At 71.7% G+C, this 182,700-nt stretch carries 172 protein-coding genes and 1 rRNA gene (1 of these 173 only partly in view); 96 read left to right on the top strand and 77 right to left on the bottom strand.

What is annotated here, in order from left to right:
* Positions 1-142 precede the first annotated feature (142 nt).
* The 9 genes from rrf (at position 143) to ACFY1T_RS04645 (ending at position 7,036) form a co-directional block, all read left to right on the top strand.
* A 5S ribosomal RNA gene (gene rrf, locus ACFY1T_RS04685) occupies positions 143-259 on the top strand.
* 80 nt (positions 260-339) lie between these two features.
* Positions 340-993, top strand: a complete 654-nt coding sequence (locus ACFY1T_RS04680; RefSeq protein ID WP_390786924.1) for an HAD family hydrolase — start codon at positions 340-342, stop codon at positions 991-993.
* Between the two features lie 43 nt (positions 994-1,036).
* Positions 1,037-2,266 carry an MFS transporter gene (locus ACFY1T_RS04675; RefSeq protein ID WP_390786923.1) on the top strand — a complete coding sequence of 410 codons (1,230 nt, stop codon included), beginning with the start codon at positions 1,037-1,039 and terminating at the stop codon, positions 2,264-2,266.
* Positions 2,238-3,386 (top strand): acetoin utilization protein AcuC, encoded by a 1,149-nt coding sequence (locus ACFY1T_RS04670; protein ID WP_390786968.1) that lies wholly within the window; start codon positions 2,238-2,240, stop codon positions 3,384-3,386. Before ACFY1T_RS04675 ends, ACFY1T_RS04670 begins: the two co-directional genes overlap by 29 nt.
* A gap of 91 nt (positions 3,387-3,477) precedes the next feature.
* Positions 3,478-4,308, top strand: coding sequence for a phosphatase (locus tag ACFY1T_RS04665; RefSeq protein ID WP_390786922.1), 831 nt, complete (start codon positions 3,478-3,480; stop codon positions 4,306-4,308).
* Positions 4,309-4,421: 113 nt separating this feature from the next.
* A complete protein-coding gene (locus ACFY1T_RS04660; protein ID WP_158708561.1) occupies positions 4,422-4,631 on the top strand; it encodes a helix-turn-helix domain-containing protein in 210 nt (69 codons plus the stop codon).
* 140 nt (positions 4,632-4,771) lie between these two features.
* On the top strand, positions 4,772-4,870 hold the full coding sequence (locus ACFY1T_RS04655; RefSeq protein WP_003948845.1) for a 30S ribosomal protein bS22: 99 nt from the start codon (positions 4,772-4,774) through the stop codon (positions 4,868-4,870).
* 94 nt (positions 4,871-4,964) lie between these two features.
* Positions 4,965-6,044, top strand: a complete 1,080-nt coding sequence (locus ACFY1T_RS04650; protein ID WP_390786921.1) for an NAD-dependent epimerase/dehydratase family protein — start codon at positions 4,965-4,967, stop codon at positions 6,042-6,044.
* A complete protein-coding gene (locus tag ACFY1T_RS04645) occupies positions 6,044-7,036 on the top strand; it encodes a lysophospholipid acyltransferase family protein (protein WP_390786920.1) in 993 nt (330 codons plus the stop codon). Before ACFY1T_RS04650 ends, ACFY1T_RS04645 begins: the two co-directional genes overlap by 1 nt.
* A 62-nt stretch (positions 7,037-7,098) precedes the next feature.
* On the opposite strand, the gene ACFY1T_RS04640 is transcribed toward ACFY1T_RS04645, so the two are convergent.
* The 3 genes from ACFY1T_RS04640 to ACFY1T_RS04630 form a co-directional block, all read right to left on the bottom strand.
* Positions 7,099-8,298, bottom strand: a complete 1,200-nt coding sequence (locus ACFY1T_RS04640) for a DUF5667 domain-containing protein (protein ID WP_390786919.1) — start codon at positions 8,296-8,298, stop codon at positions 7,099-7,101.
* Between the two features lie 289 nt (positions 8,299-8,587).
* Positions 8,588-9,403: an ECF subfamily RNA polymerase sigma factor, BldN family gene (locus ACFY1T_RS04635; RefSeq protein WP_030869699.1), complete on the bottom strand. Its 816-nt coding sequence runs from the start codon at positions 9,401-9,403 to the stop codon at positions 8,588-8,590.
* Positions 9,404-9,811: 408 nt separating this feature from the next.
* Positions 9,812-10,825 carry an HAD family hydrolase gene (locus tag ACFY1T_RS04630; RefSeq protein WP_390786918.1) on the bottom strand — a complete coding sequence of 338 codons (1,014 nt, stop codon included), beginning with the start codon at positions 10,823-10,825 and terminating at the stop codon, positions 9,812-9,814.
* A 107-nt stretch (positions 10,826-10,932) separates the two neighbouring features.
* Here ACFY1T_RS04630 and ACFY1T_RS04625 point away from each other — a divergent pair, with 107 nt between their 5' ends.
* From ACFY1T_RS04625 to ACFY1T_RS04600, 6 genes are all read left to right on the top strand, one after another.
* Entirely contained in the window at positions 10,933-11,211 is a 279-nt protein-coding gene (locus tag ACFY1T_RS04625; RefSeq protein ID WP_390786917.1) for a glutaredoxin family protein, read from the top strand.
* Between the two features lie 273 nt (positions 11,212-11,484).
* Positions 11,485-12,339, top strand: coding sequence for a redox-sensing transcriptional repressor Rex (locus ACFY1T_RS04620; protein ID WP_390786916.1), 855 nt, complete (start codon positions 11,485-11,487; stop codon positions 12,337-12,339).
* Positions 12,336-14,033, top strand: a complete 1,698-nt coding sequence (locus ACFY1T_RS04615; protein WP_390786915.1) for a glutamyl-tRNA reductase — start codon at positions 12,336-12,338, stop codon at positions 14,031-14,033. Before ACFY1T_RS04620 ends, ACFY1T_RS04615 begins: the two co-directional genes overlap by 4 nt.
* A complete protein-coding gene (gene hemC, locus ACFY1T_RS04610; RefSeq protein WP_390786914.1) occupies positions 14,030-14,998 on the top strand; it encodes a hydroxymethylbilane synthase in 969 nt (322 codons plus the stop codon). The genes ACFY1T_RS04615 and hemC overlap by 4 nt, the downstream gene beginning before the upstream one ends.
* The gene (locus ACFY1T_RS04605; protein ID WP_390786913.1) at positions 14,995-16,662 is read left to right on the top strand and encodes a uroporphyrinogen-III synthase; all 1,668 of its coding nucleotides are present in this window, start codon (positions 14,995-14,997) and stop codon (positions 16,660-16,662) included. Before hemC ends, ACFY1T_RS04605 begins: the two co-directional genes overlap by 4 nt.
* A gap of 115 nt (positions 16,663-16,777) precedes the next feature.
* Positions 16,778-18,067 carry a HEAT repeat domain-containing protein gene (locus tag ACFY1T_RS04600; protein ID WP_390786912.1) on the top strand — a complete coding sequence of 430 codons (1,290 nt, stop codon included), beginning with the start codon at positions 16,778-16,780 and terminating at the stop codon, positions 18,065-18,067.
* Here ACFY1T_RS04600 and ACFY1T_RS04595 read toward each other — a convergent pair.
* Entirely contained in the window at positions 18,064-18,309 is a 246-nt protein-coding gene (locus tag ACFY1T_RS04595) for a DUF397 domain-containing protein (protein ID WP_390786911.1), read from the bottom strand. The two genes, ACFY1T_RS04600 and ACFY1T_RS04595, sit on opposite strands and share 4 nt — an antisense overlap.
* Entirely contained in the window at positions 18,306-19,130 is an 825-nt protein-coding gene (locus ACFY1T_RS04590; RefSeq protein WP_390786910.1) for a helix-turn-helix domain-containing protein, read from the bottom strand. The genes ACFY1T_RS04595 and ACFY1T_RS04590 overlap by 4 nt, the downstream gene beginning before the upstream one ends.
* Positions 19,131-19,242: 112 nt before the next feature.
* Between ACFY1T_RS04590 and ACFY1T_RS04585 the strand changes: the two genes are divergently transcribed.
* Both ACFY1T_RS04585 and hemB read left to right on the top strand, forming a co-directional pair.
* Complete coding sequence (locus ACFY1T_RS04585; protein ID WP_390786909.1) at positions 19,243-19,665, top strand: ATP-binding protein; 423 nt, start codon at positions 19,243-19,245, stop codon at positions 19,663-19,665.
* Positions 19,666-19,707: 42 nt separating this feature from the next.
* Entirely contained in the window at positions 19,708-20,709 is a 1,002-nt protein-coding gene (gene hemB, locus ACFY1T_RS04580; RefSeq protein ID WP_229337310.1) for a porphobilinogen synthase, read from the top strand.
* A gap of 198 nt (positions 20,710-20,907) precedes the next feature.
* Here the strand turns inward: hemB and ACFY1T_RS04575 are convergent, their stop codons facing one another.
* Genes ACFY1T_RS04575 through ACFY1T_RS04540 form a run of 8 tightly spaced genes read right to left on the bottom strand, consistent with a single transcriptional unit; the run spans position 20,908 to position 28,204 of the window.
* Positions 20,908-21,234 (bottom strand): hypothetical protein, encoded by a 327-nt coding sequence (locus ACFY1T_RS04575; protein ID WP_390786908.1) that lies wholly within the window; start codon positions 21,232-21,234, stop codon positions 20,908-20,910.
* Positions 21,231-21,815: a serine O-acetyltransferase gene (locus ACFY1T_RS04570; protein ID WP_327133072.1), complete on the bottom strand. Its 585-nt coding sequence runs from the start codon at positions 21,813-21,815 to the stop codon at positions 21,231-21,233. The genes ACFY1T_RS04575 and ACFY1T_RS04570 overlap by 4 nt, the downstream gene beginning before the upstream one ends.
* Positions 21,812-22,768 (bottom strand): isopenicillin N synthase family dioxygenase, encoded by a 957-nt coding sequence (locus ACFY1T_RS04565; protein ID WP_390786907.1) that lies wholly within the window; start codon positions 22,766-22,768, stop codon positions 21,812-21,814. Before ACFY1T_RS04565 ends, ACFY1T_RS04570 begins: the two co-directional genes overlap by 4 nt.
* 38 nt (positions 22,769-22,806) lie before the next feature.
* Positions 22,807-23,529, bottom strand: a complete 723-nt coding sequence (locus ACFY1T_RS04560) for a class I SAM-dependent methyltransferase (protein WP_229337302.1) — start codon at positions 23,527-23,529, stop codon at positions 22,807-22,809.
* Positions 23,513-24,664, bottom strand: a complete 1,152-nt coding sequence (locus tag ACFY1T_RS04555) for a pyridoxal-phosphate dependent enzyme (protein WP_390786906.1) — start codon at positions 24,662-24,664, stop codon at positions 23,513-23,515. The genes ACFY1T_RS04560 and ACFY1T_RS04555 overlap by 17 nt, the downstream gene beginning before the upstream one ends.
* A complete protein-coding gene (locus ACFY1T_RS04550) occupies positions 24,661-25,638 on the bottom strand; it encodes a formylglycine-generating enzyme family protein (RefSeq protein WP_390786905.1) in 978 nt (325 codons plus the stop codon). The genes ACFY1T_RS04555 and ACFY1T_RS04550 overlap by 4 nt, the downstream gene beginning before the upstream one ends.
* Positions 25,635-26,342 (bottom strand): GTP cyclohydrolase II, encoded by a 708-nt coding sequence (gene ribA, locus ACFY1T_RS04545; RefSeq protein WP_390786904.1) that lies wholly within the window; start codon positions 26,340-26,342, stop codon positions 25,635-25,637. The genes ACFY1T_RS04550 and ribA overlap by 4 nt, the downstream gene beginning before the upstream one ends.
* A complete protein-coding gene (locus ACFY1T_RS04540) occupies positions 26,339-28,204 on the bottom strand; it encodes a WD40 repeat domain-containing protein (RefSeq protein WP_390786903.1) in 1,866 nt (621 codons plus the stop codon). Before ACFY1T_RS04540 ends, ribA begins: the two co-directional genes overlap by 4 nt.
* Before the next feature lie 338 nt (positions 28,205-28,542).
* Here ACFY1T_RS04540 and ACFY1T_RS04535 point away from each other — a divergent pair, with 338 nt between their 5' ends.
* The 4 genes from ACFY1T_RS04535 to ACFY1T_RS04520 all read left to right on the top strand — a co-directional run bounded on the left by ACFY1T_RS04535 (position 28,543) and on the right by ACFY1T_RS04520 (position 35,331).
* The gene (locus tag ACFY1T_RS04535; protein ID WP_390786902.1) at positions 28,543-32,037 is read left to right on the top strand and encodes a hypothetical protein; all 3,495 of its coding nucleotides are present in this window, start codon (positions 28,543-28,545) and stop codon (positions 32,035-32,037) included.
* Entirely contained in the window at positions 32,034-32,585 is a 552-nt protein-coding gene (locus ACFY1T_RS04530) for an NADPH-dependent FMN reductase (RefSeq protein ID WP_051806054.1), read from the top strand. The genes ACFY1T_RS04535 and ACFY1T_RS04530 overlap by 4 nt, the downstream gene beginning before the upstream one ends.
* Positions 32,586-32,723: 138 nt before the next feature.
* Positions 32,724-34,061, top strand: a complete 1,338-nt coding sequence (locus tag ACFY1T_RS04525; RefSeq protein ID WP_390786901.1) for an acetyl-CoA carboxylase biotin carboxylase subunit family protein — start codon at positions 32,724-32,726, stop codon at positions 34,059-34,061.
* Positions 34,062-34,131: 70 nt separating this feature from the next.
* Complete coding sequence (locus tag ACFY1T_RS04520; protein ID WP_390786900.1) at positions 34,132-35,331, top strand: MFS transporter; 1,200 nt, start codon at positions 34,132-34,134, stop codon at positions 35,329-35,331.
* A gap of 78 nt (positions 35,332-35,409) precedes the next feature.
* Here the strand turns inward: ACFY1T_RS04520 and ACFY1T_RS04515 are convergent, their stop codons facing one another.
* Positions 35,410-36,591: an IS701 family transposase gene (locus tag ACFY1T_RS04515; RefSeq protein ID WP_390786899.1), complete on the bottom strand. Its 1,182-nt coding sequence runs from the start codon at positions 36,589-36,591 to the stop codon at positions 35,410-35,412.
* A 635-nt stretch (positions 36,592-37,226) separates the two neighbouring features.
* On the opposite strand from ACFY1T_RS04515, the gene ACFY1T_RS04510 reads away from it, so the two are divergent.
* A complete protein-coding gene (locus ACFY1T_RS04510; protein ID WP_390786898.1) occupies positions 37,227-40,043 on the top strand; it encodes a BTAD domain-containing putative transcriptional regulator in 2,817 nt (938 codons plus the stop codon).
* A gap of 100 nt (positions 40,044-40,143) precedes the next feature.
* On the opposite strand, the gene ACFY1T_RS04505 is transcribed toward ACFY1T_RS04510, so the two are convergent.
* The 8 genes from ACFY1T_RS04505 to ACFY1T_RS04470 all read right to left on the bottom strand — a co-directional run bounded on the left by ACFY1T_RS04505 (position 40,144) and on the right by ACFY1T_RS04470 (position 48,832).
* Positions 40,144-40,326 (bottom strand): hypothetical protein, encoded by a 183-nt coding sequence (locus tag ACFY1T_RS04505; protein ID WP_390786897.1) that lies wholly within the window; start codon positions 40,324-40,326, stop codon positions 40,144-40,146.
* 212 nt (positions 40,327-40,538) lie between these two features.
* On the bottom strand, positions 40,539-42,152 hold the full coding sequence (locus ACFY1T_RS04500; RefSeq protein ID WP_390786896.1) for an FAD-dependent monooxygenase: 1,614 nt from the start codon (positions 42,150-42,152) through the stop codon (positions 40,539-40,541).
* Between the two features lie 16 nt (positions 42,153-42,168).
* Entirely contained in the window at positions 42,169-42,993 is an 825-nt protein-coding gene (locus tag ACFY1T_RS04495; protein WP_390786895.1) for an arylamine N-acetyltransferase, read from the bottom strand.
* 71 nt (positions 42,994-43,064) lie between these two features.
* A complete protein-coding gene (locus ACFY1T_RS04490) occupies positions 43,065-44,087 on the bottom strand; it encodes a ketoacyl-ACP synthase III (RefSeq protein WP_363125066.1) in 1,023 nt (340 codons plus the stop codon).
* 132 nt (positions 44,088-44,219) lie between these two features.
* Positions 44,220-46,124: an anthranilate synthase family protein gene (locus tag ACFY1T_RS04485; RefSeq protein ID WP_390786894.1), complete on the bottom strand. Its 1,905-nt coding sequence runs from the start codon at positions 46,122-46,124 to the stop codon at positions 44,220-44,222.
* Positions 46,121-46,744 carry an isochorismatase family protein gene (locus tag ACFY1T_RS04480; protein WP_030869764.1) on the bottom strand — a complete coding sequence of 208 codons (624 nt, stop codon included), beginning with the start codon at positions 46,742-46,744 and terminating at the stop codon, positions 46,121-46,123. Before ACFY1T_RS04480 ends, ACFY1T_RS04485 begins: the two co-directional genes overlap by 4 nt.
* Before the next feature lie 125 nt (positions 46,745-46,869).
* Positions 46,870-47,640, bottom strand: coding sequence for a 2,3-dihydro-2,3-dihydroxybenzoate dehydrogenase (locus ACFY1T_RS04475; protein WP_030869766.1), 771 nt, complete (start codon positions 47,638-47,640; stop codon positions 46,870-46,872).
* 19 nt (positions 47,641-47,659) lie between these two features.
* Positions 47,660-48,832: a 3-deoxy-7-phosphoheptulonate synthase gene (locus ACFY1T_RS04470; protein WP_030869769.1), complete on the bottom strand. Its 1,173-nt coding sequence runs from the start codon at positions 48,830-48,832 to the stop codon at positions 47,660-47,662.
* A gap of 225 nt (positions 48,833-49,057) precedes the next feature.
* Between ACFY1T_RS04470 and ACFY1T_RS04465 the strand changes: the two genes are divergently transcribed.
* From ACFY1T_RS04465 to ACFY1T_RS04425, 9 genes are all read left to right on the top strand, one after another.
* Entirely contained in the window at positions 49,058-50,038 is a 981-nt protein-coding gene (locus tag ACFY1T_RS04465; RefSeq protein ID WP_390786893.1) for an NADPH:quinone reductase, read from the top strand.
* A 164-nt stretch (positions 50,039-50,202) separates the two neighbouring features.
* A complete protein-coding gene (locus ACFY1T_RS04460; RefSeq protein WP_030869773.1) occupies positions 50,203-50,745 on the top strand; it encodes an SRPBCC family protein in 543 nt (180 codons plus the stop codon).
* Positions 50,746-50,842: 97 nt separating this feature from the next.
* Entirely contained in the window at positions 50,843-52,471 is a 1,629-nt protein-coding gene (locus ACFY1T_RS04455) for a class I adenylate-forming enzyme family protein (protein WP_390786892.1), read from the top strand.
* A gap of 93 nt (positions 52,472-52,564) precedes the next feature.
* On the top strand, positions 52,565-54,553 hold the full coding sequence (locus tag ACFY1T_RS04450) for an FAD/NAD(P)-binding protein (RefSeq protein WP_390786891.1): 1,989 nt from the start codon (positions 52,565-52,567) through the stop codon (positions 54,551-54,553).
* A complete protein-coding gene (gene pcaB, locus ACFY1T_RS04445; protein ID WP_390786890.1) occupies positions 54,550-55,986 on the top strand; it encodes a 3-carboxy-cis,cis-muconate cycloisomerase in 1,437 nt (478 codons plus the stop codon). The genes ACFY1T_RS04450 and pcaB overlap by 4 nt, the downstream gene beginning before the upstream one ends.
* Before the next feature lie 22 nt (positions 55,987-56,008).
* On the top strand, positions 56,009-57,427 hold the full coding sequence (locus ACFY1T_RS04440; RefSeq protein WP_390786889.1) for an MFS transporter: 1,419 nt from the start codon (positions 56,009-56,011) through the stop codon (positions 57,425-57,427).
* Complete coding sequence (locus tag ACFY1T_RS04435) at positions 57,420-59,681, top strand: molybdopterin oxidoreductase family protein (protein ID WP_390786888.1); 2,262 nt, start codon at positions 57,420-57,422, stop codon at positions 59,679-59,681. The genes ACFY1T_RS04440 and ACFY1T_RS04435 overlap by 8 nt, the downstream gene beginning before the upstream one ends.
* Complete coding sequence (locus ACFY1T_RS04430; RefSeq protein WP_390786887.1) at positions 59,678-61,144, top strand: FAD-dependent oxidoreductase; 1,467 nt, start codon at positions 59,678-59,680, stop codon at positions 61,142-61,144. Before ACFY1T_RS04435 ends, ACFY1T_RS04430 begins: the two co-directional genes overlap by 4 nt.
* 39 nt (positions 61,145-61,183) lie before the next feature.
* The gene (locus ACFY1T_RS04425; RefSeq protein ID WP_390786886.1) at positions 61,184-62,395 is read left to right on the top strand and encodes an NAD(P)/FAD-dependent oxidoreductase; all 1,212 of its coding nucleotides are present in this window, start codon (positions 61,184-61,186) and stop codon (positions 62,393-62,395) included.
* A 216-nt stretch (positions 62,396-62,611) separates the two neighbouring features.
* On the opposite strand, the gene ACFY1T_RS04420 is transcribed toward ACFY1T_RS04425, so the two are convergent.
* The 10 genes from ACFY1T_RS04420 to ACFY1T_RS04375 all read right to left on the bottom strand — a co-directional run bounded on the left by ACFY1T_RS04420 (position 62,612) and on the right by ACFY1T_RS04375 (position 71,853).
* Complete coding sequence (locus ACFY1T_RS04420) at positions 62,612-64,072, bottom strand: MFS transporter (RefSeq protein ID WP_030869795.1); 1,461 nt, start codon at positions 64,070-64,072, stop codon at positions 62,612-62,614.
* A 78-nt stretch (positions 64,073-64,150) separates the two neighbouring features.
* Positions 64,151-65,731, bottom strand: a complete 1,581-nt coding sequence (locus ACFY1T_RS04415; RefSeq protein ID WP_390786885.1) for a class I adenylate-forming enzyme family protein — start codon at positions 65,729-65,731, stop codon at positions 64,151-64,153.
* Between the two features lie 198 nt (positions 65,732-65,929).
* Entirely contained in the window at positions 65,930-66,577 is a 648-nt protein-coding gene (locus tag ACFY1T_RS04410) for an NAD(P)H-dependent oxidoreductase (RefSeq protein WP_030869799.1), read from the bottom strand.
* A gap of 31 nt (positions 66,578-66,608) precedes the next feature.
* Positions 66,609-67,004 (bottom strand): DUF4440 domain-containing protein, encoded by a 396-nt coding sequence (locus ACFY1T_RS04405; protein ID WP_030869801.1) that lies wholly within the window; start codon positions 67,002-67,004, stop codon positions 66,609-66,611.
* Positions 67,005-67,154: 150 nt separating this feature from the next.
* Positions 67,155-67,958 (bottom strand): arylamine N-acetyltransferase, encoded by an 804-nt coding sequence (locus ACFY1T_RS04400; protein WP_390786884.1) that lies wholly within the window; start codon positions 67,956-67,958, stop codon positions 67,155-67,157.
* Positions 67,955-68,569, bottom strand: a complete 615-nt coding sequence (locus ACFY1T_RS04395) for an NAD(P)H-dependent oxidoreductase (RefSeq protein ID WP_390786883.1) — start codon at positions 68,567-68,569, stop codon at positions 67,955-67,957. The genes ACFY1T_RS04400 and ACFY1T_RS04395 overlap by 4 nt, the downstream gene beginning before the upstream one ends.
* Before the next feature lie 109 nt (positions 68,570-68,678).
* Complete coding sequence (locus ACFY1T_RS04390) at positions 68,679-69,851, bottom strand: MFS transporter (RefSeq protein WP_390786882.1); 1,173 nt, start codon at positions 69,849-69,851, stop codon at positions 68,679-68,681.
* A 173-nt stretch (positions 69,852-70,024) separates the two neighbouring features.
* Positions 70,025-70,606 (bottom strand): NADPH-dependent FMN reductase, encoded by a 582-nt coding sequence (locus tag ACFY1T_RS04385; RefSeq protein ID WP_390786881.1) that lies wholly within the window; start codon positions 70,604-70,606, stop codon positions 70,025-70,027.
* Positions 70,607-70,693: 87 nt separating this feature from the next.
* Entirely contained in the window at positions 70,694-71,167 is a 474-nt protein-coding gene (locus ACFY1T_RS04380) for a deaminase (RefSeq protein WP_390786880.1), read from the bottom strand.
* Positions 71,164-71,853: a RibD family protein gene (locus ACFY1T_RS04375; RefSeq protein WP_390786879.1), complete on the bottom strand. Its 690-nt coding sequence runs from the start codon at positions 71,851-71,853 to the stop codon at positions 71,164-71,166. Before ACFY1T_RS04375 ends, ACFY1T_RS04380 begins: the two co-directional genes overlap by 4 nt.
* A 234-nt stretch (positions 71,854-72,087) precedes the next feature.
* Here ACFY1T_RS04375 and ACFY1T_RS04370 point away from each other — a divergent pair, with 234 nt between their 5' ends.
* The gene (locus ACFY1T_RS04370) at positions 72,088-73,617 is read left to right on the top strand and encodes an FAD-binding oxidoreductase (RefSeq protein ID WP_390786878.1); all 1,530 of its coding nucleotides are present in this window, start codon (positions 72,088-72,090) and stop codon (positions 73,615-73,617) included.
* A 176-nt stretch (positions 73,618-73,793) separates the two neighbouring features.
* Here ACFY1T_RS04370 and ACFY1T_RS04365 read toward each other — a convergent pair whose 3' ends face one another.
* Positions 73,794-74,528, bottom strand: a complete 735-nt coding sequence (locus tag ACFY1T_RS04365) for a hypothetical protein (protein ID WP_390786877.1) — start codon at positions 74,526-74,528, stop codon at positions 73,794-73,796.
* Positions 74,529-75,767: 1,239 nt separating this feature from the next.
* On the opposite strand from ACFY1T_RS04365, the gene ACFY1T_RS04360 reads away from it, so the two are divergent.
* Positions 75,768-76,040: a DUF1876 domain-containing protein gene (locus ACFY1T_RS04360; protein ID WP_390786876.1), complete on the top strand. Its 273-nt coding sequence runs from the start codon at positions 75,768-75,770 to the stop codon at positions 76,038-76,040.
* A 97-nt stretch (positions 76,041-76,137) separates the two neighbouring features.
* Here ACFY1T_RS04360 and argS read toward each other — a convergent pair whose 3' ends face one another.
* On the bottom strand, positions 76,138-77,898 hold the full coding sequence (gene argS / locus ACFY1T_RS04355; protein ID WP_390786875.1) for an arginine--tRNA ligase: 1,761 nt from the start codon (positions 77,896-77,898) through the stop codon (positions 76,138-76,140).
* Positions 77,899-78,079: 181 nt separating this feature from the next.
* Between argS and lysS the strand changes: the two genes are divergently transcribed.
* Positions 78,080-79,819, top strand: coding sequence for a lysine--tRNA ligase (gene lysS / locus ACFY1T_RS04350; protein WP_390786874.1), 1,740 nt, complete (start codon positions 78,080-78,082; stop codon positions 79,817-79,819).
* A gap of 96 nt (positions 79,820-79,915) precedes the next feature.
* Here lysS and ACFY1T_RS04345 read toward each other — a convergent pair whose 3' ends face one another.
* The 3 genes from ACFY1T_RS04345 to ACFY1T_RS04335 all read right to left on the bottom strand — a co-directional run bounded on the left by ACFY1T_RS04345 (position 79,916) and on the right by ACFY1T_RS04335 (position 83,399).
* Positions 79,916-81,457 (bottom strand): DUF2637 domain-containing protein, encoded by a 1,542-nt coding sequence (locus ACFY1T_RS04345; protein ID WP_390786873.1) that lies wholly within the window; start codon positions 81,455-81,457, stop codon positions 79,916-79,918.
* A gap of 127 nt (positions 81,458-81,584) precedes the next feature.
* Entirely contained in the window at positions 81,585-82,364 is a 780-nt protein-coding gene (locus tag ACFY1T_RS04340) for a DUF3558 family protein (RefSeq protein ID WP_030864502.1), read from the bottom strand.
* Between the two features lie 177 nt (positions 82,365-82,541).
* A complete protein-coding gene (locus ACFY1T_RS04335; protein ID WP_390786872.1) occupies positions 82,542-83,399 on the bottom strand; it encodes a DUF3558 domain-containing protein in 858 nt (285 codons plus the stop codon).
* Positions 83,400-83,592: 193 nt separating this feature from the next.
* On the opposite strand from ACFY1T_RS04335, the gene ACFY1T_RS04330 reads away from it, so the two are divergent.
* The 3 genes from ACFY1T_RS04330 (at position 83,593) to ACFY1T_RS04320 (ending at position 86,771) form a co-directional block, all read left to right on the top strand.
* The gene (locus ACFY1T_RS04330; protein ID WP_390786871.1) at positions 83,593-84,786 is read left to right on the top strand and encodes an RtcB family protein; all 1,194 of its coding nucleotides are present in this window, start codon (positions 83,593-83,595) and stop codon (positions 84,784-84,786) included.
* A 180-nt stretch (positions 84,787-84,966) separates the two neighbouring features.
* Positions 84,967-86,058: an MBL fold metallo-hydrolase gene (locus tag ACFY1T_RS04325; protein WP_390786870.1), complete on the top strand. Its 1,092-nt coding sequence runs from the start codon at positions 84,967-84,969 to the stop codon at positions 86,056-86,058.
* Between the two features lie 32 nt (positions 86,059-86,090).
* Positions 86,091-86,771 carry a polysaccharide deacetylase family protein gene (locus tag ACFY1T_RS04320; protein ID WP_390786869.1) on the top strand — a complete coding sequence of 227 codons (681 nt, stop codon included), beginning with the start codon at positions 86,091-86,093 and terminating at the stop codon, positions 86,769-86,771.
* Positions 86,772-86,790: 19 nt separating this feature from the next.
* On the opposite strand, the gene ACFY1T_RS04315 is transcribed toward ACFY1T_RS04320, so the two are convergent.
* Positions 86,791-87,564, bottom strand: coding sequence for an SDR family NAD(P)-dependent oxidoreductase (locus ACFY1T_RS04315; RefSeq protein ID WP_390786868.1), 774 nt, complete (start codon positions 87,562-87,564; stop codon positions 86,791-86,793).
* A gap of 70 nt (positions 87,565-87,634) precedes the next feature.
* Entirely contained in the window at positions 87,635-87,970 is a 336-nt protein-coding gene (locus ACFY1T_RS04310) for a YnfA family protein (protein ID WP_352216614.1), read from the bottom strand.
* Positions 87,971-88,124: 154 nt separating this feature from the next.
* Between ACFY1T_RS04310 and ACFY1T_RS04305 the strand changes: the two genes are divergently transcribed.
* Entirely contained in the window at positions 88,125-88,625 is a 501-nt protein-coding gene (locus tag ACFY1T_RS04305; protein WP_390786867.1) for a hypothetical protein, read from the top strand.
* A gap of 20 nt (positions 88,626-88,645) precedes the next feature.
* Here ACFY1T_RS04305 and ACFY1T_RS04300 read toward each other — a convergent pair whose 3' ends face one another.
* Both ACFY1T_RS04300 and ACFY1T_RS04295 read right to left on the bottom strand, forming a co-directional pair.
* Positions 88,646-89,395 carry a Mut7-C RNAse domain-containing protein gene (locus ACFY1T_RS04300; protein WP_390786866.1) on the bottom strand — a complete coding sequence of 250 codons (750 nt, stop codon included), beginning with the start codon at positions 89,393-89,395 and terminating at the stop codon, positions 88,646-88,648.
* Between the two features lie 86 nt (positions 89,396-89,481).
* Positions 89,482-89,898, bottom strand: a complete 417-nt coding sequence (locus ACFY1T_RS04295) for a helix-turn-helix domain-containing protein (RefSeq protein WP_030864523.1) — start codon at positions 89,896-89,898, stop codon at positions 89,482-89,484.
* Positions 89,899-90,053: 155 nt separating this feature from the next.
* Between ACFY1T_RS04295 and ACFY1T_RS04290 the strand changes: the two genes are divergently transcribed.
* A complete protein-coding gene (locus tag ACFY1T_RS04290; protein WP_390786967.1) occupies positions 90,054-90,953 on the top strand; it encodes an NADP-dependent oxidoreductase in 900 nt (299 codons plus the stop codon).
* 66 nt (positions 90,954-91,019) lie between these two features.
* On the opposite strand, the gene ACFY1T_RS04285 is transcribed toward ACFY1T_RS04290, so the two are convergent.
* The 3 genes from ACFY1T_RS04285 to ACFY1T_RS04275 form a co-directional block, all read right to left on the bottom strand.
* Complete coding sequence (locus tag ACFY1T_RS04285) at positions 91,020-91,613, bottom strand: disulfide bond formation protein B (protein ID WP_390786865.1); 594 nt, start codon at positions 91,611-91,613, stop codon at positions 91,020-91,022.
* An 11-nt stretch (positions 91,614-91,624) separates the two neighbouring features.
* Positions 91,625-91,786, bottom strand: a complete 162-nt coding sequence (locus ACFY1T_RS04280; RefSeq protein ID WP_234435518.1) for a hypothetical protein — start codon at positions 91,784-91,786, stop codon at positions 91,625-91,627.
* A gap of 105 nt (positions 91,787-91,891) precedes the next feature.
* Positions 91,892-93,055: a TDT family transporter gene (locus ACFY1T_RS04275; protein ID WP_390786864.1), complete on the bottom strand. Its 1,164-nt coding sequence runs from the start codon at positions 93,053-93,055 to the stop codon at positions 91,892-91,894.
* A gap of 109 nt (positions 93,056-93,164) precedes the next feature.
* Between ACFY1T_RS04275 and ACFY1T_RS04270 the strand changes: the two genes are divergently transcribed.
* A complete protein-coding gene (locus tag ACFY1T_RS04270) occupies positions 93,165-94,622 on the top strand; it encodes an FAD-binding oxidoreductase (RefSeq protein ID WP_390786863.1) in 1,458 nt (485 codons plus the stop codon).
* Positions 94,623-94,747: 125 nt separating this feature from the next.
* Entirely contained in the window at positions 94,748-95,761 is a 1,014-nt protein-coding gene (locus ACFY1T_RS04265; protein ID WP_390786862.1) for a serine hydrolase domain-containing protein, read from the top strand.
* A gap of 33 nt (positions 95,762-95,794) precedes the next feature.
* Here the strand turns inward: ACFY1T_RS04265 and ACFY1T_RS04260 are convergent, their stop codons facing one another.
* Positions 95,795-96,232, bottom strand: coding sequence for a hypothetical protein (locus ACFY1T_RS04260; protein ID WP_030161262.1), 438 nt, complete (start codon positions 96,230-96,232; stop codon positions 95,795-95,797).
* A gap of 305 nt (positions 96,233-96,537) precedes the next feature.
* On the opposite strand from ACFY1T_RS04260, the gene hemL reads away from it, so the two are divergent.
* The 8 genes from hemL to ACFY1T_RS04220 all read left to right on the top strand — a co-directional run bounded on the left by hemL (position 96,538) and on the right by ACFY1T_RS04220 (position 104,632).
* Positions 96,538-97,872 (top strand): glutamate-1-semialdehyde 2,1-aminomutase, encoded by a 1,335-nt coding sequence (hemL, locus tag ACFY1T_RS04255; protein ID WP_390786861.1) that lies wholly within the window; start codon positions 96,538-96,540, stop codon positions 97,870-97,872.
* On the top strand, positions 97,869-98,543 hold the full coding sequence (locus ACFY1T_RS04250) for a histidine phosphatase family protein (protein ID WP_390786860.1): 675 nt from the start codon (positions 97,869-97,871) through the stop codon (positions 98,541-98,543). The genes hemL and ACFY1T_RS04250 overlap by 4 nt, the downstream gene beginning before the upstream one ends.
* Positions 98,544-98,618: 75 nt before the next feature.
* Positions 98,619-99,857 carry a hypothetical protein gene (locus tag ACFY1T_RS04245; RefSeq protein ID WP_390786859.1) on the top strand — a complete coding sequence of 413 codons (1,239 nt, stop codon included), beginning with the start codon at positions 98,619-98,621 and terminating at the stop codon, positions 99,855-99,857.
* A 66-nt stretch (positions 99,858-99,923) separates the two neighbouring features.
* Positions 99,924-100,520, top strand: coding sequence for a TlpA family protein disulfide reductase (locus ACFY1T_RS04240; RefSeq protein WP_390786858.1), 597 nt, complete (start codon positions 99,924-99,926; stop codon positions 100,518-100,520).
* Between the two features lie 4 nt (positions 100,521-100,524).
* Positions 100,525-101,304, top strand: coding sequence for a cytochrome c biogenesis CcdA family protein (locus ACFY1T_RS04235; protein WP_390786857.1), 780 nt, complete (start codon positions 100,525-100,527; stop codon positions 101,302-101,304).
* 13 nt (positions 101,305-101,317) lie between these two features.
* A complete protein-coding gene (locus tag ACFY1T_RS04230) occupies positions 101,318-103,015 on the top strand; it encodes a cytochrome c biogenesis protein ResB (protein ID WP_390786856.1) in 1,698 nt (565 codons plus the stop codon).
* A complete protein-coding gene (gene ccsB / locus ACFY1T_RS04225) occupies positions 103,012-104,097 on the top strand; it encodes a c-type cytochrome biogenesis protein CcsB (protein WP_390786855.1) in 1,086 nt (361 codons plus the stop codon). The genes ACFY1T_RS04230 and ccsB overlap by 4 nt, the downstream gene beginning before the upstream one ends.
* Positions 104,098-104,122: 25 nt before the next feature.
* A complete protein-coding gene (locus tag ACFY1T_RS04220; RefSeq protein WP_390786854.1) occupies positions 104,123-104,632 on the top strand; it encodes an SRPBCC domain-containing protein in 510 nt (169 codons plus the stop codon).
* On the opposite strand, the gene ACFY1T_RS04215 is transcribed toward ACFY1T_RS04220, so the two are convergent.
* Both ACFY1T_RS04215 and ACFY1T_RS04210 read right to left on the bottom strand, forming a co-directional pair.
* Positions 104,608-105,078 (bottom strand): hypothetical protein, encoded by a 471-nt coding sequence (locus ACFY1T_RS04215; protein WP_390786853.1) that lies wholly within the window; start codon positions 105,076-105,078, stop codon positions 104,608-104,610. The genes ACFY1T_RS04220 and ACFY1T_RS04215 overlap by 25 nt on opposite strands.
* A 31-nt stretch (positions 105,079-105,109) precedes the next feature.
* Positions 105,110-105,589, bottom strand: coding sequence for a MarR family winged helix-turn-helix transcriptional regulator (locus tag ACFY1T_RS04210; protein WP_390786852.1), 480 nt, complete (start codon positions 105,587-105,589; stop codon positions 105,110-105,112).
* A gap of 75 nt (positions 105,590-105,664) precedes the next feature.
* Here ACFY1T_RS04210 and ACFY1T_RS04205 point away from each other — a divergent pair, with 75 nt between their 5' ends.
* Positions 105,665-106,036: a cupin domain-containing protein gene (locus ACFY1T_RS04205; RefSeq protein ID WP_390786851.1), complete on the top strand. Its 372-nt coding sequence runs from the start codon at positions 105,665-105,667 to the stop codon at positions 106,034-106,036.
* 9 nt (positions 106,037-106,045) lie between these two features.
* On the opposite strand, the gene ACFY1T_RS04200 is transcribed toward ACFY1T_RS04205, so the two are convergent.
* Positions 106,046-106,342 (bottom strand): PLD nuclease N-terminal domain-containing protein, encoded by a 297-nt coding sequence (locus ACFY1T_RS04200; protein WP_390786850.1) that lies wholly within the window; start codon positions 106,340-106,342, stop codon positions 106,046-106,048.
* Positions 106,343-106,432: 90 nt separating this feature from the next.
* Here ACFY1T_RS04200 and ACFY1T_RS04195 point away from each other — a divergent pair, with 90 nt between their 5' ends.
* Genes ACFY1T_RS04195 through mqnP form a run of 3 tightly spaced genes read left to right on the top strand, consistent with a single transcriptional unit; the run spans position 106,433 to position 109,283 of the window.
* Positions 106,433-107,890, top strand: coding sequence for a menaquinone biosynthesis decarboxylase (locus ACFY1T_RS04195; protein ID WP_030864576.1), 1,458 nt, complete (start codon positions 106,433-106,435; stop codon positions 107,888-107,890).
* Entirely contained in the window at positions 107,887-108,363 is a 477-nt protein-coding gene (locus ACFY1T_RS04190; protein ID WP_390786849.1) for a hypothetical protein, read from the top strand. Before ACFY1T_RS04195 ends, ACFY1T_RS04190 begins: the two co-directional genes overlap by 4 nt.
* On the top strand, positions 108,360-109,283 hold the full coding sequence (mqnP, locus tag ACFY1T_RS04185) for a menaquinone biosynthesis prenyltransferase MqnP (protein ID WP_390786848.1): 924 nt from the start codon (positions 108,360-108,362) through the stop codon (positions 109,281-109,283). Before ACFY1T_RS04190 ends, mqnP begins: the two co-directional genes overlap by 4 nt.
* A gap of 24 nt (positions 109,284-109,307) precedes the next feature.
* On the opposite strand, the gene ACFY1T_RS04180 is transcribed toward mqnP, so the two are convergent.
* Positions 109,308-109,913 carry a rhomboid family intramembrane serine protease gene (locus ACFY1T_RS04180; RefSeq protein ID WP_390786847.1) on the bottom strand — a complete coding sequence of 202 codons (606 nt, stop codon included), beginning with the start codon at positions 109,911-109,913 and terminating at the stop codon, positions 109,308-109,310.
* 77 nt (positions 109,914-109,990) lie between these two features.
* Here ACFY1T_RS04180 and ACFY1T_RS04175 point away from each other — a divergent pair, with 77 nt between their 5' ends.
* Complete coding sequence (locus ACFY1T_RS04175) at positions 109,991-110,677, top strand: UbiX family flavin prenyltransferase (protein WP_390786846.1); 687 nt, start codon at positions 109,991-109,993, stop codon at positions 110,675-110,677.
* Here ACFY1T_RS04175 and ACFY1T_RS04170 read toward each other — a convergent pair.
* On the bottom strand, positions 110,674-110,814 hold the full coding sequence (locus ACFY1T_RS04170; RefSeq protein WP_199813687.1) for a hypothetical protein: 141 nt from the start codon (positions 110,812-110,814) through the stop codon (positions 110,674-110,676). The two genes, ACFY1T_RS04175 and ACFY1T_RS04170, sit on opposite strands and share 4 nt — an antisense overlap.
* A gap of 138 nt (positions 110,815-110,952) precedes the next feature.
* Here ACFY1T_RS04170 and ACFY1T_RS04165 point away from each other — a divergent pair, with 138 nt between their 5' ends.
* From ACFY1T_RS04165 to ACFY1T_RS04145, 5 genes are all read left to right on the top strand, one after another.
* Positions 110,953-111,408, top strand: coding sequence for an Lrp/AsnC family transcriptional regulator (locus ACFY1T_RS04165; RefSeq protein WP_030864586.1), 456 nt, complete (start codon positions 110,953-110,955; stop codon positions 111,406-111,408).
* A gap of 56 nt (positions 111,409-111,464) precedes the next feature.
* Entirely contained in the window at positions 111,465-112,628 is a 1,164-nt protein-coding gene (mqnE, locus tag ACFY1T_RS04160; protein ID WP_229337163.1) for an aminofutalosine synthase MqnE, read from the top strand.
* 96 nt (positions 112,629-112,724) lie between these two features.
* Positions 112,725-113,246 (top strand): GNAT family N-acetyltransferase, encoded by a 522-nt coding sequence (locus tag ACFY1T_RS04155; RefSeq protein ID WP_390786845.1) that lies wholly within the window; start codon positions 112,725-112,727, stop codon positions 113,244-113,246.
* Between the two features lie 144 nt (positions 113,247-113,390).
* On the top strand, positions 113,391-113,657 hold the full coding sequence (locus tag ACFY1T_RS04150) for a DUF4229 domain-containing protein (protein ID WP_051696588.1): 267 nt from the start codon (positions 113,391-113,393) through the stop codon (positions 113,655-113,657).
* A 316-nt stretch (positions 113,658-113,973) separates the two neighbouring features.
* Positions 113,974-115,281 carry a dicarboxylate/amino acid:cation symporter gene (locus tag ACFY1T_RS04145; RefSeq protein WP_390786844.1) on the top strand — a complete coding sequence of 436 codons (1,308 nt, stop codon included), beginning with the start codon at positions 113,974-113,976 and terminating at the stop codon, positions 115,279-115,281.
* A gap of 53 nt (positions 115,282-115,334) precedes the next feature.
* On the opposite strand, the gene ACFY1T_RS04140 is transcribed toward ACFY1T_RS04145, so the two are convergent.
* The 5 genes from ACFY1T_RS04140 to ACFY1T_RS04120 form a co-directional block, all read right to left on the bottom strand.
* Positions 115,335-115,655 carry a hypothetical protein gene (locus ACFY1T_RS04140; RefSeq protein ID WP_390786843.1) on the bottom strand — a complete coding sequence of 107 codons (321 nt, stop codon included), beginning with the start codon at positions 115,653-115,655 and terminating at the stop codon, positions 115,335-115,337.
* The gene (locus tag ACFY1T_RS04135; RefSeq protein WP_390786842.1) at positions 115,652-117,046 is read right to left on the bottom strand and encodes a hypothetical protein; all 1,395 of its coding nucleotides are present in this window, start codon (positions 117,044-117,046) and stop codon (positions 115,652-115,654) included. Before ACFY1T_RS04135 ends, ACFY1T_RS04140 begins: the two co-directional genes overlap by 4 nt.
* Complete coding sequence (locus ACFY1T_RS04130) at positions 117,043-117,489, bottom strand: hypothetical protein (protein WP_390786841.1); 447 nt, start codon at positions 117,487-117,489, stop codon at positions 117,043-117,045. The genes ACFY1T_RS04135 and ACFY1T_RS04130 overlap by 4 nt, the downstream gene beginning before the upstream one ends.
* Positions 117,490-117,616: 127 nt before the next feature.
* Positions 117,617-117,808 (bottom strand): DUF397 domain-containing protein, encoded by a 192-nt coding sequence (locus ACFY1T_RS04125; RefSeq protein WP_390786840.1) that lies wholly within the window; start codon positions 117,806-117,808, stop codon positions 117,617-117,619.
* Positions 117,805-118,665 carry a helix-turn-helix domain-containing protein gene (locus ACFY1T_RS04120; RefSeq protein WP_390786839.1) on the bottom strand — a complete coding sequence of 287 codons (861 nt, stop codon included), beginning with the start codon at positions 118,663-118,665 and terminating at the stop codon, positions 117,805-117,807. The genes ACFY1T_RS04125 and ACFY1T_RS04120 overlap by 4 nt, the downstream gene beginning before the upstream one ends.
* 156 nt (positions 118,666-118,821) lie before the next feature.
* Between ACFY1T_RS04120 and ACFY1T_RS04115 the strand changes: the two genes are divergently transcribed.
* The 3 genes from ACFY1T_RS04115 (at position 118,822) to ACFY1T_RS04105 (ending at position 120,814) form a co-directional block, all read left to right on the top strand.
* Complete coding sequence (locus tag ACFY1T_RS04115) at positions 118,822-119,229, top strand: ATP-binding protein (RefSeq protein WP_390786838.1); 408 nt, start codon at positions 118,822-118,824, stop codon at positions 119,227-119,229.
* A 325-nt stretch (positions 119,230-119,554) separates the two neighbouring features.
* On the top strand, positions 119,555-120,334 hold the full coding sequence (locus ACFY1T_RS04110; protein WP_390786837.1) for a helix-turn-helix domain-containing protein: 780 nt from the start codon (positions 119,555-119,557) through the stop codon (positions 120,332-120,334).
* Positions 120,335-120,379: 45 nt separating this feature from the next.
* Positions 120,380-120,814 (top strand): VOC family protein, encoded by a 435-nt coding sequence (locus ACFY1T_RS04105; RefSeq protein ID WP_390786836.1) that lies wholly within the window; start codon positions 120,380-120,382, stop codon positions 120,812-120,814.
* Between the two features lie 17 nt (positions 120,815-120,831).
* On the opposite strand, the gene ACFY1T_RS04100 is transcribed toward ACFY1T_RS04105, so the two are convergent.
* The 3 genes from ACFY1T_RS04100 to ACFY1T_RS04090 all read right to left on the bottom strand — a co-directional run bounded on the left by ACFY1T_RS04100 (position 120,832) and on the right by ACFY1T_RS04090 (position 125,058).
* Entirely contained in the window at positions 120,832-121,887 is a 1,056-nt protein-coding gene (locus ACFY1T_RS04100) for an SMP-30/gluconolactonase/LRE family protein (RefSeq protein ID WP_390786835.1), read from the bottom strand.
* Between the two features lie 221 nt (positions 121,888-122,108).
* Positions 122,109-123,326 (bottom strand): serine hydrolase domain-containing protein, encoded by a 1,218-nt coding sequence (locus tag ACFY1T_RS04095; RefSeq protein WP_390786834.1) that lies wholly within the window; start codon positions 123,324-123,326, stop codon positions 122,109-122,111.
* 112 nt (positions 123,327-123,438) lie between these two features.
* On the bottom strand, positions 123,439-125,058 hold the full coding sequence (locus ACFY1T_RS04090; RefSeq protein WP_390786833.1) for an ABC-F family ATP-binding cassette domain-containing protein: 1,620 nt from the start codon (positions 125,056-125,058) through the stop codon (positions 123,439-123,441).
* Between the two features lie 180 nt (positions 125,059-125,238).
* Between ACFY1T_RS04090 and ACFY1T_RS04085 the strand changes: the two genes are divergently transcribed.
* Entirely contained in the window at positions 125,239-127,095 is a 1,857-nt protein-coding gene (locus ACFY1T_RS04085; protein WP_390786966.1) for an AMP-dependent synthetase/ligase, read from the top strand.
* 83 nt (positions 127,096-127,178) lie between these two features.
* Here ACFY1T_RS04085 and ACFY1T_RS04080 read toward each other — a convergent pair whose 3' ends face one another.
* Both ACFY1T_RS04080 and ACFY1T_RS04075 read right to left on the bottom strand, forming a co-directional pair.
* Positions 127,179-127,775: a MerR family transcriptional regulator gene (locus tag ACFY1T_RS04080; protein ID WP_390786965.1), complete on the bottom strand. Its 597-nt coding sequence runs from the start codon at positions 127,773-127,775 to the stop codon at positions 127,179-127,181.
* A 52-nt stretch (positions 127,776-127,827) separates the two neighbouring features.
* Complete coding sequence (locus ACFY1T_RS04075) at positions 127,828-128,259, bottom strand: heme-binding protein (RefSeq protein ID WP_390786832.1); 432 nt, start codon at positions 128,257-128,259, stop codon at positions 127,828-127,830.
* A 125-nt stretch (positions 128,260-128,384) separates the two neighbouring features.
* Between ACFY1T_RS04075 and ACFY1T_RS04070 the strand changes: the two genes are divergently transcribed.
* Positions 128,385-128,816, top strand: coding sequence for a MarR family winged helix-turn-helix transcriptional regulator (locus ACFY1T_RS04070; protein WP_030864627.1), 432 nt, complete (start codon positions 128,385-128,387; stop codon positions 128,814-128,816).
* Positions 128,817-128,872: 56 nt separating this feature from the next.
* Here the strand turns inward: ACFY1T_RS04070 and ACFY1T_RS04065 are convergent, their stop codons facing one another.
* Positions 128,873-130,027 carry a lipase family protein gene (locus tag ACFY1T_RS04065; RefSeq protein ID WP_390786831.1) on the bottom strand — a complete coding sequence of 385 codons (1,155 nt, stop codon included), beginning with the start codon at positions 130,025-130,027 and terminating at the stop codon, positions 128,873-128,875.
* Between the two features lie 235 nt (positions 130,028-130,262).
* Here ACFY1T_RS04065 and ACFY1T_RS04060 point away from each other — a divergent pair, with 235 nt between their 5' ends.
* Both ACFY1T_RS04060 and ACFY1T_RS04055 read left to right on the top strand, forming a co-directional pair.
* Positions 130,263-132,731 (top strand): DUF6185 family protein, encoded by a 2,469-nt coding sequence (locus ACFY1T_RS04060; RefSeq protein ID WP_390786830.1) that lies wholly within the window; start codon positions 130,263-130,265, stop codon positions 132,729-132,731.
* Positions 132,732-132,871: 140 nt separating this feature from the next.
* Positions 132,872-133,528, top strand: a complete 657-nt coding sequence (locus ACFY1T_RS04055; protein WP_390786829.1) for a calcium-binding protein — start codon at positions 132,872-132,874, stop codon at positions 133,526-133,528.
* Here the strand turns inward: ACFY1T_RS04055 and ACFY1T_RS04050 are convergent.
* Complete coding sequence (locus ACFY1T_RS04050; protein WP_390786828.1) at positions 133,525-134,538, bottom strand: AraC family transcriptional regulator; 1,014 nt, start codon at positions 134,536-134,538, stop codon at positions 133,525-133,527. The two genes, ACFY1T_RS04055 and ACFY1T_RS04050, sit on opposite strands and share 4 nt — an antisense overlap.
* A 129-nt stretch (positions 134,539-134,667) precedes the next feature.
* On the opposite strand from ACFY1T_RS04050, the gene ACFY1T_RS04045 reads away from it, so the two are divergent.
* The gene (locus ACFY1T_RS04045) at positions 134,668-136,401 is read left to right on the top strand and encodes an AMP-dependent synthetase/ligase (RefSeq protein WP_390786827.1); all 1,734 of its coding nucleotides are present in this window, start codon (positions 134,668-134,670) and stop codon (positions 136,399-136,401) included.
* Between the two features lie 40 nt (positions 136,402-136,441).
* Entirely contained in the window at positions 136,442-137,149 is a 708-nt protein-coding gene (locus tag ACFY1T_RS04040; protein WP_390786826.1) for an alpha/beta fold hydrolase, read from the top strand.
* 3 nt (positions 137,150-137,152) lie between these two features.
* On the opposite strand, the gene ACFY1T_RS04035 is transcribed toward ACFY1T_RS04040, so the two are convergent.
* Positions 137,153-137,863 (bottom strand): hypothetical protein, encoded by a 711-nt coding sequence (locus ACFY1T_RS04035; protein WP_390786825.1) that lies wholly within the window; start codon positions 137,861-137,863, stop codon positions 137,153-137,155.
* Positions 137,864-137,982: 119 nt separating this feature from the next.
* Positions 137,983-138,456 carry a carboxymuconolactone decarboxylase family protein gene (locus tag ACFY1T_RS04030; RefSeq protein ID WP_390786824.1) on the bottom strand — a complete coding sequence of 158 codons (474 nt, stop codon included), beginning with the start codon at positions 138,454-138,456 and terminating at the stop codon, positions 137,983-137,985.
* 199 nt (positions 138,457-138,655) lie between these two features.
* On the opposite strand from ACFY1T_RS04030, the gene ACFY1T_RS04025 reads away from it, so the two are divergent.
* Positions 138,656-139,516, top strand: a complete 861-nt coding sequence (locus tag ACFY1T_RS04025) for a GyrI-like domain-containing protein (RefSeq protein WP_390786823.1) — start codon at positions 138,656-138,658, stop codon at positions 139,514-139,516.
* A gap of 10 nt (positions 139,517-139,526) precedes the next feature.
* Here the strand turns inward: ACFY1T_RS04025 and ACFY1T_RS04020 are convergent, their stop codons facing one another.
* Positions 139,527-140,003, bottom strand: coding sequence for an SRPBCC domain-containing protein (locus tag ACFY1T_RS04020; RefSeq protein ID WP_390786822.1), 477 nt, complete (start codon positions 140,001-140,003; stop codon positions 139,527-139,529).
* Positions 140,004-140,331: 328 nt separating this feature from the next.
* Between ACFY1T_RS04020 and ACFY1T_RS04015 the strand changes: the two genes are divergently transcribed.
* The gene (locus ACFY1T_RS04015; protein WP_390786821.1) at positions 140,332-142,008 is read left to right on the top strand and encodes a hypothetical protein; all 1,677 of its coding nucleotides are present in this window, start codon (positions 140,332-140,334) and stop codon (positions 142,006-142,008) included.
* 197 nt (positions 142,009-142,205) lie between these two features.
* Here the strand turns inward: ACFY1T_RS04015 and ACFY1T_RS04010 are convergent, their stop codons facing one another.
* Complete coding sequence (locus tag ACFY1T_RS04010; RefSeq protein ID WP_030162033.1) at positions 142,206-142,409, bottom strand: cold-shock protein; 204 nt, start codon at positions 142,407-142,409, stop codon at positions 142,206-142,208.
* A 237-nt stretch (positions 142,410-142,646) separates the two neighbouring features.
* Between ACFY1T_RS04010 and ACFY1T_RS04005 the strand changes: the two genes are divergently transcribed.
* The 4 genes from ACFY1T_RS04005 (at position 142,647) to ACFY1T_RS03990 (ending at position 147,486) form a co-directional block, all read left to right on the top strand.
* On the top strand, positions 142,647-143,510 hold the full coding sequence (locus tag ACFY1T_RS04005) for a menaquinone biosynthetic enzyme MqnA/MqnD family protein (RefSeq protein WP_030864652.1): 864 nt from the start codon (positions 142,647-142,649) through the stop codon (positions 143,508-143,510).
* 255 nt (positions 143,511-143,765) lie between these two features.
* Entirely contained in the window at positions 143,766-145,562 is a 1,797-nt protein-coding gene (locus ACFY1T_RS04000) for a protein kinase (protein ID WP_390786820.1), read from the top strand.
* A 72-nt stretch (positions 145,563-145,634) separates the two neighbouring features.
* Positions 145,635-146,834 (top strand): cyclic dehypoxanthinyl futalosine synthase, encoded by a 1,200-nt coding sequence (mqnC, locus tag ACFY1T_RS03995; RefSeq protein ID WP_390786819.1) that lies wholly within the window; start codon positions 145,635-145,637, stop codon positions 146,832-146,834.
* A 7-nt stretch (positions 146,835-146,841) separates the two neighbouring features.
* A complete protein-coding gene (locus ACFY1T_RS03990) occupies positions 146,842-147,486 on the top strand; it encodes a hypothetical protein (protein ID WP_390786818.1) in 645 nt (214 codons plus the stop codon).
* Here ACFY1T_RS03990 and ACFY1T_RS03985 read toward each other — a convergent pair.
* Positions 147,452-147,760 (bottom strand): response regulator transcription factor, encoded by a 309-nt coding sequence (locus ACFY1T_RS03985; RefSeq protein WP_390786817.1) that lies wholly within the window; start codon positions 147,758-147,760, stop codon positions 147,452-147,454. The genes ACFY1T_RS03990 and ACFY1T_RS03985 overlap by 35 nt on opposite strands.
* Positions 147,761-147,829: 69 nt before the next feature.
* On the bottom strand, positions 147,830-148,744 hold the full coding sequence (locus tag ACFY1T_RS03980; RefSeq protein ID WP_390786816.1) for a DUF3152 domain-containing protein: 915 nt from the start codon (positions 148,742-148,744) through the stop codon (positions 147,830-147,832).
* 198 nt (positions 148,745-148,942) lie between these two features.
* Between ACFY1T_RS03980 and ACFY1T_RS03975 the strand changes: the two genes are divergently transcribed.
* Together ACFY1T_RS03975 and ACFY1T_RS03970 are read left to right on the top strand one after the other, a co-directional pair.
* Positions 148,943-149,638, top strand: a complete 696-nt coding sequence (locus ACFY1T_RS03975; protein ID WP_390786815.1) for a demethylmenaquinone methyltransferase — start codon at positions 148,943-148,945, stop codon at positions 149,636-149,638.
* 6 nt (positions 149,639-149,644) lie between these two features.
* Entirely contained in the window at positions 149,645-150,556 is a 912-nt protein-coding gene (locus tag ACFY1T_RS03970; protein ID WP_390786814.1) for a glutaminase, read from the top strand.
* 102 nt (positions 150,557-150,658) lie between these two features.
* Here the strand turns inward: ACFY1T_RS03970 and ACFY1T_RS03965 are convergent, their stop codons facing one another.
* Positions 150,659-151,195, bottom strand: a complete 537-nt coding sequence (locus ACFY1T_RS03965) for a GNAT family N-acetyltransferase (RefSeq protein WP_390786813.1) — start codon at positions 151,193-151,195, stop codon at positions 150,659-150,661.
* Positions 151,196-151,292: 97 nt separating this feature from the next.
* Here ACFY1T_RS03965 and ACFY1T_RS03960 point away from each other — a divergent pair, with 97 nt between their 5' ends.
* Positions 151,293-152,576 carry a geranylgeranyl reductase family protein gene (locus ACFY1T_RS03960; protein WP_030162011.1) on the top strand — a complete coding sequence of 428 codons (1,284 nt, stop codon included), beginning with the start codon at positions 151,293-151,295 and terminating at the stop codon, positions 152,574-152,576.
* Between the two features lie 12 nt (positions 152,577-152,588).
* On the opposite strand, the gene ACFY1T_RS03955 is transcribed toward ACFY1T_RS03960, so the two are convergent.
* Together ACFY1T_RS03955 and ACFY1T_RS03950 are read right to left on the bottom strand one after the other, a co-directional pair.
* Complete coding sequence (locus ACFY1T_RS03955; protein WP_030864671.1) at positions 152,589-152,894, bottom strand: DUF3995 domain-containing protein; 306 nt, start codon at positions 152,892-152,894, stop codon at positions 152,589-152,591.
* A gap of 216 nt (positions 152,895-153,110) precedes the next feature.
* Positions 153,111-153,950: a C40 family peptidase gene (locus tag ACFY1T_RS03950; RefSeq protein WP_390786812.1), complete on the bottom strand. Its 840-nt coding sequence runs from the start codon at positions 153,948-153,950 to the stop codon at positions 153,111-153,113.
* A gap of 757 nt (positions 153,951-154,707) precedes the next feature.
* Here ACFY1T_RS03950 and ACFY1T_RS03945 point away from each other — a divergent pair.
* The 14 genes from ACFY1T_RS03945 to nuoN are packed head-to-tail and all read left to right on the top strand — an operon-like array spanning position 154,708 to position 170,564.
* On the top strand, positions 154,708-155,067 hold the full coding sequence (locus tag ACFY1T_RS03945; protein ID WP_030028256.1) for an NADH-quinone oxidoreductase subunit A: 360 nt from the start codon (positions 154,708-154,710) through the stop codon (positions 155,065-155,067).
* A gap of 15 nt (positions 155,068-155,082) precedes the next feature.
* Positions 155,083-155,637 carry an NADH-quinone oxidoreductase subunit B family protein gene (locus ACFY1T_RS03940; RefSeq protein WP_030028258.1) on the top strand — a complete coding sequence of 185 codons (555 nt, stop codon included), beginning with the start codon at positions 155,083-155,085 and terminating at the stop codon, positions 155,635-155,637.
* A complete protein-coding gene (locus tag ACFY1T_RS03935; protein WP_390786811.1) occupies positions 155,634-156,380 on the top strand; it encodes an NADH-quinone oxidoreductase subunit C in 747 nt (248 codons plus the stop codon). Before ACFY1T_RS03940 ends, ACFY1T_RS03935 begins: the two co-directional genes overlap by 4 nt.
* Complete coding sequence (locus ACFY1T_RS03930) at positions 156,380-157,729, top strand: NADH-quinone oxidoreductase subunit D (RefSeq protein WP_030864679.1); 1,350 nt, start codon at positions 156,380-156,382, stop codon at positions 157,727-157,729. The genes ACFY1T_RS03935 and ACFY1T_RS03930 overlap by 1 nt, the downstream gene beginning before the upstream one ends.
* Positions 157,726-158,490, top strand: coding sequence for an NADH-quinone oxidoreductase subunit NuoE (nuoE, locus tag ACFY1T_RS03925; RefSeq protein ID WP_390786810.1), 765 nt, complete (start codon positions 157,726-157,728; stop codon positions 158,488-158,490). Before ACFY1T_RS03930 ends, nuoE begins: the two co-directional genes overlap by 4 nt.
* Complete coding sequence (nuoF, locus tag ACFY1T_RS03920) at positions 158,490-159,836, top strand: NADH-quinone oxidoreductase subunit NuoF (protein ID WP_390786809.1); 1,347 nt, start codon at positions 158,490-158,492, stop codon at positions 159,834-159,836. Before nuoE ends, nuoF begins: the two co-directional genes overlap by 1 nt.
* Positions 159,833-162,340 carry an NADH-quinone oxidoreductase subunit G gene (locus ACFY1T_RS03915; RefSeq protein WP_390786808.1) on the top strand — a complete coding sequence of 836 codons (2,508 nt, stop codon included), beginning with the start codon at positions 159,833-159,835 and terminating at the stop codon, positions 162,338-162,340. The genes nuoF and ACFY1T_RS03915 overlap by 4 nt, the downstream gene beginning before the upstream one ends.
* Positions 162,337-163,707, top strand: coding sequence for an NADH-quinone oxidoreductase subunit NuoH (gene nuoH / locus ACFY1T_RS03910; protein ID WP_390786807.1), 1,371 nt, complete (start codon positions 162,337-162,339; stop codon positions 163,705-163,707). The genes ACFY1T_RS03915 and nuoH overlap by 4 nt, the downstream gene beginning before the upstream one ends.
* Positions 163,700-164,308, top strand: a complete 609-nt coding sequence (gene nuoI / locus ACFY1T_RS03905) for an NADH-quinone oxidoreductase subunit NuoI (RefSeq protein WP_229337095.1) — start codon at positions 163,700-163,702, stop codon at positions 164,306-164,308. The genes nuoH and nuoI overlap by 8 nt, the downstream gene beginning before the upstream one ends.
* The gene (locus ACFY1T_RS03900) at positions 164,305-165,114 is read left to right on the top strand and encodes an NADH-quinone oxidoreductase subunit J (protein ID WP_030864695.1); all 810 of its coding nucleotides are present in this window, start codon (positions 164,305-164,307) and stop codon (positions 165,112-165,114) included. Before nuoI ends, ACFY1T_RS03900 begins: the two co-directional genes overlap by 4 nt.
* Positions 165,111-165,410, top strand: a complete 300-nt coding sequence (nuoK, locus tag ACFY1T_RS03895; protein ID WP_030864698.1) for an NADH-quinone oxidoreductase subunit NuoK — start codon at positions 165,111-165,113, stop codon at positions 165,408-165,410. Before ACFY1T_RS03900 ends, nuoK begins: the two co-directional genes overlap by 4 nt.
* Positions 165,411-165,422: 12 nt before the next feature.
* A complete protein-coding gene (gene nuoL, locus ACFY1T_RS03890) occupies positions 165,423-167,318 on the top strand; it encodes an NADH-quinone oxidoreductase subunit L (RefSeq protein ID WP_390786806.1) in 1,896 nt (631 codons plus the stop codon).
* Between the two features lies 1 nt (position 167,319).
* Complete coding sequence (locus ACFY1T_RS03885; RefSeq protein ID WP_390786805.1) at positions 167,320-168,912, top strand: NADH-quinone oxidoreductase subunit M; 1,593 nt, start codon at positions 167,320-167,322, stop codon at positions 168,910-168,912.
* A 5-nt stretch (positions 168,913-168,917) separates the two neighbouring features.
* A complete protein-coding gene (gene nuoN / locus ACFY1T_RS03880) occupies positions 168,918-170,564 on the top strand; it encodes an NADH-quinone oxidoreductase subunit NuoN (protein WP_030864706.1) in 1,647 nt (548 codons plus the stop codon).
* Positions 170,565-170,638: 74 nt separating this feature from the next.
* On the opposite strand, the gene fahA is transcribed toward nuoN, so the two are convergent.
* Positions 170,639-171,865, bottom strand: coding sequence for a fumarylacetoacetase (fahA, locus tag ACFY1T_RS03875; RefSeq protein ID WP_390786804.1), 1,227 nt, complete (start codon positions 171,863-171,865; stop codon positions 170,639-170,641).
* Between the two features lie 140 nt (positions 171,866-172,005).
* On the opposite strand from fahA, the gene ACFY1T_RS03870 reads away from it, so the two are divergent.
* On the top strand, positions 172,006-172,827 hold the full coding sequence (locus tag ACFY1T_RS03870; protein WP_390786803.1) for an HAD family hydrolase: 822 nt from the start codon (positions 172,006-172,008) through the stop codon (positions 172,825-172,827).
* A 91-nt stretch (positions 172,828-172,918) separates the two neighbouring features.
* Here the strand turns inward: ACFY1T_RS03870 and ACFY1T_RS03865 are convergent, their stop codons facing one another.
* Entirely contained in the window at positions 172,919-174,916 is a 1,998-nt protein-coding gene (locus ACFY1T_RS03865) for a CocE/NonD family hydrolase (protein WP_390786802.1), read from the bottom strand.
* 12 nt (positions 174,917-174,928) lie between these two features.
* Entirely contained in the window at positions 174,929-176,455 is a 1,527-nt protein-coding gene (locus tag ACFY1T_RS03860) for a peptide MFS transporter (protein WP_390786801.1), read from the bottom strand.
* A 190-nt stretch (positions 176,456-176,645) separates the two neighbouring features.
* On the opposite strand from ACFY1T_RS03860, the gene ACFY1T_RS03855 reads away from it, so the two are divergent.
* The 4 genes from ACFY1T_RS03855 (at position 176,646) to ACFY1T_RS03840 (ending at position 179,773) form a co-directional block, all read left to right on the top strand.
* Positions 176,646-177,656 carry a polyprenyl synthetase family protein gene (locus ACFY1T_RS03855; protein ID WP_351781589.1) on the top strand — a complete coding sequence of 337 codons (1,011 nt, stop codon included), beginning with the start codon at positions 176,646-176,648 and terminating at the stop codon, positions 177,654-177,656.
* Positions 177,657-177,831: 175 nt separating this feature from the next.
* Positions 177,832-179,052 carry an outer membrane lipoprotein carrier protein LolA gene (locus ACFY1T_RS03850; RefSeq protein WP_390786800.1) on the top strand — a complete coding sequence of 407 codons (1,221 nt, stop codon included), beginning with the start codon at positions 177,832-177,834 and terminating at the stop codon, positions 179,050-179,052.
* Positions 179,053-179,177: 125 nt separating this feature from the next.
* The gene (locus ACFY1T_RS03845) at positions 179,178-179,381 is read left to right on the top strand and encodes a ribbon-helix-helix domain-containing protein (protein WP_229337077.1); all 204 of its coding nucleotides are present in this window, start codon (positions 179,178-179,180) and stop codon (positions 179,379-179,381) included.
* Positions 179,378-179,773 (top strand): hypothetical protein, encoded by a 396-nt coding sequence (locus ACFY1T_RS03840; protein ID WP_030870054.1) that lies wholly within the window; start codon positions 179,378-179,380, stop codon positions 179,771-179,773. Before ACFY1T_RS03845 ends, ACFY1T_RS03840 begins: the two co-directional genes overlap by 4 nt.
* 22 nt (positions 179,774-179,795) lie before the next feature.
* Here the strand turns inward: ACFY1T_RS03840 and ACFY1T_RS03835 are convergent, their stop codons facing one another.
* From ACFY1T_RS03835 to ACFY1T_RS03825, 3 genes are all read right to left on the bottom strand, one after another.
* A complete protein-coding gene (locus tag ACFY1T_RS03835) occupies positions 179,796-181,112 on the bottom strand; it encodes a M28 family metallopeptidase (RefSeq protein ID WP_390786799.1) in 1,317 nt (438 codons plus the stop codon).
* Between the two features lie 211 nt (positions 181,113-181,323).
* Positions 181,324-182,277 carry an EamA family transporter RarD gene (rarD, locus tag ACFY1T_RS03830; protein ID WP_390786964.1) on the bottom strand — a complete coding sequence of 318 codons (954 nt, stop codon included), beginning with the start codon at positions 182,275-182,277 and terminating at the stop codon, positions 181,324-181,326.
* 125 nt (positions 182,278-182,402) lie between these two features.
* On the bottom strand, positions 182,403-182,700 hold the final stretch of the coding sequence (locus tag ACFY1T_RS03825; protein ID WP_390786798.1) for an NAD(P)H-binding protein. 557 nt of this gene lie beyond the right edge of the window; 298 of the gene's 855 nt are visible here — the last part of the coding sequence; its start codon lies off the right edge, out of view — the gene reads right to left on this strand; it ends in the stop codon at positions 182,403-182,405.

The following is a 182,700-nucleotide window of genomic DNA, read 5'->3' as shown; positions in this document are numbered from 1 at the left end:
CCAGATGTGGAAGCCCGGTAACGGGTGGAGCTGACTGGTACTAATAGGCCGAGGGCTTGTCCTCAGTTGCTCGCGTCCACTGTGTTAGTTCTGAAATAACGAACAGCTGTGTCAACACCAGCATGTTCAAATTTCATAGTGTTTCGGTGGTCATAGCGTTAGGGAAACGCCCGGTTACATTCCGAACCCGGAAGCTAAGCCTTTCAGCGCCGATGGTACTGCAGGGGGGACCCTGTGGGAGAGTAGGACGCCGCCGAACAATCATTGTGGGAAAGCCCCGCACCTTATGGTGCGGGGCTTTTCTGCGTTTACGGGCATCTTTTGCGTAGGGTCGGGGGCATGGGCTACGACCTCGTCATCTTCGACAACGACGGCGTGCTGGTGGACAGTGAGCCGGTCGCCAACACGATCCTCGCCGGGTACCTCACGGAGCTGGGACATCCCACCTCCTACGAGGACTCGCTCCGCGACTACATGGGTGCCGCGGTGCACCGGGTGCACGACCTCGTGCTCGAGCGGACCGGGCAGCGGTTGCCGGCCGAGTTCGACGCGACCCTGCACGCACGGACCTTCGCCGCGTTCGAGCGGGAGCTGTCGCCGGTCGCCGGCGCCGTGGACGTACTCGGGGCGCTGACCGCCCACGGGGTGCCGTACTGCCTGGCCTCCTCCGGCAGTCACGAGCGGATCCGGGTCGGACACCGGGCGGCCGGGCTCGACGGGTGGTTCGAGGAAGAGTGGATCTTCAGTTCCCAGGACGTGGGGAAGGGCAAGCCGGCCCCCGACCTGTTCCTGCACGCGGCCCGGTCCATGGGCGTCGAGCCCGCGCGGTGCGTGGTGATCGAGGACAGTCCGCTCGGGGTGCGGGCCGCCGTCTCCGCAGGGATGGACGTGTACGGGTTCACCGCGATGACGCCCGCCGAGCGGCTGGCCGGGGCCACCGGTCTGTTCGGGGAGATGAAGGAGCTGACGGGCCTTCTGGAACTCCCTGCGTGATCTCTCTACCCACGGGTAGCCCGCGGGCCTACGCTGTGCCGCCATGACAGCTGATGTGCGGCTCCGCCGTGGGCGCGGGTCCCTGGGGTTCAGTTTCTTCGTGCAGGGCGTGACCTTCGCCCTCCTCGTGACGCGGATCCCCGCCATCCAGGACCGGTACGGGATATCCGACGGGCTGCTGCCCGCCTTCCTCGCCGCCGTGCCGATCCTCGCCGGAGCCTCGAGCGTCGCCACCGAGCACCTCGTGAAGCGGGTCGGGGCCGCCACCGTACTGCGGTGGGCGCAGCCGCTGGTCCTGCTCGCCCTGCTGGGTGTCGGTGCCGGTACGCAGATGTGGCACGCGGCGCTGGCGCTGGGGGCGTTCGGGCTGTCCGTCGGTGCGCTCGACGCCTCGATGAACATGCTCGGGGTGAGCCTGCAGCGGGCGTACGGGCGCAGCATCATGCTCGGCTTCCACGCCGCGTACAGCCTGGGCGGGATCGTCGGGGCGTCCGCGGCGTGGGCCGGGGCGCACTGGCACCTGTCGCTGTTCACCTCGTACCTGCCGGCCGTGGTCGTGCTGCTGCCGCTCGCGTTCCACGGGTCCCGGTTCTACGTCGACCGGCAGGACGCCGAGGACACGGCCGCCGCGGAGAAGGGGCTCGGGGCCGGCGGGTTCCGGCTGCTGCTGCCGCTGTGCGTGGTGATGGCCTGTGCGTACATCGGGGATTCGACCGTCTCCAACTGGAGCGCCAAGTACCTCCAGGACGTGCTGGGGAGCTCGGAGCAGCTGGCGACGGTTCCGTACAACGTGTACATGGTGACCACGCTGATCGGGCGGGCCGTCGGGGACCTGGGCGTGCGGCGCTTCGGGGCGGTGGCCGTCGTGCGGATCGGGACGGTGGTCGCGGCCGGCGGGTTCGCGGTGGTGGCGGCCGCGCCCGGCGCGTGGTCGGGGATGCTCGGGTTCACGATGCTGGGGATCGGGCTGTGCGTGATCGTGCCCCAGACCTTCGCCGCGGCGGGCCGGCTCTTCCCGGGCGCTTCCGACACCGCGATCGCGCGGCTGAACATCTTCAACTACGTGGGCTTCCTGATCGGATCGCCGCTCGTCGGCGGGATCGGGGACGCCTGGAGCTACCGGGGCGCGATGCTCGTGCCGATGGCGCTGGTCCTCGTGACACTCTTCCAAGCCCGCTCGTTCGGCGCGGAGGGCGCCCGATACGGTGTCGGGCATGAGCGGCGAGCCGGTGACCGGGCTGTTGATGTGGGACGAAGCGGTAACGGGGTATGACTTCGGACCGAGCCATCCGATGGACCCGGTGCGCCTGGCGCTGACCATGGGCCTGGTGCGCGCCTTCGGGCTGGACCGGGAGATGGAGGTACGGGCGGCCCGCCCGGCCGGTGACTCGACGCTGCGGCTGGTCCACCGGGAGGACTACGTGGCCGCGGTGCGCGAGGTGTCCGCGGATCCGGGGGCGGCCGACGGATCGTACGGGCTGGGGACGATGGACGATCCGGCCTTCCACGGGATGCACGAGGCCTCGGCGCTGATCGCCGGGCAGTCGGTGGCGGCGGCGGAGGCGGTCTGGCACGGGGAGGCCGAGCACGCGGTGAACTTCGCGGGCGGGCTGCACCACGCGATGCCGGGCGGGGCGGCCGGGTTCTGCGTCTACAACGACGCGGCGCTGGCGATCGCTCGGCTGCTGGAGCTGGGGGCCGAGCGGGTCGCGTACGTGGACGTGGACGTGCACCACGGGGACGGGGTCCAGACGGTGTTCTGGGACGACCCGCGCGTGCTGACGATCTCGCTGCACGAGCATCCGCGCACGCTGTTCCCGCAGACCGGCTGGCCGGAGGAGACGGGCGGGCCCGCCGCGGAGGGTTCCGCGGTGAACGTGGCGCTGCCCGCCGGGACCGGGGACGAGGGGTGGCTTCGGGCCTTCCACGCGACGGTGCCGGAGCTGTTGGAGGAGTTCCGGCCACAGGTGCTGGTGACCCAGCACGGGGCGGACACGCACTTCGAGGATCCGCTGGCGCATCTGGCGGTGTCGCTGGACGCGCAGCGGACGGTGCAGGAGGCCTGTCACCGGCTCGCGCACGAGTACGCGGGCGGCAGGTGGCTGGCGTTGGGCGGCGGCGGGTACGCGGTCGTGGACGTCGTACCGCGGTCGTGGACGCATCTGGTGGGCATCGCGGCGCACCGTCCGGTCGATCCGCAGGCGCAGGTGCCGCAGGCGTGGCGGGACGAGGTGTACGCGCGGACGCGGCAGCCGGCGCCGGCCCGGATGACGGACGGGCGGACGGTGGCGTGGCGGGACTGGGAGGCGGGCTACGATCCGGCCGACCGGATCGATCAGGCCGTTCTGGCGACGCGGCGCGCGGTGTTCCCGTTGCGCGGTCTGCTCACCTGAGGCCCGGGCGGGGCGAAGCATCGTTACGCCAACGGTGGGGCTGTTCCCGGGAATTGATGAGCGGCCCGGTGGTGTGCGGCAGCATCGGAGGGTGTTGAGCACCGGCGCGCTGCGTGCGCATCTGCTGGCCGCCCGGTTGGCCGGGCCCGTCGCCACGTCGCGGGAGGAGAGCCTGCGCAGCTACCGGTTGTTCGCGGCCCGGGATCCGCGGGTGCTGCTGGGGCTGGATCCGCAGTGGGGCTGGGGCGAGGGTGACCTGCTGAGGCTGATGGCGGGCAAGTGCGGGGTCTCGGCGGATCCGGCGCACGTCAGAGGGCCGGACGTGATCGATCCGGAGCTGACGCTGGCGGGTCTGGAGGCGTTCGCGGAGCGGCTGCGGGAGGCGGCCGGGGCGCGGTCGCCCGTGTTGTTCGGGACGGGTCATCCCCACCGACTCCTGGGGTTCTACGCCAGTTTGGCCCGGGCCCTGTCGGCGGCGGGATGTGTTGTGCTCACTCCGGCGCAGGGGGTCCGTGTCGACATGGCGACCCGGTTCGGCGTACGCCGGCACAGCATCGATTACGTACGGGGAGTCGCGTTGGTGCGGGAACCCGGCGCGCGGCCGCCGGGGAGTGCCACCGGCGTGCACACCCATTCACCGCTGCCGGTTCGGGTCGCGCTGGGGGCTCTGGCGGAGGCCGGCGGGCCCTTGCCGGAATTGGTGGTGGGGGACCACGGGTGGGTCTGCGGCGCAGGTCAGCTGGGTGTGGAGGCGATCGGGCTGGCGGATACGGACGACCCGGCGCTGTTCGTCGGCGAGGCGGAGGGCCGGGTGGCGGTGGCCGTTCCGCTTGATGACGCGGTGCACGCGGACTACTACAGACCGCTGATTCGCTATGTACTCGATCGGGCGAGACTGCCGGGTGCGCAGGAGTGGCCGTAGCTCCTCTTCCCCACTCGTATCACACGCCCCTACTCTGGGAGTGAGCGTGCGACGACGAGGAGTAACCGGAGGGGAAGCCGGTGCCCGTCATGCGCGGAAGGTCAAGGTGTGTCATGGCTGCTGGCGAGAGGCCTCTCAGTGAGGTCGTGTTCCTGACCGTGGCAGAGGTTGCCTCGGTGATGCGAGTGTCGAAGATGACCGTGTACCGCCTGGTGCATAACGGTCATCTGCCCGCAATCCGGGTGGGCCGGTCCTTCCGGGTCCCCGAAAACGCGGTTCACGAGTACCTCCGAGAGTCCTATGTGGGGGTGGAGTCGGCCTGAGATTGACCTGCGGTGTCCCTCGGATTACGGGCTCGGAGCTTGGGCGGGTAGGCTAGGCCGACGTAGGTCGTGTGGGCCCAGACGCCCCGCACCGATCTCCGCTAGCGCGGAGATGTTCCGAGAAGTGAGCGAGGGTAGTCGTGGGCTCTGTTATCAAGAAGCGGCGCAAGCGGATGGCTAAGAAGAAGCACCGCAAGCTGCTCAAGCGCACCCGCGTCCAGCGCCGTAACAAGAAGTAAACGGCAGCTGTACGTGTTCTCCGCAGCCCCTCCACCAGACTTTGGTGGAGGGGCTGCGGTGTAGCCGGGGGACGACGAGGAAGGCGCGGAGCTCGTGGGGAAGGTCGTGCTCGTTACCGGGGCTGCCCGGCAGCTGGGGGGCCGCTTCGTGCGGCGCATCCAGCGTGATCCCGAGGTCGCTCGGGTCATCGCGGTCGACGCGGCGGCGCCGCCGCACCGGCTCGGATCGGCTGAGTTCATCCGTACGGACATCAGGCAGTCGTCCATCGCCCGGGTGCTCGCCGAGCACGCCGTGGACACGGTGGTCCATCTCGCCGTGACCGGCGGCGGTGCGGGCGCGGGCGGCACGGGCAGTGCCGTCAAGGAAACCAACGTCATCGGCACGATGCAGCTGCTCGGGGCCTGCCAGAAGTCGCCGACGGTACGGCGGCTCGTGGTGAAGTCCAGCACCAGCGTGTACGGGGGCGCCTCGCGGGATCCGGCCGTTTTCACGGAGACCACGCAGCCCAAGTCGCTGCCGGCGGGAGGCTTCGCCAAGGACGCCGTCGAGGTCGAGTCGTACGTACGGGGCTTCGCGCGCAGGCGGCCGGACGTGGCGGTGTGCGTGCTGCGCTTCGCGAACATCCTGGGGCCGTACGCGGACTCCGCGCTCGCCGAGTACTTCTCGATGCCGGTGATGCCGACGGTGCTGGGGTACGACCCGCGGCTCCAGTTCGTGCACGAGGACGACGTCCTGGACGTGCTGCGGCTGGCGGCGGGGGAGCCCGGGCGCGGGACGCTGAACAGCGGGACCTTCAACATCGCGGGGGACGGGGTGCTGCTGCTGTCGCAGTGCGCGCGCCGGCTGGGGCGGCCGACGGTGCCGCTGCTGCTGCCCGCGGTGACGTGGGTGGGATCGGCGCTGCGGGCGGTGGGCGTCACCGATTTCTCGCCGGAACAGATCAGACTCCTGACGCACGGGCGGGTCGTGGAGACTTCGCAGATGCGGGAGGTGCTGGGATTCAAGCCCATGTACACGACCGTGGAGACGTTCGCCGATTTCGCGCGCAGCCGCGGGAAGGGGCTGCTGCCGCCGGAGCAGGCGGGGCAGGTCGTGGACCGGGTCGCCGCCGCGCTGAAGGTGGACGGCTCGAACGTCGGGGTTGCCGGAGCCGAAGAGGGAGCGCAGCGATAGTGGCGGATGCCAAGGTCATTCCGTTCGACGAGGACCGGCCGCGCCGGCGGGTCGCCGGGAGCCGGAGAGTACGGGCGGTGCCCGCTCCGGATCCGGTGGCGGAGGCCGCGCCGGCGGCCGTGGCGGAGCCCGCCGCGGTGGAGTCCGGCGGGGCGGCCTGGGACCGGCGGATCGCCGGCGGGCTGGCGTTCCTGCGGCGCCGGGTCACCGGGGACTACGAGGTCGACGAGTTCGGCTACGACAAGGAGCTGACGGACCAGGTCCTGATGTCCTTGATGCGGCCGCTGTTCGACAAGTACTTCCGGGTCGAGGTCAAGGGCATCGAGAACATCCCGGCCGAGGGCGGTGCGCTGATCGTGGCGAACCACTCGGGGACGCTGCCGCTGGACGGGCTGATGATGCAGGTGGCGGTCCACGACCACCACCCGGCGCAGCGGCACCTGCGGCTGCTGGCGGCGGACCTGGTGTTCATGCTGCCGGTGGTGAACGAGCTGGCGCGCAAGGCCGGGCACACGCTGGCGTGCTCGGAGGACGCCCAGCGGCTGCTGGAGGCCGGTGAGCTGGTCGGGGTGATGCCGGAGGGCTTCAAGGGGATAGGGAAGCCGTTCGGAGACCGGTACAAGCTCCAGCGGTTCGGGCGCGGCGGTTTCGTGTCGACGGCGCTGCGGGCGGGGACGCCGATCGTGCCCTGCTCGATCGTGGGGGCGGAGGAGATCTACCCGATGGTCGGCAACGCGAAGACCGTGGCCAGGCTGTTGGGGATCCCGTACTTCCCGATCACGCCGACGTTCCCTTGGCTGGGGCCGTTGGGGGCGGTGCCGCTGCCGACGAAGTGGACGATCCAGTTCGGCGAGCCGATCGCGACGGACGGGTACCCGCCGGAGGCGGCGGAGGACCCGATGCTGATGTTCAACCTGACGGACGAGGTCCGCGAGCAGATCCAGCACACGCTGTACAAGCTGCTGGTGCAGCGCAGGTCCGTGTTCTTCTGATTCCGGGACACGGCGCAGGCCCTCACCCCCGACCGGGGTGAGGGCCTGCGTGTCGTGCGGTGTTACTCGGTGTCCTCCGCCTGGATGCCCAGGCCCGGGAGGAGGCCCGGGAGCAGGGGCGGCAGGGTGATCTCCGGTGCCACGCGCTCCGGGGAGGACGAGGGCGCCGGGGTGTTCTGGCCCGTGGGCGGGTGGAGGAGGTCCCCCGTGCCGCCCAGGAGGCCGCCGGGGGCCGGTGAGGGCTTGCCGCCGGCGGTCGCCGGCGGGGTGGGGCTGGCCGAGGGCGCGCCCGCCGCCGGTGTGCTCTGGTGCTGCCCGGCCGGAGTGCTCGGTTTGGCCGGGGCGCCGGTGCCGCCGCGGTTCTGCTCCGGGGGCTTCGGGAGCAGGCTCTGGAGCGGCGCCACGTCATCGTCTATGGCCTGGAAGACCGACTCGACCTCCCCGCCCACGTCGTTGAGCTGTGCGGGGAGCTTCTCCCGGAGCCTGCCCCACGCGTCGCGGTGGGAGCGGGAGAAGGACGACAGGGTCTGGATCGGGCCGAGCGAGCCGTCCCGTTCGTAGGCCGCCTGGAGCAGTCGGTGGCCTTCGGCCGCGTCGTGCTTCATGCCGTCCAGGGCCCGGCGGATCGCGCCGAGCGATTCGTGGTCCAGTGCGCCCGACCGGCCGCGCTCCATCAGCCTGCGGGCTTCCGACAGGCGGTTGGAGGCCTGGTCGAGGTAGAGCTCGCCCCGGTCCGCGTCCTCGTCGGCCATCCCGAGCTTCAGGTCCTCCATGCCCCGCTTGACGGGGTAGAGGGAGTCACCGGGCAGGGCGTCCGTGCTGGCAGCGGCCACGCCGCTGAAGGCCCCCGCGGCCACACCGACGGTGAGGCCGCCCGCTGCGATGCCCTTGGACCAGCGGGAGCGGGGCCGCAATTTCCGGAGCGAGGTCGCCCGGTGGGCGCCGCGGCCGGTCCGCTGTTCGGGCACTTGAGGGTCCGAGGCGGCACCGCCCCCGGCCCTCTCTTCCATCACCATGGCCTCCATGGCGGCCACGAGCTGGGCTCGTTGCACCACTTTGACCTCGGGGTCCAGCACCGGGCGCGGCATACGTTCGCCGAGCGCGCTCGCCAGGGCCAACAACCGGTCGTGGTCGGCAGGTTCGGCAGGTGCCTCGGACTGCTCGGCCGCCGGGTCCGGTTCCGAAAGGTCGGATGGGGTCCGATCCTCCAGGGCCTGGGCGAAGGCGTTCGCCCGCCGGTGCGGAGTCACGTTCGCGATCACTGGCGGCACCTCCTCTCGTCATGACGATCGACTCCCCAAGGTGTCCGGAAGGTTGCCTGCCTTGGGCACATCCACACTTTCGAGTGAGCGGCTTCGGGCAGGGCGTGTCCACAGGGAGCCTGCATTCCGCACAACGAGCGGCGCGGCACTTGGGTTACGGACGAAGGATGATCGGACCACAGCGTCATCGAGGGGTCACCGGTTGTGTGGATTGTCAGGAGGGTCGGAAGGTGCGGGGGGTGCGGGGGGTCCTGGCGGGGCGCGGGTGTGGCGGTGCGCGGCGCGGAGGTCAGCGGGCGTCGTCCGGCAGCAGGCGGGCCAGGGTGCGGACCGCGCGGTACTGGAGGGTCTTGATGGCGCCCTCGTTCTTCCCCATCACCCGGGCGGTCTCGGCGACCGACAGGCCTTGGAGGAACCGCAGGGTCACGCACTCCTGCTGCTGGGGATTGAGCTTGCGCACGGCTTCCAGCAGGGCGGCGTTGGAGAGGGACTCCAGGACGGAGTCCTCGGGGGATCGTTCCACCTCGTTCGCGTCCAGCATCTCGCCCGTGGTCACTTCCAGGCGGAAGCGACTGGACTTGAAGTGGTCCGCGACCAGGTTGCGGGCGATCGTCACGAGCCAGGCGCCGAAGTCGCGGCCCTGCCAGGTGAAGGTGGAGATGCGGCGCAGCGCGCGCAGGAAGGTCTCACTGGTGAGGTCCTCCGCGGTCGCCTTGCCGCCGACGCGGTAGTAGATGTAGCGGTACACCGTGTCGCTGTACTGGTCGTACAGGCGGCCGAAGGCCTCGGCCTCGCCGGCCTGGGCGCGTTCGACCAGGTCCATCATGCGGGCCTGGTCGCTGTCCGCGGTGGGGCGGCGGGCGGCGGGCGTGCTCGTTCCGCTTGCGGCGGTGCCGGCACCTCCTCCCGCGCGACCGCGTCTGCCCACCGTCGCTCCGCCGTCGGTCAGGGCGTAGCAAGGACCGGCCGGGCCGAGGCCGGCAGGGACCGCGGCGGCGAAGGCGGGGACGGCGTACGCGGTGGGGACGAAGCCGCGCAGGTGGTCGAGGACCGTTGCGCGCAGCGTAGCCAGGCCCGAGGCGTCAACCCCGACAGGTGGGTACACGGGACTCCCAGAGGCAGAGCTTCCATCACGTGCAGTGCGGGACCGTTCACCCGTCGTGGCGACAGATGGCCGGTGGCATGCGTTTGAGGAGAATAACGCTTCGTACAGGCAGCGCTACACCCAGTTGCTCAAATCACCGATTCCGACACTTCTGTTGCGTGTCGAAGGCATATTCGGTCGCAATTGGTGATCGCTTCTTGATCGGTTGGGCGCGCGGAATGGACGCTTCCACGCTGGCTCGCGACCGAGTCGGGCGGGCGGGAGTGGGGCGCGGGGCGCGGGGGTAAAGGTGGGGGAATGCCTGCCGCGCAGCGGTCCCGGGGCACGTGAAAAGCCGCCCGGCGGACGGCCGGACGGCTTCGGTGCAGGCGGCGGCCGGGTGGCGGGCCTGCGGAGGTGTGCCGCGGGCTACTTGCGGCGGCGGTGCAGGGCGATGGCGGCGGCCGCGCCGCCCGCGATCGCGCCGACCCCGGCGGCCGCCGGGACGCCGACCTTCACGGCCTTGCGGCCGGTCCGATAGTCGCGCAGCCGCCAGTCGTGTGCCCGGGCATGCTTGCGCAGTTTTGTGTCGGGATTGATCGCGTACGGATGTCCGACCAGCGACAGCATCGGAATGTCGTTGTGCGAATCGGAGTATGCGGCGCAGCGTTCGAGGTCGAGCCCCTCGGCGGCGGCCAGGGCGCGGACCGCCTCGGCCTTCGCGGGCCCGTGCAGGGGTTCGCCGACGAGCCGGCCGGTGTAGACGCCGTCGACGGACTCCGCGACCGTGCCCAGGGCCCCGGTCAGGCCGAGGCGGCGGGCGATGATCGTGGCGGTCTCCACGGGCGCGGCCGTGACGAGCCAGACCTTCTGGCCGGCGTCGAGGTGGGCCTGGGCCAGGGCGCGGGTGCCCGGCCAGATCCGCTCCGCCATGTACTCGTCGTAGATCTCCTCGCCGATCGACATGAGTTCGGAGACCTTGTGGCCCTTGACGATGGAGAGGGCGCTGTCGCGGGCGTCCTGCATGTGCTCGGGGTCCTCGACCCCGGCGAGCCGGAACCAGGCCTGCTGCCACGCGAAGCGGGCGAGTTCGCGGCGGTGGAAGAACTCGCGCTTGTAGAGGCCGCGGCCGAAGTGGAAGATCGCGGCGCCCTGCATGACGGTGTTGTCGAGGTCGAAGAAGGCGGCGGCGAGGTCGTCACCGGCGACGGGGAACTCGGGCTCGGCCGGTTCCGCGGCCTCCGCCGCCGCGGCCTCGGCGGTCTCCTCGGAGCCGGCCGGTGGTCCGGCGGCCGTGTCGAGGCCGTCGAGTCCGTCGGTGCCGTCGATGCCATCGAGGGTCTGCGCGGTCTTGCGGGCGGCTTCGGCCGAGGCCTCGCCTGCCAGCACGCTCCGCGCGGTTGCGGAGCGCCTACGGGGGGTGAGCCATCCCAGAGCGGCCATGACGCGAGCATAGCCATTGTGTTCGGGAGTTCCCGAACCCGCGGGATGCCGGGGGCGTGAACTCTTCGGTGCCGTGGTGTTACGCGGCGGCGCGGGAGAATGGGGGCATGAGCCCTTTGCTGCGCCGTAAGGAAAAGAAGCGTCCCGGCGATCGGTTGGTCACGCTCGTCGGGAAGCCGGGGTGCCATCTGTGCGACGACGCCCAGGAGGTGGTCGAGAAGGTCTGCGCGGAAGTGGGAGCGCAGTGGGAGAAGAAGGACATCTCGCAGGACGAGGAGCTCCACCGGCTGTACTGGGAGCAGATCCCGGTGGTGCTGGTGGACGGCGAACAGCACACCTTCTGGAGGGTGAACCCGGACCGGCTGCGCCGCGCATTGGAGGGCTGAGCCTCCGGCCGGTTACCATCATGGGCGATTTGTGGGGTCTCGGGGGCGTATCGATGAGGAGTGTGTACCGTTTTGCCCCCCTCGGGATTTGAACGGGTTCGGCGTGTTGTGGGTTCCCACTCCGGGCACCCGGGCCGCGTGACCCCGGTCACTTTGCTCGGACAAAGCGGACACAATCTTTGTGCACGCGTTCACAAAGACATAGCCTGCATTCGACGGGGCGGTCTTGGGACAAGTGACCGCCTGCAGCCCCGCTCATCCCGCAGGAGCATCGTGGCAACTGGCCGAACTCACCGACCGGCGACCCGCAGCCGAGGTATTCCCGAGGCCACTGTCGCCCGGCTTCCGCTGTACTTGCGCGCACTCACCGCGCTCTCCGAGCGATCGGTGCCCACGGTGTCCTCCGAGGAGCTCGCGGCGGCGGCCGGAGTTAACTCCGCCAAGCTCCGCAAGGACTTCTCCTACCTGGGCTCGTACGGCACGCGCGGCGTCGGCTACGACGTCGAGTACCTCGTCTACCAGATCTCCCGCGAACTGGGCCTGACCCAGGACTGGCCGGTCGTGATCGTCGGCATCGGAAACCTGGGCGCGGCCCTGGCCAACTACGGCGGCTTCTCCGCGCGCGGGTTCCGCGTCGCGGCGCTCATCGACGCCGACCCCGCCATGGCCGGCAAGCCGGTCGCGGGCATGCCGGTGCAGCACACCGACGACCTCGAGAAGATCATCGAGGAGAACGGCGTCTCCATCGGCGTCATCGCGACCCCCGCGGGCGCGGCCCAGCAGGTGAGCGAGCGGCTGATCGCCGCCGGTGTCACCTCCATCCTGAACTTCGCGCCGACCGTGCTGTCGGTGCCGGACGGCGTGGACGTGCGCAAGGTCGACCTGTCGATCGAGCTGCAGATCCTGGCCTTCCACGAGCAGCGCAAGGCGGGCGAGGAGGCGGCGGCCAGCGCCGGTGCCTCCGCCGCAGCAGCCCCCGTGCCCGGCGACGAGGGCGCCGCCGAGGTCCCGGGCGCCGGTTCCGGTGCGGCCCCCGCCGCGGCCGTCGAGCCGCCGGCCGGGCGGGCCGCCGCCGTCGCACGCAAGAACGGCCCCGAGGGCGACGTGCCGGCGGTGATGCCGGCATGAGTCTGCTCGTCGTAGGGCTGAGCCACCGCAGCGCGCCGGTGAGCGTGCTGGAGCGTGCCTCGCTGTCCGCCGATGCCAAGGTCAAGCTGCTGCACGACACGCTCGCCGCGGAGCCGGCGACGGAGGCGGCGGTGCTCGCCACGTGCAACCGGATCGAGCTGTACGCGGACGTCGACAAGTTCCACGCGGGTGTCGCCGAGCTGTCGACGCTGCTCGCGCAGCACAGCGGGGTGGCGCTCGAGGAGCTCACTCCGTACCTGTACGTGCACTACGAGGACCGGGCGGTGCACCACCTGTTCTCGGTGGCGTGCGGGCTGGACTCGATGGTGGTCGGCGAGGGCCAGATCCTCGGACAGATCAAGGACACGCTGGCGCTGGGGCAGGAGCTGCACACCGCCGGGCGCCTGATCAACGACCTCTTCCAGCAGGCGCTGCGCGTCGGCAAGCGGGCGCACTCCGAGACCGGCATCGACCGGGCCGGGCAGTCGCTGGTGACGTTCGGGCTGGAGCAGCTGGCCGTGCACCTGTCGGTGGACGTGTGGGCCAAGGGCAAGCGGGCGCTGGTGATCGGTGCCGGGTCGATGTCCTCGCTGGCGGCGGCGACGCTGGCGCGGGTGGGCGTCTCCGAGGTCGTGGTGGCGAACCGGACCGCCGAGCGGGCGGAGCGGCTGGCCGAGATTCTGGTTGCCTCAGGCACTGGGGTGGTGGCCAGGGCCGTTCCGATGGCCTCGGTGGTCGACGAGCTGACACGTGTTGACGTGGTCGTCTCGTGCACCGGTGCCACCGGCCTCGTGCTGACCGCCGAGGACGTCGCCGCGGCCGTGGCGGCGGGCCCCGCGGGGCTCGTCCCCTCCCCGGCCCTTCCCGGTTCCCCGGGCTCCGTCCCGGCCCCCGCTCCTCACGCCCCGGCCGGGCTGGACGCGGACGTCGTGGCGCGGCTCGCCGCCGCCTCGGCGGCCGGGGTGCGGATCGCCGACGGCGGGGTCGCCCGGACCATCGTGCCCGGGGCGGGCGAGCGGGACGGGTGTCCCGTCGAGGTGCTCGCCGGGGACGGCCGGGCCGCGCTCACCGGGGTCGACGCCAACTCCCTCGAACTGCACGGCACATGGGCCGACCAGGGTGAGGCCGCCGCGCAGCGCCAGCCGCGCAGGGGCGCCCGCAGCCAGGTCGACGTGGCGCCCGTACGGCTGGCCCTGCTGGACCTGGCCATGCCGCGCGACATCGACGCCGCCGTGCACCGGATCCCGGGCGTGCGGCTCGTCGACATCGAGTCGCTCGCCGAGGCTTCGGCCGACGCGCCGATGGCGGCCGACGTGGACGCCGTACGCGGCATAGTCGCCGAAGAGGTGGCCGCATTCGGCGCCGCGCAGCGGGCCGCGCACATCACGCCGACCGTCGTCGCCCTGCGGGCGATGGCCGCCGAGGTCGTGGCCATGGAAGTGGCGCGGCTCGACGGACGGCTCCCGGACTTGGACGAACGCCAGCGGGCCGAGGTCACCCAGACCGTGCGCCGCGTCGTCGACAAGCTCCTCCACGCGCCGACGGTGCGCGTCAAGCAGCTCGCCAGCGAGCCCGGGGGCGCCGGGTACGCCGAAGCGCTGCGCGAACTCTTCGATCTCGACCCGCAGACGGTGGCCTCCGTCAGCCGGGCGGATGCGGCAGACAAGAACGACGACTCAGGACGGGCATCATGAATCCACGTCTCGACCAGCCTCTCCGGCTGGGCACGCGGCGCAGCAAGCTGGCCATGTCCCAGTCCGGCCATGTCGCCGACGCGGTGCGGGCGATCACCGGCCGGCCCGTCGAGCTCGTGGAGATCACGACGTACGGTGACGTGTCCCGTGAGCACCTCGCGCAGATCGGCGGCACCGGCGTGTTCGTCACGGCGCTGCGCGACGCGCTGCTGCGCGGCGAGGTCGACTTCGCCGTCCACTCGCTGAAGGACCTGCCGACCGCGCAGCCCGAGGAGCTCGTGATCGCGGCGATGCCGCTGCGCGAGGACCCGCGCGACGCGCTCGTCGCCCGTGACGGGCTGACCTTCGAGCAGCTGCCCGACGGCGCCCGCATCGGTACCGGTTCGCCGCGCCGCACGGCGCAGCTGAACCACTACGCGCGCGCCCTCGGCAAGCGCATCGAGACGGTCGCCATCCGCGGGAACGTGGACACCCGGATCGGGTTCGTGCGCGACGGCGAGCTGGATGCCGTCGTCCTCGCCGCCGCCGGGCTGAACCGGATCGGCCGCGGCGACGAGGCGACCGACCTGCTGTCCGTGGACAGCGTGCTGCCGGCTCCGGGCCAGGGCGCCCTGGCCGTGGAGTGCCTCGCGTCCGACGCGGAGCTCATCGCTTCGCTCGCCGAGCTCGACGACCCGCACACCCGGGCCGCCGTGACCGCCGAGCGTTCCCTGCTCGCCGCCCTGGAGGCCGGCTGCAGCGCGCCCGTGGGCGCGCTCGCCGATCTTCTGGCCGACGGCCAGGTTGTCAATGAAATGCGCCTGCGCGGCGTCGTCGGAACCCTCGACGGCTCGACGCTCGTGCAGCTGTCCACCACCGGTCCCGTGCCCCAGTCGTACGACGAGGCCATGGCGCTCGGCCGCGAACTCGCGGACGAGATGCTGGCCAAGGGCGCGGCCGGTCTGATGGGGGAGCGATCGCTTTGAACCCCTCACGTCCGACCACCTCCGCTTTTCCGGTCGCCGCCGCGCACGGGCACGTCACCTTCCTCGGTGCCGGCCCCGGTGACCCGGGTCTGCTGACGCTCCGCGCCGTCGAGGCGCTCGCGGCCGCGGATGTACTGATCGCGGAGCCCGAGGTGCTCGAGGTCGTCCGCACGCATGCGCGCGCGGGAGTGGACACGCCACAGCTGACGATTGCTGACGAAGTGTCAGCAGCCGCCGGTGTCCCGGTGATCCGAGATGCCGCCAATCTTGTCATGGAGGCCGCGCGCTCCGGCAGGCGGGTCGTCCGTGCCGTCACCGGCGACCCCGGGCTCGACGGCAACGCGGCCGAGGAGATGCTCGCCTGCGCCACCGGCGGCATCCCCTTCGAGGTGGTGCCCGGTGTCGCGACCGCGGTCGGTGTGCCCGCGTACGCGGGGGTGCCGCTGCGCGGGGGCCAGGGTGCCGACGTGCGGTTCGTGGACGCGCGCAGCGCCTCCGCGCGCTGCTGGAGCGAGGTGGGCGCCAGCGACGGCGTCCTCGTCGTCTCGGCGACGCTGGAGACCGTCTCGAGCGCGGCCGCCGAGCTGGTGTCCGCCGGGCGCAAGCCCGACACCCCGCTCACGGTGACCGTCGCCGGTACGACGACGCGCCAGCGGACCTGGAACGCCACGCTCGGGACCATCGCCCAGGTGTTCAAGCAGGGCAAGGTGCTCCCGTCGCCCGAGGGCGCCCGGCCGGTCATAGCCGTGGTCGGTGAGCACGGCGCCGCCGCGCGCCGCGAGGAGCTGGCCTGGTTCGAGTCGAAGCCGCTGTTCGGCTGGCGGGTCCTCGTGCCGCGCACGAAGGAGCAGGCCGCTTCGCTCTCCGACCAGCTGCGTTCCTACGGCGCGGTGCCGCACGAGGTGCCGACCATCGCCGTCGAGCCGCCGCGCACCCCGCAGCAGATGGAGCGGGCCGTGAAGGGGCTCGTCACCGGACGCTACGAGTGGATCGCCTTCACCAGCGTGAACGCGGTGAAGGCCGTACGGGAGAAGTTCGAGGAGTACGGGCTCGACGCCCGGGCCTTCGCGGGCATCAAGGTCGCCGCCGTGGGCGAGCAGACCGCCGCCGCGCTGGTCGAGTTCGGCGTCAAGCCGGACCTGGTGCCGAGCGGCGAGCAGTCCGCGGCCGGGCTGCTGGAGGACTGGCCGCCGTACGACCCGGTCTTCGACCCGATCGACCGCGTCTTCCTGCCGCGCGCCGACATCGCGACCGAGACGCTGGTCGCGGGCCTGATAGAGCTCGGGTGGGAGGTCGACGACGTCACCGCCTACCGGACCGTGCGCGCTTCGCCGCCGCCGGCGGACACCCGCGAGGCGATCAAGGGCGGCGGCTTCGACGCCGTTCTCTTCACGTCGTCGAGCACCGTGCGCAACCTGGTGGGCATCGCCGGGAAGCCGCACAACGTCACCGTCATCGCCTGCATCGGTCCGGCCACGGCCAAGACGGCCGAGGAGCACGGCCTGCGGGTCGACGTCCTGTCGCCGGAGCCGAGCGTCGGCAAGCTGGCGGAGGCACTGGCCGAGTACGGCGCGGCGCGCCGCGAGGCGGCCAAGGAGGCCGGCGAGTCGGTGTCCCGGCCGAGCGAGCGCCGGCCGGGCGCCCGCCGGCGCCGTACGACCTGACGCCGGGCGAGGTTCGCCCCGGGGCCCGGACGCAGCCGCGTCCGGGCCCCGCGGCGTATCCGGTTGTGCCGGCGGCGGGCTCCGGCGAGGATCTTCGCCGGGGAACGGGGGACCGATGACGGAGCAGGACGCCGGCCGGCGGCTCGAGGCGGCGGTACGGGCCGGGGACGCGGAGGCCGTCCGCACGCTGCTGGAGGCGGGGGCGGATCCGGGGAGGGCCGAGCTGCTGTGCACGGCGGTGGACGCCTTCGCGTACGAGGTCGCCGAGGCCCTGGTGGCGGGCGGCGCCGACCCGGACCGGGAACTGCCGGACGGCACGACCCCGCTCCTGCGGGCCGTCGAGGGCGGCTCCCCGGCGACCGTCAGGGCGCTCCGGGGTGAGGTGCTGCGCCTGTCGGCGGCGCAGCGAGAGCGGCTGCTCGCGGCGGCCCGGCACTGGTACGCGGCGGGCGCGGAGGCGGAGCTGCGCCGCCGCACCGGGGCGACGGGCCCGGCGCGGTGGTCGTCCGCCGAGGAGGAGTGGTGCGACGTCGGGCAGGTCTCGCTCGGCGGCTTGACGGTCCGGGCGGGCCACGGGGCGGTCCTGACGGAGCTGGAGTGGGCCTTCCGGATCCTGACTCCCGTGGAGGAGCTGGTGGCCCGGGCCGTCCGGCACCCCGACGTCTGCCATGTGGACTGGTCCGCGTCCTCCATCGTGCTCGCGCAGCGCCGCAGTACGCAGACCTGGTCGGCCGTGGCGGCCTTGCGTCACCATCCGTCGCCGGACCACCGCCGGTTCGTCGTCGACTGCCTGAGCACCCGGGACTGGTTCGCGAGCATCGGCAGCGACTCCTCGCAGCGGGAGGGAGCCGGACTCTTCAGGGCCTGGGCGCTGGAGGAGACGGACGGCGGGGTGCTCGCCGCGGTGCTCGACGCCGTCTCGGACGACGGGTACGACGAACCCCTCGGGCTGCGCCACGCCGGGCACCCGGACCCGCGGGTACGGCAGGAGGTGCCGTACCTCTTCGACGACCCGCTGACGCCGGAGGCGACCGCTGCCCTGATCGCCCTGGCGCGGGATCCGGACCCGGAGGTGCGGGGGGCTGCCGGGGGCAGGCTCGGCCGGGAGCGCGACGCCGGGCCGGAGGTCCGGGCGGTGGTGCTCGGTCTGGTCCGTGACCCGGAGCACGGCGTACGGGCCACGGCGGCGGCCGCGCTGGCCTCGGGCGACGACCGGACGCCGGAGGCCGCGGAGGCGCTGGTGGCGCTGCTCGCGGAGGAGGACCAGGAGCTGCGCCTGGAGGGCGCGTACGGCCTCGCCCTGCGCGACGACCCGCGCGCGCGGGAGGCGTACGAGCGGGTGGGCCCGCTCGGCCCGCAGCACGAGCACGACCACCGCCGCAGCGGCCGGTGGCGGTCCGCCTAGCGGCCGACCCAGCGGGTGAGCCCGGCCCAGGCGGCGGGGGCGAGGGCGAGCGTCGGGCCGTCGGCGACCTTGGAGTCACGGACGTGGACGGTGTCGGCGCAGGGGCAGGTGGCCACCTCGACGCAGGCGTCGCCTTCATCGGTGCTGTAGGAGGACTTGTGCCAGGCGTACGCCACTTCCAGGCACTGGCCGCCCTGATCGCTGCTGTAGCTGGACTCGAACCACTTCGGTGGGGTGCTCATGACTCTCCTAGCAGCCGGTCCAACAGGGCTTTCGTATCTGCGACATTGAGGGCCTGGGATCGCAGCATTGCATATTTCTGAGCGAGGATGCTGACCTCGTTGGGATCACGAACGACGATGCTGACGCGTTGGTTTTCCGAGTACCCGACGTACTGGTGATCGGGCGTTTCCAGCAGTACGAACGAACCCGTGAGGCCTGCGTGAGCGGTGAGGCCAAGGGGGAGGACCTGGAGGGAGACCGCTGGGTGGTCGGCGCAGTCTCGCAGGTGACGCAATTGGTTGTGTCTGACCTCGTCGCCGCCGAGACGGTCGCGTAGAGCTGATTCCGAGACGATGAAACCGAGGTTGGGTGGGATGGCGCGGTACAGGATCTCCTGACGTTTGATGCGGCGCGCAGTTTGGAGCTCGATCTTCTCCTCGCCCGTATAGGGGACTCGACACCGGAACACGGCGCGGGCGTATTCCTCGGTTTGGAGAAGGCCTGGTACGAGCACGGCGTCGTACCAGGACAGGGTGAGTGCCTCGGCCTCGTTGGTGAAGTACTCCTCCGCCCAGGGCGGGATCACCTCGACCTGAGCCATTTTGTTCGCCGCGACCGTAAGGAGGCCGGGCAGGCCGAGGATCTGGTCCATCGCCTCGGCGACGCTGGGCATGAGGGTCCGCCTGCCTTGCTCGATGGAGGCGACGCTCTGGACATCGATGTGCAGCGCCTTGGCGAAGGCACTCTGCGTCAAACCCTTGGAGACGCGCGCGGTGGCGACCTGGGCGCCGACCATTTTCATTGCCGTCTCGTTGGGGCGGGGGCTCTTGCGCGGTGGCATACCTGTGAACTCCCCGCATGTGCACGTGAGATACCGGTGTCAACCCGTACTCCCGGAAGAGTACGGGTTGCTCATCTTGCTCACGCTAGTCACGCACCGCGACGATCGCCCCGTGAACGTGGAAATCCATCCGGCCATGCTGCGTGAGCGGTACTTCCCCCGCAGTCGCCAATCCATCGGCTCCAGCAGGGAGTTCGCGGCGGTGACACTTGACGCGTGGGGTGTCACACGCCGCCGGGACGACCTGTTGCTCTGCGTGAGCGAGCTCGCCACCAACGCCCTGCTGCACGGCGTCCCGCCCGGCCGGTACTACCGGCTGCGGTTGCTGCTCTTCGAGGACCTCGTCAGGGTCGAGGTGGCCGACAGCGGGGGTGGGCGGCCGCGGATCGCGGACCGGGATCCGGGTGCCGAGGGCGGGCGGGGGCTGCTGCTCGTGGCCTCGCTCGCCGAGCGGTGGGGGGTCGGGCCGCGCAGGCCCGGAAAGGTGGTGTGGTGCGAGCTGGCCGTGACGGGTCACCCGCGGGACACCCCCTAGGCTGGAAGCGACTGCTGTCCAGGCTCGAAGAGGCGACTGAGTATGAGCGCGTACGGATCCTTCCCCGGCTCGCGGCCCCGCCGGCTGCGCACCACCCCGGCGATGCGGCGGATGGTCGCGGAGAACCGGCTGCACCCCTCGGACCTGATCCTGCCCGCCTTCGTCCGGGAGGGGATCTCCGAACCGCTGGCGATCTCGGCGATGCCGGGCGTGGTCCAGCACACCCGCGACACGCTGCGCAAGGCCGCGGTGGAGGCGGTCGAGGCGGGCGTCGCGGGGATCATGCTCTTCGGGGTCCCGGCCGACGAGAACAAGGACGCGCTGGGCACGGCCGGCACCGAGCCGGACGGCATCCTCCAGGTCGCCATCCGCGACGTGAAGGCGGAGGTCGGCGACGACCTCGTCATCATGTCCGACCTGTGCCTGGACGAGTACACCGACCACGGGCACTGCGGGGTCCTGGACGAGCACGGCCGCGTCGACAACGACGCCACGCTGGAGCGGTACGCGGAGATGGCGCAGGTCCAGGCCGACGCGGGCGTCCACGTGGTGGGTCCGAGCGGGATGATGGACGGCCAGGTCGGCGTGATCCGCGACGCGCTCGACGAGACGGGGCACGAGGACGTCTCGATCCTCGCGTACACGGCGAAGTACACCTCGGCCTTCTACGGGCCGTTCCGCGAGGCGGTCGCCTCCTCCCTCCAGGGCGACCGCAAGACGTACCAGCAGGACCCGGCGAACGCGCGGGAGTCGCTGCGGGAGCTGGCGCTCGACCTGGAGGAGGGCGCGGACATGGTGATGGTCAAGCCGGCCGGCCCCTACCTGGACGTCCTGTACCGGGTCGCGCAGGCGGTGGACGTGCCCGTCGCCGCGTACCAGATCAGCGGCGAGTTCGCGATGATCGAGGCGGCGGCGGAGAAGGGCTGGATCGAGCGCGACCGGGCCATCCTGGAGACGCTGCTCGGCATCAAGCGGGCGGGCGCGGACACGATCCTGACGTACTGGGCGACGGAGGTCGCGGGCTGGCTCCGCGAGACCCGCTGACCTCCCGCGCCCGGGTCACCGGGCCGGGTCTCGTCCGGCGAGCCCGCAGGGCCGTGGACAGGGAGGTTGGCTCCCGACCGCGCCGACCCGCGCAAGCGCAACAACCCCTCAGCCACGACGCCGACGGTTGAAGGCGCGGCGAGGGGCCCCGCCGGGGCTCTTCGCCCGTCGGCAGCCCCTCGCCGAACCCTCACGAGGTCACGCGCCGCCCCGGCCCCGGCGGTTGACCGATGCGAGGAGGGCCTGGGCCGAGGCGAGGCCTGCGGCGTCGCGGCCGTTTCCGGTGAGGCTGTACGTGATCTCGGCGAGCAGGAGCGAGAGCCGGCCGTCGTTCACCCGGGCCAGCGGTTCGGAGCCCTCCCACACGGCGTCCCGTACGGCGTGCTCGGTGATGCAGCCGACCGGGTGGGCGGCGGTCAGCAGCCGGTTGGCGATGCTGCGTTCGAGGTCGGTGGGGGTCCAGTCGCCCGTGTCGAGGTCCTTGGCGAGTTCGAGGGTGCGCTCTCTGAGGGTGGCCGGCGTCATGCGGTGCTCCTTGAGGGGTGGGCGGCTTCTCGGACGGGGTCGATGCGTACCGCCCTGCCGGGGGCGGGGAGATCGCGAAGGATGAGGGAGTGGGCGCGGATCCGGTTGCCGGGGGCGATGGTGACCGGGCCGAGTACGGAGGCGCCGACGCCGATGAGGACGTCGTCGCCGATGACGGGGTGGCGGCGCACGCCGGGCTCGCCCGCCCGGGACCAGCCGCGCGATCCGAGGGTCACCCCGTGGTAGAGCGTCACGTCGTCGCCGACGCGGGCCGTTTCTCCGATGACCACGCCGAAGCCGTGGTCGATGAAGGCCCGCCGGCCGATCCGCGCGCCGGGGTGCAGCTCCATGCCGGAGAGCAGCCGTCCCGCGAGGGTGAGCAGTCCGGCGGCGAAGCGGTGGTCGCGCAGGTGGAGGCGGTGCGCGATCCTGTGGAGGGCCAGCCCGTGCCAGGGCGAGTGGAGCAGCGCGTCGCGCAGGCGCGGGCGGGACGGGTCGCGCGCGACGACCGTGTCGAGGTCCTCGCGGATCTGTCGCAGGACCCCGATCCGCCGCGGGGTGCCGGCTCCGGCGCCGTTCACGGCCGGGCCGCCGGGGTCAGCGGGGCGGCCTGCCGGGAGTCCAGCCGGTTGATCCGGTACATCGTGCGCTGGAACAGGTCCTGTGCGGTCAGGGCGGGGTACCGGTCGGGCTCGCCGTCCACCGTGGTGCCGCGGAGCGCGGAGAGCACCGTCCACGGGGTGGGGTGGCAGAACTGCACGATGGAGAGCCGGCCGCCGCTCTGGCCGGGTGTGGCGACGACGCGGTGGACGGCGGCGCGGGCCAGCCCGCCGGTGAGCCGTTCCAGGACCATGCCGACATTGAGGATCGAGTAGCCCTCGGGGGCCCGGGCGGGGGTCCACTCGCCGTCGATGAGGACTTCGAGGCCGGCGGCGGTGGCCCGGGGCAGCGCGGTGATCAGGTCGAAGTCCTGGTGCTCCACCATCCAGACGTGGTCCGCGGACGGGGCCTGCTCCATCGGCGGGTACCAGGTGGCCCGGTTGACGACGGGGCCGTCCTCCAGCATCTCCTCGAAGTAGCCGGGGGCCGCGCCGAGCGCCCCGGCCAGCCGGCGGACCACGTCGAGCTGGAACCGGGACATCCTCAGGTGGAGTTCGCCCAGGGCGGCGCCGATCCCGGGGATCAGGTGATCGGGGTAGTACGGCTGAGGGTAGCGGGCGGGGTAGCGCTCGCGCAGCGGGTGCGCGGAGGGCAGTGGGGCACCCCAGTGGAACAGCTCCTTCCAGTCGGGGGCGCGGCCCTTCTCGCCCTGCTCCACCAGGGGTGGGAGGTATCCGGACTGCCCGTTGGCGCCGGGTACCCGGCAGTCGGCCTTGACCTCGGCCGGCAGCTCGAAGAACGCGCCGAGCATGGCGTACGCCTCGTCCAGCAGGGTCTCCGGCACCGTGTTGCGCACCAGGAAGAAGCCGTCGCGCAGGGCGCTTCGGACGTGCTGGTCGTCGCCCCGGTCGTCGAGTGCGATTTCCTTGAGCATCTCCGGTACCTCCTCTTTCTTCTCTCCTCCCGCGCCGCTCAGACCGCGACGAAGGACAGGGTCAGGTACTTGAGCTGGTGGCCCTCGTACTCGAAGTGGCGGTCGATCTCGAGGCTGCCGGTGAAGCGGAAGCCGTTCGCCTCGTAGAGCTCGGTGACGAGCCGCTCGGTGAGCCACCAGTTCAGCCGCCCGTCCGCGAGGGGGTGCGGGGTGATCTCACCGTCGGGGCTGAGGAACACGCTGACGACCCAGACCCCGCCGGGGCGCAGCATCTTGCGGCCGTGCTCCACCCAGGGGGCCCAGTCCTCGCGGCGCTGGTGGTGCAGGCAGCCGTTGTCGACGAGCAGGTCGAGGCCTTCGGCGCGGAAGGCGAGGAAGTCGCCCTGGTGGAAGCGGATCGAGCCGTTCTTGACGTCGGGGGTGTCCCATACGTCGAGCAGGTCGAGGCCGGTGACCTCGGCCTCCAGCCATTCGGCGAGGGAGGCCGTCTGCAGGCCGCGGCCGCAGCCGATGTCCAGGACCCGGGCCGGGCCGGAGCCCGGCTGGTCTTCGCCGGTGGGGGCGGCCGCGATCGCGAAGTGCGTGACGCGGTCGTTGGTGGTCGTCCCCGACCAGGAGTCGCGGTTGTTCTTGTACCACTGCTTGAACGAGTTGCGGACGACCTCGCGGTAGCCGCAGTAGTTCCGTTCCGCGTGCTCCGCGTCCGCGGCGCTGTGGCCGGGGACGGTCAGGACTGCGGATGTCTCACGTTCCTGCGGCATGCTCCCACTCCTCGATTGTTCCGCGGCTTGCGACGACCGCGACTGCGTTGCGCCCTCGCGGGCCTTGGTCGACTTCCGCGGAGGCGCCGAGCCAGGCGCCCGCGCCGCTGGCGGAGACGGCGATGCCGTGCTCCCGGCGCAGGTGGCGCATGGCCTGGAGGGCTTGCGGATAGGCGACGGCGGTGAAACTGAAGAAGTCCTGCGGGAACGCGGCGAGCAGGGGCTGGCGCAGGCCGTGGCCCAGCCCGCCCGTGCCGTTCATCCGGCGGGCGCCGGTGGGGGCGCGTTCGTCGCCGTAGACGGCCTCGGCGGGGAAGACCGCCACGGGGCGGCAGTCGGGCCAGGCGCTGCGCAGGGCCATGGCGGTGCCGGTGAGGCTGCCGCCGGTGCCGACGGCCGCGGCCACGGCCGCCGGTTCGACTCCGTAGCCCGAGAGCTGGCCGATGATCTCCGCGCCGGTGTGCTCGCGGTGCAGGGCGGCGCCCGCGGCCGCGCAGTGCTGGAGGAGCAGGTGCCGGTCCTCGCGTTCGGCCACGCGGACCGCCTCGTCCATCGCGCCGAGGAAGCCGGTGCCCTCGCGGGCCGTGGTGACCTGTGCGCCGTGCCGGCGGAGCTGGTCCAGCAGCCGTTCGGGGACCCCGTACGGGGCCACCAGGTGCAGGTCCAGGCCCAGTGGTGCGCACAGCTCGGCGAGGGCTACGGCGAGGCTGCCGCCCGAGTACTCGACGAGCCGTACCCGGGGGGTGCCCGCCGAGGCCACGGCCGCGCACAACAGGGCGTACGCGGTGCGGGACTTGACGGATCCGGAGGTGTTGGCGGCCTCCGTCTTGAGCCAGACGGTGCCTCGTCCCGCCCGGCTGGGCACGGCGACGAGCGGGGTGTCCCCGATGCCCGGGCGCAGCGCGGCGAGCCGCGGCAGCAGCCGGTGGGCCTCGGCCTCCAGCGGTGCGAAGGCCCGGGTGAGGTCGGCCAGGGCGGGGGCCCGGTCGGCCAGGGCGCGGCGGATGGCGGCGAAGCCGGGTCCGGCGGCTTCGGGTCCGGCGGTATCGGGGCCGATGGCTTCGGCCGGTTCGGGGCCGCCGGTTCGCGGCCCCGCGAGCGCGGGCTCCGGCCCGGGGCGGACGGCGGTCGTCATGAGGGCCGCTCGCCGGTGGCGAGGCGGAACCCGACGGGGTACAGCGGCCCGGGGAAGGCGCCGTGGCGGCGCCGGGTGCGGGTCAGGTCGCCGAAGCGGGCGAAGGATCCGCCGCGGGCGATCCGGTAGCTGCCCATCGTCTGCACGAGGTGGTCCGCCACGTAGGGGCCGTCCGGGTAGGGGGCGTAGTCGTCGGCGGTGAACTCCTCGACGTTGCCGCCCATGTCGTGGACGCCGTACGGGGAGCGGCCGGCCGGGAACGCGCCGACGGGGCTGGTGGTGTGCACGCCGGACTCGCGGGTGTTGGCCGCCTCCGGGTCGAAGCCGCCGGGCCAGGGGTAGGGCAGGCCCTCGGGTCCCTTGGCGGCGTGCTCCCACTCGGCTTCGGTGGGCAGCCGCCAGGGGTGTCCGGTGCGCTCGGTGAGCCATGCGGCGTAGGCGTCGGCGTGCTCGGGGCGGATCCCGGCCACCGGGTGGTTGGAGCGGTCCCACGGGTAGGCGCCCAGGTACCAGGTGGTGGGGCGCTCCTCCAGGCCGGTGTCGGCCAGGAAGGCGCGGTACTCCCCGTTGGTCACGGGGTACGTGGCGATCCAGAAGTCGGCGATCTCCACGGTGTGCTCGGGGCACTCCTTGAGGATCCAGGACTCCTCCACGCCCACGTGAGCCCAGGCGTTGGTGACGTATCCGGCCTCGTTCTCGGGAAGGCCGATGCGGATGCGGCCGCCGGGCACGTGGCGGGTGCCGGGGCCCGCCCCGGTGGTGGGGGAGGGGATGCGGGGATCGCCGAGCAGGCCGAGGAGCTGGCCGGCGGCGAGGCGTTCGGCGGTCGGCAGCTCCGGGTCCTCGACGGCGGCGGCGAGCTCCTCGGGGGTGCTGCCGGGCAGTCGGGCGGGGTGCAGCCTGCCGGGGTCGGCGAGGCCGGCGTTCTCCTTGAAGTGCGGGGAGTCTGCCAGGTCTTCGAGTGAGAGCGTCATGCCGCGGCCTCCTGGAGCAGGGCGATGGTGTGGCCGGCGAGTTCGGCCTTGGCGGACAGGTAGCGGGAGTTCTCCGCGGTGACGTACACGCCGGTGGGGATCACTTCGGTGATCTCGATTCCGTGGGCGCGCAGTTCCCGGACTTTGTCGGGGTTGTTCGTGAGCAGGCGGATCCGGGTCAGGCCGAGGGCGCGGAGCATCGCGGCGGCCGCCGCGTAGTCGCGTTCGTCGTCGCCGCGGCCGATCATGCGGTTCGCGGCGAAGGTGTCGTGGTCCTGCGCCTGGAGGACGTAGGTGTCGAGCTTGTTGTAGAGCCCGATGCCGCGGCCTTCCTGGCGCAGGTAGAGCACGGCTCCGCCCTGGTCGGCGATGGCCTGGAGGGCCTCGTCGAGCTGGGGGCCGCAGTCGCAGCGGGCCGAGCCGAGGACGTCGCCGGTCAGGCACTCGCTGTGCAGGCGTACCAGCGGCGGCGCGGTGTCGCCGGGGGCGGCGGGGACGAGGACCGCGAAGTGCTCGCCGGGGTCGGGCAGGTGGTGGAAGGTGATGAGGTCGGCGCTGCGGTCGCGGACGCGTGAGAGCGTGACGGGCACGCGGGCCCGGACCGCCGCGGGGACCGCCGAGGGGACCGCGGTGGGGGCGGCTTCCGCGAAGGTTTCCGGGACGGCCTGCGCGAAGGCTTCCGGTGCCTGGGCCGGGGTCGTCATGCGGCCACCTGCTTCCGGTCCGCGCTCTGCGCGATGTCGTCGATGTGCAGGGTGTGCTGGATGTGGGCGCCGTACTCGTCGACGGCGACGAAGACGATCCGGCCGTCCCACCCGGCCACGGCGACGCGCCCGTCGGCGAGCTGGAACATGCAGGACAGGCCCTGGGCGAAGCCGGCGAGGACGCGGCCGGAGGCGAGGGTGCCCGCCGAGTCGGCCCAGTCGACCTGCCAGCAGTAGAGGTTGAAGTCGTAGGAGCCGGCCAGGACGGTGGGCTTGGCGGGGTCGCCCAGCAGCGAGACGCACTTGACCGACTCGTCGGAGCCGAGCAGCGTCTGCGGGGCGCCGGCGCTCCAGCCGCTGTCCGCGGTACGGGTGATCCGGCCGACCTTGACGGTGTGGTCGCGGGAGGCGCTGGCCACGACGGAGCCGGCGGGGCCGTGGAGTCCGGCGACCGCGTTGACGAGGTTGCCGTGCTCCCACAGCTTGGTGCGCCCGTGCACGGCGCCCGCCTCGATGGTGCGGTCGGTGGCGGCGGACAGGAAGCCGCCGTCCGGGATGGGGGCCAGGGACTTCACCGATCCGCCGTGCGCCTCGACGCGCTCTTCGAGCCGGAGCGTGGCCGGGTCCAGGACGAGGAACTCGCCGTTGTAGGTGCCCGCGATCAGCCGGCCCCCGTCGAGGGTGAGGGAGGGGATCGGGGCGCCGAGGCGCTCGCTGGAGGTGCGGGTGCCGTCGTGGCGGATGACGTGGCCGGAGTAGGTGCCCGCGTAGATCGTGTCGCCGTCGGTGGCGAGGGACAGGATCGGGCCGTCGGTGAGCTCGATCGGGGTGGCCCGGCTCTGGACGCCGTTCTCGATGCGGACGGCGAACACGGTGCCGGAGTCCCCGCCGACGAGCAGTTCGTCGCCGCGCGCGGCCAGGGCGTTGGGGCCGTGGGTGGCGCGTTCGGGGCCGGACAGCTCGGCCGCGGTGGCCATGTCGTACAGGTGCGGGGCGTTGCGGAAGGAGCCCGCGGCGACCAGGCCCTGGGCGGCGGCGACGGAGCGCGGCCAGACGCGGAGGTCGGCGACGGTGTGCCGGCGTTCGCCGGACCGGTCGAACCAGTGCAGGGAGCCGTCGTAGGCGCCGACGACGAACGCGGAGTCGTCCTCGGCCCAGTCGACGGCGCGGGCGGCGGAAGTGGACACCTCGACGGTCAGTACGTGTTCCAGCTCGCGGGTCAGCAGGTCGACGCGGCCGTCGTCGCGGGCCACGGCGAGGAGGTCGCCGGCCCGGGACCAGGCGCAGCCCTCGATGGAGGAGTCGTAGTGGCGCTTGCGCGCCGGGCCCGAGCCGGAGCCGGGGTCGCTGACGGAGACCAGGCCGTCCTCGCCGACCGTGGCGGCCAGGCCCTCGATGCTGACGGAGACCATCATGCAGTGCGCCTCGTGCGAGCCGACCTCGGTGAGGAAGGTGCCGTCGAGCACGGACCACAGGGTGGCGCGGCCGTCCTCGGAGACGCAGATCAGGCGCTCGCCGTCGGGCAGCCAGGCGACCGAGTTGATGTCGTCGGTGTGCCGGGCCAGGACGTTGACCAGCGTGGCCGGCCCCTCCGCGGGGACGCGCCAGATGCCGACCGTCTTGTCGGCGGAGGCCGTCGCGAGAAGGGTCGGGTCGGCGGGGTTCCAGGCCGAGGAGTTGACGAGGCGGCGGTGGCGCAGCGTCGCGGTCTCGGTGGGGCGGGCCGGGTCGACGGTGCTCCAGACGATGACGGTTCCGTCGTAGGACGAGGTCGCGAGGCGGGAACCGTCCGGGCTGAAGGCCACGTGGGTGATCGGGGCCGAATGTCCGGTCCCCGATTTCGGGATGGAGATGGTGCGCACGCTGTCTCTGTCCTTTGTTTCGGTGTCCGGGAAAGGGCGATTTACGAGGTGGGTGTCCAGTTTCCTGTATGCACGCTAATGGTCGCCCGAAAAAGCTGCGAAGCACTGTCCGGCAATGTGGGAAGTCATTCGACTTGATGGATTCGAATTCTTTTGTTTGACATGTTGTTGCAGGTCAGTGCGGGTGTGGTCGGGATCGGGTCGGGATGGAAACGGGAACGGGACGGGAATGAAACGGGAAGAGGTGATGGAGTGAGCAGGATTATTCGACTGCCGCTTGCCCTCTAGTCCTCGCCCCTTGATGCTTCGATGAGAAGAGGACTCAAGGGGCTGAGCTCATGCATGTTGTTCTGTTGGAGACGGCATACGTCAGAGGCTTTGACGTCGTGGCCGACATGGCCGACGACGGGATCGAGGTCACCTTCGTCACCGAGCGCCTGGACGCCTACCGCGCCAATGCCGGGTTCGAGCTGCTCGAACGCGCGGCGCGGGTGGTGGAGGTGCCGGACCTGGCCGGCGGCCGTGACCTGGCCGCCCGGCTGCGGGGACGGCTCGGCCCCAACCCGGTCGACGGCGTGATCTGCCGTGACGAGAACCTCCTGCACGGCGCGGCGCTGTTCGCCCGGGACCTGGGCCTGCCACACGAGTCACCGGAGGCGGCGCGGCTGCTCGGAGACAAGTCGGCCGTACGGGAGCGGCTCGGGAAGGCCGGGATCGGCAGCCTGCGCTGGCGCCGGGCGGTCACCGAGGAGGAAGGGCTGGCGGCGGTCGACGAGATCGGGCTGCCGTGCGTCGTCAAGCCGACGTCCGGCCGGTACTCGGTCGGGGTCACCGTGGCGTGGACCCGGGAGCAGGCAGCCGCCGGGCTGGCCGAGGTGCTCGGGGTCGCACGGGACGGGAAGGCGGAAGAGGGCGCGGCAGGGGACGCGGACGGGGACGCGAGCGGGGACGCGAGCGGGGACGGCGCCGGGGACGGCGCCGAGCGGCCCGCCGCGCTCGTCGAGGAGTACGCCGTCGGACGCCACGTCAGCGCCGAACTGCTCGTCCAGGACGGGCGCGTGGTCTTCTACGGCTTCGCCGAGCGCGTCCCGGCGGCGCCGGGGACCACGGCCGAGCTGGGCGGGCACTTCCCGGCCCGCTTCCCGGGCATGGGCGCCGCACGGCGGTTCGTCCTGGACACGGTCGAGGCGCTGGGCGTCCGGGCGAGCGCGCTCCACGTGGAGCTGTTCCTCACGGCGACCGGCCCGGAGCTGATCGAGGTCAACGGCCGGATCGCCGGGCACGTGGTGACCCGCCAGATGTCGCTGGCCCTGGACCGGTCGATCGCCCGGGACCTGGTCGCGCTCGCCACCGCCGCCCCGGTCGAGGACGCGGCCCCGCCGGTGGCCACCGTGGCCCTGCGCGCCCTGTGGAGCCCGGTCGAGGGGATCGTGCGCGGCACCGTTCCCGAGCCGCGGGAACTGCCGGCCGGGGTGGTCGACTGCGAGGTGACCGTCGGGCCCGGCGACCGGGTGCCGGCGCTGGGCACCAACCACGACCGGTTCGGGTACCTGATGGTGCGCGGCGCCGACGCGGCGACGGCCGGCCGGATCGCCGCGGAAGCCGCGGACCAGGTGCGGGAGTCGCTGCGCGTCGAGCCGGTCACCGCCGCGCGGCCGCAGGACGGGCAGGAGCGGCCGGAGCCCGGCGGCGCGGGCGGCGAGCACGTGGTGCTGCTGCTGGACGCGGGCGATCCGGTCGAGCGCATCGTGGCCGCGGCCGGCGCGGTGACCGCGCGGCTGACCGTACTGCGGCGTGACGAGCTCACCTTCGACGAGGTGCGCACGCGGTTCCTGGCGGCGCACGGGCGCCGGCCGGTGGCCGCGGTCCTGTCCTGGTCGGGGGCGTACGAGCGCGAGGCGCGGGAACTGCGCGCGCTGGCCGCCGGAGCCGCCCGTTCCGGCGGGGCGGGGAGCGAGGAGCTCGGTGAGCTCGACGGGCTGCTGGAGGAGCTCGCCTTCGTCAGCGACCCCGTGCACACCGTGCTGGCCGTCGCGGGAGCCGGAGGGCGGGTGGACGTGCTCGCCGCGATCGACGAGAGCGGCGACCAGGCCGCCGAGGACGGCAGCACCGAGCGGCGCCTGGTCGCGGGCCCGGTGCCCGCGCGGCTGGTGGCGCGTACCGAGGAGGCCGTGCGCGACGCCGGGATCGAGGGGCCCGCCCGCATCGTGTTCGGGGCCCGCAACACGCGTCCGCTGGTCCTGCCCGGATTCGACCGGCAGGTCCTCGACCTCTACGACGCCGCGCACCGGCGGAGCCTGGTGACGGCCGCCGCCGAGGGCGCCTTGGGCCGGCCGGTGGGCGCAGCCCTGCCCGACGCCGGGCGGGTGGCCGTCCAGCGCCACGTCCTGTCCGGGCCGGGCCGCTTCCGCGTGGTCGCCGCGACCGACGCCGAGGAGCTGTACGACTGGCCCGAGCTGGCGTCCGTACGGACCCCGCTCGATCGCGCGGGCGTCCACAGCGGGCCCGTCGTCCGCCTCGAGTACACCGTGGCCGCGCCGGACGCGGTCCGTGCCGAGCAGGCGGTGGCCCGGATCGAGCGCTCGCTGCTGTGGAAGACCGAGCCGGCCGACCGTACGCACGTCCTGCTGCTGGACCGGATCGGCCCCCGGGTGTGGACCCGCGACGACGGCTCGCCGCTGCTGGACCCGGACCGCTTCCGGCTCAGCGTGCTGAGCTCGGCGGCGGGCAACACCACCGGCGGCGGCGCCGACTTCGCGGCCCGGACCGACGTGTTCGATCCGGACGGGGTACGGGCCCTCGCGGGCGCGGTGCACGCGCTGTACCCGGTGGACCGGATCGCCACCGTCTCCGAGCGGCTGCTGGAGCCGGCCGCGGAGCTGCGCGCGAGGCTGGGCGCGCCGGGCAGCGACCCGGCCGCCGCGCGCAAGTTCGTCGACAAGGCGGTGATGAAGCGCATCGCCCGGAGGGCGGGCATCCGTACCGCCGAGGGGCACCTGATCCACACGCCGGAGGACGTCACCGACCTGTTCGCCCGGCACGGCCGGGTCGTGGTCAAGCCGCGGGACGGTTCGGGCTCGTACGGGGTGTCGGTGCTCACCAGCGCCGCGCAGGTCGAGCGGTGGGTGCGCGAGGAGTTCACCCCCGGCAGCCACCTGTGCGAGGGGTTCGTGGCGGGCGACATGTGCCACATCGACGCGGTCGTCTACGAGGGCGAGGTGATCTGGGACGTCTCCCGGTACGTGAGCGACACCCTGGCCGTCTCCCGGGTGGAGCCGCTGTCCTCGATCACGGTCGCCGACCCCGCCGTGCGCGCGGCCGCCCGCGAGCTGCTCGGCCAGGTCGTCGACGCCTGGCGGGTCACCGCCGGGGTGCTGCACCTGGAGGCCTTCCTGGACGAGGCCGGGTCCTTCACCTTCTGCGAGGTGGCGGGACGCCCGGGCGGCGCCGGGATCCGCGAGGCCTTCCTCGCCACCACCGGCGTCGACCTCTTCCACGCCAAGATCCTCACCGACGTGGGGCTGGACCCGAGGGCCGGCCGGGTGGCTCCGGTGGGCGCGTACGCGGGCTGGACCGTGCACTTCACGGTCGGCGGGATGCTGCTGGACTTCGACGACTCGGCGGTGGCGCAGGACGCGTACTACCGGAACGTGCCGTACCGGATCGGCGACGTGGTCCCCCCGCAGCCCTTCTCGGGAACGGGCGCGAGCACGCACGTCTTCGTCCACGACTCGCACGAGGAGGTGCGGCGGCTGGTCGAGAGCGCCGAGCACGACGTGCGCCTGGTGATCGGGCTCGAGCCCGGGCCGGGGTCCGCGGGGGCCGAGCGGTGATACTCGGCATCCTCGGCAGCGCCTCCGCGGACTCGGTCTCGCGCCGGGTCCTGGAGGTGGCCGCCCAGCGGATCAGGGCGGCCGGGGCGGAGTACGAACTCCTGGACCTGAGCGTGGAGTTCCCAGGCCGGCACCGGATCGAGGACTACGACGACCCGCCCCCGCACAGCCAGACGGCGGCGATCCGCGCCCGCATCGCCGGATCGAGCGGCGTCGTCCTCTCCACGCCGGTCTACCACGGCTCCTACAGCGGGCTGCTCAAGAACGCCCTGGACCACCTCACCGGGGACGCACTGGCCCACCGGCCCGCGGGGCTGATCGCCGCGGGCGGCGGCCCCCGGGGCGCGGGAACCGCCTGCGACCAGATGCGGGCGGTGGTCCGGGCGCTCGGCGGCTGGGCCGTGCCCACCCACGTGGCCTCCGCGCGCGGGGACTTCACGCCGGGGATCCCGCTGGAGGAGCTGCACATACGGATGGACCGGATGGTGGGCGAGCTGCTCTCGTTCCGCTCCGCCCGCCGGGTGCCGGCGCCCCTCGTCAGCCGCTGAAGACGCCGGCCGCGGCCCGCGGCCGCGGACCTCCGCCCCCTCGCGGGCCCTGATCGCACATCCCCGATCCCGATCCCGATCCCCCCGATCCGATCCCGAATCCAGCGAAGCGAAGCCCGTCACCTGAAAGGACGCGCCATGACCCCCCGCTCCGCCCGCCCGTCCGCCGGCCCCGAGGACCAGCCGCACGTGCTGCTGATCTCGGGCATCGGCGGCCACCCGCCCGCCGCGGCGCTCGACTCCCTCTCCCGGATCGGCCCCGCGGTGTCCGTCGTCCACATCGCGGCCTGGGGCGATCCCGAACCGGTCCGCGCCGACTGGGCCGCCCGAGGCCTGCGGGGAGAGTTCCTGACCGCGGCCGACCTCGACGACGCGGTGACCGTGGGCCTCGCCCTCCACGAGCGGTACCCGCTGTCGGGGGTCGTCACCTACTCGGAGCTGCTGCTGCGCCCGCAGGCGGAGCTCGCCGAACGCCTCGGCCTGCCGGGCAACACCCCCGAGGCGGTGGGCGTCGCCCAGTCCAAGTCCCGGCAGCGGCGGGTCTTCGCCGAACACGGCGTGCCCTCACCCCGGTTCGCGGAGATCCGCGCGGAGGCGGACCTGGCGGGGGCGGCCCGGGACATCGGCCTGCCGGCCGTCTTCAAACCCTCGCTCGGCGCCGGCAGCCAGAGCGTGCGGCTGGTCCGCACGTACGAGGAGCTCCGGGCGGCCTACCGCGACGGCCGGGCCACCGTCTCGGCCTTCCTGCAGAGCGAGGACGTCTTCCTGCTGGAGGAGCGCCTCGAACTGGAGGCGGACGGAGACAGCGGCTGGGCCGCGTACTGCAGCGTCGAATCGCTGCTCGCGGCCGGGGAGCGCCACCACCTGGCCGTCTCCGACCGCATCGAGCTGCGCCACGGCTACGCCGAGGAGGGCGCGTCGATGCCGTCGCGGCTCGACCCCGCCGTCCAGGCGGCCGCCGTCGACTGCGCGGACCGGGCGATCCGGGCCATCGGGCTGACCACCGGGGCCGTGCACACGGAGATCGCGCTGACCCCGCTGGGGCCGCGCGTCATCGAGGTCAACGCCCGGGCGGGCGGCCCGATGCCGGTGATGTTCGAGGTCGGCGCCGGATACGACTACGCCGAGCAGATCGGCCGCAGCGCGCTGGGCCTCGCGCCGGACACCGTGCCGGAGTTCGGGCGTACGGCGCTGATGAGGATGGTGCCCATCCCGGCGGGGGAATGGCTGGTGACCGCGCAGACCCCGGTACCGGAGCTGATGGCGGCCTTCCCCGAACTGGTCTACGTACGGCCGCGGTTCGCGCCGGGCCAGTCGGCGAGCCGGGACCGGACCCTGCACCTGGCGACGTTCATGCTCGGCGCGCCCTCGCCCGCCGCGGCCCTGGAGCTCGCCGGCCGCGTCGAGGGGGCCCTCGGCATCGAACTCGCCGAGGCCGCCGCGCAGCCCGGGCCCGCCCTGGCCCGGGCCACGTAGCCGTGGACGCAGACGCCCACCCCCGCCCGACTCCGCAATCCCGCCTACTCATGACGTGGGGATCGCTCCGATGAAGAAACGCATCTACGCCGCTGGACTATCCGACGCCGTCGGGCTCGGGATGTACCTGTCCCTGTCCGTCCTCTTCTTCCACAAGGCCGTGGACCTGCCCAACACCGAGATCGGGCTGGTCCTCGGCATCGCCGGCATCACCTCCCTGCTGGGCGCCATGCCCATCGCGCGGGCCGCCGAGCGCTTCGGCACCCGTACCGTGCTGACCGTCCTGTTCCTGGTCCGCGCCGCCGCCTTCCTGGCGCTGGCCCTGTCCTCCTCCTTCATCGCCGCCCTGCTCGCCTCGGCGGTCGCCGGGGTGCTGAGCCGGGGCATCAGCCCGCTGATCGAGTCGGGCCTGATCGCCCGGGCGAGCAACGAGGAGGCGGTCGGGGCGCTGGCCCGGCTCCGGTCGCTGCGCAACGCCGGAATGGCGGCGGGCGCGCTGCCCTCCGGGGCGGCCATCGCGATCGACGAGGCCTGGGCCTACCGGGCGGTGATGGTGCTCTCCGCCGTCCTGTTCATCGGCTGCGCCGCCGTCTGCCGGACCTTCGGTGACGGCGGCCGCCCGGCCGGGGCGGCGCAGGGCGGGCCCTCACGCGGCAGCGTCCTGCGCGACAGGGCCTTCCTCCGGATCACCGCCCTGTACGGGGCCCTGACCATGTCGGCGCTCATCCTGGGACTCGGCGTCCCGCTGTGGGTGGTCCAGCAGACGCAGGCCCCCGCCTGGACCGTGACCCTGGTCCAGGTCCTCAACACCGCCGTCGTCGTCCTGCTCCAGGTCCGGATCAGCAAGGGGTCCGAGGACTTCCGCACCGCGCGCAGGATGATGCGGCGCGGCGGGCTGCTGTCGGCTCTGGCAGCGGGGATCGTACCGCTGACGACGTTCGGCGGGGCGGGCACGAACCTGGCTCTGGTGGTCGCAGCCGCCCTGCTCTTCTCCCTCGGGGAGCTGTACATCGTGTCCGGCACCACCGGCGCCGCCCTGCTGCACATCCCCGAGGGCCGCAAGACCGGCTACCTCGCCGCCTTCAACCTCGGGTTCGCCGTCACCACCGTGGTCGGACCCCCCCTCATCACCACCTCCGTCGGCTTGGGCGGCTGGGCCTGGCTGGGCTGGGCCGTCTACTTCACCGTCGCCGGCCTGGTCGCGATGCGGATCCCGCGGCCGGCCCCGGCCGCCGGGAAGGCGCCGCAGACCGCGGGAGCCGCCGCGTGACGCGGGCCGAGGGAGCATGGGAGCGGGCCCCGAACATGCCTCTCTGCGCGGCTTACCGTCATCCTCGGACGACACGCCTCAGCCCAGCTGCCGCGGCTGCCGGTTCGCCGACGGACTGCCGGAGGAACCCTCGGCCCGAGTGCGGCCAGCGGCGTGGTCGGCGCCGATCGAGACGCTGTGGGCGGCCGAAGCGAGCGTGAGGTGGCGGTGCCAGCCCTTGAAGGAGCGGCCGGCGAAATCGCGCAGCCCGGCCCGCTCGCCGGTGGTGGCGCTGTCGAACGCCGTCCGCCGGCTGAGCTTGGCCAGTCGCATCAGCCCGTCGAGCGAGGTGGTGGTGAGATCCGTGAGCCACAGCTCGCTGGGCGGGCCGTTGCGGTTGGTCCACTCGCCGATCAGGAGCCACTGCTGCGGACCTGCGGGCGAGCGGCGCGGCTGCGGCAGCTCGACGCGTATGCCCGCGACCAGGGTGCTGCGGACGACGGGCGTCCCCGAGGAGGGGTCCAGCCATTCGACGGGCCGGCGCAGTCCGCGTACGTGCTGGAGCATGTCGGACACCGGTATGGGGCCGGCACCGTACCCCGGCATCGCCGTGTCGGCGACCCGCAGCTGGTCCATGGCCCGCATCCGGGCCATGACGGGAACCCCCGCGGAGTGGAAGCGGCTGAGCACGGCGCTGCTGACGAAGTCACGGGAGGGCAGCACCACCGGACGGCGCTCCACCCCGCCCCAGGCGAGGACTTCGAGGGCGGAAGCCGTGGCGCATTCGCCCGGCGACTCCTCGTCGACCCAGTCCGGGATGTCGGCCCGGCGTCGCTTCTCCTCGTCCTGCAGCCAGGAAGGGGAGAGGTACAGGCGCCAGTTGACCGGGGCGCTCATCGCCTCCGAGGCCATCCACAGGCCGAAGGAGTGCTGGCCGTGTACGGAGTGCCCCAGTTCCGGGACGAACCGGCGGTCTATGCCCGCCGACTGCTCGCCGGCCTTCTGGATCGGCATGGACTGGACGACCCAGGCCTTGGGCTGGACCGTCTGCTCCGCGTACCGGGCGAGCGCGGCGCGCATCGGGGCCCAGTTCCAGGTGGATTCGCTGATGAAGTGGTGCAGCGATTGCTCGGTGCCCGCTCCGCCGACGACTCCGGCCATGTTGCGGATGGATTTGCGCCCTTCGGCGTAGAGCAGTCCGCGCAGGTACTGCTCGCCCCGGGCGCGCTGGTCGCTGCGGCGCAGCGACATGAACAGTTGGGGTGCGAGTTCCGAGATCATCGCTTCGACGATCTGCGCTCTGTGGTCCGCCGTCGTGGTCGGCGGTATGGCGGGTGGGGAGTTGGGGCCCTGAGCCGCAGGGGTGGCAACAGGTGCTTGGTAGGCGCTGTGCGCGGCGGCAGGCCGGGTGCCGGAATGGTTCGCCGCGCGCCGCACGGTCCGCCGGCTGGCGCCGAGGCCGAAAGTCTTCATCGCTGCTCCTGAGTCCGAGTCAGGACGCAACTGTCCGAGGTGCCGTTCCCTCTTCGTTCCCTCTTCGCTACCGCTTCCCCCCGTAAGCTCTTAGGATCCTGCTGAAGGCTCTTCAGCAGGGGGCATTGAGGGGGATGGGCAAGGAGGCCATGGCTAATTCGGTGGAAAGCCAGGTGCGTTTCAATATTCTCGGACCGCTTGAAGGGTGGACGGCAGGACACCGGTTAAAGCTCGGTGGTCAAATTCACGAGCGAGTTCTTGCCACTCTGCTACTTGAACCGGGAAATATTGTCCCGGTTGTCCGTCTTGTGGAGGCGGTGTGGGATGAGGAACCGCCGGTAACCGCTTCGCACCAGGTACGCAAGGCCGTCGCCGACCTGCGGCGCAGGATCCCGGGGGGTGGGAACCTGATCGTCACGGACGGTCCGGGCTACCGGGTTCAGGTGACGCGCGACCAGCTCGACCTGCTCCTCTTCAACGGGCACATCCGCGAGGCCCGGCACGCCGCCTCCGGGGACCGGCCCGAGGCCGCGGCCGACGAACTGCGTGCGGCCCTGGCCCTGTGGCGCGGCCCCGTGATGTCCGGCGCCGGCGGTTCGGTGGTGGAGGCCGCGGGCGCCGTACTGGAGGAACGCCGGCTGGGGGCGGCCGAGCAGCTCTTCGAACTGCGTCTGGCACTGGGCGAGGCCGGGGAGCTCATCAGTGACCTGCGCACCCTCATCGCGCAGCATCCGCTGCGGGAATCGCTGCGCGGCCACCTGATCCTGGCGCTGTACCGCTCCGGGCGGCAGGCGGAGGCGCTCGCCGAGTACGCCAAGGTGCGCGAACTGCTCGTCGAGGAACTGGGCATAGACCCCAGCGCGCAGCTCACCAAGATGTACGAGGACATCCTGCGCGCCTCCCCCGATCTGGACGGCCCGGCACGGCCGGTCGCCGTGGCCGCGCCGGCCGCGTCCGGGTCCCCGGAGGCGGGGGCCGCGGACGCCCGGCGGTCCGCGCCCTCCGGCGCCGGGAGCCACCGCTTCCCGACCCTGGCCTCACTGCACGGCGCTCCCTGCACCCTGCCGCCCGGCGTTCCCGACTTCACCGGCCGCGAGCGCGAGCTGGCCGAGGTGCTGGAGGTGTGCCGGCAGGACGCGGGAGAGGGGCCCCGGGTCGTCGCGATCGACGGCATGGGCGGCTGCGGCAAGACCTCGCTGGCGGTGCGGGCGGCGTACCAGCTGGCCGAGGAGTACCCGGACGGCCAGCTCTACGCCGACCTGCGCGGCTTCACCCCCGGGGAGAAGCCGCAGGGGCCGGCCGCGACCCTGTCCGGCCTGCTGCGCACCCTGGGGGTGGCCGCCGACAGCATCCCCGACGACGAGGCGGGCCTGACCGGCCTGTGGCGGGCCACCCTGACGGGCCGCCGCCTGCTGTTCCTGTTCGACAACGCCCTGGACGCCGGCCAGGTGCTGCCCCTGCTCCCGTCCTCGACCGAGTGCCTGGTGCTGGTCACCAGCCGCGCCAGGCTGCTCGATCTGGACGGCGCGGACTGGATCTCGCTGGGGGTGATGGAGCCGGAGGAGAGCAGGACGATGCTCACCGAGCTCCTCGGTGACGACCGGGTGGCCAGGGAACCGGAGGCCGCCGCCGAACTCGCCGACCTGTGCGGCCACCTGCCGCTGGCCCTGCGGCTGGCGGTTGCCCGGCTGCGCAACCGTCCGCGCTGGACCGTCCGCTACCTGGTCGAAAGGCTGGAGGACGAGACCCGCCGGCTGGACGAGCTGAGCGCGGGGGAGCGCAGCGTGGCCGCCACGCTCAGCCTGTCGTACAAGGCGTTGGAGGAGGAGCTCCAGGCCGCCTTCTGCCTGCTGGGCCTGCACCCCGGCGCGGAGGTCGACGTCTACTCGGCCGCGGCTCTGCTGAGGACCGGGGTGCGGGACGCGGAGGACATGCTGGAGGACCTCCTCGACATGCACCTGCTGGTGCAGAACGACCCGGGGATGTACGCCTTCCACGACCTGGTGCGCACGTACGCGCTCTCGCTCGGCCAGGGCAGGAACGGGCGCGAGGCCAGGGAGGCGGACGGCCGGCTGCTCGGCTACTACACGTCGGCGACCGAGGCCGCGTGCACGCTGCTGTTCCCCACCCGCCGCAGCATGGACGTGGACGCGCCCGACATCGCGTACGCGCTGCCGCCGATGCGCCGCGAGGACCGCACCCTGGAGTGGTTCGACCGGGAGGTCGCGGGCATCCAGACCCTTCTGGCCCGGGGCGGCCACGAGGGGAGCCCGCAGCTGGTGTTCGCCCTGGCCCGCAACGCGTCCTTCCACCTGAACCTCCGCGGACGGTTTGCCGAGTTCGAATCGGTGAGCCGGGCGGGGCTGACCGCCACGCGCGGCATGGGCGATCCCCTGCTCATCTGCCAGACGCTCAACAACCTCGGGGTGGCGCGCTGGAGGCTCGGCCGCTTCACGGAGGCGGTGGAGGCCGGGGAAGAGGCGCTCGACTGGGCGCGGAAGGCCGGGGGCCCGGACGACCAGGCGGTATCCCTCGGGCTGCTCGGGCTCGCACACTACGCGCTGGGCAATCTCGCGAGCTCGTACGACTACACGACGGAGGCGGTACGGGCGTTCCAGAAGGGCGACGGCGCCGGTCTGGTGCAGCAGCAGGCGGAGGACCTCAACACGCTCGGTACCGTGTGCCTGGCGCTCGGCCGCCACGACGAGGCGGCCGATGCCGTGCGCAGGGTGATCGAGATCTGCCGGGCCTATCCCTCTCCGGGGGTGGAGGTCACCGCGTGGACGAGCCTGGCCCTGGCCCAGATAGGGAAGGGCGATTTCGAGGCCGCCCACGACAGCGTGACGCGGTCGTGGGCGCTGAGCGCCACCGCCATGGAGGAGAACATGGTCCTGGCGCTCGCCGTCTCCTCCGACGTGAGCGACCGGCTCGGGGACGTCCGGCGGGCACAGGAGCACGAGGAGCGGGCCCTGGAGCTGATCAGCCCCAGGACCTCGACGCAGCGACGCTCCCGGGTGGACAACCTCCTGGCGCTCAAGCACGGACGCAGCGGCCGCGACGAAGAGGCCCTGCGTCTGCACGAGCGGGCGCTCGAGGTGGCGGAGGTCATGGGATACCGCGTCGAGATGGCGCACGCGCTGGACGGGATGGCGGCCGCGGCCGAGCGGCTCGGCCGGCCGGCCGCGGCCGAGTACCGGGAGCGCGCCGACATGCTCTTCGAGGCCATGGGGGTGCCGCCGGAGGGGCGCCGCACCGTCTGACCGCAGTGCGGGAGCGTGCCGAGGCGGCGCGCCCGAACGGAGAAAGCAGTGGGCCCCGTCCGGTGTCGGACGGGGCCCACTGCCTGCGCGGGGGGTCTGGTCAGATGCCCTTCGGGGGCACCGGGGGGTTGGTCGGGGCGACGCCCGGGCCCTTGTCCTCGGCCAGCACCGAGTGCCCCCCCTTCGTGCCGTTGGCCTGGTGGTCCTGCTCGACCGCCGCACCCAGGCCGAGGGTGAGCGTGAGGGCGAAGATACCGACCAGACCAGCGAACTTGCCGCGCATTTCGTACCCCTTGTTTGTTGTGAAATCCCGTGTCGCTTTCGACATGACAGAGATTCGCAACGGGGCTTCCTGCTCCAGTCCCTCTCCGTTCCCGCTTGAGCGGGGGGTGGTAAGGGAACGGAACGGGAACGGGCAGTCTAACGAGAAAACCGGTGGGCTATCCGGTATTTGGTTGGCCGGATATCGACGTTCGGATATCGGTGGATTGCCGATCAAGAAAAGGAGAGTCGGAGTTCCGCTTCGAGTCGTCCCAGATCCCGCGCATGGCCGTGAGCCGCTATATGTCCGTCCGGCCGGATCAGGTAGTACCCCGCGGAGCGACATCCGGCCTGTGCCGCGGCGTCGCGGCGCCTTACCGTCACTTGCCGCAACAGTGGCCATTGCGCCACGATGTGGCCCAATTCCTCCTCCCAGGCCCTGTTCCCGTCCGGGACGACCACCAGATTCCAGCCGTGCGGATCCGCGGCCGGTCCGGAGATCCCGTACGCGAGTGCCAGATGGCGCGGGAAGACCGCTCCGACCTCCAGTGCGCCGGGCAGCGAGCGGCGCACGCGGCACCCCGTCCAGCCCGAGGGCTGCTGGGTGTCGCGGGTCGGCGGGTACGAGAGCCGGCGGCCCGCCATCACGGGGGCGTAGAACTCCGAGACGATCCCGGTCCGGTCTAGGAGCCGGAACGCCGCGTCGCGCGCCGCCACCGAGGCCTTGGACTTGAACAGCCAGGCCCTGGTCTGGAAGTCGGTGTCGCGCACGAGCTGCCGGGTGACCTCCGCCCGCTCTTCGCCGTAAGAGTCGAGCAAGGAGGAGGGGGACTCGCCCCGGATCACCGAGGCCAGCTTCCAGGCGAGGTTGTGGGCGTCTTGGAGGCCGTTGTTCATCCCCTGCCCGCCGGCCGGGCTGTGGACGTGGGCGGCGTCGCCCGCGAGGAAGACCCGGCCGCGCTGGAACTCGCTCGCCCGCCGGGCGTGAACCCGGAACACGGCCTTCCAAACCGCCTCCTTGATCCGTACGCCGCGAGGCCCGCGCTCGTCGATGACGGCCTGCATCATCGGGACGTCGACCTCGCCGCCGCCCTGGGGCATCACCGACAGGAACCGGTAGATCCCGCCCGGGATGGGCACGATCACCAGTGCACCGTTCGCGGACTGGTAGAAGTGGCACTCGTCCGGAGGTAGATACCCATCGATGCGGGCATCGATGAGTGCGAACGCCATCTCGTACGTCGATCCTTCGAATCCGACGCCGAGTTGGCCCCGGACGGCGCTGCCGGCGCCGTCCGCGCCGACGACGAACGGCACCCGCAGCCGCTGCAGCCCCTCGGGGGTCTCCAGCACCGCCGTCACGCCGTCGGTGGCCTCGATCCGGCCGGAGTAGTCCAGACCGTCCAGGGCCAGCAGCCGCACCCCGCGCTCGATCTTGCCGCCGAGTGCCTGCAGCCGCTCGGTGAGCAGCCGCTCCGTGACGTGCTGGGGAAGGGTGCGGCACGCCAGGTCGTCCGAGAACCCGAAGGAGGCCAGGGGGCGCCGTTCGGAGAAGTAGCTCAGCGTGTTGATCCGTACGGACTCCTCGTCGACCACGCCGCCCAGACCGGTGTCCTCGAGGATGTCGAGGGCGCGCGGCCAGACGGACAGGGCCTTGGGGGTCAGCATGGGTTCGACGGCACGGTCGATCACGCGGACCCTGATGCCGCGCCGCAGCAGTTCGACGGCGGTCAGCAGTCCGGTGGGGCCGGCCCCGACCACCAGGACGTCCAGGTCGGACGCCCCGGCGGTGGAAACCGCTTCGCCCTCTCTCGTGGGCCGGCTCTCGCCGGCTATCAGGTCAGCCATGGCCTCTGGGACTCTCTCAGTCGGTGCGGACGCCGGTGGTGATGGAGTTCTCCGGCTCGGTGGGCAGGCGGTCGAGGCTGATGCCGAAGTGCGTCTTGTACGCGGCGATGACCTCGGCGTCGTCCTGGAGGACGGTCTTCGAGCGCTGGTCGCCGTCGACGACGTTCAGGTGGCGGCCCTTGAGGGTCACCAGACCGTTCTCGGTGCGGATGGAGCAGAACAGGGCCTGCATGAAGGAGGAGTCGGGCGCCGTGCGGTACCACCACAGCGACGGGGCGTAGTCCTCGATGCGGACCGGGGTCTCGACGACCTGGTACAGCGGGCGGCCGCCGAGCCACAGGTCGACGGTGCCGGGCTTGTCCTCGACGTCCTTGAGCTGGTACTCGCCGTGCGGGTCGCTCTGGACCTCGCGGCTGTTCCAGTCGAGCGGGAAGCGGCTGTTGCGGCCGAAGCCGGTGTCGACGAGGTACGCGTCCTCGCCGATGGTCACCTTGAGGGCGAGGTGGCCGAGGAACGGGCCCACGCCCTCCGGCCGGTGCACGCGGCCCGGCAGGATGTCGACCTCGTAGCCCAGGGCCTCCAGCACGAAGCCCAGCGCCGGGTTGACCTCGTAGCAGCCGCCGCCGCGGCTGTCGATCGCGACCTTGTCCACGGACCGCTTGTCCATGTGGATCTCGCGGCCTTCGAGGTGGTAGTCGAGGTTCTCGAACGGGACCGACAACACGGCGCGTTCGGCCAGGTGGCGCAGACCGGCGAGGTCGGGCTGCGCGGGCCGGCTCGCGCCGATCCGGGTGAGGTAGGCGTCGACCCGGGCGTCGTCGATCGGGGTTGCGTCCAGCATGGAATCTCCTTGAAGGGTGTCGCCCCCGGGGGCAGGCGAGGGCGGGGAGGGAGGGGCCCGCGGGAGGTGGGCTACCAGCGGATGAGCGACAGACCCAGGGCCATGCCGCCGCCGAAGCCCGCGAGCAGGACCAGGTCGCCTTCGGCCAGCCGGCCGGAGCGGGCCGCGAGGTCCAGGGTGATCGGGACGGAGGCGGAGCCGGTGTTCCCGTACCGCTCGTAGGTCGTCCAGGTGCGTTCGGTACCCACGCCGATTTCCTCGGAGAGGTTTTCCAGCATGCGTCCGTTGGCCTGGTGCGGAACGAAATGCGAGATGTCCGCAGGAGTGAGGCCGCGTTCCGAAAGGAACGCGTCGATGGCGGGCGGGACGTTCTCGGCGACGAAATCGCGGACGCCCCGGCCGTTCATGGTGAAGTACTGCAGTCCCTCTGCGAGGGTTTCGGCGGTCGCCGGAATTCGGCTGCCGCCGCCGGGGACCTCGATGAGATGACGGTCGGCCGCATAACTGGCCAGCCGGTTCGCCAGGACGCCGCGTCCTTCTCCGGCGACCGGGCCGAGCACGACGGCGCCGGCGCCGTCACCGAACAGGATGGTGGTGCGCCGGTCCTCCCGATTGAGGATCCGGGAGTACACGTCGGCGCCGATGACCAGGGCGTAGCCCTCGCCGGTGGCGGACGCGAGCATGCCCTGCGCCGTGGCCAGCGCGAACAGGAAGCCCGTGCAGACGCCGTTGACGTCGAAGGCGGCGGTGCCCTGGTCGGCGCCGAGCTCGTCGGCGACCACGGCCGCCGTCGGCGGCTGGGGCTGGTCCGGGGTGGAGGTCGCCACCACGATGAACGACAGCTGCCGGGCGCGGATTCCGGCGCTCTCCAGTGCCGCCCGCCCCGCGATCACCGCGAGATCGGATGTTGCTTCATCGGGCTTCGCCCAACGCCGCTCGCGTATTCCCGTCTTGCCGAGTATCCATTCGTGATCGACTCCGGCCGGCGCTCCGACTTCCTCGTTGGAAACGACATGAGCCGGTACGTACGACCCCGTACCGAGCACGCCCACCGAAAAAGCATTGCGCGCACCGTGATTTCCCGTCGTGATCATTTCTACGACTCCTCAACACTGCGTGAAACTTATGGTTCCGTCCCCGGGAAAAGCCGACAACGGCATCCGTGGGACCTTGTCAGGTACGGGGTCGCGGGGCGGTCCGGGCGGGCCGGACCGCCCCGCGCCGCGTCAGGCGGCGAGCATCCGCGCGGTCAGCGAGGCCAGCAGGTCCCCGGTGATGCGCGGTCCGTTCTGTGTCAGCACCGATTCGGCGTGGAACTGCATCGACGCGAAGTGCGGGCCGCGCAGCGCGTGCACCTCCCCCGTCTGCGGATCGCGGCTGATGTCCACGAGCCCGACACCGGGGATCACGGCCGAGTCGACCAGGGAGCGGGCGGCGAAGGTGTTGTAGAAACCGACCCGTTCGGGCCTGCCGAAGAAGTCGATCTCCTTCTGCACGCCCTGGTTGGGTTCGTCGCGGCGGACCAGGTCGAAGCCGAGCGCCGTGGACAGCACCTGGTGGCTGAGGCAGACGGCCAGGAAGGGCCGCCGCTCGTCCAGCAGGTTCCGTACCGCCGCGCGCAGATGGGCGATCTTGGGGTGGGAGCCGTCCCGGGGGTCGCCCGGGCCGGGGCCCATCACCACCAGGTCGTGCCCGTCGAAGGAGTACGACTCGTCGTACCGGCGGATCGTCACGTCCAGCCCGATCGAGTCCAGTTGGCGGGCGATCATCGCCGTGAACGTGTCCTCGGCGTCGATCACCAGGACGCTCCGGCCGGCCAGCGCCGGATCGACGGCCTCCCGTTCCTGGTCCTCCTTGAGCCAGTAGCCGGCGATCGTGCGGTTGCGGTCCTCCAGTGCCGCACGGACGGTGGGATGGGTGGCGAACCGGGTCCTGCCGGCCCCAGATTCGAGTGCCGCGAGCAGTCCGGCCGCCTTCGCCGCGGTCTCGGCCACCTCCGACCAGGGGTCGGAGTGGCGCACGAGGGTGGCGCCGACGCCGATGCGGACCTCGCCGCCGGCGCCGATGTCGGCCGTGCGGATCAGGATCGAGGAGTCCAGCGCGTCCCCGCCCTGCTCGTCGCGGCCGATCAGGGCCAGCACACCGCTGTAGTAGCCGCGGCCCCGGGGCTCGTACTTGGCGATCACCTGGGCCGCGCTCTCCAGCGGGCTTCCGGTGACGGTCGGGGCGAACAGGGTCTCGCGCAGGATCTCCTCCGGGGGTCGCGTGCTGCGGCCCTCGATGAAGTACTCGGTGTGGGCGAGGCGGGCCATCTCCTTGAGGTACGGGCCGTCGACGCGGGCACCGCCCTCGCAGATCCGGGCCATCATCTTCAGTTCCTCGTCCACCACCATGTAGAGCTCGTCGACCTCCTTGGTGTCGGCGAGGAAGTCCATCACCTCCGGCAGCGAGGGCCCGGCCGCCGGATAGCGGTACGTGCCGCTGATCGGGTTCATGACGGCGGTGCCCTGGCGCAGGCTGACGTGGCGCTCGGGACTGGCGCCGACGAGGGTGCGCTCGCCGGTGTGCACGACGAAGGTCCAGTACGCGCCCGACTCCCTTTCCAGCAGCCGCCGGAAGAGGGTCAGCGCGTGCCCGGTGGAGTACGAGCGGATCCCGGTGGTCCAGGACCGCTTGAGGACGAAGTTGGCGCCCGCGCCCTCGCCGATCTCGTCGGAGATCACCCGGCGCACGGTGTCCGCGTACTCCTCGTCGGAGACGTCGAACGCTCCGCCTTCGAGTTCGATCGGCAGGTCGGGGATCCGGGCGAGCGCCTCGACCAGCGAGATCTGCTCCTGCCCGGTGACGGTCATCGCGACCAGCGGGGTGTCCTCCGCGGGGGCGGCGAAGCCCCGCTCGGAGATCTGCCGGTACGGGATCAGCGCGAGCACCTCGTGCCGGGAGCCGTCGCCGGCCGGCGCTGTCGCGGCGGCCGGGGCACCCGCAGTGCGCAGCTGCGCCAGCGAGTCCACGGTGGCGCTCTCGCCGACGATGACGTCGAGGATCCCCGGACCGGTGGCTTCCGGGCGGTAGAGGAGGGCGAAGGGGGGCGGATTGGGGCCCAGGACACGGGCCAGCAGGGGCGAGGTCATCCTGCGATCTCCTTGGCGGTGGTGACGACCGCGCAGCGCTTGGACGCGTAGTCGATGGCCAGCCGGTGCTCCAGCTCGCTGAAGTCGCCGATCGCGTCCGCGACCAGGAAGGTCTGGATGTCGTGGCTGAAGGACTCGATGGCCGTGGTCAGCACGCCGACGTGCGCGTAGACACCGCAGATGACGAGCTGGTCCCGGCCGGCGGCGCGCATGCGCTCCAGCAGGTCGGTGTTGAAGAAGGCGCTGTAGCGCCACTTGGTGCAGACCCAGTCCTCGGGGTCGGGTGCGAGCGCGGGGACGACCTCGCGGTCCTCGGGCGTCGTACGCATTCCCGGGCCCCAGATGTCCGCGAGCAGCCCGCGCTGCTCGGGGGTCATGCCGCCCGGCTGGGCGGTGTAGGCGACGGGGGCGCCGTGGGCCTTGAAGTGCTCGCGCAGCAGCGCGGCGTTGTCGGTCAGCTCGGCGCGCAGTGCCTGGGGGAAGGGCGCGAGGAAGTAGCGCTGCATGTCGTGGACGAGCAGTACGGCCCGGTCAGGGTCGAAGGTCCACTGCGGTATGGACGGGGGGATGTCTCCCGCGGTCGGGAGGGGATAGGGCTCGATGGTCGGTATGCCGGCCATGACTGTCCTCTCGGATGTCTGATCCTCAAAGCGGGTGCGCAGGGTGGATGGGCGGGTGGAGCGGGTGGAGCGGGTGGAGCGGGTGGAGCGGGTGGAGCAGGTCGGGTGGTGTGGGCGGGGCGGGCTCACGCGCCGAGCGTGGCGCCGCCGTCCACGGTGAGGACGTGCAGGGTGATGTGCGCCGCGCGGTCGGAGAGCAGGAAGAGCACGGATTCGGCGATGTCGGTGGTGCGGGCGAGCTTGCTCAGCGGGATGCCGACCTTGAAGGACTCGGGGCTGCCCGCGATGGTCTTCGCGGGGCCCTGCTCGTCCTCCCACATGGAGGCGAGCATCGCCGTGTCGGTGGAGCCGGGGGCGACGACGTTGCAGCGGATGTTGTGCTTGGCCACTTCGAGGCCGAGCGTCTTGGTGAGCATGGTCGCGGCGGCCTTCGACGCGCCGTACGCGGCCATGGCGGTGCGCGGGGTGCCGGCGGCGTTCGAGGCGACGGTGACGATGGCCCCGCGGTTGCGGGGGACCATCCGGTTGACGGCGGCGCGGGACAGCCGGAAGACGCCGCTGACGTTGACCTCGAAGGTCTGCAGCCAGTCCTCGTCGCTGAAGTCCCGTACCTCGCCCAGGCGCAGGATCCCCGCCGTGTTGACGAGGAAGTCCAGCGGCCCGAGTTCGGATTCGACGGCGTCGACGACCGACTCGACCTGTGCGGTGACGGTGACGTCGGCCGGGTGGGCGTGGACGTCCAGCCCGTCGGCGGCCAGCTTCTCCACCGACTCGCGCAGCCTGTCGGCGTCGCGGTCGACGGCGGCCACCGTCGCGCCCTCCTCGGCGAGCAGGCGGGCTACGGCCAGACCGATGCCTCCCGCGGCTCCTGTGACGAGGGCGACCTTGTTCTCCATGTCCAATCTCCCTGCTGGTTCAGGCTCGCCATTGCGTCACCACGGCGTAGGCCTGGTTCGGGTTGAGGCGGGGGTCGCACAGGCTCGTGTACTTCTCTCCGACCGTGTGCAGCTGGTCCTCACCGGTCGCGCACTCGGTGACGTCGTCCGGGGTGGTCTCGAGGTGCAGACCGCCCGCGATCCCGCCGCCCTGGGCCACGGCGGCCTGGAAGCCCTGGATCTCCTTGACGACGGTGTCGACCAGACGGGTCTTGTGACCGCCGGGGGCGGAGAAGGTGTTGCCGTGCATGGGGTCGGTCAGCCAGATCACCGGGTGTCCGGCCTGCCGCACCGCGTCGACGAGCGCGGGCAGGCGCTCGGCGACCAGGTCGGCGCCCATGCGGGCGATCAGGGTGAGGCGGCCGGGCTCGCGCCACGGGTCGAGGCGCCGGCAGAGCTCGATGAGCTCCTCCGGCTCCATCGAGGGGCCCACCTTGCAGGCGACGGGGTTGACGACCCCGGCCAGCATGTCCACGTGGGGTCCGTCGATCTGGCGGGTGCGCTCGCCGATCCACGGGAAGTGGGTCGAGGTCAGCAGGGGGCTGCCCTCCTCGTCCCAGCGCATCATGGGAAGTTCGTAGTCGAGGAGCAGGGCCTCGTGGCTGGTCCACACCGGCGGGCAGATGCCGGAGCGGCGGGCCGGGTCGGTCCAGCCGAGGTGGGCCATGGCCTGCGCGGCGGAGCGGTAGCCGGAGAGCAGGCGGAACGGGTCGGGAAGGCGGTCGGCCAGGCCGGCCTCGGGGCCGTTGACCATGTGGCCGCGGTACACGGGCAGTTCGACCCCGTCCACGACCTCGGTCGGGCGCGAGCGCGGCTTGGCGAACTGGCCGGCGAGCCGGCCGATCCGGACCACCGGCTTGTGCGTGATCATCTTCAACGTGCCGGCGAGCATGTCGAGGAGGGCGGACTTGCGCGCGATGTAGCCGGCGTCGCACTCCGACGGGTCCTCGGCGCAGTCGCCCGCCTGCACCACGAAGGCCTCGCCCGAGGAGACCCGGGCGAGGTGGGAGCGCAGGCGGCGGACGTCTCCGGCATTGACCAAAGCGGGACGCTGGGAAAGATCGTCCTTCACCTTGGCCAGTTCGGGGAAATCGGCCCAGTCGGGCTGTTGGAGGGCCGATGCTTTTCTGACGGTGAGTGAAGCTGTAACCACAGGAAACTCCCAGGAAATGGGCCCAAGTCTGGCGTATGGGCAGAACTGAGGGGTGGCGGATTATCGATGCTGCTGGGTAATTGGAGTGGGCCCCACCCGTCAATGGGAACTCCGTCAGGTGTCGCGGCCGTACCTGACAAAGCCGTCCGTGATCGGTTAACTCACACCTGACTGAAAAGCGGCACGGGCTTTCCCGGAACGGCCGTTGCGCACAGAATCCGGACCATGCATGCCGCCTATATCGAACAGTTGGGTCCCGCGGAGCTCATCCGCTTCGGTGAGCTGCCCGCTCCGCAGCCGGGGCCGTCCGACGTGCTCGTCGAGGTCGACGTCGTCTCCGTCAACCACGTCGACACCTTCGTCCGCTCGGGTGCCTGGCGCACCCCGCTCGACTTCCCCTTCGTGATCGGCCGGGACCTCGTGGGGACCGTGCGCTCCGCCGGCCCCGCGGTCGCCCACCGCTTCGCGCCGGGGGACCGGGTCTGGTGCAACAGCCTCGGCCACGACGGCCGCCAGGGCGCCGCCGCCGAGCTGGCCGTCGTCCCGGCCGAGCGGCTCTACCCGCTGCCCGAGGGGGTGGACCCGGTCGACGCGGTCGCCCTCGCGCACCCGGCCGTCACGGCCTACCTCGCCCTCTTCGACCAGGGCGCCGTCGCCGCCGGCGACACCGTCCTGGTGCTCGGGGCCGCGGGCAACGTGGGCAGTGCGCTGGTCACGATGGCCGCGCACGCCGGAGCCCGGGTCATCGCGACGTCCTCGCCGCGCGACTTCGACTACGTACGGGAGCTCGGCGCGGCCGAGGTCATCGACTACAACGACCCCGACGTGCCGGGCCGGGTCCGCGAGCTCGCCCCGGGCGGGGTGGACATCCACGTCGACACCTCGGCCCGCAACGACCTGGAGACCGCGGTGGACCTGCTCGCGAGCCGCGGCCGGATCGTGCTGCTCTCGGGGATGCGCACCCGTCCCGTGCTGCCCGTGGGCCCGCTCTACCTCAAGGACTGTTCGGTCCGCGGTTTCGCGATCTCGCACGCCACCGCCGGCCGGCTGGCCGCGGCCGCGGCCCACGTCAACCGGCTGACGGCGGCCGGACTGCTGCGGCCGCGCGGCACCGAGGTGCTGCCGCTGTCGGAGGCGGCCCGGGCGCACCGCCTTCTGGACGAGGGCAAGGTGACGGGAAAGCTGGTGCTGCGCGCCCGTTCCTGACGGACAAAGCTGCGGCAAATCACTGTCGGCGGCGCCGTGGAACCATTATCGCGGCGCCGCTCCGGCATGTCTCCATTTTCCTTGTGCAATACACGGGTAAAGGACCTGATGGACCCGGGATAAGAGCCTTGAGCGGTGAATGCGCGAGCAGCAGTATTTCGGCCATGACGAACTCCATCATCGACTCGACCCCGCTTTTCGAGGTCCGCGCGGACATTCCCGTCGCGGCCACCGCGCAGGAGATCTACGACGTCGTCAGCGACCTGACCCGGAGCGCCGAGTGGAGCCCGGAATGCCAGGGCGGCGAGTGGATTTCCGGTGAGCCTTCCAGCGTCGGCGCGATTTTCCGCGGCGAGAACCTGCGCGCCGAGGACGTCGTCGGCTGGGCCCCGCTGGTCCGCGGCACCTGGTACACCGAGGCCCGCATCACGGCGGCCGAGCCCGGCCGCACCTTCCGCTGGGTGATGCTGACCCACGCCCAGGAGGACCAGGAGTCCATCTGGGGCTTCGACATCGAGCCGGCCCAGGAGGGCTCGGTCCTCGTCCACCACTTCCGCATGGGCAAGGCGACGGCCGGCATCCACAAGATCGTCGCCGACCTCGACGAGGTCCAGCGCAAGCAGTTCATCACCGACTGGACCGAGAAGCTCGAAGGGGACCTCGACGCCACCCTCGCCCGCATCCGCGACGTCGTCGAAGGCCGCTGAGCCTGCGTTGTCGCACCCGGACGCCGGCACCGGCCTCCCTCGCGGTGCCGGCCCACTCCCCGTACGCCATCGAAGACACTCTTGAGAGAACGAGGCCATGCTTCTCCAGCGCATAGGAAACAAGGGCATCCGGCTGGGTACGCTCTTCGACCGAGCGGCCGCCCGCACCCCCGCGGGCCTCGTGGTCATGGACCACGACCTGGACATCGCCCCGCAGCTCGGGCGCCGCCCCACCTTCACCGAACTCGCGGACCTGATCGACGACTTCGCCTCCCGCCTGTGGTCGGTCGGCGTACGGCCCAACCACCACGTCGTCGTGCACAAGTCCGACGGCTTCGACATCTCGCTGCTGGCCTGCGCGATCGCCCGCATCGGCGCGATCCCGGCCCTGCTGTCCCCGAAGCTGGACGGCGAGACGGTCGCGACGCTGGTGCGCCGCATCGACCAGCCCTTCCTGATCACCGACCAGGAAAAGCTCGACACCAACCTGCCGGCCGAGATCTTCGACATCACGGCCGGGGTGCTGCTGACCTCGGGCACCCACGAGAAGGCCGTCGAACTGGCCTCCCTCGCCGGGGTCCCCCGCGTCCAGGCGATCCCGATGCCGCCGGAGCACCCCACCCTGATCACGCACACCTCGGGCACCACCGGCACCCCGAAGCTCGCCGTGCACACCGGCCACACCTTCGAGGCCCGCTACCGCCCGCAGGCGACCGTCTTCTCGGCCGTGCCCAAGCGCGAACCGGTCGCGGTCCACGTGTCGTTCGTCCACTCCCGGATGTTCACGGCCATGCCGATCTCGATCCTCCAGGGCCACACCCTGATCGTCCTCAAGGAGGACGACCCGGAGACCGTCGGCGACATCTTCGCCCAGGTCCCGCCCGGGTTCATCGAGGCCCACCCCAACACGTTCCTGCGCTGGGAGGAGCTGGCCGAGGACCCCCGCGGCCCCCTCGCGAACGTCAAGTACTTCAGCTCGACCTTCGACGCGATCCACCCGCGCACGGTCAGCATCCTGCTCAAGGCGAGCAAGCGGAAGAACGCGCTCTTCGCCCAGGCCTACGGCCAGAGCGAGGTCGGCCCGATCGCGGCCCGCACCTACACCCGCAAGGGCGGCGCCGACTTCGACGGCCGCTGCGTCGGCTCCCCGTTCCCCGGCATGACCGGCGTCCGCGTCGTCAGCCGTGACGGCAACCCCGTCACCAAGGACAACCCGGGCTTCATCGAGATCAAGTCCGACGGCCGCATCATCACCTACCACTCCGAGCACGAGCGCTGGGAGAAGCAGGTCAACGACGGCTGGTGGCGGATGGGCGACCTCGGCTACCGCACCAAGTGGGGCTGCCTGCACCTGCTCGACCGCGAGGTCGACGAGATCCCGGGCATCGGCTCGACCCTGGAGATCGAGGACAAGCTCTTCACCCGGCTGCACGAGCTCATCGAGGTCATCATCATCCCCGGCCCCGACGGGGTCCCGGTCCCGGTCGTCTGCACGCGCGACGACAAGCCGCTCGACCTGATCGCCTGGAAGTCCGCGGTCATCGGCCTGCCGAAGCTCGCCGCCCCGGTCCAGTGGCGCCTCGAGGACGTCCCGCAGACCTCCACCACCAAGATCAAGCGCCTCGAACTCGCCCGCCTGGTCGCAGGCGGGGCGCAGGACGAGGCCGGCACGGACACCGAAGCCGAAGCCGCCACCGGAACCGAGGTCAAGGCCGACGCCGCCTGAGCGCCCGGTGAAGCCCGCAGCGCCACCGCGCCCGGTCCACCCCCGCACAGGCCCGGCTCCCATCCTGCATCCCTACCGCATCGGAGATACCGCATGAGCAGCTCGTCCGTTGAGATAGCCGTCGTCGGCGCAGGCCCCCGCGGCCTGTCCGTCGTCGAGCGCCTGGTCGCCAACGAGCGGGAGAACCCCGTTCACGACTCGGTCGCCATCCACGTCGTGGACCCGGCCGCGCCCGGCGCCGGCCAGGTCTGGCGCTCGGGCCAGTCCCGCCACCTGCTGATGAACACCGTCGCTTGCCAGATCACCGTCTACACCGACGACAGCTGCAAGATCGACGGTCCGATCGAGCCCGGTCCGACCCTGTTCGAGTGGGCCAAGTCCCTCTCCGTGCTGGGCCAGTTCGGCGACTACGACGAGGGCACCCTCGCCGAGGCCGCGGCCATGGGCCCGGACACCTACCCCACCCGCGCCTTCTACGGGAACTACCTCAGCGAGTGCTTCCAGCGCGTCATCGTCGGCGCCCCCAAGCACGTCACCGTCCACGTCCACCGCTCGCGCGCCGTGGCCATCGCCGACACCCTCGGCATCTCGGGTGGCCCGCAGGGCGTCCGGCTCCAGGACGGCACCCGCCTCAACGACCTCGACGCCATCATCCTGGCCCAGGGTCACGTCCCGGCCCGCCTCACCCCGCGCGAGGCGCGCACCGCATCCCTGGCGCGCATCCACTACCTGACCTACCTGACGCCGGGCAACCCGGCCGACAAGGACCTCGCGGCGATCAAGCCCGGCCAGACGGTGCTCGTCCGCGGCCTGGGGCTGAACTTCTTCGACTACATGGCGCTGTTCAGCCACGGCCGCGGCGGCTCCTTCGTCCGCGACGAGGGCGGCAAGCTCACCTACCAGCCGTCCGGGCAGGAGCCCCGGCTCTACGCCTTCTCCCGGCGCGGCATCCCGTACCACGCCCGCGGCGACAACGAGAAGGGCGCGTACGGCCGCTACTTCCCCAAGCTGCTGACCCCGGACTACGTGCGCGCCCTGCGCGAGCGGGCCGCCTCCGGCGGCCGGGTCACCTTCAAGGAAGACCTCTGGCCCTTCATCTCGCTGGAGGTCGAGAGCGTCTACTACGGCGCCCTGCTCGCCGCGAACGGCCGGCCGGAGGAGCGCGAGGCGTTCACCGAGCGCTACCTGGAGACCGAGGACGCGGAGGGCCGCTCCTGGCTGCTCGCCGAGTACGACATCCCCGAGGAGCAGCACTGGAGCTGGGAGAAGCTCTCCGTCCCGTACGGCGACACGCAGTTCGCCGACCGCGACGCCTTCCAGGCCTGGCTGGTGGAGTACCTCGCGGCCGACGTCGCCGCCGCCCGCCAGGGCAACCTGAGCGGCCCGGTCAAGTCCGCCCTGGACGTCCTGCGCGACCTGCGCAACGAGGTCCGGCTCGCCGTCGACCACGGCGGCCTCGACGGGGACTCGCACCGCGACGACCTGGAGGGCTGGTACACCCCGCTCAACGGCTTCCTCTCCATCGGCCCGCCGGCCACCCGCATCGAGGAGATGATCGCCCTCATCGAGGCCGGCATCCTGACGATCACCGGCCCCGGCACCCAGGTCCGCATCGACACCGACGCCCAGACGTACGTGGCCGCGTCCACCTCGGTGCCCGGCCCGCAGATCAAGGCGCAGGTGCTCATCGAGTCCCGGCTGCCCGAGCCCGACCTGCGGCGCACCTCCGACCCGCTGCTCCAGCACCTGCTGGACACCGACCAGGCCAAGCCGTACGTCATCTCGGGCGAGCAGGGCGGCTACCAGACCGGCGGCCTCGCGGTCACCGAGCGCCCGTACCGGCTCATCGACGCCCGCGGCACCGCCCACGCGCGCCGCTTCGCCTACGGGGTGCCGACCGAGTCCGTCCACTGGGTCACCGCGGCCGGCATCCGGCCCGGCGTGGACTCGGTGACGCTCGGCGACTCCGACGCCATCGCCCGCGCCGTACTGGCCCTGCCGCCGGTCGCGAGCCTGCCGGCCGGGATCCGCGCGGTGGCCGACCAGCCGGCCGACGACACGCTGCCCGGCGTGATCGTATGACCGACGAGGGCCTTCTCGTGGACGCCGGCCTGCTGTCTCCGGTGCGGGCCGGCACCGCGGCCGAGGCGGCCGTCGGCGACCGGGCATGGCTGCAGGCCATGCTCGACGCCGAGGCCGCCCTGGCCCGGGCCCAGGCGAGCCTCGGCACCCTCCCGGGGGAAGCCGCGGCCGTCATCACCGAAGCCGCCCGGGCCGAGCGGTTCGACCTGAGGGCCCTCGCGCTCGCCTCGCGGGAGACCGCGAACCCGGTGGTGGGCCTGGTCCAGGCCCTCACCGCGGTGGTCCGCGGCATCGATCCGAAAGCCGCGGACTTCGTCCACCGGGGTTCCACCAGCCAGGACATCTTCGACACCGGCGCCATGCTGGTGGCCGCCAGGACCCTGCGCCTGGTCCGGGCGGACCTCGCCCGGACCGCGCAGGCCCTGGCGGGCCTCGCCCGCACCCACCGCGACACCCTCATGCCGGGCCGCACCCTGGCCCTGCACGCCGTCCCCACCACCTTCGGCCTCAAGGCCGCGGGCTGGCGGGCCCTCGTCCTCGACGCGGACGCCCGCCTCGCCCGAGTCCTCGACGAGGGCCTGCCGGTCTCGCTCGGCGGGGCCGCCGGCACCCTCGCCGGCTACCTCGAGTACGCCGACATCGACCGCCCCGACGTGGCGGCCGACACCGCCCACCCCTACCTCGACCGGCTCGTCGACGCCTTCGCCGCCGAGACCGGACTCGCCCGCCCGGTGCTGCCCTGGCACGCGCTGCGCACCCCGCTCGCCGATCTCGCCGCCGCGCTGGCCTTCACCGCCGGAGCCCTCGGCAAGATCGCGGTCGACGTGCAGGCGCTGACCCGGACCGAGGTGGGCGAGGTCGCCGAACCCACCGCCGCCGGCCGCGGCAGCTCCTCCGCCATGCCGCACAAGCGCAATCCCGTACTCGCCACCCTGATCCGCGCCGCCGCCCTCCAGGTCCCGGTGATCGCCGCCGGGCTCACCCAGTGCCTGGTCACCGAGGACGAGCGAGCCGCCGGCGTCTGGCACGCCGAATGGCAACTGCTGCGCGAGTGCCTGCGCCTGACCGGCGGCGCCGCCCACACCGCGGTCGAACTCGCCGAGGGCCTCGAGGTCCGGGCCGGCCGGATGCGGGAGAACCTCGACCTCACCGGCGGCCAGGTGGTCTCCGAGCGCATCGCGGCCCGCCTCGCCCCGCGCCTGGGCAAGGCCGCCGCGAAGCAGCTGCTGACCGAGGCCTCGGCCGCCGCCGCCGGGAGCGGGCGCCCCCTGGGCGCCGTGCTCACCGGGATGTCCGGGGCCGGGCACGGACTCGACGCGCAGTACATCGCGCAGCTGTGCGACCCGGCCGGGTACAGCGGCGCCGCCGGCGCCCTCGTCGACCGCGCGCTGGCCGACGTACCGCAGTCGCCACCCCGCGGACCAACCGCCTGACAGACAAGGGAGAAACCAGGTCATGAGTGCCGAGAGAACAGCCACGCGATCAGCCAAGGGGCGCTGGATCGAGGACTGGGACGCCGAGGACGAGCAGTACTGGGAGCGCGGCGGCAAGCGCATCGCCCTGCGCAACCTCTACCTGTCGGTGGTCTCCGAGCACATCGGCTTCTCCATCTGGAGCATGTGGTCGGTCCTGGTGCTGTTCATGACGCCCGGGATCGGCCTCGGCTTCGCGCCCGACGAGAAGTTCCTCCTCGTCGTCACCCCCACGCTCGTCGGCGCCCTCCTGCGCCCCTCGTACAGCTACGCCGTCACCCGCTTCGGCGGCCGCAACTGGACCGTCTTCGCCTCGGCGATCCTGCTGGTGCCGGCCACGCTCACCGTGGTCTTCATCCAGCGCCCCGGCACCCCGCTGTGGGTGTTCCTGCTGATCAGCGCCCTCGGCGGGGTCGGCGGCGGCAATTTCGCCTCCTCGATGACCAACATCACCGGCTTCTTCCCGCGCCGCCACCAGGGCTGGGCCCTCGGCCTCAACGCGGGCGGCGGCAACCTCGGCGTCGCCGCAGTCCAGCTGCTGGGCCTGCTCGTCATCTCCACCGCGGGCGACACCCACCCGGCGTACATCGCCGCCTTCTACCTGCCGCTCATCGCGATCGTCTCCCTCGTCTGCGCGTTCAAGATGGACAACATCGCGACCGTACGGACCGATCCGGGCGCCCAGCGCGAGGCCCTCGCCCAGCGCGACACCTGGCTCATCTCCCTCCTCTACATCGGCACCTTCGGCTCGTTCATCGGCTACGGATTCGCCTTCGGGCTGGTCCTGCAGACCCAGTTCGGCTCCACCCCGCTGCAGGCGGCCTCGTACACCTTCCTCGGCCCGCTGCTCGGCTCCTTCTCCCGCCCCTTCGGCGGCTGGCTCGCCGACCGCTTCGGCGGCGCCCGCATCACCCTCATCACCTTCGCCGGCATGGGCGCCGGCACCGGTGTGCTGCTCCTCGCCTCCGCGCGCGACTCGCTGACGATCTTCATCGCCGGATTCACCGCCCTGTTCGTCCTCAGCGGCATCGGCAACGGCTCCACCTACAAGCTGATCCCCGCGGCCTTCACCCGCCAGGCCGAGGCCCGCATCGTCGGGGGCGAGGACGCCACCCGGGCCTTCGCCACCGCCCGCCGCCTGTCGGGCGCCGCCATCGGCATCTCCGGCGCGATCGGCGCGCTCGGCGGAGTCGCCATCAACCTCGCCTTCCGCGGCGCCTACAGCGGCGGCGCGAGCAACGGCACCCCCGCCTTCCTGTCCTTCCTCGGCTACTACGCCCTCTGCGCGGCCGTCGTCTGGACGGTGTACGTGCGCCGCGAGCGCGCCGGCTCCCCGGCCGCGCAGCAGCAGCGGCAGCAGACGGTGGCCGCCGCCGCCCGGCCGGAGAACGTCCATGTCTGACCGGACACGTCCCGGCGCCGCCCGCGAGGGCGACGCCGGGACCGTACGGACCCACTGCCCGTACTGCGCCCTGCAATGCGGCACCCTGCTGAGCCGGGACGAACCGGCGGGCGGGGCCGAGGTCCGGCCCGACCCGGACTTCCCCGTCAACAGCGGCGGCCTGTGCCAGAAGGGCTGGACGGCACCCGCCCTGCTCACCACCCCCGACCGGATCCGGACCCCGATGGTCCGCGACGCCGGCGGGACCCTGCGCGCCACCGACTGGGACACCGCCCTCGACACCGTGGCCGCCGGCCTCGGCCGCATCCGCGCCGAACACGGCCCCGACGCCGTCGGCGTGTTCGGCGGCGGCGGGCTCACCAACGAGAAGGCGTACCTCCTCGGGAAGTTCGCCCGCCTCGCCCTCGGCACCAGCCAGATCGACTACAACGGCCGGTTCTGCATGTCCTCGGCGGCCGCCGCCGGCAACGCCGCCTTCGGCCTGGACCGCGGACTGCCCTTCCCCGTCACCGACCTCGCGTCCGCCGACGTGATCCTGCTCGCCGGGGCCAACCCCGCAGAGACGATGCCCCCGCTGATGCGCCACCTCAGCGCGGCCCGGCTGATCGTCATCGACCCGCGCCGCACCCCCACCGCCGCCCGCGCGGCCCTGCACCTCCAGCCGCGTCCCGGCACCGACCTGGCCCTCGCCCTCGGCCTCATGCACATCCTCGTCGTCGACGGCCACACCGACCGCGCCTACGTCGACCGGCGCACCACCGGATTCGAGGCCGCGTGGAAGCGCGCCGCCTCCTGGTGGCCCGAGCGCGTCGAGAAGGTCACCGGCGTACCCGTCAGCGACCAGCGCGAGGCCGTTCGGATGCTCGCCGCCGCCGGCCGGGCGTACGTCCTCACCGGCCGCGGCGCCGAACAGCACAGCAAGGGCACCGACACCGTCGCCGCCTTCATCAACATCGCGCTCGCCCTGGGCCTGCCCGGCCGCGAAGGCGGCGGCTACGGCTGCCTCACCGGCCAGGGCAACGGCCAGGGCGGCCGCGAGCACGGCCAGAAGGCGGACCAGCTGCCCGGCTACCGGATGATCACCGACCCGGCGGCCAGGGCCCACGTGGCGGGCGTCTGGGGCGTCGACCCCGAGGTCATCCCGGGGCCCGGCCGCAGCGCGTACGAACTCCTCAGCGCCCTCGGCACCGACACCGGCCCGCGCGCCCTGCTCGTCTTCGGCGCCAACCCGGTGGTCTCCGCCCCGCGCGCCGACCGCGTCGCCGAACGCCTGTCCTCCCTGGACCTGCTCGTCGTCGCCGACTTCGTGCCCTCCGAGACCGCCCGCATGGCCGACGTGGTGCTGCCCGTCACCCAGTGGGCCGAGGAGGAAGGCACCATGACCAACCTCGAAGGCCGCGTCCTGCGCCGCCGCCGGCTGCTCGACCCGCCGCCCGGCGCCCGCTCCGACCTGGCCGTCCTGCGCGGCCTCGCCACCCGGCTGGGCGACCTCCCCGAGCGCTACCCGACCGAACCGCGGGCCGTTTTCGAGGAGTTGGGCCGCGCCTCCCGGGGCGGCCCGGCCGACTACTCGGGGATCGGCTACGACCGCCTCGACGCGGGCGAGGCCCTGCACTGGCCCTGCCCGCGCACCGCCGACGGCGAGCCCGCCCACCCCGGCACCCCGAGGCTGTTCCTCGACCGGTTCGCCCACGCCGACGGCCGTGCCCGCTTCGCCGAGGTGGAGCACCGCCCGCCCGCCGAGGAGGCGCACGCCGAGCACCCGCTGTACGCCACCACCGGCCGCGTCCTGGCCCAGTACCAGTCCGGGGCGCAGACCCGCCGGGTGCCGCAGCTGGCCGCGGCCGCCCCCGAGGCGCACGTCGAGGTGCATCCCGACACGGCCGCCCGGGCCGGCCTGACCGACGGCGGCCACGCCCGGGTCAGCTCGGCGCGCGGCACCACGCTGGCCCGGGTCCGCCTGGACCCGACCCTGCGCGCCGACACCGTCTTCCTGCCGTTCCACTTCCCGGGCGCCGGGCGGGCCAACCTGCTCACCAACGACGCCCTCGACCCGCGCAGCCGCATGCCCGAGTTCAAGGTGTGCGCGGTCCGGATCGAGCCGGCGGAGCTCGAATTCCCCGAGACGGACGCCGGGAACGACGGCACCGGGGAGGACGGCTCCGAGGAAGACGGCGCCGACATCGTCCTCGCCTCCGCCTCCGCCTCCGGCCCCGGCTCCGGCCCCGCACCCCTCCAGGACGCCCGCCCATGACCACGCACTCCACCGCGCCGATCCTCGTCATAGGCAACGGCCCGGCCGCCCACCAGATCCTCGACCGGCTGCGCCACTTCGGCTGCGAGGATCCCGTCACCGTCCTCGGGGCCGAGGACACCCCCGCCTACCACCGGGCCCTGCTCACCTCCGCCCTCGACGGCAGCCTGCCGGTCGAGGCCATGGAACTGCCCCCGCCGCCCGGCGACACCACGATCCGGACCGGCGTCTGCGCCGTCCGGATCGACCGGGTCCGCCGCCGCGTGCACACCGCCGACGGGGACGTCTTCCCGTACGCCCGGCTGATCCTGGCCACCGGCGCCAGCCCGCTCCTGCCCGACCTGCCCGGCCTGCGCACCCCCGACGGGAGCCCGGCCGCAGGGGTCGCCGTCCTGCGCACCCTCGCCGACTGCGCCCGGCTCACCGACCCGGCCGTGGTGGCCGCCCGGACTCCCGTGACCATCCTGGGCGCCGGTTCCCTCGGCGTCGAAGCCGCGTTCGCGCTGGCCCTGAAGGACCGACCCGTCACCCTCGTCCACCCCCGCCCCTGGCCGATGGACCACCTCCTCGACGCGGCCGCGGGGGCCCTCGTACGCGACCGGCTCACCGCCGCCGGCGTCGAGCTCATCGCCGGCAGCCCCGCCACCGCGTACACCCCCGCCACCTCCGACGCCCCCGGCACCCCCGGCACCCCCGGCACCCTCACCCTCGCGGACGGCAGCGCCGTGCCCGCCGACACCCTGCTGCTGTGCACCGGAGTCCTGCCCGAGACCGGGCTGGCCCGCGCCGCCGGGCTCGCCGTGCGCACCGGCATCCTCGTCGACGACTGCATGCGCACCGACGACCCGCTGGTCCACGCCCTCGGCGACTGCGCCGAACACCGCGGCAACCGCGGCGGATCCCTGGCCTCCGGCTGGGCGCAGGCCGAGGCGCTGGCCCGCCACCTCGCCTCCGGCGCCCGCGGCGTCGCCCCCGCCCGCCGCGTCCTGCGGCCCCGGATCGCCGGCCCCGGCCTCGTGGTCCTCGGCATGCCGGGCGCCGTCCCATGCGACGAGACGATCACCCTCAACGACCCGGCGAACGGCCGCTACGCCCGCCTGGAGCTGACCGGCGAACACATCACCGCCGCCGTCATCCTCGGCTTCGACCGGGCCATCGCCACCACGACGGAGCTGTACGTCCACGACGCGCCCGTCCCGCGCGACCGGCTCAGCCTGCTCCTGGGCCGCGCCCCCCGCCTGGCCAAGGCCGGCTCCGCCGAGATCACGGCCGAGACCGTCATCTGCCTGTGCAACAACGTCACCCATCACGACCTCACCCAGGCCTGGCACGCCGGGGCGCGCGAGCTCAACGAGCTCGCGGACGCCACCCGCGCGACCACCGGCTGCGGTGGCTGCGCCCGTCAGGTGGAGTCCATCTGCACCGCACTGGCCTCCACCAGCGCTGCCGCGACCGGCAGTTGAACCGGCGCGGAGGCCCTCACCCCGCAAAGGACACCGAGTATGACCACCCGCACCCTCGTCGTCATCGGCCACGGAATGACCGGCCACCGCCTCGTCGAGGAGCTCCGCTCCCGCGACCGGCACGGCACCTGGCGGGTGGTGGTCCTCGGCGAGGACAGACACCCCGCCTACGACCGGGTCAGGCTCTCGTCCGCCCTCGACGACAAGACCCCGGCCGAGCTGAGCCTGGTGAAGCCCGCCCTGTCCGACGACGCCCTGGTGGAGTTCCACACCTCCACCAGGGCCGTCGGCATCGACCGCGAGCGCCGCACCGCCACCCTCGAGGACGGTGTCCCCGTCCCCTACGACGCCCTCGTCCTGGCCACCGGGTCGGTGCCCTTCGTGCCGCCCGTCCCCGGCCGGGAACTGCCCGGCGTCTGCGTCTACCGCACCCTCGACGACCTCGAAGCCATCCGTGAGGCCGCCGCCCGCACCACCACCGGCGTGGTGATCGGCGGCGGCCTCCTCGGCCTGGAGGCCGCCAACGGCCTCCGGCTGCTGGGACTCTCCCCGCACGTCGTGGAGATGGCCCCGCGGCTGATGCCCGTCCAGGTCGACGAGGGCGGCGGCCGCGTCCTCGACCGGCTCGTCACCGGGCTCGGGGTCACCACCCACCTGTCCGTGGCGACCAGCCACATCGAGGCGGGCGCCGACGGCCGCGTGGCCCGCCTGGTCTTCGCGGACGGTACGTCCATCGAGACGGGCCTCGTCGTCTTCTCCGCCGGCGTGCGGCCCCAGGACTCCCTGGCCGGCCCCGCGGAGCTGCCGCGCGGCGAGCGGGGCGGCTTCCTCGTCGACGACCACTGCCGCACCGCGGACCCGTACGTCTGGGCCATCGGCGAGTGCGCGGCCGTCGAGGGCCGCTGCTACGGCCTGGTGGCCCCGGGCTACCGGATGGCGGAGGCCGTCGTCTCCCAGCTGCTCGGCGAGGGCCCGGCCCGCTTCCCGGGCGCCGACATGTCCACGAAGCTCAAGCTGATGGGCGTGGACGTCGCCTCCTTCGGCGACGCCCACGCGCAGACCCCGGGCGCCCTGGAATTCGTACGGGAATCCGCGGGCGGGGAGGTGTACGCCAAGCTCGTCCTCGACTCGGCGGGGGACAGCCTGCTCGGCGGGATCCTCGCCGGCGACGCGGCGGCCTACCCGCGGCTGCGGTCCCTGCTGGGCCGTGAACTGCCGGACTCCGCCGAGGCCTTGCTGGCCTCCGTCTAGCCTCCGCCCGACCCCGAACCGCTGGGGGGTGTCCCGATCCCGGGGCACCCCCCAGCGGCCGTTGCGGCCGCCTGCCCGCCTGCCCGGCTGCCCGGCTGCCCGGCTGTCCGGCTGTCCGGCTGTCCGGCTGTCCGGACGCCCGGACACGGAGCAACGGCGGAAGCCCCCACCCGGTGGGGTGGGGGCTTCCGCCGTGCGCTGCGTGGAGCTGCCGGATCAGACTCCGGCGGTCTGTGACTCGCGCTCGGCGACGGGCGCGGTCTGCGCCTTCTGCTCGGGCTTCTTCAGGCCCAGGGCGATCAGGCCGGTGATCACGATGCCGGCGGCGGCGATGAAGACCGCCTTCTGGATGCCGTCCGTGGTGGCGGCGCGCAGCGCCTCACCCGTCTGGCCCTCCAGGCCGGAGTTGGCGATGGCGACCAGGACGGCGAGGCCGACGGCGCCACCGATCTGCTGGGTGGTGGAGGCGACACCGGAGGCGATGCCCTGCTCCTCGGGGGCGACACCGATGGCGGCGGCACCGAACATCAGGGTGTAGCCGGCGCCCTGGCCGAGGCCCATGACGATCAGGCCGGGCACGAGGGCCCAGTACGAGGCGTCGGTGGCCATGGTGATGCCGACGATCGCGGTGCCGATGACGCCGATGACCATGGCGCCGACCATGATGGCGCGGATGCCGTGCTTGGTGGCGAGGCCACCGGCCGTCTGGGCGCCGATGGCGATGGCGACCATCGGGACGAGGAAGGCGACGCCGGTCTCCAGCGGGCTGTAGCCGTGGACGCCCTGGAAGTAGACGGTGAGGAAGTACAGCAGGGTGCCGAAGGTGGCCATGTAGAAGAAGGTCACGCCCACCGCGGTGGTGAGGTTGCGGTTCTTGAAGAGCGTCAGCGGCAGCAGCGGGTCCGAGGACTTCTTCTCGATGACGAAGAAGGCGATGAGCAGGACCACGCCGATGGCGAGGGCGCCGAGGACCTCGCCGGAGGCCCAGCCGGACTCGGGACCCTGGACCAGGGCGAAGACGATCGCGGTGATGCCGACCGTGGAGGTCAGGGCGCCCAGCAGGTCGAAGCTGCGGGCGGCGTTGCGGGCGGCGTCCGGCTTGATCAGCGGGAAGGCGAGCAGCGCGGCGATGCCGGCCAGCGGCACGTTGACGTAGAAGACGGACTCCCAGCCGAGGGACTGGGTGAGCACGCCGCCGAGCAGCGAGCCGACGATCATGCCACTGCCGCCGGCGGTGCCCCAGACGGCGAAGGCGCGGTTGCGCTCCTTGCCCTCGGCGAAGCTGGTGGAGACCAGGGTGAGGGTCGCCGGGAAGAGGAAGGCGCCGCCGATGCCCTGGATCGCACGGGCGGCGATCAGCACCTCGGGGGTGCCGGCGAGGCCGCCGAGCAGGGAGGAGCCGGCGTAGAGGGCGAGGCCCAGGACGAACATGCGGCGCGGGCCGAACAGGTCGCAGGCACGGCCGCCGAGAAGCAGGAACCCGCCGAAGGCGACGGCGTAGGCGCTGACGACCCACTGCAGGGTCTGGGCGGAGAAGCCGAGGCCGCTGCCGATGTCGGGCAGCGCCACGTAGACGATGTTGTAGTCGATGGAGATGATCAGCTGGGCGAAGGCGAGCAGCGCCAGGGTGAGGCCGAGGTGCTTGCGCCGGCCTTCCTGGTTCTGGGTCGTTGACATGGTGTACAGCTCCCGGGGTCGGGTCGGGGGTTGGTGGGCCGTGTTCGGTGTGCGGTGGAGTGCGGAGCGCGCCTTCGCTCAGGAGGCCAGTTCGTGGGTCACCTGGTCGGCCAGCCGGCGGGCCAGCTCGAGGCGCTTGATCTTGGCGGTGGCCGTGCGCGGCAGTTCGCCGAGCTTCATCTGGATGGGATCGGCCATCGCGGACTGGTCGGCGATGGCGCGCTTCCAGCGGGCCAGGTCCAGGGGGGCGTCGTCCTTGGTGCAGACGACCGGCACGGGCTCCTTCTCGGGGCCCGGCACGATGATGAGCTCGGTGAGCTCGGGCAGCCGGTGCAGGACGGTGTCCTCGACCTCGAGGGTCGAGTGGATCGTCGGGATCTGGTCGACCTCGCGGTCCAGCAGGTGCAGGCAGCCCCACTTGGTGCGGTAGCCGATGTCACCGCCGCGCCACCACTCGCCGTCGAGCTGCTTCTCGAAGCGCTCGGCCTCGCCGTAGTAGGTCAGGGCCCGGCCCGAGGTCTGTACGTCGATGTAGCCGGGGTTGTCGCGGGTGACGGGCTTGCCGTTGCGGGACACCAGGCGGTACTTGGTGATGCCCGGCGTGGAGTAGCCCTGGCAGCGGCCGTCGGCCTGCATGACGGTCTTGCGGGTGTACGGGCGGCCCACCAGCGGGCCGCACTCGCTCTGGCCGTACACCTGGAGGAAGACGGGGTTCTTGCGCTCCGAAGCCCGCAGGAACTTGTCCATCGTGCCCGGGTGGATGGCGTCGAAGGTGGAGTTGTAGAAGCGCACCGTCTTGAACGGCTTGCGCGGGTCGTCGAGGATCGACTCGCACTCCAGGAAGGAGTTCGGGTGCGTCTCGAAGACGCCCGGACGGTACTTGACCATCGCGTCCGCGACCTTCGCGGGCTCGGCGTCGTCCAGGAAGACCATCGGCTTGTTGTTCAGCATCATGGACGCGATGCCGGGGTACATCCGCGAGTGGACGTAGGAGACGTGCATCAGGATCGGCTCGCGCTGGCGCAGCAGGCTGACGGGGATGTTCTGCCAGCGGTAGCGGGCACCGATCGAGCGGGCCGAGTGCACCACGAGCTTGGGGATGCCGGTGGTGCCCGAGGTGTGGGTCATGATGGCGTGCGAGTCGGGGTGCAGCGTCACCGCCGTGCGCTCGGGAGCGCCGGCCAGGTCGGAGAGCGAGATCGCGCCCTCGACCGGCTCGGTCACCGAGATGACCCGCGCGGTGAGTTCGGCGAGCGGCGAGGCGGCCAGCGAGCCCGTGAGCTTCGCGGCGTCCGTCAGCAGCGTCGGCGAAGGCAGCCGCTGCAGCAGCGCGTTGATGGTCTCCCCGTCGAGGTGCGCGGAGAGCATCACCGGGACAGCGCCGATGCGGGACGCGGCGCACGCGAAGAGGGTGATGTCGAAGTTGTTGGTCTTGTGGATGACGACGTGTTCGCTGGGCCGGATACCACTGGCCCACAGGCGGTTTGCCATCTCGGCGATCAGGTCGGCGAATTGGGCGACCGTCAGGACCTGGCCGACCTCGGGGAGGGCGTCCATGGTGCGGTCGAGCGTGATGGTGTTGGCGCCGAACTGGGCGGCAGCCTCCTCGGCCACCAGGCCGAGGTAGAGCGGCGTCTTGTTCTTGGGAATCCGGAGCATGTGTTCAAGTTCTCACCAAGAATGCCCGGGCCCAATGGCGGTTGTTTGACTGTGTCAGCTCGACGGAATCGAGCCATCGAAATGGCGGGAATTAACTGTGGCGTGCGCGAGAAAAGGCCCGTAGCGGATGCTCCCGCTACGGGCCTTTCCGGTGCCGGTGCGTTGCTGTTCCTGCTGTTCTCGCTGGTTGCAGGGGTGTTACTTGTTGAGGCCCTGCTTGAGCGCCTCGGCGACCTGGAGGGTGCGGACGGTCTGGTAGCCGACCGCCTTGAGGTTGTCCTCGGTCACGTTCTGGGCGAGCAGGCCGGGGACGGCCTGGAGCCCGGACGTGGCGCTCACGCCGTACGGGTTTCCGTTGCTCGGCGCCACCATGATCGGGTCGGTGACGCCCGGGGGCACGATGATCGCGCCCCAGTGGTAGAAGACGTTCGACAGCGACAGGACCGTGGACTCCTGGCCGCCGTGCTGGGTGCCCGTGGACGTGAACGAGGACATGGCCTTGTTCTTCAGCCCGCCGCGGGCGTGCAGTTCGAAGGTCTGGTCGATGAAGTGCTTGAGCGGGCCGGCCATGGCGCCGTAGCGGCCCGGGGTGCCCCAGATGACCGCGTCGGCCCAGTCGAGGTCGTCCTGAGTGGCGATCTCGACCTCGCGGCTGCTGCCGCCGACGTGCTCCTGGAACGCCTCGGTCCACTCGCTGAAGTTGGGCGCGATGGTGGCTTCCTGGATCTCTGCGACGCGGCGCAGCCGGACCTGGGCGCCGGCCTTCTCCGCGGCCTCGGCGGCGGCCACCGCGAGCTTGTGGATGTTTCCGGTGGCCGAGTAGTAGACGATCGCGACGTTGGTCATCGGCTCTTCAATCTCTCTTGTCTTGTGGGATTCAGGGCTTCGCGCTTTCGCGGTCGGTTCCCGGCGGGTTGTCAATGGCATAACGCCAGGATCCGTCCGCACCGCGGCGCACCACATCCGTGGCCGTGCCTTCGTGGAGGACGGAAGTTCCGTCCGGCTTGACGCCCTTGATCAGATAGTCACACAGCAGCAGCGCCAAGTCGTCGTATTCGTAGCAGTGGCGCACCGTCAATTTCATCGGAATGCCGAGCGCCATGAAGCTGCGGGTCGCATCGCGCCGGCCCTCGCCGGTGACGACCTCGCCAGGGGTCAGCACGCGTACCGCCCCGGGCTCGAAGAGGCGATCGATCGCCTCTATGTCGCGGGCGTTGAAAGCGCGCAGGAACGCATCGGGCAGTTCGGCCGGTGCCGTGACGAGTGTGGTCATGGTGACTCCTGGGAGGGGGGAAGGAGATACCTGGCGGAGGCGGGGGAGGTGGGGCGCACACCGCGGTGGAGTGGGGATCCGGCGGCACGCGCCGGGGAGGGGCGCAGAGGTGGGGGGCGTCGGGGAGCGGTGCGGGGTGGGGACCCGCGGCTACTCGACAACGATGCCGGGCGAGCCCTCGGGGCGTACGGGCTCGTCGGGCAGCCGGTCCAGCGTCATTCCGAAGTGCTTGTGATAGGCCTCGAACACCTCGGTGTCGTCGGCGAGGTGCTCCACGGTGAACTCGCCGTGGACGCGCTTGGTCAGCGTGTGGCCCTTCAGCGTGATCCGGCCGTCGACCGTCGGCAGCGAGCAGAACACGTCCTGCATGAACGGCGAATCCGGGCAGGTGCGGAACCACCACAGCGACGGCCGGAACTCGCCCAGCTCACGCGCCCGCCCGTCGACCCGGTACATCGGATCGCCGTCCAGGAACAGGTCGAACTCGCCCTGCCGCTCCGGCCCGAAGGCGAACGCGCCCTGCGGGTCGAACTGCACCTCCTCGGTGCCCAGCAGCAGCGGCCGGCGCGCGTTGCGCCGGAAGCCCACGTCCACCAGGTACGCCGACCCGTCGACCGTCACGCGCAGCATCAGGTGACCCAGCGGAGCGCCGAGCCCGCCCGGCCGGTGGACCCGCGCCGAGAGGATCTCCACCTGGAAGCCGAGGGCCTCCAGCAGCAGCCCGAAGGCCGGGTTCACCTCGTAGCAGGCACCGCCGCGGCCCTGGTGCACGATCTTGTCGACGGCCCGCTCGTCCAGGTGGATCTCCTGGCCGAGGTGGTAGTCGAGGTTCTCGAACGGCACGGTCAGCACGTGCCGCTCGGTCAGCTCGGCCAGCGCCGCCAGATCCGCCTTCGCGGGGCGCGAGGCGCCGATCCGGGCCAGGTACGCCGTGGCGAGCCCGTTGTCGATCACCGGGCGTCCAGCGTCTTGACCACGGAGGCGACCTCGAGCGTACGGCGCGCCTGGAAGGCCGCGGCCTCCAGGTTCTCCTCCGGGACCTGGCCCGGGTTGCCGCCGACCACGGCGGAGGCGCCGTACGGGTTGCCGTTCTTCGGCTTGTAGAGGACCGGGTCCGTCGAACCGGTGGAGACGATCAGCGAACCCCAGTGGGTGATCGCGTTGTGCAGGGCGAGGATCGCGGAGACCTGGCCGCCGTGGGCCGCCGAGCCGGACGCGAAGGCGGAGACCGCCTTGTTCAGCAGCTTGCCCTCGATCGACAGCTTCGACGTGGAGTTGATGAAGTGCATCAGCTGCGGGGCGGCGAGACCGAAGTGCACCGGGGTGCCCATCAGGATGCCGTCCGCCCACTCCAGGTCCGCGAGGGTCACCACGGGGATGTCCTTGGTGGCGTTCTGGAAGTCGGATGCGCCGTCGCGGCTCGCGGCCTCGCCGTTCGGGGCGATCTCGGCGACGCGCAGCAGGCGGACCTCCGCGCCCTCCTTCTCGGCCGCGGCGGCGGCGGCCTCGGCGAGCTTGTGGGTGGAGCCGGTGGACGAGTAGTAGATGACAGCGATGTTCGTCATGACGAGATGCACTCCCTTTCGACCGCCCCCGCTCGTTTCCGGTTTTCGACTGCCGGGGCCTTTGAGTTGATCCTGTTCCGTGCCCGGCGCCCCATCGAGGGCGCCGGCTCTAGTCCGTCACGTACGCGGCCCGGCGCCGGCGGCGTCCGGTCACGACCAGCAGCACCACGCAGCAGGCCAGCAGTGCGGACATGAACAGCCCGACGCCCCTGACCTCGCCGAACGCGAGCGGGACCTGTGCGCCCACCCCGCCGCCGATGTTGAGCGTGAACCCGTACAGGGCCGTGGCCGTGACTCCGTGCGCCACGCCCGCCGTCGCGCCGATCTCCTGCACCACGGCAGGACCGATCGCCGCCAGGCCGAGCATGAACACGAACATCGACCCGGCCAGCCCGGTGGCCGTGCCACCGAACAGCCCGGCGCCGCAGATACCCGTCGCCGCCACGGCGAACGCCCCGGCACCGCGCCTGCGGGCCGGGATCCGGCCCAGCAGCGGAGCCACCAGCACGCCCAGCACCAGCGCCGGAATGGCCGTGGCCCGCAGCGTCAGCATCGCCTGGCCGTCACCGACCAGCGAGGCCGGACCGTAGAGCTGCACACTCGTGTAAACGGCGGTCAGGGTGCTGGAGCAGGTGAGCCCGACGACGTACAGCGGCAGCAGCCGCAGCCACATGCGCCGGGTGGCCCCGCGATCCGCGGGCGAGGCCGGCTCTCCGGAGGCGCCGCCGGCCGTGGCCCGCACCGGATCCCGGGACGACAGCACCCGGCGCAGGACCTGCGCGCCCACCAGCAGCAGCGGCGCGGTCACCCAGAACGTGCCCCGCCAGCCGACGACGGCGGCCAGCAGCTGCGATTCCACCTGCCCCGCGACGATGGTCCCCGCCATGCAGGCGGAGACGATCGTCAGCGCGGTCGGCAGCTTCGAAGCCGGCATGTGCGTGTTCAGGTACGCGTACACCAGCGGTACGTACACGCCGGCGAACACCCCCTGACCGGCCCGCAGCGCCAGCCCCGCGCCGAAGGAGTCGGCCAGCGGCACGCACGCGGTCGCCACCGCCAGCGCGCTCACCCCGGCCACCAGCACCGTCCGGGTCCCGAACCGCCGGGCCAGCGGCCCGCTGAACAGCGAGACGATCGCGTACGTCACCGCGTACGCCGAGGTGGCCCAGGTGGCCGACGCCTGGTCCACCCCCCAGGCCCGCCCTATGTCGGGCAGCAGCGGGATCGCCACGTACAACTGCCCCACCACCAGCATCCCGAGCAGGGAGATGGCCGTGATCACACCCCGGACCGACCCCCCCTCCCCGGGGGCGGCCGGTCCGGTCGCGCCTTCGTGTGACGGGGCCCCGTGCGGGGCGGTGGGCCGGGCAGGGGCCGTGTGCGGGCTCATCGTTCCTCCTGGGGCTGCGGTGCACCCCGGGAGGGTGGGCCGGGCCGGGCGTGGTGGGTCGGCGCTCAGCCGCCGTACGGCTTCTGGGCCTTCTTGTCCTTCAGCGCGGTGCCCCACCACTCCAGGGCGTCCAGGAGGGTCTTGGCCGCGGCCTCCGCCTCGGTCGGGTCGATGAGGTTGCCCTCCTCGTCGAACTGGCCCCACGGACCGTGGAAACCGACGGTGTCGCGGACCGTCACCGAGTGGGTCTCGGCGAAGATCTGGCGCAGGTGCTCGACCGCGCGCATACCGCCAGCGAGACCGCCGTAGCCGACGAAGCCGACCGGCTTGGCGTGCCACTCGGTGGTGTGCCAGTCGATCAGCGACTTGAGCGAGGCGGGGTAGGAGTGGTTGTACTCCGGGGTGACGACGACGAACGCGTCGGCGGCGGCCAGCCGCGGGGACACCGCGGAAAGCTGCGCCTGGACCTCCAGGTCCGGCGACTGCGACAGCCGGTTCGGCAGGTCGTGCTCGATGAGGTCGATCACGTCGATGTCCAGGCTCTGCCGCTCACGCGCGACACCGGTGAACCAGTTGGCGATGACCGGGCCGAACCGGCCGTCACGGACACTTGCGACGATGACTGCGACGCGGAGCGGCTCAGACATTGAAAAATACCTCCGGATGAGTACGGGCTAGCGGTGCCCACTTTTTGCGCCACGAGCCGCGCGGACAACGCCGCTTGCGCGAGTACGTCAACTCCCCGGGCCCGCCGCCCACAGGTGTGCGTTGGCCTTGCGGGCCTCACCGGCCAGCCGCGCCAGCTCCACGACCTCGATCCCGGCCGCGCACAGCTCGGCCACGCCCGTGCACGCCGCCACGAACAGCGCCGGCTCCCGCCAGGCGATGACCACCCGGCGCACCCCGGCCGCGATCACCAGGCGGGCGCACGGATCCGGCCGCGAGCGCCGCTGCGAGCAGGGCTCCAGCGTCGAGTAGAGCGTCGCCCCGCTCAGCCGGCCGTCGCCCGGCGCGAGCTTGGCCAGCGCCGACTCCTCCGCGTGGACGCTCGGGTCGCCCTCGCGGCTGTACCCGTACGCCAGCTCCATCCCGGAGCCGTCCACGAGCACGGCACCCACCGAGTACGCGCCCGGGCTGGGCGGGCAGAGCCCGGACAGGGAGATCGCCCGGCGCATCCACTCCTCGTCCGACAGGTACAACGGGGTCACAGGGCACGCTCCTTCGGCGCGTAGCGCAGGACGACGGAGTCGCCCGCCACCCGCGCGTCCAGCAGTCTCATCCGCGCGGCCGGCCCGCCCGGGAACTCGGCCCCGCCCACCAGCCGCGGCGCGCCCTCCTGGCCCACCAGCAGCGGGGCCACGGCCACCTGGAGCTCGTCGGCCAGGTCCAGGGCCAGCAGCTGCGTGTGCACGGACGTGCCGCCCTCCACCATCAGGCGCCCGACACCGCGCCGCCCGAGCACGTCGAGGACCCGCGCCCAGTCCAGCTCCGGCCCCGTGCTCACCACCTCGGCGAGACCGCCGAGGGCCGCGCGCAGCGGGCCGGCGCCCGCGTCCACGGTGAACACCAGCTTCTCGCCGCCGCAGTGCCAAAAGCGCAGCCCGGGATCGAGCCGGGCCGAGGCGGTGACGGTGACCTTGAGCGGATCCGCCGGCTCGCCGCGGTCTACCCGGGCGGCCCGCCGCCGCGGATCGCCCACCAGCAGCCGCGGATCGTCCTTCCGTACGGTGCTCGCGCCCACCAGCAGCGCGTCACAGGACGCCCGTACGGCGTCCACCCGGTCGAAGTCCTCCGGGGACGACAGCAGCAGCCGGTCGGGGCTCGCGTCGTCGAGCCGCCCGTCCACGCTCATCGCGGCGGACAACAGGACGTACGGCCTGCGCGCACTGCCCATGCGGACGTCACCCCTCCCTGCACCCTGCTCGTCGGTCGGGGCGTCACCGTAGGCGGCGCCCCTCGGCCAACTTGCGGGCCGCGGACCGAGTACGTCAGCTCGGCCCGGGTCCACCGCCCGGTAGTGACGGATTCCGGATGGTCGTGGCGGGAACCGTGCGTTCCTGACCGAGGCTGCACGCACTCGACCGAATGCCTCGTCCTGGGTGCCAGGACTGAACGGAGTGTGGTTCACGTGCTCAGCAGACGCTCGCTCATACGCGCCGGTGCCAGCGTCGGGGCGGCCGCCGCACTGACCGCCGGAACCGGTGGCCTGATGCTGGCGCAGGCTGCCGGCGCCACCCCGTGGAAGACCCTGCAGGGCCGGCTGTCAGGCCGGCTCGTCCTGCCGAGCGACGCCGCGTACGAGACGGCCAAGCAGCTGCAGCTGGCCCAGTACGACGTGATCCACCCGCAGGCCATCGCCTACTGCACCAGCGAGGCCGACGTGGCCGCGTGCATCCGGTTCGCCCAGGACTGGGGCCTCGCCCCCGCGGTGCGCAGCGGCGGCCACAGCCAGGCCGGCTACTCGACCACGCCGGGCCTGGTCATCGACGTCTCCAAGATCAACCACGTCCGCCCCGGCGACACCGTCCACCTGGGACCGGGCAGCCAGGGCGTCGACGTCCTCAACACCCTCGCCCCGTACAACATCCAGGTGGCGGCCGGCACGTGTCCCACCGTCGCGGTCGGCGGCTGGCTCCAGGGCGGCGGCCTCGGCTACGCCACCCGCAAGTTCGGCATGGGCGCCGACCGGCTGGTGTCGGCCCGCGTCGTCCTGGCCAACGGGCGCACCGTACGGGCCTCGGAGACCGAGAACCCGGACCTGTACTGGGGCCTGCGCGGCGGTGGCGGCGGCAACTTCGGCGTCGTGACCGACTTCGAGGTGCAGCCGGTCCAGATCCCCTCGCTCACCACGTACAACCTCAACTTCGCCTGGTCGGACGCGGTCCAGGTGATCCTGGCCTGGCAGGACTGGATCGCGACCGCGCCCCGGGAGCTCTCCGCGGAGCTGCTGTTCCTGCTCTCCACGGACGCCCCGCAGGGCACCGAGCCGTACGTCGTCCTCACCGGCGGCTACGCCGGCCCGAAGGCCGACGCCGACCGGGTCCTCGACCAGCTCGTCGCGGCCGTCGGCCGGCCCACGACCTCGCGCACGGTCGCCGAAGCGCCGTACCGCGAGGCGATGATGAACGTCTTCGGCTGCGGCACGAAGACCGTCGACCAGTGCCATCGGATCGGCTACTCGCCCGAGGCGCAGCTGACGCGCGACAACTACTCCCTGGGCCGCAACAACTTCTTCGCCCGCGGCTGGACCCGCGCCAACGCCGAGGCGGCCCTGACGGCCTTCACGGCCGACTTCCGGCCGGGCCAGTTCCGCTTCCTGGGCCTCTTCGCCTACGCGGGCAAGGTCAACGACGTCGCCCCGACGGCCACGGCCTTCGTGCACCGCGACTCGCTCTTCAACGCGGGGTACTCGGTGGGCCTGACCAGCCCGAACCTCACGCAGGAGGACAAGGACCGGGGCCAGGCCTGGGTCGACAGGGGCTTCAACACGGTGGAGCCGTACGCGGCCTCGCTGCACCAGTCGTACCAGAACTACATGGACCCGGCCCTGACCAACTGGCGCGACGCCTACTACGGCAGGAACTACTCCCGCCTCCGCTCGGTCAAGCGCGCCTACGACCCCAACCGCTTCTTCCGCTTCGCGCAGGGCATCGACTGAGGGAGGGGCGGGCCGGGCCTCAGCCCCGCACCCCGGCGGCCGGGTCAGCGCAGCGGCCAGACGTGCGCCGACCCGGCGGGGAGCCCGGCCCGCCAGAGCCGTGACCAGACCCGCCACCAACTCGGCTTCCTGTTCCTTCCCATGCCGGGCAGGTTAGGCAGGGGCCGGGCGGTGGTTCACGGAGCGGGAGAGGAATCTGTCACTCCGCGCCCTGCGGTGCCGCTCGCCGGCCGCAGCCGGTACCGGTGGAGCCGGAAGGCGGCGTACGCCACGAACGGCACCACGACCAGGGGCACGGCCCACCAGGGGAGCCCGATCAGGTGGGCGCCGACGGCAACGCCGAGACAGCTCAGCGCCGAACCGATGAGCAGGGGCATCCCGAGCGCCCGCCACGTCCACGGCCCGCGCCCGCCGGCCCCGGCCAGCCACGCGGCCGCGAAGCCGAGCCCGAGGGCGGCGAGCAGCCCCGTGAAGGTGGCGAGGCCCGCGCCGATCCGGGCTTCGTCGCGGGGCTCGTCGGCGGTGCCCTGCCGGATGTCCCCCTGGGCGACGGCCATGATCCGGCCGCGCCACACGGTGGCGGACACCTGATCGCCGGGCTCCAGCCGCGAGAGCAGCGGCCCGGGGTCCCCGAACCGCACGACGGCCGTCCAGGCGCCCGGGCTGGAGAGCGTCGCCTCGAACTTGCCTCCCTTGCCCTTCTCGACCACGGTGCGGTCAACGGCGACTGGGAGCGTACGGATGCAGTCGTCGGCGGGACAGGGCCGGGCGGCGGCGTAGTCCTCGTACCGCCGGACGTCATCCGGCAGCGCCACCGTGAACAGCAACCCGCAGATCAGCGCGGGTATCAGCGACAGGACGGCCAGTAACACCCCGACCAGCCGCCCGGACCCGCTCTTGCTCTCGGCCACCACAAGCCTCCCCCGTACGCATGTTCGCTCCCCACAGCCTCCCCGGCCGCGAACGCACGGGCAAACATCCGGACCGGCGCGCCTCACGGGCGGGCGGGGTTGACGCCCCGGATGGTCTGGAAGACGGCCTCGTGGAGGTGGGGCGCGCCGGAACCCCGGAGGGTGACCATGGCGGTGCAGACGGGGTTCCGGTGATCGGGGTCGGTGGGGGTTCGGGGGTTTCCCGGCAGTCCACTGTCCTTCCGTGTCGGTCCGGGCCGTCAAGGGCGCTCACTTCGTTCGCGTCGCTTCGCGATGTCGCTGCGCTCCACCCTTGACTGCCCGGCCCGCCCCGGAATGCCATAAGACTGCCGGGAAGCCCCCGAAGGAACGGTCAGGGGGACGGCCAGGCCCACGGGTGCGTCAGGGATGCGGACCTTGCCACCCGGTTCGGCCACGTCCCGCCTCACCCGCACCACCGGCCGTCGGCCAGTCCCAGGGGCGCCCCAGATCGCTACGCGCTCCTGTCGGCATAGCGTCCGACGACCGCCTGTGGCCGGACATAAGCCGCCCACGACCAGCCCCAACCACTCCAACAGGGCGCCTGCGGCCCGTTTGTCCCTTTTGGTAGACGATCGGGACTCACGAACCGTCTTGCTGGAGTGGGAGGTTGGGAAATCCGGCATGAGACTCCCTCTCGCCTGTTTTTCGTCCGCAGACGGTCCTCAGACGCCCGCAAGCAGCCCATGACGGTCCTTTGGCGTCCTCCGGCGACCCGCAGACGCCGAAATAGTCGTCCATGGACGTCGTCTGGGCGGCTTATGTCCGGCCACGGGCGGTCGTCGGTCGCTGAGATGTGAGGAGCGCGTAGCGATCTGATGCGCGCCCTGGTCGTGGCCGGGTGTGGTGGTCCCGGGACGGGAACAGGGCCGGCGAAGAGTGCCGGTCAGGATCGCTGAGGGCCCGCTCCTCCTCGGTATCCTCCCGGCCATTCCTTCGGGGGTTTCCCGGCAGTCTGTTGTCTTTCCGGGGCGGGGCGGTCGGTCAAGGGTGGCCGAAGGCCATCGCGGAGCGACGCGAACGAAGTGAGCGCCCTTGACGGACCGGCCCGACACGGAAGGACAGTGGACTGCCGGGACGCCCCCGGACACCATCCCGACCCCGCCGGACCGGGACCCCGCCCCCCCGAAGCCCCCGCTCGCGGTCCCGCCGCCCCGGGCGCACCCTGGAGACAGGGTGACCCCCTGGAGGTGATGCACCATGCCCACACTCGTCGGGTGGCACGTGGAGCTCGAATTCACCGAGGAAGGCCACCGCACCAGCGCGGCGGCCATGGTCAGGCTCGGTGACGGCTCCGAGATGAGGGCGCACGGCTACGCCATGCGCCACCCCTCCGATCCGGAGCAGCTGCGGGTCGGGGAAGAGATCGCAGGCGCTCGCGCGCTGATGGATCTCGCGTCCCAGATGTTGCAGAAGGCCCACTCGGAGATCGACGACGCGACGGGCCGACACTCTTACCCGCTCAGCCACTGACCCACTGCGCGAGGGTGGGACCACACGCTGCGGGCGAGAGCGCGAGAGGTGCCGTGAGGGACTTTCGAGCCCCTCACGGCACCTTGCCCGAACGGGGTCAGAGACGCTCGGGAGTGCGGATCCCCAGCAGGGACATGCCCTTGGTGAGCGTGCGGGCGGTCAGGTCGCACAGGAACAGGCGGTTCTCGACCTGCTCCGGGGTGTCGGCCTTGAGGACCGGGCACTCCGCGTAGAACGTCGTGTACAGCGAGGCCAGCTGATAGAGGTACGCCGCCACCTTGTGCGGGGCGTACTCCGCCGCCGCTTCGGCGAGCAGCTCGCCGAAGTGGTCCAGGTGCAGGCCCAGCGCCCGCTCGGACGGGGTGAGGGCCAGCTCCGGGTGGGCCGCGGGACGTGCGTCCCCGGCCTTGCGGAGGATCGACTGGATACGGGCGTACGCGTACTGGAGGTACACCGACGTGTCACCCGTCAGCGACACCATCTGGTCCAGGTCGAACTTGTAGTCACGGGCGGCCGAAGTCGACAGGTCCGCGTACTTCACCGCGCCGATGCCGACCTGCGCCGCGCGTTCGGCGATCTCGGCCTCGGTCAGGTCCTGTGCCTTCTCGCGAACGACCGACGCGGCCCGCTCCACCGCCTCGTCCAGCAGGTCCACCAGCCGGACCGTCTCGCCCTCACGGGTCTTGAACGGCTTGCCGTCCTTGCCGAGGACCGTGCCGAAAGCCAGCTGCACGGCCTTGACCCCGTCGTTCAGCCAGCCCGCGCGGCGGGCCGTCTCGAAGACCATCTTGAAGTGGAGCGACTGGCGGGCGTCGACCACGTAGATGAGGGTGTCCGCCTTCAGGTTCCCCACGCGGTCGCGGATCGCCGAAAGGTCGGTCGCGGCGTAGCCGAAGCCGCCGTCCGACTTCTGGACGATCAGCGGGGTCGGGTTGCCGTCCGGGCCCTTGTACTCGTCGAAGAACACGCACAGCGCACCGTTGGAGCGGACGGCGACGCCCGAGTCCTCCAGCAGCTTGCACGTCTCGACCAGCATGTCGTTGTAGCCGGACTCGCCGACGACGTCCGCGTCCTGGATGTCCATGTCCAGCTTGTCGAAGACGGAGTAGAAGTAGATCTTCGACTCGTCGACGAACCGCTGCCACATGGCGAGGGTCTGCCCGTCGCCGGCCTGGAGGTCGACGACGCGCGCCCGCGCCCGCGTCTTGAACTCCTCGTCGGAGTCGAAGAGCGCGCGCGAGGCCTTGTAGAGGCGGTTGAGGTTGGACATGGCCTCCTCGCCGGAGACCTCCGCGTCCGACTTGTGGTCCAGCTCGTGCGGGTGCTCCAGCAGGTACTGGATGAGCATGCCGAACTGGGTGCCCCAGTCGCCGATGTGGTGGCGCCGGACCACCTTCTCGCCCGTGAACTCCAGGATCTCCACCATCGCCGCGCCGATGACCGCGGACCGCAGGTGGCCGACGTGCATCTCCTTCGCGACGTTCGGCTGCGCGTAGTCGATGACCGTCGTGCCCGCGTTCGCGGCGTACGGGACACCGAGGCGGTCGTCGCCGGCGCGGGCGGCGAGGGTCTCGATGATCGCCCGGTCGGAGACGGTGATGTTGAGGAAGCCGGGGCCCGAGACCTCGATGTCCTTGATCAGGTCACCGGTCGGGATGGAGCCGACCACGGTCGTCGCCAGCTCGCGCGGGTTGGCCTTGGCCTTCTTCGCGAGTGCCAGGATGCCGTTGGCCTGGAAGTCGGCCCGGTCGCTTCGTCGCAGCAGCGGGTCGGCGCCACCGGCCTCCGGCAGAGCCGAGGCGAGGGCGTCGGCGACGCGCTGATTGACCGAAGAAGCGAGGGAAGGGACCGAGGCCATGAGCTGCCGTTCCTGTGAGGTCGTGCCTGAAGCTGCACTTGGTTGTTCCGACAAGCCCCGAGTATCCCACGTGGGGCCGTCCCGTTTCCCGAGATAAAGGGGGCCCGTGGGCAACCCCGGAGTGCCCCGCTCCGTCTGGGAGAATGGCGAGAAGCCAGCATTCGAGATAGAAGGACGTGTCGTGGCTCAGAGCGCCCAGAGCAGCACCGAGACCGACTGGGTCTCCCGTTTCGCGGACGAGGTCATCGCCGAGGCGGAGCGCCGAGCCCCGGGCAAAGCCGTAGTCGTCGCGTCCGGACTCTCCCCCTCCGGCCCGATCCACCTGGGCAACCTGCGCGAGGTCATGACCCCGCACCTGGTGGCCGACGAGATCCGCCGCCGCGGCTTCGAGGTCCGGCACGTGATCTCCTGGGACGACTACGACCGGTACCGCAAGGTGCCCAAGGGCATCCCCGGCGTCACCGAGGAGTCCCACGCCCAGCACATCGGCCGCCCGCTGACCGCGGTCCCCGCCCCCGAAGGCTCCGCGCACCCGAACTGGGCCGAGCACTTCAAGGCCGCCATGGTCGAGGCACTGGCCGAGCTGGGCGTCGAGTACGACCCGATCAGCCAGACCGAGCAGTACCTGGCCGGCACCTACCGCGAGCAGGTCCTGCACGCGATGAAGCACCGCGGCGACATCGACGCCGTCCTCGACCAGTACCGCACCAAGCAGAAGCCGGGCGGCAAGAAGCCCCAGCAGAAGCAGGTCGACGAGGCCGAGCTGGAGGCCGCCGAGGGCTCCGGCGCGGCGAACGAGGACGACGGCAGCGCCGAGGGCTCGGAGTACTTCCCGTACAAGCCGTACTGCGGCGCGTGCAACAAGGACTTCACCAAGGTCACCTCGTACGACGACGAGACGACCGAGCTGACCTACGTCTGCACCGAGGACGACTTCACCGAGACCGTCAAGCTGTCGGAGTTCAACCGCGGCAAGCTGGTCTGGAAGGTCGACTGGCCGATGCGCTGGGCCTTCGAGGGCGTCATCTTCGAGCCCTCGGGCGTCGACCACTCCTCGCCCGGCTCGTCCTTCCAGGTCGGCGGCCAGATCGTGCACCTCTTCGGCGCCGAGCAGCCGATCGGACCGATGTACGCGTTCGTCGGCATCAGCGGCATGGCCAAGATGTCCTCGTCGAAGGGCGGGGTCCCGACCCCGGCCGACGCGCTGAAGATCATGGAGCCGCAGCTGCTGCGCTGGCTGTACGCGCGCCGCAAGCCGAACCAGTCCTTCAAGATCGCCTTCGACCAGGAGATCCAGCGGCTCTACGACGAGTGGGACAAGCTGGAGTCCAAGGTCGCCGACGGCTCGGTGCTGCCGGCCGACGCCGCCGCGCACACCCGTGCCGTACGCGTCGCCTCGCACGAGCTGCCGCGCACCCCGCGGCCGCTGCCGTACCGGACGCTCGCGTCGGTCGTGGACATCACCGCCGGGCACGACGAGCAGACCCTGCGCATCCTGGCCGACCTGGACCCGTCGCAGCCGCTCACCTCCCTCGACGAGGTACGGCCGCGCCTGGACCGCGCCGAGAACTGGATCACCACCCAGGTCCCGGCCGACCAGCGGACGCTGGTGCGGGAGTCCGCCGACACCGAGCTGCTGTCGTCCCTGGACGACGAGGGCCGCGAGTCGCTGCGGCTGCTCCTGGAGGGCCTCGACTCCCACTGGTCGCTGGACGGGCTCACCACCCTCGTCTACGGCGTGCCGAAGGTGATGGCGGGCCTGGAGCCGGACGCGAAGCCCACGCCGGAGCTGAAGGTCGCGCAGCGCACGTTCTTCGCACTGCTGTACCGCCTTCTCGTGACCCGCGAGACCGGCCCGCGCCTGCCCACCCTGCTCCTCGCCGTGGGCGCGGACCGGGTCCGCAAGCTGCTGGCCGCCTGAGCGGCAGCCGTTCCACGGGTACGTGAAGGGCCCGCACCCCGAGGGGGTGCGGGCCCTTCCGCTCGCCGCTCGGCGTCGCCGCTCACGGCACGGGGCTCACGCGATGTGCTCGTTCTCCAGCTCGCGCTGGTAGCGCAGCTTCAGGCCCGGCATGAGCTTGCGGATCATCGAGGAGCTGCGCGGGTGGTCGAGACCGTGGCGGTCCGAGAGGTGTATGTCCACCTGCTCCGGGGTCGGGTAGTCGGAGTGCTCGTCCAGGTAGGCGCGGAACACCTCGTACGCGGCCTCGTTGAACTTCACCTGGTCGAAGTCGGCATCGACATCGGCGTCGGCGTCGGCCTCATCGCCGTCACCGTCGACGTCGGCGGCGACGGCCGGTACGGGAAGCCGGTCCTGCTGCGCGACGACCTCGTCCGGGCCGGCCGGGGGCATGACCGGAGTCGGCTCCAGGCCCTCGACGTACTGCGGGTTGTAACCGCCCTCGTACGCGGCCTGCGGAGCCAGCGGGGCCGCGAACCAGGCGCTGTCATGGGCGGCGGGCATCGCCGTCGGGTCCACCGCGAACGCGGGCGGGGTGTGGCCCGGCGGGGCCGCTGCCGTCCCCGCCCCGGGCACCTGGGCGGCAGCCGCCGCCTGCGCCGCACCCGGCCCAGGCTGCCCGGGAATGCCCGCGGCCATGGCGGCCAGGCCGACAGGGCCGGCCGGGCCCCCGACCGCTCCCGCCGGCCCCGGCCGTGCCGGAACCGCCGCGGCCGCACCTGCCCCGGCCGCACCTGTCGGGCCCGCCGGGCCCGGAACACCCGCGGCCGAGCCGACCGGGCCCGCGTGGCCCGCCGCCTCGCCCACCCGGCCGGCGGACTGCGCCGCCCGGCCCGTCTCCAGCGCCGGGGCCGGTGGCGCCGGGGCCGGGGCGTCCTTCGTGATGGCCGCCGCCGGAGGCAGGAGCAGCGGGTCGATGCCCGCCGCCGCCAGGCCCTCGGGGGCCGTCTGGGAGAGGGGGACGCCGATGCGGGCCAGCCGGAGCGGCATCAGCGCCTCCACCGGGGCCTTGCGGCGCCATGCGCGGCCGTACCGGGCCTGCAGCCGCGCCTGGTAGATCAGCCGGTCCTGCTCCATGCCGACCGCCTGCTCGTACGACCGCAGCTCCCACAGCTTCATCCGGCGCCACAGCTTGAAGGTCGGCAGCGGAGACAGCAGCCACCGCGTGATGCGCACACCCTCCATGTGCCGGTCCGCGGTGATGTCCGCGATCCGGCCCACCGCGTGCCGGGCCGCCTCCACCGTGACCACGAACAGGATCGGGATGACGGCGTGCATGCCCACGCCCAGCGGGTCCGGCCAGGCCGCCGCGCCGTTGAACGCGATCGTCGCCGCGGTCAGCAGCCACGCCGTCTGGCGCAGCAGCGGGAACGGGATCCGGATCCACGTCAGCAGCAGGTCCAGCGCGAGCAGCACGCAGATGCCCATGTCGATGCCGATCGGGAACACCAGCGAGAAGTTCCCGAACCCCTTCTGCAGGGCGAGCGCGCGGACCGCGGCGTACGAACCGGCGAAACCGATCCCCGCGATGACCACGGCTCCTGCGACCACGACGCCGATGAGTATCCGGTGCGTACGAGTCAGCTGCATCGCGGCCACCCGCGATCCCCTCCCCTTGTCGAGCTACGGCAGGCACAGCGTACGGGTGCCCGCACAGGTGACTGAATGTCAGCCTCCCGTTAGGCGCCCGCCACGCCGCCCGCCGCGCCGCCCGGACCCGCCGCGCCTACTGCGCGGAGGGAGAAGCCTGCTGCTCAGGCTGCTGCTGAGCCGGCTGCTGCTGCTGGTTGGCGGTGGCGACCGAAGCCACCGCCTCCTTCGCCGCGGCGATCGCGTTCTCGAGCAGCTTGGCCTGATCCGGAGCGCCGGCACCCTCGTAGGCCGCACCGTTGTAGTCGAGCGTGATCACGGCGTTCTGCGTGCGCGCCACGATCGTCGTGTTGAAGAAGTCCACGTCCTTCTTCACGCCGTACACGATCGACGAAGCCTGGTCGCCGATCCCGCCCGCCTGCTCGACCTTGACGTTCTGCGCGCCCTCGGTCGCCTTCGCGGTCTCGACCTGCTTGTTGAACTGGTCCTCGGCGCGCTTGTTCGCACCGCCGAGCGAGGAGTGGGACTCGTAGCGGACCAGCGAGATCGACAGCCAGCGGTACTGCGAGCCCTTCAGGCCGTCCTCGTCCAGCCCGTTCCAGGAGCAGCTGGCGCGGGAGGCCAGGTCGTTCGACTTGGTCGCGGTGCCGTTCTTGTCCTTCGCCTCGGGGACGAGGGTCTCGATCGTCTTCGTCTGGATCGACTTGCACGGGTCGGGCAGCGTCGCGAACGCCGCCTTCTCCAGCGCGGCCGAAGCCTTGCCGCTCGGCTTGGCGGAGGAGGACGCGCCGGGCTTCTTGTCGCCGCCCGAAGCGGAGTCCTTGCCCGAGTCGGACGAACAGCCGGCGACGGTGAGGATCACCGGGACGGCTGCGCAGGCGAGAACGCGAGTGAGGCGCGAGGCAGATCGGTGCATGGTTCCTTCAGTCAGTACGTTGTGGGCGCGTTCTGTGGACGCGGTGCGGACTCGGTTCGGACTCGGTTCGGGGCTCGGTTCGGGCTCGGCGGGCGGGCGCGGGACCCGAACAAAGGTAGCCCGACCCGGCGCGCGCCTGCTGTGCGCGCCGTCACGCCGAGCCCCGCGCGCCCCCGCTCACTCGTTGAAACGCTCGACGAGCGCCTGCGCCAACTGCCGCGCCTTGTCCTGGGTTTCGGGGCTCGAAGGCACCGTACCGGGCAGCGCGGGCTGCACGCTGTACTCCACCGTGACGATGACATTCGAGGTACGGAACACAATCCGCACGGTCCGCGACTGGGCCGCGCTCGCGCCCGCCGCGCTCAGCTTGTCCTCGATGTACGCCTCGGTCCCGAGCCCTTCGAGCACCCGCGAGCCGAGCTCCGGCGGCGGCGCGGAAGCGGAAGCGGAAGGGCTGCCGGCCCCCGGGGACGCCGGCTGCCCGCTCGCCGGCGGGGGCGCGCCGGGGCTGGTGGCCGCACCGGCGGCCGTACTCGGGGTGGGGCTCGCGGCGGGTCCGGGGAACGGCAGGTGCGCGTCCGTCAGCCGGCGCACGTACACCTGCCGCGCCTTGTCGTCGTCGCTCATGAGCGTCCGGTCGTACGAGACCACGCGCTCGAAGCCGACCGACAGCAGCCGGGTCTCCTCGGGCGACTGCGCCGTCCAGCGGCAGCCGACGTGCCGGTCGCCGTCGTACGAGGTGTCCGCGACTCCGGCGTACAGCTGGGCGCGCTGCTGCTCGGTGAGGCTGTCCCCGGCCGGGAGCATCGCCTTGAGGCGCTTGCCGTCGGCGGCCTTGCAGGGCGCGGGCAGGCTGCGGTACTTGCCGGCCGGTGCGGGAGCGGGGCTGCTGTCGCCCGCCTTGGAGTCGGTGTCGGACCCGTCGCCGCTGCCGCTGGTGCACCCGGTCAGGCCGGCCGCGCCGACCATGAGCGCGGTGAGCATCGCGATGCCCGGCAGGACTCGTCGTCGTTGCCGTACCGCCTTGCGCTGCACGTCCACTGGCTCCCTTCGACCGGCCGGGGCCGCCCGGCGGTCAGGAAAATGCGTTGCCGCGCTTTGGACGCGGATGAACACAATGTCTATCGCACACGCTGGTGCTGGCGCCGGTCCCCTGTCTGTTTTGGGGCTAAGAGCGAGGCTTTTGCGTATTACGAATTTTCTGTGGTTCTCGGGGGATTGAAGCGTTATGTCGTATGTAGAGGTGCCGGGAGAGAAGGTCCCGATCCGGATGTGGGCGGACCCCGCGTCGGTGGAGCCGAGCGCGATGCGCCAGCTGCACAACGTCGCCACGCTCCCCTGGATCAAGGGCCTGGCCGTCATGCCGGACGTCCACTACGGCAAGGGCGCCACGGTCGGCTCGGTGATCGCGATGAAGGACGCGGTGTGTCCGGCGGCGGTGGGCGTCGACATCGGCTGCGGCATGTCGGCGGTGAAGACGTCCCTGACGGCGAACGACCTCCCGGGCGACCTGTCCCCCCTCCGCTCGAAGATCGAGCGCGCCATCCCGGTGGGCGCGGGCATGCACCGCGACCCGGTGGACCCGGACCGCTTGTACGGCTTCCCGGTGGAGGGGTACGCGGGGCTGTGGGAGCGGTTCGACCACCTGGCGGACGCGGTCAAATTCCGTCATGAACGAGCCAAGAGGCAGATCGGAACGCTCGGAACCGGCAACCATTTCATCGAGTTTTGTCTCGATCAGTCGGGTTCGGTCTGGCTGATGCTGCATTCCGGCTCCCGCAACATCGGCAACGAGCTGGCCGACCACCACATCAACGTGGCCCGGAGCCTTGATCACAACCAGGGCCTGGTCGACCGGGACCTGGCGGTGTTCCTCGCCGCCACCCCGGAGATGGAGGCCTACCGCAACGACCTCTTCTGGGCCCAGGAGTACGCCAAGTACAACCGGGCCGTGATGATGAGCCTGTTCAAGGAGGTCATCCGCCGCGAGTTCCGCAAGGCGAAGGTCTCCTTCGACCGGGAGATCAGCTGCCACCACAACTACGTGGCGGAGGAGCGGTACGAGGGCATGGACCTGCTGGTCACCCGCAAGGGCGCGATCCGCGCCGGCAGCGGTGACTACGGGATCATCCCCGGCTCCATGGGGACGGGCTCGTACATCGTGAAGGGCCTCGGCAACGAGAAGTCGTTCAACTCGGCCTCGCACGGAGCGGGCCGGAAGATGAGCCGGACGGCCGCGAAGAAGCGGTTCTCGGCGCGCGACCTGGCGGATCAGACCAGGGGCGTCGAGTGCCGCAAGGACTCGGGCGTGGTCGACGAGATCCCGGGTGCGTACAAGTCGATCGAGCAGGTCATCGACCAGCAGACGGACCTCGTCCGGGTCGTGGCCAAGCTCAAGCAGGTCATCTGCGTCAAGGGCTGAGCCCTGGGTGCGGTTGTCGGGGGAGTGGAAGGGCCCGGACCGGAATCGGTCCGGGCCCTTCCGTGTGGTCCTCGACGTCTCCCCGCCGGGGGAGCTTCCCGGGGACACCGTGCCGGGTGCGGCGTACGCTCGTCGGAGGGGGTGTCGCGGGGTGGGTCCGGCGGGATCGCGGGAGGATCCATGACCGCGCTCGGTGAACTGATCGGGATCGACGAGCGGACCGTGCTGGTCCTCGGGCAGGAACTGGACGTCGAGCGCGGGCAGCCGGATGTCGGCAACGCCCTCGTGCACCGGGCCGGCGAGACCCTCGTGGTCGTCGACACCGGTGTCACCGAGGCCTTCCGCGCGGCCCTGCGGGAGGCGATGGACCAGGTCGGGCCGTGGTCCCGGGTGCTCGTCCTGACCACGCACGGCCACCCCGACCACGTGGGCAACAACGACCTGGCCGACGAGCTCGGCGTTCCGGTCGAGCACCGGGTGCCCGCGCCCGATCTCGACCAGATGCGCGACCCGGCCTCGTACTGGGTGCGGGCCTTCGAGCGCGTCGAAGGGATGGCGCCGCTGCCCGCTCCCGCACTCGCGGGCCCCGCGCTGGTGTCGCTGTTCCGGCCGTACCGGCCCTTCGCGGCGAACGCCCGCACCTACGAGGAGCGGCCGCTGGAGCGGATCCGGATCGGCTCGGCGCGCTTCACCGGCTGGACCTTCGCCGACGGTGCGGTCCGCGTGCTGCGCAGTCAGGGCCATTGTGCCGGGCACGTGATCGTGCACCTGAGGGACTGCGGACTCCTCCACCTGTCCGACGAGGGCAACGGGGCCTGCGGTGCGATGGCCGATGCCGACCAGCTCAAGATCCAGACCGTGCTCGGCGCCGTGGCCCTCCTCTTCGAGGAGGGGCAGGCCGAGCTCCTCACCGACGGGCACACCTTCGCCGTGCGCCGCGGCGCCGGGGTCGTGGTGCCGTTCCTGGACGGCCTGCTGGACCAGGCCGTCGCCCTGCAGTCGGCGGCCCTGGAGCTGACCACGGGGGACGGCCCGGTGCGGCCGAGCGTGTTCACCGGCCGGTACGCGGAGGTCTTCGCCGGGCTGGGCGGCGGCGGGGCGAACCCGAACGCGCTGTTCACGGCCATGATGGCGGTCAACGAGCTCCACGAGCTCGGCCTGCGGCCGGAGTCCGCCGACGTGGACGCCGACGCCGACGCGGACGCGGACGCGGACATGGACGCGGACACGGAGACCCTGTGGTCCCGCCCCCCGCTTCAACTGGGGTATTGACGCCCGGAGTTGGTCTAGACCAGGGTGGGGGCATGTGGAGATCTCGGGTCGTCGTGGGCGTCGTTGCTGCTGTGGGCCTCGGTCTGGGGGCGGTGGGGAGCGCCGTGGCGCGGCCCGTGGGGCTGCCGCCCGTCGTATCGCACGTGCCGACCTCCGAGAAGGTCGTGTTCATCACCGTCGACGACGGCTGGGTGCATGATCCCGCCGCCGCGCGGACGCTGATCGACAAGCGGGTCCCCGCCTCGCTGTTCCTGCTGCCGGGTGCGGTCTCGTACGACACCGGTTACTTCACCCGGCTGCTCGGCGAGGGGCGGGCGACGGTGGAGAACCACACCGTGAACCACCCCGATCTGACCACCCTCGACGCCGCCGGGAAGGACGCCGAGGTGTGCGGGGCCGGGGAGCGGCTGGCGGCGGCGTTCGGGCGGGAGCCGAAGCTGCTGCGGCCGCCGTACGGGGCGGTGAACGACGAGGTGCGGGCAGCGGCCAAGGCGTGCGGGGTGAAGGCGCTGGTCACGTGGACGTACGACTTCACCACCTGGACCGATGTGCCGCCGCCGACCCCGCGGCTCGAGGCCGGGGACATCGTGCTGCTGCACTTCACGCCGACGCTGGGCGCGGATCTGGACCGGGCCCTGGGTGCGGCGAAGGCCGCCGGGCTGAAGCCGGCGGCCCTCATGCCCGCGCTGAAGTCCGCGGGGCTGGTCCCGTAGGGGCCCGGCAAGACGCCCCCTACAGGTCGCGGTGGACCTTCGTGTTCGAGGCCTGGGCGCGGGGGCGGACCACCAGGAGGTCGATGTTGACGTGGCCGGGGCGGGTCACGGCCCAGGTGATGGTGTCGGCCACGTCGTCGGCGGTCAGGGGGGCCGCGACGCCCGCGTAGACCTTCTCGGCCTTCTCGGCGTCGCCGCGGAAGCGGGTCTTGGCGAACTCCTCGGTCTTGACCATGCCCGGGGCGATCTCGATGACGCGGACCGGTAGGCCGACGATCTCCAGGCGCAGGGTTTCGGCCAGGACGCGGGCGCCGTTCTTGGCGGCGACGTAGCCGGCGCCGCCCTCGTAGGTGGCGTGGCCCGCGGTGGAGGACAGGACCACGACCGTGCCGTCGCCGGAGTCGATCAGGGCGGGCAGGAGTGCCTGGGTGACGTTGAGGGTGCCGATGACGTTGACCTCGTACATCGTGCGCCAGTCGGCGGGGTCGCCGGTGGCGACGGGCTCGGCCCCGATGGCGCCGCCCGCGTTGTTGACGAGCACGTCGCAGCGGTCGAGGGAGGCGGCGAAGGCGTCGACGGCGGCGCGGTCGGTGACGTCGAGGGCGTGGGCGGCGGCGGAGTGGCCGGCCGCCGTCAGCTCGGCGGCGAGGGCCTCGATGCGGTCCTTGCGGCGGGCGGTGAGGACGACGTGGTAGCCGGCGCCGGCGAGCTGCCGGGCGGTGGCCGCGCCGATGCCGCTGCTCGCGCCGGTGACTACGGCGGTCCGGTTGGCGGTGGCGCTGGCCGTGCTCATCTGCGGGCTCCTCGGTCGTTCGGTCGTTCGGTCATGCGTACGGGCGATTACCCGCCAGCATAGGCGGGCCTCAGCGGCCGCGCGGGGCGTACATGATCACCGCCATGCCGGCGAGGCAGACGAGGGCGCCCGCGACGTCCCAGCGGTCGGGGCGGTAGCCGTCGGCGGCCATGCCCCACACGAGGGAGCCCGCGACGAAAACCCCGCCGTACGCGGCGAGGACGCGGGCGAAGTCGCCCTGGGGCTGGAGCGTGGCGACGAAGCCGTAGAGGCCGAGGGCGATCACCCCGGCGCCGATCCAGGCCCAGCCCCTGTGCTCGCGCACGCCCTGCCAGACGAGCCAGGCGCCGCCGATCTCCAGGACGGCGGCGAGGGCGAACAGGGCGGCGGAGCGGGCGATCAGCATGGCTCGAAGCGTACGCAGGGGCCGCCGGGCCCTGCCGCCCGCCGCCGTCTGCCGCCGCCCGCCGCCCGCCGCCGCCCGCCGGTTGGGCGAGGGCCTCGCCCTCGTTCGTGTGATGGTCCGACCGGTCGGAGACGGCTCCGACTAGCCTCCGCGCGTGGAGGTGGTGGCGGTGCGCCGTGGTGCCGTACGGAGTGTGGTGGTGGCGGGCTTGCTGGTGCTCGGGGTGTCCGGGCTGTCCGGGACGGGGGCGGGCGCGGCTGCCCGCCGAGGACCCGAGGCCGACCTGGCGTACCACGGGCGGGTGTCCCTGTCGCAGGGGCGGCTGCGGGTGTGGGTGGTGCCGCAGAACGAGGGGCCGGCCGCGCTGCCCAACGCGACGCTGCGGGTGCGCCTGTCGGCGGACCTCGCGGACCGGCAGGAGCTGGCGCAGGGCTGTGCGCGGGCGGGGCAGCGCGAGGTGGTGTGCGAGACGGGCGCACTGCCCCTGCACGGCCGCGGCCGGCACATCGGGCTGCTGCTGGAGCTGAAGGAGCCGGTGCCGGAGGTGGTGGTCCGGATCGACACCTGGTGGAACGGCGGGGCGTCCGACCGCGACCTGTCCAACAACCAGCACGCCGTGCTGGCGCTGGACACGGGCGACTCGTACGCCTTCTGACCGGCCGGGCCGCGTGGCCGCTACGGAGTGGCCACGCCGCCGAATTCCTCGACGGCCTCGCTGACGATCCGCTCCAGCCGGGCGTGGTGGGCGCCGCGCCAGTAGACGCGCTCGCACGCCGCGCACTGGGCGAAGACGTCGTACGAGCGCTGCGTCCCGCTCTCGAGCCGGTCGCCCACGCTGTCCTTGTCGGCCTCGCGCAGCGGCCCGTTGCACGCGGTGCACCGGGTCCACGGGGCGAGGGCGGGGGCGAACCGGCCGAGGACGTCGCGCAGTTGCTCGTCGGGGTTGTCGCTGTAGACGTACGCGCCGGCGAACAGCTCGCGGCGGCGCAGCAGTCCGCGGTCCCGGGAGAGCAGGACGCGCTGTTCGGCGGCGGAGCGGGTGGCCAGGGCGGGGTCGCCGATGTCCTCGTTCTCGTACGCCGTGTCCACGCCCAGCAGGCGCATGCGGCGGGCGAGCGTGCCGAGGTGGACGTCGAGCAGGAAGCGCAGCGGCGGGGCGTCGGGGCCGCCCGGGAGGTGCTGGGGGCGCTCGACGCCGAAGACCTCGACGGATTCCCCGGCGCGGGGTACGTACGAGACCTGCACCTCCCGCCCGTCGACGAGGAGTCGGCCGACCTCGGTGAGCGGGACGCCGGCCGACTCGACGACGTGGCCGAGGCTGGAGGCGCCGTCGGTCGTGGTCGGCACACGCGTGCCGCGCCGGGCGGGTGCGGCGAACACGTGCAGTTCGGGGGCGAGGGTGAGGGCGATGGCTGGTCCGTTCACGGGGCCAGCATGCCACTGCCGGGCGGCGCCCCGCGGGGGAATTACGGGGGCGCGCTGAGCTCCGGGCCTGATCGGCAGGACGCCCCCTAGGAGGCGGCCGCGGCCCTGTCGTGGTGCTCGCGGTGGGCGTTGACCTCGTCGAAGTGGTTCTCGGCCCACTGCTTCACGGACGTGAGGAGGCAGGCGAGGCTGCTGCCGAGTCCGGTGAGGCGGTAGTCGACGCGGACGGGGACGGTGGGGGTGACCGTGCGGGTGACGAGGCCGTCGCGTTCGAGGGAGCGCAGGGTCTGGGTGAGCATCTTCTGGCTGACCCCGGGGATCTTGCGGCCGAGGTCGCTGTAGCGCATGGATTCGTCCTCGGCCTGGGCGAGCGCGGCGACGATGAGGCCGACCCACTTGTCGCTGATGCGGGCCAGGAGCTGGCTGGTGGGGCACTCCTTGAGGAAGGCGTCGTAGGCGTAGCGGGCCTCTTCGCGGCGGGCCGCGGCGGTACGGGTGGCCATCGGGTGCCCCACTTCCGGGTCGGGTACGCACCTCCGAGTACGTACTTACGAAAGGAGAGTACCTCTCCCTAGGTTAGTGCTCAGCAGGAACGAGCGAACGAGACCGACCGAATCGGGGAGAGACCATGAGCGAGAACGAGCAGAGCGTACGGACCATGCGGGCGGCCGTCGTCAACGCCTTCGGCGGGCCCGAGCAGGTGGAGATCGTGCGGGTGCCGGTCCCGCGTCCGGCGCCCGGCCAGGTCCGCGTCCGCGTCGAGGCGGCCGGGGTGAACCCGGTGGACGGCGCCGTCCGCGTCGGCGTCTTCGGCGGCGCCGGGACGCGGCTCGGGCTCGGCTGGGACGTGGCGGGCGAGATCGACGCGGTCGGCACCGACGTCACCGGCTGGTCGGTGGGGCAGCGGGTGGTCGGGCTGCACTACGGGCCGGTCAAGCCGCTGGGCACGCACGCGGAGTACGCGGTGCTCGACGCCTCGGCGGTGGCGGCGGCGCCGGTCACCGTGGACGCCGTGGCCGCGGCCGGGCTCCCGCTGAGCGGGCTGACCGCCGCGCGGGCGGTGGGGCTGCTGGGGCTGGCCCCGGGGGCGTCGGTGCTCGTCACCGGAGCCGCGGGCGTGGTCGGCGCGCTCGCGGTGCAGCTCGCCGTACGGGCGGGGCTGGTGGTGACGGGCCTGGCGGGGGAGTCGGACGAGGAGTTCGTACGGTCCCTGGGCGCGGAGCAGTTCGTCCCGCGCGGCTCCGCTCCGGCCGGGCCGGTGGACGGGGTCCTGGACGCGGCCGTACTGGGGGAGCCGGCGCTGGGCTTCGTCCGTGACGGCGGGGTGTACGTGGGCCTGCGCCCGCACGCCGGCCCGGCCGCGGAGCGGGGGATCAGGGTGGTGGAGCAGGAGGTCGCGGCGGACGGCGCGCACCTGGCGGAGCTGGTGGCCCTGGTGGACGCGGGCGCCCTGACCCTGCGGGTCGCGCAGACGATCCCGCTGGCGGACGCGGTCAAGGCCCACGCCCGCCTGGCGGAGCCGGGCACCCGCGGCCGCCTGGTCCTGACCACGGCCTGACCGGGTGGCCTGACCGGGTGGCCCGCCGACCGGGGGATCGGCGGGCCGCCCGGCACCGGTCCGGGCTCAGCCGAACAGGGCGTATCCGGTGGGGTCGCCGGGCATCTGCCAGGCGAAGCCCTGGAGGAGGAAGCAGGCGAGCAGGTTGCTGCCGGCGAAGGTGAGCAGTACCGCCGAGGTGACGGCCGAGGCCCGGCGCAGGGCGGGGGAGGCGAGCCCCGCGTCGAGGGGTTCGCAGCGGGGGGTCAGGAACAGCGCGGCCCCGGCGGCGACGGCGGAGGCCAGGAAGGTGATGAGGGCCCAGGTGTAGAGGTGCAGGCCGAAGAGGGCGCCGGCGTAACCGGGGTCCGGGGGCACGATGTGCATCAGGACCTGGGTGGCGGAGACGACGCTGCCCGCGAGCGCGGAGACGACGGCCCAGCCCCAGCCGGCGGCCCACTCGGCGGTGGTGACCGCGCCCTTGCGGGAGCGGACGATGATCCAGGCCGGGCCCACCGCGCTGAGCAGGAAGAACATCCGCTGCAGCAGGCACATGGGGCAGGGGTGCTCCCAGAGTCCGAACTGGAAGAAGTACGCGCCGGCCAGGGTGGCGCACAGGCCGATGACGTAGGCGTGGGCGAACCAGAGGCCCAGCCGGTTCGAGGTGGATGCGGTGCTCACGGCTCTTCTCCTCAGAGGGCGATGTGGAAGGTGTGGTCGAGCACGTGGGGGAGGAACGCGATCACGCAGGCGATCAGCGTTCCCGTCCACAACGGCACCCGGACCCTGGCCGGCCAGGGCCGCAGCACCGCCACGACGCACAGGAAGATGAGGAGGAAGAGGAGGGTGTACATGGTGTCCCAGCTTCATCGGGGGGAACTCTTGCTTTCCGGTTCCACCCTCCGCCCGGGGGCTACGCGCCGGTAGCGGGATCGTGCCTATGCGCCCATAACCGCGCTTTATGGGCGCCCGGCGGCGGTCTCGGCGGTCGCGGCGGGCGCGGCGCCCTGGGCGGTCCCGGCGGCGCCGGCGGGCGGGGCCGCCGGGACGAACGCGCCCGTCAGCAGGCCGCGTACGGTCAGGGAGGCCGTGGTGGCCCAGGCCGCCAGCAGGAAGGCGTACAGGAACACCGCGAGCCAGCGGTACAGCACCAGGCCCGTGTGCTGGGCCAGCCCCTCCGCGCCCGTCACGCAGGTGCCCACCGGGAAGGTCAGCGCCCACCAGGTCAGCGAGAACCGCATCCCGAGCCGCCGCGCCCGTACGAGCATCGCGCAGGCGAACGCGAACCAGAGCAGCGCGAACCCCATCACCGGCACCCCGTAGATCACGGCCAGCATCCGGAAGCCCTCGGAGTACGGGGCCTGCACCACCCCCGGGGCGGCGTCGGCGAACTTGTTGGCGGCGGTGACCGACTGCCCCAGCGGGCCGAGCACCAGGAAGAGCGTCGGGGTCAGCACGAGCGGCAGCCGCGGGCCGGTCACCATCCGCCCGAAGACGACGGGCAGCAGCACCAGCGTGGCCAGCATGCTCAGCCCGAACATCGTGTAGCAGCCGAGCAGCAGGGCCCGCTGCCACTGGCCGGGCGGCAGGTGCGGGATCAGCAGCGGGCCGAGCGCGGCGGAGACCATCGGGGCGACGAGGGGCAGCAGCCAGACGGGTGAGGCGCTGCCGGGCCTGATCCGGTGGCTCTCGACCATCAGGTACGGGATGGCGACGGCGGCGAGCAGCCCGACGGCCGTCCCGGTGACGAAGAGGACCGAGTCGACGACCACGGCGGCGTGCAGGCCGATGACGTCCTTGCCGACCAGCATCGTGCCGCCGCCGACGGCGAGCAGCGCCATGGAGAGGCAGCCGTAGAAGGGGGCGACGGCCGGGTCGAGCAGATGGTCCCGGGCCTGGTCGGGGTGGCGGGCCCAGTGCACGGCGCGGGCGGTGAGCAGGACGGCCAGCATGACGGCGGACAGGGCCCAGAAGGCCAGGCTGAAGGTGTGCGCTCCGCGGACGTGCACGGGCAGGGCCACGCCCGCGTTGGCGACGATGGCGGTCCCCATCACGCTGGCGTACCAGTTGGGGCCGAGGTGCCGGATCAGGCCGGCGGGGGGCGGTGGCGGGGGCGCGGCCATGTGCTCACCGTGACCCGGGCCGATCACCCCCGCAACCGGGTGGATCGGTGCTGACCAGCGCGAACGGTGCCGGCTGGCCCGCATATCCGTGCGGTGGAACACTCGTTCCATGGGCGCCTCGACCGCGCCGGTACCGGCGCCGGCCGCCGCTCCGGTACCGCAGCCCGTACCGGTCCGGCTGGACGACGGCGCGTACCACGAGCTGGCGCGGTCCTTCCGGGGCGGCCTGGTGCGGGCCGGGGACGCTCCGTACGAGGAGCGCAGGCGGATCTGGAACGGCGCCATCGACCGGCATCCGGCCCTGATCGCGCCCTGTACCGGTTCCGCCGACGTGGTGGCGGCGCTGAAGTGGGCGGTGCAGACGGGTGCGCCGGTCGCGGTGCGCAGCGGTGGGCACAGTTTCCCCGGGCATTCGGTCTGCGACGGCGGCGTGGTGATCGACCTGTCGGCGATGAAGGAGATCCGGGTCGACCCCGAGGCCCGTACGGCCCGGGTCGGGGCGGGGGCGCTGCTCGGCGATCTGGACGCGGCGACGCAGCCGTTCGGGCTGGCCGTGCCGTCGGGGATCGTCACGCACACCGGCGTCGCGGGGCTCACGCTCGGCGGCGGGATCGGCTGGCTGAGCCGGAAGTACGGGCTGAGCGTGGACCAGCTGCTGTCGGTGGACCTGGTCACGGCGGGCGGTGAGCGGGTCACGGCCGGTGCGGCGCACGAGCCGGAGCTGTTCTGGGGGATGCGCGGGGCGGGCGGGAACTTCGGCATCGTCACGGAGTTCACGTTCCGGCTCAATCCCGTCGGCCCGACCGTGCTCGCCGGGCCGGTCCTGTGGCCGGTGGAGGACTCGCCGCAGGTCATGCGGTTCTACCGGGAGTGGATCGCGGGGGCGGCGGACGAGCTGACGACGATCGTGATCCACCGCAAGGCCCCGCCGTCGCCGGCGGTCCCGCCGGAGCTGCACGGCCGGCCGGTGGTGATGGTGATCGCCTGCTGGGTGGGGGACCCGGATGCCGGCGAGGAAGTGATGCGGCCGGTGCGGGAGTTCGGGCGGCCGCTGCTCGACCTGTGCCGGCCGAAGCCGTACCTGGCGCACCAGGCGATGTTCGACGCCTCGTTCCCGCACGGCTGGCGGTACTACTTCCGGGGCTGCGGTCTCGAACGGCTCGACGACGGCGCGCTGGACGTGATGGCGCGGTACGCGGGGCGGATCGCCTCGCCGCAGAGCGGTTTCCCGCTGTTCCAGCTGGGTGGCGCGGTCGCCCGGGTCGGCGAGGACGACACGGCGGCCTCGGGCCGCTCCCTGGGCCACATGCTGAACATCAACGGCATCAGGGACACGCCCGAGGGCTTCGACGAGGAGTGCGGGTGGGTCCGGGAGTTCTGGTCCGCGATGCGGCCGTACCAGGCGGGCGTGTACGTGAACTTCCTGATGGACGAGGGCGAGCAGCGCATCCGCCTGGCCTACGGCTCGCGGGAGCGGAAGCTGGAGCGGCTGCGCGCGCTGAAGGCCGAGTGGGATCCGGGGAACGTGTTCCGCCTCAACCAGAACATCCCGCCGGCGGGTACGTAGCGGGCAGGTGACGGGCGCACGGGGGGTGTCTTGCCGCGATGGCCTCCGGCGCGGCTACGGGCGCTCGCGCGAAGCCATGGCCAGGCTGGGTGGCGGGATCACCATCCAGCGAGCCGGAGGCGTAGATGAACCCGATGGACCAGGCCGCACTGGACGAAGTGCTGCGCGAGATCGTCGCGGACGGCGCCACCCCGGGAGGCGTGGTCGTCTGCGGTACGGCCGCCGGCGAGCGGGCCGTCCTGTCGGCCGGGGTCGTGTCCCCGTTCACCGGCCCCGGCACCCCCGACGAGCACACCGTCTACGACATCGCCTCCCTGACGAAGGTCACCGCGACCTGGCCGCTCGTCGGCCGCGCCGTCGACGATGGCCTCCTCGACCTCGACACGCCCGTGCGGGAGTTCCTGCCGCCGATGGACGGTGCGATGCCGAGCGGTGAGGCGACCGTACGGCAGCTGCTCTCGCACACCTCCGGGCTGCGGGCCGCCACCCGCTTCGACCTCTACGACCTGACCGCGCGCCCGCTGCACGAGCTGATCTGCCACGAGCTGATGGAGAACCTGCCCGGCGTCCACCGCTACATCAACCGCGGCTACATCCTGCTCGGCCTGGCCCTCGCCCACGTGCACGGCCGGCCGCTGGACGAGCTCGCCGACGGGCTGTGGGCCGAGCTGGGCATGGCCGACACCGCGTACGGCCCGGTCAGGCAGGAACCGCGCGTCGCGCCGACCGAACGCCAGGAAGGACACGACCGGCTCTGGGGAGCCGTTCACGACGAGAACGCGGCGATCATGGGCGGAGTCGCCGGGCACGCCGGGGTCTTCGCGCCGGCGGCCGACCTGGCGACGTACGCCGAGCACCTGCTCGCGGGGCGGCAGACCCCGCTCGGGCAGTGGTTCCGGATGAGTCTGGTGCCGCAGGCGGAGATCGAGCCGGGCCTGCAGCGGGGTCTGGGCTGGATCCTGGACGAGGGCGGGACGGTGGCCTACCACCTCGGGTTCACCGGTACGAGTCTCCACCTGGCCCCCGCCTCCGGCCGGTACGTGGTCATCGTGACCAACGCCGTCCACAACGGCGCCGCGGCGCGCATCCGGATCACTCCCCTGCGCGAGCGCGCCCACAAGCTCCTCGCGGCGGGCTGACCGGCTGACCGGGTCGGCCGGGCGGAACGCGGGTCAGGGCCAGACCAGGCAGTACGGCTGGTGGCCCGCCTCGTGCAGGCGGTGGCTGAAGTCCTGCCACTCGTGGAGCAGCTGGTAGACGTTGAACGCGTCGCGCGGCCCGCCCCGGTCCGGGACCGTGGACCAGATGAAGGCGGCCGCGCCGACCGACTCCTCGCCGATGCCGCGCAGCGGGTCGACCACGGTCATCGGGAGCTTGACGACCGCATAGTCCGGATGGAGGACGACCAGCTCCAGCGGGGGCACCTTGTGCAGGGGTATGCCCTCGATGCCGGTCAGGACCATCGCGGCCACCGTCTCCGGCTTGATCTTGGTGAACAGGCCGCCCATGCCGAGCTCGTCGCCGCCGAGCTCCTCCGGGCGCATCGTGACGGGGACGCGGGCGGCCGTCGCGCCGTCGGGCGCGCCGAAGTACTTGTACGTCACGCCCATGCCGCGGCCCTTGGGCAGGTCGTCGGGGGACTCCAGGGGTCCCGGTACCGGATCGGCCGCGTCCGCGGCCCGGCGCCGGTGCTTGCCCCGTCGGCGGGCTTCGCGGGCCTCGCGGGCGCGCTGCGGGTCGAGGCCGTCCGTACCCTCGCCCGGTCCACCACCGCGTTGCATATCTCCACCCGACTGGTCTTGCCTGCCCCGGCCCCGCGGCCCCCGCCACGCAGCCTGATCATCATGGCAGTGACCTCCCCCGGGGCGGCGCGGTGAAACGCCCGTCCGCAAGTCAGTCGCGGCCTGATGAGACCATGGCTGGTGTGAGCTACCCGTACCCGTATGAAGCCAAAGTCTCGCAGACTCTCTTTGACCGCGCGTCCCTCGTGACGCCTGGCGGCGTGAACTCTCCGGTGCGTGCCTTCCGCGCCGTGGGCGGAACGCCCAGGTTCATGGTGTCCGGTACCGGTCCGTACCTGACCGATGCCGACGGCCGCGAGTACGTCGACCTGGTCTGCTCGTGGGGACCGATGATTCTCGGCCACGCCCACCCGGCCGTGGTGGAGGCCATCCAGGCCGCCGTCGCCCGCGGCACCTCCTTCGGCACGCCCGGCGAGGGCGAGGTCGCCCTCGCCGAGGAGATCGTCGACCGCATCGAGCCCGTGGAGCAGGTCCGCCTGGTGTCCTCGGGCACCGAGGCGACCATGTCGGCGATCCGCCTCGCGCGCGGTTTCACGGGCCGGGCCAAGGTCGTCAAGTTCGCGGGCTGCTATCACGGCCACGTGGACGCGCTGCTCGCCGCGGCCGGTTCCGGTTTGGCAACTTTCGCGCTGCCGGACACCCCCGGGGTGACGGGCGCGCAGGCCGGCGACACGATCGTGCTGCCGTACAACGACATCGAAGCGGTGCGGGCGGCGTTCGCCGCGCACCCCGGCGAGATCGCCTGCGTGATCACCGAGGCCGCGCCCGGCAACATGGGCGTCGTGACCCCGGCCCCCGGCTTCAACCAGGGTCTTGCGGACCTGTGCCGCGAGAACGGCGCCCTGTACATCTCCGACGAGGTCATGACGGGTTTCCGCACCTCCCGCGCCGGCTGGTACGGCGTCGACGGGGTCAAGCCCGACCTGATGACCTTCGGCAAGGTCATGGGCGGCGGCTTCCCGGCCGCTGCCTTCGGCGGCCGCGCCGACGTGATGGGCCACCTGGCGCCGGTCGGTCCGGTCTACCAGGCGGGCACGCTCTCCGGGAACCCGATCGCCACCGCGGCCGGCCTCGCGCAGCTGCGGCTGCTGGACGCGGCCGCGTACGAGAAGGTCGACGCGGTCTCCTCGCAGATCCAGGGCCTGGTCACGGACGCGCTCGCGAAGGAGGGCGTGGCGCACCGGCTGCAGACCGCGTCCAACATGTTCTCCGTCTTCTTCACCGAGGACGAGGTCAAGAACTACGACGACGCCAAGAAGCAGGAGTCCTTCCGCTTCAACGGCTTCTTCCACTCGATGCTGTCGCAGGGCGTCTACCTGCCGCCCTCGGCCTTCGAGTCGTGGTTCGTCTCCACCGCCCACGACGAGCAGGCGGTCGAGCGGATCGCGGCAGCGCTGCCCGCCGCCGCCCGCGCCGCCGCGCAGGCCACCCCGGAGGCCACCGCATGAGCGAGATCACTGTCGTCCACCTGATGCGCCACGGCGAGGTGCACAACCCGGACGGGGTCCTGTACGGGCGCCGCGCCGGCTACCACCTCTCCGAGCTGGGCCGCGAGATGGCCGAGCGGGTCGCGGAGCACCTGCAGAACCGTGACATCACGTACGTGGTCTCCTCCCCGCTGGAGCGGGCGCAGGAGACGGCGGCGCCGGTCGCCAAGAACCACGGTCTGGTGGTGGCGAGCGACGCGCGGCTGCTGGAGGCGGAGAACGTCTTCGAGGGCAAGACCTTCGGCGTCGGCGACGGCGCGCTGCGCAAGCCCGCCAACTGGAAGCACCTGACGAACCCGTTCAGGCCGTCCTGGGGCGAGCCGTACGTGGAGCAGGTCGTCCGGATGACGAGCGCCATCGAGGCGGCGCGCGACGCGGCCCGCGGCCACGAGGCGGTGGCGGTCAGCCACCAGCTGCCGATCTGGATCGTGCGCAGCTTCGCGGAGAAGCGCCGGCTGTGGCACGACCCGCGGCGCCGGCAGTGCACGCTGGCCTCGCTCACGTCGTTCACGTACGACGGCGACCGGCTGGTGTCGGTGGGCTACAGCGAGCCGGCCCGGGACCTTGTCCCGGCGCACCTGCTCGCGGGTGCGAAGCCCGTGAAGGGCAAGTCGAAGGCGTTCGGCGCCTAAAAAGTCGTACAAGTCGTAGGCGAAACGCCGCGTCGGACCTCGACTTCGCTGAAAAGTCCGTTTATGTGACTATTCATGAGCGATGCGAGTAGGACGACGCGCGACTTCACCCGAAGGGGAGTGCTCGGGCTCGGCGCGGCGGCGGTCGCGGCCGGGGTCGTCGGCTGCGGAGCCGACGGCGGCCCGGGCCGCCCCGCCCCCGGAGGCCCCGGCGCCTCCCCGTCGGGGGCCGCCGTCCGGCCGATCGGCGACGGCTCCACCGCCGACACCGGGCCGCAGCCCCACCAGCCGGCCAGGCCCGTACCGCTCCAGCCGGGTGAGACGCCACCGCAGTTCGTGGTGTTCAGCTGGGACGGCGCGGGGGAGATCGGCAACGGGCTGTTCCCGCGCTTCCTCAAGCTCGCCAAGGACCACGGCGCGGCCATGACCTTCTTCCTCTCCGGCCTCTACCTCCTGCCCGAGTCGAAGAAGGACCTCTACAAGCCGCCGAACAACCCGGTCGGGGCCTCCGACATCGGCTACCTCAAGGACGAGAACGTCCGCAACACCCTGGGTTGCGTCCGCCAGGCGTGGCTCGACGGCCATGAGGTGGGCACCCACTTCAACGGCCACTTCTGCGGCGGCTCCGGCTCCGTGGCCCACTGGACCGCGGACGACTGGCAGAGCGAGATCGACCAGGCCGTGTCCTTCGTCACCGGCTGGCGGACCAACACCGGCTTCACCGACCTCGAACCACTGCCGTTCGACTACCGCAAGGAGCTGGTCGGCGGCCGGACCCCGTGCCTGCTGGGCCAGGACAACCTGCTGCCCGTCGCGCAGAGGCTGGGCTGGCGCTACGACGCCTCCTCGCCCGGCGGCGTCCAGGTGTGGCCGACGAAGAAGTCGGGCGTCTGGGACCTGCCGCTGCAGTCCATGCCGTTCCCCGGGCACTCCTTCGAGGTGCTGTCGATGGACTACAACATCCTCGCCAACCAGTCGAAGAACACCACCCGGGGCATGCCCTCCAACTACCCGGCCTGGCGCACCCAGGCCACCGCCTCCTACCTCGGCGGCTTCCGGAGGGCGTACGAGACGAACCGCGCGCCGATGTTCATCGGCAACCACTTCGAGGAGTGGAACGGGGGCATCTACATGGATGCCGTCGAGGAGGCCCTCAAGGGCATGTCGGACAAAAAGGACGTACGGCTCGTCTCCTTCCGGCAGTTCACCGACTGGATCGACGTGCAGGACCCCAAGCTGCTGGCCAGGCTCCAGGAGCTGGCCCCGGGTCAGTCGCCGGCCGGCGGCTGGAACGCGTACCTCTCTGCCGTCTGACCAGCGGCTCCGCGAACCCTCGGGGGGCGGGAAAGATCCGCAAATCGCTCATGCGAAACTTTTCACATGAGAATTGGCCGTGCTCTCCTGCTCACCGCGGTGACCCTCGCGAGCGCTCTGACCCTGTCGGCGTGCAGCGACGGCGGCGGCAAGCCGAACGGTTCCTCCGGCGGCAACTACGTGACCGGCGCCGGCGGCATCTCCACCGTCGCCAAGGACGCGCGCACCGAGGCCCCCAAGCTGGACGGCGAGACCGTCGACGGGAAGACCCTCGACACCACCGCCCTCAAGGGCAAGGTCGTCGTCCTCAACGTGTGGGGCTCCTGGTGCCCGCCGTGCCGCGCCGAGGCCCCGAACTTCGCGAAGGTGTCGAAGGAGCTCGCCGACGCCGGCAAGGACGTGCAGTTCGTCGGCATCAACACCCGCGACACGAGCAAGCAGAACGCCGGGTCGTTCGAGGAGAACTTCGGGATCACCTACCCGAGCCTGTACGACCCGGACGGGAAGCTGCTCCTCCGCTTCCCCGCCGGCACGCTCAACCCGCAGGCCATCCCCTCCACGATCGTCCTCGACAAGCAGGGCCGGATCGCCGCCCGCACGCTCGTCGCGATCAACGAGCAGCAGCTGCGCTCCATGATCGACCCCGTGCTCGCGGAGCAGTGACCGAGTGGTCCCCGAGCTCCTCACCCTGGCCGCCGAGCCGACCGGCGTGAACACGACGGTCCTCGACGGGGCCCTGATGCTGGCAGTGCCCATCTCGGTCCTCGCCGGACTCGTCTCGTTCTTCTCGCCCTGCGTGCTGCCGCTGGTCCCCGGATACCTCTCGTACGTCACCGGCATCAGCGGGGCCGACCTCGCCGAGGCGCGGCGCGGCCGGATGCTGGCCGGCGCGGGCCTGTTCATCCTCGGCTTCACGGCCGTGTTCGTCTCGACCGGCGCGCTCTTCGGGTACTTCGGGGGCACGCTCCAGGCGAACCGCGAGATCATCTCCCGGATCCTCGGCGGTCTGGTGATCGTCCTCGGCCTCTTCTTCATGGGCCTGATCCCGGGTCTGACGATGCGGGAGTTCCGCTTCCACCGGAAGCCGACCGCGGGCCTGATCGGCGCACCGCTGCTCGGCGTGCTGTTCGGCGTCGGATGGACCCCCTGCATGGGCCCCACCCTCGCCGCCGTCAGCACGCTCTCCCTCGACCAGGCCAGCGCCGGCCGGGGGGCGCTGCTGACCGTCGCCTACTGTCTGGGGCTGGGCCTGCCCTTCATCCTCGCCGCGATCGCCTTCCGCAAGGCACTCGGCGCTTTCGGCTGGGTGAAGCAGCACTATGCATGGGTGATGCGGATCGGCGGCGGCATGCTGGTGCTGACCGGCCTGCTGCTCGTCACCGGCCTGTGGGCCGACATCGTCGACGACATGCGCATCTGGACCCAAGGCTTCACGGTGGGGATCTGAGGACTACACGGACATGAGTACGACAGACAAGGCGTCCACCGAGGCGCAGAACCCGTCCGAGGACGCCGCGGAAGCGGCCGCCGGCGCGCAGCTGTCCACCGCCCCCGCGGAGGACACCGGCGGTCCCGTCGGCATCGGCGTGATCGGCTGGATCCGCTGGTTCTGGCGGCAGCTCACCTCCATGCGGGTGGCGCTGATCCTCCTCTTCCTGCTCTCCCTGGGCTCCATCCCCGGCTCGCTCGTACCGCAGAACCAGGTCGACGCGATGAAGGTGGCCAAGTGGAAGGACGACCACTCCTTCTGGGTCCCGGCCGCCGAGAAGCTCCAGCTCTTCGACGTCTACAGCTCGGTGTGGTTCTCCGCGATCTACCTGCTGCTGTTCATCTCGCTGATCGGCTGCATCGTCCCGCGCACCTGGCAGTTCGTCGGCCAGCTCACCGGCCGCCCGCCCGGCGCGCCGAGGCGCCTGGACCGGCTGCCCGCGTACGCGACGTGGCGCACGGAGAAGTCCCCCGACGAGGTCCTCGCGCAGGCGAAGACGATCCTCGGCGGGCGCCGGTTCCGTACCGAGGCGGGCACCTCCGCCGTCGCGGCGGAGAAGGGCTACCTGCGCGAGGCGGGCAACCTGCTCTTCCACGTCGCCCTGATCGTGATGCTGATCGCGTTCGCCTGGGGCCAGCTGTTCAAGTCCGAGGGCGGCAAGCTCGTCCTGCGCGGCAAGGGCTTCGCGAACACGCTGACCCAGTACGACGACTTCAAGTACGGCAGCTGGTTCGACCCCGACGACCTGTCGCCCTTCTCCTTCACGCTCGACAAGTTCGACGCCACGTACGAGGAGAACGGCCCCCAGAAGGGCACCGCGCGCGACTTCAAGGCGTACGTGACCTTCAGCGACGGCGCGCACGGCGCCCCGCAGAAGCGCGAGATCCAGGTCAACAAGCCGATGGAGGTCGACGGGTCCAAGGTCTACCTGCTCGGCCACGGCTACGCGCCGGTCATCTCGGTGACCGACCCGACCGGCAAGGTGATCTACAAGGACGCCGTGCCGATGCTGCCCTTCGACTCGAACCTGAGCTCCTCGGGCGCGGTCAAGGTGCCGGACGGCTACCGCGACAAGGACGGCAAGAAGGAGCAGCTCGGCTTCAACGCCATGTTCGTGCCGACCTTCGCCGGCGAGGGCAAGGGCACGATGCTCTCCCAGTTCCCGGACCTGAAGTTCCCGGTCCTCGCCCTGAGCGCCTACCACGGCAGCCTGGGGGTCGACTCGGGCCTGCCGCAGAACGTGTACCAGCTGAACACCTCCAAGATGCAGGAGTACAAGGACGCCGACGGGCAGCTGTTCAAGAAGCGGCTGCTGCCCGGCGAGACCATGGAGCTCCCGAACGGCGCGGGCACCGTTAAGTTCGAGGGCATCGAGCGCTGGGCCACCTTCTCGATCACCCGGCAGCCCGGCAGCGGGCTCGCCCTCGGGGGCGCGATCGCCGCGATCGGCGGCCTGGCCGCGTCCCTGTTCATCCAGCGCCGCCGGGTCTGGGTGCGCGCGGTGGCCGGCAAGGACGGCGTGACCGTCGTCGAGATGGCGGGCCTCGGCCGCAGCGAGTCGGCCAAGCTCCCCGAGGAGCTGGGGCAGCTCGCCGCCGCCCTCCACCAGCAGGCGCCCACGGCGCCCGACCAACCTGTCAAGGCAACTGTCGAAGGGGAGCGCGGATGACGCCGCTCGCAGCCGAAGTCAACGAGAATTTGGCTCAGATCAGCAACTACCTGATCTATTCGTCGATGGCGGTCTACATGCTCGCCTTCTTCGCGCACATCGCCGAGTGGACCTTCGGCAGCCGCAGCAAGGTGGGCCGTACCGCCGCGGCGCTGACCGGCGCCAAGGCCGCGGTGGCCGACGCCCCCGCCGTGCAGGTGCGCGCCAAGGGAGGCACGGCGGTCCTCGACAAGCCGAAGGTCGTCACCCGCTCCGCCGCCGGCACCCGCGACGTCCCGGACGGTCCCGGCGCGGCCGGCGGCACCGAGAACGGCGACCTCTACGGCCGGATCGCGGTCTCGCTGACGACCCTGGCCTTCGTCATCGAGGCGGGCGGCGTCGTGACCCGCGCGATGTCCGTGCAGCGGGCCCCCTGGGGCAACATGTACGAGTTCTCGGTGACCTTCTCCACGGTCGCCGTCGGCGCGTACCTGGCGCTCCTGGCGCTGAAGAAGAACGTCCGCTGGCTCGGCCTGATCCTGGTCACCACGGTCCTGCTGGACCTCGGCATCGCCACCACCTGGCTCTACACCGCCAGCGACCAGCTGGTCCCGGCCCTGCACTCGTACTGGCTGTGGATCCACGTCTCCACCGCGATCTTCTGTGGGGCGGTCTTCTACATCGGCGCGGCCGGCGCGGTGCTCTACCTCTTCCGCGACTCGTACGAGGCCAAGCTGGCGGGTGGCGGCACGCCGGGCCGTTTCGCCACCTCGGTGCTGGAGCGGCTGCCCTCGGCGGCCTCGCTCGACAAGTTCTCGTACCGGATCAACGCCGCCGTGTTCCCGCTGTGGACGTTCACCATCGTCGCGGGCGCGATCTGGGCGGGCGACGCCTGGGGCCGCTACTGGGGCTGGGACCCCAAGGAGGTCTGGTCCTTCGTGACCTGGGTGGCGTACGCCTGCTACCTGCACGCCCGCGCCACCGCCGGCTGGAAGGGCCGCAAGGCCGCGTACCTCGCGCTCTTCGCCTTCGCCTGCTGGATCTGGAACTACTACGGCGTGAACATCCTGCTCAGCGGCAAGCACTCGTACGCGGGCGTCTGACGCGCAGGAGTGGGACGCTGGTGGCATGACACCGACACCGGTGAGTCATGCCACCAGCGAGAGCCGCGGCGAGGGCCGCTGGCTGCTGCGCTTCGAGGTGCACGTGCCGTGCGCGTACGAGGCCGTGTGGCCGGCGCTGACCACGGCCGAGGGGCTGCGCGGCTGGCTGGCCGCGGCGGACGTCCTGGAGCGCAGGCTCGGCGGGGCCGTCACGCTGCACTGGCGCAGCGGCGGGACGACGGTCTCCGGCCACGTCACGGCGTGGGACGTCGAGCGGGTCGTCGAGTACACGGTGAGCGAGCACGGCCGGATCCGCTTCCACCTGGAGGCGGTCGGCACGGACTCGACCGTGATCCGCTTCCTGAACGAGCGGGCCGGGACGGCCGAGGACCGCCTCGACTGCCTGGCCGGCTGGCACCACCACTTCGAGCTGCTGGAAGCGGCCCTTCAGGGCCATCCGGCGGACTGGTCCCGGTGGACCGACGCCCGCTGGGCCGAGCTGCGCGCGACCTACGGGTCCTTCTCCAGGACGTAGGCGCTGCGCGCGTCCGGATCGCCGTAGAAGAAGTACAGCTCCAGCGTCTGGCGCTGGTCGCGGCGCATCTCGAAGGTCCACTTGTAGAGGTCGGGCAGGCGCAGGCGCACGTGCTGGCCGTAGTTCCAGCCCGCGGGCTCCCGGCTGATGAGCTTCCAGGTGCCGGTTCCGGAGAGCCGCCAGCCGTGGTCGTAGTCCCGCTCCTGACCGTTCAGGAGGGTGACGGTCGCGCTCCCGTCGGCCCGGAAGACCACCTCGGTGCCCTCGATGCAGCGCCAGGTGCCGACGATCTCGTCGGTGCGCGCGTCGTAGACGGCGGGGGTGGAGCGGGCGATGTGCGGATTGCCCCCGGCCATGGCGAGCAGGGCGGCGACGGCGACCCCGTACGCGAGGAGATTGCGCAGGATCGTGTCGACGACCCGCGGACCCCCGCTGTTCCTCGGCATCCGCCCATTCTTGCAGCCGCATTGAACGCGTTCAATGCCACACGGGCCGCAGGGGCGGAAGCTCCCCGTCCCCCGCCAGGGCGTGCAGCAGGCCGGTCAGCTCCCGGCGCAGGACGGGGAGGTCGACGCGGGTGCCGAGCTCGGCCTCCAGCTCGTGCAGGACCCGCCCGGCGACGGCGAGGTGCTCCTCCGCGGCCCGGGTCAGGACCACCAGCTTGCGCCGCCCGCCCTCGGGGTGCGGCTCGCGCCGTACGTAGCCCCGCTTCTCCAGGTCGTCCACGAGCTGCCCGGCGGCCTGCTTGGTCACCCCGAGCCGCTCGCCGAGTTCGGTGCCGGTGGCCCCGCCCCCCTTGAGCACCTGGAAGGCCATGCCGTGCGCGGGCCGCAGGTCCCCGTACCCGGCCGCGTCGAGCCGCCGGGTGAACTCGCCGATGAGCAGCTGGAAGCCGAGGCCGAGCAGGAAGCCGAGCTCGATGCCGTCGGTCTCTTCTTTTCTCGTCACGGAAAACATGGTGACACGGATGGGTCAAGGTGCTTTACTCGTGGAGTAAGTAAAGTCGCTTGACTCAGAACGAGGGATCTCCGCATGCGCGTCATCACGACCTCACCCGACCACGTCACCACGACCCCCAACGCGGTCATGACCGGCCTGGCCGCGCCCGGCCGGGGCAGCGCCGAACTCAGCACCTGGCACGTCGCCATGGCGGCCGGCGCCCGTGGCCCCGAGCACTCCGTCGACCGCGAGCAGGTGTGGACGGTCACCGCCGGCGCCCTGGACGTCACCTCGGCCGGACGCACGGAGAGGGTCGCGGCGGGTGACACCCTGGTCCTCCCGCCGCACGCACTGCGCCGCGTCCACGCCCCGGAGGCGGCCGAGGCGTACGTGGCGATGCGCTCCGACGGCCTCGTCACGGTCCCGGGCGAAGCGGAACCCCGCGTCCTGCCCTGGACCCGGTGAGGCGGACGGTCAGTCCTTGTCCTTGTCCCGGTCCTTGTCCCGGTCCTCGTTCAGGGAGCGCAGGAACTCGGGGTTGTCGTCGGGAGCGATCCACTGCGTGCGGCTCGAGCGGCCGCCGCCGACCGCGGAGCGCTGCCGGCCCGCGAAGAGCCACACCACCGGTCCGACGATCGAGAACAGCAGGATGATGATCACCCAGACCACCTTGGGGAGGTGCTTGACCTCCTCCTCCGGCGTGTTCAGGCAGTCGATGAAGGCGTAGATGGTCAGCGCGATGATCAGCAGGAACGGCAGATAGCGCAGCACGGTGTGGGACCGACTCCCCAGCAGTGACGGGGGACCCGCCTCGGGCCCCGGTGACACTCCCAGGCTAGCCGGTGACGGATACTGGCCCCTATGGCTTACGACGATCTCCGCTCGCTGCTCCGGGCTCTGGAGCGAGAGGGCGACCTCAAGCGCATCAAGGCCGAAGTCGACCCGTACCTGGAGGTCGGGGAGATCGTCGACAGAGTGAACAAGGCGGGGGGTCCCGCCCTCCTCTTCGAGAACGTCAAGGGCTCGGCGATGCCGCTGGCCATGAACGTCTTCGGGACCGACCGCCGCCTCCTCAAGGCCCTCGGCCTCAAGTCGTACGGCGAGATCAGCGAGAAGATCGGCGGCCTGCTCAAGCCGGAGCTCCCTCAGGGCTTCATCGGCGTCCGCGAGGCCTTCGGCAAGCTCGGCTCGATGGTCCACGTGCCGCCGAAGAAGGTGAAGGGCGAGTCCGCGCCCGTCCAGGAGGTCGTCCTCACCGGCGACGACGTGGACCTGGACCGGCTCCCGGCCCTCTTCACCTGGCCCAAGGACGGCGGGTCCTTCTTCAACCTCGGCCTCACCCACACCAAGCACCCCGAGACCGGCGTGCGCAACCTCGGCCTCTACCGCCTCCAGCGCCACGACAAGCGCACCATCGGCATGCACTGGCAGATCCACAAGGACAGCCGCAACCACTACGCGGTGGCCGCCAAGCGCGGCGAGCGCCTCCCGGTCGCGATCGCCTTCGGCTGCCCGCCGGCCGTGACGTACGCGTCGACCGCGCCGCTGCCCGGCGACATCGACGAGTACCTCTTCGCCGGGTTCGTCGCGGGCAAGCGCATCGAGATGGTCGACTGCAAGACCGTCCCGCTCCAGGTCCCGGCCAACGCCGAGGTCGTCATCGAGGGCTGGCTGGAACCGGGGGAGACGCTCCCCGAGGGCCCCTTCGGCGACCACACGGGCTTCTACACCCCGCAGGAGCCCTTCCCGGCCCTGAAGATCGACTGCGTGACGATGCGCAAGCGCCCGCTGATCCAGTCGATCGTCGTCGGCCGCCCGCCCACGGAGGACGGCCCGCTCGGTCGCGCGACGGAGCGTTTCTTCCTCCCCCTCCTCAAGATCATCGTGCCGGACATCGTGGACTACCACCTGCCCGAGTCGGGCGGCTTCCACAACTGCGCGATCGTCTCGATCGACAAGAAGTACCCGAAGCACGCCCAGAAGGTCATGCACGCCATCTGGGGCGCCCACATGATGTCGCTGACCAAGCTGATCATCGTCGTGGACTCCGACTGCGACGTCCACGACCTGCACGAGGTGTCCTGGCGGGCGCTCGGCAACACGGACTACTCCCGCGACCTCACGGTGGTCGAGGGCCCGGTCGACCACCTCGACCACGCCTCGTACCAGCAGTTCTGGGGCGGCAAGGCGGGCATCGACGCGACCAAGAAGCTCCCCGAGGAGGGCTACACCCGCGACGGCGGCTGGCCCGACATGGTGGAGTCCGACCCCGCGACGGCGGCCCTGGTGGACCGCCGCTGGAAGGAGTACGGCCTGTGAGCCCGATTGTCGTGGAGGGTCCCGAGCTCTTCCTCGGCGCCGGCGACGTCTACGTGGCCCTGCTGCGCCCGAAGATCGACCCGGCGGACCCGGGCGTGCGGCTGGCCGCCGAGCAGGCGGGCGTCACGCCCGAGGAGTTCGCCGGATCCGGCGACGTGTGGACGCTGATGTACGAGGACGGCCCCGGCCACGGCGAGTTCGAACTCCCCGGCGCTCGGGACGTCGAGGCGGACGGCTTCGCGGAGCAGCTCCAGGCCGCCCTGGCCTCGGGCGGGCCGTTCACGGTCGAGGCCGGGGACTTCCTGGGCATCGACGCCCGCCCGGCGGCCGGCGCCTGGCGGCTGACCGCCCGGGTCACCCCGCCCGAGGACGAGGAGGACGGCGCCGCCGCCCCCCGGACCGTGGAACTCGGCGCACTCCCGGCGGCGCAGCTCCTGGCCGACCTCGAAGACTTCCGGAGAGCAATCGCATGATGACGACCGCCGACGGGGTGCTCGGGTCCGGCCCGGCGCCGCAGCCGACCGGCAAGGTCAAGGCGTTCCTGCGGCTCGTGATGATCGAGCACTCGGTCTTCGCACTGCCCTTCGCGTACATCGCGGCGCTGACGGCCATGTTCCGGCTCGACCGCACCATGCACTGGCCCGAGCTGCTGCTCGTCACCGTCTGCATGGTGGGCCTGCGCACCTTCGCGATGGCCGCGAACCGGATCATCGACCGCGAGATCGACGCCCGGAACCCGCGGACCGCCGGCCGCGAGCTCGTCACGGGCGCCGTGTCCGTACGGTCGGCCTGGACCGGGGCCGGGATCGCGCTGGCCGTGTTCCTCGGCTCGGCGGCGCTGCTGAACCCGCTGTGCCTGGCGCTGGCACCGATCGCGGTGATCCCGATGGTGGTGTACCCGTACGGCAAGCGGTTCACGAACTTCCCGCACGCGATCCTGGGCCTGGCCCAGGCGATGGGACCGGTCGGCGCGTGGCTGGCCGTGACGGGCGAGTGGTCCTGGGACGCGGTGATCCTGGGCCTGGCGGTCGGCGTCTGGATCGGCGGCTTCGACCTGATCTTCGCTTGCCAGGACGTGGCCGCCGACCGCGCGGACGGCGTGAAGTCGGTCCCGGCCCGCTTCGGCGTCCCGGCGGCCCTGTGGGGCGCACGCGGCGCGCACGTCGTGACCACGGCCCTGCTGGCGTGGTACGCGGTGGAGACGGAGGCCGGCCCGTTCTTCTGGGCGGGCCTGGTGATCGTCGTGGCGGCCTTCCTCTACGAGCACACGATCGTGAAGCCGCACGACCTGTCCCGCCTGAACCGCGCCTTCTTCACGGTCAACGGCTTCATCGGCATGGCCCTGTTCGTCTGCGCCCTGGCCGACCTGGTGGCCCGGGGACTGACCCTGTAGCGCAGGGCCCGGGCAGGACAACCCCTACGCCCGGGCCCTGCGGCCGGGGAAGCGGAACGCGGCGGCGATGCCCGCCACGAGGCCGAAGAGGTGCCCCTGCCAGCTGACCGTGGTGTTCGTCGGCAGGATGCCCGTCAGGATCCCCGTCCCCCAGTACGCGGCGATCGCGACGCCGACCAGCACGCCCAGTACCCGGCGCTCGACGAACCCGCGCACCAGCAGGTAGCCGAACAGCCCGAAGACCAGCCCGGATGCCCCGGCGGTCACGGTGTTCGACCCGGAGACGAGCCACACCCCGAGCCCGTCCGCCACCACGAGCACCGCGCACAGCGCCAGGAACCGCCGTATCCCGCTCAGCGCGGCGACGAAGCCCAGCACCAGCAGCGGCACGCTGTTCGACGCCACGTGGTCGAACCCGAAGTGGAGGAACGGCGCCAGCGGGATCCCGCTCAGCCCGTCCGCGGTCCGCGGGACGATCCCGTACGCGTCCAGCGCGTGCCCGGTGGCCAGATCCACCACCTCGACCAGCCAGAGCAGGCCCACCCAGCCCAGCATCAGCTTCCCGGCGGCCATGGCCCGATCCCCCTGGCTCCACGCCTCGAGCCGTACGTCCCCCGGTATTTCGGCCATGTCCTGATCCCCCTGCTTTCGACGCTCGGGACACCTTACTCAGCGTCGTCCGCCGGTGGCCGGATAGTCTCGGAGCTATGACTGACGGCAAGCGCACCCCGTGGGTGGTCGGGGTTTCCGGGGCGTCCGGGACGCCGTACGCGGCGGCGGTGATCCGCGCACTGCTGGCGGCGGGGGAGAGTGTGGACCTCGTGGTCAGCCGTGCCTCGCGGCTGACCCTCCTCGACGAGACGGGAATCGCGTTCCGCGACGCGCACTGGCGCGACGATCTCGCGGCCTGGCTGGAACGCGGAGCGGACGGCAAGCCCGCGACGCATCCGCGGCCGGAACTGGACGACGTCCGCTACTGGGGGGCCGGAGACCTGGCCGCAGGGCCGAGTTCGGGCTCGTACCCCGTGAAGGGGATGCTGATCGTGCCGGCGTCCACGGCCTGCGTCGCGGGGGTGGCGCTCGGGCTGTCGAAGGACCTGCTCCAGCGCGTCGCGAGCGTGACGCTCAAGGAGCGGCGGCGACTGGTGGTCGCGGTGCGGGAGACCCCGCTGAACGGGCAGACGCTCAGGCATCTGGTGGCGCTGGACGAGGCGGGCGCAGTGGTGCTGCCCGCCTCTCCGGCGTTCTACGCGGGTGCGACGCACATCCAGGACCTGGTGGATTTCGTCGCGGGGCGGGTGCTGGACGCGGCAGGGGTGCCGCACCGGCTGTACCGCAGGTGGGAGGGGGAGCTCGGTGGAGCGTCCCGCCCCCGGGAGGCAAGCGGTGACTAGCGCTTCTTGGCGCGGAGGGCGCCCTGCTTGCGGGTCCGGTCGACGCGGTGGGCGGCGGCGGGCTGGTCGGTGCGGGATCGGTTGGCCAGCTCCTGGAGCTGTCGCATGTGCGCGTAGGCCATCTCGATCGTGTACACGGTGAACCACTCCTGATGTCGTCAGACCAGCGAGATCATCGCCGATCTGTTGAAAGATTCACAGGGTGTTGACCCTGTGCGCCTTTGATTCTATACGTAAACTTGCGGGATCGCCGAATAATGGAAGGCTCCAGGTATATGGACGCGGTGGATAGGCAGCTCATCCAGGCACTTCGTGAGAACGGACGTGCCTCGTACGCGGAGCTGGGCCGGCTCGTGGGCCTCTCCGGCCCCAGCGTCACCGACCGGATCAACCGGCTCGAGTCGGCCGGCGTGATCACCGGCTACCGCGCGACCGTCAACGCGGCCTCGCTCGGCCTGGGCGTCACGGCGCTCATCGGCATCTCCCTCTCCGACGCCGCGGACCACGAGGACGTGGCCCGCCGCCTGCGGGACCTGGCGGAGATCGAGGACTGCTGGTTCATCGCCGGCGACGACTCGTACATGCTCAAGGTCCGCGCGGGCGACGTGGACGGGCTGGAGCGGATCATCCGCAAGCTCTCCGGGACCAAGGGCGTCTCGCGCACCCGTACCACCATCGTGCTCTCCACGAAGTGGGAGAACCGGGTCGGGGACCTGCCCGAAGAGCGCTAAGAGTACGGTGGGTGGCGGTTGCAGGCAGGACAGGACCCGTAGAGGAGACGACCGGAATGGACGCTGGGCTCAAGCGTGAGCTGGAGGACAAGGTTCGCTCCGGCGAGCGGCTGACCCGTGAGGACGGCATCGCCCTCTACGAGTCCGACGATCTGGCCTGGCTGGGCGGCCTCGCCCACGAGGTGCGCACGCGCAAGAACGGCGACGTCGTCCACTTCAACGTCAACCGCCACCTCAACATGACGAACGTGTGCACCGCCTCGTGCGCCTACTGCTCGTTCCAGCGCAAGCCGGGCGAGAAGGACGCGTACACGATGCGCATCGAGGAAGCCGTGCGCCTGGCCAAGGCCATGGAGAACGAGAACCTCACCGAGCTGCACATCGTCAACGGCCTGCACCCGAGCCTGCCGTGGCGGTACTACCCGCGCTCGCTCTCCGCACTGAAGGAGGCGCTGCCGAACGTCTCGCTGAAGGCGTTCACGGCGACCGAGATCCACCACTTCGAGACGATCTCCGGCATGTCGGCCTCCGACATCCTGGACGAACTGATCGAGGCCGGTCTGGAGTCGCTCACCGGCGGCGGCGCGGAGATCTTCGACTGGGAGGTCCGCCAGCACATCGTGGACCACAAGACCCACTGGGAAGACTGGTCGCGCATCCACCGCCTGGCGCACTCGAAGGGCCTCAAGACCCCCTCGACCATGCTCTACGGGCACATCGAGGAGCCGCGCCACCGCGTGGACCACGTGCTGCGGCTGCGCGAGCTCCAGGACGAGACCGGCGGCTTCCAGGTCTTCATCCCGCTGCGCTACCAGCACGACTTCGTGGACATGCAGGACGGGAAGGTCCGCAACAAGCTGCAGGCCCGTACGACGATGGCGACCGGCGCCGAGGCGCTGAAGACCTTCGCCGTCTCCCGGCTGCTGTTCGACAACGTGCCGCACGTCAAGGTCTTCTGGGTCATGCACGGCGTGCAGACCGCCCAGCTGGCCCTCCAGCACGGCGCGGACGACATGGACGGCTCGGTCGTCGAGTACAAGATCACGCACGATGCGGACAACTACGGCACGCCGAACAAGCTGGGCCGTGACGACCTGCTGGAGCTGATCCGCGAGGCCGGCTTCCGCCCGGTCGAGCGCAACACGCGCTACGAGATCATCCGCGAGTACCCGGGCCCGGACGCGGACCTGCGCGAGACCCCGCAGGCGATGCGCGTCTGACGCCCTGCCGTCGTGCTCGAGAGCGCCCTGGTCCGCATGTCGGACCGGGGCGCTTTTTGCTGGACCACCCCCAGGGGTAATAGATACTCTTCAGCAATGACCCTTACGTTCACTCTGGATCCGCAGATCGACCCGGCGCTGCACGAGGCCCTCCTCGACCTGTGGACGGACGCGTCCAACGCCGGCGGAGCCGTGGGTTTCGTCCCGCCGGTCGCCCGGGACGACGTCCGCCCCCAGCTGATCAAGCAGCTCGGCATGATCGCCGATGGTCAGATGCGGCTCCTGGTGGGCCACGACGGGGACGGGCTGGCCGCCGCCGCCTTCCTCGGGCTCAACCGGCACGCCCTGATGGGCCACTGGATCTGGCTCTACACGGTGATGGTCCACCCGGACCGTCAGGGCCGGGGCTACGGCCGCCGGCTGATGGCCGCGTCCGCCGACTCCGCCCGCGCGATGGACGGCGTCGAAGCCATCCGCCTGTCCTGCCGCGGCGGCATGGGGCTGGAGCACTTCTACGCGGCCTGCGGCTACAAGGAGGTCGGCCGCGTCCCGGGCGGCATCCGGGTGGCCCCGGGCGACGACCGCGACGACATCACGATGCTCCTGCCGCTGCACTGACCCCGGCGGACGACCCCGGCGGGTTTGTCCGCACCTGCGCCGTGCTTCACTGGACGGGCACGCAGTCGACCGAGTGCGAGTACCGACGAGAGAGAAGGGGTCACCGTGTCCCTCAAGCCGAGCGCGACGATCCGCTACACCGCGATGCGGCTGGGCATCTTCGTCGGATGCCTCGTCCTGGTCGCGGTCCTGGTCAACGTGGGCTGGGTGCCCGCCGGTCTCGGCGACGCCAACCCCGCCTGGGTCGTGCTGCTCGCCCTGGTGATCTCCGCGCCGCTCTCCTTCGTACTGCTGCGCAAGCAGCGCGACGAGATGTCCGCGCAGATCTCGGGACGCGTCGCGGGCGCGAAGGAGAAGCTCGCCGCGAACCGCTCGCAGGAGGACGCGGCGGACGACGCCGCCCGCGCCTGAGTTAGCTTCCTCACACACCGAACCGCCCCAGCACCCGGGACTCCCCCGTGTGCTGGGGCGGTTCGGCGTTTCCGGGGTGTGCCGGGGGGCGCCGCTCCCTCTGACTCAAAGTGCACCTTTGAGATCCTCAAAGGGAAAGTGTTAGCGTGTTAAACATGTTGGCCACAGTTGCGCACGAAATGACCCCGAGCGTCCCGCTCGTGGCGCGCCTGCACGTCGACCTCTGCCGCCGCGTGTCCGCGGCCTGTTGTGGCTGTCGCTGAGCCCACGCCGTTCTTCTTCTCTTCCCCCCTTCTTTGCGCATCACCCCCGGAGTGTGTCCGTGTCCGCGACCCCTCAGGCCCCCGCCAAGGCCTCTTTCAAGTTCCCGTTCTGGGCCCAGATCGTCACCGGTCTCGTGCTCGGCGTCCTGTTCGGCTGGCTCGCCCGCAGCCAGGACGTCAGCTGGCTCGCCAAGACCCTGGAGCAGGTCGGCGACATATTCGTCCAGCTGCTGAAGCTGGCCGTGGCCCCGCTCGTCTTCTTCGCGATCCTGGTGTCGATCACCAACCTGCGGAAGGTGAACAACGCCGCCCGCCTCGCCTCGCGCACGCTGCTCTGGTTCATGATCACCTCGCTGATCGCCGTCGGCATCGGCCTCGCGATCGGCCTGCTGACCAACCCGGGCGCCGGCACCGGCCTCACCCCGCAGGACGGCAAGCTGCCCAAGCGCACGGGCTCCTGGCTCGACTTCCTGACCGGCATCGTGCCGACGGACGTCATCACGCCGTTCACCGAGCTGAACGTGCTCCAGATCGTCTTCATGGCCGCCGTCGCCGGCATCGCCGCCCTCCAGCTCGGTGACAAGGCCCAGCCGCTGCTCACCGTCGCCGAGTCGGTCCTGGAGCTCCTCCAGAAGGCCCTGTGGTGGGTCATCCGCCTCGCCCCCATCGGCACCGTCGGCCTGATCGGCACCGCGATCGCCTCGTACGGCTGGGAGCTCATCGGCAAGTACGCGACCTTCACCGCGGACGTGTACGTCGGCTCCGCGCTCGTGATGTTCGGCGTCTACCCGCTGCTCCTCGCCACGGTCGCCAAGGTCAACCCGATCCAGTTCTTCAAGGGCGCCTGGCCCGCGATCCAGCTGGCCTTCGTCTCCCGCTCCTCGGTCGGCACGATGCCGGTCACCCAGAAGGTCACCGAGCGCCTCGGCGTCCCGAAGGAGTACGCCTCCTTCGCCGTCCCGTTCGGCGCGACGACGAAGATGGACGGCTGCGCCGCGATCTACCCGGCACTCGCCGCGATCTTCATCGCGCAGATCTTCGACGTGCAGCTGACGGTCACCGACTACCTGCTGATCGCCTTCGTCTCGGTCGTCGGCTCGGCCGCCACGGCCGGCCTGACGGGCGCCACGGTCATGCTGACCCTGACCCTCTCCACCCTGGGCCTGCCCCTGGAGGGCGTCGGCCTGCTGATGGCGATCGACCCGATCCTCGACATGATGCGCACCGCCACCAACGTCGCAGGCCAGGCCCTGGTCCCGGTCGTGGTCGCGGCCCGCGAGGGAATCCTGGACAAGAAGGCCTACGAGACGGCCTCGTCCTCCCCGCTGGACGAGCGCACCCCGGTAGCGGTGGCGGCCTGACCGTCCCACCCACCCGCGGCCCCCGCCCTGCCAGGGCGGGGGCCGCGGTGCGTTCAGCCCGGGGACACCCCGCCGAAGTAGGCGATCGCGCCGAGCGCCACCGGTACGGCGTACCACCAGCGGTTCATCGTCCGGCGGTAGACGGGGAGGAGCGAGAGGAGCAGCCCGGCGAAGCAGATGCACAGCGCGACAGCGCCCATCGCGTAGAGGTCGTCGCGCGTGTGCCGGTCGGCAGGCGCGATCGGGTCTGCGGCCAGCAGGAGGACGCAGATGTACACCGCAGGCAGGTAGACGAGGACCAGCGGGACGCCCAGCACCCACTGGAGGCAGCCCCGGTCCTCGGGCAGGTCGACGCTCTCGCGCCCGTACGTCATTGCATCGCCTTCTTCACGTTGCCGAGGTTGTTCCGGAAATCATCGCCGTAGTCCTGGGCCTTCTTCGACTCCCAGTACGGGCCGCCGTTGTACCGGGCGGCGATCTCCTGCATCTGCGCCTCGGTCAGCTGGTCCGCCGGTACGTTCGCGTACCCCGTCTCCTCCTTGATCTGCGCCAGGAACCCCGCCGCGATGAACGCGTTCTGCTTCGGGTCCTGGAGCGCGGACTTCACCACGTTGCGCTGCTGGTCCGTCAGGTTCTCCGGGTCGTAGCCCAGCACCTCCGCCCCGCGCCGCAGCTGCACCGCGATCGGCCCGAACGAGGTCTCGTCCGGCTTGCCGCCCGCCCGGTCCGGCAGGTTCTCGGCCGTGACCGGGCTCAGCCCCCAGGGGGCGTCGGCGGCCCGGCGGAAGAAGTCCACGCCGTCGTCGAAGATCCCCGGCTGGCCGCCGACCTCCTTCCACGCGATGCCGGCCACCATCTCCTCGGGCAGCCCCGCCCGCTGCGCCGCCGCCCGCAGGATCTCCTTGTTGTTGCGGATCCACTCCGCCCGTCCCTCGTCCGACTGCGGCGGGTCCCAGTAGTTGTCGTCCGCCTCGGGCAGCCCCGCCACCCGCATCCGGATGTCCCGCAGCTCGGGCGAGACCGGCTCGCTCCCCACCGGCCCCGTCATGTCCTTCTTCGGGCCGGAACCCGGCAGGTGCGTCAGGGGGTTCGTGCGGGCCTCCGCCGCCTCGCGCCGGATGTCGGCCATCGCCGCGTACACGTCGACCCCGCCCGCGCCGGCGCCCTTCACCTTGAACTCCGGCAGCAGCTCGTACGCCTGCTTCAGCGCGTGCACGCACACGCTCCGCGCCTCCGCCTCGGCCGTCTTGGCCAGGTGGAAGCTGCCGCCCGCGTCGTCGTGCAGCCGGTTCGCCTCGTCGCGGATGTCGTCCACGTCCATCGTCAGCTCGGCGAAGAAGTCCATGACCCCGGTGGTGGCCCGCATGTCCTCCCACTGGCACATCGGCTCCGCCTCCTGCGCGGTGCGCGTGATCGCGGTGCCCTTCGTGCCGATCAGCGCCGCGAGCGCCCGCTCCGAGCGCTTGCCGTTCCCGTAGTGCGACTTGGCGGTCGTCAGGGCCGCCGCGTACGCGTGCAGGGCGCTCGCCGCCTTGTCGTACCCCTCGGCCATGTGCAGCACGAGCTGGCGCGCCTCAGCCAGCCGGTCGGTGTACGTGTGGCTGCCGTCGCTCTGCCACTGCGTACCGGTCTCGGCCCGCCGCGCGGGCTCCTCGACCTGGACGAGGAGGTCCCGCAGCCGCCTGAACTCGGCCGCGTTGCGCTCGACCAGCGCCGGATTGCACTCCTCCAGGAACTGGACGTCCTTGCGGTGGCTCAGGCTCACTTCGACTCCGGCTTCACGTACTGGCCCCCGTCGAGGATGCCGTCGAGGAAGCTGCGGGCGGTGCCGTCGTCCACCTGCGCGAAGCCGGTGCCGGTGGTCTTGAGCTTGGTGGCCAGGGCGGCGAACAGGTTGATCGTGTCCTTGAACTGGTCGTCGGCGAAGCGGGCGAAGCGCAGCGCCTCCGCCGATACGTCGGCATGGGCGCGCGGTGCGCGCGCCATGGTGCTCGCGTCCCCGTCCGGCCGCCCCTCGTGGAGGAGCGCGGCGATCTCGATCAGCAGGTTGGCGTTGCCGTTGATGGACTGCGCCCCCGCGAGGAGACTCCCGGCCGGACTCCCCGGCACGCCGGCGTCGGCGGGTACGTGGTTGAGGCGCATGGCGGGCGACGGCTGCTGCGCGAGGACGGCGGCCTTGTGCTGGGCCCATTCCGCGTCGAACGACATGTGTCCCCTGGGTAGTTGATAACCGGACATGACCAGATTCGACTGGTCATGTCCATGAGGGACGCGGAAGGCGATCTTACGGTTCCAGGATGCGCGGCGGGAATCGGCCGCAGTCGGACTGTCGCGGTCAGCTGCCGCAGGCGTGGGCCACGAACCCGGCCCACGCACGGGGCCCGACCGTCAGGTGGGTGCGCTGGATGTCCTTGGAGTCCCGGACGAGGACGGCGCCGGGGGTGTTGGCCACCTCGACGCAGTCGTTGCCGTCACTGCTGTCGCTGTAGCTGCTCTTGAACCAGTCCAACTCGTGGTGGTGGATCATGTTTCTCCCAGCAGTTCCTCGATGAAGGCCCGCGACTCCCGGGGCGTGAGCGCCTGAGCTCGGATGATGCCATAGCGCAGCTCAAGGAGTTGGAGTTGCTTGGGATCAGAGACCGGGCGACCGTGGAACACCCCGTCGGCTCGGCCCAGCGCCGTTCCATCGCCGAACTTCAGGAACTGGATCAGACCCAGCATTCCGGCGTGATCCTCACGGTTGGTCGGCATCACCTGGAACTCGATGTTCGGCAACTGGACTACCTCCAAGAGGTGTTCGAGCTGTCCGCGCAGCACCATTGTGCCTCCGATCGGACGGCGGAGCGTCACCTCTTCCTGGACAATGCTGAGTGCCGGCCCCGGAGACCGCCGGAAGATGGACTGCCGCGCCATGCGCGCGGACACCATCCGTTCCATCTCGTCCGGTGTGTAGGCGGGACGCAAGGTGCGGAAGAGCGCCCGCGCGTACTCCTCTGTCTGCAGCAGGCCGTGGATGTTGTGGTTGTTGTAGGCGCCGATCTCGACGGCCTTGGCCTCCCGCTGCTTCAGGTCGCGGATCTTCTTCGGGTAGCGGACCTGTTCCAGGTCGGCCTTCATTGCGGCGATCTTGCCGCCAGCCCCCAGCACCTCATCGGCACGGTCCAGGTACTCGGGGCGGGGGATCCGCTTGCCCGCCTCGACCTTGCGGACCTGGTCCTCCCCGTACTGGATGGCCGCCCCGAAATCGGCGGCCCGCATGCCGGCCGACTCCCGCCACGCCTTGAGCTGGCGGCCCAGCGCGGCCACCACCGCCACGCCCTGCTCGTCCTCCGGGTCGACGTCCCAGCCGGGCTCTTCCGTACCGTCACTGCTGTCCACGCCCATTGCGCGCCCACCTCCGACGAGCCGATGTCCTCAGCGCCCCGTACCCGCCACCTCGGTCCGGACAGCCGTGACAGCACTGGACAAGCGCCGGACAAACGCGGGACGTACAGGCGATGTTGCTTCCCACGGTACGCACGCACGGCCACGCTCAGTGACGTGATTCCTCAACTCGTCGACTTCCACGTCCAGCTGTCCGCGACTCCGCGCGGAGCCCGGCTCGGGCGCATGCTCGCCATCGAACAACTCCGCGCCTGGGGGCTGCCTTTCGAGGTGCCGGGGCAGATCATCGCCGAGCTCTCCAGCAACGCGATCACCCACGGGCGGGTCCCCGGACGGGACTTCAAAATGTCCCTCACCGTCACTCCAGAGACCCTGTTGATCGAAGTCACGGACACCCGGGGTGACCGCCTCCCGGAGATTCGCGACACGGGCCGCGGACTGGTCCTGGTCGAAGCGCTGGCCGACCGTTGGGGCGTGAGGGAAGGGCCGGTCCCCTCCAAGGTGGTGTGGGCGGAGCTGTCGCTCGCCGCCGGATCCCGGGCCTTCGTGTTCCGGCGGCCTTAGACGCAAAAGAACCAAAGAACCGGGGGAAAGAACCCACCGACCCAACCCCACCCGCCCGCGTCGCCCGGTCGGGTGAACCATGCCAACTCAGCTGGATTTCGAGCCGGTTGGCGGGCATATGCTCGCCCCGGCAACCGCAGAAAATGAGACGGCCCCCGACGGGACTGGCATCCCGGCCGAGGGCCTAACCAACCAGGAAGAAAGCACCTTCCCCATGGCTCTCGAGCACCCTACCGCGCCCGCATGCACACCGCCGGGACTTCATCCGCGGACCCCCCGATCCGGCGTAATCCACGTCAACACGCCGCACGCGAGTCACTTCACCGTGGTCGGCAACCACCTCCTCCAGCACCGCGAGCTGTCGGCCACGGCGATCGGGGTGGCGGCGTACATCCAGTCGCTCCCGGAAGGCGCCCCGGTCGGCATCAGGGCCCTGGTGGCCCGCTTCCCGGAGGGCGAGATGCGCATGAGCTCCGCCCTCCGCGAGCTGGAACGCCACGGCTACCTGGAACGCCGAACCGAACGCCTCCCCACGGGCCGCCTGGCCACCCGCACGTACTCGTACAACAAGCCGCTGAGCGGGCCGGACGAGCCTCCGCCCCCGGACCGTGAGCCCGTACCGGACCCGGACCGTGAGCCCGTACCGGAGCCCACGCCTGATCCGGACCCGGTTCGCCGGCCGGCTCCGGACCCCGAGCCGCGGGGTAGCGCCGGCCCCGAGCACGCGCCGCGATCCGTGGACCCCGGCGCGGCCCGTCTGCTCACCGGCCTCCGGCGCCGCGACCCCCGCCTCCTCCTGGCCGAGCGCGACGTGCAGCGCCTGGCACCCGCCGTATCGGCCTGGCTGGACCGGGGAGCGGACCCGGAGGCCGTCGCACTCGCCCTGACGACGAACCTCCCGGAACCGATGCGCAGCCCCGCCTCCGTGCTCGCCTACCGCCTCAAGGCACTCCTCCCACCCCATCTGCCACAGGGCCCGGCCCCCAGCCCGATCAGACGCCCGGACCCCTTCCAGACCTGCGACGGCTGCGAACGGGCCTTCCGCTCCCCCCGCCCCGGCCGCTGCCGCGACTGCCCGCCCCCCGCTTCCCGCGCCGCAGCCTGAGCCTGCGGTCCGGCGGCTGTCAGTGGTGCGCAGTACGGTCGGGTCATGGCAGCCAGAATCGACCTGACGCTCGACGGGGCGGACGTGCAGGCCCTCGCCGTCTTCTGGAAGACGGCCCTGGGCTATGTCGACGAGCCACCGCCCGCTCCCTTCGCCACGCGCGAGGAGTGGCTCGCGCAGTTCGACCTGCCGGAGGACGACTCCGAGGACGACGGTGCGTGGCTCTGCGATCCCGACGGGGTCGGCCCGCGCCTGTGCATCCTCAAGGTCCCCGAGCCCAAGACGGCGAAGAACCGGCTCCACATCGACGTCCGAGTGCCGGGTCACGGCACTCCGGACGAGCGATGGGCGCGGATCAAGGCGGAAGCCGCGCGTCTGGTGCGGGCGGGCGGGACCGTCCTGGAGGAGTTCGACGGGCACCACGTCGTGATGGCCGACCCGGACGGCAACGAGTTCTGCGTCGCCGCGGCCGCTGCTTGACGGGGTGACAGGCAGGTCTAGTCCTGCCCCTTCTCCTCGCCGTCCTCGAGGCGGGCCATGAGGAGGTTGGGGTCCCGCACGGCGGCGAAGTAGGCCGCGCTCGTCACGTAGACGGTCCTCTCCCGCTTCTCCTGCTTCTCCGGCTCGTCCTGCCCGTCCGTCTTCTCCTTGTCGCCCTGCTTCTCGAGCACCGCCACGGCGGTCGGGCTGGACAGGCCTTCCGGCGCGGTCAGGACGATGGAGTGGGTGCCGTTCGGGCGGACGAGGGCGACCTCGTTCGCCGTGACCAGCGCGGCGAGGACCGTGTCGTCCTGTCCGGTGAAGGCGAAGTCGTCGATCCCGGCGAGTCCGGTCGCCCTGGTCTCGATCGTGCCGGCGACGCCGTCGCGGCGTACGGGGATGCGCAGCAGGGTCTGGCGGTCGGTGTTGGACACCCAGACGGCACCGTTGTGGATCTTGATGCCGTTGGCGCCGGCCGGGAAACGGGCGATCTCGGAGAGCGGCTGGAGCGCGGCCCCCGCGGCCCAGATCGTGGCCGTTCCGCCCTTGAGCGGGACGCGCCAGACCAGTCCGCGTGCCGAGTCGGCCACGTAGAAGACGCCGAGCTTCTCGTCGAGGGCGAGGCCGTTGGGGAGCGAGTCCGTCGGGAGCTGTGCGATCTGGACGGGCGTGCCGCCGTGCGGCCCGATGCGCCAGATGCCGGTCCCGCTCGTCCCGGTCGCGTAGTTGACGTACAGGGTGCCGTCCTTGGCGCGCACGATCCCCGTCACCACCGCCGAGCGGTAGACGGGGGTGAGCGGGTTCGAGACCTCGGGCAGGACCGAGAGGAGCCGGGCGGACCCGTGCTCGTCGACGCGGACGACCTGCCGGGCGAAGGCCAGGGTCACGTTCGCGGAGCCGTCGGGTTCGAGGGCGATGTTCTCCGGGGTCTCGCCGGCGGAGTGGCTGAAGTGCGCGACGGTGCGCGGATCGGACAGGGTCGGCTCGCCGGCCGAGGCGGCGGTGGGGACGAGCAGGGTGAAGGCGGCGGCCACGATCGTGGCGGTGGCGGCCAGGCGTGGGAGTCGGAACATGGGCCTCTCCTTGGGTGGCGCAGGGTGCCGGGGAACGCGACACAAGGGAGAGCTGATGCTGCGTCAGTGCGATGGGGTGGCAGCCACGGCCGGAGGATCGCCTGCTTGGTGGACGACTTGGGGCCGGTTGGCTGGGCCGGTTGGCGCCGGGCCGGAAGGCCGGGGGCGGAGGTCCGGTGCCGGAGGAGGCACGAGGCCCGGGGCGCCGGGCCCCCGCCGGCTCAGCCGAGGGTGAGGGGGTGGTCGGGCGCGAGTTCCTTCGCGATCCGTTCGGCCACCGTGGAGGCCGAGTTGCCCTCGGGGGAGGACGGGCCCTTGGTCACGGAGACCGCGATGGACAGGTCCTGCGCCGGAAGGTAGGCCGAGACGGCCGCGTAGCCGGAGAAGGAGGGGTTCGTCGCGATCCAGTCGCGCAGGACCAGGACGCCGAAGCCGAAGTGGAGGGCCTCGGTGTTCTTCCGGCAGTACGGGGCCGGGCACTCCTTGGTCGGGGTGCCGAGGCCGACCGTGCCGGGGTTCAGCTGGGTGCGGAAGGCTTCCTTCGACAGCAGGGCTCCCGTGCCGATGCCGCGGGCGGAGGTGGCCAGGTCGCAGATGTCCCCGGTGAGGACCGCGCCGGGGGCGGTGGTCCACGAGGGGTTCCAGTAGCTCGACTCCTCGTACGTACCGCGCTCCGAGGTGAAGGCGTGCAGGGCCGGGACCGGGATCTCGGGAGTCGCGGAGTTCCTCGTCTCGCGCAGGCCGAGCGGGCCGATCACGAGGTCCTGGAGCACCTGGTCGAGCGGCTTGCCGGTGATCTTCGCGAGGGCGGCGCCGAGCAGCTGGAAGTTCTCGTGGGAGTAGCTGAAGCTCGTGCCCGGCTCGTACCAGAGCGGGTGGCGGCTGGTGATGGCCAGGGTGTCCGCCGGGGTCCACGCGCGGAACGGCTTGGCCTCGATCTCCTTGAGGAACACGGGGTCGGTGACGTAGTCGTGGATGCCCGAGGTGGAACTGCCCAGCATGCGCAGCGTGATCTCGTCGGCGTGCGGGACGTCCGGCAGCCACTTCGAGATGGGTTCGTCGAGGCCGACCTGCCCCTCGTCGACGAGGGCGAGCAGCGCGGTGGCCATGTAGACGATGCCGACCGAGCCGGTGCGCAAGTGCATGGAGGGGTCGGCGGGGACCCCGGTCATCGAATTGCCGAGCGCTCCGGTGACGACGTCCTGCTTGCCCGAGGTCACGCGCAGGATGACCGAGTTGAGCCCGAACTCCCGTTGTGCCGCGCGGGCGATGTCGAGCACGCGGGCCGCCTGTCCCGAGGCCGTGGCCGAGACCGGGGAGCTCACACACTTGCGCGCGGGTTCCGCGGCGGCCGCGGCCGGGGCGGCCCCCGCCCCGAGCGGCAGGACCGCGGCGACCAGAGCGGCAGCGCAGGCGCACGCCGTCCGAGTACGCGTCACGCCCCTCAGTATGGGACCGCCGCGCTCATCGTGCGCGGCGGCGGCGGGCCGCCGAGCGACCGGCCCGCTCGGCAGCCCCGCCGAGCGGCCAGCCGCCCGGCAGCCCCGCAGCTCAGCGCGCCCGCTGGACGCGGCGTTCGTCCCAGACCGGCTCCGCGGTCTCCCTGACGACCCCGTCCGAGCCGAAGACCAGGTAGCGGTCGAAGGAGCGGGCGAACCAGCGGTCGTGCGTCACCGCCAGCACCGTGCCCTCGTACGCCTCCAGCCCCTCCTGCAGTGCCTCCGCGGACTCCAGGTCGAGGTTGTCGGTCGGCTCGTCGAGGAGCAGCGCCGTGGTGCCGGCCAGCTCCAGCAGCAGGATCTGGAAACGTGCCTGCTGGCCGCCGGACAGCTTGTCGAAGGGCTGGTCCCCCTGCCGCTCCAGCTCGTACCGGCGCAGCGCCGACATCGCCCCGCCGCGGTCCTTGGCGTGCTCCGTCCACAGGATGTCGACCAGGGTGCGCCCCATCAGCTCGGGGTGCGCGTGCGTCTGCGCGAAGTGGCCGGGAACGACCCGCGCGCCCAGCTTCCACGTGCCGGTGTGGGCGACGGCATCGCCCGCCAGCAGCCGCAGGAAGTGGGACTTGCCCGAGCCGTTCGAGCCGAGGACCGCCACCCGCTCCCCGTAGAAGACCTCCAGGGAGAACGGCTTCATCAGCCCCGTGAGCTCCAGGTCCTCGCAGACCACCGCCCGCACGCCCGTCCTGCCGCCCTGCAGCCGCATCCGGATGTCCTGCTTGCGCGGCGGCTCCGGCGGCGGGCCGATCTCCTCGAACTTGCGCAGCCGGGTCTTGGCCGCCTGGTAGCGCGAGGCCATCTCGTCACTGCGCGCCGCGTACTGCTGCATGTCCTGCACGAGCCGCTTCAGCTGCGCCCGCTTCTCGTCCCAGCGCCGGCGCAGCTCGTCGAAGCGCGCGAAGCGCTCCTCGCGCGCCTCGGGGAAGCTCGCGAAGCCGCCGCCGTGCACCCACACGTCGGATCCGGCCGGGCCGGGCTCCACCGCGACGATCCGCTGCGCGGCCCGGGCCAGCAGCTCCCGGTCGTGGGAGATGAACAGGACCGTCTTGCGGGTCTCCCGCAGCCGCTCCTCCAGCCACCGCTTTCCCGGCACGTCGAGGTAGTTGTCCGGCTCGTCCAGCAGCAGCACCTCGTCCGGCCCGCGCAGCAGCGCCTCCAGTACGAGCCGCTTCTGCTCGCCGCCGGACAGCGTGCGCACCTCGCGGAACTGCGCCCGGTCGTACGGCACGCCGAGGGCCGCCGTCGTGCACATGTCCCAGACGGTCTCGGCCTCGTACCCGCGGGCCTCCGCCCAATCGCTCAGCGCCTGCGCGTACTTCAGCTGCGCCGCCTCGTCGTCCACCGTCATGATCAGGTGCTCGGCCGCGTCCACGGCCGCCGCGGCGGCCCGGATCCGCGGCTGCGACACCGAGACCAGCAGGTCGCGGACCGTGCGCTCGTCCCGCACCGAGCCGACGAACTGGTGCATGACGCCGACGCCGCCGCTGGAGGTGATGGTTCCGCCGTGCGGGCGCAGCTCGCCCGAGATCAGCCGCAGCAGCGTCGTCTTGCCCGCGCCGTTGGCGCCGACGAGGGCCGCCACCGAACCTTCACCGACTCTGAACGAGGCATCGCCGAGCAGCACGCGCCCATCGGGCAGGTAGTACTCCAGGTGCGAGGCTTCCAGATGTCCCATGCCTCGCAACCCTGCCTGCCGTACGGCGGGGGCACAACGCGTTTTCGGCGTGCGCGGCGGGAGCGGTGCGGGGGGTGTGGAGGAGTCGGGTGGGTTCGTCCAAGGGGCGCGCGGGGGCTGGTCAGGTGGGTTACCCCTAGGTAAATTACCGGCGGTAACTCCGGAGTCCGAGTCGAGGAGATCGCCGTGGAAGCCGTACCCCAGCTGGTACCGCCCGTGTTGACCGTCATCGACGGGGTGGTGCGGGAGGCGGAGGTGCCCGCGCTGGTGGGGGTGCCGGGGAGCGGATCGCTCGGGGACATCCCCTTCCAGAACGCCAGGGAGGCCCCCGGCGAGGTGGTGCTCGCCCGCAAGGAGCGGGACGGCGGCTGGCGCGACGTCACCGCCGCCGAGTTCGCGGCCGAGGTGACGGCCGTCGCCAAGGGCCTGATCGCGGAGGGGCTGCGCGAGGGGGACCGACTCGCGATCATGGCCAGGACCACCTACGAGTGGACCCTGCTGGACTTCGCGGGATGGGCCGCCGGGCTGGTCACCGTACCGATCTACCCGACCTCGTCCGCGCTGCAGGCCCGCTGGATCATCCAGGACTCCGGGGCCGTGGCCTGCGCCGTCGAGGACACCGCGCAGGCCCGCATCATCAGCGCCGAGCGGGCCAACCTGCCCTGGCTGGCGCACCTGTGGGAGTTCGACACGGGTGCGATCGCGCGGCTGGTCAAGGCCGGTGAGGACCTGCCCGACGCCGTCGTGCACGCGCGCCGGTCCGTCCGTACGCCGGACTCCGTGGCCACGCTCATCTACACGTCCGGTACGACGGGACGGCCCAAGGGCTGCGTGATCACGCACGCCAACTTCTTCGCCGAGGCCGACAACGCGGTCGAGCTCCTGCACCCCGTCTTCAAGTCCGCGACCACGGACGCGGCCTCGACGCTGCTCTTCCTGCCGCTCTCGCACGTGTTCGGGCGGATGGTGGCCGTCGGGTGCATGCGCGCGCGGGTCAAACTCGGGCACGCGCCGAGCATCCGGACCGAGGAGCTGCTGGCCGACCTCGCCGGGTTCCGGCCGACGTTCCTGCTGGCCATCCCGTACGTACTGGAGAAGGTCTACAACACCGCGCGCGCGACCGCAGAACGGATGGGCCGGGCCTCGTCCTTCGACCGCGCCGCGCGGATCGCGCAGCGGTACGGGGAGATCGCCGAGGGCCGCGCCGCGGGGGTGGGCCTGCGGACGGCGCGGGCACTGTACGACCCGCTCGTCTACCGGCGGATCCGGGCGGCGCTGGGCGGGCGCGTCCGGTACGTCCTGAGCGGCGGCTCGCCGCTGGGGCGCCGGCTCGCGGCGTTCTACACGGGCGCGGGCATCGACGTCTTCGAGGGGTACGGGCTCACGGAGACCACCGGCGCCAGCACCGTGACCCCGCCGCTGAAACCGCGGCTCGGGACGGTGGGGTGGCCGCTGCCGGGCACCGCGGTGCGGATCGCGGAGGACGGGGAGGTGCTGCTGCGGGGGCGGCACCTGTTCGCGGGGTACTGGAACTCGGGGGAGGCGGTCGGCGGCTGGTTCCCGACGGGGGACATCGGGGAGCTGGACGCCGAGGGCTACCTGACCATCACCGGTCGCAAGAAGGACCTGATCATCACCTCCGGCGGCAAGAACGTGGCCCCGGCCCCGCTGGAGGACTGGCTGCGGGCCCACCCGCTGGTGGGCCAGTGCATGGTGATCGGCGACAACCGGCCCTACATCACGGCGCTGATCACGCTGGAGCCGGAGGGGCTGTCGCACTGGCGGCAGATGCACAAGAAGACGGGCGTGCCCATGCGGGAGCTCGTACGGGACGAGGACCTGCGGGCGGACCTGCAGCGCGCGGTGGACGAGGCCAACCGGCTGGTCTCGCGGGCGGAGTCGATACGCCGTTTCACGGTGCTGCCGGTGGAGTTCACGGAGGCGGGGGGCCACCTGACCCCGTCCCTGAAGCTGAAGCGGGCCAGGATCGCCCGCGAATTCGACCGCGAGATCGACGCCCTCTACCGCAGGGCGTGAGCGGAGTGCCGGCGTGACCGGAGTGACCGGAGTGACCGGAGTGGCCGGAGTGACGGAGTGACCGGCAGAGCCGGCGGGTCGGGCTACGGGGTGTCCTGGGACGGCTCCTCGATCGGCCAGGCGATCTCGAACCGGTTGCCGGGGTCGTCCGGCGTCCCCGTCCAGCGGCGGTAGACCAACCGGACCGGGCCGGCGAAGGCGAAGCCGTGCGCGCCGATCCAGTCGGCGACGGCATCGTACGCGATGAGGATCGCGGGGAAACCGGCTGCCGGACCGGACACTTCCGTGCAGGCGAAGGTGTTCTCCGGGAGGTCGCGGACGGACATCCCCGCCGGCAGGCCGGTGGGCTGCGCGGCGTCCGCCCAGAAGGGGAGGAGGGAGCGTTGGACTGCCAAGCGGTCCTCCGCGGCTTTCAGGTGCGCGGCCAGCGCGGGGGCCAGATCGGCCCCCGCCTCGGCGTGCGCGAGCATGCCGCGTACCTGCTCGATCGGGATGTCCAGCTGCCGCAGGACCCGGATCAGCCGGGCCGTCCGGATCTGGTCGCGCCGGAAGTAGCGGTAGCCGCTCTCCGGGTCGACGCGGGCGGGCGGCAGTACGCCACTGGCGTCGTAGTGCCGCAGGGCGGTGATCGTGAGGCCGCTGGCCTGCGCGAACTGCCCGATCGGCAGCAGGTTCGTCATGTCCACGGGGAAGACTGTGCTGTCTCGGGTGGCCCGAGAGTCAAGGGCGGGCTTACGCGGTGATCGCGGCGAGGCCCGCCTCGGCGATCTTGACGTCGTCCGACCAGTGGCCGCCCGAGACGCCGATGCCGCCGACCAGCCGGCCCTCGACGACGATCGGCAGGCCGCCGCCGAACGTGACCAGGCGGTCGATGCCCGTCCGGGCGCCCGGCGCCAGCTGGGCGTCGTTCTCGACGAACTCGTGCCAGTCGGTGGTGCTCAGGCCGAAGGCGGCGGCCGTGTAGGCCTTGTCCTGGGCGATCTGGATGGTCATCAGGCCCGAGCCGTCCATCCGCGCGAAGGCGCTGAGATGGCCGGACTCGTCGACCACCGCGATGGCGAACCGGAGCTCCGTCTCCCGGGCCGCGGCGAGGGCGGCGTCGACGATCGCGCGTGCGAGGTCGTTGGCGAGGGCGGGGCGGGTGCGGACGCGGACTGCGGTCATGACGAGCTCCTTGCGGAAGGGTGCGCGGCTTGTTCGTACGCATGCAGCTAACAGCATGCTGATAGCTGTACGCAAGCTGCCTGTTATCTCGGCGAGAACTGGTGGCCGTCTCCTACACTCGGCGCATGCACTACTCCGAGCGGCTGCTGATCCACATCAAGCAGGCCGAGCGCATCACACAGGCCGCCAAGGAGGCCGCGGTGCGCGAGGCCGGGATCACCGCTGCTCAGCAGGCGGCCCTCGCCGTGCTCAGCGACAACCCCGGCATCAACGCCGCCGAGCTCGCCCGCAAGCTCTCGGTGACTCCGCAGACGATGAACAGCCTGCTCGGCCGGCTGGAGGCCCGCGGCCTGGTCGCCCGTACCCCGCACCCGATACACGGCACTCTGATCGAGATCCGGATGACCGAGCGCGGCGCCGAGGTCTTCGCCCAGGCCGACGCGCTGGTCGCGAAGCTCGACGCCCGCCTGGCCGAGGGCCTCTCCCCGGACGAGGTGGCGGCCGTACGCGACCTCCTCGCCCGCATCGTCCACAACGCCGAGGCCCCGGGCCGCTAGGTCGCCTCAGAGTCCCGCCTGGCCGGCGGGAGCGCTCTGATCGGGCCGGGCCGGGCTCAGCAGTCGGGGTGCGTCGGGCGGCCCGCGAAGCGGTCGGCCAGCCAGTTCCCGGCCGCCGGGGAGTGCGTGATCACGCCGCTGACGTGCTCGCCGACCCAGATGGTCCGCCACTCCACGTCCGCCCCCTTCGCGCACCACTCCGAGCGCAGCTGCCGCCCGACCGCGTACGGGATGAGCTCGTCGCCGAGCGCGTGGTACTGGTACACCGGCGCGGCCGGGGCCGTGCGCCCCAGCCGGCTCTGGTTCAACCGGGCCTGCCAGTCGGGCTGTTCGAGCGGATTGCGGGTCGTCAGGTCGGAGATCCGCTTGAAGGAGCCCGCGATGGCGTCGATGGCCACGCACCCCTCCTTCATCCCGGCGACCAGCGCCTTGCCCGCCGGGTTCAGGTACGAGTCGAGCCGCAGCTCCGGGAAGGCCGCGTCCTGTCCGGCCGCCGCCATGAAGACGAGCCCCGCGCCGTACGAGCCGTTGTTGAAGTCGGCCACCTCCAGCAGGTCGGCCGGGACCCCGCCCGTCGCCGTGCCCTTCACCTTCAGCTCGGGGGCGTACGAACCCTGCAGCTCGGCGGCCCAGCCGGCGGCCTGGCCGCCCTGGGAGTAGCCCATGATCCCGACCGGGGTGTCCGCCGGCAGCCCCGCTTCGGGGAGCCGGGTGGCCGCCCGGGCGGCATCGAGCACGGCCCGCCCGGCCGACGGGCCCACCGTGTACGTGTGCACCCCCGGCGTGCCGAGCCCCTCGTAGTCGGTGACGACCACGGCCCAGCCGCGCAGGGTGAGCTGCTGGATGAGGTTGGCCTCCATGGCGGTCCCGTACGGCAGGTTGTTGCTCGGTGCGCAGGAGTCGCCCATGCCGACGGTGCCGACGGCGTACGTGACGAGCGGCCGCGGGCCGGTCCGGCCGTCCTGGGGGACGATCACGGTGCCGGAGACGGTGTTCGGGACGCCGTCGGCGGTGGTGGAACGGTAGTGGATCTTCCAGGCCCTGGTCCCGGTCGGCTGTCCGGGCAGCGGGTGGAAGGCGGACGGCGCGACGGAGACGATGTCCCCGGCCCGGCCTTCGGACGCGGCCGCGGAGGCGGCGACGGGGGACGCGACCGGGGCGGCCAGCGCGGCCACGATCACGGCCACGGCTGCGGGGGTTCGAACACGCATGGGCGGCTCTCCCAACGGAACGTTTCGTGCGGGGAAGTGGGTGAGGAGAAGGTAGTGACCGACCGGTCGGAACGTCGCTGACCGCGCAGCTCACCTTTCCTGACCCGTCCTCGCACCCCGGGCCGGCCGCGAACTCGCCCGTCGAGGTGAACCTGCACCCCCCGCGCCGCGCTGCCGCGCCCTCGGCCGCCCTGCGGGGGAAGATCCTGGAGCGGTGATCCACCTCAGGCGTCACATGGTGCTCCTGCTGTTCCTGCTCCTGTGTGCGTTGCTGTCCGCTCCGGGCACCGCCCGGGCCGCGGATTGCAGTCCGGACCGGCTCAAGGGGGCGAAGGTCACGACGGCGGTGGAGTTCGTTCACCGCGGCAGTACCGTCAGCTCGGTAACCAGCGTCACGGACATCACCGTCCCCGCGGACTGGGAGCAGGCGCCCCATCTCTTTCTGGATGCGCACGCAGCTCTGTACCGTGACGCGCTGCGCTGCCTCTTGGGGAAGGGGGCGAGCGTGGAGGAGACGGCAAGCGGCCAGGACGCCTCCGCGTTCTACGACTATGAATGGCGGTTCAAGCCGCTTTCGGTGAGCCGCAGAAACGGGATCGCCGTTCACTATGAGGCCGTCGCGTGGGTGCAAACCCTCGAGCCGTTTCAGGTGGGCCTTTGGACGCTGACTCCCGACGAGAACGAATGGACGGTCGAACTGAAGCGTCCCCCGGGGCTCCGTGAGGCCACGTGGGACAGTGTGCACGTACGGTTGGGCGGACCAGGCGCGATGTCGGCGTCGCCCCCGCCGGCTGCCGGTGAAGGGCGCAGCGAGCTGAGCTGGATGAAGCCGGGAGACAGTCCCCGAGTCGTGTTCCGGCCGCCGGCGGCGCAACAATGGACCGCCATTGTCCAGTCGCGCGGACAGCGCTGGGCCGTGCTGGGTACGGACAGCGTGTCGGGGGCGTTCGCGTATTTCGCGACGGGGGCCCTGTCCCTCGTCGCGGGAAATCGGCTTCGACGAGGCCTGGGACGGCCTCCACTGCCGGTGGAGCGGAAGGCATTCACCGGGCTGCGGTCTTGGTCACTCCTCCTGATGCTTTTCGGGCTGATCGTCTCCATGGGTGACGATCTTTACTATTTCCTTGGGTCGAGGCTCGCCTGGGGAAATGACTACGGTTCGACGGTCTCCTTCTTCTCGATGCTGTTCATCGGCGTCGCCCTGTGCTTCTTCGGCAAGCTGCGCAGATTCCTGCTCGTTGCCGTGTGTGCGCTCGCCGCCTGCCTGGTCGTCCTCTATGCGGGCGCCGAGCTGTCCCAATCCGCACTGGTTTCCTCGAGCGACGTCCCCGTGTCCCACGTCGGCGCATGGCTGGTGGTGGTGGCATCGGCGGTACCGGTCTTCGTCTGCTGCCTGGGTGTCATCTCCAGTGGGCAACGCCTCCTGCTCCTGGGCGGGAGGGGACTGCCGCAGTGGGTGATGGTCTCCGTCGCGGCGGTGATGTCGGGTTTGACGATGCTCTGGGCGTTCCTTGCCTTCGGCCGCAGCTGGGAGCGCAGGACCTGGCTCACCAACTTCGCGCCGTCCGTCAGTGACAGGTACCGGCTCGGAACGTACGACTGGTGGTGGCAGTGGTTCGCGAGCGACACACTCGTCACAGTCGGGGACATCGTCATGCAACTGGCGCCACTGGCCCTGGTGGGAGTGTTGCGCGTCTGCAGGGCCGAGCAGTACGACAACGAGTCCTTCACGCCCAATGCGGCCGAAAGATCGTTCATGGTGATCTTCTTCGCCGTCATCGTGGTGCCCAACTATGCCTATTATTTCGGATTCTCCGGATACATCACGACGCTGGTCCTGGGGATTCTCGCGGCGTGGTCCTTGCTCGCCCTGGGGCGCACCACGTCGGTCCTGGAGCAACCGGCGGCGGGCAACACTCCTCTGGGAAAGGCCATTTCGCGGACCGATCGAGCGGAGCTGCTGAGAATGGCGCACCGGTACCGGGAACTCCAGTCTCGTCTGCATCGTCCTGGTGCCGGAACGCCGAACGAGAGGTCCGAGTCGCAAGAGGCGGTCGAACAGGAAATCGACCGCTTGGACCAGTGCCTGCCGGACGGTGTCAGACCGATCGACCTGCCCTTCGCCTTCGGTCCGATGGCCACGTGGTGGGGAAATGCCTGCAGGTGCGCGCTCATCGCCTGCTTCATCGGCCTCCCCGCCACGGGGGTGATGTACTGGCTCGACCTGGTGCGCGGCGACTCCTGGAGCGTGACGGCGGAAGACATCGGCGGATTCCTGGGTGTGGTACTCGACTTCCTCTACTGGCAGTTGATCTGGGCGAGCGGAGGGTTCTTCCTGGGGGCGCTGTGGCGCGACCTCCCCGGCCGGAACGGGCCGATGAAGGCCCTCTCCGTTGCCGTCGCCTTCGCCGTACCGGTCGGAGCCCACGAGATCATCGCCCAGATCACCGGGGAGGGCCTGCAGAACACGGTTCCCGCCGTCGCCGCGTTCGCATCGGTGATGACCTTCTCCGGCCTGGTCATGGACGTCCAGACGTTCAAGAGCGAACGGCGATACCGCTCCTCCAACGTCAGCCTGCTGGTGTACATCTACCAAATGCGCATCGCCTCGGTGGCGTTCCTCCTCGCGCAGCTCGTGGCATTGGCCACCATCTGGCAGTCGTTCACCAAAGGCGGGCCGCCTTCGACTCCGCCCGCCCGGTAGCGCCGTTCCCGAACCCGGTGCCGCGTCTCGTCCCCCTTGCGAGGGACAAGACGGGGCAGCCGGGCCAGCGCCCGCTTGCGGGGTGGGGGTGGGTGGGAGGGGTGGCGATGCAGCTGCCGACCGTCTTTCGGAGGACCCGCATGGCTCGCCCCATCGTCACGGCCGGTGTCGTCACCGCCGCGCTGTTCGCCCTCGGGATGCCGGTCGCCGCAGCCGCCGCCGCGCCCGTGACCTGTTTCGGGGTCCCCGCCACCATCACCGGCAGCGGCACCCTCACCGGCACGCCCGGCGACGACGTCATCGTCGGCTCCGCGGGAGCCGACGCCGTCAACGGGCTCGGCGGCAACGACCGCATCTGCGGGCTCGGCGGCGACGACCGGCTCGTCGGCGGCCTCGGCAACGACCGGCTCGACGGCGGCTCCGGCGACGACGCCCTGCGCGGTGACACGGCCGCCGCCGCCGGCAGCGCCACCGGCGGCGGCAACGACGAACTGCGCGGGGGCGACGGCGACGACGACATGGTCGGCGACTCGTTCACCACAGCCGGGAACGACACGATCGACGCCGGGGGCGGCGACGACACCCTCTTCGGCGACAACTCCAACTTCGACGGGGACGCGACCGCCGGCACCGCGGGCGGCCGGGACCGGCTCAGCGGGCAGGCCGGTGACGACTCGATCTTCGCCGGACCCGCCGACGACTTCCTCGACGGCGGAACGGACACCGACTTCTGCGACGGCCAGGGCGGCACCGCCAACGTGGCCGTCCGCTGCGAGACGACCGTCAACATCCCCTAGGTAATGTGCGACGCGATCCTGTACGCCCCCGGCGTCGTGCCCGTCCAGCGGCGGAACGCGCGGTGGAAGGCCGTGTCCTGCGAGAAGCCGAGGCGGGCCGCCAGCTCCGCGATCGGCTCGCCGCTCTCCGCCAGCCCCGCGATCGCCGCGTCCCGCCGTACGTGGTCCTTCAGCTGCTGGAACGACGTGCCCTCCTGCTGGAGCCGGCGCCGCAGCGTCGCCGGGGACACCGCGAGGCGCGCCGCCACCTCCCCCAGCGCCGGCAGCCGTGGCGAGGTCCGCAGCTGCCCCGCCAGGGCCCGGCGGACCTGCTCCGCGACCGTCGTCCCGTACTCCGGCCGCGACAGCAGGTCGAAGGGGGCCCGCCGCAGCATCGCGTCCAGCTCCGCCTCGTCCCGTACGAGCGGTGCGGCCAGCCAGTGCGCATCGAACGCGGCCCCCGTACGCTGCGACCCGAAGCGGACCGGGCAGTCGAAGAGGATCTCGTACTCCGCCTCGTGCGGCGGCGCGGGGTACGCGAACGCCGCGTACGCCAGCGGGATGCGCCGCCCGACCAGCCAGCTGCTCAGCCGGTGCCAGATGGCGAGCACGCACTCGGTCAGGAACCGCTCCTCGTCCCGCGCGAAATCGTTGCGCACCGTGAAACGGGCCTCCGCGCCGACGACCTCCAGCACCAGCTCCGGGCCGCCCGGGAACAGGCCGTAGAAGGTCGCGGCGCGCTCCACCGCCGCCCCGAGGTCCCGGCAGCCCAGCGAGGCGTGACACATCATCGCGAACGTGCCCGGGCGGCTCGGCACCCCCGACAGGCCGAGGAACTCGTCCTGCGTGGTCCGGTAGAGCGCCCGGAAGAGCCGGGCGAACTGCGCCGGGGTGATCCGCGCCCGGTCGTCGCCGAGCAGCAGCGGCGGGATCTGCGCCTCCTGGAGCAGCGGCACGGTGTCGATGCCGCCGCGCGCCGCCCCGGCGAGCAGGGCGCGCACATGGTGCACGGTGATCGTCCGCCTCCCCATGGCTCCGACGGTAGCCCGGATGAGCGCTGCGGTCAGGGGGCATGACGCTTCCGGTCATGTCGCGCGCGGGGGTTGGCGCTCTAGCGTCGGTCCGACGTACGTCGGACGGACCCCAGGGAGGCGAACGCGATGGACGCTGTGCGACCGGAGACGCTGGCGGTGTTCACGGAGTGGACGGGGGAGCGGTACGGCGGCGAGAGCGCACTGCGCCACCGGGCCCCGGACGGCGGCTGGACCACCGTCACGTACGCCGAACTGCGCGAGCGCGTACGGCGGACCGGCCGGGCGCTGATCGGGCTGGGGGTCGGGCCCGGCGAGCGGGTGGCGGTCCTGGCCGAGACCCGGCCGGCGTGGACGTACACCCACTTCGGGATCCTGGCGGCCGGCGCCGTCCTCGTCCCGGTCTATCCGACGGCGGGGGAGGAGGAGCTGGCCTGGGTCCTCGCGGACGCGGAGGCGGTGGCCGTCGTCTGCGACGACGCGGCGCAGGCGGAGCGGGTGGAGGCGCTGCGGGCGAAGCTGCCGGCGCTGCGCGCCGTCGTGGGGATGGACGCGCTGCCGGACCTCGACGCGGCCCCGGAGGCGGAACTCCTGGAGCGGGCCCGGCGGGTGACCCCGGCCGCCGATGCGTCGATCATCTACACCTCGGGGACGACGGGCCTGCCGAAGGGCTGCCGCCTCACGCACGGCAACATGGGCGCCATCCAGGACGCGACGCGCCCGCTGATCCACGGAGGGCCGGGCGACTCCACGTACCTGTACCTGCCGCTGGCGCACGTACTGGCCCAGCTGATCCAGTTCACGACCCTGCTGGAGGGCGGGGAGCTGTGCTACTTCGGCGGCCGGATCGAGGACGTGCTGTCCGAGCTGGCCGAGGCGCGGCCCACGCATCTCCCCTCCGTGCCCCGGCTGTTCGAGAAGGTGCACTCGGTGGTGCTGTCGATGGCCGAAGCCCAGGAGGGCGGCGCGCAGCGCTTCCGGGAGGCGGTGCGGATCGGGGTGCTCGCGGCGGAAGGGCGGCTGCCCGAGTCCGACCGGCCGGCCTGGGAGGAGGCGGAGAAGAACCTGTACTCGCTGGTCAGGGGCGCCTTCGGGGGCCGGCTGAACCAGGCGGTGACCGGCGCGGCGCCGATCGCCCCCGCGACCATGGACTTCCTGCGGGCCTGCGGGATCACCATCTACGAGGGCTACGGCATGACCGAGACCGCCGGGCTGATCAGCATGAACCACGCGGAGGCCACCCGCCACGGCACGGTCGGCAAGCCCATCGCGGGCTGCGAGGTCCGCATCGCGCAGGACGGCGAGATCCTGGTCCGCGGACCGATGGTCTTCCCCGGCTACCACGCGAACCCGGCCGCCACGGCGCAGGTGCTGGACGGGCAGGGCTGGCTGCGCACCGGGGACCTGGGGGAACTTGACGACGAGGGGTTCCTGTCGATCATCGGGCGCAAGAAGGAGCTGATCATCACCTCGGCGGGCAAGAACATCACGCCGACGGAGGTCGAATTCGCCGTCCAGCGCTCCCGGTACGTCTCGCGGGCGGTCCTCATCGGTGACCGCCGGCCCCACCCGGTCGCCCTGATCACCCTGGACGCGGAGGAGATCGCGTCCTGGGCGCGGCGCGAGGGCCTCGACCTGGCCCTGCCGGCCGCGGCCGCCCACCCCGCGGTCCGCGCCCTGGTCGAGGAGGCCGTCTCGGCGGCCAACGCCACGGTCTCCCGCCCGGCCCGCATCCGCGCCTTCCAGGTCCTGCCCGAGGACTTCACGGTCGAGGCGGGCACCCTGACCCCGACCCTGAAGCTGCGCCGCACGGCGGTGGCCCAGCGCTACGCGGCGGAGATCGGCGCACTGTACGGGGACTGAGACCGCGGGCGTTGTCAGTGGGCCGGGCTACGGTGCCGCCATGGCGAACTACGTACTGGTGGCAGGCGCATGGCTCGGCTCGTGGGCATGGGAGGAGGTGGCCGCACCGCTGCGCGCGGCGGGGCACGAGGTCCACCCGCTGACGCTGTCCGGCCTGGCCGAACGCAGCGGCGTACCCGCCGGACAGCAGACGCACGTGCGGGACATCGTGGCCGAGGTGGAGCGCCTCGACCTGCGTGACGTGGTGCTCGTCGGCCACAGCTACTCGGGCATCCCGGTCGGCCAGGCCGCCGAGCGCATCGGCGACCGGCTGACGCGGGCGGTGTTCGTGGACGCCAACGTCCCGGTGGACGGACGGTCGTTCTCGGACGGCTGGCCGGTGGAGGCCGAGATCGCCGCCCACGGCGGCTTCTGGCCGCCGCTGACCGCCGACGACTGCGAGGGGCAGGGCCTCACCGGGGAACAGATCACCCGCTTCGTGACGGGCGCGACCCCCCACCCGGGCGCCACCCTGACGGAACCGGCCGAGCTGAAGGCCCCCCTCTCCGGGCTCCCGGCGACGTACGTCAAATGCCTGCTGGACGGCGAGGACCCGGGCCCGGTCGTCTCCGAGCTCGTGGAGAGCGGGCACTGGACCCTGGTCCGCATGAACACGGGCCACTGGCCGATGTTCTCGCAGCCGGCGGAACTGGCGCTGATCCTGGCGGGAGCGGCGGGAGCGGCGGGAGCGGCGGGAACGGCCGGGTAGGGATCAGTCGCGGGCGTACGAGCCGAGGCCGACGAGGCAGTACACGTACTCGTTGATCGTGATGCCGCCCCGGCTGTAGCGGTACGAGAACGCGTACCGGGTCTTCGGATTGTCGTTGCAGCGGTTCAGGTCGGAGGTCAGCGGGATGCGCTCGATCACCTTGTAGTGCGCGTCGGACGCCGAGCAGGAGACCTCCTTGACCCCGTCGACCCGCTGCGCGGTGGTCGAGTCGGGGAGCTGCCCGTTCAGGCAGGTCCCCCGGTCGAACGGGGTGGGGGCCGGCTCCTCGGAGGGCGGGGCGAGGGCGTCGGTCTCCGTGCCCGCGGGCGGCGGAACGGGGACCGGCGAGCGGGTGGGGGAGCCGTACGAGGGGGTGGGGGAGCCGTACGAGGGGGCGGGCGCCGGGGAGGCCCCGCCGTCGCCGTCGTCGTCCCCGCCGTTCAGCAGGACCACCCCCACCACGAGGGCGACGGAGACGGCCAGCGCCACCAGGCATCCCCGCGCGTTCGACACGGCCGCCGGCGGCGCGGGCGCCCCGGCGACCCGGATCCGTACGAGCACCTCGTCCTGCCCGACCCGGGCCCGTACGAGGTCCCCGTCCCGGGAGGGGGGAATGCGCAGCCGGGCATGGCCGGTCGGCAGCGGCACGCTCAGGATCACCCCGTGGGCGGCCTGCTGCGGGGTGATCGTGACCGGTATTTCCGAAGACTCCACGGCTGCTCCACGGGGTGGGAAGGCGACGCGACGGACCCTTCGTCGAGTGTGCGGCGCTCCGGACGCAGGACGCAGCGGTTCCGCCGCAAGAGCGGCCGGGTACCCGTCCGGGTCCGGGATCAGCCGAACTGGCCCGGCTGGTAGCCGCCGGCCGGCTGCCGGACGAGCACGTTCATCCGGTTGTAGGCGTTGATCAGGGCGATGAGGGAGACCAGGGCCGCCAGCTGGTCCTCGTCGTAGTGCTTGGAGGCTTCGGCCCAGGCCTCGTCCGTGACCCCTCCGGCCGCGTCGGCGATGCGCGTGCCCTGCTCCGCGAGCTCCAGGGCCGCCCGTTCGGCGTCGGTGAACATCGTGGCCTCACGCCAGGCCGCGACCAGATTGAGCCGCACCGCGTCCTCCCCGGCGTGCACGGCGTCCTTGTAGTGCATGTCGGTACAGAAGCCGCAGCCGTTGATCTGGCTGGCCCGCAGCTTCACCAGCTCCTGCGTGGCGTGCGGCAGGGTCGAATCCGCGATGACCTTGTTCGCCGAGTTGATGTACCGCGCGAACTTGGCGGCGAGGGCGTTGCCGAAGAAGTCGAGCCGGGCGTCCATCGTCCTGATCTCCTTGCCGTGTGGACCGTTGCGCAGCACTGACGCAACAGCCCCAACGGACGCGCCGCCCCGCAGACACGGCCGGACCCCGCACGCGTCTCGTCCCGTGCCCGACCCGACCGGACCGGGCACAGGATGTCGGGTCCGGCAGGGTGGGTGCTGCCTAGCGTGGTGGGCGTAAAGAGGAAGGACACCGGACATGCTGGACCGGCTGAACCAGGCCATGGAGCACATCGAGCGCCATCTCGACCAGGCGATCGACGCGGACGAGCTGGCCCGCATCGCGGCCACTTCGGAGTACCACCTGCGCCGGATGTTCTCGGCGCTGGCGGGCATGCCGCTGTCGCAGTACGTACGGCGCCGTCGGCTCACCCTCGCGGGCGCCGAAGTGCTGGCGGGGAACGCGACGTTGCTGGACATCGCGGTGCGCTACGGATACGGCTCGGGCGAGGCGTTCGCGCGGGCGTTCCGTGCCATGCACGGCATCGGACCCGGCGAGGCCCGCCGCACCGGCGCCGAGCTCAGCTCCCAGTCCCGGATGTCCTTCCGCCTCACCGTCGAAGGGAGCAGCAGCATGCGCTACCGCATCGTGGACAAGCCGGCCTTCACCGTCGCCGGGCCCAGGGCCCGGGTGCCCCTGGTGCACGCCGGCCCGAACCAGGCGATCATGGACTTCGTCCGCCGGATCGACCCGCGGACACTGGAGCGCCTGGAGAAGCTCTCGGACCAGGAGCCGCACGGCATCGTCGCCGTCTGCGACGACCTGGACCCCAGCCGGGCCGAGGGCACCGAACTGGACTACTACCACGCCGTGGTCACCTCCACGCCCCCGCAGGACACGACGGCCCTGGCCGTCCCGTCCGGCACCTGGGCGGTCTTCACCACCTCCGGCCCGATGCCGCGGGCCGTCCAGGAGCTGTGGCGCGACGTGTTCACCGAATGGTTCCCGTCGAACGCGTACCGCAGCCGGCCGGGGCCGGAGATCCTCCGCGTCCGCCCGTCGGACGGGGCCGAGGTCGAGGCCGAACTCTGGCTCCCGGTCGAGCCCGAGCACCGCTGACCGCAGTCCCTCACTCCTCCCCGGTCAGCGCCTCGTCCTGCTGCACCAGCACCTGCTCCCAGGCCACCACGTGCCGGTCCCGGGCGGCTTCGTCGGGGAACCCCGCGTGCGTCAGCCGGACGTGGGTGCCGATCGGGTGCGGGAGGAGTTCGACCGTGACCACCGTTTCGGCACCCTCCGTGCCGCCCCGGCCCGTCACCCAGGTCAGCTCCACCAGCCGGTTCGGGACCAGGCGCAGGAAGCGCCCGTAGTGGGGGTGTCTGGTCCGCGGGCCCTCCGGCTCCGGGGCGAACTCGGTCTCGAAGAAGAACGGCGCGTTCACCTCGGCCCGCATCAGGACCGAGCCGGGAGCCGCGAACCAGCGGTCGAACTCCTCGGTCCACCCCGCGTACAGGGGGTGTTCGGTGGCGATCATCGACCGCTCGACGGTCAGCTGATGGGGGCGGTCCGACAGATCGGGGACGCGGACCGGCTCGATGGTGGTCATGGCATCCCACCGTAGGACCGGCCGAGCCGGATCCGTCCGGGGCGCACCGCCCGTCCCCCCTCAGGCCTTCCCGGTGGTGTGCTGGTCGCCATGAAACCACCCTAAGGAGGCAAGGGCGGTCATATCGTAGGTCTTTGGGGCCTTTCCGGTGGGGGTCAACGTCCTTTGTGCGAACGGTCGTGAGGAGCCGGTGAAGCCGAGACGAATGGTGTGTCATATCTGCCGGGGCGCCGGTGAGTCGGGTCCGAATACCTGATAGACAGTGGATATCCACGGCTCGACCCGCCGTCGTATACCTTGTCGGCCGCCTTGGGGGGATCGCCGAACTGTGAAGCCGCTTCACCGTCACCTAGTCAACACCTCGCGCAAGGTCCTGTGCACGGCCGCGCTCGCGGCGAGCCTGACGACCGCCGCGGTGGTGACCAACACGTCCACCGCCGACGCGGGCGAGTCCGAGCCCACTCCGGACAGCCCCCAGGCCACCGACCGCGGCGATGCCCGCCTCGATCTGCCCGACCCGCTCGCCGACCCCGCCGTACCGCCCACCGCGGGGGCGGGCGCCGGCGAGGGGGCCAGCGGGATACCCGCGACCGCCCTCGACGCGTACAAGCGTGCCGAGCTCTCCGTGGCCGCCGCGCTGCCCGGCTGCAAGCTGCCCTGGCAGCTGCTCGCCGGCATCGGCCGGGTGGAGTCCGTCCACGCCTCCGGCTACGGGCTCAAGAACGACGGCTACACGGAGAAGCCGATCCGCGGCCCGCGCCTCGACGGCAACGGCTTCGCCGAGATCAAGGACACCGACAAGGGCGAGTTCGACGGGGACGCCGTCTACGACCGCGCCGTCGGCCCGCTCCAGTTCATCCCGTCCACCTGGGCGACCTGGGGCGCGGACGGCAACGGCGACTCCAAGCGCGACCCGAACAACATCTACGACGCGGCGCTGGGTGCGGGCCTCTACCTGTGCGCGGGCGACCGGAACCTCTCGGACCAGGCGCAGCTCGACCGGGCGATCCTCAGCTACAACAACTCGCGCGAGTACGTGAACACGGTGCTCGGGTACATGCACCAGTACCAGAACGGTGTCGCCGGGGTGCCGAACCCGCCGGCCGGGAGCTTCCCGACGCCGCCCACGACGACGCTTCCCACGCCGAAGCCGACTCCGACCCGGACCCCGGCTCCCACGCCGAAGCCCAAGCCCACCCCGACCCCGACCCCGACTCCCACGCCGTCGAAGCCGCAGGAGCCGCAGAAGCCCACGCCGACGCCGACCCTGGCCAAGCTGGAACTGCTCGGCAGTGCGGAGCTCAAGGCCGAGGCCGGTTCCGCGTTCACGGCGGTCCCGCGGATCAAGGCGGTGCTCAGCGACGGCAAGCCGGCCGCCGCGAAGCCCATCCTGTTCGAGCTCAAGGACGACAGCACGGGCTCCTTCATCGGCGCCGAGGGCAAGACCTTCCTCGTGGTCGAGACGGACTCCGAGGGCATCGCCGCCCTGCCCGGCCTCAAGGCCGGCGCCAAGGCGGGCGGCTTCACCCTGCGGGTGGCGGCCTACAACACCGAGGCGCAGCTGACGGTGAGCTTCACGGGCACGGTCACCGCGAAGCCGGCCCCGGTCGCGGACAAGCTGGCCCGGACCGACGCCGGTGCGGACAAGCCGCTGGAGGTCGAGGCGGGCAAGAGCCTCAAGGGCCTGGAGGTCACGGCAACGGCGCAGGGCAAGGCCGCGGAGGGCACGCAGGTCACGGCCGGACTCGTCGAGAAGAACGAAGGCGGCGCGTGGGTCCCCGTGGACCCGGCCAAGTCCAAGGGCCCCTGGTTCAAGGACAAGGACGGCGCCAAGGTGACGAGCCTGCTCCTGGCCCCGACCGGCGCCGACGGCAAGATCGCGCTGCCCGAGCTGTTCACCACGGACGTCGCCCCGGGCACGTACCACCTGCGCCTGATCACGAAGGACAACGTGGTCCTGGTCCTGGACCTGAAGATCACGGCGGCCCCGGCGCCGGCCGCGTAAGCGGCCCGGTCCCCCCGGCGCACACGGACCGCCCCCGGCCACCGTCTCGACGGTGGCCGGGGGCGGTCCGCTTCCACCCGGCCCTCCACCCCCTCCGGGGAGGCAAAAGGCAGGAGCCCCGCGACCTCCGCTCGCACGGAGGAGGCAGGGCTCCTTGGGTACTGCTTATCCAACCGCGATTAGGTTGGCCCAGGCGACTAGGCCGGGGTGACGTTCTCCGCCTGCGGGCCCTTCGGACCCTGCGTGACGTCGAAGTTCACCATCTGGTTCTCCTCGAGGGAGCGGAAGCCAGAGGCGTTGATCGCGGAGTAGTGGACGAAGACATCCGGGCCGCCGCCGTCCTGGGCGATGAAGCCGAAGCCCTTTTCAGCGTTGAACCACTTCACGGTTCCGGTAGCCATGAGCCCTCCTATGGGCCAAAGGGTCGCCCTGCTCCAGAACCTGCTAAGAAGTCTGAAAACTACAAAAGCCTGCGGGTCACATTCTCCGCAGGCCTCGTACTGCAAGGGAAACCAAACTGCAACTTGCGACGAGCCTAGCACGCACCCTGTGGCGGAGACCAGAGGGAAAGATCACGTCACCCGGACGTTTGAGGCCCGCCCGAAGGCTGACGGAGACCCGGGGGCTAGTCTCGCGATGTGGACGTCTATCGCAGCCGGCCCCGCGTCGGCCACATTCAGTTCCTGAACTGCCTCCCGCTCTACTGGGGACTGGCCAGAACCGGCACGCTGCTGGACCTGGAGCTGACCAAGGACACCCCCGAGAAGCTCAGTGAGCGGCTCGTCCAGGGGGAGCTCGACATGGGTCCGATCACCCTCGTGGAGTTCCTCCGCAACGCCGACCAGCTCGTCGCGTTCCCCGATCTCGCGGTCGGCTGCGACGGCCCGGTCATGTCCTGCGTGATCGTCTCGCAGGTGCCGCTGGAGCAGCTGGACGGTGCGCGGGTCGCCCTCGGTTCGACCTCCCGTACGTCCGTACGCCTCGCCCAGCTGCTGCTTTCCGAGCGGTACGGGGTACGGCCGGACTACTACACCTGCCCGCCCGACCTGGGCCTGATGATGCAGGAGGCGGACGCGGCGGTGCTGATCGGGGACGCCGCGCTGCGCGCCTCGCTGCACGACGCGCCCCGGCTCGGCCTCCACGTCCACGATCTGGGGCTGATGTGGAAGGAGTGGACCGGACTGCCGTTCGTCTTCGCCGTCTGGGCCGCCCGCAAGGACTACCTCGCCCGCGAGCCCGCCGTCGTACGGAAGGTGCACGAGGCCTTCCTCGACTCCCGTGACCTCTCCCTGGAGGAGGTCACCAAGGTCGCCGAGCAGGCGGCGCGCTGGGAGGCCTTCGACGCCGAACTCCTGGAGCGCTACTTCACGACGCTCGACTTCCGCTTCGGGCCCGAACAGTTGGCCGGTGTAAGGGAATTCGCCCGTCGGACGGGACCGAGTACCGGCTATGCCGCGGATGTCGCGGTGGAGCTGCTGAACGGCGACGCCGCGCGCTGTTGATTACTTCGGGTGATCGTTTTACCGGGCGGTAGCGGGGGTTCCGCACAGGGCCCTGCCGGGCGGAAATGCCGTTTCCCGGGAATTCCCCCTCTTTTCGCATTCCCGTCAGAGGCCGGGAATAGGGACGGAGGGGGTGGACCCCCGCCCGGCGGGGGGATGAGGCCCCTAAGGTTCTGTTGGCCGGTCCTCGACCGGCGATCAGAGCTCAGTACTCAGTGCGCAGTGCTCAGGGGACCGACGGGGGAGGGGGACGCGATGCAGCCGCTCGAAGCCGGCGAACCGCGGACCATCGGCGCGTACCGGCTGCTCGGCCGGCTCGGCTCGGGTGGCATGGGACGGGTCTACCTCGGCCGCAGCGCAGGCGGCCGGACCGTCGCCGTCAAGATCGTGCACCCGCACTTCGCCTCCGACGAGGAGTTCCGTGCCCGCTTCCGCCGCGAGGTCGAGGCCGCGCGCCGCGTCGGGGGCGAGTGGACCGCGCCCGTACTGGACGCCGACCCGGAGGCTGCCGTGCCCTGGGTGGCCACCGGGTACGTGGCGGGCCCCTCGCTCGGCGGCGCCGTGGCCGCCCACGGACCCCTTCCCGAGGCCTCCGTACGCGCCGTCGGCGAGGGCCTGGCCCGGGCGTTGACGGCCGTGCACGGGCTCGGCCTCGTCCACCGGGACGTGAAGCCGTCGAACGTGATGCTGACCCTCGACGGCCCCCGGCTCATCGACTTCGGGATCGCCCGGGCCACCGACGGGACGGCCTCGCTGACCTCCACCGGCGTCTCCGTCGGCTCTCCCGGCTACATGTCCCCCGAGCAGATCCTGGGCAAGGGGGTCACCGGGGCGGCCGACGTCTTCTCCCTCGGCGCCGTCCTCGCCTTCGCGGCGACCGGGCAGCCCCCGTTCACCGGGGACAACTCGGCGACCCTCCTCTACAAGGTGGTCCACGAGCCGCCGGACCTCGACGCGGTCCCGGCCGGCCCGCTGCGCGAGCTGATCGCGGCCTGCCTGGCCAAGGCGGCCGCCGACCGGCCCGCCCCGGCCGCGATCGCGGAGGCGTTCGCCGACGCGCTGCGCGCCCGCGGCTGGCTCCCCGCACCGGTCGTGGAGGAGGCCAGCCGCGCGGCGATGGCCCTGCTGGACCTGGAGGCCGCTCCGCCGGGCCCCGCGCAGGGATCCGGGCCGGTGCCCTTCCCCGAATCCCCTTCGGGGCCGGTGCCGTTCACGGCCTCCTCGTACGGGGGCCCCGCGGTCGGTTTCGGAGCGCCGGACCCCTCGTACGGGAGCGGCGCCGCCTCCGGCGCCGGCGGGGCGAGCCCCTCCTACGGGCCCTACGGGCCGCCGCCCACGGATGCGGCGCACCGCCCCACCGAGACCGCCGGGGGCGGGGTGCCGCAGCCGCGGACCTCCCCCGACCAGGCGCGCCAGGTCAGCTTCAGCGCGGCCGGGCGGCGCTTCAGCTGCTCGCTGGTGCTCGCGGCGACGGCCGTCCTGGCCGTGCTGTCCGGCGGCGGCCTGTACGGGCTGGGGCTGCTCCCCGGCACCGGCGACGCCGGCGAGCACGCCTCGGGCGACACCGCCGCCCGGCCCCCGTCGACGACGGCCTCCGGCACCCCGGCCCCGAAGGAGTCGGCCACCCCCTCGGGCACCCCGTCCGGCACGCCCTCGACGACCAAGCCCTCGACGGGGTCCGCCGGCACCCGGGGCGACGTCCCCAAGGAGCTCACCGGCACCTGGAAGGGGACGGTCACCACCGCCCGCGCGGGGGTCCCCAGCGAGTTCGAGATCACCATCAAGGCCGGCAAGGTCGGCGAGGTCGTCGCCCGGGACAAGTCGATCCTCCCGGTCTTCGGCACCGACTGCAGCGGCGACTGGAAGCTGGCCTCCGCCACCGACCGCTCCCTCGTCCTGGACACCGCGGGCGGCCCCAACCCGGCACCCGGCATCTGCTCCAACGGCTCCGCCGACGAGCGCTTCACGCTCAACGCCGACGGGACGCTCCACTACAAGTCGGGCGACGGTCCGGCCGGAAACCCCGAAGGCGACCTGACCCGCATCCCCTGAAATCCGTCGACGGGCCCTGGCGTAGGCTGGATCGGTCCGTACCTCTTGACACCGCCGAAAGGTGACGCACCGGTGACCGACCAGGCCGCTCTCCAGTCTGTCCTCGACCGCGCCGCCGCAGGGGGCCGGATCACCAGGGAAGAGGCGCTCGACCTCTACCGGAACGCCCCGCTGCACGCGCTCGGACAGGCCGCCGACGCGGCGCGCCGCCGCCGTTACGCCGGCACCGAGCACATCGCGACGTACATCATCGAGCGCAACATCAACTACACGAACGTGTGCGTCACGGCGTGCAAGTTCTGCGCCTTCTACGCGGCCCCGAAGGACACCAAGAAGGGCTGGTCCCGCGACCTCGACGACATCCTGCGCCGCTGCGCGGAGACCGTCGAGCTCGGCGGCACGCAGATCATGTTCCAGGGCGGACACCACCCGGACTACGGCGTGGAGTACTACGAGGAGCACTTCTCCGCGATCAAGAAGGCCTTCCCGCAGCTGGTCATCCACTCCCTCGGCGCGTCCGAGGTCGACCACATGGCCCGCATCTCCGGCGTCTCGGCGGAGGAGGCCATCAAGCGGATCCACGCGGCCGGCCTCGACTCCTTCGCGGGCGCCGGCGCCGAACTCCTGCCGGCGCGGCCGCGCAAGGCGATCGCCCCGCTGAAGGAATCCGGCGAGCGCTGGCTGGAGATCATGGAGATCGCCCACGAGCTGGGCGTGGAGTCCACCTCCACCATGCTGATGGGCACCGGCGAGACCAACGCCGAGCGCATCGAGCACATCGCGATGATCCGGGACACGCAGGACCGCACGGGCGGCTTCCGCGCCTTCATCCCGTACACGTACCAGCCCGAGAACAACCACCTCAAGGGCCGGACCCAGGCGACGGTCTTCGAGTACCTGCGCATGATCGCGATCGCGCGGCTCTTCCTCGACAACATCGCCCACATCCAGGGCTCCTGGCTGACCGTGGGCAAGGAGGCGGGCCAGCTCTCGCTGCACTACGGAGCGGACGACCTCGGCTCGATCATGCTGGAGGAGAACGTCGTCTCCTCGGCGGGCGCGAAGCACCGCTCGAACCGCCAGGAGATCATCGACCTGATCCGCAAGGCGGGCCGTGTCCCGGCCCAGCGCGCCACGACGTACGAGCACCTCCTCGTGCACGACGACCCGGCGAACGACCCGGTCGACGACCGCGTGGTCTCGCACATCTCGTCGACGGCGATCGAGGGCGGTACGGCGCACCCCGAGCTGAAGCTCATCTCCACGAACTGACGCGCCCGTGCTGACGCTTCACACCGCCGACGTCCTCCTGTCCGGGCCCGGCCGCACGCCGCTGCCCGCCGGGGCGGTCCTGGTCGAGGGCGACCGGATCGCCCGGGTGGGCCCGTACGAGGAGCTCGCCGCGGCCCGGCCGCACGCGCGGGTCCGGCGCTGGCCCGGGGTGCTCACCCCGGGGCTGCTGGTGCGCGGCGCCGACGTGCTGCTGGAGCGGACGTACTACCCCGACGACCCGTACGAGACCGCCGAGCTCGGGTCCGACCCGATCGGCGGCGCCGAGGCGCTCGACGCCCTCGGTCTGACCGAGTCCCGCTGGGGCAACAGCGCCCGCCGGGCCACGCAGAAGCTGCTGGCCCGCGGGGTGGTGGCGGTGGCCGGGAAGCTCACGGTCCCGGCGGTCCGCACGGCGGTGGTCCGCTCGGGGCTGACGCTCCTGCCGCCGGCGCCCGCCGCCGGGACCCCGTCACTGGACCCCTTCGCCGGCCGCGCGTCGGCCGAGGAGGCCTTCCACGGGGTACTCGACGAGGGCGCCCCGGCCCGCTTCGCGGTGTTCGCCGTGGCCGGTCCGGCGGAGCTCCTCGCGCAGGGCGCGACCACCTGCGTGGCCACGGTCACCGGCGGCCGCCTGCTCCACCGCCGCCGCTGAGGGGCTTGGGCCCCGCGGACTCACGGGCCAGGGCGGCCAGGAGGCAGGCCTGGAGGCGGCTGATGCCGCCCAGCTTCGCCCGTATGTTGTGGACGTGGAACTTGACGGTGCTGACGGACAGTTGCAGCTCGCCCGCGAGCTCCGCGTTCGAGGCGCCGGTCGCCAGGCACAGGAACACGGCCGACTCCTGCTCGGTGAGCCGGGCCCGCGGCCGTACCTCCTGTTCGCCGCGGGGCGGAAACCAGACGGGGACGCTGAAGCTGACGACGCGCACGGTTTCCACTCCTCGCCCCCGGCCGGGGACCGAGTGGTCAACTCGTCCGGCCCGTCGGATCTCTCTGCCCTATGGGACGGGTGGTCCTGACAGGTAGGTTCCATTTCCGTCGAACGGCCAGGCATTCGCCGTGCAGCCGAGCAGCCCCTTGATCTGCTGCATCATCGCCGGAGCGGGCTTTCCGGGGCCCGGGCAGGTCTCGTGGTCGCGGCCTATCTCGTGACCCACCTCGTGGTTGACGATCAGCGCGCGGTACTCCTCCACGGCCCCCTTGAACTGCGGTGATCCTTCCAGCCAGCGCTTGAGGTTCACGACGACGGTGTGGCCGGCCCGGCAGTTCGTCTCGCCGATGAGCTCGGGGGTTTCCACCTCGCACAGCCGGTCGGTGGTCGTGGGTGTGGCGATCTTCACGGTGAAGTCCACCGGCTGGCCGGCGCCGACGAGCTGGAAGCCGTACGCCGGGTCCTTGATCCAGCCGCGCGGGTCCCCGAGGATCTTCTCCACCGACTGCGCGGCGGCGTTCGCGTCGACCCCGCTGCCCTCCTCGACCTCGATCCGCCACTTGCGGGCGGGCCCCTTGCCCTGCGGCTGCCCCGAGCGGGAGGAGGCCGCGAAGGTGCCCGGGCCGGACTGGGGGGTCTTGCCCGCGGTCGGTCCGCCGCCGGGCTTGGAGGCGTCGGCGGAGGGTTCCCCGGATGCGGCGGACCCGGCGGAGGCCGAAGGGGGCGCGGTCGAGGCGGCGGGATCCCCGGCGGGCGTGCCGGAGGCGGCACCGGAGGCACCCGGGGGCGGCGCGGCCACGGAGTCGGAGGCGGAGGAGGCGTCGTCCAGCGGCACGACCGCGTACGCGGTCGCCGCGAGGGCGGCCACCGCGGCCGTTCCGAGGAGCGTGCGGTGGAGCCGCTTGCGCCGCTCGGCCCGCCGCTGCGCCCGGGCGCCGAGACGGGTACTTCGACCGTGACCGGTGGGATGGCCTGCCGGCATCGTGGAGCCCTTTGTTCGTGAATATCGTGTTTCGGTAGGCCTTGTTCAGGCCATGACGCCAGTCAACGCGGACGCGCGTGCCCCGCGTAACTGTCCATCGGGCCAGTTGTGCCCCCGGCGGTGGTGCCCGGCGCCGCCTGCGAGAATGGCCCGGTATCAGCCCACCCGTACCGCACCGCACCTGAGGGGCCAACGCCAGTGACCCGCGCTTCCCTGGACAAGCAGCCGCACGAAGTCGCCTCCATGTTCGACGGTGTGGCGGCGAACTACGATCTCACCAACGACGTCCTCTCCCTCGGGCAGGCCCGTCTGTGGCGCAAGGAGGTCGCCAAGGCGGTCGGCGCGCGCCCCGGGCACAAGGTGCTGGACCTGGCCGCCGGGACCGCGACCTCCTCGCTGCCGTTCGCCGCGACGGGCGCGTACGTCGTCCCCTGCGACTTCTCGCTCGGGATGCTCCGCGAGGGCAAGAAGCGGCACTCCTGGCTGCCCATGACCGCGGGCGACGCGACGAAGCTGCCGTTCAAGGACGACGTCTTCGACACGGTGACGATCTCCTTCGGGCTGCGCAACGTACAGGACACGGACGCGGGGCTGCGGGAGCTGTACCGGGTGACCAAGCCGGGCGGACAGGTCGTGATCTGCGAGTTCTCGCAGCCCACCTGGGGCCCCTTCCGGACGGTGTACACGGAGTACCTGATGCGCGCCCTGCCGCCCGTGGCCCGCGCGGTCTCCTCCAACCCGGACGCGTACGTGTACCTCGCCGAGTCGATCCGGGAGTGGCCGGACCAGCCGGCGCTGGCCGGCCTGCTGCAGAAGGCCGGCTGGTCGAAGGTGGCCTGGCGGAACCTGAGCGGCGGCATCGTGGCGCTGCACCGCGGCGTCAAGACGGCGTAGCGGGCCGTGGACTACCAGCCCCTCCTGGAGCAGATAGCGGCGGACGTCGCCCCCCTGGTGGGCCGCGGCACGCCCGCCGAGTACATCCCGGCGCTCGCGTCGGTGGACCCGGGACAGTTCGGGATGGCCGTCGCCGATCTCGCCGGGAACGTGTACGGGGTGGGGGACTGGCAGGTCCCGTTCTCGGCCCAGTCGATCACGAAGGTGTTCGCCCTGGCCCTGGCGCTGGCCGAGGGCGGCGACAGCCTGTGGGAGCGGGTCGGCCGGGAGCCGTCGGGCAACCCGTTCAACTCGCTGGTGCAGCTGGAGTACGAGAACGGCATTCCGCGCAATCCGTTCATCAACGCGGGCGCGCTGGTGGTCACGGACCGGCTGCAGACGCTGACGGGCGACGCGAGCAGCGAGCTGCTGAAGTTCCTCCGGGAGGAGAGCGGGAACCCGGAGCTGGGCTTCGACGCGGAGGTGGCGGCCTCGGAGCACGAGCACGGCGACCGCAACGCCGCGCTGGCGCACTTCATGGCCTCGTACGGGAACATCGACAACCCCGTGCCGACGCTGCTGGACCACTACTTCTGGCAGTGCTCGATCGAGATGAGCTGCGCCGATCTGGCGCGGGCGGCGCGCTTCCTGGCCCGGCACGGGCTGCGGACGGACGGGTCGCGGCTGCTGACCCGGAGCGAGGCGAAGCAGGTCAACGCGGTGATGCTGACCTGTGGGACGTACGACGCGGCAGGCGAGTTCGCGTACCGCGTCGGCCTCCCCGGCAAGAGCGGCGTGGGCGGCGGGATCGTGGCGGTCGTCCCGGGCGTGTGCACGCTGGCCGTCTGGTCACCGGGCCTCGACCCGCACGGCAACTCCGTCGCGGGCGTGGCCGCCCTGGACCGCTTCACGACCCTGACCGGCCTGTCCGTCTTCTGACGCGCCGCTCGCACGGCTCGGCCCCGGCGGGCCTCACCGGCTTCGCGGCGCTGCGCCGGACTCCGTCCGCCGGCCGGGAGCGGATCTCCGTGCGCGCCGGGGCTACCCCGCGGCCAGTACGAGCTCGTAGCGGCGGCCGTAACTGCGGCCGCCCGGGAGCAGGAAGCGGTCCGCCAGGGTCATGCCCAGGCGTTCCGCGACCGCGATCGAGCGGCGGTTCTCGTCGTTGATCATCGCCACCACCTGCCCGAGCCCCGCCGCCCGTACGCGCTCCAGCGTCGCCAGGGCCGCCGCGTACGCGTAGCCCTTGCCCCACGCGGAGCGGCCCAGGCGCCAGCCGATCTCGATCTCGCCGACCGGCCCCCACGCCTTCTCCTGCGGCCACGGCTGGGCGCCCGTGAAACCGATGACCGCGCCGTCGGCGTCCAGCAGCGTCCACAGGCAGAAGCCGAGCTGCGCGTCGTGCATCCGCTGGCGCGCCGTGAACTCCTCGTACAGGGACAGCTCGGCTGGGCCGCCGAGGAACTCCATGACGTCGGGGTCGTCGAAGAGCTCGTGCCAGGCCCGGGCGTCCTCGTCGGTCGGCACGCGCAGCCGGACGGTCGGGAGCGAGGCGGGCGAGGTGGGCGAAGCGGTCATCGGGGCAGCCCTTCGGTTCGTGATCTCTCTCGCTGCATAGACTGCACATGTCCCGTGCCGTTGGGCACCCCTTATCGAGCCTTCGGGAGACCCCGCAGTGACCGAGCCCCTCTCCGAACACTCCGCGGACGTGATCGTCGTCGGGGCCGGGCCCGCCGGCTCGACCACCGCCTACTACCTCGCCAAGGCCGGACTCGACGTCCTGCTCCTGGAGAAGACGGCGTTCCCGCGCGAGAAGGTCTGCGGCGACGGACTGACCCCGCGCGCCACCAAGCAGCTGGTGGCGATGGGCATCGACGTCTCCGAAGAGGCCGGCTGGCTCCGCAACAAGGGCCTGCGGATCATCGGCGGCGGCCAGCGCCTCCAGCTGGACTGGCCGGAACTCGCCTCCTTCCCGGACTACGGACTCGTCCGCAAGCGCGACGACTTCGACGAGACCCTGGCCCGCCAGGCCCAGAAGGCCGGCGCCCGCCTGTACGAGCGCTGCAACGTCGGCGAGCCCGTCCGCGATCCGCGCACCGGCCACATCACCGGCGTGCAGGCGAAGCTGGGCGAGGAGAAGACCCCGGTCACCTTCAGCGCCCCGCTCGTGGTCGCCGCCGACGGCAACTCCTCGCGGCTCTCGCTCGCGATGGGCCTGCACCGGCGCGAGGACCGCCCGATGGGCGTCGCCGTCCGTACGTACTTCACCTCGCCCCGGCACGACGACGACTACCTCGAGTCCTGGCTGGAGCTGTGGGACCGGCGCGGCGCGCAGGACCGGCTGCTGCCCGGCTACGGCTGGATCTTCGGCATGGGCGACGGCACGTCCAACGTCGGCCTCGGCATCCTCAACTCCTCCTCCGCCTTCCGGGAGCTGGACTGGCGCGAGGTCCTCAAGGCCTGGTGCGCGTCCATGCCGGAGGACTGGGGCTACACCCCCGAGAACATGACGCAGCCGATCCGCGGCGCGGCCCTGCCGATGGCCTTCAACCGGCAGCCGCACTACACCAAGGGCCTGCTGCTCGTCGGGGACGCGGGCGGCCTCGTCAACCCGTTCAACGGCGAGGGCATCGCGTATGCGATGGAATCCGGGCAGATCGCGGCCGACGTCATCGTGCAGGCGCACGCCCGGGCCACCCCGGCCCAGCGCGAGCTGGCGCTGCACAGCTACCCGAAGGTGCTCAAGGAGACGTACGGCGGCTACTACTCGCTGGGCCGCGCCTTCGTGAAGCTGATCGGCAACCCGAAGGTCATGAAGGTCGCCGCGCAGCGCGGCCTGACGCACCCGGTGCTCATGCGGTTCACGCTGAAGATGCTGGCCAACCTGACGGACCCGGCGGGCGGCGACGCGATGGACCGCATCATCAACGGCCTCTCGAAGGTGGCCCCCAAGGCCTGATGTTCCGGGGTCTCAGGGAGCGGGTCGGGCCGGTGTTCCACCGGTTCGGCCCGCTTCGTCCGTTCCGCCCCCGTACGCCGGCCGCTGCCGCGGGGCGTGGACCGTCCGTACGCAGCGGGCGACCAGTACGGCGCCCCAGAGCAGCAGCGTGAGGGCAACGGCCCAGCCGAGCCCCAGGATGACGGGATGTCCGGGTTTGTGCCAGGGGCGGGTGGTGTTCAGGAGCCAGCCGCCGACGGCGAGCAGGAAGAGCCCGGTGGCGGCGGGGACGGGGGTGGGGTCGGCGTCGTCGCCCTGTTCCTCGTACGCGTCGGTCATCACGGGTCCGCCACCTCCTGGCCTGAATCGGGTGCTGCCCACCCCATCCTCTCAGGGTGCCGGCGAACGCGGAAAGGGCCGGCACTCCGCCCCCGAGCGGGGGAGTGCCGGCCCTCGGGCCGTGCTGCGGGACGCGCCGGGACGTGCCGGGGCGCGCTGAGAGGGGCTCAGGAGCCCCTGGGGAGCCTCAGGGCGCCTCGGGAGACCTCGGGGTCCTCAGAGGACGCGGCGGGCGCCCGTCGGCGGGTCGTAGCTCAGCGAGCGCTCGACGACGCCCGTGCCGGAGTTCTGGGCGCCCACGAACTTGCCGCCGCCGACGTAGATGGCGACGTGGTAGGCGCTGCCGCTGGGGCCCCAGTACAGGATGTCGCCGGGCTGCAGGGCGCTCAGGGAGACCGAACGGCCCTTCGTGGACTGGTCCTGCGACACGCGCGGCAGGGAGATGCCGGCCTGGCGGTAGGCGGCCTGGACGAGGCCGGAGCAGTCGAACGAGCCGTTCGCGCCGGTGCCGCCGGTGACGTACGCCTTGCCGACCTGCGCGCGGGCGTAGTTGACGATCGCGGCGGCGGAGCCGGTCGCGGGGGCGGTGACGGTGCCCGAGCCCAGGTCGGAGCCCGAGTCCGACGCGGAGGCGTTCTGGAGCGTGTTGCGGGAGGAGCTGCGGGTGGCGCGCTCGGCGTCGGCCTTGCGGTCCGCCTCCTCCTTCGCCTTCTTCTCGGCGTCGGCCTTCTGGGCGTCTTCCTTGGCCTTCTTGGCCTCGGCGGCGGCGCCGGTGCGGGCCTGCTCCTCCTGCGTGCGCAGCTCACCGGTGACGGCGGCGGCGGCCGTGTTCTCGGCGGCGGTGGTGACGGCGGAGGAGACGTCGGCGGCCAGATCCAGGTTCAGGACCGGCATTTCGAGCGTCGTCTCGGTCACGGGCTCGGACGGGGACGCGCTCGCCGTGCCGGCCATCGCCAGGGTGCTGAGGACGCCACCGGCAACTCCGGCGCGGACCGCGAGCTTCGAGGCGCTGCGACGGGGCTTCCGGTGGCTGGGTATGTGAGCGGTGTGGGACATGAGGACAACCGCTATCAGGGGGTCCGGGTTCCCATCAAGAAACGTGGTCTGCGCCACAGTTGTCCGCGAACCGGGCTAACCGGGCGCGTCGCGCGTCTTATTGACGCCGTAACGGACGTATCGGACACGCCGTCACAAGGCTGTGATCAAGGGGTTTCCGCAATAAGTCCGAATTGATCCACGACCTACCATCACTGCGGACAGATGGCCAAGCCCCGTTTCGGAACCAAGAATTCGGTGTGGCGCAGGTCACAGAATCGTCTCACTGTGAGGGCGCTGTGGCCCGTCCGTGATCCGTCCGTGAACTTCCCGTGCGGTGGGCGCCGGCGCTCGTGAACGCGCGCACGCGCCGGGCACCCGTCCACTCCCGTCCTCGGAGCTCCCCCGGCCGGGCGACGGCGATTTCCTTTACCGTGCAAGGCTTGATCCCGCAAATTTGCCTGCACTCGACATCATTTGATAGGGACATCGGCCTTCTACCTGCGGTAACGCGGCCGGATGTCACCTTTGGTGATCATGTGGATGCTTCGCGTATGAAGATCACCACCTATCGGTCTTGATGATCGTTCGTCAGGTGGTGGAGATCACAAACTCGGTGTTGTTACCCGTGTCGCAGATCACAGAGGAGCGGGCATAAGATGCGCACCAGTCCGGCTTGTGAACTGCCTCACATGAGATCCCGTCGAGTTGGACGATCTTCGCGAGGCGGCCGGCACGGCGGTCCAACGGTCAAGGACGACTGGAAGGAGCGAGGAGCGTGAATGCGTACGCGCCCATCCTCGTGCTCGGCGCCCTCGGCGCAGGGTTTGCGATCTTCTCCGTGGTCATGGCCACGCTGATCGGCCCAAAACGGTACAACCGGGCGAAGCTCGAGGCGTACGAGTGCGGCATCGAGCCGACGCCCACGCCGGCCGGCGGCGGCCGCTTCCCCATCAAGTACTACCTGACGGCGATGCTCTTCATCGTCTTCGACATCGAAGTTGTCTTCCTCTACCCCTGGGCGGTCACCTTCGACTCCCTGGGGATCTTCGGGCTCGTCGAGATGCTGCTCTTCGTGCTCACCGTCTTCGTCGCCTACGCCTACGTGTGGCGCCGCGGCGGTCTGGAATGGGACTGAGGGGCTGAATTTCCCATGGGACTGGAAGAGAAGCTGCCGAGCGGCTTTCTGCTGACCACCGTCGAACAGGCCGCGGGCTGGGTGCGCAAGTCATCCGTGTTCCCCGCGACCTTCGGCCTGGCCTGCTGCGCCATCGAGATGATGACCACCGGAGCGGGCCGGTACGACCTGGCCCGCTTCGGCATGGAGGTCTTCCGCGGATCCCCGCGCCAGGCCGATCTGATGATCGTGGCCGGGCGGGTCAGCCAGAAGATGGCGCCGGTGCTGCGGCAGGTGTACGACCAGATGCCCGCTCCCAAATGGGTCATCTCCATGGGGGTTTGTGCATCTTCGGGCGGAATGTTCAACAACTACGCGATTGTCCAGGGCGTCGACCACATCGTCCCGGTGGACATCTACCTCCCCGGCTGCCCGCCGCGCCCCGAGATGCTGATGGACGCGATCCTCAAGCTCCACCAGAAGATCCAGGGCGGAAAGCTCGGCGTGAACCGGGAAGAGGCGGCGCGCGAGGCGGAGGCGGCGGCCCTCAAGGCCCTCCCCACGATCGAGATGAAGGGGCTGCTCCGGTGAGCGACGCGAGCGAGACCTCCCCGGCCACCGACGGCAACGGCAACGGGAACAACGTTCCTGCCCCGCGGGGTTCCGCCGGCGGCCCCGAGGTGATCGGCGTCCGCAAGGGCATGTTCGGCGCCCGGGGCGGCGGCGACACCAGCGGCTACGGCGGCCTCGTCCGCACCGTGGCCATGCCCGGCGAGAGCCACCGCCCCTACGGCTCCTACTTCGACGAGGTCGTCGACGAGCTCGAAGGGGCACTGGAGGAGCAGGAGCTGCTCCCGCAGAACGCCATCGAGAAGGTCGTCGTCGACCGGGGCGAGCTGACGCTCCACATCGCCCGCGAGCACCTCGTCCGCGTCGCGAAGACCCTGCGCGACGACCCGGCCCTGCGCTTCGAGCTCTGCACCGGCGTCAGCGGGGTCCACTTCCCCGACGACAAGAGCCGCGAGCTCCACGCCGTCTACCACCTGCGCTCGATCACCCACGGCCGGGTGGTGCGCCTGGAGGTCACGGCCCCGGACGCGGACCCGCACGTCCCGTCGCTCGTCTCCGTCTATCCGACGAACGACTGGCACGAGCGCGAGGCGTACGACTTCTTCGGCCTGGTCTTCGACGGGCACCCGGCGCTCACGCGGATCATGATGCCGGATGACTGGCAGGGCTTCCCGCAGCGCAAGGACTACCCGCTCGGCGGCATCCCCATCGAGTACAAGGGCGCCCAGATCCCGGCTCCCGACCAGCGGAGGTCGTACAGCTGATGAACGCCCAGAACGCATCGAACAACGCCTCCTCGGACCCCGCGGCCTCCCGGGAGACCACCGAAGGCACCGTCTACACCGTCACCGGCGGCGACTGGGACGAGATCGTCCAGTCCGCGGCGAAGGCCGACGACGAGCGGATCGTCGTCAACATGGGCCCGCAGCACCCGTCCACCCACGGCGTGCTCCGGCTGATCCTGGAGATCGACGGCGAGACCGTCACCGAGGCCCGCTGCGGCATCGGCTACCTGCACACCGGCATCGAGAAGAACCTCGAATTCCGGAACTGGACGCAGGGCACCACCTTCGTGACGCGCATGGACTACCTGACGCCGTTCTTCAACGAGACGGCGTACTGCCTCGGCGTCGAGAAGCTCCTCGGCATCACCGACCAGATCCCGGACCGGGCCACCGTCATCCGCGTCCTGCTGATGGAGCTCAACCGGCTCTCCTCCCACCTGGTGTGCATCGCCACCGGCGGAATGGAGCTGGGCGCGACCACGATCATGATCTACGGGTTCCGGGACCGCGAGCTGATCCTCGACATCTTCGAGCTGATCACGGGCCTGCGCATGAACCACGCGTTCGTCCGCCCCGGCGGTCTCGCCCAGGACCTGCCCCCGGGCGCCGTGGACCAGCTGCGCGACTTCCTCAAGATCATGAAGAAGAACCTGCCGGAGTACGACAAGCTCGCCACCGGCAACCCCATCTTCAAGGCCCGCATGCAGGACGTCGGCTACCTCGACCTCACCGGCTGCATGGCGCTCGGCGCCACCGGCCCGATCCTGCGCTCGGCCGGCCTGCCGCACGACCTGCGCAAGTCGGACCCGTACTGCGGGTACGAGACGTACGAGTTCGACGTGCCGACCACCGAGAGCTGCGACTCGTACGGGCGGTTCCTGATCCGCCTGGAGGAGATGCGCCAGTCCCTGCGGATCGTCGAGCAGTGCCTGGAACGGCTGGAGCCGGGCCCGGTCATGGTCGCCGACAAGAAGATCGCCTGGCCGGCGCAGCTCGCGATGGGCCCGGACGGCCTCGGCAACTCGCTCGACCACATCAAGAACATCATGGGCACCTCCATGGAGGCCCTCATCCACCACTTCAAGCTGGTGACCGAGGGCTTCCGGGTACCGGCCGGGCAGGCGTACGCGGCCGTCGAGTCGCCCAAGGGCGAGCTCGGGGTCCACGTCGTCTCCGACGGCGGCACCCGCCCCTACCGGGTCCACTTCCGCGACCCGTCCTTCACCAACCTGCAGGCCATGGCCGCGATGTGCGAGGGCGGCCAGGTCGCCGACGTCATCGTCGCCGTCGCCTCCATCGACCCCGTGATGGGAGGCGTCGACCGATGACAGCCAATCCGACCGGTCAAGGGGTGGGTCTGGGGATGCCCCAGCTTCCGGCCCCCGACTTCCCGGCCGACGTACGCGCCCGGCTCGAAGCGGACGCGAAGGAGGTCATCGCCCGCTACCCCGACAGCCGGTCCGCGCTGCTGCCGCTGCTGCACCTGACCCAGGCCGAGGAGGGCCACGTCTCGCGCACCGGCATCCGGTTCTGCGCCGAGGTGCTGGGCCTGACCACCGCCGAGGTCACCGCCGTGGCCACCTTCTACACGATGTACCGGCGCAAGGCCTCGGGCGACTACCAGGTCGGGGTCTGCACGAACACCCTGTGCGCGGTCATGGGCGGCGACGCGATCTTCGACGAGCTCAAGGAGCACCTCGGGGTCGGCAACAACGAGACCACCCCCGACGGCAAGGTCACGCTGGAGCACATCGAGTGCAACGCGGCCTGCGACTACGCCCCCGTGGTGATGGTCAACTGGGAGTTCTTCGACAACCAGACCCCCGAGTCCGCCAAGGCCATGGTCGACGACCTGATCGCCGGCCGGCCCGTCGCGCCGACCCGGGGCGCGCCGCTGTGCACGTACAAGGAGACGGCCCGGATCCTGGCCGGCTTCCCGGACGAGCGCGAGGGCGCGGTCGAGGCGAGCGGCGGCGCCGGCCCCGCCTCCCTGATCGGGCTGCGCATCGCGCGCGGCGAGACCCCGCAGCTCGGCAAGGTCGTGCACCCGCGTGGTGAGGCTTCTGCTGCCACCGAGGAGGGGGAGTGATGACGGTGACTGCCGAAATGCATGAGAACGGCGCCCCGGAGAAGCTGCTGGCGCCCGTGCTGTCGGCCTTCTGGGACGAGCCGCAGTCGTGGACGCTGGAGACCTACCGGCGGCACGAGGGGTACGAGGGCCTGCGCAAGGCGCTCGCGATGACCCCGGACGACCTCATCGCGTACGTGAAGGACTCCGGTCTGCGCGGCCGCGGCGGCGCGGGCTTCCCCACCGGAATGAAGTGGCAGTTCATCCCGCAGGGCGACGGAAAGCCGCACTACCTCGTCGTGAACGCGGACGAGTCGGAGCCGGGAACCTGCAAGGACATCCCCCTCCTCTTCGCCAACCCGCACTCCCTCATCGAGGGAATGATCATCGCCTGCTACGCGATCCGGTCGGAGCACGCCTTCATCTACCTGCGCGGCGAGGTCGTGCCGGTACTGCGGCGCCTGCACGAGGCGGTGCGCGAGGCGTACGAGGCCGGCTACCTCGGGGAGGACGTCCTCGGGAGCGGACTGAAGCTCGACATCACGGTGCACGCGGGAGCGGGCGCGTACATCTGCGGCGAGGAGACGGCACTCCTCGACTCCCTCGAAGGCCGGCGCGGCCAGCCCCGGCTGCGTCCCCCCTTCCCCGCCGTCGAGGGGCTCTACGCGTGCCCCACCGTCGTCAACAACGTGGAGTCGATCGCCTCGGTTCCCGCGATCCTGAACCGGGGCAAGGACTGGTTCAAGTCGATGGGGACCGAGAAGTCCCCCGGCTTCACCCTGTACTCGCTCTCCGGGCACGTCGCCGGCCCCGGCCAGTACGAGGCCCCGCTCGGCATCACCCTGCGCCAGCTCCTCGACATGAGCGGCGGGATGCGCCCCGGACACCGGCTGAAGTTCTGGACCCCGGGCGGCTCCTCCACCCCGATGTTCACGGACGAGCACCTGGACGTCCCGCTGGACTACGAGGGCGTCGGCGCGGCCGGCTCCATGCTCGGCACCAAGGCGCTGCAGTGCTTCGACGAGACGACCTGCGTGGTGCGTGCCGTCACCCGCTGGACCGAGTTCTACGCCCACGAGTCCTGCGGCAAGTGCACGCCCTGCCGCGAAGGCACCTACTGGCTGGTCCAGCTGCTGCGCGACATCGAGGCAGGCAAGGGCGTCATGTCGGACCTCGACAAGCTGAACGACATCGCCGACAACATCAACGGCAAGTCGTTCTGCGCGCTCGGCGACGGCGCCGCCAGCCCGATCTTCTCCTCGCTCAAGTACTTCCGCGAGGAGTACGAGCAGCACATCACGGGCAAGGGCTGCCCCTTCGACCCCAGGAAGTCGACCCTCTGGGCTGACACGGAGGTGAACGCATGACCGTCACCACTAATGCTCCGACCGGTGGCGGAGAGGCCGCCGTCCCGCCCGAGGACCTGATCTCCCTGACCATCGACGGCATCGAACTGTCGGTGCCCAAGGGGACCCTGGTCATCCGGGCCGCCGAGCAGATCGGCATCGAGATCCCCCGGTTCTGCGACCACCCCCTCCTCGACCCGGTCGGCGCCTGCCGCCAGTGCATCGTCGAGGTCGAGGGCCAGCGCAAGCCGATGGCCTCCTGCACCATCACCTGCACCGACGGCATGGTCGTCAAGACGCAGCTGACCTCCCCGGTCGCCGAGAAGTCCCAGCGCGGGGTGATGGAGCTGCTGCTCATCAACCACCCGCTGGACTGCCCGGTCTGCGACAAGGGCGGCGAGTGCCCGCTGCAGAACCAGGCGATGTCCCACGGGCAGAGCGACTCGCGTTTCGAGGGCAAGAAGCGCACGTACGAGAAGCCGGTCCCGATCTCCACGCAGGTGCTGCTGGACCGCGAGCGGTGCGTGCTGTGCGCGCGCTGCACCCGCTTCTCCACACAGGTCGCGGGCGACCCGATGATCGAGCTCCTGGAGCGCGGCGCCCTCCAGCAGGTCGGCATCGGCGAGGGCGACCCCTTCGAGTCCTACTTCTCCGGCAACACCATCCAGATCTGCCCCGTCGGCGCCCTCACCTCGGCCGCCTACCGGTTCCGCTCCCGCCCGTTCGACCTCGTCTCCTCCCCGAGCGTGTGCGAGCACTGCGCGGGCGGCTGCGCGACCCGGACCGACCACCGCCGCGGCAAGGTGCTGCGCCGGATGGCCGCCGAGGACCCCGAGGTCAACGAGGAGTGGATCTGCGACAAGGGCCGCTTCGGGTTCCGCTACGCACAGCGCCCCGACCGGCTCACCACCCCGCTGGTGCGCGGCACGGACGGGGTACTCGCCCCGGCGAGCTGGCCCGAGGCCCTGGAGGCCGCGGCCGCCGGGCTCGCCGCGGCGCGCGGCCGGGCCGGCGTCCTGACCGGCGGACGGCTCACCGTGGAGGACGCGTACGCGTACGCCAAGTTCGCCCGGGTCGTCCTCGACACCAACGACATCGACTTCCGGGCCCGGATCCACAGCGCGGAGGAGGCCGACTTCCTGGCCGCCACCGTGGCCGGCACCGGCAAGGACCTCGACGGCAGCGGTGTCACGTACGCGAAGCTGGAGGCGGCCCCCGCCGTCCTGCTCGCCGGCATCGAGTCCGAGGAGGAGGCCCCCGGCGTCTTCCTGCGGCTGCGCAAGGCCCACCGCAAGCACAAGCAGCGGACCTTCGCCCTCGCCCCGTTCGCCACCCGCGGCCTGGAGAAGGCGGGCGGCACCCTGCTGGCCGCCGCCCCCGGCACCGAGCCCGAATGGCTCGCCGCGCTGGCGTCCCGTACGGGCCTGGAGGCCGGCGGGGCCGGTGCCGCCGAGGCGCTGCGCCAGGCCGGCGCGGTCATCGTCGTCGGCGAGCGGCTGGCCGGCGTGCCCGGCGCGCTGACCGCCGCCGTACGCGCCGCGGCCGCGACCGGCGCGCAGCTCGTGTGGATCCCGCGCCGGGCCGGGGAGCGGGCCGCCGTCGAGGCGGGCGCGCTGCCCTCGCTGCTGCCGGGGGCCCGCCCGGCCACCGACCCGCGGGCCCGCGACGAGGTCGCCACCGCCTGGGGTCTGGACGAACTCCCGCACCGCTACGGCCGAGACACCGGCCAGATCGTCGAGGCCGCCGCCGGGCGGGAGCTCTCCGCCCTGCTGGTCGCGGGCGTCGAGATCGCCGACCTGCCGGACCCGGAGCGGGCACTGGTCGCCCTGAAGGAGGCCTTCGTGGTCTCGCTGGAACTGCGGCCCGGCCAGGTCACGGACCACGCGGACGTGGTCTTCCCGGTCGCCGCCGTCGCCGAGAAGGCCGGCGCGTTCATCAACTGGGAGGGCAGGGTCCGGCCGTTCGAGGCCGCGCTCAAGCCCGACCAGATGACCCGCCGGCTCGCCCCCGCCGACGCCCGCGTGCTGCACATGCTGGCCGACGCGGCCGACCGGCCCATCGCGCTGCCCGACGTGCACGCCGTACGCCGCGAGCTCGACGCGCTCGGCCCGTGGACCGGAGAGCGCGCGGCCGAGCACTCCGCGGACACCGCGCCGCTGCCCCGCCCCGGAGCGGGCGAGGCGGTCCTCGCGGGCCACCGCCTCCTGCTCGACCTGGGCCGGCTCCAGGAGGGCGACGACGCCCTGGCCGGCACCCGGCACGAGGCGAGCGCCCGGCTGTCGGCCGCTACGGCCGCCGAGACCGGCGTCAAGGACGGCGACGTCCTCGCGGTGACCGGCCCGGCCGGCTCCGCGGAACTCCCCCTGCGGATCACCGAGATGCCCGACCGGGTGGTCTGGCTCCCGCTGAACTCCACCGGGCACGGCGTCCTCGCCGACACCGGGGCCCACCCGGGCACCCTCGTACGGATCGGCCCGGCGACCCCGGCCGACAGCAGCGGCACCCCTGCGGAGGTGGGCGCGTGAACGCGGTACAGCTCGCGGCCGAGGACCTCTCCCTGCTCGGCAGGGACGTCTGGTGGCTGGTCGTCGTCAAGGCGGTGTTCTGCTTCGCCTTCCTGATGGTGACCGTGCTCTTCTCCATCGTGTGGGAGCGCAAGGTCGTCGCCTGGATGCAGCTGCGCATCGGCCCCAACCGGCACGGCCCCTGGGGCATGCTCCAGTCGCTCGCCGACGGCGTGAAGCTGATGCTCAAGGAAGACATCATCGTCAAGCGGGCCGACAAGGTGGTGTACGTCCTGGCCCCGATCATCGCGGCGATCCCGGCCTTCATGGCCATCGCGGTGATCCCGTTCGGCCCGGCGGACGACGAGGTCTCGATCTTCGGCCAGCGCACCACGATGCAGCTGACCGACCTGCCGATCGCGATGCTCTACATCCTCGCGGTCGCCTCGGTCGGCATCTACGGCATCGTCCTGGCCGGCTGGTCCTCGGGCTCCACGTACCCGCTGCTCGGCGGCCTGCGCTCCTGCGCGCAGATGATCTCGTACGAGATCGCGATGGGCGCGGCCTTCGCCTCCGTCTTCCTCTACTCCGGGTCGATGTCGACCTCGGCGATCGTGGAGGCGCAGGCGGACCGCTGGTACATCGTGCTGCTGCCGGTCTCGTTCATCATCTACGTCATCACGATGGTCGGCGAGACGAACCGCGCGCCGTTCGACATGCCGGAGTCCGAGGGCGACCTCGTCGGCGGCTTCAACACCGAGTACTCCTCCATCAAGTTCGCGCTGTTCATGCTGGCCGAGTACGTCAACATGGTCACCGTCTCGGCGGTCTCGGTCACCCTCTTCCTGGGCGGCTGGCGGGCCCCGTACCCGATCAGCCACTTCTGGGAGGGCGCGAACCACGGCTGGTGGCCGATGCTCTGGTTCGTCATCAAGGTCCAGCTGCTGCTGTTCTTCTTCATCTGGCTGCGCGGCACGCTGCCCCGCGTCCGCTACGACCAGCTGATGAAGCTCGGCTGGAAGGTCCTGATCCCGGTCTCCGTGGTCTGGCTGATGCTGGTCGCGACCGTCAGGGCGCTGCGCAACGAGAGCTACGACTTCTCGGAGATCGTCCTGTACGTCGGCGGCGCGGTCGTCGCGATCCTGCTGCTGTCCTTCGTCGCGGACCTCTTCCGCGACCGGAAGGAGAAGGCCTCCGCCGAGCGGGCCGGCGAGGCCGCCGGGGCCGAGCCCTTCGACCCGCTGGCGGGCGGGTTCCCCGTACCGCCCAAGCCCGGCCAGCACCTGGCACCCGTACCGCGCAGGCGGCCTCGCAGCGAGCGGGAGCTGATCGTCAGTGGCGGGACGAATACCGACAGTGACCGAGAGGAGGGTGCTGAGAATGTCTGACAAGTCTGATGCCGAGCAGGGCGAGAAGTGGCAGAACCCGGTGGCCGGCTTCGGCGTGACCTTCAAGGCCATGTTCAAGAAGCGCCTCACCGAGCAGTACCCGGAGCAGCAGAAGACCACCGCCCCGCGCTTCCACGGACGCCACCAGCTGAACCGGCACCCGGACGGCCTGGAGAAGTGCATCGGCTGCGAGCTGTGCGCCTGGGCCTGCCCCGCCGACGCCATCTACGTGGAGGGCGCGGACAACACCGAGGAGGAGCGCTACTCCCCGGGTGAGCGGTACGGGCGGGTCTACCAGATCAACTACGCCCGCTGCATCCTGTGCGGGCTGTGCATCGAGGCCTGCCCGACGCGGGCGCTGACGATGACGAACGAGTTCGAACTGGCCGACGCCAGCCGCGAATCGCTCATCTACACCAAGGAGCAGCTGCTCGCCGGTCTGACCGAGGGCATGGTGGAGTCTCCGCACTCGATCTTCCCGGGCACGGACGAGCAGGACTACTACCGCGGACTGGTGACGGGGGCGGCCCCCGGGACGGTGCGGCAGGTGGCCGTCTCCAAGGGCGAGACCGCGGCCGATGCCGAGGAGGTGCAGGCATGAGCGCCCTCGCGGCCGCCACCTCGACCTCCACGGGCGAGGCGGTCCAGTTCTGGGTCCTCGGCACCGTCGCCGTCATCGGCGCGCTGTCCACGATCCTGATGAAGAAGGCCGTGCACAGCGCGCTGAGCCTGGCCGGGACGATGATCATCCTGGCGGTCTTCTACCTCGCCAACGGGGCGTACTTCCTGGGCGTGGTCCAGGTCATCGTCTACACCGGCGCGATCATGATGCTCTTCCTCTTCGTGGTCATGCTCGTCGGCGTCACCGCCGCCGACTCGCTGAAGGAGACGCTCAAGGGGCAGCGCTGGCTGGCCGTCCTGTGCGGGCTCGGCTTCGGCGTCCTGCTGATCGCCGGCATCGCCAACGCCAAGCTCACCCACTTCAACGGGCTCGGACGGGTCAACTCCGCCGGGCACGTGGAGGGGCTGGCCACGCTGATCTTCACCAAGTACGTGTTCGCCTTCGAGATCACCGGCGCGCTGCTGATCACGGCCGCCGTCGGCGCGATGGTCCTCACCCACCGCGAGCGCACCGAGCGGGCCGCCACCCAGCGCGAGCTCGCCGAGCGGCGCGTGCGCGAGGGCGTCCAGCTCCCGCCGCTGCCCGCGCCCGGCGTCTACGCCCGGCACAACGCGGTGGACGTCGCCGGCCTGCTGCCGGACGGCACCCCGTCCGAGCTGACCGTCAACAAGACGCTGCGCGCCCGCGGCCAGATCCGGGACGTGTCCAGCGAGGCGCTGAACGACCTGAAGGCGCTGGAGCAGGCCTCGGCGGAGCGCCTCGGCCGCGAGGAGGCATCGAAGTGAATCCGGTCAACTACCTGTACCTGGCCGCCCTGCTGTTCACCATCGGCGCGGCCGGCGTGCTCATCCGGAAGAACGCGATCGTGCTGTTCATGTGCGTCGAGCTGATGCTCAACGCCTGCAACCTCGCGTTCGTCGCCTTCTCCCGGATGCACGGCAACCTCGACGGCCAGATCATCGCCTTCTTCACGATGGTCGTCGCCGCCGCGGAGGTCGTGGTGGGCCTCGCGATCATCGTGTCGCTGTTCCGGACCCGCCACTCGGCCTCGGTCGACGACGCCAGCCTGATGAAGCTGTAAGGGGCGCTCACAGTGGAGAATCTGATTGGGCTGCTGATCGCGGCGCCCCTGTTCGGAGCGGTGGTGCTGCTCCTCGGCGGCCGGCGCCTCGACAAGGCCGGGCACTGGCTCGGCACCCTGTTCGCCGCCGCCTCCTTCGGGATCGGCGTGGTCCTCTTCGCCGACCTGCTCGGGCGCGGCGCCGAGGACCGGACCCTGTACGAGAAGCTGTACACCTGGATCCCCGTCGAGGGCTTCCAGGCGGACGTGGCCTTCCAGCTCGACCAGCTGTCGATGACCTTCGTCCTGCTGATCACCGGGGTCGGCACGCTCATCCACATCTACTCCATCGGGTACATGGAGCACGACGAGCGCCGCCGCCGCTTCTTCGGCTACCTCAACCTGTTCCTCGCGGCGATGCTGCTGCTGGTCCTCGCCGACAACTACCTGCTGCTGTACGTCGGGTGGGAGGGCGTCGGCCTCGCCTCGTACCTGCTCATCGGCTTCTGGCAGCACAAGCCCAGCGCGGCGACCGCCGCGAAGAAGGCCTTCCTGGTCAACCGGGTCGGCGACATGGGCCTGTCGATCGCGATCATGCTGCTGTTCACCACCTTCGGGACCTTCGCCTTCGGGCCGGTGTTCGCCTCCGTGGGGAACGCGACCGAGGGCAAGCTGACGGCGATCGCCCTGATGCTGCTGCTCGCCGCCTGCGGCAAGTCGGCCCAGGTGCCGCTCCAGTCCTGGCTCGGGGACGCGATGGAGGGCCCGACCCCGGTCTCGGCCCTGATCCACGCGGCGACGATGGTGACGGCGGGCGTGTACCTGATCGTCCGCTCGGCCGCCGTCTTCAACGGGGCGCCGGACGCCCAGCTGGTGGTCACCATCGTGGGCGCGGTCACGCTGATCTTCGGTGCGATCGTCGGTTGCGCGAAGGACGACATCAAGAAGGCCCTCGCCGGGTCGACGATGTCGCAGATCGGGTACATGATCCTGGCCGCGGGCCTCGGCCCGATCGGGTACGTCTTCGCGATCATGCACCTGGTGACGCACGGCTTCTTCAAGGCGGGCCTCTTCCTCGGCGCGGGTTCCGTGATGCACGGGATGAACGACGAGGTGGACATGCGCAAGTACGGCGCACTGCGGAAGTTCATGCCGGTCACCTTCGTCACCTTCGGCCTCGGCTACCTGGCGATCATCGGCTTCCCGGGTCTGTCCGGCTTCTTCTCCAAGGACATGATCATCGAGGCGGCCTTCGCCAAGGGCGGTACCCAGGGCTGGATCCTCGGCGGGGTCGCCCTGCTGGGCGCCGGCATCACCGCCTTCTACATGACCCGGGTCATGCTCCTCACCTTCTTCGGCGAGAAGCGCTGGCAGCCGGATGCGGCGGGGCACGAACCGCACCCGCACGAGTCGCCGAAGTCCATGACCGTCCCGATGGTCGTCCTGGCGTTCGGATCCGTGTTCGCCGGTGCGTTCTTCGAGATCGGCGAGCGCTTCCTGAAGTGGCTGGAGCCCGTCACCGGCTACGAGCACGGCAACTCGCCGGTCAGCGCCATGACGGTGACCGCGTCCACCATGGTCGTCCTGGTCGTCGGCGTCGGCATCGCCTGGTCGATGTACGGCCGCAGGCCCGTCCCGGTGGTCGCCCCGCGCGGCTCGCTCCTCACGCGGGCGGCCCGGCGGGACCTGCTCCAGGACGACTTCAACCACGTCGTGCTGGTGCGCGGCGGGGAGCACCTGACCCGCTCGCTCGTGTACGTCGACCACAGCCTGGTCGACGGGGCGGTCAACGGGACGGCCGCCGCGGTCGGCGGGGCCTCGGGCCGGCTGCGCAAGCTGCAGAACGGCTACGCCCGCAGCTACGCGGTCTCGATGTTCGGGGGCACGGCGATCCTCATCGCCGCGACCCTGCTGATGAGGGCGGTGTGAGATGAGTTTCCCGCTTCTTACGGTGACGGCCGCGGTCCCCGCGGTCGGCGCCGTCCTGACGGCGGCCGTCCCGGCCGCCCGCAGGACCGCCGCCAAGTGGCTGGCGCTGCTCTTCTCGCTGGCGACACTGGCGCTGGCCGTGCTCGTCGCGGTCCGCTTCGAGCCCGGTGGAGCCCGCTACCAGCTCACCGAATCGCACGCCTGGATCGCCGACTTCGGCGTCCGCTACGAACTGGGCGTCGACGGCATCGGGGTGGCGCTGATCGCGCTCACCGCGCTGCTGATCCCCTTCGTGATCGCGGCCGGCTGGAACGACGCCGACCCGCTGGAAACGCAGTCCACGCGCTGGCGGCCGACACAGGGCTTCTTCGCCCTGATCCTGATGGTCGAGGCGATGGTGATCATCTCCTTCGAGGCCACCGACGTCTTCCTCTTCTACATCTTCTTCGAAGCCATGCTCATCCCGATGTACTTCCTCATCGGCGGCTTCGGGGACCGGGCGCACGCGGGCTCCGAGGAGAACGCGGCCGCGCAGCGCTCGTACGCGGCGGTCAAGTTCCTCCTCTACAACCTGGTCGGCGGCCTGATCATGCTGGCCGCAGTCATCGGCCTGTACGTGGTCGCCGGGAACTTCTCGCTCCAGGAGATCACCGCCGCCCGCGCCGCGGGCACGCTCGACATGGCGACCAACACCGAGAGGCTGCTGTTCCTCGGCTTCTTCTTCGCCTTCGCGGTGAAGGCCCCGCTGTGGCCGCTGCACACCTGGCTGCCGAACGCGATGGGCGAGGCCACCGCCCCGGTCGCCGTCCTGATCACCGCGGTCGTCGACAAGGTCGGCACCTTCGCGATGCTCCGCTTCTGCCTCGGGCTGTTCCCCGACGCCAGCAAGTGGGCCACGCCGGCGATCCTCGTCCTGGCGCTGATCAGCATCGTCTACGGCGCGCTGGTCGCGGTCGGGCAGCGGGACATCAAGCGCCTGGTCGCGTACGCCTCGATCTCCCACTTCGGGTTCATCATCATGGGCATCTTCGCGATGACCTCCCAGGGGCAGTCGGGCGCGACGCTCTACATGGTCAACCACGGGATTTCGACGGCCGCCCTGATGCTGGTCGCCGGCTTCCTGATCTCGCGCCGCGGCTCCCGGCTCATCGCCGACTACGGTGGTGTGCAGAAGGTGGCCCCGGTGCTGGCCGGCACCTTCCTGATCGGCGGTCTCGCCACCCTGTCGCTGCCGGGCCTCGCGCCCTTCGTCAGCGAATTCCTGGTCCTGGTCGGAACGTTCGCCCGGTACCCCGTCATCGGCATCATCGCCACCATCGGCATCGTGCTGGCCGCGCTCTACACCCTGGTGCTCTACCAACGCACGATGACCGGCCCCGTGAAGGACGAGGTCCGCACCATGCCGGACCTGCGCCTGCGCGAGGTCCTGGTGGTCGCCCCGCTCATCGTGCTGCTGATCGGGCTGGGCGTGTACCCGAAGCCGCTCACCCAGATCGTCAACCCGGCGGTGGAGCACACCTTGTCCGACGTACACCAGAAGGATCCGAAGCCACAGGTGGCCGTCGAGGCCAAGAACGGGGAGGCGGCGAAGTGAGCACCATGGCTGCGGCCCGTGGGCTGCTGACGCTGGCGGCCGGGGAGCCGATCGACCGGATCCCGGCCCCGCACATCGAGTACGCGCAGCTCGCGCCCACGCTGATCGTGGTGGGCGCGGCGGTCCTCGGAGTCCTCGTCGAGGCCTTCGTGCCGCGCAAGTCCCGCTACTACGTCCAGGTGTTCCTCGCCGTCGCCGCTCTGGCCTCGGCCTTCGCGGCGGTCGTCGGCCTCGCCGCCGGCGGGTACGGCGGCGACAAGGCGCACATCGCGGCGATGGGCGCCGTGGCCGTGGACGGCCCGGCACTGTTCCTCCAGGGGATCATCCTGCTGTCCGCGATCGTCGCCGTCTTCACCTTCGCCGAGCGGCGGCTGGACCCGGCCGCCCACGGCAACCGGGTGGACTCCTTCGCCGCGCAGGCGGCGTCCGTACCGGGCAGCGAGAGCGAGAAGGCCGCGGTCAAGGCGGGCTTCACCACCACCGAGGTCTTCCCGCTGGCCCTGTTCGCGGTCGCCGGCATGCTGATCTTCCCGGCGGCCGACGACCTGCTGACGCTGTTCGTGGCCCTGGAGGTCTTCTCCCTCCCGCTGTACCTGCTCTGCGCCGTCGCCCGCCGCCAGCGGCTGATGTCGCAGGAGGCCGCGGTCAAGTACTTCCTGCTCGGCGCCTTCTCCTCGGCCTTCCTCCTCTTCGGCATCGCACTGGTCTACGGGTACGCGGGCTCGGTCTCGTACGCGGCCATCGCCGACGTGGTCGACGGCACGGTCACCAAGATCGACCCGGCGCTCGCCGACACCATGGGCAACGACGCGCTGCTGCTGATCGGCGGGGCGCTGATCCTGACGGGCCTGCTCTTCAAGGTCGGCGCCGTCCCGTTCCACATGTGGACCCCGGACGTCTACCAGGGCGCCCCGACCCCGGTCACGGGCTTCATGGCGGCGGCGACGAAGGTGGCGGCGTTCGGCGCGCTGCTCCGCCTGCTGTACGTGGTCCTGCCCGGACTGCGGTGGGACTGGCGGCCGGTGATGTGGGGCGTGGCCATCGTGACGATGCTGGCCGGTGCGGTGATCGCGGTGACCCAGACCGACGTCAAGCGGCTGCTGGCCTACTCCTCGATCGCCCACGCGGGCTTCATCCTGGCCGGTGTGATCGCGACGTCGGCGCAGGGCGTCCAGTCCGTCCTCTTCTACCTGGGCGCGTACTCCTTCGTGACGATCGGCGCGTTCGCGGTGGTCACGCTGGTGCGCGACGCCGGCGGCGAGGCGACCCACCTGTCGAAGTGGGCCGGTCTGGGCCGCCGTTCGCCGCTGACGGCGGCGGTCTTCGCGGTGTTCCTGCTGGCCTTCGCCGGCATCCCGCTGACCTCCGGCTTCGCCGGGAAGTTCGCCGTGTTCAAGGCGGCGGCGGAGGGCGGCGCCGGGGTGCTGGTCGTGGTCGGTGTGATCTCGTCCGCGATCGCCGCGTTCTTCTACATCCGGGTGATCGTCCTGATGTTCTTCAGCGAGCCGAAGGCGGACGGCCCGACGGTGGCCGTCCCTTCGCCGCTGACGATGACGACGATCGCGGTGGGCGTGGCGGTGACCCTGGTCCTGGGCGTGGCACCGCAGTACTTCCTGGAGCTGGCGGGACAGGCGAGCACGTTCGTCCGCTGACCCCCGCGACACGCCACTGGGCCCGGCTCCCCTCGGGGAGCCGGGCCCGGTCGCGTTTCCCCGTCGGGCGCCCCCTAGAGGGATCCCACAATGCGGCCCGTGACCTCGCCGAGGCCGACGCGGGCGCCCTCGGGGCCCGGGGCCCAGGCGGTGAGGGTGACGGTGTCGCCGTCCTCGAGGAAGGTGCGCTTGCCGTCGGCGAGCTCGATGGCGTCGCGGCCGTTCCACGTCAGCTCCAGCAGCGAGCCGCGCTGCCCGACCTCGGGGCCGCTGACCGTGCCCGAGCCGTAGACGTCACCGGTGCGCAGGGAGGCGCCGTTGACCGTCATGTGCGCGAGCTGCTGGGCGGCGGTCCAGTACATGGTCGCGAACGGCGGCCGCGCCACCTCCTGCCCGTTGATGGAGACGGTGATGTGCAGGTCGAAGCCGCCGGGCCGGTCGGCATCGGCGTCGTCGAGGTACGGCAGGAGGGGGAAGTCGCGGGCGGGCGGGGCCACCCGGGCCGTCTCCAGGGCCTCCAGCGGGGTGACCCAGGCGGAGACCGAGGTCGCGAAGGACTTGCCGAGGAAGGGGCCGAGCGGCACGTACTCCCAGGCCTGGATGTCGCGCGCCGACCAGTCGTTGAGCAGGAACAGCCCGAAGACGTGGTCCTCGAAGTCGGCCAGCGGAACCGGACGGCCCTGCTCGGACGGGGTGCCGACGACGAAGCCGACCTCGGCCTCGATGTCGAGCTTGACGGACGGCCCGAAGACGGGCGCGGCGTCGGCCGGGGTCTTGCGTTGCCCGGAGGGCCGTACGACGTCCGTCCCCGAGACCACGATCGTGCCGGAGCGGCCGTGGTAACCGATCGGCAGGTGCTTCCAGTTGGGGGTCAGCGCCTCGCCGTCCGGGCGGAAGATGTGGCCCACGTTGGTGGCGTGGTGCTCGCTCGCGTAGAAGTCGACGTAGTCCGCGACCTCGTACGGCAGGTGCAGGCTGACGGCGTCCAGCGGCAGCAGGTGCGGCTCGACCGTCCCGCGGTGGCCGGGGTCGGTCACCCACGCGGTCAGCGCACGGCGCACGTCGCGCCAGGCGGTGCGGCCGGCGGCGAGCAGCGGGTTGAGCGAGGCCTGCCCGAGCAGCGCGGCGTACGGGGAACCGAGCGCGGCCGCGGCCGCCCCCGCGTCGAGCACGTGTCCGCCGATCCGCACGCCGATGCGACGGCGGTCCGGCTCCTCGGCGGTCGAGAAGACGCCGTACGGGAGGTTGTGCGGCCCGAACGGGTCGCCCTCGGGGACATCGAGGGGGCTCTGCTGGGGCATGGGGTACTGCCTCGCTTTCGATGCGGACCGGGGGTGTCCCGGGAGCTGGTTGATACGTTACGTGGCCAGTGGGGCCGGTGGGAGGCCGGATTGGGGCTCTATTTGTAGGACTTGTCCAAAGGGGTCCGTATCCTTGCGCCGTGACTTCCGCCCTGCTTTCGGCCCTCCCCTTCGCCTTGATCGCCACTGACCTGGACGGGACCCTGCTGCGCGCCGGAGACACCGTCTCCGCCCGCTCGTACGCGGCGCTCGCGACGGCGCGCGCCGCGGGTGCCCAGCACATCATCGTCACCGGACGCCCCGTCCCGCAGGTCCGTCATGTACTCGATGACCTCGGCTACACGGGGCTCGCGGTGTGCGGGCAGGGCGCGCAGGTGTACGACACGGCCGGCGCGCGCATGCTGCACTCCGTCGCCCTGGACCGGGAACTGGCCGAGGTGGCGCTCGGGAAGATCGAGGCGGAGATCGGCGAGGTGTACGCGGCGGTCAACCAGGAGGGGCTGCACGCCGAGATGCTGATAGGGCCGGGCTACCTGATGTGGCATCCGCACCTGCCGACGGTCCGGGTGCGCAGGCGCTCCGACCTGTGGGCCGCGCCGATCAACAAGGTGCTGCTCCAGCACCCGGAGCTCGACGACGACGAGCTGACGCGGGTGGCGCGCGCGGTGGTCGGGGACCTGGTGAACGTGACGATGGCGGGGGAGCACACGGTGGAGCTCCAGCCGCCGGGCGTCAGCAAGGCGAGCGGCCTGGCGCTGGCGGCGCAGGAGCTGGGCGTCGGCCCGTCGTCGACGATCGCCTTCGGCGACATGCCGAACGACATCCCGATGTTCGCCTGGGCCGCCCACGGAGTGGCCATGGCCAACGCCCACCGCGAACTGATTGCGGTGGCCGACGAGCTGACCCTCTCCAACGAGGAGGACGGCATCGCGGTGGTCCTGGAACGCCTCTACCGCGGCTGATCCGCCCCGGGGAAGGGGGAGGGGAAGGGGGAGGGGGAGGGGAAGGGGGAGGTGGGGGAAGGGCCGGTGGGGGACCGGCCCCGCACGCCCCTCAGCCCGCCGCCCTCGGCAACCGCCTCTCCCACGTCCGGTGGAAGACGATCTCCTCCCCCTCCCGGCACACCACCTCGTTCGAGGTCAGGAACCCGCCCTCGTCACACGAGATCTCCGACCGGGTGTCCACCCGCACGTCCCACCCCGACTCCGGCCGGTGCAGGCGGATCCGCCACTGGGAGCCCGCCCGCGCCGACAGCGCGTCCGCCGAGTCGATCTCGTAGACCTCCTCCGCGTCCTCCCCGTACTCCAGCCCGTCCGGATACACCCGCGTCCCCCCGTACCGCGGGTCCACCTCCAGCCGCCACCGCCCGCGCGCCACGTCCCGTACGACCAGCCGCTCCGGCCGCGGCTCGTCCAGCGTGGCCGGGTACGACACCCCCAGCGGCCCGGCCTGTTCCGGCGGCTCGAAGCCGACCTCCGGCTCCGGCCCCGCGGAGCGGACCGGCAGGACCACCGCGCTGCCCGCCGGATCCAGGGTCCACCCCGCCTCCGAGCCGGCCCGCGGCCAGATCCACGGCCAGTACGCCGACGACAGCGCGAGCCGGATCCGGTGCCCCGCCGCGAACCGGTGCCCGATGCCGTTCAGCTCGAACACCACGTCCTCGTACGCGCCCACCGGCCACGGCACCGCCTTGTCCCGCCCCAGCCGCGCCGAGAGGTTCAGCGCACCCCGCGTCACCAGCGTCGAGGACCCGTCGGGCGCCACGTCGCACAGCCGCGCCACCACCTGCCCGTACGGGACGTCCATCCGCAGCCGGGCCGTCACCTGCGCGCGGCCCAGGACCTCCACCGGCTCGCGCCCCACCGGGAACTCGAAGCAGGCCGACTTCGCGTCCTCCTCCCGCTGGTCCGGCGGCAGGTCCGCCTCGTTCCCGAAGGGGAAGAACCGCCCCGCGTCCAGCCCCGTGTGCTGCGGGGAGGCCACGGCCACCGGCGCGCCCCGGAGCGCGTACGTGATCGGGGTGACGGCGGGGGAGGGCCACTCGGCGTCCCCGACCCAGCGCCCCGGCAGCACCTCGTACGTGGTCGCCGGAGGATGGGACTCCGAGATCCAGGACCGCAGCAGCGGCTCGTCCATCACCCCGTTCTCCGCGCCCTTCAGCCAGTGGTCCCACCACCGCAGGGTCTCCTGGAGGAAACCGATCGCCGGCCCGGGCGGCAGCCCCCGGTCCGGGTACTGGTGCGACCACGGGCCGATCAGTCCCCGCACCCGGTCGGCGGGCAGGTGCGAGACCAGCCGCAGCACGGTGTCCCGGTACGGGTCGTGCCAGCCGCCCACCGCCAGCACGGCGGCGCCGATCGCCGGGTAGTCCTCGCAGACGCTGCCGTGGCGCCAGTAGTCGTCCCGCGTCTGGTGGGCGAGCCAGGTGTGGATCAGGGGTTCGACGGATTCCAGCCGGGCCAGCCACTGCTCCCGCCAGCCGTCCCCGGCGTACAGCGGGTCCGGCGGCCGCGCCGCGAAGGCCAGCATGGTCGCGGCCCAGGCGTGCATGTCCACGGCCAGCACCGAGCCGCCCATGTAGTGGACGTCGTTGTCGTACCGGTCGTCCGTCGAGCAGACCGTGACGACCGCCTTCAGCGCCTCGGGGGCCTGTGCCGCGATCTGGAGGGAGTTGAACCCGCCCCACGAGATCCCGAACATGCCCACCGACCCCGTGCACCACGGCTGCTCCGCCAGCCACTCCACCACCGCCGTCCCGTCGGCCAGTTCCCGCGCGTCGTACTCGTCGCCCGGGTTGCCGCCGCTGCAGCCGTGGCCCCGTACGTCCACCCGGACCGAGGCGTAGCCGTGGCCCGCGTACCAGGGGTGGCGCTGCCAGTCGCGGGGCGCGGTCCAGTCGGTCAGCCGGTACGGCAGGTACTCCAGCAGGGCCGGGACCGGCTCGTCGGTCAGCGGGCGCCAGATCCGGGCGTACAGCTCGACGCCGTCGGGCATCGGGATCCGGACGTCCTCGTGCGCCGTCTCGTACGGGAACTCGGTACGGATGATCATTCGGCAACCACCTCAGTGGACGGGGTGCATCGTGCGCCGCAGCCACGGCGCCAGCGCGATCACGGCCAGGCCGACCGCCACCGCGACGGCGCCGTTGACGCCGAAGTACACGGGAGTGAAGACCTGGCCGTAGACCTTGACCACCTGCGCCTGGATGCCGTTGGCGAGGGCCAGCGAGAGGAACCACAGGGCCATGGTCTGGCTGGCGAAGGCCTTCGGGGCGAGCTTCGTGGTGGCCGACATGCCGGAGGTCTCCAGCAGGACGTCGCCGAGCCCGAGCAGCAGGTACGAGCCGACGATCCACCAGGCGGCCATCCGGTACGCCTCCCCTCCGTGCCCCGAGGTGGGGATGACCATCAGCAGGAAGGACAGGCCGCCCAGGATCACGCCGATGGCGATCTTGTTCGAGGCGTGCGGCTGGCGGGGGCCCATCCGGCCCCACAGCGCGGCCACGACCGGGGCGAGCGCCACCTCGAACGCGCCGAGCGCGGAGGCGTACCAGCTCGCGGGGAAGTGGAAGCCCAGGATCTCGGTCCGGGCGTTCGTCGAGGCGAGCAGCATCATCGTCGAGTACGCCTGGAAGAGGATGAAGTTGAAGGCGACCGAGGCCAGGAAGAGCACCACGTACGGGCGCAGCCGTCCGCGCTCCTCGCGCGTCACCCGCGGGCTGCGGAACATCACCGCGAAGTAGACGGCGGGCGCGATCACCGAGACCAGCGTGAGCAGGTCGACGAAGCGTTCCATGGTGAGCAGGCCGATGCCCGCCAGGAGGGTGGCGAGCGCGCCCGCGGCGAGGAGACCCGCGACGATCCACCACACGGCGCGGCGCATCGCGTCGGGCGCGAGGGCGTACTCGGCCGAGTGCTTTCGCCCGGCCAGGTGGCGGCGGCCGAGGACGTACTGGACCAGGCCCGCGGTCATGCCGACGGCGGCGGCGGAGAAGCCCCAGTGCCAGCCCTGGTGCTCGCCGAGCCAGCCGGTGACCAGGGGTCCGGCGAAGGCGCCGATGTTGATGGCCGTGTAGTAGAGGGCGAAGCCGGCGTCGCGCCGGTCGTCGGCCGTCCGGTACAGCTTGCCCACCATGCTGGCCACGTTGGGCTTGAGGAGGCCGGTGCCCGCGCTGATCAGGCCGAGGCCCGTCCAGGTCATGGCGGCCGTCGGCACCGCCATGGCGTAGTGGCCACAGGCGATCAGGATGCCGCCCCAGAGCACGGCCCGGTACGAACCGAGGATCCTGTCGGCGAGCCACCCGCCGGCGACGGAGACGAGGTAGACCATGGTCCCGTAGGCCGCCGCGACGGAGGCGGCGGTGCCCGGGTTCATCCCCAGGCCGCCGTTGGCCACCGTGTCCGCGAAGTAGAGGACGAGGATGGCCTGCATGCCGAGGAACGAGAAGCGCTCCCAGACCTCCAGTCCGGACAGCGTGGCGAGGCCCCGGGGGTGCCCGAGGAAGGCGTGGTCGTCTCCGGGCGGCGGCTGGTCCGCCTCCGGGTCCACCGGCTCCGCCGGTTCCTCTATTGCGGTGACAGTTCTGGACAAAACGCATTCTCCGGTTGTTTCGGCTCCTCACGAACATACCGGTGCGCATCGGGCGGTGCGCGGGTGGCGACATGGCGGCCGCTCTCGGTGATCGAAAACAGACCGGATACGCTGGCTTGAGTGATGGCAGCGACACATCGACAATCCAGGTGATCGTCACCGTGATCGTCAGCAGACAGGAGTACCCCTCGTGACCGTCGTCGGGCCGTTCGGACTGAGCGTGCGGGACCAGGCTCTTGAGACCGATGTCCAGGCCGGACTGGCCGCCGTCGAGGCGGGTCTGCTGGAGGCCACCAAGAGCGAAGTCCCCTTCATCACCGATGCCGCGCAGCACCTGCTGCGCGCCGGGGGCAAGCGGTTCCGGCCGCTGCTGGTGATGCTCGCCTCCCGATTCGGCGACCCCTACGCGCCCGGCATCGTGCCCGCCGCGGTGGTCGTCGAGCTCACCCACCTGGCGACGCTCTACCACGACGACATCATGGACGAGGCGGACGAGCGCCGGGGCGTGGCCAGCGCCAACGCCCGCTGGGGCAACTCGGTGGCCGTCCTGACGGGTGACTTCCTGTTCGCCCGCGCCTCGCACATCCTGGCCGACCTCGGGCCGGAGGCCGTGCGCATCCAGGCCGAGGCCTTCGAGCGGCTGGTCACCGGCCAGATCCTGGAGACGGCCGGCCCGCGCGACGGCCGCGACCCGGTCGCCCACTACCTCGACGTCATGGCCGGCAAGACCGGCTCGCTGATCGCGGTCTCCGGCCGGTTCGGCGCGCTGATGTCCGGCGCCGACGAGTCGGTCGTCGACATCCTGACCCAGTACGGGGAGCGCCTCGGCATCGCCTTCCAGCTCGCCGACGACGTCCTGGACATCGCCTCCGACTCGCACGAATCCGGCAAGACCCCGGGGACGGACCTGCGCGAGGGCATCCCGACGCTGCCCGTGCTGCGGCTGCGCGAGATGGCCGCCCAGGGCGGCGACCCCGACGACCTGGAACTCGTACGCCTCCTCGACGGCGACCTGACCGACGACGCCCTGCACGCGCAGGTGCTCGCCCGGCTGCGGGTGCACCCCGCGCTCGAGCAGGCCCGCCGCGACACCGTCCGGTACGCGCAGGAGGCGCGGGCCACGCTGGCGCCGCTGCCGGAAGGCTTCGCGAAGTCGGCGCTCGAGGAGCTGTGCGACGCGGTGGTGCACCGCGCCGGCTGACGGCCGTCCGACCCGGGCGAGGGCCCGGCATCCCCTACGGGTAGGGGATGCCGGGCCCTCGCCGTGTCATCCCTGGGGCGTACGCCGAGTTGGCCCCGGGGGGTGACGCCCCGACCCCCTCTCCTTTGGTCATATGGAGACACACCAGAACGGGTGACACAGAGGTAGGGCAGACATGGCAACGAACGCAAAGACCCGCAAGGCCGCCCGGTACGCCGTACCGGTAGCGGTGGCGGGTGTGGCCGCCGCGACCGTGGCGATGGTCCCGGCCTTCGCGAACTCCGGCGGCCCCGACCTGCCGAAGATGACCGCGCAGCAGCTCATCGAGAAGGTCGCGGCCTCCGACGTGCAGCAGCTGTCCGGCAGCGCGAAGATCAGCACCGACCTGGGTCTGCCGAAGCTGGCGAGCGGCCTCCTCGGCGGCGGGGGCGTCGCGGGCGGCTCGGCCAACCCCGAGGACAAGATCGCGCAGCTGGCGAACGGCTCGCACACCGTGCGCGTCGCGGCCGACGGCCCGGACCGCCAGAAGCTCACGTTCGTGGACGGCAAGGACGAGTACAGCCTCGTCCACAACGGCGCCGACGTCTGGGGGTACGACAGCAAGGCCAACGAGGTCTGGCACGAGAAGAACCCCGAGGCGGCGGCAGCCGGCAAGGAGCAGAAGAAGACGGCCGAGCGGCTCGGCGGCGCCTCGCCCCAGCAGCTGGCCCAGGACGTGCTGAAGGCCGCCGGCCCGACCACGGACGTCAGCGTGGGCGAGACCGCGCAGGTGGCCGGCCGGGACGCGTACCAGCTGGTGCTGAAGCCGAAGCAGAGCGGATCCACGGTCGGCTCGGTCAAGATCGCGGTGGACGCCAAGAACGGCGTGCCGCTGCGGGTGCAGCTGCTGGCGGCCGAGGGCGGCAAGCCTATCGTCGACGCCGGGTTCACCAAGGTGGACTTCGCCAAGCCGGCCGCCGACACGTTCGCGTTCACCGCGCCCAAGGGCGCCAAGGTGACCGAGGGCGCTTCCGAGGCCGGCGAGGAGGGCCACGGCAAGGAGTTCAAGGGCCTGGACTCCTTCCCCGGCCTCGACGCCCTGACCGGCGGCATGGGCGGCGCTGGCAAGGGCGGCGAGACGAAGGTGCTCGGCGAGGGCTGGGCGACCATCGCCCGCGTCGACACCGGTGCCGGCAAGGGCCTGAAGGACCTCGAGAAGTCCGCGAACGGCAAGGACGCTCCGAAGGAGGCCAAGCAGTTCCTCGACTCCCTCGGCGGCAAGGTCACCGGTAAGTTCGGCGAGGGCCGGGTCTTCAAGACCCGCCTGGTCAACGCCCTGATCACGGACGACGGCAAGGTCTACGTCGGCGCGGTCACCAAGGACGCGCTGGTGCAGGCGGCCGACGCCAACAAGTAGTGCCGCACGGCCGGTGGGGCCGTGGAGCCGTAGAGCTGTCCGAAGGGTGGGCGGGGACTGTGTCCCTGCCCACCCTTCGGCCGTTCCGGCCCTGTGTACAGCGGGCCCGCTGTACCGTGAAAAGCATGTCGAGACACGTCACCATCCGCCTGGACGAAGAGTTCCACGAGCGCCTCAAAGCGCGCGCGGCGGCATTGGGGACGACGGTCACCGCACTGATCACCGAGGTGACCGAACGCGAACTCGACGAGGACCGGAAGAACTTCCTGTCCGGCATCGAGGAGTTCGCCGACCACTGGAGCTACTTCCAGGAGCGGTTCGGCAATTGAAGATCACCATGGAGTGGGCCTGGACCGCTCTGGCCCACCATCTCCCGTCAGATCCCGCCGTGTGGGATCCCTCCGGGGTGGCCGCCGCGGTCGCCCGGCACCAGAACGACCTCGTCCTGGTGCCCGAACAGCCCGCCCCGGACACCGCGTGGCGGGCCGCCGCGTTTCTGCACACCCTCGCGGTGTGCCCGGCGCTGGAATCGCCGATGAACGAGTTCTACGCGGCCGCCGCCACGCGCTCGTACCTGCGCGTGGCGGGGGCCAAGCAACTGCCCTCGCCGGAGGACCTCGGCGACCTGGTCGAGGCGGCCAAGCTGGGCCGCGCCGACATCGCCGCGGTCGCCGAGGAACTCCGGGCCCTCATACAGGAGCCGCAGACGGCGTCGTCCTAGGCCCTGCCCTCGCGGTCCCGGCTCAGAAGGTGATCTTCCAGCTGTTGATGTAGCCGGTGTCCTGCGCCGCGCCGTCCTTCACCCGCAGGCTCCAGAGCCCGTTGGCCGCCTCGCTCGACGCGTTGACCGTGTACGACTTGACGATGTTGTCGGCGCTGCCGCCACTGCGGTTGTGCAGGTTGTAGACGGTGCCGTCGGGGGCCACCAGGTCCACCACCAGGTCACCGATGTACGTGTGCACGATGTTCACGTCCACCTTGGTGGTGGCCGGGGCGTTGCCCGTGACGCCGGAGACCGTGATCGGCGAGGTCGCCGCGGCGCCCGGGGAGTCCGGGATGTTCACGTCCGCCGTGTTCTCGAAGGACTGGCCCGGCGGGACCGGGGTGGCGGCCCCCAGGTTCCAGATCGCGTACGCGATGGCGTCCGAGTTGCGGTCGAGGGCGGTGTCGTTGATGTTCGCCGAGGTGTCGCACGAGGCGTGGTAGCAGCGGTCGAAGGCCTGCCCGGAGGTTCCGCCCCACTTCTGCGCCTGCGCCGCCGTCTTGGTGTAGTCGGCGCCGGAGAACAGACCGCCGACCGGGATGCCCGCGCTCTTGAACGGGGCGTGGTCGGAACGGCCGTCGCCCTCGGTCTCGATCTCCGTCGGGATGCCGACGCCCGCGTAGTAGTTCTTGAAGGTCTGCTCGATGGTCGGGTCGTCGTCGTAGACGAAGTAGCCCGGGTTCGGCGAGCCGATCATGTCGAAGTTCAGGTAGCCGGAGATCTTCGACTTCTCGGCGGCCGGCAGGTTGTTCACGTAGTACTTCGAGCCGATCATGCCGAGCTCCTCGGCGCCCCACCAGCCGAACCGCAGGTGCTTGGTGGGCTGGAGCTGTGCGCGCGAGACGGCCAGCGCCGTCTCCAGGATGGCGGCCGAGCCGGATCCGTTGTCGTTGATGCCGGGACCGGCGGTCACCGAGTCCAGGTGCGAGCCGGCCATCAGCACCGAGTTCGGGTCACCGCCCGGCCAGTCGGCGATCAGGTTGTAGCCGGTCGCGCCGCTGCTGGTGAAGGTCTGCAGGGTGGTGGTGAAACCGGCCGCGTCCAGCTTGGCCTTCACGTAGTCGATCGAGGCCTTGTAGCCGGCCCGGCCGTGGGCGCGGTTGCCGCCGTTGGCGGTGGCTATGGACTGCAGCTGTGCCAGGTGCGCCTTGACGTTGGCGACCGGGATGTCGGGCGGGGTCGGCGCCGCGGTCGCCGCCGTGGGGGCGGCGAGTGCGGCGGGAGCGGTGGAGGCGAACAGGCCGGCGACCGCGATCGCGGTCACGGCGGCGAGACGCCGGGAGACGGACAGGCTCATGTGGGGGACTCCGGGATTCCGTTGGGGATTGAACGGAACGTGCGGGGTGGCGCAATTGAGCGATCGTGCGTCAGTGCGAGCCTGATGTTCAGTGGAAGGGTGACTGCCCGTCAAGACCGAGATTCGGTCAGGGTCGTTCGGAAAACGGACGATCCCCGTCACGGAAGTTCCGTGGCGGGGATCGTGGGGGTGTCGGGGGTGCTGTGCGGTGTCACGCCGGCTCGGTCGCCGGGGCCGGCAGCGGCCCGGTGGCGGCGCGGGCCGCTTCGAGCCGGACCCGGTTCTTCCGCGCCGTGCGCAGCGCGTCCCAGGTCAGCAGCGCCAGGGCGACCCAGACCAGGGAGAATCCGGCCCAGCGCTCCGGCGGCATCGCCTCGTGGAAGTAGACGACGCCCAGTCCGAACTGGAACACCGGGGCCAGGTACTGGAGCAGCCCGAGCGTGGACAGCGGGACCCGGATCGCGGCCGCCCCGAAGAAGACCAGCGGGATCGCGGTGACCAGCCCGGTCGCGGCGAGCAGCGAGGCGTGCCCGAGGCCCTCCGCGGCGAAGGTGGACCTGCCCTGGGCGCCCAGCCACAGCAGGTAGCCGAGGGCGGGCGGGAACAGCAGCGCGGTCTCGGCGGCGAGCGATTCGACCCCGCCCATGTTGAGCTTCTTCTTGATCAGCCCGTACGTGGCGAAGGAGAAGGCCAGGACCAGCGAGATCCACGGCGGCCGCCCGTACCCGACGGCGAGCACCAGCACGGCGGCCACGCCGATGGCGACCGCCGCCCACTGCGCCCGGCGCAGCCGCTCGCCGAGGAGCAGCACGCCGATCGCGATGGTGACGAGCGGGTTGATGAAGTAGCCGAGGCTGGCCTCGACGACCGCGCCGTTGTTGACCGCCCAGATGTACAGGCCCCAGTTCACGGAGATCACCGAGGCGGCCAGCGCGGTCAGGGCCAGCTTGCGGGGCTGCCGGAGCAGGTCCCGTATCCAGGCCCAGCGGCCCATGGCCAGCAGCAGGATCCCGACCACGCCCAGCGACCACACCATGCGGTGGGCGAGGATCTCGATGGCCCCGGACGGCTTGAGCAGCGGCCAGAACAGGGGGACCAGCCCCCACATCCCGTATGCGCCGAATCCGTAGAGCAAGCCCGTGCGTTGCTCGTTCTCCGCCTTCACGGGGCCCTCCAGTCGTGATTCGGCCAACCTCACGAAGGTAGCGCCGCAGGGGCCGGATGTCATGCCCGTTTACAGGAGATACTCATGACACGTCCCGGGTCTTGCGTGGCCGCGCGCAGGCGGACTCAGGCCAGCGCGGAGGCGATCGCGTGGGCCACGGGGGTCGTCGGACGGCCGATGAGCCGGGACAGGTCCCCGCCGGTGTGGGCCAGCCGGCCGCGGGAGATCGCCGCGTCCACGTCGACGAGGATCGCCGCGAAGCCCTCGGGCACCCCGGCGCCGGTCAGGATCGACAGGTGCGCCTCGGCCGGGACCTCGCTGTACGCGACCTCCTTGCCGGTCTGCGCCGCGACCTCGGCCGCGTACTCCGCCAGGCTCCACGCGGAGTCGCCCGACAGCTCGTACACCCGGTTCAGGTGGCCC

Source organism: Streptomyces sp. NPDC001194 (assembly GCF_042896985.1).
Classification (GTDB): Bacteria; Actinomycetota; Actinomycetes; order Streptomycetales; family Streptomycetaceae; genus Streptomyces.
Note: the sequence above shows the minus strand (reverse complement) of the source record. Positions and strands in the feature narration are given on the sequence as shown.

Excerpts from the sequence above, each read along its gene's own strand:
- ACFY1T_RS04230 (WP_390786856.1), top strand. The coding sequence starts at position 101,318 with ATGAGTACGACAGACAAGGCGTCCACCGAGGCGCAGAACCCGTCCGAG.
- ACFY1T_RS04420 (WP_030869795.1), bottom strand. The coding sequence starts at position 64,072 with ATGTCAACGACCCAGAACCAGGAAGGCCGGCGCAAGCACCTCGGCCTC.
- ACFY1T_RS04210 (WP_390786852.1), bottom strand. The coding sequence starts at position 105,589 with ATGTTTTCCGTGACGAGAAAAGAAGAGACCGACGGCATCGAGCTCGGC.
- ACFY1T_RS04280 (WP_234435518.1), bottom strand. The coding sequence starts at position 91,786 with ATGTACACCCTCCTCTTCCTCCTCATCTTCCTGTGCGTCGTGGCGGTG.
- nuoE (WP_390786810.1), top strand. The coding sequence starts at position 157,726 with ATGACAGCCAATCCGACCGGTCAAGGGGTGGGTCTGGGGATGCCCCAG.
- ACFY1T_RS04245 (WP_390786859.1), top strand. The coding sequence starts at position 98,619 with ATGAGCGATGCGAGTAGGACGACGCGCGACTTCACCCGAAGGGGAGTG.
- ACFY1T_RS04025 (WP_390786823.1), top strand. The coding sequence starts at position 138,656 with ATGCTGGACCGGCTGAACCAGGCCATGGAGCACATCGAGCGCCATCTC.
- ACFY1T_RS04435 (WP_390786888.1), top strand. The coding sequence starts at position 57,420 with ATGTCTGACCGGACACGTCCCGGCGCCGCCCGCGAGGGCGACGCCGGG.
- ACFY1T_RS04680 (WP_390786924.1), top strand. The coding sequence starts at position 340 with ATGGGCTACGACCTCGTCATCTTCGACAACGACGGCGTGCTGGTGGAC.
- ACFY1T_RS04385 (WP_390786881.1), bottom strand. The coding sequence starts at position 70,606 with ATGTCTGAGCCGCTCCGCGTCGCAGTCATCGTCGCAAGTGTCCGTGAC.
- ACFY1T_RS04535 (WP_390786902.1), top strand. The coding sequence starts at position 28,543 with ATGCATGTTGTTCTGTTGGAGACGGCATACGTCAGAGGCTTTGACGTC.
- ACFY1T_RS04275 (WP_390786864.1), bottom strand. The coding sequence starts at position 93,055 with ATGGCCGCGCCCCCGCCACCGCCCCCCGCCGGCCTGATCCGGCACCTC.
- ACFY1T_RS04550 (WP_390786905.1), bottom strand. The coding sequence starts at position 25,638 with ATGACGCTCTCACTCGAAGACCTGGCAGACTCCCCGCACTTCAAGGAG.
- ACFY1T_RS04165 (WP_030864586.1), top strand. The coding sequence starts at position 110,953 with ATGGACGCGGTGGATAGGCAGCTCATCCAGGCACTTCGTGAGAACGGA.
- ACFY1T_RS04105 (WP_390786836.1), top strand. The coding sequence starts at position 120,380 with ATGGCAGCCAGAATCGACCTGACGCTCGACGGGGCGGACGTGCAGGCC.
- ACFY1T_RS04155 (WP_390786845.1), top strand. The coding sequence starts at position 112,725 with ATGACCCTTACGTTCACTCTGGATCCGCAGATCGACCCGGCGCTGCAC.
- ACFY1T_RS04615 (WP_390786915.1), top strand. The coding sequence starts at position 12,336 with ATGAGTCTGCTCGTCGTAGGGCTGAGCCACCGCAGCGCGCCGGTGAGC.
- ACFY1T_RS04150 (WP_051696588.1), top strand. The coding sequence starts at position 113,391 with ATGCGGCTGGGCATCTTCGTCGGATGCCTCGTCCTGGTCGCGGTCCTG.
- mqnE (WP_229337163.1), top strand. The coding sequence starts at position 111,465 with ATGGACGCTGGGCTCAAGCGTGAGCTGGAGGACAAGGTTCGCTCCGGC.
- nuoF (WP_390786809.1), top strand. The coding sequence starts at position 158,490 with ATGACGGTGACTGCCGAAATGCATGAGAACGGCGCCCCGGAGAAGCTG.
- ACFY1T_RS04625 (WP_390786917.1), top strand. The coding sequence starts at position 10,933 with ATGAGCCCTTTGCTGCGCCGTAAGGAAAAGAAGCGTCCCGGCGATCGG.
- nuoN (WP_030864706.1), top strand. The coding sequence starts at position 168,918 with ATGGCTGCGGCCCGTGGGCTGCTGACGCTGGCGGCCGGGGAGCCGATC.
- ACFY1T_RS04675 (WP_390786923.1), top strand. The coding sequence starts at position 1,037 with ATGACAGCTGATGTGCGGCTCCGCCGTGGGCGCGGGTCCCTGGGGTTC.
- ACFY1T_RS03965 (WP_390786813.1), bottom strand. The coding sequence starts at position 151,195 with ATGACCGCTTCGCCCACCTCGCCCGCCTCGCTCCCGACCGTCCGGCTG.
- ACFY1T_RS04070 (WP_030864627.1), top strand. The coding sequence starts at position 128,385 with ATGCACTACTCCGAGCGGCTGCTGATCCACATCAAGCAGGCCGAGCGC.
- ACFY1T_RS04195 (WP_030864576.1), top strand. The coding sequence starts at position 106,433 with ATGGCTTACGACGATCTCCGCTCGCTGCTCCGGGCTCTGGAGCGAGAG.
- ACFY1T_RS04265 (WP_390786862.1), top strand. The coding sequence starts at position 94,748 with ATGAACCCGATGGACCAGGCCGCACTGGACGAAGTGCTGCGCGAGATC.
- ACFY1T_RS04375 (WP_390786879.1), bottom strand. The coding sequence starts at position 71,853 with ATGGGCAGTGCGCGCAGGCCGTACGTCCTGTTGTCCGCCGCGATGAGC.
- ACFY1T_RS04450 (WP_390786891.1), top strand. The coding sequence starts at position 52,565 with ATGAGCAGCTCGTCCGTTGAGATAGCCGTCGTCGGCGCAGGCCCCCGC.
- ACFY1T_RS04000 (WP_390786820.1), top strand. The coding sequence starts at position 143,766 with ATGCAGCCGCTCGAAGCCGGCGAACCGCGGACCATCGGCGCGTACCGG.
- ACFY1T_RS04100 (WP_390786835.1), bottom strand. The coding sequence starts at position 121,887 with ATGTTCCGACTCCCACGCCTGGCCGCCACCGCCACGATCGTGGCCGCC.
- ACFY1T_RS04140 (WP_390786843.1), bottom strand. The coding sequence starts at position 115,655 with ATGACGTACGGGCGCGAGAGCGTCGACCTGCCCGAGGACCGGGGCTGC.
- ACFY1T_RS04415 (WP_390786885.1), bottom strand. The coding sequence starts at position 65,731 with ATGCTCCGGATTCCCAAGAACAAGACGCCGCTCTACCTCGGCCTGGTG.
- ACFY1T_RS04505 (WP_390786897.1), bottom strand. The coding sequence starts at position 40,326 with ATGCGCGGCAAGTTCGCTGGTCTGGTCGGTATCTTCGCCCTCACGCTC.
- ccsB (WP_390786855.1), top strand. The coding sequence starts at position 103,012 with ATGACGCCGCTCGCAGCCGAAGTCAACGAGAATTTGGCTCAGATCAGC.
- ACFY1T_RS04525 (WP_390786901.1), top strand. The coding sequence starts at position 32,724 with ATGACCCCCCGCTCCGCCCGCCCGTCCGCCGGCCCCGAGGACCAGCCG.
- ACFY1T_RS03900 (WP_030864695.1), top strand. The coding sequence starts at position 164,305 with ATGAGCGCCCTCGCGGCCGCCACCTCGACCTCCACGGGCGAGGCGGTC.
- ACFY1T_RS04670 (WP_390786968.1), top strand. The coding sequence starts at position 2,238 with ATGTGGGACGAAGCGGTAACGGGGTATGACTTCGGACCGAGCCATCCG.
- ACFY1T_RS03940 (WP_030028258.1), top strand. The coding sequence starts at position 155,083 with ATGGGACTGGAAGAGAAGCTGCCGAGCGGCTTTCTGCTGACCACCGTC.
- ACFY1T_RS03845 (WP_229337077.1), top strand. The coding sequence starts at position 179,178 with ATGTCGAGACACGTCACCATCCGCCTGGACGAAGAGTTCCACGAGCGC.
- ACFY1T_RS04410 (WP_030869799.1), bottom strand. The coding sequence starts at position 66,577 with ATGACCAACGTCGCGATCGTCTACTACTCGGCCACCGGAAACATCCAC.
- ACFY1T_RS04320 (WP_390786869.1), top strand. The coding sequence starts at position 86,091 with ATGTGGAGATCTCGGGTCGTCGTGGGCGTCGTTGCTGCTGTGGGCCTC.
- ACFY1T_RS04215 (WP_390786853.1), bottom strand. The coding sequence starts at position 105,078 with ATGCCGAGGAACAGCGGGGGTCCGCGGGTCGTCGACACGATCCTGCGC.
- ACFY1T_RS03955 (WP_030864671.1), bottom strand. The coding sequence starts at position 152,894 with ATGACCGACGCGTACGAGGAACAGGGCGACGACGCCGACCCCACCCCC.
- ACFY1T_RS04555 (WP_390786906.1), bottom strand. The coding sequence starts at position 24,664 with ATGACGACCGCCGTCCGCCCCGGGCCGGAGCCCGCGCTCGCGGGGCCG.
- ACFY1T_RS04020 (WP_390786822.1), bottom strand. The coding sequence starts at position 140,003 with ATGACCACCATCGAGCCGGTCCGCGTCCCCGATCTGTCGGACCGCCCC.
- ACFY1T_RS04590 (WP_390786910.1), bottom strand. The coding sequence starts at position 19,130 with ATGCCACCGCGCAAGAGCCCCCGCCCCAACGAGACGGCAATGAAAATG.
- pcaB (WP_390786890.1), top strand. The coding sequence starts at position 54,550 with ATGACCGACGAGGGCCTTCTCGTGGACGCCGGCCTGCTGTCTCCGGTG.
- ACFY1T_RS04495 (WP_390786895.1), bottom strand. The coding sequence starts at position 42,993 with ATGCTGGACGCAACCCCGATCGACGACGCCCGGGTCGACGCCTACCTC.
- ACFY1T_RS04360 (WP_390786876.1), top strand. The coding sequence starts at position 75,768 with ATGCCCACACTCGTCGGGTGGCACGTGGAGCTCGAATTCACCGAGGAA.
- ACFY1T_RS04465 (WP_390786893.1), top strand. The coding sequence starts at position 49,058 with ATGCATGCCGCCTATATCGAACAGTTGGGTCCCGCGGAGCTCATCCGC.
- ACFY1T_RS04515 (WP_390786899.1), bottom strand. The coding sequence starts at position 36,591 with ATGATCTCGGAACTCGCACCCCAACTGTTCATGTCGCTGCGCCGCAGC.
- ACFY1T_RS04290 (WP_390786967.1), top strand. The coding sequence starts at position 90,054 with ATGCGGGCGGCCGTCGTCAACGCCTTCGGCGGGCCCGAGCAGGTGGAG.
- ACFY1T_RS03885 (WP_390786805.1), top strand. The coding sequence starts at position 167,320 with ATGAGTTTCCCGCTTCTTACGGTGACGGCCGCGGTCCCCGCGGTCGGC.
- ACFY1T_RS04180 (WP_390786847.1), bottom strand. The coding sequence starts at position 109,913 with ATGGCCGAAATACCGGGGGACGTACGGCTCGAGGCGTGGAGCCAGGGG.
- ACFY1T_RS03915 (WP_390786808.1), top strand. The coding sequence starts at position 159,833 with ATGACCGTCACCACTAATGCTCCGACCGGTGGCGGAGAGGCCGCCGTC.
- ACFY1T_RS04205 (WP_390786851.1), top strand. The coding sequence starts at position 105,665 with ATGCGCGTCATCACGACCTCACCCGACCACGTCACCACGACCCCCAAC.
- ACFY1T_RS04060 (WP_390786830.1), top strand. The coding sequence starts at position 130,263 with ATGGTGCTCCTGCTGTTCCTGCTCCTGTGTGCGTTGCTGTCCGCTCCG.
- ACFY1T_RS04315 (WP_390786868.1), bottom strand. The coding sequence starts at position 87,564 with ATGAGCACGGCCAGCGCCACCGCCAACCGGACCGCCGTAGTCACCGGC.
- ACFY1T_RS04425 (WP_390786886.1), top strand. The coding sequence starts at position 61,184 with ATGACCACCCGCACCCTCGTCGTCATCGGCCACGGAATGACCGGCCAC.
- ACFY1T_RS04175 (WP_390786846.1), top strand. The coding sequence starts at position 109,991 with ATGACTGACGGCAAGCGCACCCCGTGGGTGGTCGGGGTTTCCGGGGCG.
- argS (WP_390786875.1), bottom strand. The coding sequence starts at position 77,898 with ATGGCCTCGGTCCCTTCCCTCGCTTCTTCGGTCAATCAGCGCGTCGCC.
- ACFY1T_RS04130 (WP_390786841.1), bottom strand. The coding sequence starts at position 117,489 with ATGTCGTTCGACGCGGAATGGGCCCAGCACAAGGCCGCCGTCCTCGCG.
- ACFY1T_RS04240 (WP_390786858.1), top strand. The coding sequence starts at position 99,924 with ATGAGAATTGGCCGTGCTCTCCTGCTCACCGCGGTGACCCTCGCGAGC.
- ACFY1T_RS04030 (WP_390786824.1), bottom strand. The coding sequence starts at position 138,456 with ATGGACGCCCGGCTCGACTTCTTCGGCAACGCCCTCGCCGCCAAGTTC.
- ACFY1T_RS04340 (WP_030864502.1), bottom strand. The coding sequence starts at position 82,364 with ATGCACCGATCTGCCTCGCGCCTCACTCGCGTTCTCGCCTGCGCAGCC.
- ACFY1T_RS03950 (WP_390786812.1), bottom strand. The coding sequence starts at position 153,950 with ATGTCCCACACCGCTCACATACCCAGCCACCGGAAGCCCCGTCGCAGC.
- ACFY1T_RS04120 (WP_390786839.1), bottom strand. The coding sequence starts at position 118,665 with ATGGGCGTGGACAGCAGTGACGGTACGGAAGAGCCCGGCTGGGACGTC.
- ACFY1T_RS04490 (WP_363125066.1), bottom strand. The coding sequence starts at position 44,087 with ATGATCACGACGGGAAATCACGGTGCGCGCAATGCTTTTTCGGTGGGC.
- ACFY1T_RS04440 (WP_390786889.1), top strand. The coding sequence starts at position 56,009 with ATGAGTGCCGAGAGAACAGCCACGCGATCAGCCAAGGGGCGCTGGATC.
- ACFY1T_RS03835 (WP_390786799.1), bottom strand. The coding sequence starts at position 181,112 with ATGAGCCTGTCCGTCTCCCGGCGTCTCGCCGCCGTGACCGCGATCGCG.
- ACFY1T_RS04310 (WP_352216614.1), bottom strand. The coding sequence starts at position 87,970 with ATGCTGATCGCCCGCTCCGCCGCCCTGTTCGCCCTCGCCGCCGTCCTG.
- ACFY1T_RS04220 (WP_390786854.1), top strand. The coding sequence starts at position 104,123 with ATGACACCGACACCGGTGAGTCATGCCACCAGCGAGAGCCGCGGCGAG.
- nuoI (WP_229337095.1), top strand. The coding sequence starts at position 163,700 with ATGTCTGACAAGTCTGATGCCGAGCAGGGCGAGAAGTGGCAGAACCCG.
- ACFY1T_RS04560 (WP_229337302.1), bottom strand. The coding sequence starts at position 23,529 with ATGCCGCAGGAACGTGAGACATCCGCAGTCCTGACCGTCCCCGGCCAC.
- ACFY1T_RS03980 (WP_390786816.1), bottom strand. The coding sequence starts at position 148,744 with ATGCCGGCAGGCCATCCCACCGGTCACGGTCGAAGTACCCGTCTCGGC.
- ACFY1T_RS04455 (WP_390786892.1), top strand. The coding sequence starts at position 50,843 with ATGCTTCTCCAGCGCATAGGAAACAAGGGCATCCGGCTGGGTACGCTC.
- ACFY1T_RS04325 (WP_390786870.1), top strand. The coding sequence starts at position 84,967 with ATGACCGCGCTCGGTGAACTGATCGGGATCGACGAGCGGACCGTGCTG.
- ACFY1T_RS04475 (WP_030869766.1), bottom strand. The coding sequence starts at position 47,640 with ATGGAGAACAAGGTCGCCCTCGTCACAGGAGCCGCGGGAGGCATCGGT.
- ACFY1T_RS04090 (WP_390786833.1), bottom strand. The coding sequence starts at position 125,058 with ATGGGACATCTGGAAGCCTCGCACCTGGAGTACTACCTGCCCGATGGG.
- ACFY1T_RS04040 (WP_390786826.1), top strand. The coding sequence starts at position 136,442 with ATGGCGAACTACGTACTGGTGGCAGGCGCATGGCTCGGCTCGTGGGCA.
- ACFY1T_RS04430 (WP_390786887.1), top strand. The coding sequence starts at position 59,678 with ATGACCACGCACTCCACCGCGCCGATCCTCGTCATAGGCAACGGCCCG.
- hemL (WP_390786861.1), top strand. The coding sequence starts at position 96,538 with ATGGCTGGTGTGAGCTACCCGTACCCGTATGAAGCCAAAGTCTCGCAG.
- ACFY1T_RS04595 (WP_390786911.1), bottom strand. The coding sequence starts at position 18,309 with ATGAGCACCCCACCGAAGTGGTTCGAGTCCAGCTACAGCAGCGATCAG.
- ACFY1T_RS04295 (WP_030864523.1), bottom strand. The coding sequence starts at position 89,898 with ATGGCCACCCGTACCGCCGCGGCCCGCCGCGAAGAGGCCCGCTACGCC.
- ACFY1T_RS04075 (WP_390786832.1), bottom strand. The coding sequence starts at position 128,259 with ATGACCGCAGTCCGCGTCCGCACCCGCCCCGCCCTCGCCAACGACCTC.
- hemB (WP_229337310.1), top strand. The coding sequence starts at position 19,708 with ATGAGCGCGTACGGATCCTTCCCCGGCTCGCGGCCCCGCCGGCTGCGC.
- ACFY1T_RS04600 (WP_390786912.1), top strand. The coding sequence starts at position 16,778 with ATGACGGAGCAGGACGCCGGCCGGCGGCTCGAGGCGGCGGTACGGGCC.
- ACFY1T_RS04460 (WP_030869773.1), top strand. The coding sequence starts at position 50,203 with ATGACGAACTCCATCATCGACTCGACCCCGCTTTTCGAGGTCCGCGCG.
- ACFY1T_RS04080 (WP_390786965.1), bottom strand. The coding sequence starts at position 127,775 with ATGACGAACCTGCTGCCGATCGGGCAGTTCGCGCAGGCCAGCGGCCTC.
- fahA (WP_390786804.1), bottom strand. The coding sequence starts at position 171,865 with ATGCCCCAGCAGAGCCCCCTCGATGTCCCCGAGGGCGACCCGTTCGGG.
- ACFY1T_RS04565 (WP_390786907.1), bottom strand. The coding sequence starts at position 22,768 with ATGCTCAAGGAAATCGCACTCGACGACCGGGGCGACGACCAGCACGTC.
- ACFY1T_RS04250 (WP_390786860.1), top strand. The coding sequence starts at position 97,869 with ATGAGCGAGATCACTGTCGTCCACCTGATGCGCCACGGCGAGGTGCAC.
- ACFY1T_RS04270 (WP_390786863.1), top strand. The coding sequence starts at position 93,165 with ATGGGCGCCTCGACCGCGCCGGTACCGGCGCCGGCCGCCGCTCCGGTA.
- ACFY1T_RS04405 (WP_030869801.1), bottom strand. The coding sequence starts at position 67,004 with ATGACCACACTCGTCACGGCACCGGCCGAACTGCCCGATGCGTTCCTG.
- ACFY1T_RS04065 (WP_390786831.1), bottom strand. The coding sequence starts at position 130,027 with ATGCGTGTTCGAACCCCCGCAGCCGTGGCCGTGATCGTGGCCGCGCTG.
- ACFY1T_RS04050 (WP_390786828.1), bottom strand. The coding sequence starts at position 134,538 with ATGGGGAGGCGGACGATCACCGTGCACCATGTGCGCGCCCTGCTCGCC.
- ACFY1T_RS04660 (WP_158708561.1), top strand. The coding sequence starts at position 4,422 with ATGGCTGCTGGCGAGAGGCCTCTCAGTGAGGTCGTGTTCCTGACCGTG.
- ACFY1T_RS04485 (WP_390786894.1), bottom strand. The coding sequence starts at position 46,124 with ATGACCTCGCCCCTGCTGGCCCGTGTCCTGGGCCCCAATCCGCCCCCC.
- ACFY1T_RS04575 (WP_390786908.1), bottom strand. The coding sequence starts at position 21,234 with ATGACGCCGGCCACCCTCAGAGAGCGCACCCTCGAACTCGCCAAGGAC.
- ACFY1T_RS03850 (WP_390786800.1), top strand. The coding sequence starts at position 177,832 with ATGGCAACGAACGCAAAGACCCGCAAGGCCGCCCGGTACGCCGTACCG.
- ACFY1T_RS03865 (WP_390786802.1), bottom strand. The coding sequence starts at position 174,916 with ATGATCATCCGTACCGAGTTCCCGTACGAGACGGCGCACGAGGACGTC.
- ACFY1T_RS04010 (WP_030162033.1), bottom strand. The coding sequence starts at position 142,409 with ATGGCTACCGGAACCGTGAAGTGGTTCAACGCTGAAAAGGGCTTCGGC.
- ACFY1T_RS04630 (WP_390786918.1), bottom strand. The coding sequence starts at position 10,825 with ATGGCCGCTCTGGGATGGCTCACCCCCCGTAGGCGCTCCGCAACCGCG.
- ACFY1T_RS04260 (WP_030161262.1), bottom strand. The coding sequence starts at position 96,232 with ATGGGCGTGACGTACAAGTACTTCGGCGCGCCCGACGGCGCGACGGCC.
- ACFY1T_RS04520 (WP_390786900.1), top strand. The coding sequence starts at position 34,132 with ATGAAGAAACGCATCTACGCCGCTGGACTATCCGACGCCGTCGGGCTC.
- ACFY1T_RS03930 (WP_030864679.1), top strand. The coding sequence starts at position 156,380 with ATGAACGCCCAGAACGCATCGAACAACGCCTCCTCGGACCCCGCGGCC.
- ACFY1T_RS04330 (WP_390786871.1), top strand. The coding sequence starts at position 83,593 with ATGTCGTATGTAGAGGTGCCGGGAGAGAAGGTCCCGATCCGGATGTGG.
- hemC (WP_390786914.1), top strand. The coding sequence starts at position 14,030 with ATGAATCCACGTCTCGACCAGCCTCTCCGGCTGGGCACGCGGCGCAGC.
- ACFY1T_RS04480 (WP_030869764.1), bottom strand. The coding sequence starts at position 46,744 with ATGGCCGGCATACCGACCATCGAGCCCTATCCCCTCCCGACCGCGGGA.
- mqnP (WP_390786848.1), top strand. The coding sequence starts at position 108,360 with ATGATGACGACCGCCGACGGGGTGCTCGGGTCCGGCCCGGCGCCGCAG.
- ACFY1T_RS04395 (WP_390786883.1), bottom strand. The coding sequence starts at position 68,569 with ATGACGAACATCGCTGTCATCTACTACTCGTCCACCGGCTCCACCCAC.
- ACFY1T_RS04055 (WP_390786829.1), top strand. The coding sequence starts at position 132,872 with ATGGCTCGCCCCATCGTCACGGCCGGTGTCGTCACCGCCGCGCTGTTC.
- ACFY1T_RS04045 (WP_390786827.1), top strand. The coding sequence starts at position 134,668 with ATGGACGCTGTGCGACCGGAGACGCTGGCGGTGTTCACGGAGTGGACG.
- ACFY1T_RS04125 (WP_390786840.1), bottom strand. The coding sequence starts at position 117,808 with ATGATCCACCACCACGAGTTGGACTGGTTCAAGAGCAGCTACAGCGAC.
- ACFY1T_RS04500 (WP_390786896.1), bottom strand. The coding sequence starts at position 42,152 with ATGGCTGACCTGATAGCCGGCGAGAGCCGGCCCACGAGAGAGGGCGAA.
- ribA (WP_390786904.1), bottom strand. The coding sequence starts at position 26,342 with ATGACGACCCCGGCCCAGGCACCGGAAGCCTTCGCGCAGGCCGTCCCG.